Below are 222345 nucleotides of genomic sequence, written 5' to 3' on the forward strand. Positions count from 1 at the left end.
CCCGACGTACCCGGCCGAACGCGTCGCGCACCTGACCCGTGACGCGGACCCCGTGCTCGTGCTCACCGCCGACGGCACCGACCGGAGCCTGCCCCCGGGCACCGTGACCCTGGACCTCGGGGCCCCCGAGTCGGTGGCCGCCCTGGCCGGCACGGAGGGCGAGGGGCCGGTGGGGTTCCCCGGGCCGGGCCCGGAGGATCTGGCCTACCTGGTGTACACCTCGGGTTCGACCGGCCTGCCCAAGGGGGTCGGGGTCCCGCACCGGGCGCTGGTCAACCTGTTCCACGACCACCGCGAGTCCCTCTACCGTCCCGAGGCGGCCCGCGCGGGCCGGGAACGGTTGCGCGTGGCCCTGGCGGCGTCCGTCTCCTTCGACGCGTCGGTGGCCGGGCTGCTGTGGATGCTTGACGGGCACGAGCTGCACCTGGTGGACGAGGAGGCCCGGCACGATCCGGCGGCCTTCGCCCGGTTCGTCCGGGCCGAACGCGTCGACGTCGTCGACGTCACCCCCTCGTTCGGGGAGCTGCTCCTCGACGCCGGCCTGTGGGGGCCCGAGGGGCACTCCCCCGGGGTCCTGGTGGTCGGCGGCGAGGCCGTGTCGGACGGCTTCCTGCGGGCCCTGCGCGCGATGGCGCGCTCCGGCGGCCCCTCCGTCCACGACTTCTACGGCCCCACCGAGTACACGGTGGACGCGACCGCGCACCGGCTCACCGGGCACGAGGACCCCGACGGGGGCCCGGTCCGGCAGATCATCGGCCGGCCGCTGGCGAACACCCGGGCGCACGTCCTGGACCGGGACCTGGCGCCGGCCCCGTACGGCGTCCCCGGTGAGCTGTACCTGTCCGGGGCCGGACTGGCCCGAGGCTACCCGGGGCGGCCCGGGCTGACCGCGGACCGGTTCGTGCCCTGTCCCTTCGGCGCGCCGGGCGAGCGCATGTACCGCACCGGGGACCTCGTGCGGTGGACGGCCGACGGCTCCCTGGAGTACCTGGGGCGCACGGACGAGCAGGTGCAGGTCCGGGGCTTCCGGGTCGAGCCCGGGGAGGTCGAGGCGGCCGTGTCCGGCCACCCCGGGGTCGCGCGCGGCGTGGTCGTGGCCCGCGACGACGGGCCCGGGGGCACCCGGCTGGTGGCGTACGTGGTCCCCGCCCGGGACGCCGGCGTCGAGGAGGTGCCGGTCGGAGACGCCCCGGAGCACCGGGCCGGGGACGCGTCCGAGGGGACGCGGCGGCAACTCGCCGAGTGGTTGGAGGTGCACGAGGCCATCGACCCGGAGGCATCGCGGGACGTGCCCTTCGGCGAGGACTTCGGGGGCTGGGACTCCAGCTACACCGGCGGACCGATCCCGCTGCCCGAGATGCGGGACTGGCGCGCGGCGGCGGTGCGGCGGATCCTCGACACCGGGCCCGAACGGGTCCTGGAGATCGGGGTGGGTTCGGGCCTGCTGCTGGCGGGCGTGGTGGACTCGGTGGCCGAGTACTCCGGCATCGACCTCTCCCCCACCGCCGTGCGGCTGCTGCGCGCGCATCTGGACCGTGAGGGGCTCACGGAGCGGTCCTCGCTGTGGGCGCGCCCGGCGCACGAGTTGGAGGGGCTGCCCCGGGGGCACTACGACACGGTCGTGGTGAACTCCGTCAGCCAGTACTTCCCCGACGGCGACTACCTGCGCCGGGTGTTGGAGGGGGCCCTGGACCTGCTCGTGCCCGGCGGTCGGATCCTGGTGGGCGACGTGCGGCGGGCCAGGACCCTGCGGGCCTTCCACACCGCCCTCCAGGCGGGGCGCGCCGGTTCCCCGTTGTCCGCGGCCTCGGTGGAGCGGGCCGTGCTGCTGGAGCGGGAACTCGTGGTGGATCCCGAGTTCTTCACCGCCCTCGCGGCCGAGAGCGGCGGGCGGATCGCGGCCGTCGACATCCGGTTGAAACGCGGTCGGGCCCACAACGAGCTGACGCGCCACCGGTACGAGGTGGTCCTCCACAAGGCGCCGGTCGCGGCCCGCTCCTTGCGCGCCCCGGCCCGGGTGGCCTGGCCGGCCGGCCCGGTGGGCGAGGCCGGGGTGGGTCCGGTGCTCACCGCCCTTCTCGACGGGCAGGGCGGCGGCCCGGTGCGCGTCACCGGCATCCGCAACGCCCGCACGGCCGGTGAGGTCGCCGCGGCCGAGGCCCTGGCGGCCGGCGCGGCGCCGGACCGGGTGCGTGCCCTGGCGGCCGAGGTGCCCGCGGACGCCGTCGATCCCGAGGACCTGTACGCGTGGGCCTGGGACACCGGTCACACCCTGCACGCCACGTGGGCCGCGGACGGGCCGGCCGACCGGTTCGAGGCGGTGGTCCTGCCGCCCGGCGATCCGGGCGCCGGCGGGCCGGTCCTCGACGAGGTGTACCTGGCGGCCGGTCCGTCGCGGTCGCCGTCGGCGTGGGTCAACGACCCGGGGCGGGCGGGCCGCACCGGTGCGCTGGCCGCCTCGGTGCGCCGGCACGTGGCGCGGGCCCTGCCCGAGCACCTGGTGCCGGCCGCCGTCGTCGTCCTGGACGAGCTGCCGTTGACCCCCAACGGGAAGGTGGACCGCGGGGCGTTGCCGGCCCCGGAGGACGCGGGCGCGGCCGGGTCGAGCGGACGCGGGCCCCGCACCCCCCGTGAGGCCGCGGTGTGTCGGCTGTTCGCGGAGGTCCTCGGGGTGGACCGGGTGGGGGTGGACGAGGGGTTCTTCGAGCGCGGTGGCAATTCGCTGCTGGCGATCCGGCTCGTCTCCCGGATCCGCGCGGTCCTGGACGTGGAGCTGCCCGTCCGTGCCGTGTTCGAGGCCCCCACTCCGGGCGCGCTCGCCGTCCGGGTCGACGCGGACAACGCGGAGGCCGGGCTCGGCCCCCTGTTGACCCTGCGCGCCGCCGGTTCCCGGCCGCCGTTGTTCTGCGTCCATCCGGCCGGCGGGCTCGCCTGGCCGTACGCCCGGCTCGTCGGTCTCCTGCACCCCGAGATCCCGGTGTACGGGCTGCAAGCGGTGGCGATCACCCGTCCCGACCGCGCTCCGGCCGATCTCGCGGAGATGGCGGCCGATTACGTGGCGCGGATCCGCGCGGTCCGTCCGCACGGCCCGTACCACCTGTTGGGCTGGTCCTGGGGCGGGCGGATCGCCCACGAGGTCGCCGTGCGCCTGCGCGGGCTGGGCGAGGAGGTGGCGCTGCTCGCCGTCCTGGACGCGCGGCCCGAGGCGGACGAGGACACCCCCGCGGGCGCGGAGGAGTTCCTCTCCTACCTCGTGCACGAACTGGGCGTGGACCGTGCGTCCCTGCCGGTCTCGGCACCCCTGACCCCGGAGGTGCTGCGGGCCGCGTTGGATCGGGGTCGTGAGGGGTCCGGGCACGGGTCCGGGGGCTCGGCGCTGATCGACCTGGACGCCAGGACGCTGGCCGCGTTGCACGCGGTGTACCGCAACGAGGCCGGCATCGGGTCGCGGCCGCCGGCGGCGGCCTTCGACGGGGACATGGTGTTCTTCACGGCGGGACGGGAGCCGGGGGCGGCGGGCCTGGCCGACCGGTGGGTGCCGTACGTCGGCGGGGCGATCGAACGCCACGCGGTGGACTGCTCGCACCTGGAGATGGCCGATCCCCGACCGTTGGCGCAGGTCGCCGCCGTGATCGACAAGCACCTGGGCGGGAGTCGGCGGTGATCTACGAACGGGCCTCGGACATCGTCCTGGACGACGTCTTCCTGCACCTGCCGGACCTGCTGGAGCACGCGCGGGTGTTCCTGAAGCTGGAAGGGCTGAATCCGGCCGGGTCCATCAAGCTCAAGACCGCGCTGGCCCTGGTCGAGGACGCCGAGCGCAGTGGCGCGCTGCCGGCGGGCGCGCCGGTGATCGAGTCCTCCTCCGGGAACCTGGGGATCGCGCTGGCCACGGTGTGCGCGAACACGGGCCACCCGCTGACGGTGGTCACCGACCCGAACGCGACGCGGCAGTCGGTCCGGGCGATGCGGAGCCTGGGGGCGGAGGTCGTGGAGGTGCTGGGGCGCGATCCCAACGGCGGCTACCTCCAGACCCGGATCAACCACATCCAGGAGCGGTTGGCCGCGCAGCCGGGGCTGGTCTGGCTCAACCAGTACGCCAATCCCGCCGGTCCCGGGGTCCATCGGGACCGCACCGCGCGGGCCGTCCACGAGGGTCTGGGGCGGGTCGACGCGCTGTTCGTCGGCGCGGGGACCACGGGGACCCTGATGGGGTGCGTGGAGTACTTCGCGCGGCACAGTCCCCGCACCCGGGTCGTCGCCGTGGACAGCGTGGGTTCGGTGACCTTCGGCCGGCCCGCCCCCCGGCACGTCCCGGGTCTGGGGGCGAGTCGGCGGCCGGAGATCTACCGCGACACCGGGACCTTCGAGAAGGTCCTGATCGAGGAGCCGGACACCATCGCGGCGTGCCGCATGCTCGCGGGCCGCTACGGGCTGTTGTGCGGCGGGTCCACGGGCACGGTCCTGGCCGCCGTGCGCCGGTTGGGGCCGTCCCTGCCGCCGGGGGCGCGGGTGGCCGCGATCTCCGCGGACCTCGGGGACAAGTACCTCGACACCGTCTATTCGGACGCCTGGGTCTCGGAGCGCTACAGCGAGCAGCCGGAGCCCGATCCCACTTCTTGGGGGGTCCTCTCGTGAGTCCGGTCCCCCGTTCTTCCGCACCATCGACAGGAGCGTTCCGCATGACCGATTTCGCCGTGGTCCCGGGCCACGAGGTGTCCGCCGTCCTGGCCGACTCGATGCCCCGGATCCTGGAGCTCGTCGCCGAGACGTACGTGGCGCACGAGGAGGGGCTGTCGGTCAATCCCGACAGCCATTTCCTGCGGTTCCCCGAGAAGCCGGACGCCCGGGTCATCGCCCTGCCCGCCTATCTCGGCGGGGCGGAGGACACCGTGGGCATCAAGTGGATCGCCAGTTTCCCGGGCAACCTGGAGCACGACATCCCGCGCGCCTCGGCGGTGCTCCTGCTGAACGACTACGTCACGGGGCGTCCGTTGGCGTGTCTGGAGGCCGCCGGGATCAGCGCGGCGCGGACGGCGGCCTCGGCGGCGGTGGCGGCCGGGGCGCTGCTGCCGGGCACGGGGCCGGTGCGGGTGTCGTTCATCGGGGCGGGCGTGATCGCGCGGACGATCCTCGACTACCTGGCGGTGCGGGGCGTCCCGTGCGCGGACGTCCTGGTCCACGACCGTGACGAGGCGAGCGCCGCGCGGCTCGCGGAGCACGCGCGGGTCCGCCGCGGGCTGCCGGCGGCCGTCGGCGGCCTGGACGAGGCGCTCTCCCGTGACCTGGTGGTCTTCGCGACCACCGCCGCCGAACCGTACGTGCCCGCGGACACGGCCCTGCGGCCCGGTCAGCTGCTGTTGAACGTGTCGTTGCGCGATCTGCCGCCGGAGCTGCTGCTGCGGGCCAACAACGTGGTGGACGACGTGGAGCACTGCATGAAGGCGAACACCTCCCCGCACCTGACCGAACAGTTGACGGGCAACCGGGAGTTCGTGGACGGCACGTTGGGGGCGGTCCTGCGGGGGAAGGTCTCCCTGGATCCGGGGCGCGCCACCGTCTTCTCCCCGTTCGGCCTGGGCATCCTCGACCTCGCCGTCGGCCGGCACGTGCTGGGCGCGGCCCGCGCCCGGGGCGGGACCGTGGAGATCCCGTCGTTCATCGGCGAGCCCACCCGCTGGTAGTCGGGGCGGGCGTCGTGGGTCGTTCGGCCGGCGGGGTCGGCCGAACGACCGAGCCCCATGTGGTCTCACTTTGGTACACCGGGGGGTGTTGCCCGTTCCCGCCGTCGAAAGTCCTCCCGTGCCCCGGACCCGTCCCACCCCTTCCGACACCCCCGCCCCGGCCCTCGGGTGCGCCGACTGCGAGCGTTTCGCGGCGGCCTACGCCGCGAGCGGGGACCGCCTGCGGGCGGCGGGCGCGACGGCGACGCGCGCCGGGGAGTTCGCGCAGGCCCTGTTGCGGACCCACACCGACCTGGTCCTGCACGTGATCGACGCCCATCCGGACACGATCCCGGCCCCCCGCCCCGACTGCCGGACCTGTCGGGCGGGGGCCGGGGAGTCCGGGGCCGGGGAACCCGCCCGCGCGTTCGCGCGCCTGCGCGACCGGCACCACCGCGCCGGCCACCTCGTCACACCGCCCCTCGCCACGCTGCTGTGACCGGCTTCCCCGCGTCAGGCGGGGATCGCGGCGTCCCGGGAGCGGGGTTGCGGCGTGCCATGCGGCGCGCGCGTGGGGGCGGCGTGGAGCTCCCGGATCGTGAGGTGCACCCGGAGCACCCCGACCCACACGAGGGCCGAGCCCAGCAGGTGGAGCGTCACCAGCGGCGCGGGCAGGGCCGTCACGGACTGCGCCAACCCCACCAGCCCCTGCCCGAGCAGCACGGCCACGAGGGCTAGGGTCCGGCCGCGCGCCGCGCCGAATCCGTGCCGGGGCAGGACGGCGAACAGGATTCCCGCCAACACCAGGACCGCGGCCGCGAGCACCCCGTGCGTCACGGTGACGACGGTCCAGTCGAAGGGCATCCGCGGCACGTCGGAGGAGTCGCCCGCGTGCGGCCCGGAGCCGGTGGCCAGGGTGCCCACGAGCACCAGCGCCGCCGTCACGCCGACCAGCGCCGTCGACAGGGCCCGGATCCGCCCGGCGCCCCCCGGTTCCGGCGCGGCCGGTCGGTCCGCCGCGTCCTCGGCGCCGGCGGTGGTCGCGTGCCAGGTGTACACGGCGGCGGTGAGCAGCAGCGTGGCCGCGAGGAAGTGGGCGGCGACGATGTACGGGCTCAACCGCATCCACACGGTCACCCCGCCGACGATCGCGTTGAGCACCACGATCCAGAACTGGGCCCACCCCCCACGCAGGGCGGCGGGCAGGGGCTTCGCCTGGAGGCGCGCGGTCACGATCACCCACCCCACCACCGCGCACAGCAGGCCGGTCAGGAGCCGGTTGCCGAACTCGATGACGCCGTGCATCCCCATCTCCGCCGTGGGCGCCAGGGTCTCGTCCGTGCACAGGGGCCAGTCGGTGCAGCCCAGGCCGGATCCGGTGACGCGGACGACCCCGCCGGTGACGATGATCGCGATGCTCGCCACGACCGAGCCCAGGGCCGCCGCCCGGACGCTCCGCCGACCGAGCGCGTACCGGTCGGCGAGCAGGGAGAGAGGAGTGCGCACGATCAGCCTTCCGTCAAGTCGCTTTCGCCCACGGCCTGTTGCGAGCCCTCAGGGTACGCCGCGCCGCGCGCCCCGCCGGCGCCGGGGGGCGTCCGGGTCAGACCAGGGCGCAGACGAGCAGGGTGAAGGCGGCGACGATGACGGCGACGCGGAGATAGTGGAAGCGGTCCCAGCGGGCCATCTGCTCCTTCCAGTCCGCGGGCCGGTTCTCGGGGGTCCAGGTCTTGCCGCGGTTGTTGATCGGGACGAGCAGCAGGATCGACATGATCACACTGACGATCAGCAGCGCGGCGGCGGTGACGACCAGTCCCGTCCCGCCCTGCCCCCAACCCGTGACCACCCAGAGGGCGGCGAGGACGAGCGAGCCGATGTACCAGACCGGCATCACGGCGCCGAGCATCCGGCCGCCGTGGGAGCGGGCCATCTGGCCGCTGTCCTCCGGGAGGGCGGCGAAGATCGGGTTCATGACGAAGGCGACGGAGAGTTCCACGCCCACCATCAGGCCGACGAGCACGGTGGTGACGACCTCAAGTGCGTCGAGCATGCTGCCCCTCCCGGGATCTAGCGTTGCTAGCTGATGTGCACAACGCTAGACCTACCGACACTCGTTTGTCTAGCAGTGCTAGGATCCGATGCATGTCAGTACAGGAACGCAAGCGGCGCGAGCGGGCGGAGCGCGAACGGCTCATCGTCACGACGGCCCGCGAACTCGCCGAACGACAGGGCTGGGACGCGGTCACCACCCGCCGGCTCGCCGAACGCATCGAGTACAGCCAACCCGTCCTCTACAGCCACTTCCGGGGCAAGCGCGAGATCATCGGCGCCGTCGCCCTCCAGGGCGCCGCCGAGATGGCCGCCGCGCTGCGCGCCGCGACCGCCTCCGCGACCGGTCCAGACCGGCGCGTCCGCGCCCTCGCCCGGGCCTACCTCGACTTCGCCGAGCGCAACCCGGCGGTCTACGACGCCCTCTTCACCCTCGACGGGGGCCTGCCCTACGCCCGGGAGGACACCCCCGAGCAGCTGAAGGACGCCTTCGCCGCGCTGCTGGAGAACCTCGCGGAGGCGGCCGGGGACGGCGTCCCCCCGGGCCTGTTCACGGAGGTGTTCTGGGCCTCCCTGCACGGCCTCGCGACCCTGACCCGGGCGGGCCGCCTGCTGCCGGAGGACGCCGCGAGCAGGGTGGACCTGCTCGTCACCCGCCTCGCCGTGCTCTGACCCGGGCGGGATCAGGGCCTGGGGGTCATCGCGCCGTGTTCCCAGGCCCAGGCGGCGATCTCCACCCGGTTGCGGACGCCGAGTTTCCCCTGGATCGAGATGAGGTGGGTCTTGACCGTGGAGGGGGCGATGAAGAGTTCGTCGGCGATCTCCTGGTTGGTGCGGCCCCGGGCGACGAGCCGGACCACCTCCAACTCGCGTTCCGAGACCGGCCGAACGCCCGCGGGTTCCGGGCCGGCGCCGGTGGGGAGCGGGCCGGCGCCGGGGCCGGCGCCGAGGCGTTCCAGCAGGCGGAGGGTGACGGCGGGCGAGACCAGGGCGTCCCCCCGGGCGGCGGCCCGGACCGCTTCGATGAGGAGGGTCGGGCCGGCGTCCTTCAGCAGGAAGCCGGTGGCGCCGTTGCGGAGCGCCCCGTGCAGGTAGTCGTCCTGGTCGAAGGTGGTCACGACCACCACGCGCAGCGGGTCGACCACACCGGGCCCGGCGAGCAGCCGGGTGACGTCGAGTCCGTCGAGGGCCGGCATCCGGACGTCCACGAGGCACACGTCCGGGCGCAGCCGCCGGGCCTTGGCGACGGCGTCGGCCCCGTCCACGGCCTCCGCGACCACCTCCATGTCCGGTTGGGTGCCCAGGATCAGGCGGAAACCGGTGCGGACCATGTCCTGGTCGTCGGCGATGAGCACGCGGATGCGGCGGCCCTCGCCCTCGTCGGCGGGCGGGGACACGGGTGCGTGCGGGGGCGGCGGGGGCGGGGGCTGGGTGGCGCTCATGACCCCGATGGTGCCGGCCCGGGTCGGCGGGCGCGTTCAGCCCGGCCCGGGCCCGTGCGGAGGCGGGAGCGGGACACTGCCCCGGACCTGCCAGCCGCCCGCGGCGGTGGGGCCGGCGGTCAGGGTGCCGTCCACCGCGGCGAACCGTTCCCGCAGGCCCACGAGGCCCAGACCGCCGGGCCCGCCCACCGGTCCGCGCCGGCGCCGGCCGGCCGTCCCGTCCGCCGGCCCGTTGCTCACCTCGACGACGAGGGCGCGCCCCGCTTCGGCGAGGCCGAGGCGAACGAGCACGTCGGGGGCGCCGGGCACGTGTCGTCGGACGTTCGTCAGCGCCTCCTGCACCATGCGGTGGACGGTGGTGGCGACCTCGGGCGGCGGGTGCGCGGCGGCCGCGCCGGCCTCGATCTCCAGCCGGGCCCGGCCCGGCCGGTGACCGTTCGCCAGGTGCCCGAGCGCGGTGGCCAGGTCCCCCGGCCGCAGGATGCCGTCCTCGCTCTCGCGCAGCACCCGCACCAGGCGCCGCATCGAGTCGATGGTCTCCTGCCCGGCCCGTTCGATGTCCGCGAGGATCGGGTCGAGGCGTTCGGGGTGGGCCGGGTCCGTGGCCCGGATCAGGCGGGCGGCCTGGGCCTGGAGGACGATCCCGGTGGCGTGGTGGGCCACGAAGTCGTGCAGGTCCCGGGCGAGCAGGGCGCGTTCGTGGGAGCGGACCCCGTCCACCGCCGCCGCGCGGCGCCGGGCCCGGTCCCGCAGCCACGCCCCGCCGCCCGCCGCCGCGCCGGCCGCGAGCAGGAACGGCACGACCGGCGCGGCGCCCAGGGCGGGATCGGTCAGCCGGAACGGGAACAGCAGGAACGTGCCCCCGAGGGCGAGGCACCAGCCGACCGCCGCCCCCGTCGGGGCCCGTCGCGCCGTGCGCAGGATCAACGCGAGCAGCGCCGCGGACTCCAGCAGCCCCCATCCGTTCGCCGCGCCCCCGACCGCCCACAGGGCCAGGGTCGTGGCGAGGGAGACGCCGACGGCGGTCGCGGCCCGGCGGGTCGGGGTGAGCCGCCACGGCAGCCGGAACCGGGGGTCGTCGGGGGCGAGGGCGAGCAGCGCCGTGGCCGCGCCGGCCGCGAGGACGAGCAGGCCGATGCCGGTCGAACCCGACAGGGCCAGGTCCGCCAGGACGAGGAGGGCGAGCCCGCAGCCGGCCGCGACCCGCCCGAGGACGGCGAGGCTCCCGAGGGGCGCTCGGGGCGCTCGGGGCGCGGATGCCTCGGCGGATCCGGCGCCGACCGGCCCGGAGGGGAGCGGGTCGGCGGAGAGCGGTTCGGAGGGAGGGGGCTCGGGCGGGGGCGGCGGGCTGCTGGTCACGGTCCGACTCTACGGATTCGTCACGGATCGCCCGTACCCACCAAAAGATGGAGGACCCCGCCGATCTTCCCATCCCGGGGTGGAGGCCGGCGACAAGACGGTTCGGCGACGGTGTCCCCATGACCACCAGCGCCCTCCTCGTCCTGGCCGCCACCGCCGCGGTCGGCACCCTGTGCCTCCTCTTCGCCTGCCTCGTCCTCGACCGCGACACCGACGGCGACCTCGCCGCTCTCCTGCCGTCCTGCGAGGAGGTCGCCCGATGAACCCCGTCCTGCACGCCCGCGCCGTGACCAAGTCCTACGGCGAGGCCCACGCCCTGCGCGGGGTGGACCTCGCCGTGACCGCCGGGGAATCGCTGGCGATCATGGGCCCGTCCGGGTCCGGCAAGTCGACCCTGCTGCACGTGATGGCCGGCATCGAGCGGCCCGACGGCGGGGACGTGCTCCTCGACGGGGCCCGCGTGGACGACCTGGCGGAACCGGACCGCAGCGAACTGCGGCGCACCGCCTTCGGCTTCGTCTTCCAGTCCGGCCAACTGCTGGCCGAACTGCCCGCCGACGAGAACATCGCGCTGCCCCTGATGCTCGGCGGGACCCCGGTCGGCGAGGCCGTGGACCTGGCCCGTCGGTGGCTGGCCCCGCTCGGCCTCGACGGTCTGGGCGAGCGCCGGCCCGGACAGCTCTCCGGCGGGCAGGCGCAGCGCGTGGCGATCGCGCGGGCGCTGATCACGGGGCCGCGCGTGGTCTTCGCCGACGAGCCCACCGGGGCCCTCGACCAGCGCACCAGCCGCGAGGTGATGGGGGTGCTCACCGACGTGACCCGCCGACAGGGCGCGGCCCTGGTGATGGTCACGCACGACCCGGACATGGCGGCCTGGTGCGACCGGACCGCGCACGTCCGGGACGGCCTGATCGAAACGGTGCGGGGCGGGACGGGCGGGGCCGGCGGTCCGGGCGGGTGGAGGCCGGGCCCGGAACCGGCGGCGTCACCGGGCCGGCCCGACCCCCGGGCCGCCGGGCGCCCGGATCCCCGCGTGGCCGATCACGGCCACGGTCCCGGCCGGGGTCACGGTCCCGCCGGCGACCTCGGTCGGGGCGGATGGGGTGGACGTCGATGAAGCGCGGCCCCCTCTCCCCCCGTACCGCCCGTCGCGCACGGGGCTTCGGCCCGTTGCCGGGCGGTGTCGCCCTGGACCAGGTCACCTGGGTCCTGACCTGGCGTCTGATGCGCGCCCAGGGGCTCGCCGCGGCCGCCCTCGCGGTGACCGCCGCCGCCGTCAGCGCGGCCCTGCTCATGCTCACCTTCGGCGTGCACGAGGGCTTCGCGGAGCGCGAGGAGCGGACGCGGTGGCGCACTCCGGTGGCCGCGCCGGCGGGGCAGGCCCGTGCCGTGCAGGCCGTGGACACCACCTTCTCCGGCGAGCGGCCGATCCACGTGATCGAGGTCGCCCCGGCGAAGGGCCGGACCCTCGCCGAGGCCCCCGTGCCGCCCGGCGCGGGCGCCTTCCCCCGCCCCGGCGAGGTGTGGGTCTCCCCCGCGCTGGCCGCGCTCGACGGCGGGGAACGGCTCGTGCCCGGCAAGCGGGCCGGCACCCTCGGCCCGGCCGCCCTCGCGCACCCGGACGAACTCGTCGCCGTGGTCGGCCGGGCCGTCACCGACGCCGCCATGCGGGCGGTGCGCGTCGAGGATCCCCGGCGTCCCGGCGACGTCCTGCCCCCGACCCCGATCGCCTCCTTCGCCGGGGCGGCGTCCGAGGGCGGGCTCGGCGGCCAGTACCGGAACCTGGCCACGGTCGGCGCGGTCCTCGTCGTCGTGCCGCTGGTCTCCCTCGGCGCCTCCGCCGCCCGCCTCACGATGGCCCGCCGCGACCGACGCCTGGCCGCGCTCCGTCTCCTCGGCGCGAGCCCGGGCCGGATCGCGGGCGTCACCCTCGCCGAGGCCCTCCTCACGGGCGGCGCCGGCGCCCTGCTCGGGATCCTGGGCCATCTCGCGCTCGCGCCGCTCGTCGCGATGGTCCCGGTGGCCGGCGGCACCTGGTACACCGCCGACCTGGTGCTGGGCCCGCTGCCGCTGCTCGGCACGGTCCTCGGCGTGGCCGCCCTCGTGGCCGTCAGCGCGGCGATCGGCCTGCGGCAGGTCAGCGTCAGCCCGCTCGGCGTGGCCCGGCGCAGCGACCCGCCCCGCGTGAGCGCGGCCCGCGCCCTGGTCTTCGTCGGGGTGATCGGCGCCTACCTGTGGTTCTCCGACAGCGACAGCAAGGACGACGTCACGATGGTGGTGCTGTTCTTCGGCGCCGTCTTCGGCGGCCTGTCGGTGATCGGCCCGTGGGCGGTCGCGCGACTGGGCACGCGGATGGTCCGGCGGGCCGAGGACCCGGCCCGGCTGCTGGCCGGCCGCCGTCTCCTCGACGACCCCAAGGCCGCGTGGCGCGCGGTCTCCGGCGTGGTGCTGGCCGGGTTCGTGGCCGGGTTCCTGGCCCTGATGAGCGGCCAGTCTCAGGCCCCGTGGGGTCAACCCGGCCAACTCACCGTCGCCGTCGCGCCGACGGAGGTGGACAGGGTGCGCGCGGAGGGCGAGGCGCGGCTGCGGCAGGCCGGCGTGCCCACGCCCTCCGGGACCACCACCGACTGGGTCGCGATGGGCGCCGAGAACGACGTGAGCGTCACCTTCACGGTGGACGGCGGCCCGGAGGCCGTCGACCGGGCGCGCGGCGCGCTGGCCGGTCTCGTCCCCGGGCGCACGTTCGTCACCGGCGAGGACACCGACTGGGCGGGCCGCGTCTTCGGCCGTGACTTCCGCACCGCCGGTGTCGTCATCCTCGGCATGAGCCTGGTGGTCGCCACCGCCTCGGCGGCCGTGACCGCGATGTCGGCCGTGGCCGACCGGGCCCGCACCTACCGTCACCTGTACCTGGCCGGCACCCCGTTGACGGTGCTCGACGAGGCCCGCCGGCACGAGACGGTGACCCCCTTGGTGGTCCTGGGCGGTCTGGCGATCGGCAGCGGGATCTTCTGCTCGGCGCCCCTCACCGTCATGGGCGGCTCGGTCTCGGTCGACCTGCCGGGCCTGGCGACGCTGGCCGCGTGCGCGGGGCTCGGCGTGGCGGGCATGACCCTGGCGGCCCGCATCAGCCGCCCGCTCCTGCACCGCACGGCCACCACCCGGGCGCCGCTGTCGGAATGACCCGACGGGGGGCTCAATCGAGCCAGACCACGTGCAGCACGGAAAGGTGGCGGGTGAGCCGGTTGACCACGTAGACGACCGACAACTGCCCCACCGACGCGGCCCGGACGTCCTCGCCGTCCGGGTCGCCCGGGTCCCACTGCGGCCAGCCCCAGGGGGCGCGGGCCGCGATGTCGAGGAGGTCGCGCGCCGTCTCCCCGGCGTGCCGGGGCAGCTCGGCGAGGACCCGCGCGGCCCGCGGCGAGACCCGCACCGCCCAGAGCGTCCCGCTCACGGCTTCCTCCCCCACACGATGGTCCCCGCCACGGTAACCGCCCCGACCCCCACGACAGGAGCGATCCCCCGGATCCACACCGGCGGGCCACCGAACGTCCCGCCGCGCGGGGCCGATCACGCGCGGCACCGGTTCGGGGTGGTCGAGCGGGGGCGGGGTGTTCGGCGGCGGGGCGAGCGGGTGGTCTCCGGGGTCGCGGTGGGGGCGGGGCCTCCGAGTCGGTGTGCCGTCGCGCCCGACGGGTCGATGCGCGCGTGGCGTCGGCGGCGGCGTGCGCGGGCGGTCGTCGCGAGTTCCAGCGCGGTGCGGATCGCGGTCCTGGCGTCCCTCGCCTCGATGATCCAGCTCTGCGCGCCCCTGAAGCGGCGCCCGGCCACCACCCGCTCCGTCGGCACGGCCACCAGCCACATCATGTGCTCCCAACCCTTCGTGTGCGGTGCGCTCCCGCGCCCGTGGAGGGGCGCGGGAGCTTCGGATCCGATGTCCGTGCCGGTCAGCGGCGTGCGGTCGCGGCCTCGCGTTCCGCGGCGGCCTCGGCGCGCTCGGCCGGGGACCGGTAGTCCGAGACGTACACGAGGACCATCGACGTGACGAAGGCCGCCGCGACGGCGATGGCGTAGGTCGCCATCGGGGAGAAGACCGGGATGGTCAACAGCGAGGTGAAGGCGAATGCCTTGGTGTCCACCCCGCCCAACAGGCCGATGATCAGGCCGCCGACGAGGCAGCCGACGAGCATGCGCGGGTAGATCCGCTTGAAGCGCAGGTGGATGCCGTACAGGGAGGGTTCGGAGATCCCGCCGAGCAGGCCCGCGGCCAGGGCGCCGGTCGCGGTCTGCCGCATCATCGGCTCCTTGTGCCTGATCGCCAGCAGCAGGACGCCGGCGGTGGCGCCGAAGCAGGCGAAGTTCCAGGTGCCCATGGGGCCTTGGATGAAGTCGGAGCCGATGGTGTTGATGTTCTGGAGCATGAGCGCGTTGAGCGGCCAGTGCAGGCCGAGCGGCACGAGGAAGGGGTACAGCAGCGGGATGATGATCGCGAAGACGATCGGGGCGTTGCCGTTCAGCCAGGACAGTCCGGAGCCGAGTCCGTTGCCGGCCCAGACGCCCAGGGGACCGATGAGGAAGGCGGTGATCGGGATCATGATCAGCATGCTGAAGAACGGCACGAAGACCAGTTGCACGTTGTCGGGGAAGAGGCGCTGGAGGCCCTTGTAGACCACGGCGAGCACCACGACCATCAGCAACGGCACGAAGACCTGGCCGCCGTAGTCGTTGAGTTGCATCGGCAGGCCGAAGACGTGCGCGGTGCACTGTTGGGTGCCCAGGGTGGCGTTGGTGGCGCAGGTGACGCCGGGGATCTTTCCGTTCCCGCCGAGCATTCCGGTGAAGTTCGGGGTCATCACGGCGGCCATCACGGCCGCGCCGACCCACGGATCGATCTTCAGCTTCTTGGCGGCGTTGTAGGCGACCATGACCGGCAGGAAATAGAGCACGGAACGCCACATGGCGTCGACGAACACCCAGGTGGCGGATTTGTTCTCGGCGCGGAAGTCGACGACGCCCACGGCGTCGAGGACCGAGGCGATCGCGATGATCAGGGAGGCGCCGAGCAGTACGCCCATGAGCGGGCGGAACGAGTCGGAAAGGTACTCGAAGAAATTGTCCAACCAGGCGAAGCGGCCCCGGTTGCGGGCCCGTATGGATTCCTTGAGCTCGGCGTCGGACCGTGTGCGGGCCGCTGCGGCGCCCTGCCGCATCGACGGCAGGTTCGTGATCTCGGCGTACACGCTCGCGACGGCGCCCCCTATCACGATCTGCAGTCGGTCCCCGGCCTGTGGCACGAGGCCCATGACCCCGGGCAGGGCGTCGAGCGCGGCGCGGTCGACCTTCCCGCCGTCGTGGAGCTGGAAGCGCAATCGGGTCGCGCAGTGGGTGAGACTCTCGATGTTCTCGGGTCCGCCGACGCCCCGGACTATTCTCTCCGCGGGCGAATCGGATTTTGCTGTGGATTCTTGCATGATGCGTCCTTGCATCTTCTGGTTACAGCACAGGACGGACGTGCTCCATGGGAATCCGCGACGGGTGGGAGGGAACACCGGGGACCTTTCGGCACCACGGCATTCGAAATGCGTCCCACAACCGAACGGCTGACGGACTCTCATTTACGGGAAGCACCCCGGACGATCACTCCGGCGTCGTTGATATTACGCTCGTGAGCGGTCCGCGTGAGTACCATTGGACCCGCTCCGCGGGGCCTTTGGGCCCGCGACGCGGGGGCCTGCGATCGGGTGTCGCCGCGTGGCCGCGTGACGGGGCGTGTCGGCGGGTAGGGATGTCGGTGAGCGGCGCGGTGGTCGGGGGCGGGGGCTTCCGTCCCGGCTCGGGCCGATCCAGGGGTGGGGGGAACGGATGGGTGGCGGCGGCACGGGCGAGGTTCTGGTCAATCTGACGCGCATCGGGGCCGCCGCGGCCCGAGACGGGTTGCGGAGCGCGGCCCGGCGCGGACCGGGCGGCGCGGCGGCCCGTGTGCCGGTGACGGCGCGGGAGTTGACCCCGGAGTGGCTGACGGGGGTGTTGTGCGCCGGGACGCCCGGGGCCGTCGTGACGGGGTGCGAGGTGACCCCGGTGAGCAGCGGGACCGCGTCACGGTTCCGGTTGTCGCCGGTCCACAACGAGGCCGGGGTCGAGGCGGGGCTGCCGGCGAGCCTGTTCGTGAAGACCACGGCCGGGCTCGTGCAGCGTCTGACCCTGCACCTGGCCGGCGTGCTGATCGGCGAGCCCGGTTTCTACAACGTGCTCCGGCCCACCCTCGACATCGAGACCCCGCGGGGCGTGCACGGGGCGGCGGATCCGGCCACGGGACGGTGCGTGGTGGTCACCGAGGACCTCACCGCGACCAAGGGCGCGGTCTTCCTCGATCCCACCGTGCCGTACACCCGCGCCGAGATCGAGGGGCTGCTGGCGGAGACGGCGCTGCGGCACGGCCGGACCTGGGAGGACCCTCGGCTGTCCGGGCTGGGGTTCCTGAAGACCCCGGACGCGCACTTCGCGAACATGGACCGGCTGATCGGCATGGACGCCCAGTCCCGGGTGGGAGCGCGCCGGGCCGCGGCCGTCCTGCCCCCGGGCGCCGGGGCCTCGCCCGACGCCCTCTACGCGGCGCTCCGCGAGTCCCTGCGGCAGGCGGCGCGCGGCCCGGGGACCCTGTTGCACGGGGACGCCCACATCGGGAACACGTACCGGACCGCGCAGGGGCGGATGGGCTTCCTCGACTGGCAGGTCGTGATGCGGGGGCACTGGGCCTGTGACGTGGCCTACGTGATGACCTCGGGTCTGGCCGTCGAGGACCGTCGGGCGTGGGAGCGGGACCTGCTGGCCCACTACCTCGATCGGCTCGGCGCCGCCGGCGGCGCCCCGCCGGCGTTCGAGGAGGCGTGGCTCGCCTACCGGGCGCAGACCCTCTACCCGCTGTACATCTGGCTCACGACCCGGGGCCGCAAGGCGATCCAGCCCCGGTTCCAGCCGGACGCGGTGTGCGACGCGATCATCGCCCGCACGGCCGCCGCCGTCCGCGACCTCGACGCGGTCGACGCCGTCCGGCGCTCCGGCTGACCGACCCGGCCGACCCACCCCGCGGGCCCGCCTGGTCTCGACCGCCGCGTCGATGGCGTAGGGTGGTGTTCACGACGCGGGGTGGAGCAGCTCGGTAGCTCGCTGGGCTCATAACCCAGAGGTCGCAGGTTCAAATCCTGTCCCCGCTACCAACACGACGGCCCCCTCGACCCATCAGGTCGAGGGGGCCGCTCGCGTTGCCGTCAGGGAGTGGCCGTGGGGGTCCGGGCCAGGTTCGGGAGGACCTCGGCGGTGGGCAGTTCGGCGAACGCCGCGCCCGGGACGATGAGTTTGCCGCGCCGGCGGCCGCTGCCGATCAGGACGTACGGCAGCTCGACCACCGCCGCGTCCACCAGCAGGGGCCAGCTCGCGGGCAGGCCGAGGGGGGTGATGCCCCCGTACTCCATGCCGGTGGCCTCCACGGCCGTGTCCATCGGGGCGAACGACACCTTGCGGGCGCCCAAGTGGCGGCGCACGACACCGTTCACGTCGACGCGACCGGCGGACGGGACGAGGCACGCGGCGAGGGTGGTCTCCCCGCCGCGTTTCGCGGCGACCACCACGCAGTTCGCCGACGCCTCGATCAGTTCCGGCCCGTGGTGCGCGACGAACGCGGCGGTGTCGGCCACCTCCGGGTCGGTGTCGACGTACAGGAACCGCTCCGCCGGCACCTTCCCCACCCAGCCGCCGATCGCCTCGGCCACCGGGCGGACGAGCTCCCCGAGACGGCTGGGAGCGGGCACGGCGTTGTCGAACCTGTCGAAAATCCCCAAGTGAGCACGCATCCGGGCACGCTAACACCCGCCGGGTCAGTCCTCCGCCGCCGCGATGAACTCCATGTCGTCCAGCACCGAGACCACGACGACGACCATGACGCCCTGCAGGACCCCGTACTCGATCAGCAGCGAGGGGGCGACCATCGCCTTGCGGGAGTCCTCGTGCGGGCCGATCTGCGCGGATGCCTTGGTGTAGGGGTCGCGGGCCAGGACGCGCAGGCCGCGCGAGAGCTGCTCCCGGCGTTCCCGGGGCAGGGTGTCGCGGACGGCGGCGGCGGATTCGGTGTACTCCACGCGGTACGGACCGCTGGTGTGGTGCTCGTTCATGCCGCTGCGGCCTTCCTCGTTCCGGAACCCGTCCCGGACCCGGCGGCCCGCACGGCGGGCGCGGGGCGGGTGGGACACACGCGGGAGGCTACCAGTGCGGGTGCGCGCGGCGGGCGGGGTCGTGGGATGAGACGGGGGCGCCGGGAACCACGAAACCCCCGGCGCCACCGTCACCGGTACCTGACCGGCGGCGGGAGCCGAGGGGGGTACGCGGCCGGGACCCGGCGGGGGATGGGGTTGGGTCCCGACCGCGAGTGTGGGGGGTCAGTTGCCGTTGCGGGCGATGAGGTCCCGGTACCAGCCGGCGCTGGCCTTGGGGGTGCGGGTCTGGGTGGGGTAGTCGATGTGGACGAGACCGAAGCGGCGGGAGTAGCCCTCGGCCCATTCGAAGTTGTCCATCAGCGACCAGGCCATGTAGCCGCGCAGGTCGACGCCGTTGTCGAGGGCCTTGGAGCAGGCGTCGAGGTGGGCGGTGAGGTAGGCGACGCGGTCGGTGTCCTCGACGGTGCCCTCGGGGCTGACGTAGTCGTGGAGGCCGATGCCGTTCTCCGTGATGTACACGGGGGTGCCGTAGTCGCGGTGGAGGATGTCGAGGGTGTCGGTGAGGCCGGTGGGGTCGATGATCCAGCCCATGGGGGCGACCTCGGCGCCGGCGGGCACGACCTCGCGGGCCTTCAGGCCGGGGCCGATGACGGCGCCGGCCCGGCCGACGGGGTCGGCGGCGAGGTGGATGGGGGCGTAGTAGTTCAGGCCGAAGAAGTCGAGGGGTTGGTTGATCGTGGCGAGGTCCCCGTCGTGGAGGAAGGGCAGCTCCTCGGCTCCGGTGATCTCGCGGTGCCGGTCGAGGGCGTGGCGGGGGTAGGCGCCCTTGAAGAGGGGGTCGGTGACGAGGCGGTTGAGGTTGGCGTCGACCCAGGCGGCGGCGTTCCGGTCGGCTTCGGTGTCGCTCGCCGGGCGGGTGGGCCAGAAGGATCCCGTGAGTCCGATCTCGGTGGTGTGGCTGCCGGCGCGCATGGCCTGGACGGCGAGGCCGTGGCCGAGGAGCTGGTGGTGCATGGCGGGGAGCATGGCGGCGGGGTCGCCGACGCCGGGTGCGCAGGTGGGCATGGCGTACCCCCACCAGGCGAGCATCGCGGGCTCGTTGAGGGTGATCCAGGTGGGGATCCGGTCGCCCAGGGCCTCGTGGACGGTGCCGGCGTACTCGGCGAACCGGTGCGAGGTCTCGCGGGAGGTCCAACCGCCGTCGATTTCGAGGGTGTTGGGGAGGTCCCAGTGGAAGAGGGTGGCCATGGGGGCGATGCCGCGGTCGTGGAGGCCGTCGACGAGGCGCTTGTAGTGGTCCAGGCCCTTGGGGTTGATCGCGCCGCGTCCGTCGGGCTGGATCCGGGGCCAGGCGATGGAGAAGCGGTAGCCCTTGACGCCGAGGTCGCGCATCAGGTCGAGGTCGTCCTCCCAGCGGTGGTAGTGGTCGGCGGCGATGTCGGCGGTGTCGCCGCGGTGGGTGCGGCCGGGCAGGTGGGAGAAGACGTCCCAGGAGGAGGGGCCGCGGCCGTCGGCGGCGACGGCGCCCTCGACCTGGTAGGCGGCGGTGGCCACGCCCCAGAGGAAGGTGTCGGGGAAGGTCATGGCGGAGCTCCGTTTCGAGGGGAACGGTGACGGGAGGAAGGCGTGGGGGGGTGGGGGCGGGCGCGGGCGCGGGCGCGTTTCAGCGCTTGGAGATGCGGCGGATCGCGGGGATGCCGAGGAGGCCGAGGACCGCGCCGACCACGAACAGGGCCGGGTAGTTGTCGCCCGCGCCGCCGAGAGCGAGGAAGAGCGGGGCGATGGCGGGGACGACGGAGTAGGGCAGGGTGCAGGCGATGTTCATGACGCCCAGATCCTTGGCCGCGTCGTCGGGGTTGGGCAGCACCTCGGAGATGATCGCGATGTCCACGCTGAAGTAGACGCCCATGCCGACCCCGGTGAGGGCGCAGCCGATCAGGAACGGCGCCCAGGAGGAGGTGGTGACGAGCAGGCCCATGCCGGCGGCCATGGCCACGGCGCCGGCCAGGACGAAGGGCTTGCGGCGGCCGACGCGGTCGGAGAGCCAGCCGCTGGGGACGATCACGGCCATGAGGGCGATGTTGTTGACGAGGTTCGCGATGAAGACCTTGTTGGCGACCTCGTTCTCGGCGATGCCGAGGTGGTCGCTGAGGTAGTAGGCCATGTAGGTCTGGAAGGTGGCGACGGCCATCCAGAGCAGGAAGCGGCTCAGCCAGGCCCAGCTGTAGTCGCGGTGGCGGCGCGGGTTGACCCAGAAGCTCGTGGCGAACTCGCGGACGCTGTACGGCGGCCGGCCCGCGGGGCTCAGGCGGCGGTCCTTCAGGGCGATCAGGAACGGGACCATCAGGGCCGCGCCGACGAGCACGGGCAGCATCAGCATCCAGAACGTGGAGCCGGGGGTGAGCTGCACGATCCACGTGGCGGCCATGGTGCCCAGCGGCAGGCACATGCCCATGATCCCGGAGACGGTGCCGCGCTGGGAGACGGGGAACTGGTCGGGCAGCACGCCGTAGGTCGCGGCGAGCAGGGCGTTGAACATGAGCTGGGCCACGCACCAACCGACCATGACCAGCGCGATGTTGTCGGCGACGGCGATCAGCAGCAGGCCGAGGCCGCCGGCGAGCATGCCCGCGATCATCCACGGCCGGCGCATCCCGAACCGTGAGGTGGTGCGGTCGCTGAGCTTGCCGAACAGCGGGTTGCCGATGATCGCGAACAGCGCGCCGACGCCGGCGACCAGCGAGAGCGAGGCGACCTTCCCGGCCGGGTCGATCTCGGCGACGCGCAGGGCGAGGGAGACCGTCGGCGGGGCCATGATCGCGATCCAGGCGCCGATCAGGGCCACGGCGTAGAGGAGGACGAAGAGGGCCGGCTTGCGGCCGGGCTCACGTCCGGCCGGGGCCTCGCGGTGTGGTTCGGAGGGTGTCGGTGCGGTCGACGTCATTGTCGTGTCCATGGGGTTCCTGCCGTGGGTGTGACGGGGTGCTGGTGGGGTGACCCTCGGCAGGAGGGGCGGGTCGTCGGACGGCGGGCACGGGGGCGTCTGCGGAACGCCCGGGGCCGCCGGGTACGGAGGTCTGAAGGCCCGCGCCGCAGCTCGCGCGCAGGGCGAGGGTGGTGGGCAGGCGGTGCGTGGGGGCCACGGCGAGGCCGTCCACGAGGTCGAGTGCGGTGCGCACGGCTTCCCGGCCGAGCTGGGGGAAGGGCTGGCGGACGGTGGTCAGCGGCGGGTGGGTCACGCGGGAGGGCGGGATGTCGTCGAAGCCGACCACCGCCATCGCCCCGGGAAGGTCGACGCCCGCGGCGCGCAGGTGCGCCATGAGCTGGTAGGCGAGTTCGTCGTGGACGGCGAAGACGGCGTCGGGGGCGCCGTCCGGGTGGCGCAGGAGGGCGCGGACCGTCTCGGCCGCGTCCGGCTCCCGTCCCGGGGTGAGGAACTCCAGGGTGGGGTCGGCGGGGACGCCGGCGGTGGCGAGGGCGGCGCGGTGGCCGGCGAGCCGTTCGTGGACGAAGGCGTGCTCGGCGGGTCCGCCGACGAACGCGATCCGGCGGTGGCCGACGGCCAGGAGGTGTTGGGTCAGGGCCCGGGCCCCGTCCTCGTTCTCCACGCCGATCCGCACGGGGCCGGGGGCGTCGTCGCGGTCGTCGACCACGACGACGGGGGTGCCGCGCAGGGTGGAGCCGTCCAGGTGGGGGAGCAGCTCGTCGGCCATGAGCAGCACGAGTCCGTCGACCGCCATGGTCGGCAGGGTCTCCTCGGTGAACGCGCGCGCCGCCTCGGGTCCCTCGCCGAGGGTGTGCAGCAGCAGCGAGTAGCCGCGCCGCGCGGTCTCCGCCGCGACCCCGCGCTGGATGTCGCTGAGCCAGCCCCACAGGTGCAGGGGGACGACCAGGCCGAGGGTGCGGGTGCGGCCCGTGCGGAGGGTCTGGGCGGCGTGGCTGGGCACGTAGCGCAGCTCGTCGACGGCCGCGAGCACCCTGGCGCGGGTGGCCTCGCTGACGTCGGGGCGCTCGTTGAGCACGCGCGAGACGGTCGGCTTGCTCACGCCGGCCGCCCGGGCGATGTCCGCGATGGTGGGCCGTCGCGATGCGTCGGAACGCGCGTTCACGGTCACACCTCTTCCCTCGGTTCCCGAAATTTCCGGAATCGATTCCGGAACTTGTTCCTGCAACGTAAAGGACGTCTCGGCCGCAGGTCAAGGGCCCCAGGACCGCGGGTGCCGGAACCCCCGGCGGGGCCGGTGGCCGACCGACGGCCGGGCGACGATCGACCGACGGCCACGCGGGCGGCCGGGCGGGCGGCCGGGCGGGCAGGCGGGCAGGCGGGCAGGCGGGCAGGCGGGCAGGCGGGCAGGCGGGCAGGCGGGCAGGCGGGCCCATGATCGGATGATCGGTTCCCGGCGAATGCGCCCCCGGAGTCACTCGCGCCACTGAAACCCCACAAACCCCATCCGTGTGTACGGCGTTCGGGGGATTTCGGCGAGATCCGGCCATGGCGACTCCCTATGATCCAGCCCCATGACAGCGAGTCTGAAGGCGTCACCCACGACCGCGGGAGCGGCCGAGGTCGTCATCCTGGGGGCCGGGCCGGCCGGGTTGGTCCTCGGCAATCTGCTGCTGACCGCCGGCGTGGACTGCCTGGTCCTGGAGCGCGGCGAGCGCGAGCACGTGCTGGCCAGGGCCCGCGCCGGGTACCTCGCCGAGCACGCCGTGCGGGTGCTCGAACGCCACGGCCTGGCCGAGGGGGTGCGCCGGGACGGGCGGGAACACGGGGTCTGCGAGTTCCGCACCCAGCACAATCGTTTCCGCATCGACTACGGGAAACTCGGCGCCAAGGTCGCGCACACCGTCTACCCGCAGCACCGCCTCGTCGCGGACCTCCTGGCCCGCTACACGGAGGCCGGGGGCCGGATCCTGTTCGGCACCGAGGCCGTCGCCGTCCACGACCCCCTCGGGCCCCGGCCCGAGGTCGAGGCCCGCGATCGCGACGGCGTCCTGCGCCGCCGGCCCGCCCGGCACGTCGCCGGGTGCGACGGCCGGCACGGCGCGGCCAGGCGCTCCATGCCCGCCGAAACGGTACGCCACCGCCGTGACCACGGGGTGACCTGGCTCGGCCTGATCGCCGAGGCCCCGCAGAGCCTGGACGCCGTCGGGTACGCCGTCCACCCGCGCGGCTTCGCCGGCCACATGGCCCGATCCGCCCGGGTCACCCGCTACTACCTCCAGGTCGCGCCCGGCACCGACCCCGACGCCTGGTCCGAGGACGAGATCTGGGCGGAGCTCTCCCTGCGCCTGGGCGCGACCGAGCACGGGGCGCTGCGCCGCGGCCCGATCACCGAACGCACCCTCGTCGACCTGCGCTCGGACGTGCTGGAGCCATTGCGCCACGGCTCCCTCTTCCTCGCCGGCGACGCCGCCGGCCTGATCAGCCCCTCCGGCGCGAAGGGGGCGAACCTCGCCGTCGTGGCGGCCGAGATCCTGGCCGAGGCCCTGGTCGCAGACCTGCGGCACGGGGATCCCACCGGGCTCGCGGACTACTCCCGGCGCTGCCTGGAGCACATCTGGCGCGCGCAGGAGTTCTCGCACTGGATGATCGAACTGCTGCACGCCGATCCGGACCCCACCCTCGCCGCCGACGAGCGCGGCTTCCGCGAGCGGACCCGCCAGGCCCGCCTCGACTCCCTGCGCACCTCCCTCGCCCACCGGCACTGGTTCGCCGAGAACTACGTCGGACTCTGACCCACCCCCGCCCCACCCCCACCGGGCCCCGCCGGTCCGTCCCCACGCGCCGCGGACCATTCGAGACCTCCGGACTTCGAGACGAGGACGTCCCTCAGCATGACGACCCCCACCGCCACGCCCGACTCGCTCAACCCGCCCGACCAGGTCCGGCAGGACACCGACCGGCTGCGGGCCGCCGTGTCCTTCGTGCGGGACCACGACACCACCACCCTGTTGGGCCTGCTGCTGCCCGACCTGAACGCGCGGGAACTGGCCGCCCTCGCGGACCGCTGCCGCTTCGCGCACGCCGCCCTGCTCGTGCTCCCTCCCGACGAGCTTTCTCTGCGACGGCAGTTGGCCGACTGCGGGCTGGACCCCGACACGGGCACGCACCCCAGCGTCGTCGTGCGCGACCGTCTCGCACGGCGCCACGGCCTGGACGCCGACCGGCTCGACGTGCGGATCCTGCGCCCCCGCGTGCCCGGTCCCGACGGCGACGGCGACGGCGATGACAGCGCCGACGCCGGGCACCGGCTGGTCGAGGTGTTCTCCCTGTACGCCCCCGACGGAACCCCCCTGACGCGCATCGCGGCGGAGGAACGCGACGCGGAGCACGAGGCGCACGTGGCCTTCGAGGTCACCGCGCCCGACCCGCTGGTCCTGCGCGGCCTGCGCGACCTGCTGTCCCGGCACGGGGCCCACGCCGACGGCGGCGGCCACAACCCGCACGAGGACGGCACCGTCTTCTACTTCACCGCCCCCGCCCACTCCAAGGCCGGTTACCGCAGGATCGAGCTCTACGCGCCGGGCGACCACCGCGACACCCTCGCCGAGCACCTCGCGGACCACCGGGCGGGTCAACCCGCCGAAACCCTCCTGCGGCTGATGACCGGGGCCTGGACCACGCAGGCCCTCGCCGCCTGCGCCCGGCTGCGGCTCCCCGAGGCCCTCGAAGCGGCGGGCGCCGTCGAGGCCCCCCGTCACGCCTCCTTCCCCGCGGACGTCGCCACGCTCGCCCGCGACCTCGACGTGGACGCCGACAACCTGGCCACCCTGCTGCGCTACCTGGCCATGCTCGGCGTCGTCTCCCGGGAACCGGCGGGCTACCGGCTGACGCCCCTCGGGGCGCTGCTGCGCGCGGACTCCCCCGGCTCCATGCGCGCCCTGGCCCTCATGTACGGCGGGGCCTTCTACCAGTCATTCGCCCTGCTCACCGAGGCCGTCCGCAGCGGACGCACCGGCTTCGAACAGCTCTTCGGCGAGAACCACTTCGACTACTTCGCCCGCCATCCCGAACTCGCGGCACGCTTCGACCGCTCCATGGCGGCGAGCTCCCTCATGTTCGAGCCGCTGCCCGCGCACCCCGCCGTCCTCGCCGCGGCCTCGGGCCCCGGCCGGCGCACGGTCGTCGACGTGGCGGGCGGCACCGGCGAACTGCTGGGCCGGCTCCTGGCCGCCCATCCGGGCCTCGACGGAGTCCTCCTCGAACGCGGGCACGTGGTCGAGGGCGCCCGCCGGCACCTCGACGCCCTCGGCGTCGGCGCCCGCTGCGGGTACGTGGTGGGCGACTTCGCCGAGGTCCCGCCCGGCGGGGACGTGTACGTGCTGTCCCGGGTGCTGCACGACTGGGACGACGCGCGCTGCCGCGAGATCCTCGCCCACTGCGCCCGGGCCATGCCCGCCGACGCCGACCTGCTGATCGTGGAGCGGCTGCTGCCGGCCGACGACTCGCCGTCCACGGCCACCGCCTGGGACCTGCACATGATGTGCAACGTGGGCGGGCGCGAACGCACCGCCGCGCACTACGCCGAGCTGCTCGAACACGCCGGGCTGCGGCTCGTCGACACCGCGCCCCTGCCCCTGGGCGGCCACGTCCTGCACGCCCGCGCCTCCGCGGACCGCCGGACCCCGCACCTGCCCACGCCCCAGACGAGGTAACGGAGGAGAGGACGGTGACGGTCCCCCGGGCCGGGTCGAACCGGGCCCGGTTCGGGGGCCGCCCGTGTGTCCCGGGATCTTCGCTCCGGTGCGGTACGGGGTGCGCGGGCGTGCGCGGGTCAGGGCCGCCCGGGGTCGCCGGTCCAGGCGCGGGGGCGCAGGGCGAGGCCGGAGGCGCCGTCGTCGGGGGTGCGGGTGGCGAGGATCTGGTGGACGCCGATGTGGTCGTGCGCGAAGGCGAGGGCGGAGGCGGCGGTGTAGAGGTGCCAGACGCGGACGCGGCCGGGAGTGGTGAGCGTGGCGGCGCGGTCGCGGTCGGCCTCCAGGTTGCGGACCCACGCGCGCAGGGTGAGGACGTAGTGCTCGCGCAGGGCCTCGACGTCGCGCACCTCGAAGCCGGCGGCCTCCAGCAGTCCCGTGGTGGCGCCGAGGGGGGCGAGTTCGCCGTCGGGGAAGACGTAGGCGTCGATGAACCGGTCGATCCGGTAGCGGCTCTCGTCGGCGAGGGGGCGGCGGGCGATCTGGTGGTTCAGGAGGCGTCCGCCGGGGCGCAGCAGGCCGTACAGGAGCTCGGCGTAGCGCCGGTACTCGACGGTTCCGACGTGTTCGGCCATGCCGATGGAGGAGATCGCGTCGTAGGGGCCGTCGGTGACGTCCCGGTAGTCCTGGAGGCGGATCTCGACGCGATGGGCGAGGCCGGCCTCGGCCACGCGTTTCCCGGCCAGTTCGGCCTGTTCGCGGGAGAGGGTGACGCCGACGACCCGGGCCCCGTGGGCGCGGGCGGCGTGCAGGGCGAGGGAGCCCCATCCGCAGCCCACGTCCAGCAGACGCCGGCCGGGGCGGAGGTCGAGTTTGCGGCACACCAGGTCGAGTTTGTCGTGCTGGGCGCGGTCCAGGCCGGTGTCCGGGGTGGACCAGTAGGCGCAGGAGTAGACCATGGACGGGCCGAGCAGGAGGCGGTGGAACTCGTTGCCGACGTCGTAGTGGTGGCCGATGACGCGTCGGTCCCGGCTCTTGGAGTGGGCCCGGCCGCGGCGGTGTCGGATCTCCTCCGCGGGCGGCGGCGGGGGCGGCAGCGGGCCGGCCAGGCCGACGAGCGTGGCGAGGGCGGAGCGGACGGATGCCTCGCGCAACGAGGGGCGACGGATGGCGGGGTCGCCGGCCCACACCAGGGGGGCGAGCAGGTCGAGGGCCTCGAAGAGGTCGCCCTCCACGTCGATCTCGCCCGCGACCCAGGCCCGGGCCAGCCCCAGTTCCCCGGGCCGGAACAGCAGGCGGCGCAGGGCCCGCCGATGTCGGATCACGAGGACGGGGGCCCCGGTCGGGCCCGCCTCGCTGCCGTCCCAGAGGCGCAGCCGCAGCGGCAGGGGCGCCCGCAACAGGCGTTCGACGGCTGCGGCGAGGCGTACGGCGTGGTTCCTGGTCACGGACATCACTCCTGACGGGAGGCGGGGCCGCGGGGAGGACACACCCGCAGGCCAGTCCAGATATATACCAATTTGACGACAACGACGGCACGCGAGTTCACACGGTTCGCCCCGCCACCGAGGGCGCACCCCCCAGGCGTCCATCTGGTCTGTATCTAACCTTCTTCCGTCGGCCCACCCGAGGACGCCGCGACACGAGGCCGCCCCCTGGGACCGTCACCGGAAACGGCGCACGCCCCGTGCCCCTCCCGGGCACGGCTCCCGCTGATCCCGACGCCTCCCCTGGACACCCTCGCGAGACGGCCCCGTGCGGCCGGAGCGCGCCACGGCGCCGATACACGACCGATACACAGGCCCGCCCGGCCGATACACGGCCGCAACCCCACCGATGGCCCACCGGCCCCTTCCGGGCACCGGGCCGAGAAATACCCGGCGCAGGCTGTGCCCGACCGTCGCGGAACCCCCGCACACCGAGTCCCGGAGCACACCTCGTCATGGCCCCTCCCCACCGACAACCCCCCGCCCGCCCCCGGCCCCGCCCCGCCCGCCGACGTTGGATGTGGGCCGCGGTGGTGCCCGTCGTGGTCCTCGCGTTGGGCGGCGGGCTGCTCTGGCTCAGGCTCGAATCGAACATCTCCGTCGCCGACGTGGACGCCGCCCTCGGCGGTGACCGCCCGGCCCGCGGGCCCGACGGATCCCTCAACATCCTGATCCTGGGCTCGGACTCGCGGAGCGGGAAGAACGCCGAGTACGGCGAGGACACCGGGAGCGCCCGCTCCGACACGGCGATGCTGGTCCACCTGCCGACCGGCCGGCACGCGGCGACCGTGATCAGCATTCCGCGCGACACCATGGTCCACCGGCCGGCCTGCCCGCTGCCCGGCGGCGGCACCGCCCGGGAGGCCGACCCGGTCATGTTCAACTCCGTGTACGCGACCGGCGGCGCGCCCTGCGCCGTCAAGACCGTCGAGGAACTCGGCCGGATACGCGTCGACCACGTGGTGGACGTCGACTTCACCGGGTTCCGCAAGCTCGTGGACGCCCTGGGCGGGGTCACCGTCACCACCGACCGGGCCATCCACGACACCTACAGCCACCTCGACCTGCCGGCCGGAACCCACCACCTCGACGGTGAACGGGCCCTCGGCCTGGTCCGCACCCGGCACGGCATCGGCGACGGCGGCGACCTCGGACGCATCGGCCTCCAACAGAAGTTCATGGCCGCCCTCGCCGGCCAACTCCACGACTCCGGACTCCTGAGGAACCCGGTCAGGCTCTACCGGATCGCCGACACGGCCACCTCCGCGCTCACCACCGACAAGGCCCTCGCCTCCGTCCGGGCCCTCGCCGACCTCGCGGGCAGCCTCGGCGGCCTGGAGCCCTCCGAGATCGTCTTCCGGACCCTGCCCGTCACCACCTACCCGCCGGACCCCAACCGGCTGGCCGTCCGACACCCCGAGGCCGAGGCCCTGTTCACCGCGATCCGCGAGGACACCCCCCTGCCCGCCACGCCCGCGCCCGAAGCGCCCGCGCCCGAACCGGAAGGCGGCCACCGACCGTGACCCACGCCGGCAACCCCCCGCCCGTGCTCCCCCTCCCGCCCGTCCCCCACCGGCCCGCCGCCCTCCGCCGCCCCTACGCGCCCGGCCTCGACGGTCTGCGGGCGCTCGCCGTGACCGGCGTCGTCGTCTACCACCTGAACCCCGCGTGGCTGCCCGGCGGGTTCCTGGGCGTGGACCTGTTCTTCGTCCTGAGCGGGTTCCTCATCACGGACCTCCTGCGGGCCGAACACCAGGCGACCGGGCGCGTCGACCTGCGCGGGTTCTGGATCCGCCGGGCCCGCCGCCTGCTGCCCGCGCTCGCCCTCGTGCTGCTGACGACCACCCTCGTGGCCACCCTCCTGCGGCCCGAGCGTCTCGCGGGCACCGCCGGCGCGCTCGTCTCCACCGCCACCTTCACCAACAACTGGTGGCAGATCGCGGGCGATGCCTCCTACTTCGCGCACTTCGGCCCGCTGCCCCTCTTCCAGCACCTGTGGACCCTCAGCGTGGAGGAGCAGTTCTACCTCCTGTGGCCCCTGGTCCTCCTCGCCCTCCTGGCCCTGGTCCGCCGGCCGGCCGGCCGGGCCGCCATCGTCGCGGTCCTCGCCGCCGCCTCGGTGACCGCGATGGCCTGTCTGCACCGGCCCGGCGCGGACTCCTCCCGGGTCTACTTCGGTACCGACACCCACGTCTTCCCCCTCCTGATCGGCGCCGCCCTGGCCCTGGCCCTCCCCACGGCCGGGCTGCTCCGGCACCCCCGCCACCCCCGTCTGCCCCGCCTCCCGGACCTGTGCGGCGTGATCGGCCTGGCCCTGGCCGGCGCCCTCGCCTGGACCGCCGCCGACGACTCCGACGTGCTCTACCCGGCCGGTTTCGTCGCCGCCGCCCTGTGCGCGGCGGCGGTCGTGGCGAGCTGCACGCGGCCGGCCGGATTCATGCCCTCGCTGCTCGGGGCCTCCTGGCTGCGGTGGATCGGCCGCCGCAGCTACGGGATCTACCTGTGGCACCTGCCGGCCATCGCGCTGGCCACCCCGGACGGCAGGACCGCCGCCGACGCCCCCTTGAGCGCCCTGGCCGCGACGGCCGTCGCGGTCGCGTTGGCCGCGCTCTCGCACCGGTGGGTCGAGGAGCCCCTGCGCCGGCACGGGTTCCGGGCCTGTGCCCGCCGGTCGCTGCACCTCCTGGCCGGGTTCGGGGCCTCGCCCCGGCGCACGGCGCCGGTCGCGGTCACGGCCTGTGTGCTGGCCGCGGCCGTGGTCACGGCCGGTTTCGGCGTCGCGACGGCCCCCGCGGGCGGCGACTCCGCCGCCGAGCGGATCGAGCTCGGCCGCCGGGCCCTGCGCGAGGACCCGGGCCCCTCGGGACCGCACGCCGACCGTGAGGCGAAGGCCGGCGGGCACAAGGTCACGGCGATCGGGGACTCCGTCATGATCGCCGCCGCCCCCCAACTGAAGCAACGGTTCCCCGAGATCGCCGTCGACGCCGAGGTGGGCCGTCAGCTCTCCGCCCTCGTCCGCGAGGTGGACGCCCTCAAGAGCCGGGGGCCCCTGGGGGATTCCCTCGTCATAGGTCTCGGCACCAACGGTGTCGGCGGGGAGAAGGACCTCCAGGCCGCCATCGACCGCGTCGGACCCGCCGAACGGGTCGTCCTCGTCACCGTGCACGTCCCCGACGGCTGGCAGGACTCGGTCAACCGGGCGATCCGTCGGGTGGCCGCGAAGAACTCCTCCCACGTCGCCGTCGCCGACTGGGACCGGGCCATCACGGGGCACGACGACCTCCTCGCCGGGGACCACACCCACCCCGGGCCCGGCGGCGCGAAGATCTACGCGGACACCGTCGCGGCCGCCCTCGCGAGCCTGCCCCCCGGAGCCTGAGGCCCCGACCCGGCCCGCGCCCGGCGGGCGCGGTGGGCGCGGCGCGCGTGGTGGGGACGAGTCGGGGCGAAGGCGGGCGGGCTCGTGCGGGTTTCGGGGAGATCGGCCACGGGGGCGCCGTCGGGCGTTCCCGGCGCGCGGGTCGGGGCGCTAGCTTGGCCCGCCCGCACCCGCCGCACCCCGTACCCCGTGCGCCCGTCGAGGCTTCCGTCGTCCGAGGAGTCCCATGCGTCGTCCCTTCGCCCCGCCCCCGCGCCGCGCGCCCCTGCCCCTGCGGCTCGTGGCCCTGCTGTCGCTGCTGGTCCTCGCCCTGCTCCCCGCGCTGCCCGCCTCGCCCGCCCGCGCCGCCGACGCGGCCGCGGGGGCCGGCGGGGGCGGGACGGTCCCGGTGGTGCGGCGCACGCCCGTGGTGCTCGTGCACGGCTACGGGGACACCGCGAACGCCTTCCGGGGGGTCGAGGACCGGCTGATGGCCGCCGGGTACGCGGGCGGGGACCTGGCCTCCTTCGGCTACGACTGGACCCGGTCCAACGCGGCCAACGCCGACGCGTTCGGCGCCTTCCTGGAGGAACGTTTCCCCGGACGGGCCGTCAACGTCGTCGCCCACAGCATGGGCTCCCTCCTCACCCGCGCCCACCTCAAGGCCGGCGGCTCCGCCCGGGTCCGGGCCTGGGTCTCGCTCGGCGGCCCCAACCACGGCACCGGCCAGGCCCGCTACTGCGCGCCCTTCGGCGCGTTCTGCGATCTGCACGCCGCCTCCCTCGCCGACATGGCCCCCGGCAGCGATTTCCTGACCGCCCTCAACTCCGGCGACGAGACCCCCGGCCCGACCCGCTACCTGACCTTCTCCTCCGCCTGCGACACCCAGGTGCCCCCGGAGGACTCGTTCGCCCCGCGCACCACCGACCTGGCGGGCGCCGTGAACCTGCGCCTGCCGGTCGACGACAGCGGCTGCCCCTCGCACCAGGGGCTGCTCGACAGCCCGTGGGTGTGGCAGCGGATCCTGCGGGAGTTCGCGGCCGATCCGACCCGCACGGTGGACGTGCCCACCGGCCCCTTCCGGATCACCGTCGACCAGGCCCGGCTCACCGGCAGCGACGAGTCCGCGCCCGAGCTGTTCGACGGCATCGGGCTGAGCGCGGACGGCACCGAGCGCCCGCTGTGGCACCGCGACCGGGCCGACGCGATCGCGTTCCCCGACTGGGACCCCTGGTTCGGGCTCGACGAGGGGGCGCGCGGGCGGGAGTTCACCGAGCGGGCCACGATCTCGGTCGGGGTGAGCGACGCCGACCGCACCGCCGGCAACAACGACGACGTGCTCGCCGCCGGTCGGGTGCACTGGGACCCGGCCGTCGGCGTCGGCCGGCACACGGTCCGCTTCCGGGGCGTGGACGGCGGTGAGGTGACGGTGGTGTACACCGTGGCGCCCGTGACGCCGACCGGTCCGCCGTGCCGGGCCCGGGTGGACTCCGCCGAGCTGGTGTACTTCGACGACGGCAGCACCCGGCCCGCGCTCTACGGCGAGGTGGCCCTGCGCGCCGGCGACGGCTCCCGGGACGTGCTGTGGTCGCGGCCCGCGTCCGACCCGTCGACCTTCCCCAACCGGGGCGGTCGCGCGGACCCCGACCCGTGGTTCCACCAGCGGATCGGCTCGGGCGCGGTGTTCGGGCCGGCGCCGGTGCAGCTCCAGGTCCGTGTGTGGGACTTCGACAAGTCCTCGGCGGACGATCTCGTGGCGCGGGGCTCGGTGGAGTGGAACCCGTGGGACGACCGGCCCGGGACCCGCGTCGACTCCTTCCGGGGCGACGACGGCGGGCACGTGCGCGTCACGTGGACGGTGCTGTGCGACGGTTCGCCCGTCACGGGGTGAGCGCAACCGTGCGGAACGGGTGGGCGCTCAGTTCGTGCGCAGGGCGCGGTCCGCGCGGTCCGGGCCGTCGTCCCACGGTCGGGCGGGCAGGACGGCCTGGCCGGCGGCGAGCGCACGGCGGGCGAGTTCGGCCCCGACGAGGAGTCCGGTCTCGGCCCGCGGGCGCTGTTCCGGGCCGGGCTCGCGGGCGGCGAAGTTCGCCGTCAGCCGGTCGGGGTCGTCCTCGGTGACGACGAGGGCGCGGACGGCCCCGGGATACTCGGCCGCGAGCTCCGGGAGGATGAAGTCCCCCTCCATGACCACGGGCGCGTCGAAGGCCAGGTGGTCCTCGACGACCGCGCGGACGGCCGGCAGCAGGGCCTCGGCCATGGTCAGGTGCAGTTCGGCGATCCGCTCCGCCGGCCAGTGGGCCGCCTCCGGGTGCGTGTCCCAGAAGTGCAGCACGGGCAGTTGCGCGGGGGTGGTCAGGGCCGTGACGGCGGTGACGATGTCGTCGACCTCCGTCAGCGGCAGCCCGTAGCGCCGGGCCAGGGGCACGGCGAGCCGTGACTTCCCGACGCCCGAGGCGCCACAGACCAGGGTGATCTTCCAGGGCGGGGGCTCGGTCTCCATGGGGATCATTCTTCCGCGCCCGTCGCGCGCATCGGGGACTGCTACCGGTTCGCGCGGATCTTTGGCAAGCTGCGGTCGTGATCCCTCCCGGTCCCGGCCGGGTCGGGGAGTCCACCGCCCGTCCGCTCCCCCGCTCTCCCCCCACACCCGAAACCCCCGCGCGCCCGCACCGGGCCGGCCGCGCGGTCGAGATCGACGATCAGGAGAGTCCTGCCGTGCGACGTCGCACCTTCCTCACCGGCGCCCTCGTGGGCGCGACCGCCGGACTGCCGCTCGCCGGCGGCGCGTTCGCGGCCGTCCCGGAGACGCCGGTCTCCACCGCGGCCGCGCTCCGCACGGCGCTGGCCTCCGCCGGCCCCGGCACCCGGATCGTGTTGGAGAACGGCACCTACGCCGCCCCGGCCGGCGGGTTCTCGCTGGCGGGCCGGTCGGGGACCGCCGACGCGCCGATCACGGTCGTGGCGCGGACCCGGGGCGGGGCGACCATCACCGGGGGCGCCGGCTTCGACCTGGCGGACGCCTCGCACGTGGTGCTCAGCGGACTGCGCCTGCGGCACTCGCAGACCCTGGTGGTCCCGGCGAGCGCCGTCGGGATCCGCCTGACCCGCAACGACATCAGCCTGGTCGACACCACCGACGTGGACTGGGTGACCGTCTGGGCGGACGGCGTGAAGATCGACCGGAACCACTTCCACGACCGCGTGACCCGGGGTTGCTTCCTCGTGGTCGCCGGTCCCACCCCGACCACCGTGGCCCGGGGCACCCAGATCATGCGCAACCGCTTCTCCGGCCACGGCTTCGTCGGGGACAACGGCGGCGAGCCGATCCGACTCGGCGACAGTGCCCGGGCCCTGTCGGACTCGGCGGCCGTCATCGAGTACAACCTGTTGGAGGGTTGCGACGGCGACCCCGAGGGGATCTCGGTGAAGGCATCGGGGGCGGTGGTCCGCTACAACACGATCCGCGACAGCCTGGGCGGGATCGTGCTGCGGCACGGCAACGGCAACCGGGTGGAGGGCAACCACCTGCTGGGCGGCGGCAACGGCATCCGCGTGTACGGCAACGACCACGTCGTCGTCAACAACCACCTGGCGGGCCTGACCGAGCGCGGCCTGGTCGTGGGCAGCGGCACGGTGCGGGACCACACGGACGGCGAGAGCGCGACCTCGCGGCGCGGCAACGACGCGTGCGACCGGGTCGTGATCGCGCACAACACGGTCGTGAACACGGTGAAGCCGCTGTCGGGCGAGACCCGCGCCTTCGAGCCGCGCGAGGTGACGATCACCGACAACCTGCTGGTGGCGGCGAGCGGTTCGCTGGTGTCGATGGGCGCGACCACCGGGTTCACCTGGGCCGGGAACCTGTTCTGGGGCGCGGCGGCCGACGGGAACGCGCCGGCGGCCGGCTTCCGGCGGGTGGATCCGAAGCTGGCGGCCGGCGCGGACGGGGTGTTCCGGCTGACGGCCGGGAGCCCGGCGATCGGGGCCGCCGTGGGCACCGCGGTCTCCGTGACCGAGGACGTGGACGGGCAGCCGCGCGGTTCGGCCCGGGACGTGGGCTCCGACCAGTACTCCGCGGCCGCGCCGCTCCGGCGCCCGCTGCTGCCGGCGGACGTGGGCCCGAACGCCTCCTGACCGGGGCGGGGCGGCCAGTGAACGGGTTCGCACGCCGGCCCGGGCCCGCCCCGCGTCCCCGGGCACGGCGGGTGCGACCCTACGATGAACCCGTCGTCGGATGATGGTGCGAGCGCCCCTGTCCGCGGGAGACCCGGGCCGCCCCGACGGCGGTCCGGGAGGTGCGAGGGAGAGGCCAACACGTGAAGAGCGCCCCGGGGGAACCCGCGGTCGAGCCGGCCGGGCCGACGCCGCCCACGACGCCCCGCGCGGGGACCGACCACGACCTGCGAGCCCTGTTCGGGCACTCCTCCACGATCTTCGTCTCGCTCGGGGGACCCGCGCACATGCTGGAGTCGGCGAACGACGCCTTCTTCACCGCGGTCGGCGGCCCCGAACGCGCGCGCACCGGCCTGCCGCTGGGGCAGTCGCTGCCCGAACTCGTCGAGCAGGGTTTCGTCCCCGTCCTGGACCGCGTCTACCGCACCGGTGAGCCCCACACGCTCAGGGACGCCCGTGTGGTCCTCGGCCCACCCCCGACCGCCCGCGAGGGCTTCTTCGACGTGACCTGCGAACCGCGCCGGGACACGGCCGGGAACGTCACGGGCGTGCGCGTGATCGGGACGGAGACCACGCAGGTCAAACAGGCCCAGCGGCTGACCGCCGAGCACCGCGCGCTGCTGGAGCAGATCGCCCGTCAGGCCCCGCTGCCGGAGGTCCTGGACGGCATGGCCCGCGCCATCGAGGCGCTCGCGGGCCAGGAGGTGATGGTGTCCGTGCTGCTCGCCGACCCCGACGGCCGCAGATTGCGGCACGGCGCCGCCCCCAGCCTGCCCGGGTTCTACAACCGGGCCATCGACGGCATCGCCACGGGCGAGGCCATCGGCTCCTGCGGCACGGCCGCGCACCGCCGCGAACCCGTGATCGTCACCGACATCGCCGTCGACCCGTTCTGGGACGACTTCCGCGATCTGGCCGGGCGCGCCGGTCTGGCCGCCTGCTGGTCCACCCCGATCCTGGCCCGCGACGGGTCCCTGCTGGGCACGTTCGCGATGTACCACCGCGTGCCGCGCGCCCCGCAGGAGGCCGACCTCGCGCTGGCCCGCGTGTTCGCCGGCACGGCGGCCCTGGCCATCGAACGGCATCAGGCGGAACGGGCTCGCGCGGCGGCGGAGGCCCGGGAGAAGGACGCGCGGGACGACCTCGCGTTCCTGCTGGAGGCGGGCAACGCCCTCACCGCCGACATGGACGCCGTCCGGACCCTGAAACGGCTCGCGGCGGCCTGCGCCCCCAGGCTCGCGCCGTTGTGCGCCGTCGACCTCGTGGAGGGCGGCCGGATCCGCCGGGTCGCCGCGGTCGCCGCCGACCCCGCACGGCGCGAGCTGCTCGCCGCGCACGGGCCGGTCCCGGACGCCGAGGACGACGTCGTCGCCCGGGTCCTGGCCGGCGCCACCACGGAGGTCGCCCGCCGCGCCCCCACCGGACCCGGCCCCTGGCGGGAGCTGGGGGTCACCGGGTACGTGTGCGTGCCGCTGACCAACCGGGGTCGCGCGTTCGGCGCCGTGACCCTGTGGTCCACCGCCGACCGCGTCCTCGACGGGCACACCGTGGCCCTGGCCGAGGAACTGGCCCGGCGCGCGGCCTCCGCCGCGCACAACGCCCGCCAGTACGCGCACCGGCACACCCTGGCCCGCGATCTCCAGGCGGGCCTGCTGCTGCCCGACCTGCCGACCGTGCCCGGCGCCGAGATCGCCACCCACTACCACCCGGCCGGCGAGGGCCTCGACATCGGCGGCGACTTCTACGACCTGTTCCCCCTGGGCGACGGGCGCTGGGCCTTCGTCCTCGGCGACGTCTGCGGGCGCGGCGCCATCGCCGCCACCACCACCGCCCTGGTGCGGCACACCGCCCGGGCCGTCGCGCACGTCCTGCCCGATCCGGAGGACGTGGTCACGGCCGTCAACCGCGCCCTGCTGAACCGGCCCGCGGGCCACGGCACCGGCTTCGTCACCCTCGTCCACGGCCGCCTCACCCCCACGGCGGACGGGCTGGACGTCGAACTCGTGCGCGCCGGCCACACCCACCCGCTCCACCTCGACGCCGACCACACCACGCACGTGATCGACGTGCCCGGCCTGCTGCTCGGCATCACCCCCGACCCGGCCCCCACCCTGCACCGGCTGCGCCTGCGGCCCGGGGAGAGCCTGCTGCTGTACACCGACGGCATCACGGAGGCCCGTGACACCCGGGGTCGGGAGTTCGGCGAGGAGGGCATCGTGGAGGCGCTGGCGGGTACCCCGCGCCGGCCCGGCGCCGCGGACCTCGTGGACGCCGTGACCAAGGCCGTGCACGCCTTCACCGCCGGCCGCGACATCGACGACGACCAGGCCGTCCTCGTCCTCACCGCCACCGACCCGGTCGCGCCGGGGGGCGTATCGGTGTAGGTGTGGGCGTCGGAACCCGGACGAGAGAGGGAGCACGATGGGGATTCGTCGGATGGACAACGTGGGCATCGTCGTGGACGACCTGGACGCGGCCGTCGCGTTCTTCGTCGAGCTGGGGATGGGGTTGGAGGGCAAGGCCCGGGTGGAGGGTCCGGTGGCCGACGGGTGCACCGGGCTCGACGGCGTCAGCTGCGACATCGCGATGCTGCGCACCCCCGACGGGCACGGGCGGCTCGAACTGTCGCGGTACCTGAGCCCCGGGACGATCGTGACCGAGCCCCGCGACAAGCCGCACAACACGCTGGGCACGCACCGGGTCATGTTCACCGTCGACGACGTGGCGGACACCCTCGCGCGGCTGCGTCCGCACGGCGCGTCCCTGGTCGGGGAGATCGCCCGCTACGAGGACAGCTACCTGTTGTGCTACCTGCGCGGTCCGGGCGGCATCATCGTCGGGCTGGCCGAGGAACTGCGCTGAGCCCCGGCCCGACCTCGGGCACGGGCACGGGCACCGGGTCCTCCGCCGCCGGCTCCCGCTCCGGCTCCGGCTCCGGCAGCAGGAGTCGGGTGCCGGCCCGGCCCCGGAACTCGGCCCTGCCCTGCCGGGTCAGGTCGGCGACGGCCGCCCGGATGACCGCCCGGGGCACCCCGTAGCTGTCGGCGAGGACGTCCTGGGTGGGCAGCGCGGCCGCGATCCCGCCGGATCGGGCCCGCTCCCACAGGTCGCGGGCGATGGCCTCGGGGGTGAGGTCGGCGGCGTTGCGGGGCGGGGCCGGCCGGTCGGGGGCCAGGGCGCGCGGGCGGCGGGTGGGGGCGATGCCGGTGCGCAGTCGGGTGCGGGCGGCCCGGCAGACGAACTGGGCCGTGGCCAGGGACACCCGGTAGCGGCGTGCGACGTCGGCCGGGGTGGGCAGGTCCTCGGCGCCGCCCTCCCGCCGCAGGCCGCGCAGCAGGTCGACGGCGATCCGCTCGTACGCGATGGTCGCGCTGCTGCCCAAGGTTCGTCCTTCGTGTCGTGGGGGGGGGTGGGGCCGGTGCTTCCCGGCCCTTACGCAAGATTTATCAAAGGCCGATCGACGAAATACCGGGCCCTTCGCCCCTGGCCACGGGGCCGAAGGTCGCTCCCCGCGTGCCGCCTGTGGACGAAGGGCGCGGGGGCGGGGTGCGGGGGCCTGGGGGATCCTGGGGGCATGGGTGGTCCCGCCGGTGGTGCCCGGATCCGGCCGCTCGCCGCCTACCGGGCGGCGGCCCGTCGCGCCGTCCGGGTGACCGCGGCCGCCGGCAGCGGCTTCTACCTGCTGTTGTACGGGTTCGGCGCGTCGGGCGCCGCCACCTACGCGCTGTTCTCGGCGGTGGCCCTCGCGGGCCTGTCGCGGATCCCGGGGACGGGCCGGCAGCGGGCCGTGACGGTCGCGCGGCTGTTGCCGGTCTGTCTGCTGCTGATCGTGGTGGGCACCGTGCTGTCGGCGCGGACCTGGACGGCGACGGCGGGCATGCTGGTGATCGGTTTCGCGTTGACCTTCTCGGCGGTGGGCGGCCCTCGCGCGGCCGGGGCCGCGCCCGGCCTGCAGCTGATGTACATCCTGCCGTCCTTCCCGCCCTACGATCCGGGGGCGCTCGGCGGCCGGCTGGTCGGGGCCTGCGTGGGGGTGGCGCTGCTCGTGCTCGCGGAGGCGTGCCTGTTCCCGGATCCGGCGCCGGTGCCCTACCGGGAGTCGGCGGCGCGGGCCGCCGATCTCGCCGCGCGGTGCGCGCGGGAGTCCCTGGGGTCTTCGGGGCGGGTGTCCGGCGGGACGGCGCGGGAGGCGTCGGCGGCCGGTGAAGCGCTGCGGTCCTCGCGGGTGCCGGAGGCGGAACGGCCGGCCGGGCCGGGGCGGCGGGACCGGGCCCTGACCCACACCGGTCTGGCCGCGCGGACCCTGCTCGCGCGGCTGACGACCGGCCCGGGGCCGGACGCCGGGTGGGCCGGGGACGGGCAGGCGCCGGTGGTGCTGGCCGCCGTGCGGGACACGGCCCGGGAGACGGCGGACCGACTGCGGGGCCGGGACCCGACCGCGACGCGGGCGCACGCCGCGCTGCTGCGGGTCCGCGACGCTCTGGCCTCGGCGCCGGACGCCGGGGGTAGCCCGGAGCGGTCGCGCCGGCAGGCGGCCCTGTTGGAGGTGGTGGACGCGGCGTTGGCCCTGTCGACGGCGGCGGCCGTGGCCGTCCGGGGCCGGGCGGGTGCGGCCCAGGCCGCGCCGGGCCGGTTCTGGTACGCGCGGATGAGCACGCCGGGGCTGTGGTGGTCGCGGATCGCGGGGCACGCGGCGGCCCGCTCGGTGTTCTTCCAGAACGCGGTGCGGATGGGCCTGGCGCTCGCGGCGGCCCGGTTGATCGCGGGCGTGGACACGCTGCCGCACGGGTTCTGGGTGTTGTTGGCGACGCTGACGCTGACCCGGACCACGGTGCGGGAGACCCGGGCGACGGTCCGGGCGGCGCTGATCGGGACCCTGGTGGGCGCGCTGCTCGTGGCCGGGCTGCTGACCCTCGTGGGCACCGGGGTCACGGTGTACGCGGCGGTGCTGCCGCCGTTGATGCTGGTCGCGTTCACGGTGGGGCCGGTCCGGGGGGTGGGCTGGGCGCAGGCCCTGTTCACGCTGGTGGTCGCGTTGGCCTTCGCCCAGTTGGCGCCGGCGACCTGGCGGTTGGCCGAGTTCCGGTTGTTGGACGTGTTGGCGGGCAGCGCGATCGGGGCCGTGTTCGGGCTGGTGGCGTGGCCTCGGGGGGCGCGGGACGAGTTGCGGCGGTCGATGGCGGTGCTGTTGCGGGGCTCGGCGGAGCACGTGGTGGCGGCGACGGCGCTGTTGGCGGCGGGCGGGGTGCGGGGGCCGGTGACGAGTGCGCCGGGGCACCGGTCGCTGCTGCACTCGCTGATCATGGCGGAGGCGGCGTACGCGCAGTTCCAGAGCGAGCCGCGCGGCCCGTCCGGCGCCGGCGGTGTTCCGGAGCCGGTCGACGGGACGGACTGGCAGGCCGCGTTGATGGCCGCGCACCACACCTTGTGGGGCGCGGAGCGGCTGTTGGCGCCGCCCGCCCGGGTCCTCGCGCCGGCCTTGGCGCGGGCGCCGAGGACGGCGGTGTCCCGGCTCGGGGACCACGTGGCCGGGCGGATGCTGCTGGTGTCGGCCCGGCTGGATCCGGGTGGGGACACCCCGCGGGCGCCGGTGCCGCTGCGGGATCCCGAGGTGGACGCCCCGGGTGCGTGTCCGCCGGGGGCGCCCCGGGTCTGCCACGCGGCGGTGTCCTGGCTGGACGCGCTGCTGACGGACCTGGAACGCGTCACGGGCGAGGGGGCCGGGGGGCGACGGGTCAGTTGACGGGCTTGCGGGTGCCGTCGGGGGTGGGGAGGACCAGACGGTCGGCGATGCCCTGCGCTTCGAATGCCTTGACCAGGGAGTTCATGTCCTCGGAGTAGATGTTCCAGCTGTCGGTGTGCACGGGCACGACCTTGCGGGGGTTGATGTTCTTGGCGACGAGCGCGGCGTTCCGCGAGGTGAGGGTGAGGGGGGCGTTGTCGAGGATGGCCGGGGTGCGGGCGGCGCCGGCGAAGAGGACGACGGTGTCGATGGGGCCGATCTCCTTGGCGACCCGCGCGGCGAGTTCGCCGGCGACCTTCACGGACGCGTTGTCGCCGCTGACGTAGGTGACGGGGACACCCGTGCCGCTGAGGACGAAGCCGGTGACCTCGCCGTCCTCGCCCCGGTCCACGCCGTCGGGGCCGTGCAGGGCGGGTACGGCGGTGACCTTCAGGGTGCCGGTGGGGGTCTTGAGGTCCCGGGACTCCCAGGGCTTCAGGCCGGTGACGTGCTCGCCGAGGCGTCCTCGGGCGCCGGGGGTGGAGTAGACGGTCGGGACCTCCTTGAGCAGGGCCCGGCCGCTGTCGTCGAGGTTGTCGTCGTGCTGGTCGTGGGAGAGGAGGACGGCGTCGACGCGGCCGAGCTTGTCGGTGCCGAAGGCGGGGGCCTTGGTCTTCTCCAGGCCGCTCTCGTACTTCTTCGGGGCGTCGAAGGTGGGGTCGAGGAGGAGGCGGGCGCCGCCGATCTCCAGGATCGTGGTGGGGCCGCCGACGTGGGTGACGGCGAGGTCGCCGGCGGGGGTCGCGGCGGGGGCGGTGGGCGTGGCGGCCGGGGCGGAGGCCGAGGGCGGGGTGCTGCCGGTGGGGCCGGCCTGGGCGGTGTCGGCGGCGGCGCCGCCGCAGGCCGAGAGCAGGGCGACGCTCGCGGTGGCGGCGACGCCGGCGGTGGCGGCGCGGCGGATCGTGGCTCGGGTCATGGGGTGTCGGCTCTCTCGCGCGGTGGGGTGGTGGTGGGCGGGTGACGGCCGCCCCCTGATCTGTTTTCAACGCTAACACAGAATGTAAGCATCGCTAACAAGCATGATCACGTCCGCCGATATCACCGCTATCGCCGACCACTTTCGAGCTCGTTCCCGCAGGTCGGGACTGTTAGCGCTGTTATCGTGGGGGCATGTCGACGGCACGCGCACGCATCCTGGAAGCCACCGCGGAACTCCTCGCGACCAAGGACGCCCTGGCCATCTCCACCCGCGCCATCTGCGACCGCGCCGGCGTGGGCATGCCCGAGATCTACCGGCAGTTCGGCGACAAACAGGGGCTGCTGACGGCCGTGGCCGAGGTGGGGTTCGAACGGTTCATCGCCAACAAGCGGCGCAACCCCCTCAGCGCCGACCCGGTCGCCGACCTGCACACCGCGTGGGACAGCCACGTCGCGTTCGCGACGGCCAACCCGCACCTCTACCGCCTGATGTTCACGCCCACCGGGCAGTCCCGTCCGCGCGGGCCGGCCGAGGCCCAGGCGCTGCTGCTCACGGCCCTCGAACGCTGCCGGGCGGCGGGCCTGTTGCGCACGCCGGCCGAATCGGCGGCCCGCGCGATCCTCTCCGCCAACGTGGGCGTCTGCCTGATGGCGCTGTCCTTCCCCGACCCGTTCGCCGCGCCGCAGGTCTCGCACGCCGTCCGTGACGCGGTCATCGGGGACGCCGTCGGACGCTCCGCGAACCGCGCCCCGGCCGACGACCGCCTGGCCTCGGCGACGGCCTTGGCCCACGCCCTCCTGGAAACCCTCACGGGCACCCCCACCGACGGAACCTGACCCACACCGCGCGGGAGCCGACCTGTACCTTGGCCCGACGAACCGCGCGAACAAGGGGTGGGACATGATCGGACGCCGAACGGACGACAGACGCGGGGGCGGGCACGCCGTGGCCCGCCTCGGGATCCCGGCCGCCCTGCTGATCGCCACCGCGGCCTGCACGGCCCCGGCCGGGGCCGAGGAGTCGCCCGCGTACCGCGAAGGTCGGGAGACGGGCGTCGCGCTGTACAAGGAGGGGGCGTGGCCGGACATCGGGAGGTCCAGGGCGGACGCCCTGTGCCGCCAGTACCCCCGGGACCCCGCGAGCGCCGACGGCGACGACTTCGTCGCCGGCTGCGTGGACGGCATGGTGGCCCACTGACCCACCGGCCCGTCGGCGCGTCCGCGGCCGTGTCGCGGGTGCGGCCGAATCCGGTTGACCGGACGGGGCGTCGTCGCCGATCTTGTCCGGGATCGAAGTCCCGCCCCCGGACCGGGTGGGGCTCCCGCACGAAGGACAGTGAGTTCGACCCATGTTCACGATACGCACGGCACCCCTCGCCGCGGTCACCCTGCTCGCCCTCGCGGGCACCGTCGCACCGCCCGCGAACGCCGCCTCCACCACCTTCGACTACTCGGTGGACCCCAAGGACGCCCCGGACGTCTACCGCGACATACCCGGCACGGAGATCACCTTCGACGCGAAGGCGGGCGACCGCTCCTACCTGTGGTCCCGCAACCTCACGGCCTCCTCCCTGACGCCCCTCGCCCTGCACGAGAACATCGGCCACACCTTCGCCGTCCGGTGCGCGAACGCCGACGGGACCGCCTTCCCGGAGAGCACCGAGGCCGGCGCGTACTGGGCGGCCAACCTCACCCCGCCGGCCGAGAAGTCCCTGAACCCCGGCATCCGTTGGATGTTCACCGCCCCACACGACGGCGCCTTCACCTGCCGACTCTCCGTGGTCGCCTACTCCACCGTCGTCGACGGCGGCAAGCCGGTCACCATGCGGATCGCCGCCGGCGCCGAACTCGGACGCCTGCCCGTCCCCTCCGACTCCGGCGCCCGGTGGACCCTGCCGAAGGAGAGCGGCAGGACCGTGACGGCCGGAACCACCGCCTCCACCCTCGGCTACACCCTCACCCCCCGGCCCGACCGGGATCTCACGATCGTCCAGGACGCCAACCTGAGCACCTGCACGGCGAAATCCGCCCTCTGCGGCGGTGGCACCGCCGCCCACAAGGGCACGCGGGCCGAGACCTGGATCGAGGCCCGGCCCCAGAACGCCGACGGCACCGACTGCGGCGCCCTCGTCAAGGGCCCCGTCGCCAAGTGGAACATCACCGACGACCGGCACCACCAGACCGCCACGAACACCCTCACCCTCACCCCCGAGCAGGCGGCGGGCTGCGCCCGGATCCGCACCACCCTGAAGGTCGCCAACACCGAGGGCAACCCGGTGCTGATCCACGCGGGCCTGGCCTCCAACGGGATCGCCGCCACCCACGGGACCGCGTTCTCCCGCTGATCCCCGTTCCCCCGCACGCGCCCCGGGTGCCTCGAACACCCCTCGTGCGCCCACCCATCACCCCTTCACTCAGTGAAGTCGCACGCTCTCGCTTGGTAACCTCCGCAGGTGGGTGCCCACGCCGAGGCGCGGGCCCGCCACGCGAGCACGAGCACGCCCGTACGACGAACACGAACGGCAGGGTGTCGGATGCAGACGACGCGCGCCCGGGGCGGGATCCCGTCCACCGGCCGAACCGACGAGGTCGAGGGACCCGACCACGCGCGGACCCCCGACGCCGGGCCCGGCGCCCCGCCCGATCCCGTGCGCCGGGCCCTGGGGCGCGGGCGCCGGCTCGCGCTGCCGGACGGACGGAGCGTCACCCTCCGCCCCACCGGCCGCCGGGACCGCCACGCCCTCACGCGGCTCTACGCGCTCTGCGCCCCGCTTCCGATCACCGGACTCGCCGGCGCCGTCTCGCTGTTGAGCTCGGAGCACACCCGGGACGGCGTGCTCGCCCTCGCGGCGGGCGGGCGACCGGTGGCCTGGAGCGGGCTCGTCCCCCAGGGCAGCGGCACCGAACTCGTCCTGCTGTGCCCTCCCGCCTGGACCGATCGCGGGCTCGCCGACGCGCTCGTCACGCACCTCCTGGCGCGGGCGCGCGCCCACGGCATGGCGGAGGTGCACCGTTCGACCCTCGACGCGGACCCGGGCCTGCGCGCCGCCGCCGCCCGCGTCCGTGACCTGCGCGTCACCCGCACCACCGACGGCCCGTGGACCACGGACCGGGTCTTCCTCCCGAGCGGGGCCGGCGCCGGGGCCTGAGCGGGCCCGGGGGCGATCCGTTTGCCGGCGGGGCCGTCCATCGCGCCGATTTCTTGCGTCATGCGCAAGACATCGTGCCGAAAGCGCCACGTGATCGTAGCGTCGCAGGTGTCCGCACAGCCTCCCCGAAGGAACGGCCATGACCCTCGCGCACCACAGCACTCCCCCGGCTCCCGCACCCGCTCCCACCCCCGCCCCGGTGCCCTCGGCCGGATCGGCGGACGGCACGTGGGACGCGCTCGTCATCGGCGGCGGGGCGGCCGGCCTCAGCGGGGCGTTGATGCTCGCCCGGTCCCGCCGGTCCGTCCTCGTCGTCGACGGCGGCAGCCCGCGCAACGCCCCCGCCGACGGGGTCCACGGTCTCTTCGCCCTCGACGGCACGCCGCCCGCCGAACTGCTCCGCCGGGGGCGCGAGGAGGTGCGGCGCTACGGCGGTCACGTGCTCACCGGGCAGGTCGTGGCGGCCCTCCCGGCGGCCCCCGGCCCCACCGGCGACCCTCGGTTCGCCGTCACCCTCGCCGACGGCACCGCGCTGCGGGCCCGACGGCTGCTCGTCGCCACCGGACTCCGCGACGAACTCCCCGACGTCCCGGGCCTCGCCGAACACTGGGGACGGGACGTGGTGCACTGCCCCTACTGCCACGGCTGGGAGGTGCGCGACCGGCCGATCGGGATCCTGGCGGTCGGCCCGGCCTCGCTGCACCACGCCCTGCTGTTCCGGCAGCTCACCGACGACCTCGTGTACTTCACCCGGGGCACGGACCTCGACCCGGTGGACCGCGAACGCCTCGCGGCGCGCGGGGTGCGGATCGTGGACACCCCCGTCGTCGGGGTGGAGACCGGTGCGGACGGGCGGATCGCGGGGGTCCGTCTCGCCGACGGCGGTTTCACGGCCCGGGGGGTCCTCGCGGTGGCCACCCGGATGACCGCCCGCGTGGACGGCCTGGAGGGGCTCGGCCTGCCCGTGCGCGACCTGCCGGCCGGCATGGGCCGGCACCTCGCCACCGGCCCGGCGGGCACCACCGAGGTGCGCGGGGTGTGGAGCGCGGGCAACGCGGCCGACCCGATGGCGCAGGTCGGCGCCTCGGCGGCGGCCGGCGCCCTGGCCGCCGCGCACCTCAACGCGGACCTGGCCACGACCGACACCGACGAGGCCCTCACGCACCACACCCCGGCCCCCGTCCCCGCCGTGTGACCCCGCGCACGGGAGCCCGGGCCGCGTGGCCGTCGGTGGAGTGCGGCCACGCCGTGCCGCACGGTCGCGGCATGACGATCACATCGGCCGGTCCGCGCGTCCTGGGCGTCCCCGCCCCCGAGGCCCGCCTGCGGTTCGAGGTCGAACGGCGGGAGCCCGACGGCGGGTGGGGGCGCCGCCCGCTCATGCTGGGCGAGGAGCCCGCGTTCGGGGTGAACGGGTTCTGGGGGCTCCCGGAGTACCCGCACACCCCGTAACACCGGACCTTCGAGACGGCGGTCGACGCGGACGCCCACCTGTACGAGTTCGTCGTGCCCATGGTCCCGCCGAGGTGGAACGACAGGGATCGTGTCGCGGAGTACCTCGCGCTCGTGGAGGGGGGCGGGGTCCCCACCGCCGTGGCGGTCTCCACCCTGGACGTGTGTCGACCGGCCCTCGACCTGTCGACCGACTACCACCGGCACTGGGGCCTGACGCATTTCCTTCTCGACGGGCACCACAAGCTGGAGGCCGCCGCCGAGGCCGGCCGGCCCGTACCGCTGCTGTCGCTCCTGACGCTGGACGAGAGCCTGGCCGAAGCGGAGGAACTCGCCCGGCTCCCCGCCCTTCGCTCCCGCCCCCGCGCACCCCGGGCGACCGCGACCGGGGGCTGAGCCGCCGTCACGCGGGGCTACGGCGCCGAGGGGGATCCGGGGCCGGGGGGCGTTCGGGTGCGGAGGGCGGTGGCGAGGCGGGTCGCCGTGTTCGCGAGTTCCGCGAGTTCTCGGGGGGTGTGCCGGCCGTTTCGGCCCTGGCGGGCGAGTTCCGCGAGGGCGGCGTGCCATTGCGCGGCGGTGGTGGGGAAGGCCGGGACGAGCCTTTCGACGACCTCCCGCACCGGTTCCGGGTTTCGGCCGCCCTCCGTGACCGGCCGTTCCGAGCGGGCCTGGGCCGTGCGCAGGGTGTAGGCGCGGTTGCGGTGGTTCGAGGAGCAGAACTTCGGGGGCCGGCCGGTCCCGCCGTAGGGCACCGGCGTCCCGCACCAGGCGCAGGTGCGGCTGAGCAGGCGGTCCCCGCCGGTGCCCGACGCGGGCCCGGGAGCGGCGGGGTCCGGCCGGGGCCGCTCCCGGGGTCCTGCGGGGGTGGTCACCGCGCGGCCAGGGCGTCGGCCCGGTGCGGTGGCGCGGGGTGGGGGTGCGCAGGGGGTTCGGCGGGTTCGGGTGCGGCGTGCGCGTCCGCCTCGCGATGTCGTTCGGCGCTGTCGCTGATCCGCAGCAGCAGCGCGATGATGATCCAGTTCGCGAGCAGGGAGGAGCCGCCGCTCGCGAGGAACGGCAGGGCCTTGCCGGTGAGGGGGATCAGCCCGGTGACGCCGCCGACGACCACGAAGATCTGGAGCGCGAGGGCGGCGGAGAGGCCCACGGCGAGGAGCTTGCCGAAGGGGTCGCGGGAGCCGAGCGCCATGCGCATGCCGCGCTGCACGAGCAGGAGGTAGAGGAAGATGACGGCCATCACCCCGGCGAGTCCGAGATCCTCGCCGACGGTGGTGAGGATGAAGTCGGACCGGCCCGCGAACTTGATCAGCTCGGGGTGTCCGACGCCGAGGCCCTGTCCGGTGAGGCCGCCCGCGCCGAAGCTGAACAGCGCCTCGGCGAGCTGGTTGGACGTGGCGAACTTGGGGCGTATCGCGTCGGGCAGGTAGTAGGCCATCGGGTCCAGCCACCCCTGCACGCGGGTCTTCACGTGGTACTGGGTACTGCCGACGGCGAACGCCCCGACCGCCGCCATCAGCAGGCCGAACACGATCCAGCTGGTGCGGCCGGTGGAGACGTACAGCAGGAAGACGAAGACGCCGAAGAAGATCAGCGAGGTGCCCAGGTCCCGTTCGAAGACCAGGACCATGAGCGAGACGAGCCAGATGGTGATGATGGGGCCGAACTGGCGCATCGGCGGCAGTCTCAGGCCGAGGAACTTGCGGCCGGTGAGGGCCAGGGAGTCGCGGTGGACGACCAGGTAGCCGGCGAAGAAGACGGAGATGAGGATCTTCACGAACTCGCCGGGCTGCACGGTGATGCCCGGCAGGTTGATCCACCGCTTCGCGCCGTACGCGTCCTCGCCGAAGAAGATCGGGGCGATGAGCAGGGCGAGGGCCACGACCATGGTGATGTAGATCAGGCGTTGCAGGATCCGGTGGTCGCGCACCAGCATGAGCGTCGCGACCACCAGCGCCATGCTGATGACGAGCCATTGGAGCTGCGCCGGCGCCGTCGGGGCCGAGTTGTAGGCCCGCAGGTACGCCTCGTCGAGTCGGAACAGCAGCACCAGGCCGAGCCCGGAGAGCATCATGGCGAGCGGCAGGATCAGCGGGTCGGCGTAGGGGGCGAAGGTGCGCACCGCCAGGTGGCCCACGAGTGACAGCAGGGTCATGCTGATCGCGAAGTCGGTGAGGTTGCCGGGGAGCGCGCCGTTCATGGCGAGGCCGACGGAGGCGAAGCCCGCGACGGCGATCACGGTGACCAGCGACAGCAGCCACGCCTCGGTGCGCCGTCGGGCGCTCGCGGTCGGCGAGGACGACGCGATGATCCCGCCGCCACGACGGGCCCGGAGGCGCTCGCGAACACCGTTCGGGCGACGGTCTGGATTTGTGGTCATACAGGTAGGGAAGAACGATTGTCGCCTTTGGTTGCCTCGCGGGGGCACGTTTCGACGGCCGCCCGACGCCCGGGCCCCGGATTCCTCACCCCGGGGGGTCTGTTTTTGCCTGCTCTTTTGCCTCCTGCCGGGGGCGCGGGCGGGCGGCCATGACGGCCACGTCGTCCTCGGCGTGCGCGGCGTCCAGGGAGCCGAGGACGGAGTCGAGCAGGTCGTCGAGGGTGGTGCCGGGGCCGGTGGGCGGGGTGAGGGCGGCGAGGCGGGCCAGGGAGGCTTCGATGTCCTCGCTCCGCCGTTCCACGAGGCCGTCCGTGAACAGGGCCAGGGTGTCCTCCGGGCCGAAGGGCAGGGCGGCCGAGTCGTAGCCGCCGGCGCCCGTGCCCAGCGGGGGGCCGACGGGCACCTCGCAGAGCCGGCCGCGCCCTCGGGCGTCGAAGACCACCGGCGGCAGGTGGCCGGCCGAGGCCATCACCGCGACCGAGCGGACGGGGTCGATCCGGGCCAGCAGGCAGGTGGCGGGTCGGCGGGCCGGGTCCTCGGCGGCGAGGGAGTCCAGCCGGCGGAGCAGGCGGTGGGGGGCGAGTTCGGTGCCGGCGACGTCGCGCAGGGTGGCCCGGTAGGCGTTCATGTCCACGGCGGCGTCCAGGCCGTGCCCCATCACGTCCCCCACCACCAGCAGGGTCCGGCCGAAGTGCAGGCGCACCGTCTCGAACCAGTCGCCGCCGACGAGGGCCCCGGTGCCGGCGGGCAGGTAGCGGGAGGTCACCTCCAGGTTGGGGTGGGGGCGGCCCGGGTCGGCGACGAGCGCGCGTTGCAGGTCGAGGACGGTCTCGCGGGCGGCCTCGTACCGGCGTGCCTGGTCGAGGCGGACGGCGGCCAGTCGGGCGGCGAAGTGGATGCCGGCCGCCTCCTGGTCGTCGAACGGGCGGCCGGCGCGTCGGCCGACCACGACGCCGTGCAGCCGCTCCCCGCCGACCAGCGGCACGGCCACGCAGGACACGTCGCCCTCGGTCCAGCGGTTCAGGGGGTGGCCGGCGTCCACGGCCCACGGTTCGCCGCCGGGCGCGTCGGCGACGGGGTGGGGCGGTGGGGCGGGTCGGGGGCCGGCGGCGGGGTCCGAGCCGGCGCGGGCGGCCCGTCGCGGGGTCCCGTCCTCGGCGCGCAGGTCCACGGTGGCGGTGTCGCAGAACGCGTCGACGAGGAAACGCGCGAGTTCAGCGCAGGTGCGGTCGGTCTCCAGGGTGGTGCCGATGCCCTCGGCGGCTGCCCGCACCGTCCGCAGCCGCTCGCGCAACGCCCGCACCTCGGCGTCCCCCCGACCCCGGCCGTCCCCCGGTTCCCGTGTCGACATCCACACCTCCCGTGCCCGGGACCGTCCCGTGCGGCCATGGGAACAGGTTCCGGGGGCGGTGCGGGGCGGGACACGCGCCGAGCGCCCCCGATCCGGGGCGGTCAGCGGCCCGCGCCGGCGGCGAAATCGGGCAGTTCGGCCGAGACCAGTTCCCCGGCGCCGTTCTCCAGGGCCCGCTGTGCGGCGTGGGCGCGGGGCAGCATCGTCGCCTCGTAGGCGCGGACGGCGTCCGCGACGGTGGCGTGGCGGGCGAGGGCGAGTTCGCAGGCGTCGAGCATGGCGAGGTTGACGCCGACGCCGAGCGGGGGCATGAGGTGGGCGGCGTCGCCGAGGAGGGTGACGGTGGGGCTCCGGTCCCAGGTGTGGGGGACGGGCAGGGCGTTGACGGGACGGTCGACGTAGGGGCCGTCGTTGTCGGTGAGCAGCCGGCGCAGGGTCGGCGACCAGTCGCGGAACTCGGCCAGGAGGAACGCGCGGATGCCCTCGGTGTCCCGCGGGGTGAGGCCGGCGTCGGTGATCCAGGTGCGCGGGAGGCGTTGGATGACGTAGGCCCGGATGTGGCCCCCGCCGCCGCGCTGCGCGAACAGGCCGCGCCGGCCGTCGGCGGCCCCGACCGAGCCCGGGCCGACGAGCGCGGAGAGCTCGGGGTGCGCGCGGTCCACGTCGTGGAAGCGGGCTTCGAGGAACGTGATGCCGGTGTACTCGGGGCGGGCCGGGGAGAGCGCGGTGCGGACGACGGACCGGGCGCCGTCGGCCCCGATGACGAGGTCGACCTCGCGGGTGGTGCCGTCGGCGAAGCGGAGCCGGCGGGGGCCGGTGTCGGGGCCCTCGACGGAGGTGAGGGCCTGGCCCCAGCGCACGGTGCCGGGCCGCAGGGAGTCCAGCAGGAGGTCGCGCAGGGCGCCGCGGTCGATCTCCGGGGTGGAGAGTTCGCCCTCCTCGGGGACGTGGTGGAAGAGCAGGGCGCCGGTCGGGTCCATCTGGCGCCGCTCCTGGCCCTCGGGGCGGGCGCGGCGGAGGAACTCGTCCAGGAGCCCGGCCTCGCGCAGGGCGATCTGTCCGTCGTCCTCGTGGAGGTCCAGGGAGCCGCCCTGGTCGCGGGCGTCGGGGCCGGGCCGGCCCTCGTGGACGGTGGCGGCGAGGCCGTGGCGTTGGAGGATCCGCGCGCAGGTCAGACCGCCGGGGCCGGCGCCGATGATCGCGATGCGCGGGGTGGTGGGGTTCGGGGTCGTGGTGTTCACGGTGCGCTCCCTTGCGATGGGGTGGGGGCAGGTGCGGTCGGTGCTCAGGCGGCGGGCTTGCCGGCCTTCTTCAGCGGGACCTCGACGACGAAGAGCGCGGCGACGAAGGCGAGGGCGCAGACGACGGCCGCGGTGAGGAAGATGTGGCCGGTGCCGGTGGAGACCGCGTCGAGGCAGCCGGCCTTGGCCCCGTCCGACAGGCGGGTGAGGGCTCCGGGGGCGTCGTCGGCGCCGGCGGGCAGACCGGATTCGACGGCGCGGGTGAACAGCGAGCCGAACACGGCGACGCCGAGCGAGCCGCCGAGGGTGCGGAAGAGGTTGACCGAGCTCATCGCGGCGCCCATGTCGCGCAGCGGGACGCTGTTCTGGGCGATGGTGCTCGCCATCTGGAGGGTGCAGCCGAGGCCGATGCCGACGAGGACCGCGTACAGGCCGGTGGTCAGGGCGGAGGTCCCGGCGTCCATGGTCGCCAGCAGGCCGAGCCCGGTGACGAGGAAGGCGGTGCCGACGACGGGGAAGACCTTGTACCGGCCGGTGGCCGACATGATCTTGCCCGCGAGGGTCGAGACGATCACGACGGGGATCATCATGGGCAGCATCAGCAGGCCGGAGTTCGCGGCCGAGGCTCCTTGGACGGTCTGCTGGAACATCGGCAGGTACAGGCCGGCGCCGAACATGACCACGCCGGCGGCGAGGATCAGGACCATGGCGAGCGGGTAGTTGCGGTGGGCGGTGAACACGGTCAGCGGCATCAGCGGTTCCGCGACCCGCTTCTCCACCGCGACGAACCCGGCGAGGGACAGGATCGCGAGGGCGGCCAGGGACAGGATCTGCCAGGAGCCCCAGGCGTAGGTGCCGCCGGCCCAGGTGGCGGCGAGGACGATCGCGGTGATGGAGAGGGTCAGCAGGGCGATGCCCGCCCAGTCGATCCGGGCCTTGATCGGCGTGGTGGGCACGTGCAGCCTCAGCCCGAGCCAGACCAGGGCGACCAGCCCGAGGGGCAGGTTGACGTAGAAGGCCCAGCGCCAGTCGAAGTGGCCGGCGATGAATCCGCCGAGGAGGGGGCCGCCGACGGTGCCGATGGCCATCACGGAGGCGGTCATGCCCTGGTACCTGCCGCGTTCGCGGGGCGGCACGAGGGCGCCGATCAGGGCGAAGGCGCCCGCGCCGATGCCTCCGGCGCCGATCCCCTGCACCACGCGGAAGGCGATCAGCTCGCCCATGGACCCGGCCGCCCCGCACAGGGCGGAGCCGAGGATGAACACGGCGATCGAGGCCAGGTAGACGGGCTTGCGGCCCCGGAGGTCGCCGAGCTTCCCCCAGATGGGGGTGGTCACGGCGGTGACCAGGGTGTAGGCGGTGACGACCCAGGAGATGTGTTCCAGGCCGCCGAGGTCGCCGACGATCGTCGGCATCGCGGTGCTGACCATCATGTTGTCGAGCATCGACAGCAGCATCGCGAGCATGACGCCGAGCAGGACCCAGCGCACGTTCTTCGGCGCGGTCGCGGTCCGCTGGGCGGGAGGGAGGGATGCGGTCGTGGACATGACTGCTCACCCCTTTCGGGCGGGAGCGGGAGGAAGAGGAAGGAAGAAGAGAGGGCCGGGCGGTGCCACGCGGCCACCTTCCCAAGAAAGCACACCGAGTCAGTAAGTGCAACCGTTGCACTTTTTTATTGGCTGCACTTTTGCAGCCGATTCACCGCGGACGTAGGCTTGGACCCATGTCCGAGACACAGCCCCCGGCCCCGCCCGCGCCGATCGGGCGCCGCGAGCGCAAGAAGGCCGCCACCCGCCAGGCCATCGCCGACGCGGCGCTGCGCCTGTTCCTGGAGCGCGGGTACGACGACGTCGGCATCCGCGAGATCGCGGACGCGGCGGACGTGTCCACCACCACCCTCTTCAAGCACTTCCCGGTCAAGGAGGCCCTGGTCTTCGACGAGGACGCCGACCAGGAGGCCCGGCTGCTCGCCGCCGTCCGCGAACGCCCCGCCGGCCTGTCGATCCCGGCCGCCCTGCGGGAGCACGCCCTGCGCCACCGCATGGCCATGGCCGGGGACGACCCTCGCTTCGCCGCGTTCTTCGAGCTGATCGACGGCACCCCGGCCCTGCGCGACTACGTCCAGGCCATGTGGCTCCGGCACGCGGGCGCGCTCACCCGGGCCATCGCCGAGGAGGCCGGCCTGCCGCCGGACGACCCCTCGTGCGCCGCGCTGGCCCACTTCGCCCTCGAAGCCCCCCGCGCCGCCCGGGGTCACGGGGATGCCCGGCGGGCCATCGGCGCGGCCTTCGACCTCCTGGAACACGGTTGGCCGCGGCAAGGTCGCGGGCCGAGCGTTTGAACCCCGGATTCCTGGTCATCCGCGTCTTCGAGACAGCAACGGCGAACGCATGGAGGCGACCGGCATGAGCGCGAACGAGAAGGCGAAGGCCACCACCGAGCAGGCCAAGGGCAAGCTGAAGGAGGCCGCGGGCCGGGCGGTGGGCAACGAGCGGCTGACCGCCGAGGGCCGCGCCGACCAGGTCAAGGGCGATGCCCGCAGCGCCAAGGAGAAGGCCAAGGACGCCGCGAAGGACGCCCTGGGCCGCTGACGCCGACCCCCACGCGCGAGGGCCGGCCCCGGATCACCGGGGCCGGCCCTCGCACGTGCCCGCGCTCGGACCGGGCGGGCGTGGAGTCGGTGGGGCCGGGAGGGAGAACGGATTCCCGGCCCCGAGGGTGGGCGGCGTGACCAAGGCGCCGCCCTGAGGGCGGGACGCACGGTCGACGAGGCCCGTGGGGGACGGAGATCGCCTCGGTGACCGGTGGGTGTGCATCCCGTGCACGATTCAACGAACGGGAACAGGAACGGTTCTGCAACCCCGTGCAACCCCCGGCGACCGAAAGGCGCGCGGGGGCTTTGGTCCCGGCCGGGAGGGGCGAAAGGACCGTGGTCGTACGGGGCGGAATGCGGTGGGGTGGAACGGGGCTCCCCCGCCGGCCGCCCTGTCACCCCCCTCGGATGGAGCCCCCACGATGCGCCCCCGGCCCACGCCCACCGACGCCTCCGAGGCATCCGAGGCCCGCGCCGTCACCGACCCGGTCACCGCCCCGGCCGGTGGTGCGCCCGGCGGTGTGATGCGCCTGTGGGTGGGGCTCGCCGGTGGGCCCCGGCCGCGCGGCGAGGTGCTGCGGGTCGAACCGGAGCGCGCGCTCCTGTGGCCGAACGGGGCGGACGGGGTCCTGGGCCGACCCCTGACCGACCTGGCCCCCCGCGCACACCGGCCGGCCGTCGCCCGGCTCCTCGACACCCTGGAGACCCCGGCCCCCGACACCCCGGGGGAACGGCCCGACGAGTCGCGTCCGCTGCTGCTCGGGGACCCGGGCGAGGCCGTCCTGTGCGTGGTGTCCGCGCGCGTCCACGAGGACGGCCGGCGGGCCGTGGTGGAGATCGGGCCCACGTTCCCCGGCCGATGGGAGAGCGCCGGCCTCCAGCACGTGATGTCCGGGCTGCGCGGACAGTCCCTGTGGTGTTACGACGAGGAACGCGACCTGTTCCGGTGGGTGGAGAACTCCCTGGAGTACAGCGCGCACCGGCATTCGGACGGCGTGCCGCTGGCCGAGGTGCTCGCCGCCCTGCACCCCGAGGACGTGCCCGGCGTCGAGAACGCGTTCTGGGCGCTGCGGCGCGGCGACCGCGACGTGGTCGACATCCCGTTCCGGCATCCCGACGGGCGTGGCGGGCACCGTTGGCTGCGGTCGGTGTCGCGGATCGTGCGGATCGGGCCGGCGGGGACCCGGCGGATCGTCGGCTCCACCTCCGACCACACCGACGAGGTCGAGCACGCCCGGTCGGTGGCGCGCGAGCACGGGCGGCAGAGCCGGCTGGTCCGCGAGTTGGCCGCGGCCTTCGTGGCGGCGCAGACGGAGGAGGAGTTGACCGAGGCGATCCTGCACCGGGTGGCGCCGGCCTTCGGGGGGACCGGCACCCTGTTGGCCTTCGTGGAGAACGACCGGCTGCGGGTGCGGTTCGGCGACGGCATCGACCCGGCCATGGCCCGTTCCCTGCACGGCATGAGCCTGGACGCGCCCAAGCCCCTGGCCCACGCCATCAGGACCGGTCGCACGGAGGTCATCCCCTCGCGCGAGGACTACCGCAGGGCGTGGCCGCGGGCGCACGGGCTGCTGGACGCCACGACGGCCCGCTCGTTCCTGATGGTCCCGTTCGCGGCCGAGCCGGGCAGACCCCTGGGCGCGTGGGTCCTCACGTACGACGAACCGCACCCGACGACCGAACCTGAGCGGACCCTCCTGGACGTCATCGCGGAGTTGGCCGGTCAGGCGTGGGAGCGCATCCGGCTCAGCACCTCGCGGCTGGAACTGGCCGCCACCATCCAGCGCGACATGCTGCCCACGGCCCTGCCGGCCACCGAGGGGCTGGAGATCGCGGCCCGGTACACGCCCGCGCTGGAGGGGCTGGAGGTGGGCGGCGACTGGTACGACGTGATCGCCTTCCCCGACGGCAGGGTGGCCTGCGTCATCGGCGACGTGCAGGGGCACAACGTGCAGGCGGCGGCTCTGATGGGGCAGGTCCGCACCGCCGTGCACGCGTACGCGTGGCAGGACCCCTCGCCCGACCGCGTGCTGCGGCGGACCAACGAGCTGATGGTGCAGATGGGCACCTCGGGGTTCGCGACCTGCCTGTACACCCTCGTGGAACCGGACGGCACCCTGTGGTCGGCGCGGGCCGGGCACGTGCCGCCGGTGCTGTGCGGGCCCGGGGGAACCCGGGCGCCGGAGACCCCCGGGGGCCTGCCGCTGGGGGTGCTGGCGGACACCTCCTACCCGGTGACCCGGGACCGGCTCGACCCCGGCGGCCTGCTCGTCCTCGTCACGGACGGGGTGGTGGAGGGCCCGGAGCTGCCGGTGGACGACGGCCTGCGGACGGTGTCCCGGACCGTGTGGGAGAGCCGCGGGGCCCCGGTCGCCGAGCTCGCCGACCTGGTCATGGCCTGCGCGCGCACCACCGAACACGACGACGACCGCGCCCTCCTGGTGATCCGCCGCACCACCCCCTGAACCCACCCCACCGCGAACGGGCGGCGGGTGGCCCCGATCACGGGCCGGCTGAACGGGGGCCTGGTGGGGCGGGGTTGAGGGGGTGTCGGTGGGGGGCGGTAGGTTGCTCGCATGAAGATCGAATCTCTTTTCGACGACCTTCGTGCGTTGCGCGATCGCGGCGCCTTCGGGGTCGGGCCGCGTGGGTTCGACGGGCTTCCCGATGCCGTCGACGGCGCCGACGGAGGGGAGCGGGACCGGGCCGAGGCGGTCCTCGCCTCGCTCACGGAGCGGGCCGAGGAGGTGGTGCCCGCGCTCCTCGCCTCCGTCGCGGATGCCCGGTCGACGGTCGCCCTCCAACCCGTCGTGCGCGTGCTGGGCCTGATCGGCCCGCCCGCCTTCGACGCCGTGCTCGCGGCCCGGCGGCGCGACGAACTGAAGGGCTGGGCGGCGGGCCGGATCCTGGGGGCCTTCGACGGGCGGTGCGCCGACCGGTACGCGGAGCTGGCCCTCGATCCCGATCGCGGCCTGGCGGGCAGCGGCTTCTCGGGGCTGTCGCGGCTGCGGACGGTCTCCGACGCCGGGCTGCACGCGCTGGTGGAGTGCTGCGCGAACCGCCGCTTCTCCCTGTACCAGGCCCAGGAGTACGCCCTCCTGACCCACGACGGGTACCGCTCGCGGTTGCGGGCGTTGCGCCGGGATCCGGGCGCCTCCCCGCGCACGCGGCGGGGCGCGATGGCCGCGCTCGTCGCGGGCGGCGGGGTCAACGCGCTCGACGAGCGCGACCGCGCCGCGCTCGAACGTCTGATCCGGGTGAAGGTCCTCGACGAGACGCCGAGTGCCCCCTCCTCCGATCTCTCCGTCTGGTGGCTGGCCGTGCCGGGGGCCTCGTACGAGGGGGTGTTCGAGGCCCTGGGCCTGCACCACCGGCGGCCCGTCACGAGCGCGGCGGGCGTCGAGGCGGCGGGCAGGTCCGTCGAGGTGCCCGTGTCGGACGGGGACGGCGCCGTCGAGACGGTGAGCCGGGTGTTCGTCACCCCGGAGCTGGACGGCTGGAGACTGGTCTTCGGGTCCTTCGACCAGCTCGTCGGGGAGGACTGGGACGACATGGTGGAGGTCGTCGAGGAGGTCAGCCGGCACTGTGGCCAGGCGCAGCTCTACTTCGTCGACGACGCGGGCGGCTCCGACCTCTGGTTCGTCGCCCGGGAGGGCTCCGTGATCCGCCGGTACGCCGCCGAGAGCGACCCCGAATGGGAGGGCGACCCGCTGCCCGGGGAGACCCTCGCGGTCGACGCGCCCGACTTTGACCCGGAGGAGGACGACCCGGAACCCAACGCGGGGACCGCCGGGGCACGGGCCGCCTGCGGGCTGCTGTCGGTGGACCCGGACCTGGTCGGTTCGGGCACCGCGACCCGCGGTCACGGCTGGCTCGCCCTCACCTCCCCGCACGGCGACCACGGCGCCTTCCCCGGCGTCCTCCCCCTCTGAGCCCCTCGGCCCTCTCCTCCGCCGGGGCGATGCCGCGCGGGCGGGTCAGCCGCGTTTGTAGACGGCCGTCGTGCGGGCCGGGACCCGGAATTCTCCCTTCTGCTCGTCGTACGCGGCGCCGCGGACCACCGGGTCCGCGCCCTGGGCCTGGACGGGGTGCAGGGTGTGGCGGGTGCCCGCGAGGGAGGGGACGCGGACGGCTTGGGCGGTCGGGGTCGCGTTGAAGACCACGACGAGGTCGCCCAGGGTCATCGTGATCACGCCCGGGGTCTCCTCGGGGCCCGAGAGGGGGAAGGCCAGCGCGGACCGGACCGCCTCGGTGGTGGTGAGGGCGAAGGCGGGTTCCGTGGTGCGGATCCGCAGCAGGTCGCGGTGGGCGGCGGCGGCGCCGTCGATCTCCGCGCAGCCGGGGGCGGGGGCCGTCAGCAGGGGTTTCGCATAGGGCCACTTGGCGCGGTTGTCGGCGGCCGGGGGCAGGCCGCGGCCGAAGCCGTTGCCGTCGGCGCAGTTCCAGTGGACGGCGTTGAACCAGTCCCCGCTGTCGTAGGAGTTGCGGTCCAGGGATTTGGAGCGGAGCCGGTCGGTGCCGGCCTGGGTGAGGGCGGGGCCCTGGGAGAGGGTGGCCACCGACATGGCGAGGACCTGGGCGCGGGCCCGGTCGGCGGGGGTGGTGGCCGGGGGGAGTTTGTAGGTCAGGGCGTCGAAGAGGGTTTCGTTGTCGTGGGCGTCGACGTAGGCGAGGGCGTCGCCGGGGGCCGCCGCGTATCCGGCGGGGGCCCCGTTGTAGTCCACCTCGGAGCCCTTGACGGTGCGGCCGGTGGAGTCGGTGAGGGTGTAGTCGGCGAGGTTGCCGGTGAGGCCCACCTTGACGAGGTCCTGGGCGTGGCGGAGTCGGGAGAGTTGTTGTTCGGGGGTGCCGTTCGCGGGTGAGGTGTTGGGGGCGGTGAACAGGCCGGAGGCGAAGCCCTGGACGCGGGGGTCCTCGTCGAAGGGGCCGCCGCCTCGGACGGCGTCGCGGGCCCGGTCGGAGAAGGTGGCGATGCCGGTGCCGGCCATGTTGCGCTGGGTGGCCTGGACGAAGCGGGCGTCGTCGGCGACCTCGCCGAAGTTCCAGCCCTCCCCGTAGAGGATGATCTTCTTTCCGTCGACCCCGTCCTTCGCCGGGGTGAGGGCGTCGAGGGCGGCGCGCACGGCGAGGATGTTGGCCTTCGGGTGGTGGCCCATGAGGTCGAAGCGGAATCCGTCGATCTTGTACTGCTTGGCCCAGGTGACGACGGAGTCGACCACGAGCCGGCCCGTCATGGCGTTCTCGGTGGCGGTGTCGGCGCAGCAGGTGGAGGTGGCGACGGAGCCGTCGGCGAGCAGGCGCTGGTAGTAGCCGGGGACGATGCGGTCGAGGACGGATTTCTCGGACTGGCCGGCGGCGACCGTGTGGTTGTAGACCACGTCCATGACGGTGCGCAGGCCCGCGTCGCCCAGGGACCGCACCATGCGGCGGAACTCGACGGTGCGGGCGGTGCCCTCGGGGTCGCTCGCGTAGGAGCCCTCGGGGACGGTGTAGTGGAGGGGGTCGTAGCCCCAGTTGTAGGCGTCCTTGGCGGCCGCGGCCGCCGTGCATGCCTGTTGTTCCTCGGAGTCGGGGGCGAGGATGCCCAGGTCGCAGGCGGGTTCGGTGCGGTCGGCGGGGTTCTCGGGGATCGTGCCGATGTCGAAGACGGGCAGGAGGTGCACGTAGGAGGTGCCGGCGGCGGCCAGGTCGCGCAGTCGGCGCATGCCCGTGGAGTCGGTGTCGGTGAAGGCCAGGTAGCCGCCGGGGTGCGCGTTGGTGGGGTCGGCGATCGAGAAGTCGCGCACGTGCAGTTCCTGGATCTGCGCCGAGGTGAACGGGACGGGCGGGGGTTTGCGCAGGTCGCGCCAGCCGGGCGGGGCGAGTTTCGGGTCGGCGAGGTCGACGACGAGGCTGTGGGTGGAGTCGGTGGTCAGGGCCGTGGAGTAGGGGTCGGTGACGAGGTTGCGGACCACGCGGGAGACGCTCGGCGCCCAGACGGTGACGGCGTAGCGGTAGCGCTTGCCGTTCCAGCCGGGCTCACCGCGCGCCGACCACACGCCGGTGGCCTCGTCGCGGCGCATGGGGAGGGTGCGGCCGTCGAGTTCGAGGGCGACCTCTCGGGCGGTGGGCGCCCACACGGAGAGGGTGGGCCGGCCCCGGTCGAAGACCGGGCCGAGGGGGGCGTCGGTGGTGTACAGGTCGTCGAGGACCCCGGCGAGTTGGACTCCGGTGGCGGCGAGGACGGCGCCGTTGGCGGCGCGGGCGGAGGCCACGAGTTGGCCCCGCAGGGCCTCGCGGACGCGGTCGCGGTCGCGGGGGTCGACGGTGTACGCGGAGTACGCGGCGAGGTGGGGGTACTTGGCCTTCTGGGCGGCGGTGAGCTGTGACGGGGTCAGGCGCAGCCATCGGGCCCGGCCGGTCAGGGTGCCGTTCTCGGCCTTGATCTCGCCGGTGCGGGAGGCGAGGAGCTGGGCGGACGCGGCGCCCGCCGGCGCGTTCCACGCGAGGGTGTCCCGGTCGATCCAGACGGCGCGGGCCTTGCCGAGGTCCAGGTCGGCGGCCCCGGCGGCGGGTTGGGGCAGGAGGGGCTTCTCGCGGCCGGCGAGCAGCCACACCTCGTGTCCGCCGGACCTCAGGTCCAGGGAGCGGTCGGTCGGCAGGTCCTTCTCGTCGCCCTTGTGGAGGATGTAGGACAGGCTGCCGGCCCCGGCCGCGAGCGGGACCTCGTACACGGCGCCGTAGGGGTCGACGCGGGTGGGGGGCAGGGGGCGGGACCAGTCGGTGGGTTGGGCCGCGCCGGTCCAGACGTGCAGGCCCCAGCCCTCGTAGTCGCCGTCGGGGCGCTGGTAGTGCAGGACGGCCTTGGAGGTGTCCTGCGGCGGGCCGGCGGGGGCTTCGGTACGGACCTTCTCCTCGCCCTGGTCGAGCCAGATCTCGCCGGTCCTCGTGGGGTCGACGGTGCGGTCGACGGCCACGTCCTTGGTGCCGTCCTTGTCGACGACGAGGTAGCCGACGTTGCTCGCGCCGGGCTTCAGGCGGACGTGGGCGAAGGCCCCGTGGGCGTCGCGGCCGGTGAACGGCCGCCCGCCGGGCCAGGGTTCGGCCTCGCCGTCGGCCACGTCGCCCCACACGAACAGGCGCCAGTCCCGGTAGTCGCCGTCGGGGCGCTTGTAGTGCACGACGAGGTACTCGCGCTGCGCGGCGGTGGGGACCTCGGGGGGCGGGGTGCGGCCGGCGGTGGACGCGGTGAGGGCGCTCGCGGTGCGGCCCGCGGAGTCGACCACGACGGCCTTGTACCGCAGCGGGGTGCCGGCGGGGGTGCGCGGGTCGACGGTGTGGGTGACCTTGTAGGGGGCGTGGTCGGCGGAGCCGAGGACCTGCCAGGCCCCGGTGCCGGTCTGCGCGGCGAACACGACCCGGTTCAGGGGGTCGCCGGTGGTGTCGGCGGAGAGTTCGACGGTGCCGGTGGCGCCGGGTGCGGGGGCCTTGAGGGTGAGGGTGGGGCCGGCGGCGGGTCGGGGGGCCGGGTCGAGGGCCCGCAGCACGAGGGTGCCGAAGGCGGGCACGGTGACGGTGAGCTTGCCGGTGTTCGAGGCGCGGCGCGGGGTGGTGTCCGGGGTCGTGGCCCCGTACAGGGTGCGGTAGCGGGCCCCGGCGGGGGCGTCGAGTTCGAGGGTGCGGGGCCGGTCGGCGTTGTTGGCCGCGACGAGGTATTCGACGCGGGTGCGGGGGTCGGTACGGGCGAAGGCGTAGGTCGAGCCGTCGGAGAGGCGTTCGCTCTGCACGCCGTCGCGCAGGGCGGGGTGTTCCTTCGTGAGGCGGGAGAGCGCGGCGATCTGCCGGTAGAGGGGGTGCTCGGGGTCGAAGGCGTCGCTCGCGTGGGTGCGGTTCGTGGCGAGTTGGTCGTCGTCCAGGTAGTCGGCGACGCGGGTGGCGAAGAGGGGTTGGCGGGCGTCCTTGTCGCCGCCGGCGCCGGTGAAGCCCTGTTCGTCACCGGAGTAGACCACCGGATTGCCCCGGGAGAGGAACATCAGCTCGTTGGCCAGCCGGTAGCGGTCGAGGAGTTCGGCCTCCGGGGCGTCGGGCCGGTCCTGGCGCAGGAAGGTGCCGAAGCGGCCCATGTCGTGGTTGCCGAGGAAGGTGACCTGCTCGTAGGCGTTGGCCTTGTCGGTGGTGTACCGGTGGTCCTGGGCGAAGACGGAGGCCAGTCGGCCGGCCGGGGCGCCCTGGGCGGCGTAGGCGCGGATCGCGTCCTGGAGGGGGAAGTCGAGGGTGGCGTCGAGCCGTCCTCGGGTCACGTACGGGGCGGTGACGGCGGGGTCGGCGGAGTAGACCTCGCCGAACATGAAGAAGTCCTCGCGGCCCCGCCGGGCGGCGAAGGCGTCGAGGGCGGTGGCCCACTGGGTCCAGAACTCGGTGTTCACGTGCTTGACGGTGTCGACGCGGAAGCCGTCGACGTCGAACTCCTCGACCCACTTCTCGTAGATCCGCTTCATGCCCTCGACGACCTCGGGGCGTTCGGTCCACAGGTCGTCGAGGCCGGAGAAGTCGCCCCGGTCGGAGGATTCCCCGGCGAAGGTGGAGTCGCCCCGGTTGTGGTACATCGTCGGGTCGTTGAGCCAGGCCGGGGTCTTCGCCTTCCGCTTCGCGGGCGGCACGACGGGGGTGCGGGGGAAGGAGTCGGCGTCCACGGCGGGGAACGCGCCCGGCCGGTCCGCGTACGCGGCGTCGGCGTCGTCGTCGAAGGGTTCTCCGTCCTTGGTCAGGTAGGGGAAGGCGCCCTTCGCGAGGTAGTCGCGGGAGCCCTCGCGGTAGTCGACCACGTCGGCGGTGTGGTTGGTGATGACGTCGAAGAAGACCTTCATGCCCTTGGCGTGCGCCTTGTCGATGAGGCGCTCCAGGTCGGCGTTGGTGCCGAAGTGGGGGTCGACGCGGGTGAAGTCGGTGATCCAGTAGCCGTGGTAGCCGGCCGAGGCGTCCTTTCCGGTGCCCTGCACGGGTTGGTTGGCGAAGATCGGCGCCAGCCAGATGGCCGTGGTGCCGAGCCCCTTGATGTAGTCCAGCCGGTCGGCGATCCCCTTCAGGTCGCCGCCCTGGTAGAAGCCCTTGTCCGTCGGGTCCAGGCCGGTCTCCAGGCGGGAGCCGGTCAGGCCGCCCCGGTCGTTGCGCGGGTCGCCGTTGGCGAAGCGGTCGGGCAGCAGGAAGTAGAACTGTTCCCGCGTCAGGTCGTGCCGCGCCGGCCGGCCGGCGAGCGCGGCGTCCGAGGGCGGGGCGGGCGGCGCCGGGGCGGTGGCCGGCCGGGCGGGCGGCGGGGCGGGGAGGAGGCTCGCGGCCAGGGTGGCGGCGAGCGCGGCGGCGGCGCCGACGAGGGCGGGGCGTATCACGGGTCTCCTCGGGTGCGGGACGGGGTGATTCGCAGCGACCGTAGGTGCCGCCCGAGCTTCCTGCAAGACCTTGCGCAAAGTCTTGCAGTTTTCGCCGCGCGGGTTCGCCTCAGCCCCGGGCCACACCGGTGCCGGGTTCGGGGTCGGCTTCGAGATCGTCCAGTTCGTGCAGTCCCGCCGGGTCCTCCTCCGTCAGCACCTCGCCCTCCTCGGTGATCGTGTGCCGGGCGTGGCCCCGGTACACGCACAGCAGTTGGTCCCGGGCGCCGGTCGGATCGCGGAGCACCACGGGCGCGGGGCCGTACTTGCTGCTGAGGCCGGGAATCTCGGTGTCCTCGGTCCACCGGGTCCCGTCCAACGCGGACCACCGCAGCCGTTGGACCGCGCGGTCCCGGTGGACGCAGACCAGTCGGCCGTCGAGGACGGCGAGGCCGATGGTGCTGCGGGTGTGGTGGCCGGGCAGCGCGCCTTCGAGGCTCCATGCGGCGCCGCGCAGTCGGCTCCACCGGACGCTCGCGTCCTCGGGGTTGCCGAACAGCAGGTGCAGGGCGTCGTCGTACACGGCGAGCGCCGGGGACCGGGTGGTGCGGCAGTCGGGGACGGGGCGCGGGGCCGTCCAGTGGTGACCGTCCTCGCTGGTGGTGAGCATGATCTGTTGGCCGGCCTCGGCGTAGGCGAGGTGCAGGGTGTCGCGGAAGACCGCGAGGGCCGGGCCGTATACGCTCGCGGCCCCGGGGACGGGCAGGTCGGGGGTCCAGTCGGTGCCGTCGCAGGAGGTCACGGCGATGCCCCAGTCGCCGGAGCCGCCCCGGTGCGCGCAGTACAGCCGGTCCTTGAACACGGCCAGGGCCGGGCCGCCCAGGGTGTGGTGGTCGGGGAGGGGCCGGGCCGGGGGCGCGCTGCCGTCCGCGCGGTGGATGGTCCACCACAGGGCGGGGTCCTCGCCGGGGCCCTGGTACACGCAGTGCAGGTCTCCGCGGAAGAGGGCCAGGGCGGGGGTCTCGGAGGCGGGTCCGGTCGTGAACGGGGCGCTCGGGCCCTGACCCGCTCCCGGTTCGAGGACGCCGAACCACAGTTCCGTCCCGGGCAGGGTCGCGTCGAGGGGCACGGGGGCGAGGAGGGCGGGCAGGGTCCGGGGGGAGAGCAGTTCGCAGCCGGCGCCCCGGGCGGCGGCGCGGATCCGGGCGGCGCGGGCGGGCAGGGTCCGGTGCACGAGGTCGGCGTGCGCGGCGGGCAGGGAGCCGGCGAGCACCTCGGAGACCAGACCGCGTGCCCGGTCGGGGGCGGCCGGGTCCTCGGGGGTCGCGAGGTGTTCGGCGGCCCGCTGGTTCAGGCGGAGGGCGAAGCCGGTGCCCAGGGTGCGCACGGAGACGCCGAGGCCGGCGGCGGCGAGTTCCTCGCGGGCCTCCTCGGCCCGCCGGACCGCCTTCGCCGAAGGGGCGTCGGGGGCGGTGCCTTCGATGGACATGCGTGTTCCTCTCCGGTTCAGTGGATGCGGTCGCCGACGCCGATCGTGCCGCCGCGGACGATCTCGGCGCGCAGTCCGCCCCGGTGCAGCAGTCCCCGGATCAGGCCGGGACGGACCAGCTGTTCGAGGCGGGCGCAGGGTTCGCCGGGTTTCAGGCCGCGGAGGGTCACGTCGCCGACCCGGAACTCCCGGTCCACCAGGGGGGCGAGGTGGATCTCGCGGCAAACGAGGTTGCGGCGGCATTCGGCGGGGGTGAGCGTGATGCCGTGCTCCCGGGCGAGGGCGTCGAGCGCCTCGGCCTCGATGAGGGTGATGTCGCAGATTCCCGAGGCCCGTCCGGTGCCGCGCCGGCGGGGGCGGGGGCCTTCGCCGGTCCAGAGGTTGCGGTCGCCGAGCAGGCCCCGGCCGGTCACCGCCTCGGCGCGCGGCACGCGGAAGGTGGGGGCGCCGGGGCGGGCGGCGAGGTGGAGGGAGGTGACCCGGCCCGGGCCGGGCGCCGGTGGCCACGGGTTCACGGCCGGCTCACCCCTTCAGGAAGTGCTCGGTGAGGGAGCGCAGGGTGCGGAACTGGTCCACGTCGATCTGGTCGAGCCGCAGCTCGCGTCCGATCAGGTCCTCCAGCAGCAGGATGAACTCCATGAAGGCGAGGGAGTCGATCAGGCGGTTCTCGATCAGGTCGAGGTCCTCCGGTATCTCCCCGACGGTGGGGTTGCGTTCGCGCAGCCAGTCCACGATCGGCTTGGTCACGTCGTCCATGGGCACCTCTCAGGCCGGGGTTCGGCGGGCTTCGTCGTATTCGCGGTGGATTCGGGCCACGGTGGCGGCGGCCGGGTGGGGGGCGGTGACGCGGGCGCAGGACCGGCCGCAGTACATCGCCATCTCCTCGACGCGGCCGGTGGTGGCGGCGCCGGGGGCGGCCGCGCTGTAGCGGGGCACGGGGTGGTCGCGGCCGTCCACCCGGGTGGTGGCGATGAAGGCGGCGGGGGCGCGGTCGGGGGCGGTGGTGAGGGGGGTGCGCAGGACCCGGTGGGGGCGGTGGGGCCAGCCGATGTCGAAGAGGGTGGTGACGAGGGTGTCCTCGGCCCCGGCCGCGAGCACGCGCTCCTTGAACCGGGGGTGGGCGGCGGACTCCGCGGTGGGGACGAACAGGGTGCCGGCCATGGCGCCGTCCGCGCCCCGGGCCACGGCGCGGGCGAGGTCCCGGCCGGTGGCGACGCCGCCCGCGACGGCGAGGAGGGCGTGCGGGTGGTGGGCCCGGACGGTGGCCAGCAGGTGGTGCGCGGGGTGTCGGCCGAGAAGGTGGCCGCCCGCTTCGACCCCTTGGAGGACGAGGGCGGTCGCGCCGTGCGCCAGGGCGGTGTGCGCGTCGGGGAGGGTGCCGACTTGGACCACCAGGGGGTGTCCGGCCGCGCGGATCGTGTCGGCGGCCTCGGGCGGGAGGGGTCCGTAGGAGGTGACGAAGGCCGTGGGCGGGAGTTCGGGGAGCACGGCCCGGAGTTGGTCCAGGCAGCCTGTCGTCCCGATGACCTCGGGGATCACGTTGACGCCGAAGGGGCGGTCGGTGGCGGCGGCGACGGCACGGGTCAGGCGGGCGGCGCAGGCGGGCGGTTCCTTGTAGAGGGCCAGGGTGCCGCCGGCGCCGGCCCGGGAGACGGCGGCGCACAGTTCGGGGCCGGCGACGGCGCCCATGCCCGCCTGGAGCAGGGGCAGGCGCAGGCCCAGGCGGTCGGCCAGCCGGGTCACGAGCGGGCTCCGGCGCGTCGCACGGCGTGCAGGGCGGCGGTGAGGTCGCCGTCGTGGCGGTCGCCGAGGGCGTGCACCCAGCGTTCCAGGCCGAAGGCCACGCAGCCGGTGAAGGCCGGGCGGCCCGCGTGGCGGATGGCGCGGCGTTCGCCGAAGAAGTTGCGGTGGTTGTTGGTGGAGGCCACGGCGGTGCCGTCGGTGTGCAGGTACTCGTCCTTGACGGGGGCGAGCAGTTGCATGACGGTGCGTCGGCCGTCCTTCTCGAAGAAGGGGTCGGTGGCGGGTCTGCGCTCCAGGGGCAGGCCGAGGGCGGTGCCGAAGGCGGTGATCCGGTCGCGGTGTCGGTCGAGGTGGGCGCGGACGGTGTCGGCGGAGCCGACGCACACGATCTCCCGCATGGTGAAGCCCCAGAGCCGGCGCAGTCCGTCGTGCCGGTCCTCGTTGCGGAAGCACTGGGCGGCGGTGGTGATCAGGAGGGGGGTGTCGAGGTCGGTGTCGGAGAGGTCGAGGAAGCAGCCGTAGCAGGCGGCCGAGGGCAGCAGGTGGGTGGCGGGGGCCAGGTCCCCGGCGGGCAGCGCGTCCCCGGCGGGCGGCGCGTGCTCCCCTGGTGGCGTGTGCTCGTCGGGCGGGCCGGCGGCGTGGGCGGCGAGGCGGTCGGGGCGGATGCGGGTGACGGGGCTGCCCAGGTGGGGGAAGTTGCGGAAGTAGTCCAGGGTCCGCAGATCCTCGGCGCGCAGCAGGGGCGGGTAGCCGCGCCGGCGGGCCCCGGCCTCGGCGGCCCAGCGGGTGAACACCGCGTCCAGGGCCTCCTTGAGGAGCAGGGCGGGTTCGTCCAGGGTGGCCAGTCCGTCCCGGACCGACCAGGTCGCGCCCTCGGCCCGCGCGTCAGTGGTCGGCATCGAGGACCCCGATCCGGTGCAGGAAGCCGGTGGTCTTGTGCAGGACCTTGGCGTGGGCGGCGCGGCGCGCGGGGTGGGCCAGCAGCCGGCGGCGCAGGGCGTACCCCTCGGGCAGGCCCGCGTCCCGGTAGACGGCGGGGTTGTAGAAGGACTCGACGCTGCCGGTGAGGTAGCGGGTGAGGTAGTCGCCGAGTTCCCGTCGGGTGGCGGGGTCGGGGTGGGCGGCGCGGACCCGACGCCACAGCAGTTCCACGAGGCGGTGCCCGAAGGCGATGTGGCGGGACTCGTCCTGGTGGTGGAGCCGGTTGAGGTGCCGGATGGTGGGGTGCAGGCGGGTGTCGGCGGCGAGGTGGACGTTGTAGTGGTCCACGATCTGTTCGAAGGCCAGGACGCGGGCGAAGACGAGGAAGTTCTCGATGTCGCGGTCGCGGGGGGTGTCGGGCAGGCGCACGGCCTTGTCGGGGTAGATCTTGTCGGCGTAGCGCAGGCAGAAGGTGGCGAAGAACCACATGTGGTCGTTCTCCTCGCCGATGAAGTGGTGGAAGAACTCGGAGGGCAGCTCGAAGCCGGGGGTGTGGACGCGCCGGGTGACCTCGATGAGCAGTTCGCGGATGCCGTGCACGTTCAGGCTGTAGAAGTTGACGCTCTCCCAGCGGCTCAGTGCCCGGAGCTGTGCGGGGCTCAGCTCGTCCATGAGCTCGGTGCCGTGGACGGAGAGCAGTTCGGGGGACATCCACAGTCCGTCGGCGGGGATCGTCTCCGGCCAGTCGAAGGTGGTGAAGGGGTTGTAGTAGTCGGCGGTCGCCTTGTCGGAGAGCCGGTCCAGCAGGGTGCGGAACTCGGCGTCGTCGGGTGCGGGCGGGGTGGTCTGCGGGCGCACGGGCGTCACCTCCTCCATCGGATCCCGGACAGCAGGGCCCGGTGCAGTTCGGGGGTCGACGCGGCCACGCAGGACCTCTGGTTGGTCACGTCGAGGTCGGTCAGGACGGTGTCCCCCAGCGGCCGGCCGTGGCCGTCGGTGATGATCGCCCCGGCCCGCTCGGCGAGGAAGACGGCCGCCGCGATGTCGTACGGGAAGAGGTGCAGGACCCGTCCGTTGCCGGCCCGTTCGAACTCGGGCAGCAGGTCGGGGTCGTCGCGCAGCAGGCGGTTGCCGATGTCCACGTAGGCGTCGAGCTGCCCGGTGAGGATGCGGGAGATGGACCAGGTGGCGCTGTTGAACACGAAGACCCCGCCGGTGTTGGCGGAGGCGTCGACGAGGTGGCCGTACGCCTCGGTCATCAGGCGGGCCGGGTGCCCGTTGAACTCCAGGGACCAGAACATGCGCGTGAGGTCGGTGGTGTCGGTGAGCCGCGGCACGGGGTGGTCGTAGCCGTGGGCGGTGATGCCGGGCGTCGTGCTGTCCCCGTACAGGTAGGCGCCCGTGCCCAGTTCCATCAGCAGCGCGTGGTCCACGTCGGCGATGCGGGGGCGCGGCGTGAGGGGGGCGACGGCCACCGAGACGGTGGCCGACTCCAGGCCGGCCACGGCGGGGCGGGTGCCGTCGATGGGGTCGACCACCAGCAGGTGGCGCGGGTCCGTGCCGTGCCGGCGCAGGCCGCCGTCCTCGGAGTACACGGCCACCGGCAGGTCGTGGTCGGCGATGTACTTCCAGGTGGCCTCCTCGGCCGCGTCGTCGAGCCCGAACTGGGCGTCGCCGCCGGGCGAATGGCCCCGCACCTGCCGGCTTCCGGTGCGGTGCCGGCCGGCGAGGGCCGCCTCGCGGACGGCCGAGGCCAGCCCGATCACGTACTCCCGCAGGGGCCCGGTCACGCGGCGGCCTCGGCGGCGAAGAGGGCCTCCAGGCGGTCGCAGAGCAGATCGGCCTCGGCGCGGGTGAGGATCAGCGGCGGACGGATCTTGATCACGTTGCCCCGGCCGTAGCGGGAGGTGCGCAGGATCAGCCCGTGTTCCATGCCGCGTCGGGCCAGGGCCTGGGCGCGTTCGCTGTGCGGCCGTCCCCGCTCGTCGCCGATCTCGATGCCGATCATCAGGCCGAGGCCGCGCACGTCCACGACGGCGGGGTGGCGGGTGGCCAGGGCGCGCAGCCGTTCCATGACGTGGGCGCCCACCTCGCGGACGTTCTCCAGGAAGCCGGGGCGGGCGATCACGTCGAGGGTGGTGGCCGCGGCGGCGGCCGCGAGGACGTTGCCGCCGTAGGTGAAGGAGTGGTGGTCGGTGCCGAGCCCGGACATGCTCTCGTCGGCGACGATGGCGGCGACCTGGGCCCCGGAGCCGCCGAGGCCCTTGGCGGTGGTGAGGATGTCGGGTCGGACGCCGTAGTGCTCGGCGGCGAACATGCGGCCGATCCGGCCGATGCCGGTCTGGATCTCGTCGAAGATCAGGGCGATGCCGCGTTCGTCGCACAGGGCGCGCAGCGCGGGCAGGTAGCCGTCGGGCGGCACGATGTTGCCGCCGCTGCCGGAGATCGGCTCGACGACCACGCAGGCCACGCTGCCGGAACTGGCGTGGTCGAGGAAGTCGTTGATGCGCTCGACGCACAGCATGCCGCAGCTGTCCGGGCCCGCCTGCCGGTAGAAGCAGCGCAGGCAGTAGGGGTCGGGGACCTGGAGCACCCCGGGCATCAGGTGCGGGAAGGGGGCCTTGCGGAAGGACTCGCCCGACATCGTGGTCGTCATCATGGTCTGCCCGTGGTGGCTGCGGAACAGGGTGACGACGTCACGGCGGCCGGTGGCCAGTTGGGCCATCTTCACCGCGCCCTCGTTGGCGGTGGAGCCGCCCGACACCTTCAGGTGCACCTTGGTCAGGTTCGGCGGGGTCAGTTCGACCAGACGGCGCACGAGGTCGTTGACGGGCGCGGTCTGGAAGGTGGAGGTGGTGTGCACGAGCCGTTCGGCCTGGTCCCGCATGGCCTTGACCACCTCGGGGTGTCCGTAGCCGAGGCTCAGGTTGAAGGTGCCGGACGCGCAGTCGAGGTACTCGTTGCCGTCGGTGTCGTACAGGTGGACGCCCTCGCCGTGGTCCATCTCGTAGGCGCTGACGGGGTAGTACAGGTGGTTGCGGGCGTAATCCAGCGCTTCGGCGCGGACATCGCCCCGGGTGTCGCCGCGCACGGTGCCGCGGACGCCGTGACGTGCGTGCACGAGGTCGGCCATGTGACTCCTGTCGATTTCCGCCCGCGGGGCAGCGGCGGACGGCATGGGGGAATTCCTCCCGGGCGGTGGGACGGAATTGTCGCGCCCGGTGTTCCGGGACCTGAATTCACGCGTCCAGAATGAAGCCGAACACGGCCTCCCAGCCTTCGGGCGTCTGGCGCACGTCCATCAGGCATTCCGGCCGGAAGTATTTGTCGAGGTGGTTTCGGCGTTCGCCGGGGAAGTACAGCATCGTGGTCAGCACGGCGCCGCCGGGCGGTTGCACCTTCACGTGCACGTGCCGGGTCCGGCCCGGGTACAGGGCGGGCAGCACGGTCTCCAGCCGCCAGCGCCCCCGGTCGTCCGCGAACTGGTGCCCGCGCAGCGCGAACCCGTCGTCGTCGTAGACGCCACTGTCCCCGACCTGCCAGAAGTCGAGCAGGGTGCCGGCGATCGGCTTGCCCTCGGGGGTGTGCACGGTGCCGTGCAGCAGCAGCGGGACCCCGCCGTCCACGTCCTCGCGGAAGCTGCTCTTGAGCGGGGTGTCGGGCTTGTACCAGGGGCCTTCGCGCAGGGCGGGGGTGGGCGGCGTCCCGTTGCAGCGGACGGTCGGGGTGGGCGCCTTGGGGATGCTTTCCGGACTGTCGTGCAACACGGCGGAATTCTCCTTCGGTCAAAGGATTTTTCGCTCGACCCGGGCACACTAATCGACATTCGGCACGGTGAGAAGATCCCCGTGTCGGCCCTCTTTTTCCGGGCATTCGAAAACGGCCGGCGGAATTCGACGGTCCGCGCGGCGGCCCGGTCTTTCGGTCGGCGCGGTCAAGGGTGGTCGGTCAGGGGCGGGCGGTGGGGCGGTGCAGCACGGCGCGGGCCCGGGCGAAGCAGTCCGCGTCGGGCGGCGCGGTGAGGATGTCCGCGAGGGCGAAGAGGTCCAGGGTCCGGCTGATCCCCGACCAGTCGGCGGGCAGCCGGCCCTCACCCGCGCGGAAGCCCTCGACGACTCCGGCGCCGAACGCGGGCGGGTACTCGTGGGCGAAGCGCAGGAGGTTGCCCAGGTCGAAGAGCGGGGAGCCGCTGAACGCGAACTCCCAGTCCAGCACGGCCGCCACCTCCCAGTCCCCGGCCCGGCGCCGGACCAGGATGTTCTTCGGGTTGAAATCCCCGTGCACCAGGCCCCGTTCGCGCGCCACCGCGCCCAGCGCCCGCCCGCCCCGACCGGCCAGGGCCCGCAGTCGGGCCGCGTCCCCGGCGGTCAGCGGCCCGTCCGCCGGCGCCCCGGCCAGGCAGCGGTCCACGAAGCCCGCCAGGTCGGCCAGGGGCGGCGGGGCCTCGGCGACGGGCACCAGCGAGGGATCCGCGAACCCGCCCGGCCGGGCCAGCCGCACCCGTCCGATCCGGGCCAGGACCGCGCCCACCGCCCGCCCCAGGGACCGGGCCCCGGCCGGCGCCGGGCCGTCCCCGAGCACCCCGGTGAGCGGGACGCCCTCGACGTACCGGTAGAGCAGGGTGGGCCGGCCCGTGGCCCGGCCCTGCGGATCGGCCGCGACCACCGGGCCCACCGGCACCCCGCCGGCCGCCGCCCGGGCCAGCACCGCCACCTCCACCCCGCAGGTGTTGCGCGGGAAACGACTGCCGGAGGGCCGGTGCCGGCGCAGCACGTACCGTTCGGGCTCCGGCGCCCCGGGGTGTCGGGCGGTGAGCAGCACCATGTCGTTGGTGAACCCGCCGGGCAGCGGGTCCACCCCGCACAAGCGGGCCCCGGGCAGGGCGTGCCGGGCCAGCCAGGACCGGGTGGCCGCGTCCGGGTGGCCCGTCGGGTCAGGGCTCGTCATACCCGCCGACCTGCCCGTCCCCGGCCCGCGTCATGTCCCGGGTCCCCCCGATGGCCCCCTGCCCGGGGGCAGCCCGGCCTCTGCCGCCCGGGACGCGAGGACCAGCCCGCCGGCCGCTCCGGCCAGCCGGCCGAGTCGGGCCGGGACCACGAACTCCTCCGCCGCGTGCTCGGACAGCCCCGGATACCCGCCCAGCGCCGCGACCAGTTCGGCCCGCACGAGGGGGAAGAGACCGGGCAGGGCGGCGAGGCCACCGCCGATCACGATCCGTTGGGGCGCGGTCGTGTACACGATGTTGCGCAGACCGGCCGCCAGGTAGGCGGCCTCCCAGCGCAGCGCCCGGCGCAGGGTGTCCCCGGTGAGCTCCTCCGCCGGAGCGCCCCAGCGGGCGGCCATCGCCTCGCCGCCCGCCAGGCCCTCCCAGCAGTCCCCGTGGAAGGGGCAGGAGCCGGGAAAGGGGTCGTCGGGGATCCGGGGCACCGCGAGGTGGCCCATCTCGGTGTGGACCAGGCCGCTGACCACCTCGCCGCCGATCACCGCGCCCCCGCCGATGCCCGTGCCGACGGTGAGGTACACGTAGGTGTCCAGGCCCCGCGCGGCGCCCCAGCGGCCCTCGCCCAGGGCGGCGCCGTTCACGTCGGTGTCGATGCCCACGGGCACGCCGAGCGCGGCGGCGACGGGACCGGCGACGTCCACGCCGGACCAGCCGGGCTTCGGGGTGGCCGCGAGATGCCCGAACCGGACGTGTCCGGGGCGCAGTTCGAGGGGCCCGAAGGAAGCGATGCCGACGGCGTCCAGGGGCCCGAACTCGGCGGCGCCCTCCCGGAGGAACTCGATGGCCCGGTCCAGGGTGGGGCCCGGGGGCCCGGTGGGGAAGCGGACCTCGGCCTCGATCCGGTCGGGGGCCGCGCCGATCAGGCAGACGAATTTGGTCCCGCCCGACTCGATCGAGCCGAACCGTGCCCTTGAGGCCGCCGCCGGGCTCACGCGTGCACCGGCCAGCCGTCGGCGCCGAGCGGGACGGTCCGGGAGCGGATGACCACCTTGAGCGCGTCGTAGCGCGGTCGGCCCCCGGGGGCCGCGTCGGGCGAGGGCGGGCCGCCGAGCGCGGTGAACGCCTCGGCGAAGCCTTCGAGCGGGAACTCGTGGGTCACCAGCCGGCCGAGCACCGAGTCCGCGTCGTCCGTGTCCGATCCCGGGCCCGGGTTCCCGGGCGTGCCGGGTGGGCGCGCGGTGGAGAGTTCGGCCGCCAGGTCCACCGCGGCGGGGAAGACGTCGGCCCGGTAGTCCCCGGCGCCGATCACGCTGATGCCCCGGTTGGTGAGCCGCAGCGGGGCCAGGGGGACGGTGTAGGTGTCGTCGAAGCCCATGACCACCACCCGGCCGCCGTCGTCGATCAGCCGCAGCGCCGTGTCCAGGCCGGTGCCGGTGGTGTCGAAGACCACGGAGGGGCGGTCGCCGCCCGATGCCTTCACCACGGCCTCGGCCGTGTCGGTCCCGGACACGTCCACCACGTGCGCGAACCGCTCCCGGGCCCGGTCCAGTCGGTAGGCGTCCGGTTCGGCGATCGTGACCCGGCGGGCCTGGCGGCCGGCGACCAGGGCGGTCAGCATCCCGATCGGGCCCGCGCCGAGCACCACCACGGTGTCGTCGAAGGTGACGGACGCGGCCCGCACGTTGCTCAGCACGCAGGCGAGCGGCTCGATCAGCACCGCCTCGCGGAAGGACAGGCCCGCCGGAAGCCGTTCGATGAAACGTTCCGGCAGGGTGACGCTCTCCGCGTACGTGCCGTCCCGGTCCACCCCGACCTCCGTGCCGGTCTTGTGCCGGCAGAAGTTGGTGGCGCCCCGGCGGCAGGGCACGCACCAGCCGCAGTACAGCGTCGGGTTGACCACCACCCGGTCCCCGACGGAGACCGAACGCACCGCCGGCCCGGTCTCCCGGACCACCCCGACCGACTCGTGCCCGAGGATCACCCCCGGTCGCGCCGGAAACCGCCCCAGCAGGATCTTGCGGTCGGTGCCGCAGACCCCCGTTCCCACGACGTCCACGACGACGTCGTCACCGTTCACGAGCCGCGCGGCGGGCCTGTCCCTCAACTCGACGGAACCCGGGCCCAGATAGACGAGAGCACGCACGAGACCTCCCCATCGGTGTTCGCAGGGCGACGCTAACCCAATCGAACGAAATCCGACACGACGCCTGTGCGCCATTTCGCGCCATGTGTTCCCGGGGTCGCGGGGGTGCCCGCCGCGCTGCTCACGAGAGGGTCACCGGGGGGTGTCGGCGGCGTCGCCGGCGTCGGTGGGGAGTGGGGCGGGGCCTCGGCGTTCCAGGACGACGAGTTCGCCCACCTCCTCGTCCCGGGCCCGGCCCACCTCGGTGAAACCGGCCTTCGCGGCCACCCGGCGGGAGGCGGGGTTGTCCGCGGCGGCGGTGATCCGCACGCCCGCGACCCCGGGCCGGGCCAGACCCCACGCGGTGAGCAGTCCGGCGGCCTCCGTGGCCAGGCCGGCCCCCTCGAACTCCGGCCGGATCGCGTACCCCAGCACGAGGAACCCGTCCTCGTCGGGGTGCCCGCCGAAGCCCGCCGACCCGACGGCCTCGCCGCCGGCCCGGAGCACGCACAGCCAGGCCCAGAGCCCGAACTCGTCGGGGTGCGCGCGCAGTCGGTCCCGCATGAACGGCAGCGCGTCCTCCATGAGCGGCGGCGGCGCGGGAGGGTCGGGGAAGAGCGCGCCGGTCGCCCGGCGCAGCCCCTCCCCGTCCGCCGCCGCCCAGGCCGCCAGGGCCTCGGCGGACAGCGGTCGCAGCTCCAGGGTGTCCCCGACCAGGGGGTTCACGGTGTCCATGCCCCATGATCCCACCGGCCGGGAGCGCTGCGGTGGTGCTCCGGCGGCGGGTGCTACGGGGCCCAGGGGCGCAGGGCGTCCTTCATGGCATCGGTCATGGCGAGTTGGAGCAGCGGGCCGTAGGTGATCCGGCCCACGCCGAGGCGGCGGAAGCGGTCGAGGTCGTGCTTGACGGGGTGGGCGGTGGAGTTCACCGGGACGCCGAGGGCGCCGGTGACCGCCGTGAGCAGTTCGTCGTCGTCCTGGATGCGCACGGGGTAGACGCTGTCGGCGCCGGCCCGTTCCAGGGCCAGCAGTCGTTCGATGGCCTCGTCCAGGACGGCGGCGGCGTCCTGCGCGTGCGCGAAGAGGTCGGTGCGCCCGTTGATCCACACCGGGACCCCGGCGTCGTCGGCGGCGGCGCGCAGGCCCGCGACGTAGTCGGCGTGTTCCCGCGTGTCGCGCAGGCGTCCGCCCTCCGAGTGGACGGTGTCCTCGATGTTGAGGCCGGCGCCGCCGACCTCGACGAGCCCGGCGATCAGGTCGGCGGGCCGCTGCCCGTAGCCCGCCTCCAGGTCCACGGAGACGGGCACGTCGACCGCCGCGATGATGGGCCGGACGGCGGCGAGCACCTCCTCGAAGGTCTGTCCTTCCTGGTCACGCGCCCCCCGGGACTCGGCCAGGGGGTGGCTGCCGATGGTCAGCGCGGGGAAGCCCGCCCCGGCGGCCGTGCGCGCCGACCAGACGTCCCAGACGGTCGGCAGCACGAGGGGCTTGTGGTCGGCGTGCAGCTTCTTGAGGCGCTGCGCGCGCGCTGCGGTGGTGTGGAGGTCCATGCCCGGGACGCTACCCCCGGACGGGCGCGAACGGGGTGCCGACGGGCGGGGCGGGGCCGGTTCGAAGACCCGCCCCGCCCCTCCCCCGGTCACCCTCCCCCGGTCACCGCCGCCCGCGCGGATCGGGGCCCGGTGTCAGGACACCCAGGGCTTCCACACGTCCTCGTGCCGCTCCGCCCAGGTCCGGGCGGCGGCCTCGGGGGTGAGCTTCTCGTCGGCGATCAGCAGGGCCACCTCGTTCTGGTCGCGTTCGGTCCACCGGAACCGCTTCAGGAACGCGGCGGCCTCGCCGCCGTCCTTCGCGAACCGCGCGTTGAGGTACTTCTTCAGCGGGGTCCGGGGGTAGCCGCACGCCACCTTCTCCGGGTCGGCGTCGCAGCCCTCCGTGTGCGGGGGCAGTCTCACCTCCGTCATGGGGACCCGCTCGAACAGCCATTGCGGGGTGTACCAGTAGGTGAGGAAGGGTTTGCGGTCCTTGGCGAAGCGTTGGATCTGGGTGATCTGCGCGGCCTCGGACCCGGCGAACACCACCTCCAGGTCCAGGTCCAGGTTCTTCACGAGGGCCTTGTCGTTGGTGACGTACGAGGGGCTGCCGTCGAGGAGTTGGCCCTTGCCCCGGCTCTCGGGGGTGCGCATTTTTTTTTTTTTTTTTTTTTTTTTTTTTTTTTTTTTTTTTTTTTTTTTTTTTTTTTTTTTTTTTTTTTTTTTTTTTTTTTTTTTTTTTTTTTTTTTTTTTTTTTTTTTTTTTTTTTTTTTTTTTTTTTTTTTTTTTTTTTTTTTTTTGCAGGTCGGCGTACCGGTCGAGGTTGCGCCAGTCCGTCACGTCGGGGTGTTCCTTCGCGAACCAGGTCGGCACCCACCAGCCGATGTGGCCGGTCGGGCCGAGTTCGCCCGCGTCGACGACCGTCCCCTTCTCCTCTACGTACCGTTTCTCCTGCTCGGGGTGGCCCCAGTCCTCCATGATCGCGTCCACTCGGCCCTGGGAGAGGGCGTCCCAGGCCGGCACCTCGTCCACCTGCACGGTGTCCACGCGGTAACCGAGTTCGTGTTCCAGCAGGTAGCCGGCCACGGCCGTGTTGGCCTGGGCACCAATCCACGACTGCACCGACAGCGTGACCGACTTCGCGCCGGCGGCCGCCGCGTACGGCGAGGACTGCCGGCTCATGTCGGCGGCCCCGCAGCCGGTGGCCAGGAGCAGTGTTCCGACGGCGGCGAGGGCCGTCATCCGTGCGCGCTTCACGCCGTGACCTCCTTCGGACGGCTGACCCGGTCGAGGAACACGCCCAGGCAGACGATGGCGACGCCCGCGACCAGGCCGGTGGCGAGGTCGCCGCGGGCGAGGCCGAAGACCACGTCGTAGCCGAGGGCCCCGCCGCCGACCAGGCCGCCGACGACCACGACCGACAGGACCAGGACCATCGCCTGGTTCACCGCCAGCAGCAGCGCCGGGCGGGCCAACGGCACGCGCACCTGGCGCAGTTGACGGCCCCGGCTCGCGCCGAGGGAGCGGGCGGCCTCCACGACGCCCGGGTCCACCTCGCGCAGGCCCTGGGCGACGATCCGGATCACGGCGGGCAGGGCGTACACCACGGCGGCGACGGCGGCCGGGGCCCGGCCCACCCCGAACAGGGCGACCACGGGGATCAGGTACACGAACTGCGGGAGCGTCTGGCACAGGTCCAGCAGGGGCCGCAGCAGGCGTTCGGCGCGGGCGCTGCGCGAGACGGCCACGCCGACGCCGAAGCCGAGTCCGAGGGTGACGACGAGGGCCGCCAGCACCTGGGAGAGGGTGTCCAGGGCCGGGTCCCACACGCCGAGCACCCCGACGAGGGCCAGGGAGACGACGGCGGTGGTCGCGGCCCGCCAGGTGCCGGCCAGGAGGGCCGGGGCGGCGGCCACGAGGAGCACGCACCACCAGGGCAGTCCCTGGAGGGCGCCGCGCAGCGGGTCCAGGACCAGTCCGGTGAAACCGGCGGCCCAGTCGGCGGTGCCGCCGACCACGGGCAGGCCGCTGTGCACCCGGTCGGTGAACCCGTCCACGAGCCGGTTGACGGGCCCGGCCACGGGCACCGTCCACGCCCGCGGCCAGCCGACCGTGCCCAGCAGCCGGCCGAGGACGGCGACGGCGACGGCCGCGAGCAGCGTCAGCAGCCGTCCGTACCAGCCGCAGAACACCTGCCACAGGAAGGGCCGGGTGCCGGTGTCGGCGGGGCCGGTGCCGAGGCGTTCGCCCGCGGCCCGGGCCACCCGGTCCAGGACGACGGCCAGCAGCACGATGGGCACGCCCGCGGCCAGCGCGGCGCCCACGTCCACGGCGGCCAGCGCCTGGTAGACCCGGTCACCGAGGCCGCCGGCGCCGATCACGGAGGCGATCACGGCCATCGACAGGGCCGTCATGACGGTCTGGTTCACGCCGAGCAGCAGTTGCGGGCGGGCCAGGGGCAGCCGGGCGGTCAGCAGCCGTTGCCGCGCGTTCGCGCCGAGGGAGGCACTGGCCTCCAGCACCCCCGGGTCGGCGCCGCGCAGTCCGAGGGCCGTGAAACGGGCCATCGGCGGGGCCGCGTACACGACGGTGGCCAGCACGGCGGCCGGCACCCCGATCCCGAAGACGAGGACCATCGGCAGCAGGTACGCGAAGGCGGGCAGCACCTGCATGGTCTGGAGCACGGGCGACAGCAGCCGGTCCACGCGCGGGGACAGGCCCGCCGCGAGCCCCAGCAGGCCGCCGAGGAGCACCGACGCGGCGACGGCGACGATCATCAGCGACAGCGTCTGGAGGGTCGGCACCCACATGCCGAGCACCCCGCACGCGGCGAGCGCGGCCAGGGACACCAGCGCGGTGCGGGCGCCGGCCAGGCGCCAGGCGAACAGCCCGGTGAAGGCGAGCACCCCGGTCCAGCCGCCGGCCAGGAGCAGCAGGTAGACGGCGCGGACGGCGAGCACGATCGCGTTGCTCACGTGCCCGAGCCCGTACAGGAACACGGGGTGGGTGTCGCGGTGGTCCACGATCCAGTCGCCGAACGCGGTCAGCGGGCCGGTCGCGTCCACGGTGAGGGCGCCGGGCCACGCCTCGGCGGCCGGGAGCCACAGGCCCAGGCCGCCGAGGACGAGCGCGGCGAGGGCCAGGGGCAGGGCACGTCGGCGCAGCGCGCGCCCGGGCCCGCCGGCGGAGGCGGGGCGCGCGGCGTGCGCGGCGGCGCGGGGCCCGGCGTGGTCCCCGGTGTCGCCCGTGTGCGGCGTATCGGGCGCGGTGGGGCCCGGCGGGGCCGCGGGGCGGGCGAGGCCGCCGTCGGGGGCGGTCCGGGTCGGCGGGAGTTCCCGCTCGTCCTCGTGCCCGGCCGGGACGGTGCGGGGACGCGCGGCGCCGCTCACGCGGCCCACCCCCCGCCGGTGCGCCCGGGGTCGACCCCGGCGACGACGGCGAGCAGGCCCGCCTCGTCCACGATGCCCAGGCACCGGCCCCGGTCCACGACCCGGACGGGTTCCCCGCCGCGCGCGACGGCCTCGATGGCCTCGGCCACCGTGGCCGTGGGCGCCAGGGCCGCGCCCCGGTCGGCCTCGCCGGGTGCGGCGGGCCGCATGGCGGTGCGCACGGTGAGGACCCGTTCGCGGGGCACGTCGCGCACGAAGTCCCGCACGTAGTCGTCGGCGGGCGTCGAGACGATCTCCTCGGGGGTGCCGAGCTGCACGATCCGCCCGTCGCGCATGAGGGCGATCCGGTCGCCGAGCCGCAGGGCCTCGGACAGGTCGTGGGTGATGAACACCATCGTGCGCCGTTCCTCGTGGCGCAGCCGTTCGACCTCCTCCTGCATCTCGCGGCGGATCAGCGGGTCCAGGGCGCTGAACGGCTCGTCGAAGAGGAGGACCTCCGGGTCGCAGGCCAGGGCGCGGGCGAGGCCGACGCGCTGCTGCTGGCCGCCGGAGAGCTGTCGGGGCCGGCGCTCGCCGAGCCCGTCGAGGCCGACCTTGGCGAGGAGTTCGGCGGCCTTGGCGCGGCGTTCGGCGCGGCCCAGGCCCTGGATCTCCAGGCCGTAGGCGATGTTGTCGAGGACGCTGCGGTGGGGCAGCAGGCCGAAGTGCTGGAAGACCATGGCGACACGGTGCCGGCGCAGGTCGCGCAGGCGGGTGCGGTCCATGGCCAGGACGTCCTCGCCGTCGACGGACAGGGCGCCGGCGGTGGGTTCGATCAGCCGGGTGAGGCAGCGCACGAGGGTGGACTTGCCGGAGCCGGACAGGCCCATGACCACGAACACCTCGCCGGGGCGCACGTCGAAGCTGACGCCGCGCACGGCGGCGGTGCAGCCGGTGCGGGCGCGCAGCGCGGCGGGGTCGAGGTCGGCGTCGGGGGAGCCGGGGACGGCGGCGGCGCGGGCGTCGGGGCCGAAGACCTTCCACAGGTCGCGGACGGCGAACACGGGCGCGACGGCGTCGGCGTCGCGCGTGTCGGTGTCGGTGGGGCCGCCGGTGCCGGGTCGGGGGGTGTGGAGGTTCATCGGGCACCGCCCTCCGTCGTGACCGCGACCCGGTCGGCGGCCCCGGGGCGGTCGTCGGCGTCGTGCGCCGCGTCGGCGCGCAGCAGGTCGGCGGCCTTCTCGCCGAGCATGAGCACGCCGATCATCGGGTTGACGGCCGGGATGGTCGGGAAGACGGAGGCGTCGGCGATCCGCAGGCCGCGCAGTCCGCGGACCCGCAGGTCGGGGGCGACCACGGCGTCCGGGTCCGCGGCGGCGCCCATCCGGCAGGTGCCGGCGGGGTGGTAGACGGTGTGGGCCACGGAGCGGGCGTAGGCGCTGAGTTCCTCGTCGCCGGTGATCTCGGGGCCGGGGCAGACCTCGCGGCGGAGCCAGGAGGCGAGGGGTTCGGTGGCGGCCATCTCGCGGGCGAGGCGGATGCCGTCCACGAGGGTGCGGGCGTCGTGGTCCTCCTCGTCGGTGAAGTAGCGGAAGTCCAGGGCGGGTTTGACGGCGGGGTCGGCGCTGGTGAGGTAGAGCCGGCCGCGGCTGCGGGGCTTGGGGACGTTGGGGGTCATCGAGACCCCGTGGGCGGGGCGTTCCCAGCCGAGGCGTTCGGGGTTGTCGGTGAACGGCACCTGGTAGAAGTGGAACATCAGGTCGGGGCCCGGGGAGGCGGGGTCGCGGCGCACGAAGAGGCCGGCGTCGCTGTCCATGGCCGAGTTCTCGGGTATCGGCCCGTCGGTCTCCCAGACGATCACGGACTCGGGGTGGTCGAGGAGGTTCTCGCCGACTCCCGGCAGGTCGTGGACGACGGGGATGCCGAGGTCGGACAGTTGCTCGCGGGGGCCTATCCCGGAGTGCAGCAGCAGGCGCGGGGAGTCCACGGCGCCGGCGCAGACGACGACCTCGCGGCGCGCGGACAGCAGGTGTTCGGCTCCGTCGGCCGTGCGGACCCGCACGCCGACGGCGCGGTCGCCGTCGAGGACCAGCCGGTGGGCCCAGGTCTCCAGCAGCACGGTCAGGTTGGGGCGGCCGGCGGTGCCGGGGCCGGCCAGGATCGGGTGCAGGTAGGCCACGGAGGCGGAGGAGCGCTTGTTGGTCTCGGGGTGGTAGGCGAGGTCGAAGAAGCCGACGCCCTCGTGGAAGGGGGCGGCGTTGAAGCCGTCCACGACGGGCACGCCGAGGGCGGTGTGGGCGGTGGTGACGAAGTCGCGGGCGATCGCGTTGCGGTCGGCCTCGGCGACGGGCACCACGTGGTTGAGCAGCCGGTCGTAGTAGGGGTCCATGGCGGCGGCGTGCCAGCCCTCGGCGCCGTGCGCGGCCCATTCGTCCCAGTCGGAGGGCAGGGGCTTGAAGGAGATCAGGGTGTTGTGGCTGGAGCAGCCGCCGAGGACCCGGGCGCGGCTGTGCCGGATGTGGGAGTTGCCGCGCGGTTGTTCGGTGGTGGGGTAGTCGTAGTCGAGTTCGCCGCCGAGCAGGCCCATCCAGCGGCGCAGGGTGAGCACCTCGGGGCGGTCGACGTCGCTGGGGCCGCCCTCGACGAGGGCGACGGTGACGTCGGGGTCCTCGGTGAGGCGGGCGGCGATCACGGAGCCGGCGGTGCCGCCGCCGACGATCACGTAGTCGTACACCGGGTCGGGGCCGGGGGCGGTCGTGGGGGCGGACACGGGGGTGGCAGGAGTGTCGGTCATCGGGCCGTGGCTCTTCTCGGGAGTCGACGGCGTCGCGCGGGGCGCGCGCCGTCGCGGGCGGAAGGGGGGCGGGGGGCGCGGGTTCGGGCGCGGGGTCAGCCGGCGAACCAGCGGGTGGGGCGGGGGGCCAGGTTCTGGTACACGTGCTTGGTCTCGCGGTACTCGGCCAGCCCGGCGGGGCCCAGTTCGCGGCCGGTGCCGGACTTGCCGTAGCCGCCCCATTCGGCCTGCGGGAGGTAGGGGTGGAAGTCGTTGATCCACACGGTGCCGTGGCGCAGCCGGCGGGCCATCCGTCGGGCCCGGCCGGGGTCGGCGGTCCACACGCCGGCGGCGAGTCCGTACTCGGTGTCGTTGCCCAGGGCCAGGGCCTCCTCCTCGGTGCGGAAGGTCTCCACGGTGAGGACGGGCCCGAACACCTCCTCGCGCACCACGCGCATCTCGCGCGTGCAGCCGTCGAGGACGGTGGGGCGGTGGAAGAAGCCGTCGGCGAGGGCGGGGTCCTCGGGGCGGCCGCCGCCGGCGCGGAGTTCGGCGCCCTCGGCGAGGGCGGAGGCCACGTACGCCTCGGTCCGTTCGCGTTGGGCGGCGCTGACCAGCGGGCCGACCTCGACGCCGGGGTCGGTGCCGCGTCCGAGGCGGATCAGGTCGGCGCGACGGGCGAGTTCGGCCACGAACTCCTCGCGCACGTCCTCCTCGACGATCAGGCGGGAGCCGGCCGAGCAGACCTGGCCGCTGTGCAGGAACGCGGCGTTGAGGGCCTGGTCGACGGCGGTGTCGAAGCCGTGCTCGGTGGCGAGGGCGTCGGCGAAGACGATGTTGGGGTTCTTGCCGCCGAGTTCGAGGGCCACCTTCTTGACGGTGTCGGCGGCGGCGTGCGCGACCTTGACCCCGCTGCTCAGGCCGCCGGTGAAGGACACGAGGTCCACGTCGGGGTGTTCGGCGAGGCGTGCGCCGACCGGGTCGCCGGCCCCGGTGACGAGGTTCGCGACCCCGGCGGGCAGGCCGGCCTCCACGAGCAGGTCGATCAGGGCCACGGTGGACAGCGGGGTCAGCTCGCTGGGCTTGAGGACGAAGGTGTTGCCGGCGGCCAGCGCCGGCGCGACCTTCCAACTCGCTTGCAGCAGCGGGTAGTTCCAGGGGGCGATGAGGGCGCACACGCCGATCGGCTCGTGCACGACGACGCTGTGCACCTCGGGGTCCCCGGCGTCCACCACCCGGCCCGCGACCCCGTCGGAGACCAGGCCCGCGAAGTGCTCGAAGGCGGCGGCGACGCAGTCCACGTCGATCCGGGCCTCTTCCAGGGTCTTGCCGGTGTCGCGGCTCTCCAGCAGCGCGACCGTCTCGCGGTCGCGTCGCAGCAGGTCGGCGACGCGGCGCAGCAGCGCGGCGCGTTCCCCGACGGGGGTGTCGGGCCAGGGGCCCCGGTCGAACGCGGCGCGGGCGGCGGCGACCGCGGCGTCCGCGTCCTCGGCCCCGCCCTCGGCGACCCGTGCGAGCACGCTCGCGTCCGCCGGGTCGAGGATCTCCCTCCCGGCCCCGGACCCGGCCGACCGCCAGGTTCCGTCGATGTGGATGGTCCGCTGTGCTGACACGGCGCGCTGTACCTCCGGGTTCGCGGCACCGCGACGGTCCGCGGTGCCTCTGACACGGCAGCGCGGATGCCCTGGCCCCCACACCTCATGCCCCGGAGGTCACGGGAAGTGACCGGAGTCACTGCGCGTGTCGGTCAGGAGGGTTCGATGATCACGATGGGGATCTCGCGGTCGGTCTTGGCCTGGTACTCGTCGTAGGCGGGCCAGTGGCCGACCATCACCGGCCACAGCGCGGCCCGTTCCGCGGCGGACGCGGTGCGCGCCGTGCCCTGGAGGACCTCGGGGCCGACCTGGATCCGCACGCGGGGGTCCGCCGTCAGGTTCCGGTACCACAGGGGGGCCTCGTCGGCCCCGCCCTTGGAGGCGACCACGAGGTAACGCCCCTGGTCCTCGCCGTAGATGAGCGGGGTGCGCACGGCGTGGCCGGAGACGCGTCCGACGGTGGTGAGCAGGAGGGTCTGGGTGTCGTTCCAGAACTGTCCCTCGGCGCCGTTCGTCCCGGCGTACTGCTTGACGTGGTCCGCCTGCCAGGTTCCGGGGGCGGGGTCCTTGGGGTGGTCCCAATCGATGTCGGTCACGCGTTCATCCCTGCCTTCGTCTGCAACGGTCGGACCATCGGGCAACGAGCGTCCACAGCATGCCGGCGCGGCCCGTCTCCCGCACGGTCGGCGCGCCCGGTCGATCTCGGGCGCTCGACAGCGACCGAAGCGACTCGGGCCGGGACACGGGCCCGCGCCGGGGGGAGGTCCGTTCGGGGTGGGCGCCGCAGCCGGGCGGGTGATGTGCGCGGGACGCGCGTGATTTCGGTGATCCGTTCGGACGCCCCTGTTGTGTGCTGGGGCCGGCCGGCGTCGGGGAACCCGCCGACGCCTCGGATCATCGACCCCTGCCCGGGAGTTCTCGTGCCCCACGTGTTCCGTCACGTCGCCCTCGCCGGCGTGCTCGCCGCGACCGCCCTGCCCTCGGCCGCCGTCGCCGACACCCCCCGCCCGCCGGAGCCCGCCGCGCGGCAGGTCGTGCTCGCCCACGGGCAGCTGAAGTTGCGGGCGGCCGACTTCGCCGCCCACTGCCTCCCCGGCACCCGTCGCGCCTCCGCCCTGCGGCTGCCGTTGGCGATGGAACTGCGGCGGACCGAGGGGGAACCCCGCGTCCACGGCACCTCGCTGACCGTGACCGGCGAGGTGGCCCCGGCCGTCGGCGCCCGACCCGGCACCCTGACCTGGGTGGGGCGGGTCGCGGACGTGCCCGGCTCCTCCTCCCACCTGACCGTCGAGGGCGCGTGCACCCCGGACCCGGCCGACGACGAGGTGCGGGGCTTCGTGCTGACCCCGGGCCACAAGTACCTCATCGGCACCGACGCCGAGGACCGCGCCCGCACCGGGGTCGTCGACGTGGACCCGGACGCCGTTCCCGCTCCCGCGCCGGCCCCGCTGGACCTGCCCCGGGTCATCCCGCCGCTGCCGGACCGTCCGCGTTCGGTGCCGCCCGTCGCGAAGCCCGGCGCCCGGGCCGTGATCGACGTGGCCGTGGGCTACACCCGGGGCGCGCTGCGCGGGCTGGCGACCGGCGAGGGCTCGGGCACCCCGAGCCGGTACTGGCGGCCGCGCCGAGTGGAGGACGAGATCCGCACCACCGTGGACCGGATGAACGAGGCGCTGGCCGTCAGCGGGGTCAACGCCGAGGTGCGGCTCGTGCGCACCTTCGCCGTCCCCGCCTCCGCCGGCGTCGAGGACGCGGGGGCCGTCCTGGAGCAGATGGACCGGGGCACCGGCACCATCGGCCGGCTGGCCCGCCGGGTCCGCGAGGAGTCCGGGGCGGACCTGGTGTCGGTGTGGACCAACGTCACGAAGGGCTCGGGCACCTACACGGCGGGCCAGGGCGACCTGCCGACCAACCCCGACGGCTCCTTCCGCGCCCCGGCCGCCCGGGACACCGAGCAGTCCGCGTTCAGCAGCATCGACGTGTTCGCGGCGATCGACGGCGAACCGGGCTTCGCCCACGAACTGGGCCACAACCTCGGCCTCATGCACGACGAGCGGACCATGCGGGACCAGTTGGAGGAGGTGGCCCGCGAGAACGGCATGTCGGTGGAGGAACTGCGCGAGCGCCTCAACATCCCGCCGCTCCCCGGCGGTCAGGGCTACATCACCCCCGACGCGAGGTTCTTCACCACCATGGCCTACAAGATCACCTGTGAGCCGTACGCGGAGCGGATCGGCGCGCCCGAGCCCACCTGCCAGTACACCAACACCTATTCCAACCCCCGGTTGACGGCCGACGGCACCGCCCTGGGCGAGGAGGGCTCCGCCGACGCCGCCCACGCGCTCGACCTGACGGTCGGCGAGGTCTCCGCCTACCGGGCCTCCCGCACCTGACCCGAGACCCCGCACCGCCCGCCCGCCCGCCGGTTCCGTGAACATCCGGTCGGGCCCGACGGCGGGCGCCGGCAGGGTGAGGGCATGACCGCCGCCGGCGTTCACGACCTCCTCCGGGAACTCCACGCCTCGCTCACCCTGCGCAGGCGCCCGGAGGACGTCGCCGATCTCGTCCGGAGGACGCACCGGGCCCTGGGGACCCGACTCGACGAGGCCGGCGAGGCGGCCCTCGACAAGGCCGTCGAGCACGCGCCGAACACCGTGTGGCACGGGTACCCCTCGATGTGCGAGGACTTCCCCCGACCCATCGGCGCCCAGCGCTCCGCGGTGGAGCGCCCGGCTCTGATCCCGGGTGGACGCAGGTTCGGATCCTGCCCTCGTCGCCGCGCCCACACCCCTCGGGACCCCTGTCGTCACGGCCGGGGGCGCGGGTGTTCGGGGTTCGCGTGGGCCGGCAGGCCGCGCAGCAGGGTGTCGAGGTAGAGGTCGAACCGCGGCCCCTCGGCGTCCGGGGCGCCCTCCTCGGCGGTGGCCGCTCCCAGCCACCGCACCACGCCGAAGCCGAAGACCTCCCAACTGCGCGCCGCCTCCTGCTCGTCGGCCCCCGCGGCGCGGAAGGCCGCGAGGGCCGCGTCGCGCAGGCGGCCGAAGGACTCGGGGTGGTGCCGGTGCGGGCGGGCTACGTGCGCGGCGTATCCGGGCACGGCCAGGAACTCGTCGTGCATGGCCCAGGCCAGTGCGGCCAGCCACCCGCGCCAGTCGCCGGCCGTCGCCTCCCGCGCCGGCAGGACGCGTTCCACCATGACCTCGCTGACCAGGTCGAGCACGCCGTCGCGATCGGGCACCCAGCGGTAGAGCGAGGAGTGGGAGACGCCGAGCCGGGAGGCCAACTCCCGCATGGTCAGGGTGTCCACGCCCCCTTGGAGCGCGGCTTCGACGATGCGTTCCCGGCTGAGTCGCGGCGGCCTGCCCGGCCCGCTCCGTGTCGTGTTCATCGTCCTCGTCCCGATCTCGGCCCCTTATTTAGTGACCACTGGTCTCTTATTCTGTCAGACTGCGGCCATGAGCACCGAGAACACACACGGGGCACGGACCCCGCACGAGATCGACGCCTCCGGGCTGCCCATGCCCCGGGCCCAGGACCTGATCCTGCGGGAGCTGCGCACCCTGACGGACCGGGCCGAGCCCTTCACCGCCGTCCTCTTCCTCCCCGCGCCGCCCGAGCGCCCGGACCGGCCCGAGCACCCGGACCGGCCCGAGCCCGTCACGACGGCGGGTGACCGGGTGCGCGCCCTGAAGGCGCTGCGGCCCGCGCTCACGGCCCACTGCCGAGGACTCGCGTTCGTGGCGCCCGCCGACATCTCGCCGGAGCGCGCGCGGGGCGTGCACAGCGGCGAGAACCTGTGGGGCTGCCCGACCTCCGCCGGCCAGGACCCGACGGCCGCCCGGGCGTGGGCCGTTGCCCGCGCGCGGGGCGAACGCGACGCGCCGGGGACCACCGGCGCGTGAGCCCCCGCCGCGCGTCCCGCGTACGCTCCGGGTCCGGCGCCGGTCCGCCGGGCCGCGCGGTGCCTGAGGCCGGACTCTCCGGGTAGGAGGGGGTGGGGGTTCGTGTGCAAAGGTGAGCGGCGTGGAGCATGTGGATGAGGGCGATGTCCGCGGGGCCCTGTTCGACGGGGCGCCGGCGTTGTCCGTCGCGTTCGAGGGCGGCGAGGACATCGCGCGCGCCCGTGACCTGGCACGGGGCTTCCTGCGGGAGGTGCGCGCGGAGCGGGGGGCGACGGTGTCGGAGGAGGTGGTCGACACGGTCGAGCTGGTGGTCAGCGAGCTGGTCACCAACGCCCGCAAGTACGCCCCGGGCCCGTACCTGTTGTCGTTGGAGCTCGGGGACCGCGCCGTCGAGGTGACGGTGTGGGACAGCGAGCCCGCCCTGCCGACCCTGGTGGAGGCCGATCCGCTGCGAGTGGGCCGGCACGGGCTGGAGATCATCCGGGCCGTGTGCCGGAGCCTGGAGATGCGTCGCGTGCCGGTGGGCAAGCGGATCAGGGCCGTCGTGGCCTCCTTCGACGCCCCCGACGGCACCGATGGCACCGAGGACCGCACCCGGACGACGGCCGGCTGATCCCCTGCGCGACGCTCAGCCCGCGAGGGCGGGCGCGGCGGCCAGGCCCTCCTTGACCCGCCGGGTGAGGTCGTCGGCGAGGACCTCAGGGCGCCCTTCGGCCACCCCGCGCAAGGCCAGCTCGGCGACCTCGGCGGGGTCGCTCTTCTGGTCGGCGGGGACGTGCGCGGCCATGTCGGTGTCCATGTAGCCGACGTGCAGGGCGGTGACGGCGATCCCCCGGGGCGCGAGTTCCTCACGGATGGCGTTGGTGAGCGCCCACGCGGCGGCCTTGGAGGCCGCGTAGGAGCCTAGGGGCGCGGGGTGCGCCCAGGAGAGCACGGAGAGGACGTTGAGCACGGCGCCGCCGCCGTTGGCCTCGATGACGGGGGCGAAGGCGCGGGTCAGGGCGAGCGGTCCGAAGAAGTTCACTTCCGTCTCGGCGCGGATCGCGGCGAGGTCCCCGTCGAGCAGGCCGGCGCCGTTGGACAGGCCGGCGTTGTTGATCAGCAGGGTCGTGTCGGGCGCGATGCGGGCCGCCTCGGCGACGGAGGCGGGGTCGGTCACGTCGAGGGGCACGGCGATGGCGCCCGGCAGGTCCACCGTCTCGGGCCGTCGGGCCGCCGCGTAGACCTTGGCGCCCCGTTCGAGCAGGCCCAGCGCGAGGTGCCGGCCGAGTCCTCGGTTGGCTCCGGTGATCAGGGCGACCGCGTTGTGGAGTTCCACTGTTCCTCCCGAATAGATGATGGACATCATCAAACATCGGCGTCAGGATAGATGTCAAGCATCATTCAAAACGGAGGTGGACGATGGGGCGCGTATCGCAGGCGCAGGCCCGGGAGAACCGGCGGCGCGTCGTGGAGACGGCCTCGCACCTGTTCCGGGAGCGGGGGGTCGAGGTCAGCGTGGCCGAGCTCATGCACGCGGCCGGGCTGACCCACGGCGGCTTCTACCGGCAGTTCGCCTCCAAGGAGTCCCTGGTCGAGGAGGCCCTGGCGCACGCCCTGGCCGAACGCGCCCGGGAGTACGAGGCCGCCCCCGGGCCCGGCGCCCCCGAGCCCGGCGTCCCCGACCCGAACGCCGAGGATCCGGCAGCCGCGCGACGGGCGCTCATCGACGCCTACCTCTCCCCCGAGCACCGGGACGGCGCGGCCGACGGCTGCCCGCTCGCCGCGTTCGCCGGCGACATGGCGCGCACCGGCGACGAGGCGGCCCGCGCGACCTACACCCGGGGCGTCGACTCCTACGCCCGTCACCTCGACGACCCGGACCACGACGGCCTCGCCCGCCTCAGCACCATGCTCGGCGCCGTGCTCCTGGCCCGGGCCACGCGCGGCACACCGCTCTCCGACGAGATCCTCCACGCCGCGCACACCGCGCTGACGGCCCCCCGCGACTGAGCCGGCGCCCGACCCGCACGCGGCTCACGGCGCGTCGGGGGCCTCGTGCTCCTCGGCGCCCGGGTCTCCCGTGTCGGTCGGCAGCCGGAGGGTGGCCAGCGCCCCTCCGTCGGGGGCGTTGGCGAAGCGGAGCTCGGCGCCGATCACGCGGGCCTGGGCCAAGGCGATGGTGAGGCCGAGGCCGTGACCGGTGCCGCGTTCCGGTGCGCCGGTGCGAAAGCGGCGGGGGCCGTGGGCCAGGAGGTCCGCCGGGTAGCCGGGTCCGTGGTCGCGGACGGTCACGGTGGCGCCGGCGACGTGGATCTCGACGGGCGGCCGGCCGTGGCGCCGGGCGTTGGCGATGAGGTTGGCGAGGATCCGTTCCAGGCGCCGGGGGTCGGTGGTCGGTTCGGCGGGGTCGGTGTGCGTCACGGTGACGCCGTGCTCGGGGTCGAGACGGTCGACGGTGTCGGTGACGAGCCGGTGCAGGAGGACCGGGTGCCGGCGGGCCCGTTCGGCGCCGGAGTCGAGGCGGGAGATCTCCAGCAGGTCCTCGACGAGGTCGCGCAGGTCGCGGATGCCGCGTCGCAGCAGGTCCTCGGTGCGTCCGGGGCCGAGGAGGTCGGCGGCGGAGAGCAGGCCGGTGACGGGGGTGCGCAGTTCGTGGGCGACGTCGGCGGTGAAGCGGCGTTCGTCGCGCAGTCGTTCCACGAGGGCGTCGGCCATGGTGTCGACGGCGCCGGCGATGCCGGCGACCTCGTCGCGGCCCCGGACGGGTCCGGTGCGGGCGGCGAGGTCACCGGCGGTGAGCCGGTCGGCGGTGGCCGAGACCCGGCGCAGTCGGCGGGCCAGGAGCCCGGCGGCCAGGGCGCACAGCGGCAGCACGACGGCGAGCACGAGGAGGGAGACGGCGACCATGTTGCGGTCCAGGGAGACCAGGGCCCGGTAGTCGGGGTTCATGAGGCCCTTGGCGGTCAGCACGCGACCGTCCACGGCGCGGGCCGCCCACATCCAGGGGCCGAGGTCGTCGGAGGCGCCGCGTCCGTCGTAGGCGGTGACGGTGCCGTCGGCGGCCAGCGCGCGCCGGCGCAGTTCGGGCGGCAGGTCGGCCGGGTCCGCCTTCACCCCCTCGCACCAGCGCACCTTGGCCGTGCTGCCGGCGGAAGCCTTGAGGCACTGGTCGAGGGTGACGCGGGCCTCGGCGCCACGCTCGTCCATGGCCCGCTGGTAGGTGCGGTGGTGCACGAGGACGCCGACGCCCAAGGCGACCGCCACGGCGGACAGGGCCGCGAGCGCCGCGATCTTCCACCGCAGGGAGAGACCCGGGAGGCCCGGGAGGCGTGGGAGGCGCGGTCGTCGTGGGCTCACGCCGCTCGCCGTTCCCCCGTGACGAGGCCCGTGCGGGGGCGGGTGAAGTCGAAGTAGGCGTGGGGGTGGGGCTCGTCCACGAGGGTGAAGTGCCACCACTCGGTGGGCAGCCCGCGGAATCCGGCTCCGATCATGGCCCGGTGCAGGATCCGACGGTGTTCGCGCGCGGCCGGGGGGATGTCGGGGTGGTCGGTGTGGGAGCGGGGGTCGAAGAAGTCGAAGGGGGTGCCCATGTCGAGTTCGGTGCCGTCGGGGGTGGTGAGGGTGACGTCGACGGTGCTGCCTCGGCTGTGTCCGGAGCGGACGTGGATGTAGTCGGGGCCGAACAGGTCCTCCTTGGCCACGCGGGGGTAGTGCGCGGCCTTGGTCTCGCGTCGGGTGGGGTCGGCGGCCCAGCGGCGCATGTGGTCGACGGCCCGTTGGGGGCGGTAGCCGTCCAGGACGGTCAGTCCGCGGCCCTCGTCGGCGAGGATCCGGGCGGCGCGCGAGAGGGCGCGGGCGGCCGGGAGGGTGAGGAGGCAGTCGGTGTCGGCGTAGCCGTCCAGCGGGGTGCCGACGAAGTTGTGGGGGCCCGTGTAGCGCAGGTCCTGGCGGATCGTGGGGTCCACGTCGGCGAGGGCGACGAAGTCGGCGGGCATCCGGCGGGAGGCGGTCACGGGGGCTCCTCGGTTCGGGGGCGGCGTCCTGGTCTCCGTCGACGATGCCGGTCCCACCCCGCGAACGGGCCTCGAACGGGCCTCCGCCGGGCCTCGACCCGCGCTCGGTTCCGCGGGCGGGGCCGGGGCCGGGCCGCACCGGTACCGGGGCCGGGTCATCGGCGGAACTTGTAGCCGAAGCCCCGGACGGTCTCCAGGTGGTGCGGGCCGATCTTCTTGCGCAGGCGTTGGACGGCGAGGTCCACGACCCGGGTGTCGGCGTCCCAGCCGTGGTCCCAGACCTCGCGCAGCAGGGTGTGCCGGTCCACGACCACCTCGGGGCGGGCCGCGAACTCCAGCACGAGCCGCAGCTCGGTGGGGGTCAGCGCGACGGGCGCGCCGGCGAGGGTCACGGTCATGCCGGCGGTGTCCACGGTGAGGTCGCCGAAGGTGAGGAGGGTGTCGGGTTCGCCCGGGTCGGACCGGCCGGGGTCGGGGGCGGGGTGCCAGGAGGCGCGGCGCAGGGCGGAGCGGATCCGGGCCAGGAGGACGTGGGTCTCGACGGGTTTGACGATGTAGTCGTCGGCGCCCGCCTCCAGGCCGGAGACCACGTCGAGTCCGTCGCCGCGCGCGGACATCATCAGGATGGGCACGGTGCTGGTCTCCCGGATCCGCCGGCACAGGCCGATGCCGTCGAGACCGGGCAGCATCACGTCGAGCAGCAGCAGGTCGTGGGGGGCGTCGGCGGCGGCCCGGAACAGCTCCAGCCCTTCGAGGCCGTCGGCGGCCTCGGTGACCTCGTAGCCGTAGCGTTCGAGGTTGCCGGCGAAGGAGTGGCGGATCAGCTCGTCGTCCTCGACCAGCAGCAGGCGTACCGGGGCGGGGGCCCCGGAGGGGGCGGTGGTCACGGGGTTTCCCTGCCTTCGTCTTGGGTGCGGGCGCCTGCACAGCGTACGGGGATCATACGATTCAACCCGTTTTCGCCCGTTCCGGGACCTGTGGTGTCCGCTGTCGCGCGGTGAGCGCGCGGGCCACGTCCTCGACCCCGGTCGCGCGGGAGCCCTTCACGAGCAGCACGTCCTCGGGGCCCGGTGTGCCGAGGAGCGCGAGGGCGGCCCGGGCGGTGGGCACGTGCACGGCCTCGGTGCCGGACCGGGCGGCCCCGGCCGCGAGGTGGGCGGCGTCGGCGTCCCCGACCGTGATCAGCAGCCCGACCCCGGACGCGGCGGCGGCCTCCCCGACCTCCCGGTGCAGTGCGGCGGAGTCCGCGCCCAGTTCCCGCATCTCCCCCAGGACGGCGATCGCGCGTCCCCCGGGCCGGGTCCCGGCGACGGCGGCCAGGGTGCCCAGGGCGGCGCGGACGGCGTCCGGGTTGGCGTTGAACGCGTCGTTGAGGACCAGGGCCCCGTCCGGGAGCCGTTCCACCTGCATCCGGCTGGGGGTGCGCCGCACGGCCTCGGACAGGGCCCGGGCGATCCCGGGCAGTGGCAGGCCCAGCGCGAGGGCGGCCCCGGCCGCCGCCGCCGCGTTGTCCACCTGGTGGGCGCCGCTGAGGGTCAGGCGCACCGGTTCGCGGCGGCCCGCGTGGGTGAGGACGAAGGCGGGCCGGGCCAGGGCGTCGAGCCGGACCTCGGTGACCCGCAGGTCGGCGTCGTGGGCGTGGACGCCGAAGGTGAGGACGCGCGCGCCGGCGGCGCGGCGCATGTCGGCGTGGGCGGGATCGTCGGCGTTGAGGATCGCGACCCCGTCGGCGGGCAGCGCCGTGACGAGCTCGGCCTTGGCCCGCCGGATCGCCTCGCGCCCGCCGAACGGGCCGAGGTGGGCGGTGCCGGTGTTGGTGACCACGCCGATCCGGGGCCGGGCGATGCCGGCGAGGTGGGCGATCTCGCCCGGGGCCCGCGCGCCCATCTCCAGGACCAGGGCGCGGGTGTCGGCGTCCGCCGCGAGCAGGGTCAGCGGCAGGCCGATCTCGTTGTTGAAGGAGAGCCGGTTGGCGACGGTCGGGCCGTGCGCGGCGAGGATCTGCGCGAGGAGGTCCTTGGTGGTGGTCTTGCCGGCGGAGCCGGTGACGCCGACGACGGCGCACCCCGTCAACCGGCGCCGCTGCTCGCGGGCCAGGTGCCCGAGCGCGGCGCGGGTGTCGGGGACCAGCACGAGGGGCACACCGGGCGGCGGCACGGGGCGTTCGGCGAGGACGGCGACGGCGCCGCGCGCGACGGCGTCGGCCACGTGCTCGTGGCCGTCGGAGCGGGTGCCCGGCAGGGCCGCGAACAGGGCTCCGGGCACCGCCTCCCGCGAGTCGACGACCACGGGACCGCGCACCGCCCGCTCGACGGACAGCGGGTCGGACGGGTGCCCGTCGACGAGGCGACCCGACACTGTGGCCGCGATCTCGGCCGGGGACATGGGCAACACGGGCGTTCCTCTTCCTGACGGTGTGCGGCGAATGACCGGGGAATCCTTCCGAGGATCCGTCGCCGGCCCCTCGGCCCCGTCTCCGTCGTGTATCCGCGAGCCTTCGATCGGGCATCGGGATCGATGCCTTCCCGCGTCCCGGCCGTGCGGGAACCGCGGCCCTCCGGTGTCCCGGGCCCCGGAGGGTTGGGGCCATGACCGAAGAACGCGCCCGTCCCGTCGTGACCGTCCACCTCGACGCCGTGGCGGAGAACACCCGCCGGCTCGCGGACCGCACCGGCGCGGCGCTGATGGCCGTGGTCAAGGCCGACGGCTTCGGGCACGGGGCGGCGGCCGTCGCCCGGACCGCCCTGGCGCACGGCGCCGAGCGGCTCGGGGTGGCCGGCGTGGACGAGGCCCTCGCGCTGCGCGCGGAGGGACTCACCACACCGGTGCTGAGCTGGTTGAACCCCCCGCACGCGGAGCTGTCGGCCGCCGTCGCCGCCGGCGTGGAGCTCGCGGTGCCCGGCGAGGAGCACCTGCGGGCCGCGGCCCGCGCCGCCCCCCTCGGCGCGGCCCCGGCCCGGATCCACCTGCACGCCGACGTGGGCATGGCCCGCGACGGCGCCCCGCCCGCCGACTGGGACCGCCTGTGCGCGCGGGCCGCCGCCCTACAGGAACGGGGACGGGTGCGCGTGGTGGGGGTGATGGGGCACCTGGGCTGCGCGGACCTGCCCGGCGACCCGCACACGGCGGCCTCCCGCCGGCGGTTCTCCGAGGCCGTGGCCGCCGCCCGGGCCCACGGGCTGCGTCCCGCGCACCGGCACCTGGCCGCGACCGCCGGCCTGCTCACCGAACCGGCCGCTCACCACGACCTCGTCCGCGTAGGCGCCGGACTGTACGGCGTGGACCCCACCGGGCGGGCCGGACTGCGCTGGGCGATGACGGTGACCGCGCCCGTGGTGTCCGTGCGGGACGTGCCCGCCGGCACGCCCGTGGGCTACGGGCACACCTTCACCACCTCCCGCCCCACCCGTCTCGCCCTGCTGCCGCTGGGCTACGCCGACGGCCTGCCCCGGATCACGTCCGGCCGGGCCCGGGTCCTGCTGCGGGGCCGCCGCCGGCCGGTGGTCGGCCTCGTCTCGATGGACCAGATCGTCGTGGACGTGGACGGCGACGAGGTCCGGCCGGGGGACGTCGCCACCCTCCTCGGCCCCGGCGACGCGGGCGAGCCCACCCCCGCCGACTGGGCCGACTGGGCCGGGACCCTCCCGCACGAGATCCTCGCCGGCATCGGCTCCGGCCCCCGCGTGACCCGCCGCCACCGGCTGCTCCCCTTCCGCACCCGTACCCGTACCCCTTTGGAGATCCCCGCATGAACCCCGGCACGACCGCCCCCGCCCCCGTCTCCGCCCCCGTCCGGGTCGCCGTGATCGGCGGCGGGCGCAACTGCGAGCACGAGGTGGGTCTGGCCACGGCCGCGTCCGTGTGCGCCGCCCTGCCCGCCGACCGGTACACCGCCGTCCCCCTGACCGTGGACCGGGACGGCACCTGGCTCGATCCCGACGGCCGCCCCTTCGCGGACGGCCCCGTGGGCGCGCTGCGCCTGCTGACCTCGTGCGAGGTGGTCTTCCCCGCCGTGCACGGTCCGCACGGCGAGGACGGGGCGCTGGCCGGCTGGTGCGAGCTGGCCGGGCTTCCGCACGTGGGCTCGGGGGTGCGGGCCGGGGCCCTGGCCATGGACAAGCACGCCACGAAGCTGATCGCCCGGGACCTCGGCATCGCGACCGCGCGCGGCGTGCTCGTCACGGAGCCGCCCGCGCCGGGGGCGCCGTGCCCGCTGCCGCTGCCGGTGGTGGTCAAGCCGATCGCGGCCGGATCCAGCCACGGCGTGCGCCGCGTGGACCGGGCGGAGGAGTACGCGCCGGCCGTGGCCGCCGCCCTCGCGCTGGACGGGCGGGTGCTGGTGGAGGAGTTCGTGACCGGGCGCGAGATCGACGTGGCCGTGCTGCGCCGGGCCGACGGCACCTTGCGCACGGGCCCGGCGCTGGAGATCGTCACCGCCCCCGGCGCCCTCTTCGACACCGAGGACAAGTACGGCGGCGGCGCCGACTTCCGCCTCCCGGCCGAGCTTCCCGGGCCGCAGGAGGCGGCGCTCGGGGCCGCCGCCCGCGCCCTGTTCGAGGCCCTGGGGTGCGCGGGCGTGGCCCGCGTCGACTTCTTCCTCACCCCGGAGGGCCGACCGGTCCTCAACGAGGTGAACACGATGCCGGGGATGACGGCGAACTCGCAGGTGCCGAAGATGTTCGCGGTGGCCGGGCTGCCCTATCCGGAGCTGTTGGCCGAACTCGTCGAGGCGGGCCGACGGGCCGGCCGGTGAGGCGTCTGGTCCGGTGGGACGCGCTGCGCGGGCTGGCCGTCCTGCTGGTGATGGCCCGTCACGCCGCGCCCGACGCGATGCCGGGCGCCGGCGTGGTGGGGGTGGTGGTGTTCTTCGCCCTCAGCGGGCACCTCATCACCACCCTGCTGTTGCGCGAGCTGGACGCCGAGGGCGGGATCCGGTTCGGCGCCTTCCACCTCAAGCGCGCGACCCGGCTGCTGCCCGCGCTGGTCGTGATGATGGCCGGGTTCGTCCTCGTGACCCTGCTGTGGGATCCGGCGGCCGGTCGCGGGAACCTGCCCCGGGCCCTGCTCGTGGCCTTCACGTACACGGCCGACCTGCCCGTCGCGCACGGCAGCGACGCGATCTTCCACCTGTGGACCCTCGCCCTGGAGATGCAGTTCTACCTGCTGTGGCCCCCGCTGCTGCTGTGGGCCCACCGGCGCGGGCGCACCCGGCCGCTGGTCGCCGGCTCCCTCGTCGCCCTGACCCTCGTCGGGGTGGGCGTCGCCCTGTACCTGGGCCACGACTTCGACCGGGCCTACCCCTGGCCCACCTCCTGGGGCGGCGCGATGCTGATCGGCGCGGCGTACGCGGTCCTGCGGCACGAGCGCGAGAACGCGGGGCCCTCCGTCCGGCGGCGGCACGCGGGCGGACCCTTCCCCGGGTCCTTCCCCGGGCTCTCCCGCGCGGTGGCCCCGGGGGCGGTCCTGCTGCTGCTCGCGGCCTCGCTGGTGCCCTGGCGCTCGTACGCGGGCACCTACCCGTGGGCGGGCCTGGGCCTGGCCGCGCTGACCGTCGTCCTGATGGACCGGTGGGCCCGCGAGGAGCGCCCCACCGGCCGCGTGCTCACGACCCTGGCGCGGGTCGGCACCGTCTCGTACGCCGCGTACCTGTGGAACTACCCGTTGACGCTGTGGCTGCGGCCCTGGCATCCGGTCGCCGGCCCCGTCCTCGCGATCGCGCTGACCCTGGTGCTCGCGGCGCTCAGTTGGCGCCTCGTGGAACGCCCCGCCCTGCGTCGCGCACGGCGCACGCCGGCGTATAACGGGACGGGAGGGGATCAATCCCCTCCCCGAACGCAGTCGGAAGGAACGCCATCGTGGTCGAGCGCGCCGAATCCCTGATCGTCGTGGGCGTGGACGGTTCCCAGCACTCCAAGGCGGCCCTGCGCTGGGCGGTGGCCCAGGCCCGGTTGACCGGGTCCCGGGTGCACGCGGTGATGAGCTGGGAGTGGAACACCAATCCGTTCCAGGTCGGCTCCGCCGCCGGCGCCGGGGAGGAGCCGTTGACCGTGGAGCACGCGGCGCGGGCCCGGCTCGCGCAGAGCGTGACGGAGGCGGTGGGCGAGGTCACCGACGTGACGGTGCGGCAGCGGGTGGTGCAGGGGCCGCCGGCCCGGGTGCTGGTCGAGGCATCGGAGGGGGCGACGACGACCGTGGTCGGCACGCGCGGGTACGGCGGCTTCAAGGGCGCACTGCTCGGCTCGGTGAGCCAACAGGTCGTGCAGTACGCCCCGTGCACCGTGGTGATCGTCCGGGAGGACGGCAAGTAGGGGCTCAGGGACGGGTGAACACCGGCCAGGGGTTCTGCGCGGGCGCGGTGTACGGGGCGGGGTTGAGGATCGGCTCCCGGGCGTCGGTGGCGATGCCGCACTGGTTGCCCTGATTCCGGGACATCCGGACGAAGCCGCTCTCGCCCCAGTTCCGGCCGTAGTCGTTCTTGACGGTCCAGTACTCCTCGCCCGCGAGGGTGGTGCCGTAGCCGACGACGGTCACGTGGTGGCTCTCCTCGGAGGGGGCGGAGGAGCACAGCGGTTCGTCGTACACCCCGCCGCTGTACAGCGCGAAGCTCGCGGCGCTCGCGTCGATCCGGGCGAGGACCGGGCCGCGGGCGACGGCGGCCCGCAGGGCCTCCTCGTCCCCGGAGGACACCGCCCGCCACTCCTTGAACGCGCCGGCGGGGAACGCGGCGCCGAGCGGCGGGCGGGGCTCGGCGCACACGCTCGGGTACACGTCGGCGCCCGCCGCGTCGGTGATGAGCGGGGTGAAGGCCGTCAACAGGTGGTGGCCCCGAGTCACCCAGGCGCCTTCCAGGGCGGCGGCGGTCGCGTACGCCTCGCTCGCGATCTCGTCGCACTGGCCCGAATCGTGGGCCGGGGTGACCGCGAGTCCCAGCCGCCAGTCCACGGCGTCGAGCAGACCGTCCGGGGCGGGCGCGGCCTCCCCGGCGACCGGCGCCGGTTCGAGGGCGACGGCGCCGCCGGCGGCGGTGAGGCACAGGACGGCGGCCAGCGCGGGCGCGAGCACCGCGCCCGCGAGGGCACGGGGGGAAGGGCGGAACGAACGGCGGGACACGCGGCCTCCAGGAGGTGTACGACGACGGGCACAGTGTGGCGGGACCCGCGGGCCTGTGGTGGATCTTCGGGAACTCCGGCCGAAAGATCACCTCCACGGGGCGGTGCCGGGCGCCGGCCGGCCCGTTTCGATCATGGGAATGGCCCGGAGTGTGATGGTGCCGGTCCTCCCCGTGCCCCAGGATCAGGGGGTATCCGCCGGACCGGCACCCGGGTCGATGCCCGGTTCCGACGGGTCGTCCCCATGCCGTCGTACCGGCGTCGTTCACGGCAGAGGGGCACATGGGGATGGAACGCGAACCGGTCGGCGGCAGGAAGCGGAGCGCGTGGGGCGCGGGCGTGGTCGGGGTGGTGCTGGCCGTGACGGGGCTGACCGCGCCCCCGGCCTGGGCCGATCCCTCGGCGACCCTGCCCGCGCAGTGCTCGTCGACGGTCGCGGCCGGGCGCACGACGATCACCTGCTCGTCCCTCGCCGAGGGGCAGACGCTGACGGCGGACGACAGCGGGGTCCGGATCGTGCTCGACGGCCCGAACGACGGGATCATCGAGGGTGGCGCGGGCGATGACGAGATCCTCGTGACCGGCGTCGGGGTGACCACCAAGAGCGGGGTGGGCGTGCCCGCGAACGGCGTGGACGGCGAGATCCGCGGCGGGGGCGGCAACGACACCGTCACCGTGCAGGGCGGTCACGCCTTGGCCGAGGAGAGCGTGGGCGGGGTCGCGAACAGCGGCTACATCGACGCGGAGACCGTGCGGGTCACCGGCGGGCACGCCGTGGGGGGCCGCGGCAGCGGCGGCGCGGGCAACGACGGGCACATCGAGGCGGTCAACGCCGTGCTGCGCGGCGGGGACAGCGCCTCCAGGTTCGGCGGTCCGGGGGCGCCCGGCAACATCCGGCTGCCGGCCTCCGGGGCCTCCTCCACCTCGGGCGTCGTCAACGCGGATTCGGTGGACTCCCGGGGCGGGGTGGGCGGCGACGCCTTCGTCGGCCGGGAGGGCGGGGCCGGCAACAGCGGCCGGATCCGCGCGAAGACGGTCACATTGACCGGCGGTCGGGGCGGCCGGCCCATCGAGGACGCCCGCTACGGGGGTGACGGCGGCGCGGCGAACACCGGCACGGTCGTCGCGCTCGAGGAGGCCGTGCTGACCGGGGGCGACGGGCGCTCCGGATCGGACGTCGGCAAGCCCCAGAGCCACGGGGGCGGCACGGGCGGCGCCGGCAACACCGGCAGCCTCAGCGGCGGCACGATGACGGTGACCGGCGGCCGGGCCGGGGACTCCTTCCGGGGCGGGGCCACGGGCGGGACCGGCAACACCGACGAAGGCCGGATATCCGTCGACCGCCCCGCGCGGTGGGTGCGGGTGACCGGGGGCGACGGGGGCGACGCCACCGTGTCGACGGCCGGCGGCCACGGCGGCGCCGCCAACGCGGGCGAGATCGCCTCCATCCTCACCACTCCCCTGTCCACGGTCCTGACCGGCGGGAACGGCGGCCGCAACGGCGCCGGCGCCGCGCTCGTCGCCCCGGCCCCCGGCGGGATCGGCAACCGGTCCGGCGCCCGGTTCACCGGCGGCCCCGGCGACGACTCCCTCACCGTCAACCGGGGCCGCGGCGGGGTCCCGCTGCTGGGCGTCAGCGTCGGGTCCGTCGACGGCGGGGGCGGCGTCAACACCTGCGTCTTCAACGGTGCCGACGCCGTCCTCGACGTGAACCTCGGGCCGGTCGTGAACTGCGCCGTCGTCCGCAACCCCTGACCGGACGGCCCGTCCGGCCGCCCGTCCGGCGGCCCGTCAGGAGCCGGCCGGGACCAGGCGGTAGCTGTGGAAGACCGTGCCCTCCTTCTCGGGCTTGAGGAAGCCCTTCTTCGGCTGCCGGGTCTCGCCCCGGCCCGCACAGTCGGGTTCGGGGTACCCGGTGACGGCCGATTCGGTGAGGTTGGCGAGGGCCTTGGTGCCGCCGCCCTCGACGGCCACGCAGGTTCCGGGGGTGACGTCCCGGTCCACGTGCGCCTCGCCATCGGTGGCACCGCGATAGCGGACGGTGTCCTTCCAGGTGTCCTGCGGGCCCTGTTCGGCGGGCGGCGCCGGGGGCGCGGGGGCGGGGGCGGCGGCCGACGGGGTGTCCGGCCAGCCGTCCTTCACGTCCTTGGACTCCACCCACCACGTGCCGCCCGTGGAGTCGGCCACCTCGACGAAGGTCATCTCCTTCTTGGCCGGGTTGAGCATCCCGGCCTCCTTGAACTCGCCCTCGTACTGCACCGTGAAGTACCCGGTGTAGGACTGGCCGGCCGTGACGCAGTACGAACCCTGCAACGCGCCCCGGCGGTCGAAGTTGTACAGCTGCTTGCGGCCGAAGTCGCGGCTGCCCTGATAGGTGCGGGTGTACCAGACGGACCCCGACCACACCACGGCCCGGGTGGCGCGGGGCCCGGGGAGCTTGCCCGCCCAGTCCGCGCAGTACCCGCTCGCCGCCGAGGCCGGCGCCGTCAGCGCCGGCACCGACGCCCCCAGGGTTCCGACCAGTACCGCCGCCAAGGCGGCGGCCCGCCACACGTTCCTCACGTTCGCCTCCGGATCGTCTGCCACTCGTCCCGCCGCCCGCGTCGGGCGACGGCGCGGTGATCAACGAGGACCGGAGCACCTCGATGCCGGGCCTTCCGGCCATTCACGTCCGGCCGGTCACCTCCGCCCGCTCGCGCCCGGTGCCACCGCGCCCCCGTGCGCCCTCCCCCGCGCCGGCGGGTTTTTCGGACATGCTTGATCCCTTTCGAGCCGTTCACCCTCCGTGCACGACCGTGAGCACTCAGCGACCACCAAGGTGGGGGGCATGATCACTCCCAAGGAACTGACCCACCCCGCCGTGCGCGCCTTCGTCACGGCCCTCGTCGAGCAGAACGCCGACGCCTTCCACGAGACCGTCGCCAAGGGCTTCACCTTCTCCTCCGAGGAGGAGACGGACGGCGCCGACGTCTTCCTGTCCACCCGCAGCACCGTCCTCCTCCACGACCAGAGCGCGGACGGCCTGACCCTCACCGGTCTCGCCGTGCGCCGCGACGAGGGGGTCCCCGTGCGCTGGGTGTTCACCCCGGTCGGCGGGAAGGTCGGCGTCCTCGACGTGGACTCGAACGTGACCCTGCCCAACTCCTTCTGGGGCGAGGCCCTTCCCCTGCTGGAGAAGGCGCTGCGGCAGGCGGAGGAGCCGGACGCCGAGGAGTTCGACACCCCGGAGGGGCCGAGCGGCGAGAAGCACCCGCGCGGCACCCTGCGGCGCCGCGAGATGTGGAGCACCCAGTACGTGCACGAGTGGACCGCCGGCGCGCTCGGCGGCATCGACTGGATCAACACCGGGCGGAAGGCCGGGGACGCCGTCCACGCCTCCTTCCGCAGCCCCGCCTCGGGCCGCCACGACGACCGGGGCCACACGGGCGGCGTCAGCAGCGTCTCCTCCGACCTCACGGTCGAACTGCGCTGGGACGGCGACGGCTACCAGAAGGCCGCCGTCTCCTTCGCCGCCAAGCCCTACATGTGGGAATCGGTCTGCTGGCTCGGGGAGAACGTCGACCTCGTCGACAAGTACATTCCCGTCATCCGCGGCACCCTGACGCTGACCGGCCCCGACGGCACCGTCATCGCCACCGAGGCCCTCACCGCCAAGGGCGTGAAGCCGCCCTACGAGCTGTCCTTCACCCGCGAGTTCGCCCTGAAGGACCGGCCCGTCGGCACCTACACGCTCGCCTTCACCGACGCCGTGAAGACCGGCGGCCGCCGGACCACCGACGGCGCGAACCACACCGGCAAGGACGAGGTCCGACTCCGCGCCCACGTCCTCACCTTCACCGTCGGCGGCTGACCGACCCCGAGGAGGTGACGGCCCGGGTGGGCGGGACGCTCACTCGGGCGGGCCGGGAGTGACGGTGAACAGGGACCGGGTGCCGGTGGTGTCGAGGATCCGCTCGACCTGACCGCGCGGGCCGGCGAGGGAGAACTCCCGTCCGGTCTCGGCGGCGCGGCCCCGGGCGTGCAACAGGACGCCCAGGCCCGCCGAATCGCAGAAGACCACCCGCCGCAGGTCCACCACCACCCCCCGGCGGGCGTCCGGGTCCGCGAACTCCTCGTCGAGCGCGCGGCGCAGCCCGCCGCAGGTGTCGAAGTCGAGATCACCTTGGGGCCGGGCCACCACCACCCCGCCCACCATCGCGGTCTCCACCGTGCCGGGCGATTCGCCCGGCGGGACACCGGCACCGGTCACGCTCGTTCACCTCCGCCGTCAGGCCGAGAATCACAGCGCCCGCGCACAGCCCCGAAACCCGCGGCTCCCGTCCGCGAGTCACCCCGCGGTGAACCCTCACCCGGCGGCTGCCCGCCCGGACCGCCCCCAAACGGCCGGGGGCCGAACGGTTCGGGGCAAGTGGTCGGGGGCGGGCTCAGCGGTGGGCCGTGCGGTGGCCGAACCACCGACCCCGGCGACGGGTCCCCACCGGCGCCCGCCCGCCGGCGTCGACGCCCGCGCCCGCGCCCATGCCGCGGCCGGCCTGGGCCTCGTCGCGTTGGGCGATCAGGTCCTCGCGTTCGCGGTCGACGACGGCGGCCTCGCGCCGGGACACGCGGTACCCGCGTCGGGCCCGCGTGCTGCGCCGCAGTCCGATCGCCACGAGGGCCAGCCCCAGCAGGGCCGCGCCGCCCACGATGATCCCGAGCAGGAACAGGCTGCCGGTGGATCCGATGACGTGGTAGCCGAGGACGGAGAAATCGCCGCCCGTGCCGAGGCCGTGCCCCGTGCCCAGATTGGCGAACACCCCGGCCAGTCCGACGACGGCGGCCGCCGCCAGGACGATGAGTCCGAAGAGGAGGATCATGACGTGACTCCTTCGGTCCGCGCCCGGCACCACCGCCGAACACGCGCGGCGCCTACCCACCCTCACCCCGGACACTCGGGGCGGCGGGGTCACGGGCTCGGGGGCCAGTGCTCCAGCAGGACGTGCAGGGCGTCGAGGGAGCGGGTCCAGGAGTCCTTCGGGGGCCGCGCGTGCGCGAAACCGCCCGTCGCCTCCAGGGCGACGAACCCGTGGAAGGTGCTGCGCAGCAGTCGCACGGCGTCGGTGAGGTCGGGTTCGGCCAGTCCGTAGGCGCGCAGCATGCCGTAGGTCAGCTCCACGGCCCGGCGGGGGCCGGGCGCGTCCGCGAGGAGTTCGGGGTCGATCCGGATCGCGGCCTGGGTCGCCGCGTAGCGGCCCGGGTGCGCGTGGGCGTAGTCGCGCCAGGCGTCGGCGTACGCGACCAGGGCGTCCTTGCCGGAACGCCCGGCGGTCGCCTCGGCGAGGAGCAGGGACTTCTCGTCGGCGGCCAACAGCGCGACGCGGCCCCGCAGGTCCTCCAGGTTGCGCACGTGCGCGTACAGGCTGGCGTCCTTCACGCCGAGGCCGCGCGCGACCCGCGCCATCGTCACCCCGTCGAGCCCCGCCTCGTCGGCGAGTTCGGCTGCGGCGGCCGTCACCCGCGCCGCCGTCAGTCCAGCCCGTGCCATGCGTTCTCCCTGTCCCGCCGTCCCCGTGTCGCGCCCCATCCTAGGGCCCCTAGGACGGGCCGGTGGGGGGCGTTTCCGTTCGGCGGGGGTTCCGGGTGAGGGCGAGGGCCAGGACGGCCCGCCATTCCAGGGTGGGCGCCGGCGGCACGGCCCCGGGCCGGGAGCGCGGCACGAGGACCCGCAGGGCCCGCGGGCGCAGCTCGCACACCACGGGGGTCGGCAGCCGCAGCGCCTCCCCGTCCACGGCGACGGGGATCTCGGCGGCGTCCCCGCCGTCGGAGAGGACCTCGACGCGGCGGCCGGCCGTGGCCAGCAGCCCCGGGGACTGGGTGCCCCGGACGGCGAGGTCGGCGGCCTGGGCCGCGGTCTCGACGTGGATGCCGAGGACCCCCAGGGCCCCGGTGTCCAGGCGCGGCCGGCGGCCCGCGCCGGTCAACACGTCGGGGGCGGCGTACGGGTTGTTGCTGACGAGCAGGGCCTGCCGGGGCGGGGCCGCCTCGCCGTCGATCCGGGCCTCGACGCGGCGGCCGTCGGCGCCGGTGAGCAGGTCGGGCAGCAGGTTCAGGGCGGTCTCGGCCTTGGCGTCGCGGTACTCGGGGCGTTGCACCACGTCCGCGTACACGCCGAAGGAGACCGTGTTGACGAAGGGCCGGCCGGACACGAACCCGAGGTCGACGCGGAGTTCCTCGCCGTCCGTCAACGCGTCCAGGCAGCGGGAGGGGTCGGCGCGGTCCAGTCCGAGGTCCATCGCGAAGTGGTTGCGGGTGCCGGCCGAGACCACGAGGAACGGCAGTCCGTGCTCGGCGGCGACGGCCGCCACGAGGGCCTGGGTGCCGTCGCCGCCCGCGACCCCGAGGAGGTCCGCGCCCTCGGCGACCGCGGTCCGCGCGAGCGCCGTCACATCCACCTCCTCGGAGGGGTCGAGGAGCACGACGCGCGCGCCCAGGGCCTCGGCCCGTGCCGCGAGGTCGAAGCGTTCGACCTTCCCGCCGCCCGACTTCGGGTTCATGATCAGCACGGGTCGGCGCACCCTCGGCGCCGGGCGGGTCCGGGGCGGGCGCGAGGGCCGCGAGCGCCGAAGCGCCTCCCGGGCCGCGCCCACCATCGCCGCCCAGCACGCGGCCAGCAGCAACGCCACCGGCCACATGCCGTCGACGATCAGCAGGGTCACGACGGCCACGGGCGCGGCGACCGCCACCGCGACCCCCAGCGCCCGCACCGGCCCCCGGTGCGCCAGGCCCCACCAGACCCCGGCCGCGCAGAGCACCAGCCCGAGGACCACGACGAGGAGCACCAGCAGCCCGCCGCCGTCCCCGGCCGCGACCAGCACCCCCACGAGCACCAGCCCCGCGAGCACCGCGCCCCGCGCGGCGAGCCGCCCGGGCACCGCCCCGGCCGTCCCCCCGGGCCTCGCGCGCCCGCCACCGTCCCCTGCCGCCATCGACGTCCCTCCTCCGCACCGCCGCGCCACGCGACGACCCCCCATCCTCCCCGACCGCGAACACCCCCGTGTCCACCGGGCCGTGGCGGATCACGCGCGGGAAACGGTTCGTGGCCGGCCCGGGGCGAGGTGCCCGGCCGGTGGGGTTCAGGACTCCTTGGTCGCGACCTCGCCGGACGCGCCGGCGGACCGCCGGCGGCGAAGGAGCACCAGGGCGGACACGCCGAGGAGGAGCACCACGACCGCGGAGACCCCGAGGGCCGTCCGCTCGGCGAAGAGCCCGGCCAACATCCGGAGGATGCCGAGCCCGGCCGTGGCGTAGATCAGCGCCCAGGCCGCGCCGCCCAGGAACAGGGCGGGCAGGTAGCGGGAGAGCGGCATCCGCATGCTGCCCGCGAGGAAGTTGACGACCGTCTGGAACCCGACGGTCAGGAAGGACACGGCGACCACGGGCGCGCCCCAACGCTGGATCGCGCGCTCGGCCCGCTGGAACTTCGCCGAGGAGAACCGCTCGGCGAACCGGCTGCGCCGGGCTCCGGCGCCGGCCAGCCAGCCGACGGCGAAGGTGCCGCCGGCGCGCAGGAGGACGATCAGGTACAGGGCGCCCGCCGTGAGCGCGATCTTATCCACGGTGCCCCGTCCCGAACCCCGGGCGGGCGGCCGGGAGCCGCGTCACCCACACGAGTGTGCCGCCCCCACGGGCACCAGCCCGGTCACCGTCTCTCACCTGCGCCCGCCTCTGTCGGTCAGATCCCGGGCACCCGCACGCACCCGGCAAGGCCAGCCTAACCGAACGCCCATACGGGGGTACAGGCCGCGGGGGTGCGCGCGGGAGCCGGGCCCGGGTCAGGGGGTCGGGCGCGGGAGGGGGGTCTTGAGGGTCCAGGCCGATTCGTGGCGGGTGAAGCCGATGCGGGGGTAGTAGTCGACGGCGGCGGGTGCGGCCAGCAGGATCACGTTGGCCTGCGGGGCCGCCGCCTGGGTGGCGGCGAGCAGGTCGCGGCCGACCCCTCGGCGCTGGTGGGAGGCGTCGACGGCGAGGTCGGAGACGTAGGTGGCGTAGGAGCCGTCGGTGAGGGAGCGGGCGATGCCGATGAGCCGGCCCTCCGGGGTGCGGGCCGTGATCACGAGGTTGGCGCCGGCGAGCATCCGCGTGAACCGTTCCGTGTCCTCGACCGGGCGCCGTTCGGCCAGCGTGGAGGCGCGGTAGAGGGCCGCCACCTCGGCGACGTCCAGGCTCGCGCCGACGACCTGCTCACATTCCCACATGACGTGTCCCCACTTCCCTGCATTGCACTAGTGCAATTATCTGTTTGTGCTGGTTGAATGAGCGCAGCATACGACACGCTCCGCCGGGCACTTCGGGGAGGGGGCGGGTTCGGGCACGGTGGAACGGGCACGGTGGTGACCGGACGGACCGGTGACGACGACGGGCGACACGGAGGTGCGGTATGCGCGGGGTACGGGCACGGCGGGTTCTCGCGGGGGTGTGCGGCGTCCTCCTCGTCCTCCCGGTCGCCGCGTGCGGTCGGCAGGGCGCGCACCCGGCCGGTGACCCGCCCGCGTCGGCCTCGCCGCGCCCCGGGACCTCGGCCTCGTCGGCGTCGGCTCCGACGACCGAGCGGTTGCGGGCCCTGGAGCGGACGTACGGGGCGCGGCTGGGGGTGTACGCGCTCGACACGGGTGACGGCCGCGTCGTGGCGCACCGGGAGGGCGAGCGCTTCGCCTACGCCTCCACGTTCAAGGCGTTCGTGGCGGGGGCGGTCCTGCGGCGGCACGGGGTGGCCGCGTTGGAGCGCGTGGTGCGCTACGGCGAGAAGGACCTGTTGCCGAACTCGCCCGTGTCGGAGCGGCACGTGGCGACGGGCATGACGCTGGCGGAGCTGTGCGACGCGGCCGTCCGCCACAGCGACAACACGGCGGCGAACCTGCTGTTGGACGAGGTCGGCGGCCCGAAGGGGCTGGAGGGGGTGCTGCGGTCGGTCGGCGACACCGAGACGGTGATGGAGCGACGGGAGCCGGAGTTGAACCGGTGGGAGCCGGGCCGGGTCGGGGACACCACCACGCCGCGCGCGTTCGCGGGCGCGCTGCGGGCCTTCGTGCTCGGGGACGCGCTGCGCGAGCCGGAGCGGGCGCGGTTGACCACGTGGCTGCGGACGAACCTGACCGGGAACGACGTGATTCGGGCCGGGGTCCCGAAGGGGTGGACGGTCGGGGACAAGACGGGCACGGGCGGCCGGTACGGGATCCGCAACGACATCGCGGTGCTGTGGCCGCCCGGGCGGGCGCCGATCGTGCTGGCCGTGCTGACGGACCGGCCGGGACGGGCCGACGAACCCGACGACCGACTGCTCGCGGACGCGGCGGCCGCGGTGGTGGCCGACCTGTCGTGAGCGGGCCACCGGACCCCGGGCCGGGCGGCCGAGGCCCCGGTGGCGGCCCGGGTCACGCCTCGGCGAGTGCGGCGAGGCGGGCGGCGATCACCTCGGGCTTGGGGTAGGTGAGGCCGACGGCGGTGACGTGCCGCCACGCGAGCCGGCCCTCGGCGTCGACGATGAACACGGACCGGCGCACGCCGATCAGCGGGGCCGTGATCCCGAGCCCCTTGGCCACGACGCGGTCGGTGTCGGCGAGCAGCGGCATCCGCAGGTCGCGGGCGCGGGCGAAGTCGGCGTGGCTGTCGAGGCCCTGGGGGCTGATGCCCCACACGGCGCCGCCGGCCCGGGTGAGGTCGGCCAGGCCGTCGTTGTACGAGCAGAGTTGCGCGGTGCAGACGGGGGTGGCGTCGCCGGGGTAGTAGGCGAGGACCAGGGGCGCGCCGCGCCGGTCGGAGAGCCGGAACTCGGCGCGGTGGAAGGTGTCCCCGTCCCAGGTGCCGCCGGGGAGGGAGAAGTCGTCGACGGGGTCGCCGATGCCGGGGGAAGCGGCCACGGTGTGCGCTCCTTGTCGGGGGTGGGGGTGCCGGGGGGCGGGTGTGGGTGGTGCTCGTGCGGCGGGTCGGGAGAACGGTAGCGGCCGCGCCCCGCACGCGCACCCGGGCTCAGCGGGCGGACGGGGCCACGATGGTGGTGGTGTCGGTGACGAGAAGCTCCTCGACGGTGCTGGTGCCCGAGCCGGGGCCGGACTCCCAGGACCAGGTCTCGTCCAACCGCAGCCGCCCGTCCGGGAGTTCGACGATCTCGGAGACGCAGTGCCCGGAGGCGGTGGTGCCGTCGACGCGGAGCTGGACGTACCGGAAGTCGAGTCCGTCGCCGGTGCGGGTGCCGACCAGCCGGCCGTGGAGGACGTCGCCGCCCTCGTACTCGGCCCAGACCCGGCCCTCGTGCTCGTGGTAGGTGAAACGGGTGCTCACGCCGACCTGGCCGGGGGCCTGGTCGGCGACGGGGGCGAAGACGACTCCGTCGAGGGATCGGGGCACGAGGGTCTCCTGGTTCTCCGGGCCTCCGCGACCCTTCCCGGGCCGCGAACCGGCGTCCACCACCGGCGACCCACACCCTACGAACCCCCCGACGCCCCTCCCCCGGCACCCCCGGCACCGCTCAGGGGTTCACGGACAGGACCGCCTTGCCGAGGTTTCGGCCCGCCGCGAGGACCTCGTGGGCTTTCGCCGCGTCCGCGAGCGGGTGTTCGGTCGTGATGTCGACGGTGACCGCCCCCGAGCCCGCGAGGGTGAGCGCGGCCAGGGCGTGGCGGCGCAGGGTCTCGGGGGCCCGGCGGGCGAGGTCGCCGATGTTGTAGCCGGTCAGGGCCCGGTTGTTCTTCCAGACGGGCAGCACCGGCAGGCTCAGGTCCGGGTGGCGGGCGGCCTCGCCGTAGACGACGACCCTCCCGAACGGGGCGAGCGCCTCCAGGCTCTCCCACCGGGTGGGGCCGCCGATGGGGTCGAGGACCACGTCGACCCCGCGTCCGCCGGTGAGTTCGCGGACGGCCTCGGCGAAGCCCTCGCGCGGGAGGATCGCGTCGTGTCCGAAGCGGGCGGCGTACGCGCTCTTGGCGGGGTCGCCGACCGTGCCGTAGACGGCGCCCGCGCCCAGGGCGCGGGCGAGGCGGGCGGCCACGGTGCCGACGCCGCCGGCCGCCGCGTGGACGAGGACGGAGTCGCCGGGGGCGATCCGGGCGGCTCCGCCGAGGACGCCGTGGGCGGTGGTGAGGGTGAGGGGTGCGGCGCCGGCCGTGCGCAGGTCGAGGCCGAGTCCCTTGAGCGGGAAGACGAACGTCTCGGGGGCCACGGCCAGTTCGGCGTATCCGCCGCCGTCGGGGAGGTACGCGGCCACCTCGTCCCCGACGGCGACGCCGGTCACTCCGGGCCCGAGCGCGGCCACGGTGCCGGACGCCTCCAGGCCGGTGACGGTCTCACCGTCGGGGTCCCCGAAGTCGCCGAGGCGGTGCTGTACCTCCCCGTAGTTGACGCCGGCCCAGGCCACGGCGATGAGCACCTCCCCCGGCCCCGGCACCGGGTCGGGCAGTTCCACTTCGCGCAGCACCTCGGGTCCGCCGGTTTCCTTGAACGCGACAGCGCGCATCTGTTCCCCCTGGTCGTGATCGGTCGGTCTGTTGGTCGGTCGTCGATCGTTCCGGGCCCGGTCGTGGCCCGGTGAAGGGTTCGAACCCCGGTTCGGGGTGCGGGTATTCCCGCCCGTTAGGGTCGACGCGTGAACGATGAGCGGATGACGGAGGACGCCCGGATCGCGGCGGTGTTGGGCGGGTGCGCGCACGTCCCGTACCCGGGTGTGTGGCGGGCCGCGCCGTTCGTGGAGCGGGTGGTCGACGGCGTGTGTCACGCGCTGGTCGCCGTCGATCCGGGGGCCGGTGCGATCGGGCTGCGGCGCGACGGGGGTTCGTTGTGGCTGCTGCCGGAGGGCGGTGCGGCCCGATTGTTGAACTCGGACCTCGCGGCGTTCGTCGCCTTCGACCGCGCGTACGGGGAGGCGTCCGTCGAGGCCGAGGCCGAGGCCGAGGAGCGGGCGGCCGAGGAGTCGGCCGAGGCGTTGACGGCCCGGTTCCGGGCTCTCGATCCCGCCGCCGTCGCCGACGAGAACGCGTTCTGGAACATCGCCGCCGAGGAGTTGGGGTACGGCGCGGGCGGCGCGTGAGCGGGCGACCGCGACCCGGGCTCGCGCTCGCGCTCGGGCTCAGGCCGTGGCGAAGCCCGGGACGAGGGCCTTGACGCGTTCGAGTTCGCGTTCGTCGGAGATGCCCTGGAAGTCGTGGCGGGGGGTGTAGGGGGCTTCGAGGAGGCGGGCCTCGTCCTGGGTGAGGTGCAGGTCGAGGGAGGCGACGGCGTCGTCGATCTGGCCGGTGGTGCGGGCTCCGACGAGGGGGGCGGCGACGACGGGGTTGCGGCGCAGCCAGGCGAGGGCGACTTGGGCGCGGGGCACGCCGCGGTTCTCGGCGATGGCGCCGAGGGCGTCGAGGATGCGGCGGTCGCTGTCGGCGTTGGCCTTGTAGAGGAGGTCGGCGTAGCCGCCGTCGGTGGCGGCGCGGGTGCCGACGCCCGCCTGGTCGAAGGGGCGGGCGAGCCGGCCGCGGGCCAGGGGGCTCCAGACCATGGTGGCGACGCCCTCGTCGGCGCACAGCGGCAGCATTTCGCGTTCCTCTTCGCGGGCGAGGAGGTTGTAGTGGTTCTGCATGGTGACGAAGCGGGCCCAGCCGTGGCGTTCCTGGAGGTGGAGGGCCTTGGCGAACTGCCAGGCGTGCATGGAGGAGGCGCCGAGGTAGCGGACCTTGCCGGTCTTGACCACGTCGTGGAGGGCTTCGAGGGTCTCTTCGAGGGGGGTGGCGTTGTCGAGGCGGTGGAGCATGTAGACGTCCACGTAGTCGGTGCCGAGGCGGCGCAGGCTCGCGTCGAGTTCGGCCATGATCACCTTGCGGGAGAGGCCGCCGCTGTTGGGCCGGCCGGGGCGCATGCTGTTGCGGACCTTGGTGGCGATGACGACGTCGTCGCGGTCGGCGTACTCCTTCAGGGCGCGGCCGAGGATCTCCTCGCTGGAGCCGTAGGAGTATAGGTTGGCGGTGTCGAAGAAGTTGATCCCGGCGTCGAGGGCGTGCTTGATCAGGGGGCGACTGGACTCCTCGTCCAGGGACCAGACGGGGTGGCCGCGGTCGGGGGCGCCGTAGGTCATGGCGCCGATGGCGATCGGGGAGACGTCGAGGCCGGTGCGGCCGAGCTTGATGTACTGCACGGGGGGCTCCTACCATGGGGGAGAAGGTAACCGGAGAACTCTCCGGCTTGCCCTCACGAAGCTACCGGAGAGCTCTCCGGATCGCAATCGGAGAGTTCTCCGCCCCGAGGGAGTCCCCATGCCCGCCACCCCGCAGCGCTCCGACGCGCGCCAGAACCGCGAGGCAATCCTCCAGGTCGCCCACGAGGTCCTCGCCGCGTCCCCCGACGCCTCCCTCAACTCGATCGCCAAACGCGCCGGCGTCGGCCCCGGCACCCTCTACCGGCACTTCCCCACCCGCGAGGCCCTGGTCCTGGAGGTCTACCGGCACGACCTCGCCCGACTCGTGGACTCCGTCCCCGACCTCCTCGCCGCCCACGCCCCGCTCGACGCGCTCAGCCACTGGTTCCGCACCCTGTCCGGGCACGTGCGGATCAAGCACGGCCTCGGCGAGGCCCTCCACTCGGCCGCCGCCGCCGAGGTCGTCAGCGCCTCCTGGCCCCCCGTGACCGAGGCCGTCGGCCGTCTGCTCGCCGCGTGCGAAACGGCCGGCGAGGTGCGGCCCGGGATCGACCCCGTGGACGTGGTCATGCTCATGAGCTGCCTCTGGCGCACCGCCCCCACCCCCGAGGGCACGGCGCAGAGCGAGCGGCTCCTCGAACTCGCCGTCCACGCCCTGCGCCCCTGACCCGATCACCCCGCCGACGAGGGAAGGACACTCGTGACCGCGCCGACCGTCGACCTGCTCGTGCTCTACACCCACCGCCTGGAGGAGTGCCGCGCGTTCTACTCCGGGATCGGCCTCGAACTCGTCCCGGAATGCCACGGCGACGGGCCCGAGCACTACGCCGCGACCCTCGCCGGCGGCGCCGTACTGGAGCTGTATCCGGCCACGCGCCGGCCGGAGACCGGCTACCTGCGCCTCGGCCTGACCCTCCCGGCCGGCGGCCCCGAGGACCGCTCCCCCGGCCGGCGCACCCTCACCGACCCCGACGGCCGTACCGTCGTGCTCACCGTCGTCGGGCCGTAGGGCCCGGAACCGAAACAGGGGAGCGCGTGATGATCGTGTGGGTGAACGGGCCGTTCGGCGGCGGGAAGTCGACGCTCGTGGCGGAACTGTCCGCGCTCTGGCCCCGGGCCCTGGTCTTCGACCCGGAGTCGGTGGGCTTCGTGCTCCGCGAGATCGTGGAGGTGCCGACCGGAGACTTCCAGGACCTCGCGGTGTGGCGCCGGTCCGTGGTGGACCTGGCGCTGCGGCTGGTCGAGGAGTACGAGCGGCCCCTGTTGGTGCCGATGACCCTGGTGCGCCCGGCGTACCTGGCGGAGATCCACGGGGCGCTGCGCGCCGCCGGCCACGAGGTGCGGCACGTCTTCCTGCGGGTGCCGGCCGAGGTGTTGCGGGCCCGGATCGACGCCCAGTCCTTCACTCCCGACGATCCGGCACGGGACGCGCGGGTGCGGGCCTGGCGCAAGGGCCGGATCGCGGACTGCGAGGCCGCGGTCCCGCTGCTGCCGGCCGACACCGTGCTGTGGGACGGGCAGTTGCCGCCCGGCGAATCGGCGCGCCGGCTGCTCGCCGAACTGGGGGTGCCCGGGGTGCGGCCGTGACGGGAGGGCCGACCGACCGGTGACCACCGTCGCGTCCACGGCTTCCTTCCCCGTTTCGGACACTGTGGATCGATTTCGCGCCGCACAGGCCGTATGGGGCTTCTCGGGGCCTTCGACGGGTGCTGTGCTACAGGGGCCGCGCCCGAGGGGGGAGAGCGGCTCGCACGCCGAAACCAGGGGGTTTTCAGCGGTGGCTTCTCTGAACTACGACATCCTCACCGACCCGACTCCGCTCCGCGTCCCGGAACCGGGCGAGGAGGTCCGGGGCGCGGTCCACATCGTCCTGTCCAATCCCACGTTCAACGAGGTGATCTGGCACTCCGTCCAGATCCGGGTGCCGGTCGGGCAGGGCGCGGGGGATCTGACCGTCGACCCCAAGAGCATCTCCGTCGGGATCACGCACAACACCGCGACCGGACCGGGCGAGGACCCGACGATCGCGTGGGACGAGGCGACCGGTGTGCTCACCGTGACCGCCAAGGACCTCACCTACTTCAAGGAGGCCGGCGCCCTGGGGCTGGTGCTGAGCGGGTTCCCGGTCTCCGACAAGCCCGGCCTGGTCGCGCTCCAGGTCACGGAGCGGGCCGCGAGCGGCCACTACGTGCAGAAGCACGCCGTGACCCTGAGCGTGCTCAAGCAGGAGAGCGCGGTGCCCCGCAACTTCCGCGCCGAGGAGACGCTGGTGGCCGCCGGGCGGGACGTGGTGCTGCGCTGGGACGGGCCGGCGGGCCTGACGTACCGGGTGCACGGGCCGGACGGGCTCGTGGACACCGTGACCTCGGCCAAGGGCCCGGCCGGTTGGGAGTGGTCCCCGCCGGGCGGCCAGGAGCCGAAGCGGGACGCCACGTACACCCTGACCGCCGAGATCCCCGGTTCGCAGCGGGCCGGCTACCACCTGACGACCACCGTGCACCTGCGCGAGCCCGAGTTCGAGAGCGTGACCGCGACGAACGGGCTGCGCGCCCCGTGGGTGGCGGGCATCGCCGACCCGGGCCGGATCACGTTCACGGCGGGCGGGGCCCGGCTCGACGACGCCGCGAACGCGCTCGGGACCCTGGTGGCCGCGGCCGCCGAGGTCGAGACGGTGACCGCGACCACCGGCGTCCACACCCCCTGGGTGGAGGGCACCGCGCACCGCGGCCGGATCTCCTTCACCGACCAGGGCGCGCAGATCCTCGACGACACGCAGGCGTGGGGGACGATCTCCGCGGCGACCGTGGAGGTCGAGACCCTGGCGGCGTCCTTGGTGCGCGGGCGGGACGCCGGCGCGGGCTGGATCCGGTTCCCCTCCGAGGGGATCACGGTCGGCCGGGGCGGCAGCGGCGACGCGGGCACGGTCACGGCCGACAAGGTCCGGGCCACCGGCGTGAACACCACGTGGGTGGGTGACGTGGACGGCGGCAAGGGCTGGGTCGAGTTCCCGCAGTCCGGCGTGAACGTCCGCCGGGACGGATCGCAGACCTGGGGCGACATCGCGGGCGACAAGGCGGACCTGAACGGCGTCAACACGAAGTGGGTGCAGGGTCCCACGTCGAACGACGGCTGGATCGAGTTCCCGCCCGCCGGCGTGAACGTGTTCCAGGGCGCGGGCAGCCGCCAGTGGGGCACCGTGGCCGCCGCGACGGCGGACCTGAACGACCTGGAGACCCACCGGGCCCGGGTCAAGGAACGGCTCACCCTGGACGGCGGGTTGACCGTCTCCAACGTGCTGGAGACCCAGGACGGGCCGCCGCGGCTCGTCGTGCACGGCCGGCTGGAGGCGCAGGGCGAGGTGTCCGCGGCCGGCCCGGTGCTGGTCGGCGGGGACCTGACGACGAAGGGGAACTTCCGCGCGCAGGGCGACTCGCTCTTCTACGGCAAGCTGAACGCCAACGGGCACCTGTCGGTCCGCAACGCGGGCGCCTGGATCCTGCACACCAACGACGGGCAGGTCTCGATCCAGGGCAGCCTGCGCGTGCACGGGGCCTTCCGCTCGGACAGCTGACCCCCCGGGGCGGACGACCCGCGACGCCCCACGACCACCCGCACCGCACACCGCTCCCCCGCCGGCCTCCGGGCCCGGCGGGGGAGTTCTTTTGCGCCCGAACCCATTTCAGGCTCCGCCCGTGTTCACGTGGTGCGGGAATTCTCGAAGCAGAATCGATTCCCCTATTCGGGACCCATACCCTGCCGACAATGGACCCCCTCGGGAAATCCGGCGTGAATCGGCCATTCTCGATTGCCCGGCTTCCGCTTCTTTCTCCCTCCGATTCCGTATGGTCGACTGGATCACACACCGCCGGGAACACCTGCGATCCCGGTCGAATGAACCACAGGGGGGTTCTGTGTCGACAAGGAAACAGCGTGCACTGACCGTTCTCTTCGTGGCGGGCGCCGTACTGGCGACCTCGCCCGCCGTCGCCCTCGAATCCTCGACACCGGAGGCGAGGGCGTGGAGCCACGGCACCCAGCAGGTGGTGGCGGTCCGCGACGACAGCGCCGACGGCGACGAGGTCTACGCCGAGTACTTCGAGGGCATCAACGCGGGCAAACACGAGCTCCGCAACAAGAAGGGCGCGGGCCACACCGTCTACAGCAAGAAGTACACCCTGGCCGTCCACAAGCTGCGCGCCTGCGACGAGGAGGACTTCCACCCCGACAACTGCGACATCTGGCGACAGGACTGAGCGGGGGCGCACTCTTTGCCGACGGGGCGCGCGGGAGCGAATTCCGCGCGCCCCGTCGGGCCGTTCCGAGTCCGGAATCAGTCCCCCTCCGCTTCGCGCACCGGGCCAATACCGCGAAAACCCGGACGCCGCCCCGTCCCCGTGCGGGACAGTGGGCGCCCACACGGGGAGAGAGAAGGAAGGGAGCGGCCATGGAATCGGCCCCTGTCCTGCGCATGGCGCGCGTCCGGCACGCGTATCCGGGGCGCGGCCTGTTCCGGGAACTGGACCTGACGGTCGCGGCCGGCGAGTCGGTGGCCGTGACGGGCCCGAGCGGATCCGGGAAGTCGACGTTGCTGTCCTGCGCCCTGGGTCTGGTGGCGCCCCGCGAGGGGCGGGTGGAGGTCGCGGGCCTGGACCTGCGCACACTGCGGGCCAAGGCCCTGGCCCGGCACCGGGCCGCGCACATCGGCATGGTCTTCCAGGCCGGGGAGCTCCTGCCGGAGCTGTCCCCGGCCGACAACGTGGCCCTGCCGGCCCTGCTCGCCGGGGTCGGCGCCAAGGACGCGTACCGCAGGGCGCGCGCCCTGCTGCGCCGGTTCGGGGTGCCGGACGGGTCGGAGGGGAGCGCCACGCTCTCCGGGGGCGAGCGGCAGCGGACGGCCGTGGCCCGGGCGATGATCAACGAGCCGGGGTTGTTGTTGGCCGATGAGCCCACCGGGGCGCTCGACGAGGCGGCCCGGGAGACGGTCGCGGACGCGTTGTTCGCGCTGCCCCGGCAGGCCGGCTGCGGGTTGCTGCTCGTGACCCACGATCCGGTGGTCGCGCACCGCGCGGACCGGGTCCTGGTGTTGCGGGAGGGCCGGTTGCACGAGGTCCCCGGGGTCACGGGCCGGCCGGTGGGCGGGCCGGGCGTCGACGGGCCGGGCCGGGCGCGGGGGTGGGCGTGATCGCGCGGGCGGGGCGACTGCTGCGGTTGGGGGCGTCGACGGTGCGGCGCGGGGAGGCCGGGTGCGTCCGGCTGCTCGCGGTGGGCGCCGCGACCCTGGCCCTGTGCCTGGCGCTCGTGGCCCCGGTGGTGGCCTCGGCGGGGTACGCGGGACAGGCGGAACGGGGGGCGGCGCGGGCCCCGGTGCCGACGGAGTTCGCGCCCGTCGGGACCCGGCCCCGGCTGTTGTGGTCGGCGGTCACCGACCACCTGCCGGTCGGCCGCCCCTACCCCGTGGTCCTGCTGACCCCCCTCGTGCCCGACGCGCCGCTCCCTCCGGGGGTGGCGGCGCTGCCCGGACCGGGTCAGGCCGTCCTCTCCCCCGCGCTGCTGGCCCGGCCGGCCGCCGACGGGGTCCGGGAGCGGTACGGCACGGTGGTGGGGACCATCGCGGACGAGGGCCTTCAGTCCCCCGACGAACTGCTGGCCTACGCGGTGCCGGCCCGGCCCCTGACCGGCACCGGGCAGCAGGCGCGGGAGGTGGTCGGCTTCGGGTTGCCCGGCGGTTCGGGGGCCCTGGTGGCGGGCCAGTCCGAGTACGACAAGCCCCTGTGGATGTTCCTCGGCATGCTGGGCTGCCTGCTGGCGGCCCCGGCGCTCGTCCTGCTGTTCGTGGCCGCGCGGACCGGGGCGCACGGGCGGGACCGGCGGATCGCGTTGGTGACGGCGCTCGGCGGGACCCCGGCGCAGCGGGCGCTGATCGTGCTGGGCGAGGCCCTCGCCCCGGTGGCGGGCGGGGCCCTGGCGGCCCTCGGGCTGGTGCTGGCCGCCTGTCACGCGGACGTGCGGCTGCCGTTCGTCGGGCACGTGCTGGTCGCCGGGGACCTGCGGGCCCGGTGGCCCGCGTGGGCGGCGGCCCTGGCCCTGGCGGTCGCGGTGGTCGTGCTCGTGCTGCTCGCCGTGCACCGCGTCGGGCCCGACGCCGCGCGCCGCCCCGCCCGGTGTCGGGTGCGTCCCGGGACGGATCCGCGGGGCCTGCGGCGCTGGGCGCTGCTCTGTCCGGTGTCGCTGCTGCTCGCGACCCGGGGACCGGGGCTGTTCTTCGAGCCGGGCGATTCCGGTTACGTGCTGACGAACTGGGTCGGGGTGGTCGGGGCGCTGGCGACGCTGCCCGCGGCGGTGGCCGTCGGCACGGCGGCCGTCGGGGGCGCGCTGACGCGCGGCGCCCGCCGTCGGGGCCGGCCCGGGGTGCTGATCGCGGCCCGGCGGATGGCGGCGCTGCCCGGGCCGATCGCGCGGATGACGGCGGGCCTGGCCATCGCCATCGTGCTGGTCACGCAGGTCTCGGCCTGGCAGGGGCACGTGGGGGACCGGGCCCGCTCCGCGCAGCGGATCCTGGCCCGCGTCGGCACCTCGACCCTGCTCGTCACGCCCCGGACCACGGATCCGGCCCGGCTGGCCGAGTTCCATCGGGCGCTGCCGGCGAACGCGGCGCGCCTGGCGGTGGAGGCGGATCTCGGCGCGGGCACCCTGACCCTCACGGGCAGGTGCCCGGACCTGCGGGCCGCGGCCCTGCCGTGCGCCGCCGGGCGGACGGCGACGGTCCCGACGGACGAGCGGATCCGTTCGTTGGCCGGTCCCGATCGCCTCTACGTCCGCGCCACACTGGACGCATCGGCCGCACAGGGCGCACCGGGCGCGGTCGGGGAGGCGGGCGGCACCTCGGTGCTCGTCTCCCGCGACGGCGCCGGGCTGCCCGAGCGGGAGATCGCGGCGGCGGCGTACCGCGCGATCCCCCGGGGCGCGCAGATCGACGTGATCGGGGCGGGTTGGCTCGCGGGGGCCGTGGTGAACCGGCTCCAGGGCGATTGGCTGACCCTGCTGGGCGTCGCCGGGGTCGGTGTCCTGGCGTTCGCCGCGATGTTCTCGGGCTTGGCCGAGTTCCTGCGGCAGGGCCGTGCGCTGGCGCCGTTGACGGCGTTCGCGGGCCGCCGCCGGCTGCCCGCCGCGATCAGTGCCCTCACCCTGGGCCTGCCGCTGCTCCTCGGCGCTCTGGCCGGGACCCTGGTGGGGGTGTGGACGGCGTTCCCGCAGACCGCCGACGGGCGTTCGTACGTCTCGGGGGCGACCCTCGCGGGGTGCGTGACGGCCGGGGTGGTCACGGCGGTCCTCGGCTGGCTGTGGGGCACGGCCACGGCCCTGCGGGAGGCCGCGACCTGGAGCCCGGGCAGAGAGGGCTGAGGGAACCCGACGGGGGCGAAAGTACGACAAGCTTTGCATGTGATGAGACATCTTTGTATCATTTGAGGCGATCAAGGCTCACCCCTGAGCATCATCGCGAACGGAATCCCATGCACACCCCCACGCCGGACCCTCGCCGCTGGATCGTCCTCACGATCCTCTCCGGCAGTCTCCTGCTCATCTCGATGGACACCACGATCCTGAACGTGGCGTTCCCCTCCCTCGTCTCCGACCTGCAACCCGGCGCGGTCCAGCAGCTCTGGATCATCGACGTGTACGCGCTGGCCCTGTCGGGCCTGCTGGTCACGGCGGGCGCCCTCGGGGACCGCTGGGGCCGCAAGCGGCTGCTGATCGCGGGCTTCGCGATCTTCTCCGTCGCCTCGCTGTTCGCGGTCTTCGCCACCGAGCCCTGGCACGTGATCGCGGCCCGCGCCCTGCTCGGCGTGGGCGGCGCGGCGATCATGCCGTCCACCCTGTCGATCCTGCGCGGGGTCTTCACCGACGCCCGCGAGCGCGCCTTCGCCCTCGCCGTCTGGGCCGCCGTGTTCGGCGGCGGCATGGCGCTGGGCCCGGTGATCGGCGGCCTGCTCGTGGAGGACCACGGCTGGCAGTCCGCGTTCCTCCTCAACCTGCCCATCGCCGCCGTGATCATCGCGGCCGGCCTGTACTACCTGCCCGAGTCCCGTTCCGCGCGCGCCGGCGGACGCTGGGACTGGTGGGGCGTCGGACAGTCCGTGGTCGGCATGCTCGCCCTGGCCGGCGGCATCAAGCAGCTCGGCAAGAGCGGCGTGGGCGACCCGCTGCCCTGGGCCCTGCTGGTGATCGCGGCGGTCGCCCTGACCGTCTTCGTCCGCCGCCAGCTGCGCGTGGACACCCCGCTGCTCCAGGTCCGGCTCTTCCGCGACCCGGCCTTCAGCGTCGCCGCCACCGCGATCTTCCTGCCCATGGTCGGCATGGGCGCCGTGCTCTTCCTGGTCACCCAGTGGTTCCAGTACGCGCAGGGCTACAGCCCGCTGGAGGCCGGCGTGCGGCTGCTGCCCTCGCCGCTGGCCCTGATCCTCGCCTCGATGATCGCGCCGAGGCTGATGCGCCGCTTCGGGATCCGCCCCCTGCTGGCCGGTTCCCTGCTGCTGCTGGCGGTCGGCATGGCGCTGCCGTGGGTCTTCCAGCGCTTCGGCGACCTCGGCTACCCGGCCTTCGCCGTCGCGCTCGCCGTGATGGGCCTGGGCGTCGGCGTGGCGAGCACCATCGCCTCCGTCACCCTGATCTCCGTGGCCCCCGCCGAGGAGGTGTCCAGCGCCGCCGCCATCGAGGAGACCTGCTACGAGCTCGGCGCGGCCATGGGCATCGCCATCATCGGGTCGACGGCCGCCGCGCTGTACCGGGGCAACCTGCCCGCGCTCGACCTGGACGCGGGCACCCTGGACACGGTCCGCGCCTCCATCGGGCAGGCCGCGCACGTGGCCGAGCAGATCGGGGGCACGGTGGGTCAGGGTCTGCTGGAGACCGCCGGCCGCGCCTACACCCTCGCCGTGACCCCGGCGTTCCTGCTGGCGGGCGTGCTGGCCACGGCCGCGGCGCTGACCACGTGGACCCTGATCCCGCGCAACCTGCGCCCGACCGAGAACCACTGACCGCACGCGCCGGGCACCGAAGGGGCCCGGGGCCGGGGAGCGATCCCCCGCCTCGGGCCCCTTCCGCGTCGGCCGTGGCCCGAGGGGGCCGGCGGGTCGGGTGGTGCCCGATGCACCTGGGGTGACCTGCGGTTTCGTAGGCGTCAACGGGTCTGGACGCGGGGTCGTCCGTTGCGGTGAACACCCCGGGCGGACCCTGTTCGGGCCGGTCCCGGGAGAGGAGCGTCTGCTGCGGGCGGCCCGTGGGGGTCGCCGTTCGCGGAGCACGCGAACAGCAGGGGAGGCGACGGGATGAGCATGAACAGGTCGAGCAGGATCCGGGCGGGCGTTCTCGGGGGTGTCGTGGCGCTGGTGACCATCGCCGGCGTGGCGGTGGTCTCGGCGGCCGACGGCGGGGCCCCGCGCGAGGGCGCCCGGGGGTCCGGGGCGGCGGTGGTCACGACCGCGTGGGCGAAGGTCAGTGCCGGCGGCACCGTGCTGGGCGGCGCCGGGATCACCGGGATCAACAAGTTCGGCATCGGGCGCTACAACATCACCACCTCCTCCGACCTGGGCAACTGCGCCCTGCTGGGGACGATCAACACCAACGGCGGCAACGACCCGGGGCCCGGCAGCGCCTCGATCCTGGTCGGGAAGGTGAACGGGAACACCCTCTTCATCCGCACGGCGACCCCCTCGGCCTCGGGGAACGCGATCGTGGACAGCGACCGTCCGTTCTCGATCCAGATCGTCTGCTGATCCGGCCGCCCCGACACGCGTCGGCGCCCCCGTACCCGGTCCCGGGTGCGGGGGCGCCGACGTGCGCGGGCGGCTCGGGCGGCAGGCTCAGGCGGGTGGGCGGATCGTGTGCCGGGGGGCCTTCGCGGTGACCGCGAGGCCCGCGACGAACGCGGCGAGCAGCATGACGCCGGCGGCCCACCAGATGGCGTGGGTGAACCCGTGGACCATGCCCCGGTCCAGCAGCCGGGCCCGCTCGGCGGCGTCGTGGACCGTGCCGACCCGGGCGGCGACGTACTGTTGCGCGGCGTTCGCGGCGAGGGTGTTGAGCAGGGCCGTGCCGATGGAGCCGCCGATCTGTTGGGCGGTGTTGACGGTCGCGGAGGTCACCCCGGCGTCCCGGGGCGGCACGTCGGCGGTGGCCGTCGCGAACACCGGCATGAAGGTCAGACCCATGCCCAGGCCCAGGATCAGCAGGGCGGGCAGCACGTGGCCCACGTAATCGGAGTCCACCGTCAGCCGGGTCAGCAACACCATGGCCGTGGTCGCCAGCAGCATGCCGGGCACCATGAGGTTGCGGGGAGCGGTGCGCTGGAGCAGGCGGGCGGAGATCTGGGTGGAACCGATGATGATCGCGGCCGTCATCGGCAGGAAGGCCAGGCCCGTCCGGACCGGCGAGTAGCGGAGCGTGACCTGGAGGTAGTAGGTCAGGAACAGGAACACGCCGAACATGCCGATCGTGGCCAGCCCCATGGTGGCGAAGGCGCCCGCGCGGTTGCGGTCGCGCACCACGCGGGGCGGCAGCAGGGGGTGCGGGGCCCGGGTCTGCCACCACGCGAAGGCCACCAGGAGCACGAGGCCGGCCGCGAACAGGCCGAGGACCAGCGGATCGGTCCAGCCCAGGGCCTCGGCCTCGCTGAACCCGTACACGACGGCGACGAGCCCGCCGCAGCCGAGCACCGCGCCGAGCACGTCGAGCCGGGCGCCGGCGGCGTGCCCGGGCCGGTCGTGGATCAGGGCCATGCCGCCGAACACGGCGATCAGGGCGATGGGCACGTTCACGTACAGGCACCAGCGCCAGTTCAGGTACTCGGTGAGGAGGCCGCCCGAGATCAGGCCGATGGCGCTGCCGCCGCCGGCGATGGCGCCGTAGATCCCGAACGCCTTGCCGCGTTCGGCGGGGTCGGTGAACGTGGTGGTGAGCAGGGACAGCGCGGACGGCGCGAGGAGGGCCGCGAAACAGCCCTGGAGGGCGCGGGCCCCGAACAGCATCCCCGGGTTGACGGCGGCGCCGCCGAGGGCGGAGGCGGCGGCGAAGCCGACCAGGCCGATCAGGAAGGTCCGTTTGCGGCCCGCGAGGTCCGAGATCCGGCCGCCGAGGAGCAGCAGGCCGCCGAACGCGAGGGTGTAGGCGGTGATCACCCACTGCCGGTTGCCGTCGGTCATGCCCAGCTCGCGCTGGGCGGAGGGCAGGGCGATGTTCACGATCGTGGCGTCGAGCACGACCATGAGCTGGGCCAGGGCGATCACCACCAGGGCCCACCAGCGGTGCGGCTCGACCGGTGCGGCCCTCGCCCCCGCTCCGGCCCCCGCCTCTGTCGTCGACGGACCTCCGGTCGCCGCGGACTGCGCGTCGTCGCTCATCAGCCCAGTATCGACACGTCCCACCCCGCACGTCCTGTCGAGAACGCGCCGGGGACGGGAGGGGTCCACACGGTCCGGACGTGCGCGCTCCGGTGGTGATTCGGCCGGCGCGGGCGGTACCCGGGCGTTTCGGGCATCGCCTCGGTGACCTGCGGGAATCGTGCGGGGCGCGGGGGTGAATTCCGGGCGAATCCCTGGTCGGACGGGTTTCGGCCGGCCCCGACCGGCGCCTAGCCTCCGTCGCATGCCCGACATGTCACGTCGCAGGGTCCTCGGCACGCTCGCCGGTGGCTCCGCGCTCTCCGTTCTACCTCCCTCCCTCCTCCAGGCCATGGCCGCGCCGATGCCGCGCGGTGGTCTGCGGGGCATCGAGCACGTCATTGTCCTCATGCAGGAAAATCGTTCATTTGACAACTATTTCGGCAGTTTGAAGGGAGTGCGCGGTTTCGGCGACCGGACGGCGCTGCGGCTGCCCGACGGCACCAGCGTCTTCGAGCAGCCCCGCAAGGGCGGCCCCGCCGTGCTGCCGTTCTCCGCGCGCAAGGCGGCCGTGGACGCCGGGCGTCCCGAGCACGACATCCAGTACCTCGGTTCGCTGCCGCACGGGTACGCCGACGGGGTCCAGGCCCGGGGGAACGGCTGGTGGAACGACTGGATCGCGGCCAAGGGGCAGAGCACCATGGCCCACTACGACCGTCGGGACATCCCGCTCCAGTACGAGCTGGCGGATCGTTTCACCATTTGTGACGCCTACTTCTGCTCCGTCTTCGGATCCACCAACCCCAACCGCAACTACCTGTGGACCGGCACCACCGGCTTCGAACCCGGCGGCGGGGCCCGCGCCGTCACCAACGCCGCCTATTCCTACGGTCACGCCGGCTACGACTGGACCACCTACCCCGAGCGCCTGGAGGCCGCCGGGGTCTCGTGGCAGATCTACCAGGAGTGGGACAACTTCACCGACAACGCGGTCGAGTACTTCAAGCCGTGGAAGCGGATCGGCCGCAAGATCCTCGCGGCGGCCGGGCTCCCCGGCGCCACCACCGAGGAGTTCTACGACGGCCTCTGGAAGAAGAACGACGCCGAGCGGCAGTCCGCCCTCGCCGCCTTCCGCAAGGGGGTCGACTCCCTCCCCGAGGACGAGCGCCGGCTGTTCCTGCGCGGCGCCCACCGCTCCGAACCGGGCACCCTCCTGACCCGCATCAAGGCCGACATCCGCAACCGCACCCTGCCGAAGGTCAGTTGGGTGGTGCCCACGGCGGCCCTCTCCGAGCACCCCAGCTCCTCCACCCCCGTCGGCAGCGCCGGCCTCGTGCACGACCTGCTCGACGCCATCGCGAGCGACCCGAAGACCTGGTCCACCACCGCCCTGTTCATCAACTTCGACGAGAACGACGGCTACTTCGACCACGTCCCCTCCCCCACCGCGCCCCGCCCGGACAGCGGCGACGGCGACGACTGGTTCGGCGGCCGGCCCGTGGGCCCGGGCCCGCGCGTGCCGATGACGGTGGTCTCGCCGTGGACGGTCGGCGGATTCGTCAACTCCGAGTACTTCGACCACACCTCGGTGATCCGTTTCCTGGAGAAGTGGACGGGGGTGCAGGAGCCCAACATCAGCGCGTGGCGGCGCGGCGTCTTCGGCGACCTGACCTCCGTGTTCGACTTCGACCGCGCGCACCGGCAGCCGCCCGTGGAGCAGCCCGGTCCCGTGCCCGCGCCGATCGGCCGCTGGAACCCCGTGCCGCCGGCCGCGCAGGCCCGGCCCGTGCAGGAACCCGGCACCCGCCCCACCCGCCCCTCCCCGTACCGGCTCGGGCTGCGCGCCGAGGTCACCGCCGGCGAGGTGGGGCTGCGGCTCGGCAACAACGGCTCCCGCACGGCCGTGGTGACCGCGTACCCGGGCGACGGGAGCACCCCGCGCACCTGGACCCTCTCCGGTCGCGACACCCTCACCTCCGCCGTCCCCCACCCGACCGGCGCCGAGGGCTACGACCTGCGGGTGCACGCCCCCGGCTGGTCCGTGTGGGAACTGCGCGGCCGGGGCGTGGGCGCCGAGGCCACCGCCTCCGAGCGGGCCGGCGCGCGCACGGTCGACATCGCGTGCGCCAACCCCTCCGACCGCACCCGGACCCTCCTGGTCGGCGAGTCCACGCACGCACGCCGGGGCGAGGACCGGATCACGAGCGTCCGGCTGGCCCCGGGGCGCCGGCGGACCGTCAGCGTGCCCGTGGCCCGACACGGCTGGTACGACATCGTGGTCCTCGACGAGGAGGACCCGAGCTTCCTGCGCCGGATCTCCGGTCACCTGTCCGACGGCGGACACGGCACCACCGACCCGGCCACCGGCGTCGCACCCGCCCTGGAGGCCGCGATCGCCCTGCCGGCGCCGCTGCCGCCGCTGACCGCCCCGCTGGTGCAGGGCAGCCCCGCCGAGGTCGTCGTCACCGTCCGCAACCGGGAGGCGGGGCGGCTGCGCGATCTCGCGGTCTCCCTGGTCGTCCCCACCGGTTGGACCGCCGAACGCGTCGGGCGCGGTCCGCGCGACCTGGCCAAGGGCGAGTCCGCCGAGGTCCGCTTCACCGTCACCCCGGCGGCGGACGCCACCACCGGCACGCTGGTCGTCGCGGCCCGCGCGGAGGGCTCCGGCCTGCTGCGGGTGGCCGACGCACGGGTGCGGGCGGCGGTCACCCCGGCGGTCGGGGTGACCCTGACCGCGCCCGCCTCCTCCCCCGGCACCGACGGCTGCGCCCTCTCCCCGGGCCGGGCGCTCGCGGTGACCGCGACCGTCACCAACGCCGCGAGCACCCCGCTCGCCCTGGTCGCCGCCGCCCTCGCGGCGCCCGACGGATGGCGCGTGGAGGCCGCCGCCGGCGCCCCCGCCACGGTCCCGGCCCGCTCCTCGAAGGAGGTGGTCTGGAACGTGACGGCGCCGGCCGGCGCGGCCCGCACCGCCGCGACCCTCAAGGCCACGATCGGCGCGCGCACCGGCACCGGCCCGGCGCGGGAGACGACCGCGGAACTCGGGGCGCGGGTCGGCCCCGTCATGACCGGGCACCTGCTGGCCGAGGACTTCGAGTCCCTCGCCGGACTGCTGGCCCCGGCCGTCGACCTGGGCCGGCCCGGCCTGCGCGGCTGGACCCGCACCGCGCCCGAGGGCTGGACGGTCACCAACGCCGAGGGAATGCCCCAGGGCACGACCGAGTTGCAGGGCTGGTCCTTCCTCTCCCGGCAGTTCTGGTTCCCGGCGGGCCAGGACCGCCAGGCGTTCGGGCGTTCGCTGGGCGTCGTCGCCGTCGCCGACCCGGACGACTGGGACGACACGGGCGCCCCGTCCGCGCGCGGGAAGTTCGACTCGACGCTGACCTCGCCGGCCGTCGCGATCCCGGCGGGCACGGCGACCCTCCACCTGGGCTTCGACTCCCACTATCGGCAGGAGAGCCCGCAGGAGGCCGAGGTGAGCGTGGTCTTCGACACGGGGGCCGCGGTGCGGGTGGTGTCCTATTCGAGCGCCGCGTCGGGCAATTCCAACGGGGGCCGGGACCAGCAGAACCGGCTGGTGACGGGCAGCGCGGCGGTGCCCTCGGGCGCGACGACGGCGCGGGTCGCGTTCCGGATGCACAACGCGGGCAACAACTGGTTCTGGGCGGTGGACAACGTCCGCCTGGCCGACCGTCCGATCGTGGACGCCTGAGCCGACCGCGGCCGCGGCCGGGACCGGTGACGACGCCGCCCGCCGCCTCGACCCTCGTACGGGGGCCGGGGCGGCGGGCGGCGGTGCGCTGTCCGCGATGCGTCGTGCGTCGTGACGTCGTGCGCGGTTCAGGCGGTCGGGGCGAGTTCCCAGGCGTGGTGCTTGAACGCGTGCCGGAAGTCCGGGTGGTCCTCCCACTGCCGGGCCACGCCGCGCAGCACGTCCCAGTGGTGCTCCAGCGCCTGGTCGATGACGGCGCGTTCGGCGCGTTCGGCACCCTCGCGGCGGGCGAACAGGCTCGCGACCGTGGAGGACTCCAGGACGGCGTTGCGCAGGCCGCGCAGGGCCCGCGAGGTGTCGTCCATCGCGAACCCGCCCTCGGCGCCGGCCTCCGCCGCGAACAGGGGGGTGAGGCGGGCCTCGATGAAGGCGGTGATCCGCTGGAAGTGCTCAACGTCCACGGGGGCTCCGTATTCCCGCGCCGCCGGCCCCGGCACCCCTCGGGTCGCGGTCGGCCGGCGCGTCGGCGTGTGTCTCGTTCGGTGGTCGCCCCGGGTGGCGGGCGTTCGCGCGTCGCGTCGAACGGGCCGGTCCGGGGGTGTTCCGCAGGATATCCGGTCCGCCCGGCCCACCCGCCGACGGGTCGCGGAGCACCCGTGACCGCACGAGGAGGGCTCGCGTACGGTGGCGGGAGGACATGGGACGGGGACGGGGATCGGGGGGAGTCGCGTGGTGGAGAGCGGACGGTGGTGGGTCGAGGGGTGGGCCGTGTCCCGAGGGGCGGCCCGGCCCGTGGAGGTGCCCTGGGGGCTGCGGATCGACCTCGCGGGCCCGGAACGGGCGGTGCGCCACGTGTTGTTCGACCCCGAGCCCGAGGCGGCGCGCGCGCTGATCGACACCCTCACCGACCCCGGCACCTGCGTGAAGGCGTTCCTCTCGCCGGAGGCCATGGAGCCCTGGTTCCCGGCGGTGGACTGGGAACCCGCCGAGCCCTGCTTCCTGATGGCGACCGCGCTGCGTCCGATCCCGGTGCGCGCGCCGGACGGGTACCGCACCGAGGTCGAGAGGGCGGGCGGACTCGTCCGCGTACGCGTCGTGGGCCCCGGCGGGGACCCCGCCGCGTACGGCCAGGCGGGCCTGACCGACACGGCGTGCGTCTTCGACCAGATCGTCACCGAGCCGGCCCACCGCCGCCGGGGGCTCGGGACGGTGGTCATGGGCGCGCTCACCGGGGCGGCGGTCGACGCGGGGGTGACGGAGGGGGTTTTGGGCGCGACCGTCCAAGGCCGGGCCCTGTACGAGACGTTGGGGTGGCGCGGCCTCGCCCCGCTGTCCGGGTTCACGCGCCGCCCGGTCGGGCGATGAGCGGCCGGGTGTGGAGGTAGGGGGCGGTGGGCCGGGGAGTTCGGTCTCGAAGGACAGCGCGACGCGCCGGGGCGCGGGGGCGGGGGCCTTCGCAGTGGGGGGCGCACGGATTTTCGAGCGCCGAGTGTCCGCCTCCGCGCGCTGTGTGCGACGGCTCCCGCGCGCCCACCCCCACCCCCTACAGTCGTCACTGTCGGTAATGGTGAACGGTGACGGGAAGCGGTGGGCACGATGACGAGGAACCGTGGGGCAAGGCATGGGCGGGGAGTCGCACGTTGGTCGGTCGGGGTGGCGGTCGGGGTGCTGGCCTGTTCACTCCTGTCGGTGGGCCCGGCGGGCGCCTCGGCCGGCGCGCGGTCCCGCTCCGACCTGGAGGTGGTCCGGCTCGACCCCGATCCGACGACGCCCGGTGGCACGACCGAGGTGCACGCGTTCGTCGTCAACCGCGGCCCGGAGCGCACCGCATCGTCCTTCCGGATCACCCTGCGCGTGCCCGTCGGGCTCACTATCCTGCCGCCGACCTACCCCCTGGCCTGCACCCCGCCCGGAGCGCGCGTGATCACCTGCGCCTTTCCGGCCGGGCTGAACCCCTTGGAGACGGCGACGGCCGTCATCCCGGTGCGGGTGGACGCGAGGGTCCCGGCGGGGAGCACGCGCGAGGGGCACGTGTCGGTCGCCGGTGACGACGACACCGATCCGGGCGACAACCACACCCCCGTGACCTTCACGATCAACGCCCCCGCGACCGGCTGAACCGACCGCGCGCGCCCGCCTCCGCCGCGCGAGGCTCCATTCGGGGCAACGGGCGCGAGCCCGCCGCCGGCATGGCGGACCGGGTCGCGCGGGCCGGTTACCGTGCGCGGTCATGAACAGCCCCTGTCTCGGCAGCCCCCCGAACGCACTCGATCCCCTCTCTCCGCACGGGCCCGGCGGAGTCCTGTGAACGGGCGGCCGGATGCGGACGGCGGGGTGCCCGGCGCCGCGTACGTGAACCTGGCGGTGGCCACGCTGGGGTTCACCCTGACGTTCTGGGCCTGGGACCTGATCGCCCCCTTGGCGACCGGCTACCAGGAGCGGCTGGGGCTCAGTTCCTTCCAGCAGTCCCTGTTGGTGGCCGTGCCCGTTCTGGTGGGGTCGCTCGGGCGGATCCCGATCGGCGCCCTCACCGACCGGTACGGGGCGCGGTCGTTGTTCCCGCTGGTGTCGGCCGCGACGGTGGTGCCGGTGTTGGCGTTGATCCCGGCGCGCGACAGCTACGCGCTCCTGCTCGTCGTCGGGTTCCTGCTCGGGTTGGGGGGCACCACGTTCGCGATCGGCGTGCCGTTGGTGAACTCGTGGTTCCCGCCCGCGCGGCGGGGGTTCGCGTTGGGCGTGTTCGGGATGGGCACGGGGGGTGTGGCCCTGTCGGGGTTCTTCACTCCCCGGATCGCCCGGCACGGCGAGAACCTGCCGTTCCTCGTCGTCGCCGCGGCCCTGGCCGGGTACGCCGTGCTCGCCGCGTTGTCGCTGCGGGACCGCCCCGACCGTCCGGTGCCGACGCGGTCCCTCGCGTCGCGGCTCGCGGGGGCCGGGCGGCTGCGGGTGACGTGGGAGTTGTCGGCGCTGTACGCGATCGGGTTCGGGGGCGTCGTCGCGTTCGGGGTGTACCTGCCGACCTATCTGAAGACCTGGTACGCGTTGGCGCCGACCGACGCGGGCACGAAGGCCGCCGGGTTCGCCCTGGTCACCGTGGTCTTCCGGCCGATCGGCGGGCGGCTCTCGGACCGCTTCCACCCCGCCGTGGTCACGGCGGGGGCCCTGGCGGTGGTCGCGACGTTCGCGGTGGTGCAGGCATTCGATCCGCCGCTCGCGCCGGCCGGCACGATCGCGCTGCTCGGGACGGCGGCGGGTCTGGGCGCCGCCGGGGGCAGCGTCTTCGCGCTGGTCTCCCAGGTCACCCCGCAGGACCGGGTGGGCAGCGTGACGGGCATCGTCGGCGCGATGGGCGGGCTCGGGGGCTTCGTGCCGCCGCTGCTGATGGGCGCCGTGTACAGCGCCAAGGGCTCGTACTCGATCGGCTACATGCTCTTGTCGGACCTGGCCCTCGCGGGCTGCGTGTACGCGTGGACCCGCATGCGCACGACGCGTCCGCCCTCGGCCTGACGGAGTTCGGGCGGCGGGGGTGGGGTGGGCGGCCTAGTCTGGGCGGAGGGGGCCGTCCGTCCTGGCGGGGAGGCTGCCGTGACGAAGTCGACGACGAGTGCGCGGGCGCGTCGGGCCGCGATCGGTGTGGTGGTGGCGGGGCTGTTGGCGACACCGCTCGCCTCGGGCACCGCGTTCGCCGCGCCACCGGATCCGAGCCCCTCGGCCACCACCGGGTCGGCGCCCGCCGTGCCCGCCGGCTTCCCGCGTCTGGACGCGGCGACGGCCGCCCGGCTGGACGCGGCGGTGGAGCGGGTGCGGGCCGAGACCGGGGTGCCGGGGATCGTGGTGAGTCTGTCGGCGCCCGGCAAGGGCGAGTACACGCGGGCGTTCGGCGTCGCCGACAAGGCGACCGGCGCGGCGATGAGGACGGACCTGTACCACCGCATCGGCAGTGTGACGAAGACGTTCACGGTGACGGCCCTGCTGCGCCTCGTCGACCAGGGCAAGGTCGGCTTGGACGATCCCGTCGGCCGATGGGTGTCCGGTGTCCCGAACGGGGACCGGATCACGTTGCGCGACCTCGCCGACATGCGCAGCGGCCTGTTCAACTACTCCGCCGACGAGGGCTTCGCCAAGGCCCTCATGGGTGACCCGAAACGTTCCTTCACGCCCCGGGAGCTGCTGGACTACGCGTTCGCGCACCCGGTGGGCTTCGCCCCCGGCGCGCGGTTCGAGTACTGCAACACCAACACGATCCTGCTCGGGCTGGTGGTGGAGAAGGCGAGCGGCACGCCCCTGAACGAGTACGTGGAGCGCGAGGTGGCGCGCCCGGCGGGTCTGACGCACACCACGTTCCCCACCGACGCCGCGTTCCCCGACCCGCATGCCCAGGGGTACACGGACCAGACGGCCTCCGGTCGGGTCGAGACGGCCACCGACTGGAATCCGTCCTGGGGATGGGCGGCCGGGGCGATGATCTCGGACCTGAACGACCTGCGGACCTGGGCCCGGGTGCTGGCCACGGGCACGCTCCTGAGCCCGCGGACGCAGGCCGAACGCCTACAGGGTCGCGCGACCACGGAGCCCGGGGCCACGTACGGACTCGGCCTGTTCGACGTGGACGGCTGGATCGGGCACAACGGTTCGCTGCCGGGCTACCAGACCCTGGTGCTGTACCTGCCGGAGGCGAAGGCCACCCTGGTGGCGACGCTGAACACGGACATCACCCACGACGGGGTAGCGCCGAGCACCCTGCTCGGGAAGGCCGTCACCCAGGTGGTCACCCCGGAGCACGTCTACGACCTGCCCAGGACCGACGCGCCGCCCGCGGGCGAGCCCTCCGCCGGCCCGTCCTGAGATCCTGTGGCCATGGAACAACGGATCAGTCTGATCACCCTCGGGGTCGCCGACCTCGACCGCGCCCGCCGCTTCTACGCCGCCTTGGGCTGGCGCGGGACGGAGGTGGAGGAGACCGTCTTCCACCAGGCCGGCGGCCTGGCCCTGGTGTTGTGGGACCGGCACAGACTCGCCGCGGACTGCGGACTGGAACCGGCCCCGGAGGGCGCCGGCTTCGGCGGGATCGCCCTGGCCCACAACGTGCGCACGGACGCGGAGGTCGACGAACTCCTCGCGGCCGCCGCCCGCGCCGGCGGCACCGTCACCCGGCCCGCCGGCCGGAACCCGATCGGCTTCCACTCCGGCGTCTTCACCGACCCGGACGGGCACGCCTGGGAGGTCGCGCACAATCCGGGCTTCACCCTGGCCGAGGACGGTTCGCTGATCCTGCCGGACTTCGGGGCCTGAGCGCGCCCGTCACCCGAGCCCCGGGCGCATCGCGCGCCCGCCGTTCACCACCGCACGCCCTGTCACGTTCCGTGACGGTCGACTACCTTTGGCGATGCGAGCGGTACGGAACGTGACGGAACAGGCAGGTGAACGACAGATGCGTGGCACAGGACGCGGGGCGCGGGCCCTCGGGGCGTGCGCGGTGGCGTTGCTCTCGGTGCTCTCGACACCGGGCAGCGCGCAGGCGGCGCACGGAGTGCTCAGGATCGACGGGGCGGCCCACCGGGATCCCTCAGGTTGTCTGCCCTTGGGGGACTTCGCGCCGTCCGAGGTGATCAACCTGACCGACACGCCGGCGCATGTGTGGTCCGGCCCCTTCTGCGACGGGCGGGTGACCGCCGTCGTGCTGCCGGGGCAGGCACTGAGACCCGCTCCGGGGATGAGCCTGTTCATCGAGTGAGGCGAACGCGGAGCGGGACGGCACCGGCAGCACGCCGGTACCGCCCCGCTTCACCGCCGATCGACGGGTCAGAAGGTGACCCACTTGTTCGCGTCGCCGTAGACGGTGGTGTTCAGGTCGGGGTCGGTGGCGGCGACGTTGCCGAAGACCGCGAGCCGCTCGGAGCGGATGAAGGGCTTGTCCGTCACCGGGGTGTGCACCTGGACCTGCGCGGACCAGGGGACGTTCTTGCCGGGCACGCAGTCCACTTCGGTGCGGAATCCGCCCTGGACGAACAGCGGCTGCTCCTGGGAGGCCGATCCGAAGACCCGGACGCGCGCCGGCTTGGTGCAGGTGACCTTGCCGCTGATGGTGGCCTTGCCCTTGGTGAGCTTCCCGGCGGCCTTGATCGTCATGCCGACGGTCATCGGCTTGGGCGGGACGGTGCCGTCCGCCATCAGGTAGCCGCGCAGCGGGCCGCGGTCCTCGCACTTCTGGTTGTAGTCGATCCGGAGCTTCTCGACCGCCCCGTTCTCGCCGAAGACCAGTTCCGTGATGCCGAACCCGCCGGTGAGGGTGGCGCAGCCGCCGAAGGGGCCGTTGGCGAACAGGGTGGGCACGTCCGACGGGGTGCCGGGCGTGCTCGGGGTGCGGACGGCGTCGCCGTAATTGCCGACCGCGAGTTGCTGCCCGGTCGGGGCCGCGATGTCGAAGGTCCAGGGGGCGCCCCCGGGCCGGGTGACGACGGCGTGCAGGGAGTTGCGGTCGGCCGAGGCGGTGACGTCGATGGTGTCGCCCAGCTTCGGGTTGTACCAGGCGGCCTGGTCTTCGAACCCGTCGCCCTGGTCGCCGGACCAGTTGAACTCGCCCTGCGGCACCGGCGCGGCCTGGGCCGTCCCCGCGCCCGCGAGGGCTCCGGTGAAGGGCAGCGCCAGCGCGGCCAGGACGACGGCGGTGCGTCGGAACGCGGACATGCGAAAGCTCACGTTGTGTCCCCCCGTGAAGATCGTCAGTGATCGCCGCGAGTCTGCCAAACACGGACGGACGGGGCAACTGTTCTGTCACATGGGGTTGTTGGGGTGTGCCGCCGTCCCGCATCCGGTCCGGCGAGCGGCCGGCCCGCCGAGGGGGCTACGGTGGTGGGGGGCCGGGGGTGCGGGGGTTTCGCGTGGTGGGCGCCGGCCGGTGACGGGCGAGGAGTGGGCTGGGGTGGAGCGGGTGGGCGGGGAGAACGGCAGGCCCTTGCGGGCCGATGCCGCGCGGAACGCGGCGCGGATCGTGGCGGCGGCGCGCGTGGTCTACGCCGAGCAGGGGCCGGAGGCGCCCCTGGACGAGGTGGCCCGGGTGGCGGGGGTCGGCATCGCCACGCTGTTCCGGCGCTTCCCGGACAAGGGCGCGCTGTTGCGGGCCGTGTTGGACCGGCGGTTCCAGGACGACGTGCTGCCCGCCGCCGAGCGGGCCCTGCGGGACGAGGATCCGCGACGCGGCCTGATCCTCGTCCTCGAGGCGGCGGTGGCGGCGGTGGCCCGGGACCATCACGTGCTGATCGCGGCCCGGGACGCGGGGGTGCTGTCCTCCTCGACCGGCGACCCGTTCTTCGCCGTGCTGGAACGGGTCGCCGAACGCGGGCGGGCCGCCGGGGTGCTCCGGGAGGATCTCGTGGCCGAGGACCTGCGGCGGATCACGGTGATGCTGATCGGCGTGCTGTGGACGGTGCGGCCGGGGTCGGACGGGTGGCGGCGGTACGTGGCGCTGGTGGTCGACGGACTCGCGCCGGCCGCCGCCCACCCCCTGCCCGTGCCCGCGCCCCCCTTGCACCACCGCGAGGGCTGACCAGGCCGCGCCGTCACCTCACCTCACCTCACCTCACCACAGCACCGGGACCTCGGTGAGGCCGCCGGTGAGTCGACGCGGGTGTTCGGCCAGGCTGTGCGGGTCGACGGCGAGGCGCAGGCCGGGCAGTCGGGTGAACAGGCGGGTCAGCGCGATGCGCATCTCGGTGCGGGCCAGGGCGTTGCCGACGCAGTAGTGGCCGCCGTGCCCGAAGGCCAGGTGCGGGTTGGGGGCGCGGTCGGTGCGGAAGGCGTTGGGTTCCTCGAACGCGGCGCCGTCCCGGTTGGCGGCGTTGATCGAGATGAGGAGCGCGTCGCCGCGTCGCACGGTGACCGGGCCGAGCGTGACGTCCTCGCGGGCGTAGCGGACCAGGCCGAGACCGCCGGGCGCGGCCATCCGCAGCACCTCCTCCACCACGGCCGGGGCGTTGCCGGCGGGGTCGGCGGCGAAGTGGTCGCGGCGCGCGGGGTCGCTGAGCAGGAACAGCACGCCGAAGTCGATGCGGGTGGACGTGGTCTCGTGGCCGGCGAAGAGCAGACCGGCCGCGAGCTGGGTCATGTCGTGCTCGGTGAAGGTGGGGTCCTCGGCCTGCACGGCGACGATGTCGGTGACCACGTCGTGCCCGGGGTGGGTGCGCTTGTGTTCGGCGAGGCGGCCCATGTACGCCTGGAAGTCGGCCATCGCGGAGCGCGCGTCCTGCGCCCCGTCGAGGATGCCGATGCGGTCGGACCAGGAGCGGAAGAGGTCGCGGTCGGACTCGGGGACGCCGAGGAGTTCGCAGATGACCCGGACGGGCAGCGGGAAGGACAGGTTCTCGTGGAGGTCGACGGGGGCGTCCGGGGAGGCGGCGCGGGCGGCTTCGAGGTCGTCGAGGCATTCGTCGGCGAGCTGTTCCACGCGGGCGCTGAGGCGGCGCATGCGCGGTACGGAGAAGGCCGGGGTGAGAACCCTGCGCATGCGGGTGTGGTCGCGTTCCTCGGCGTCGAACTCGCCGGTGGGCCCGGCGGAGATCGCGGCCTCGGAGATCCGGGAGGCGTGTTCGGGTTCGGGGTGCGAGCGGCCGAAGCGGCGGTCGCCGAGGAGGGCGCGCGCCTCCTCGTAGCCGGTGACGAGCCAGGCCGGGTCGCCGGCGGGGGTGATCACCGGGGAGACCGGGCCCTGGGCGCGCAGCACGTCGAACAGGGGTGGCAGGTCGAGTGCGTTGGGACGGTCGAACGGCATGCGGGGGGTGGACGCGGGAGCGGTCATCGCTTCTCCTCGCCGAGCGTGCGCGGATGGGAGGGGGGTGGAACGGGCGCCGGGCGGCGGGTCCGTGCCGGGCCGACGCCGCTCGGGGTCGGGCGGGTGGGCTCGAACGGGGCGTGCCGCACAGCGGGTCGGCAACAACTGATACTCGACTATCTCTTGTGCGGAACGTAACACCGCCGGCACGAAGCGCCGAACTCCACGGGTCGGATTCCGGCCGGCCCGGTGGCGCGGATCCCACGGTCGCGCCCGAGGCCCCGCCCCCACCGCACCGACACTCCCGACCCGGCCACACAGCCGCGGCCCCGCGGCACACACCGACCACGGGCCCCCACACCCCCACCGCCCGATCGACCGAAACCGATCCGCCCCCACCCCGCCGGCGCGCCCGCAACCGGGAATCGCGGGTGCCCGCAGCGGCGTCGGTCGGGTAGCGTGCGGGGCATGTCGAGTCCTGAGTCAGACACGGTGGGGGCTTTCGGTCACGCCGTCAGCCCCCTGGACCACTGAGTTCGCAGTCCTGCCGTCCCGCCGCGTCACGCGGCCGGACGCGTGCGCCCCGGGGCCGACCGCGGTGACGAGATGGAACCTCTCGTACTTCTCCTCACCTCGGAGTCATTCGACATGCCTCTCCCGCTGTATCTGCTCGCCGTGGCGGTCTTCGCCATGGGCACCTCGGAATTCATGCTCGCCGGCCTCGTGCCGGACATCGCCTCGGACCTCGACGTGACGGTCGGGAGCGCGGGCACGCTCACCTCGGCGTTCGCGATCGGCATGGTCGTCGGCGCCCCGCTCGTGGCCGCTCTCGCCCGCGACCGGTCCGGCCGGTCCGGCCTGCTCGGGTTCGTCCTCGTGTTCCTGGTGGCCCACGTCGTGGGCGCGACCACCTCGAACTTCCCGGTCCTGATGGTGACGCGGGGGGTCGCGGCACTGGCGTACGCCGGGTTCCTCGCCGTGGCGCTGACCGCCGCCACCGCGCTGGTGCCGCCCGACAAGAAGGGACGGGCCCTCGCCGTACTGTTGTCGGGCACCACGGTGGCCACGGTCGTGGGTGTCCCGGGCGGGGCGGTGCTCGGCTCGGTGCTCGGCTGGCGGGCCGTCTTCTGGGCCGTCGCCGCACTGTGCCTGCCCGCGGCCTTCGGCATCGTCAGGGGCTTCCCGGCACGGGGTGTGCGGGAGGGCGCCGCCGAGCGGCCGGGCCTGGGATCGGAACTCGCGCAGCTCCGGCGGCCCCGGCTGCTCCTGGTCATGGTGCTCGGCGCCGTGGTGAACGCGGCGACCTTCGCCGGCCTCACCTTCCTCGCGCCCGTCGTGACCGAGACCGCCGGACTGGACGAGTTGTGGATCTCCGTCGCCCTGGTGCTCTTCGGCATCGGTTCCTTCGCCGGGGTGACCCTCGCCGGCCGGCTCTCCGACCGACACCCGGGTACGGTCATCGCGGTCTGCGGCCCCCTGTCGCTCGTCGGCTGGCCGGCCCTGGCCGGCCTGGCCCACGAGCCGCTGGCGCTGCTCGCCCTCGTGTTCGTCCAGGGGGCGCTGTCGTTCGCGCTGGGCGGCACGCTGATCACGCGGGTTCTCCACGAGGCGACGGCCGCACCCACCATGGCCGGCGCCTACGCGACCGCCGCGCTCAACGCCGGCGCCGCCCTCGGCCCCCTGCTCGCCGCGACGACCCTCGGCGGCGCGGCCGGGAACCTCGGCCCGCTCTGGATGAGCGGATTCCTCGTCACGGTCGCGCTGCTCGTCGCGTTGCCCGCGCGCGGGGTGATCGCGGCCGGTCGCGGAGGCGAGTCCGTCCGCTGACGCGCCGACGGCTCCGGGGTACGCGTGTGCCCCGGAACGGTCGGGACCGGTCCGGGGCACACGCGGGCGGGTGTCCCGGTCCGCGGGGGACCGGGACACCCGGGGGCCGTCAGCCGAGGTTCAGTTTCTGGCCGGGGAAGATGAGGTCGGCGTCCTTGACGACGTCCTTGTTCTCCTCGAAGAGGCTCTGCCAGCCGCCCTTGACCCCGTGGGCCACGGCGATGGTGTTCAGCGTGTCGCCCTCCTTCACCGTGTAGGTGTCGGAGGAGTCCGAGCGCTTGGTGGTGGTGGGCGCCGGGGTGTCCTCGGCGGCGGAGCGCTGCGGGCGGGTGGTCGGGGCCTCGGCCTCCGACTCGGACTTCTTCGCCGAGCGGGAGGAACGGGACTCGCCCGAGGACTCGGACTTCTTCTTCGAGGAGGTCGACTTCTCGGAGGAGCCGGAGCCCTCCGAGGAACCGCCGGAGCCCGAGCCGGAGGAGCCGGAGCCGCCGCTGGAGGCGCTCGACAGGCCGACGCCGCAGTGCGGCCAAGCGCCCTTGCCCTGGCCCTTGAGGACCTTCTCGGCGATCGCTATCTGCTGGGACTTCGACGCCAGGTGGGCGTTGGAGGCGTAGGCGGTACCGCCGAACGCGGCCCAGGTGGACGGCGTGAACTGGAGGCCGCCGTAGAAACCGTTGCCGGTGTTGATGGACCAGTTGCCGCCGGACTCGCACTGCGCGACCGCGTCCCACTCGGAGTTCGTGGCGGCGCTCGCCGTGCCGGCCGTCATGAGCGGCGCGGCGACGGCGACACCGGCGACGCCCGCGAGGGCGACGACCCGGGTGGCCTTGGACATCTTGCGGTGCTTGCCCTTGCCGGAGATCAGCATGGAACTTCTCCTCACCGACGCCTGCGAGGTGAGCTGTCGGGCTCGGGCGGATGAGTTGCCCGGTCGCGTCGTGACGCGACTTCACCCCGAGCCGGTCGCCCGTCCGGTGAAGCACCCGGGTCGGTCGACCGGCGAAAGACCTGTGGGTCCCCCGCTCCTGCCTTCGGCGCTTGCGCGACGATTCCCTCCGTCCGTCGGCAGGACTCGGCGAACCGGTCGGAGGGGCCCGCGGTGGCGAGCGGCTCTGAACGTATGCGGAGCGGGCCCGGGGCCCCAAACGGCGCACGGGGCCTCAGCGTGTACCCACTTGACCGCCCTGACCTGACGTCACCGCAGGTCAGGGCGGTGGGCGTCGAGTTGCGCCGGGTCCGACACCCGCGAGTCCGACGAGACACATGTCTCATTCGCGCCCGGTGGCGGAACCGGGCCCGGGCGGCGGGAGGGGCACGGGGCGGAAGTGCGTGGTGAGTCGGCCGTCCTCGTCGACGACGTGGAAGGCGACGGCCGGCGGCAGGTGCTCGTGCAGGTGGTGGTCGGGGTCGCGGGCCGGCTCCCAGGGCAGGCGGATCGTGCTCGCCACCCCGGGCGCGACCAGTACGGGGCGACCGGCGAAGGTGGTGGCGGCGGCCGTGTGCGCGTGCCCCACGAGGAAGGCCAGCAGGTGCGGGTGACGGTCGGCGACCTCGGCGAGACCCTCGACCTCGGTGAGCCGGATCCCGTCCACGTACGGGGTGTGCAGGGGCACGGGCGGGTGGTGAAAGGCGACGAGCACCGGTATGTCCCGAGATGTCCCGCTCAGGGTGCGGTCCAGCAACTCCAGGCTGCCCGGGGCCAGGAGCCCGTGGTGGGCGCCGGGCACGGAGGAGTCCAGGGCCACCAGCACGAACCCGTTCCCGCGCAGGACCTGGTCCACGGGGGCGAGGGAGGCCGCCTCCGCCCGCAGGTGCACGCGCAGGGCGCGCCGCTCGTCGTGGTTGCCGGGCAGGGCGACCACGGGGTGTCGCGAGGTCAGGGCGGCCCGCGCCTGCCCGTATTCGGCCGGGGTCCCGTGGTCGGCGAGGTCCCCGGAGACCAGCACCGCGTCGAGGTCGACGCTCAGGCCCTCCAGGTACTCCATGACGGCGCGGGTCCGGGCGAGGGCCGCGGGGCTCCCGTCGAGGTGGATGTCGCTGAGGTGGGCGATGACGACGGGCACGAACGGGCCTCTCACGGATGGGTGCCGGACACCCGTCCGGCACCGTGCCCGGCGCCGGGTGACCGGCGGGTTCGGTCGACTTGTCGATCATCGTCCGTCCGTGCCCGGCTTTCAAGCCCCGCCCCCTGACCGCGGGTCACGCGGACGCGGACCCGGGCCCGCTCGTCTCCTCCTCCGCGCCGCGCGCGGCCGGTGCCGGTTCCCCGTCCTCCTCCGCGCCGCCCCGGGCCACCGTTCGCGTCCCCTGTTCCGGGGCCCGGCCGGCCGTCCTCGGCAGTCCGCCGGCGGCGGCCGCGAGGGCGAGGGCCGCGCCCATGAGGAGCACCGCGCCCAGACCGGTGGCGTCCGCGATCAGGCCGCCGATGAGGGCGCCGGCGGCGATCGCCGCGTTGAACACGCCCACGTACACCGCCGAGACGGTCTCCCGGTCGGCGTCCCGGCCCGCTTCGGCCATCCAGTTCTGGGTGGTGACGGACACCCCGCCGTAGGCCAGTCCCCAGACTCCGATCAGGATCCCGGCGGACAGCGGGGTGCCGCCGAGCCACGGCAGCAGCGCGACGCCGGCGGCGATGACCACGCCGATGACCGCGAGGGTGCGACGCGGGGAGCGGGCCCCCACCGTCCCGGAGAGGAAGTTGCCGGTGACCCCGGCCAGGCCGTAGAGCAACAGCAGGGCCCCGACCGCGGCCGCCGACGCTCCCGCGATCTCCTCCAGGGCGGGGCGGACGTAGGTGTAGGCGGCGAAATGGCCGGTGACCAGGAGGGCGATGGCCAGCAGCCGGATCCGTATCCGGGGGTCGCGCACCACCGGTCCCATCGCGGCCGCCCGCACCCCGTTGGCCGCCGGCAGCGCCGGCAGCAGCACGAGGAGCGCGCCCGCGACCAGCAGGGCCAGCGCCCCCGCGGCCAGGAACGGGGCCCGCCAGCCGAACGCCTCCGCGAGGTAGGTGGCACTCGGGACCCCCAGCACCGAGGCCACCGCGACCCCGCCGAAGATCACGGAGTTCGCGGCGGCGACGCGGGGCGCGGGCACCAGGCGGCCGGCGAGTCCGGAGGCCGCGACGGCCCAGACCCCGCCCATGCCCAGGCCCACGAGCACCCGTCCGATCATGAGCACGCCGACGCCCGGGGCGAGGCCGGCGACCAGGTTGCCGGCCCCGACCAGGGCGGTGAGCAGGGCCAGCACCACCCGCCGGTCGGTGCGTCCGAAGAGGGCGGTGACGGGCACGGCGGTGACGGCGGCGACCACGCCGGTGGCGGTGAGGGCGAGGCCGGCGGTGCCCGGTGAGGTGTCCAGGGCCCGGCCCATCGGCGTGAGCAGGCCGACGGGCAGGAGTTCGGAGGTGACGACGGTGAAGGTGGCCCCCGCGATCGCCGCGACGCCGGGCCAGGCCGTCGCGCCCTTCTCGATCTTCTCGTGTGGTTCCATGCCCGTCAGCCAACCCCCGTCCGGCGGCGGGCACAAGGAGTGATCCACAGGACGGGACGGCGGCGACGCGGGTGGGTCAGGAGCTGAGACCGCGTTCGGGGGCGCTCATGTCGCCCGTGCCCGGGATGCCGTCGGCGAGTCCGTAGCGCAGGAACACGGTGCCGTTCGGGCCGGCGGCCGGGGGCGAGAGGAGGTTCAGGTTGGCGGGGACGGTGCCCGTGTCGAAGACCTTCTTGCCGACGCCGAGGACGATCGGGTGCAGCCACAGGTCGATCCGGTCGTACAGCCGCTCGCGCAACAGGGTGCGCACGAGGTCCAGGCTGCCGACCACCTTGACGTTCTCGTGCCGCTCCCGGACCTCGCGGACCGCGCGCGGCAGGTCGGGGCCCAGGTGCGTGCTGCCCGCCCAGGACAGATCGGGGGTGCCCCGGGAGGCCACGTACTTGGGGACGCGGTTGAACAGCTCGGCGATCGTCCCGTCCTCGCCGTCGCTCTTCTGGTGCGGCCAGTACGCGGCGAAGATGTCGTAGGTGCGGCGGCCGAGGAGGAGGGCGTCCGTGCCCTCGTAGGCGGCGAGGATCTGGGCGTGGGAGACCTCGTCGAACAGGGGGGCCTGCCAGCCGCCGTAAGGGAAGCCGTCGGGGTCCTCGTCGGGGCCGCCGGGGGCCTGGCCGACGAGGTCGAGGGTCGCGAACAGTTCGAGGTCGATGAGGCCCATGGTGTGCTCCCGGAGAAGAGTGGGTCGGTCTGTGGTCGTCTGTACGTCTGTCGTTGTAGGGGTGACTCCCGGACGCGGAGGAACTCATCGGTGCGGGCCGATCCCGTCGCCGCCGGTGCCTCGCGGGGCGCCGGACGCGGGGCGCCGGGAGGGACGGGGGCGGGACGGGGGTCGGCGGCCGGGCGGGCGGGGGCCGCCGTGGTCATCGTGACGCGGACCGGTGCCCGTCGCTCCGCGCACGGGGCCGTTCGTCGGCGTGTCGGCCCCCTCCCGCGCACGGCCCGGTCCGATCGGGGGCGACGCGTGGTCCCCGATGCCCGGCTGCCTACGATGGGCGCCGTGAACGACTCCCCCGTGTGCCCCGCGCTCGACGGCGCGACGATCGGGCCTGTCCCCTTCCTCTCGTTCCTCGCGCTCCGGCGCGCACGCGGGCACGGGCGGGTGGCGTGAGCTTCGCCGTCCACGCGCGCCGGGTCCGCGACGAGAGCCTGCCGGCCGCCCGCCGGGGATCCGCCCTGAGCAGCGCCATCGTGCTGTACCGGCCCTTCGGGTTCACCTGGACCCACCGGACGCTGAGCCGGTTCGGGGATCTGCGGCGGGACCCTGGCGCCATGCTCAGGGCCCTGGAGGTCCTGGAACGCGGCCGGAACGCCCGCACCGCCGAGCGGGAGGCGTTCGCGCGCCGCCGGTACGTCGAGAAGCACGCCGAGCACCGCCGCACCCCCCGCGCCGCCGACCGGGCCCGCGCGGACGCGCCCCGTTGGGCGGGCCCGGACCTGCACCGGGAACACCGCGCGCTGGTGGTGCTGCTGTCCTGCCGGCCCGCGACCCCCGCCGAGGAGGCCGCCGTCGCGGGGCTGCGGGACTGGGAACGGGCCGTCGGCCCCCATGTCGACGCGTACCTCGCGACGGACGGCGCGGATCCCGAACCGGCGCGGGCCCTGGGCGGGCTGCTGCCCGAGCTGTCCGCGTTCGCCGACCGCGTCCGGGCCCCCGGGGAACGCGCGAGCCGCCTCACCGGCCGGCCCGACCGGCTGCGCATGACGGCCGCACTGGTCCACTGGGACCGGTCACCGGAACACCCGACCCCCTGGTGACCGACGCGCCGAGCTGCCGCTGTCACGCATGGGACACCACGCCGGCGGCGGCCCCCACGACCACCCGCGGCTGCCCCTGCACCCCGGGGTCGATCTCCCGAACTCCGGTGCGGCGCGCGACACATGGGCGGGGCCGCACCGGGTACACGGGCGGTGACGGCCCGAAGGAGGAGGCAGCATGTCCCTGTTGAGTCGAGTCCAGCGCTTCGTTCGCAGCCCGCGTGGGCAGCGGACCATCACCTCCGCCCGGCGCGCGGCGGCCGATCCCCGCCAACGCGCCCGCATCTCCCGCCTGTTGTCCCGCCTGCGCACGCGCCGCTGACCCCGCCCGGGCCGACCGGCCGGGACCGTGCGGGCGGAAAGCGCACCCGCACGGTCCCCGAGCGAACCCGCCTTCCGTGTCGGCCACGTCACCCCGAGCCGGTCGCCCCGGGCCGGGAAGGTGTACGCAGCGAGGTCGGGTCGTCGAGCACCCGGGCGAGCGCGAGGTCCCCGCCACCGCGCGCGGCCGCCGTGAACCCCAGGGTCGAGAGCCGGATCTCGCAGCCCGCCGCGTCCGGGGCGACGATCCCCGCGCGGGCCACCTCTCGGACCCGCTCCAGCATCAGGTCTCCGATGTCGGCGAACCACCCGCCCAGGACCACCAGCGCCGGGTCGAGCACCCCGGCCAGCACGGCGATGCCCCGCCCCAGATCGTCGGCCACCTCCGCCAGGACCGCGAGGACCTCAGGGTCCCCGGCCTCGGCCCGGCGACGCGTCTCGGCCAGGCGCAGGGCCGGTTCGGCCCCGGGATCGGTCAGGCGCAGCACAGCGTCCAGTCCGACGGCCCGCTCCCAACAGCCCGTGCGCCCGCAGACGCAGGGCCGGCCGCGCGGGTCCAGCGGCAGATGCCCGACCTCCCCCGCGAAGCCGCCCGCGCCGTGCAGCAGCCGGCCGCCGCTGACGATGCCGGCGCCCACGCCCCGTTCGCCGGTCAGGGACACCATGTCGTGCACCCCCTCCTCCCGGACCAGCGCGTACTCGGCGAGCGCGGTGAGTTTCGCGTCGTTCTCGACCACCGGGTCGGGGAGCGCGTCGGGGGCGAGGTCGGCGAGCCGGGCGCGCAGGCCGGCGGCCACGGGGACCTCGCGCCAACCCAGCGCGGGGGCGTAGCGCGCCACGCCGCGTCCGGTGTCGACGATGCCGGGAACGGCCACGACCAGCCCGACGGGCCGCACCCCGTGCCGTTCGAGTGCGTCGAGGGCCTCCCGGAGGGTGTCGGCCGCCAGGTCCAGGGCCGCCCCCGGGCCGCTCGTCGCGAGGGGGGCGGGCCGGCGCACGTCGACGGGCGTGTCGCCGGTCGGGGTACGGGCGAGCAGGCGCACCCAGCCGGTGCCGATCTCCAGTCCGAGGCCGCACAGGTGCCGGCCGTCGAGGTGCAGGAGGGTGCCCGGGCGCCCCACGCCGGCCTCCCGTCGTGCCTCGCCCTCGGCGACCAGGCCGAGGGCGACGAGTTCGGCGACCAGGCCGGTGATCGTGGGTTTGGGCAGTCGGGTGTCGGCGGCGAGGCCGGCGCGGGTGCGCGGGCCCCGGTCGCGCAGGGCGCGCAGCACGAGTCCCAGGTCGGTGCGGCGACCGGCGCCGCGCCCCCGGACGGGCCCGTCCGGGAGGTCGCCGGGGGGACAGGGTCGGGGTCGGGGTGGGCGGGATCGCTCGGTCAAGGGTCCTCCGATCGGTCGGCAAGCGGGCGGACGGGCGGATGCGCGGGGCGCGACGGCGGTCGATGACGAGGCGGTGAACAGGGCCGAAGGCGCGACACCTTGACACTCCGTCATTTGTTCGGATTACATTCAAACCAATTCGCCGGCCGCTGGGAACCCCGACTCCCCCACGCCCACCCCGCCCCCGTCGGCCGCCGTCCCCGAACGACCGCACGACCGCACGTGCCCCCGTCCGCTCCCCCACCCCCCGCCCGGGCCCCCACCGGTGTCCGGGACCGGAAGGAGTGACCGTGTCCGTGTCCGTCCGCCCCACCGGTGCCCGAAGGCGCCCCGCACGGCTGCGCGCCGCCGTGCTCCTCGGGGCCTGCGCCGCCCTGTCGGCCTCGCTGCTGACCTCCCCCTCGGCCGCCGGCCCCGCCCCGAGCCCGGCCCCCAGCTCCGCCTCCGCCGTCGCGGATCCGACGATCACCGTCTCCATCGGCGCCAAGGGCCCCTGGAACGACCCCGACGACACCCCGGCCCACCCCTTCGTCGACACCGACGGCACCTTCCGCTACCAGTCCGCGCACGCCCTCTACGGGGCCGCCGACGACCGCGCCTGGGTCTTCCGCAAGGGCCGCGACTTCGACTCCGCGACCCCCGACAAGGCCCTGGAGAACGCCGCCGACCCGAACAACCCGCAGGACCGCAACGACGACACCACCTGGCGCTGCGACAACAGCCCCACCGGCCGCGAGGCCACCCCGGCCCCCGGCTCCGGCTACTCCCAGCGCAACTACTGCGACCTGATGGGCGTCTGGGTGGACCCGGACACCGGGGACTGGTACGGGCTGGTCCACAACGAGTTCACCCCGCGTCCCTTCGGCGACGGCCTGCACTACGACGCGATCGACTACGCCGTCTCCCGCGACAAGGGCCGCACCTGGAGCATCCGGGACCACGTGCTGACCTCGCCCTACCCGACCGTGCGCGGGGACACCGGCACCTTCCCGAACCAGACGTACCACTACGGCAACGGCGACCCGCGGCTCTTCGTGGACTCCGCGTCCGGGTACTTCTACGTGTTCTACAACTCGCGGATCATCCCCAAGGGCGGGGTCTCCGGCGGCTGGACGGACGGCAGCCGGGCGCACGTGGCGCGCGCTCCGATGTCGGGCAAGATGGCGCCCGGCTCGTGGCGCAAGTGGTACGACGGGGCCTGGTCACAACCGGGCACGGGCGGCCTGGAGAGCAACATGGTGCCGGTGGACGCGGCGCACCCGCTGGGCTACACGCCCCCGTCCGCCGACTACCTGCCGTCCCGCACCGGCACGGTGAAGCAGCAGCAGGACGCGGGTGTCCTGCCCGCCAAGTCGGACCTGCTGGTGATGAACATCGCCTGGGACGCGCACCTGGGCCTGTACGTGGGCCAGCCGGAATCGGTGCGGCAGGACGGCAGCGAACCGCAGCGGTTCTACGCGACCGACAACCTGGCCACCCAGAAATGGCGGCTGATCGGCGACTCGGGCGCCTACCGGTCCGCGTCCTGGTACCGGTGGACGCTGGACCCCGTGAGCCGGACCGGCGGGTCGATCGTGGGCAGGTCCTTCCGCTCGTACTGCTCCTTCTTCTGCTCCGACGGAGCGGACGGCGAGTACTACGACACGGTCCTCGACACCACCGCCCCGGCGGCCCCGGTGGTCTCGGGCCGCACCCACACCATCGGGGCCGGCGGCCGGCTGCTGGCGCAGACAGCCGGGAAGTCCGCGGTCGGCTCGACGACGGGAGCGGGCGGATCGGCCCTGGCCCGCTGGACGTTCCGGGCCAACGGTGACGGCTCGTACCGGATCGTGAACGCGTCCTCCGGCGCCCTGCTCGGCGTGGACGCCACGCGGAACGCGGGGCGGGCGTGGGGCGCGAAGCCGACGGCGACCCCGGCGCCGGCCTCCGGTCCGACGGTCGGGCAACAGTGGTGGGTGATCCCGACCACGGGCGCCGACGGGCGGGCCACGGGCGCGTTCCGGCTGGTCAACCGCTACAGCGGGCTGACGTTGGCGGTGTCGGGCGCGAGCGGCCGGACCGCCGAGACCGCGCCGGTGCGGGGCTGGACGGACGTGTCCGGGGACCCGGACGGCGCGGGCCGGACGGCGGCCGAGCAGACCCTGTCCGTCACCCCCGTCCCCTGACGGCGCACCTTCCCGACACTCACCCCGGGGGACCCTGGTCCACGCGCTCCCCGGGGTGCTGGAAGTGGACGGCGAAGGTGTCGCCGGCGAGCCAGGCGGTCAGACCGGCCCGGCAGTAGGCCACCATCGGTTCGGGCCACCGGTCGGGCCCGAACCAGCCCATGCCGTCGCACCGGTCGGGTTCGGTGATCTCGGGCCGGCCCTGCCATGCCTCGGCCTCGAAGAAGACACCGATCCGCGCGGAGCCCTTGGGCGCCCGGTGGTGCACGGTCACGGCGGCCCGCAGCCCCGCCCGCGCGAGCCGTACCCCGGTCTCCTCGCGGGCCTCGCGGATCGCCGCGCGCACGACGTCCTCGTGCGGCCCGTCGAGGTGGCCGGAGGGCAGGTGCCACATGCCCGAGGCGTAGACCGGGCCGGCCCGCCGAGTCAGCAACACCTCGGGCCCGGCGGGCCCTTCGCGCCGCAGGATCACGTGCACGTCGACGGGCACGGCGTACCGCCCGGCCCCGGGGCCGGGCCCCGCCGAGCGCGCGCTCCCGCTCTCGCTCTCGATGGCGATCTCCTCACGGACGGACGGGACGGACGGGACGGACGGAATGGGCGGCCGGACGAACGCCGCGAGCGTACGCGACACCGCCCGCCCCCACACGGCTTCCTCGCGACCCGGCCCGAAACCTCACGGATCCGCTCGCCGGCGGGTGGTGTGGCCACCGTGGAGGAAGAGGTTTCGACCGTTGTTGGCCCACCTGCCGGTACACGCTGCGGCGGCGCGCCACCCCACCCGCGGCCTGCGCCGGGCCACCGGCCTCACCCACAGCCCGGCAACCCCGTGGCCCGCGTCAGTCGTCGAGGACCACCGTGCGCGGCGGGTGCGCGGGCCGCGCCGGCGCGGCGGACGGCGCCCCCTCCCGGTGTTCGCTGGGGCTGATGCCGCGCACGCGTTTGAACGCGGTGCTGAGCGCGAACGGGGTGCCGTACCCGACACGGCGGGCGACCCCCGCCACCGTCGCCTCCGGCTCCCGCAACAGATCCGCGGCCAGGGTCAGCCGCCAGGACGCGAGGTACGCCATCGGCGGCTCCCCCACCAGATCCGTGAACCGGCGCGCGAGGGAGGAGCGCGACACCCCCACCTCACGGGCCAGCGCCACCACCGTCCACGGCGCGGCCGGCCGCTCGTGCAGAAGCCGCAGCGCGGGCCCGACCACGGCATCGGAACGAGCCTGGTGCCACCCCGGTACACCGGCCCGCGCCTCGGCCAGCCACTCGCGCACCACGCTCACGAACAACAGGTCCAACAGCCGGTCCAGCACCAGCTCCTGGCCGATCTCGTCGCGCACGATCTCCCGCGCCAGCAACCCGAGCAGCGGGCTCGGATCGACGCCGGCCCGCCGGACCAGCACGGTCGGCAGAGTGGCGAGCAGCCGGCCGCCGACCTCCCCCGGCTGCTGGTACGTCCCGCTCAACATGACGTGCGAACCCTCACCGGCCGGCCCGCCCCAACTGCGCACCCCCGCGCACAGCGTGTCGGTGAGGTCCGTGCCGTCCTCCGTGCCGCACCGCTGGTCGGGACCCACGGTGATCGGATTCGGGGTGTCCGGGTCGTCGCCGATGGAGTACGCGTCCGGGCCCCGCAACACGGCCAGGTCTCCGGGCCTCAACAGGACCGACTCGGCCCGGTCGGGCACGATCCACGCCTCGCCCCGGACCATCGTGACCAGGGAGACCGGGGCCCGGTCCTCCACCCGCAGGGACCAGGGCGGATCGAAGACCGACTTCAGGAGGAAGGCACCCCGCGCCTTGGGGCCTTCGAGCAGTCCGGCGAGCGCGTCCATGGCGTGAACCTCTCCGTGCGGTGGGGGGAAAATCGGCGAGCGACGGGGCGGTCAACCGCCCCAGACGCCGGTCGCGGCGACCTCCCGAGCGTAGTCGGCGAAGTCCCTCGGCCGGCGGCCCAGAACCTCCTCGACCCCGGAGGTCGGCAGGGCGTTGCGCCCGTCGGTGATCAACTCGAAGAGGTCGGCGAACTCCCCCGGCAGCCCCTCGGCCTCCAACCCGGCCCGGAACTCGGCCGTGGTGACGGGCAGGTACGTGATGGCGCGACCCGTGGCGGCGGACAGTTCGGCGGCCACCTCGTGGAAGGACAGGGCTCGCGGACCGGACAGTTCGTGGGTGCGGCCGATGTGCGCGTCGTCGAGGAGGGAGGCGACGACGACGTCCGCGATGTCACCGGCGTCGACGAACGGCTCGACGGCGTCGCCCGTCGGCAGGGCGAGGGTTCCGGAACGGACGGGGTCGAGGAAGAAGCTCTCGTCGAAGTTCTGGTGGAACCAGTTCGCGCGCACCACCGTCCAGTCGCCCCCGGCCGCCTTCAACGCGTCCTCACCGACCACCGCCCCCTCCTCGCCCCGCCCGGACAACAACACCAGCCGCCGCGCCCCTCGCTCCACGGCCAGCCGGGAAAACGCCCCGACGGCCTCGGCGGCACCGGGGAACCCGAGGTCGGGGTAGTAGGTGACGTACACCGCGCCGACCCCGTCCAGGGCAGCCTCCCAGGTCTTCGGGTCCTCCCACACGAAGGCGGGCGCCCCACTCCGGGACCCCACCCGCACGGGCACCCCCAACCCCACGAGCCGCTCGGCGACCCGCCGCCCGGTCTTCCCGGTCCCCCCGATCACGAGGGTGGCCCGCTCGGCGAGGGGGGTGGGGGTGGGAGTGGGGGAAGAAGTGGGGGTGGGGGTGGGAGCGGGGGTGCTGATCGGGTGGGTGTTGCGCTCGATGTTCCGCGTGTTCGTCATGGACCACAGCAAACCCCGCGCTCCCACCCCCGGACCATGGCCTCGACACCCAACCGCATACGCGAGCGTCCAGGGGGGAGGGGGACGGGGTTGGTTGTGCGGGGTGGGGGTGCGGGCCCGGGTGCGGGTGGGCTGGTGGTTGCGGTGGCCGCCTGCCGGCGGCGGGCAAGTCAAAAGCGTTTCCCGGTGGCGGCGGGGAGAGGTCCGGGGTGGGGGTGCGTTGCCGTCTGCGGGCTGGTTTGTGGCTGGTGTGGCCGCCTGGCGGCGGCGGGTAGGTCAAAGGCGTTTCCCGGTGGCGGCGGGGAGGGGTCTGGGGCGGTGGTGCGTTGCCGTCTGCGGCGGCGGGGTGGGGCACGTGGGGTCTGCGGTCGCCTGGTGACGTCGGGTGGGTGCGGTGGGGTGCGTGCCCCGGACGGTCTGGGTGCGTGGTGGGGATTACCGTGGGCATGTCCCGGCGTGTCGCGTGCTGGGGACCTGGCCCGGCCCCGTGTGGGCCGGTGGACGGCCACGGCCCCAGGCCCCGGCTCCCCTGCGCCGCCCCTGGGAAAGGCTTTTGACCCGCCCGCCGCCGGCAGGCGGCCACCCCGGCCCGGTGCCGGGCCGCACCCGGGCACGGACCGTGCCCGAGACCGCTCCCCCGCCGCCCCTGGGAAAGGTTTTTGACTTGCCCGCCGCCGGCAGGCGGCCACCGAAACCATGCACCGGGGGCGCGTTCGGGAATGCGCGCAGGGCCCCGGCGGTGGTTGCCGGGGCCCTTGCGGGTGTCGCTGTGTGGCTCGTGCCTGTGTGGCTGGTGCCTGTGGTGCTGTGTGGCTGGTGGTTTAGTACCAGTGGTGCTGCTGCCAGAAGTTCCAGGCGCCGACGGGGCTGCCGTAGCGGGTGTTCATGTAGTCGAGGCCCCATTTGATCTGGGTGGCGGGGTTGGTCTTCCAGTCGGAGCCGGCGGAGGCCATCTTGGAGGCGGGGAGGGCCTGGACGAGGCCGTAGGCGCCGGAGGCGGTGTTGGTGGCGGTGTGGTTCCAGCCGGATTCGCGGGAGACGATGTTGTTGAACGCGGCGAACTGGGCCGGGTCGGGGATCATCTGCTGGGCGATCGCCTTGGCGTTCATCGGGGCGGCCTGGGCGGGCACGGCGGCGAGGAGGGAGCCGGCGGCGGCCAGTCCCACGACGGAGGCGGTGACGGCCTTCTTGGAAGCGGAGATGGAACGCAGGGCGAAGCGGGACACGACAACGGAACCTTCCGTCGGGAACAGGACCGTCACCCCACCGAACCCCACCACACCACAACGACGGTGACCACGGGGCCGGGACAGCGACACGACCCGACCGAAGTGAACCCGGATCCGCCGCTCGGCGACCTCACCACCATCACCCGACCCCCAACCCGCCGGCAACCACCCCCGATACGAACACCCCTCGTAGACACCCCCACCCACACCCCCCAACCCACACCCCCACCCGCCCCGGGACTACGGTCCACCCTCGTATGTGACCTTCGCCCTGTGCCCCGCCTCACCCCTCACCCGGCCTGAGGTCGCTCTGTGTGAGCGGGCTGCTCCGGGTGGTGGGTCGGTCGGGGTGTCGGGGGTCACAGGGGGCGGGGGTGCGGGTCGCGCTGTCAGGGTGGGGCGGGGCGGCCCGGTGGCGGTGTGTGAGGAGTGGTGACGGATGCGGCTGGTGGTGCAGGAGTTCCTGTCCTTGGACGGGGTGTCGCAGGGGCCCGGGGGGCCGGACGAGGACACGAGCGGCGGGTTCTCGCGGGGCGGCTGGTTCGTGTCCTCCATCGACGGCGAGTTCGAGAGGGTCGCGGGCGACTGGTTGGGGCGGGCCGAGGGCCTGTTGTTCGGGGCGGACACGTACCGGAACTTCGCGCGCGACTGGCCGGGAATGGACCATCCCTTCGCTCCCGTCATGAACGCGCTCCCCAAGTACGTGGTCTCCCGCACGCTCACCCCCGAGGCGGCTCTCTGGGATCCCACCACGGTCCTCGACACCGAGCCCCTCGCCCGGCTCGCGGAGCTGCGCGCACGGCCGGGTGCCGGCGAGTTGCAGGTGCACGGGAGCGCACGTCTGGCGGGGACGCTGCTCGCGGCGGGGTTGGTCGACACGTTGCGGCTCGTGATCGCGCCCGTCGTCGTGGGCCAGGGCCGCCGTCTGTTTCCGGCCACCGGCCCGGCCCTCGGTTTTCGTCCGGTGGAGCGGCGCGTGCTGCCGGGCGGGCTGACCGTGCTGGAACTGGCGGCGACCGGCACGCCCTCGTTCGGCACGTACGGGGCCGGGAGCTCGGGTCCGGTCAGTCCGTCCTCGCGCGTTTGAGAAGGGGCAGGTCTCGGCTCAGTTCTCGGAAGCCCACGCTCTCGTAGAGGGCGCTCGGCGCCCGGTGCCCGGGCGCGCCCAGGCAGGCGACGGTGGCGTGGGTCGCGCCGACGGCCCGCGCGCGGCTCATGCCGTGCAGGAGCAGGGCGCGGGCGAGTCCTCGGCGGCGGTGGTCCGGGTGGGTGCCGACGGGTTCGAACTGGACGGTCCGGTTCGCCTGGTCGAGCCACATGATCGCCGAGCAGGCCATGGTGCCGTCCGGTGCCTCCACCAGCACGTGCAGGTCGCCCCGGTATGCCGTCGTGCGCCGTACGCCCTCGTATTTCTCGGCGGAGTACGTGGAGGGGCTCCAGGCGTCGCGGTGGGCGCGGACCGCCGCGTCCGGGCCCGCCTCGTCGGCGGTGCGGAAGCGGAATCCGGGCGGGAGGACGGGGGGCCGGAGGTGGGTGAGGTCGCGGGTGTTGAGTCGGGTCCAGGTTCCGTGCACGCCGAGGCCCGCCGGGTCGGGGGTGTAGCCGTGCGCGGTCCAGCGGGTGAGGGCGAAGGTGTCGGCGGCGCCGGGGAGTGCGGTGCGGTCGAGGTGTGAGGCGGTGGTCTCGTACCAGTCGATCACGTCGTCGACGAGTTTCCGGTGCGCGGGGTGCACCTGGTGGACGAGGGAGGCGGCGGTGGCCGGGGCGGCTCTGTTGTCGTGGGCGGCGGGGTGCGGCAGTCGGATCCAGGCCCAGGCGACCAACTCCCCCGCCGCCCACCACAGTCGGCGCGAGTTCACCGCGCGGGTGCCGTCGTCGCGGCCCCAGTTCCAGGCGAGTTCGCCGTAGGAGGCGTCGCTGTTGACCAGTTCGGGGCGGAGGGCGGTGATCCGTTGGGCCAAAGCCTGCATGAGTCGCACGTCCGAGGCCGTCGCGGGCTCGACAGTCGTCATGGTGCCCCACTGTGGCAGGAGTCGGCGTCACCCGTCGAGCGGTTTGGGTTCATGGCCGACGGCCGTGGCGACGCGGGCGCAGGGCGGCCAGGGAGGCCAGGGCCCAGACGGTGAGGCCGGCGCCCGCGGCGGCGAGGGCCCAGCCGCCGGCGCGGCGCAGTTCGGGCCAGGTCGCGTAGCGGTGGCGTCCGCCGTCGATCTCGACGGTCATGACGCGTCCTCGCCACAGTTCCACCCTCGCGGGTGCGCCGATGTCGACGCGGTCGTATTCGCGGCGGGGCACGGACTGGGGCAGGACGCGGCCGGTGTCGGTCTCGACGTCGAGGACCCACGTGACGGTGGTGGACTGGTGGGGGTTGCCCTGGGCGTCGTGCCAGGTGCTCGTGTCGCTCTCGCGGTGTTTGCCGGTCACCCGCCCCGTCTCGGCGCTCACGCAGTCGCGCGGTTCGTCCAGGCCGGCGCGCGGGGTCGCGGCGGGGCAGGGGGGTGCCGCGTGTTGGGCGCGGAGGTCGTGTTCGGTGCCGCGGATCACGAGGACGCCGAGGAGGAGCAGGGCGGGGCCGAGCAGTGCGGCGGCGACGCGTACGACGATGCGTGACGGTCCGGGTCCCATGGTGTCCCCCTCGTGCGCCTTCGCCTGCGCGCCCTCGTGCCCGTGTCCATGGTGGGTGTCGGCGCACCGGTCTCGCAACGGCCTTTCGGAAAAACGGAGGGGCGCGTTCTCGGGCGGAATGTCCTCGTCCTGTCGTGGTAGGCATGGGGCATGACTTCTGTGCACGAGATCGATGACGTCAAGGGCCGGTTCGGTGCGGTCGGGTTGTGGAGCGGCGCGCTCCGTGAGGATCCGGCGCGGCGCGGGGAGATCGCGGACGCGCTCGCGGAGATCGAGGAGTTGGGGTACGGGGCGGTGTGGCTCGGGGGCAGCCCGGGGCCGGCCGACGCGGCGGCGGTGTTGGCGGCGACCCGCCGGATCACGGTCGCCACCGGCATCGTCAGCATTTGGGAGCACGGGGCGAAGGAGGTGGCCGAGGCGGTCGCCACGCTGCCGGAAGGGGATCGCGAGCGGTTCCACCTGGGGCTGGGGGTCAGTCACGGGGCCCTGGCCCCCGCCTACGCGCGTCCCTACTCGGCGATGGTCGACTACCTCGACGCCTTGGACTCCGCACCGCATCCGGTGCCGTCGGGGCGCCGGTTGTTGGCGGCGTTGGGGCCCCGGATGCTGCGGCTGGCCGCCGACCGCACCCTGGGGGCGCACCCCTATCTGGTGACCGCGCGGGCCGTCGCCGGGTTCCGCGAGACGCTCGGGGCGGCGGCTTTCCTCGCGCCCGAGTTGATGGTGGTGCCGGGCCCGTCGCCGGCGGATGCCCGTGCCGTGGCCCGCGCGACCTTGGAGGTCTACCTGCGGTTGCCGAACTACACCGCGTCGTTGGAGCGCGACGGGTTCACGGAGGAGGACTTCGTGGGCGGGGGCAGCGATCGGCTGTTGGACGCGTTGTTCGCGTTCGGCGACCCGGAGCGGGTGCGCGAGCGGGTGGCGGAGTTCCGGGCGGCGGGCGCCGACCACGTCACGGTGCAGGTGCTCACCCCGGAGCACGAGACCGGGCTGCCGCTCGCGCACTGGCGGGCCCTGGCCCCGGCGCTGCTCGGCTGACGACTGACGACTGACGTGACGACCGCGTAGGGATCAACGGACCGGGCACAGGCGGGACATGACCGTGCGGAAGACTCCCGTGATAGCCCTGGACTGCGCCGAGCCCGAGACGCTCGCCCGGTTCTACGCCGACCTGTTGGCCGCCGAGGTGCGGCCCGGTCCCACCGCGGACGACGTGGAGGTGGTGGGCGGCGCCGGGGTCCGGCTCGCGTTCCGCCGCGACCCCGGTTTCGCGCCGCCGAGTTGGCCCCGGCCCGAGGACTCGCTCCAGGCCCACCTGCGGATCCGGGTCGCGGCGGCGGACATCGACGAGGCCGAGCGGGAGGCGGTCTCGCTGGGCGCGCGTCCGGTCGGCACCGACGCCGACGACGGGCCCCGGCCGATCCGCCTGCTCAGCGACCCGGCCGGGCACTCCTTCGCCTTCGTGGCCGTCGACCCGGTGTGATGGCGACAGCGGGTCCGATCCCTCCCTCTTCGGGCCGGTTCGCTCGGCGCCGGTACCGTGGCGCCCATGACGAATCCCGTATCGAGCGCCGAGGCGCTCCGGCCGGCCGCGGACGCGGTCACGATGGCCTGGTCCCTGATGCTCACGGGGGATCCGCAGTCCCCGCGCCGCAAGACGGCCTCGCGGTTCGTGCACGAGCACCGGCCGGTGCCGGACGCGGCGGAGGTCGAACGGGGTGCGGTGTACCTGATCGCGACGGTCGCCGCGCTCGGGCTGCCGCAGGGTCCGGGCGGCGTTGGCGACGAGGCGGCGCGGCGGGCCCGCGCGGCGAAGCTGGTGGAACGGGCGACCGCGACGCCCACCCCTGAGGAGGCCCCCGCCGAGACCCTTGCCGAGACCCCCGAGGACGGGGCACCGGACGGGCCTGGTGAGGATCCGGCGCCGGTGCGGGCCTTCCTCGTCGACCTCGTGGACCGGTTGCCCGGGACCGCGGCCGACGTGCTGGCCTGGTACGCGGCGCACCCCGACGCCTCGTCGCCGACACCCGGCCGGCGGGCGGCCCTGATCGGCCTGTTGCGCGAGGTGGTCGAGCTGACCGACTCGGCGCTGCCGGCGCCCCGCACCCGCGACATGGTCGACCAGCTCCTCGGCCTGCGGGCCACGAGCGCCCGACGTGAGCGCGGACGCGGACGACGCTGACCCCGCACCCCGCACCCCGGCCGGTGTCGGGTCGGCCGGTGTCGGGCCGGTCAGCGGGTGCCGGGGGCGCCGCCGAACGTGGCCGTGGTGTCGGCCCGGCTCCACCACGCGTCGAGTTCGGCCTGCCCCATGCTGCGCCAGTCCGGGGTGTTCAGCACGAGCGCGTCGCCCAGGCTGCGGCCGAGGGCGACCAGGGCGTGCCCGGCGGGGGCCCGGTCCGCGTCGTACGCGGCGAGGGCGCGGGTCGGATCGGGGGAGGCGCGCAGGGCCCGTTCGAGGGCGAGGCAGTCCTGGAGCGCCTTGACGGCGCCCGCTCCGGTGTGGGGGCGGGCCACTGAGGCCGCGTCCCCGGCGAGGGCGTGCCGGTGGGTCGCGAACCGGGGTGCCGCGAGGTCGTGGATCGGGTGGACGATGACCTCCGCGCGGCCGGCCAGCCGCAGGACCTGTCCCCAGAAGGGCGGCAGGAGGTGCTCCGCGATGTACGCGGCGTGGTCGTACAGGCGGGCGTGGACGGGCGCGGGCAGCGGGGTCGTGAGCTCGGGGACGTGGGCGAGGTCGGGGGGCGGGGTCGCGTAGAGCACCCAGTTGACGCGCCGGCCGCCGCTGCCGTCGGGGATGCGGTAGACGACCACGTGTCCGCCGTCGAAGACGACGTAGCCGCATTCGTCGGGCTCCCACGTGCCCTGGGAGCGGGCGCGGTCGAGGCGTTCGTCCGGGTAGCCGCCGCGCCAGACGAGACAGCCGGTGGAGGTGGGGTGCACGTCCCCGAACGCCTCGGCGCGGACGAGGGAGCGGTGTCCGTCGGCCCCGACGACGACGTCGAAGCGGTCACGGGTGCCGTCGGCGGTGACGACGGTGTCCTCGTGGACGCGGGTGACGTGCGCGCCGTCGCGCAGGACCACGGAGTCGGGGAGTCTGCGGCGCAGTTCCCGCCACAGGGGTCCCCAGCCGTAGGAGCGGAACGGGAACGGTGACCATCCGATGCGCCGGCCCATGGGCGCGCCGCCGTCCCGCACATACCAGCCCCGCCGGGTCAGGCGCAGGGCGGGGATGTCCTCGTCGAGGTATCCGGCCTCGGCGAGTTCGGCGTAGCGGTCGTCGTGGACGGCGAGTCCGGCGCCCCGGTCCGCGAGTCGGCCGCCGGCTCGTTCGAAGACGGTGACCGCGTCCGCTCCGCCCCGGCTCGCGGCCAGGGCTGCGGCGCAGCCCGCGATGCTGCCGCCGACGATGCCGAACCCGCCGTGCCCCATTTCCCCGCCCCTCTCCCCCGCCGCCGTCGCCCTCGCCCGGCCCGCCCTCGTGTGTGCGTCGCCCGCCATGGTGGTACACGACGGGCGTCCTGGGGAGGGCGTGACGGGTGCACGGGAGGCGCGTCGGCCACGGGGCGCGCCGATCGGTCCGGTTTTCGCCCCCGAACCCCCGACTCCGGCACGGCACTCCCGGTGATCCGAGGTTTCGGAGGGGGCACGGTGACGGACGGGAACGGCGAGCGCCGCGGGTAATTCGCCGGCGGGTCGGTCCCGGTGGGGGAAGACTCGGGGCATGGGTGACATGGAGGTGTTCCGGCGCGCGGTCGTGGAGCAGGTCGTGGCGGCCGGAGACGGGGACGGGGACGGTGGGATCGGGCACGAGGGCGGGGGGCTGCGGGAGGTCGCGCTCGTGGCGGGTGTGCGGACCGTCGTGCTCGTGGAGGGGCCCAGTGACGTGGCGGCCCTGGCCGCCCTCGCGGAGCGGCGCGGTCGTGACCTGGAGGCCGAGGGGGTGTGCGTGCTCGCGATGAACGGGGCCATGAGCGTGGGCCGGTTCGCGCCGCCGCTCGGGCCCTCGGGGGCGGGTCTGCGGCTGCTCGGCCTGTGCGACGAGGCGGAGCTCGGGTTCTACGAGCGGGCGTGGGAACGGGCCGGGGCGCCGGCCGGCGGGATCTTCGTGTGCGCGGCGGACCTGGAGGACGAGCTGATCCGCGCGCTCGGCGTGCCGGCGGCGGAGGAGGTGGTCAGGTCGGAGGGGGAACTGCGTTCGCTGCGGATCTTCGTGCGTCAGCCGGCGCAGCAGGACCGTGATCCGGCCCGCCGGTTGCGCCGGTTCCTCGGCACCCGCAAGGGCCGCAAGATCCGTTACGGCCGGGCCCTGGTGGAGGCCCTCGCCCCGGGGCGGACCCCGGCGCCCTTGGAGGCGTTGTTCACCGCGTTGTGAGCCGGGCACCGGGGGGCGGGCGCGGGGCAGTGGGAGTGGTGGGGGTTCAGGGGCGCAAGTCCCGAGGTTCGGGACCAACGGACCCGTCCGGCGGGGCGCGACGGATGATCTCCTGGGAGGGGCCCGATCCGGCCGGTGACGCAACCCGGCGCGGGTCTCGTCGCACGGCCCGGGGCGGGGCCGTCGATCGGGCGTTCCCGATCGTGCCGTCCTGACCCCGTTTCTCTGGAGCCCCACCCGCATGCCCGCTTCCCGGGACCAGCAGCCCGTCCGCCCCGACGCCCCCGCGTCGTACCCGCCGTCACCGGCCTCAGCCTACGGGCCGGCCCGTAGGCGGGAGGAGGGCACGGCCCCCGGCTCCGCTCCCACGCCCGCGCCGACGCCGACGCCCACGCCGTGGTACGACGGGCGGCCCGCGCCCGCGGCGCCCTCCCACGAGGTTCCGCGTCACCGTCCCGTGCCCCCCGTCGGCCCTGCCGGCCCCACCGGTGCCTTCGGACCGCCCGTATCGTCCGGACCGCACGGACCCCTCGGCCCGGTGGGCCCCGCGGGGCCGCCGGCCGGGGCCGGGCGTGCGGGCGACGGACGGCCCGGCCGGTCGGGGCGTCGTCGCGGGCGGGTGCTCGTGGCCGCGTCCGCGGCCTCCGTGGTCCTCGCGGGTGCGGGCTGGGGTGTGTGGGAGTGGGGCTTCGCCGACTCCCGGTCCGCCGGCGCCGGCGCGAAGACCTTGGCCGCCGCCGCGGGCACTTCGGCCGCGCCGGCCCGTCCGGACGCGCAGACCGTGCTGTCGCAGGAGCTTGCGGCGGCCTGGGCCGAGGCGGTGCCCGCCGCGCAGGGCCGTTTCGCGCTCGGTGTCCGTGACGTGCGCACCGGCGCCGTCGCCGTCGCCGGGCAGGACGACTTCCGTTTCAACACCGCCAGTGTCGTCAAGTCGCACATCCTGGCCGCGACCCTGCTGAAGGCGCAGGACGAGAAGCGGGAGCTGACCGCGTTCGAGCTCCGGCAGGTCGTGCCGATGATCCGGCAGAGCGCCAACGAACCGGCGACCGCCCTGTGGCCCGGGGTCGGCAGGGACGCGGGCATGAAGAAGGCGTACGAGCGGTTCGGGATGACGGAGACCAGCCCGGGGACCCTGGACCGGTGGGGGCTGACCACCACCACCGTGCGGGACCAGTTGCGGTTCCTGGAGATGTTGCACTCCCCCGATTCCCCGCTGAACGAGACCTCCCGCGCCTACCAGTTGAACCTGATGAGCACCCTCGACAAGGACCAGATCGAGGGCGGTGTGCACACCATCGCGGACCCGGGCAGCACGTACGCGGCCAAGGACGGCTGGTTGCCGCGCAGCCAGACGGGCCTGTGGGTGATCAACAGCATCGGGCGGCTGCCGGTGTCCGGGCGGCTGCTGGACATCGTGGTGCTCTCGCAGGACCAGCGGTCGCAGGACGCGGGGGTGCAGCAGGGCGAGAAGATGCTGCGGGCCGTGATGCCGCGCCTGGTCACGGCGCTGAACGAACGGGCCACCTGAGCCGCGCGCGAGCGCGCGCTCGCACCGATCCGCCGCTCCCCGCGTACGGGATCCGGCCATTGTCGGCGAGTGGGTTGTGCGGTTTCGACGCGAACGTCCAGGCTGTGCCCTTCGGTGTTCGCGGCGTGAGGAGTTCCGGTGACGGCGTCCACGAGTGAGCGTTCCCCCGTCGCGGCGGAGCGGACGGTGCTCGCGTTGAACGAGGCGATGACGGGGGTTTACGCGGCCGCGCGGGAGGGTCACCGGGAGCGGTTGCTCGCCGAGTTCCCCGTGCTGTTGGCCCTGTTCGACGGTGCGGGCGGGCGCATGTCGCTGCGGGTGCCGGGGAGTGCGGTGCGGCAGGCGCCGCCGGTGCCCGTCGAGTACCGCTTCCTGAAGTCGTTGGCGCACAGCGCCGTCGCCGTGCACGAGGTCGCGGGGAGCCCGACCGGCGGCGGTCATCTGTCGGCCGCCGGTTTGACGACGGTGTTGGAGGAGGCGTCGGCGGCCCTGTCCGAGGTGCGGTTGGGGCCGGCAGCGCGGGTGGCGGCGGAGGCCGTGCTCGACGCCGGTCGCGGGTTCCTCTCGGTGCCGCGCGGGTCGCGGGAGGCGGATCCGGGCGAGTTGGAGGCATTCGGGCGGGCCTGCGCGCCGCACGTGGTCACCCTGATCGAGGAGGCCGCGGGTGTGCAGGTGGCCCATTGGATGGGGGTGTTGGAGGAGTGGCGCGCGGTGGTGGGGCGGGCCTCGTGGGAGCGGCTGCACGCGGCCGTGAACACCCTGTACGTGACGCGCCGCAAGAACGTCCTGTTCACCGTCCTCGCCCAGTTCATGGGCGAGGAGGCGTTCGGCGACCGGCTGCTGTTGTTCGAGACCCCCGAGTTCACCACCACCGAGGACCGGATGTTGGACGCGCTGACACGTGTCGTCGCGGACCGGGGCCTGGGACGTTCGTTCTTCCGGCACGGGCGGGTGATGGACGTGGAGATCATGGGGGACGCGGCCGCGCGGGCCGTCCTCCGGGAGGGCGCGCGACGTGGCATGGCCCCCGTGCTGCCGTCGTCCGCCCCCTTCGATGCCCGCCACTGGCCCTGGCCCACGGAGCCGACCGGCGGGGTGCTCCCGGGTGACCTGCGGACGGCCGCCGGTCTCGGCGACGCGTTCGCGGGGTCACCCGGGTGAGGGCCGGGCGGCGTCCGGCTCAGCCGGTGGGGCGGTGGAGGACGGGGAGGGCGTCGCGGGTTTCGTCGACTCCTTCGACGGGGCCCCGGGGGGCGAGGCCCGTCGGGGGTGCCTCGTCGGCGCAGACGGTGCCCTTGGCCGGGAGGGTGAGGCGGGCGAGGTAGGCGGTGGCGAGGTCGGTGGCGCAGGCGCTGCGGTTGAACGCGGTGTGGCCCTCGGCGTCGAAGGTCAGCAGCCGGCCGTTCTCCAGGGTGCGCGAGAGGGCCACGGCGTCGCGGTAGGGGGTGTCGGGGTCGCCGGTGGTGCCCAGGATCAGGATGGGTGCGGAGCCGGCGGCCCGGTAGGAGCCCTCGTGCCGGCTCGCGCGGGGGGTGGGCCAGGCGGCGCAGGTGGTGGCGTGGTTGTGGTCGTAGGTGGGGGGCCCGAGGCCGATGGGGGGTCCGAGGAGGGGGTTGGCGGCGGTTTCGACGGTGACGAGGCCGGCGAGGAGCGCGGTGTCGGTGGGGTAGCGGCGGTCTGCGCACTCGACGGCGGTGTTGACGTTGAGGAAGTCAAAGGAGCCGGGTGAGGGCGGGTTGAGCAGGAAGGAGGCGCGGCCTTGGCGGGCGCCTTCGAGGGCCTGGCCGAAGGCGGGCCAGATCTCCTTGCCGGAGTTGATGTTGAACATGAGGCGGTAGGCGAGGGTGTAGCCGGTGGCGGGCCGTCCGCTGGGGGTGATGACGGGCTTGGCGTCCAGGGCGCGTTTGAGGTCCTCGAACGCCTGTCGGGGGCGGCCCGCGCCGAATCCGCAGGTGTCGGGCTCTGCGGCGCACCAGTCGAGGAAGCGGCCGACGGCGGCGTCGAGGGCGGCGAACTGGCCGGCGTCGTAGGCGTAGGGCAGCTCGGCGTAGTGCACGGGGTCGTAGGCGCCGTCGAGGACCATGGCCCGCACGCGGTTCGGGTGGCGGGCGGCGTAGACGGTGCCGACGTAGCTGCCGAAGGAGCGGCCGTAGAAGGTGAGGGTGTCCTCGCCGAGGGCGCGGCGCAATAGGTCGAGGTCGTCGGCGTTGGCGGCGGTGCCGACGTACGGCAGGAGGCGGGCGGAGCGTTCGGCGCAGGCGGCGGCGAAGGCCCGGCCCTGGCGGAGGGCGGTGCCCAGGGTGGCGGGGCCGGGGGCGCCGCGCGCGGAGTCCACGGCGGCGGCGTATTCACGGTCGTCCCAGCATTCGAGCTGACCGCTGCGGGCCACTCCGCGCATGTCGTAGCCGAGGACGTCGAAGCCGGCGCGGAGGGCCGGGTCGAGGGCGCCGTAGCTGTTGCGGGCGAAGTCGACGCCGGAGTTGCCGGGCCCGCCGGGGTGCAGCACGAGGACGCCGGTGCGCCGGCTCGGGTCGGCGGCGGTGCGGCGGGTGACGGCGAGGTCGATGGTGGGGCCGGTCGGATCGCGGTGGTCGAGGGGGACGCGGGCGGTCGCGCACCGGAAGCCGTCGTTCTGGGGGCCGTCGCAGGGTCCCCACACGAGTTCGGGCACGGCCGCGCCGGGCGGCTCGGCGGGGGACGCGGCGGTGGCGGGGGGCGCGACGAGGAGGGCGGTGACGAGGGCGAGGAGCACGGCGACGCCCCAGGCGGTGCGTCGGGCGGGCGCGCCGGATGGTCGGGTCTGCATGCGACGGACTCCCTGTGTCGTGTGTCCGGGGCTGTCTCGTGTGTCCGGGGCAGGGACAGGGTCGCATCGCGCGGGCGGGTGGTACAGACCGATGACCCGACGGGTTCACGCCGGCCCGCGCGTTCGGACGCGGGCGGGTGACGGCCCGTCAGTGGTCCTCGCCGGGGCGGCGGAGGCGGACGCGCAGCCGCAGACCCCGGGGGCTGATGGTGGTGGCCAGGTGGGGGCGGACGGGCCGGGTGTCCACGGGTTCCAGGACGGTGCGGGAGGCGATGACGGCGAGGGCCAGACCGGCCTCGGCGAGGGCGAACCGGTCGCCGATGCACTTGCGGGCCCCGGTGCCGAACGGGAGGAAGCTGCGGTCGGGGCGGTGGTCGAGCCGGCGGTCGGGGTCGAAGCGCTCGGGGTCGGGGTGGTGGGCGGGGTCGTGGTGCAGCACGTAGGGGCTGACGGCGATGCCGGTGCCGGCCCGGAGCCGGACCCCGCCGAGTTCGGTGTCGACGGTCACGGTCCGGTTGATCAGCCAGCCCGGCGGATACATGCGCAGGGCCTCGGCGATCACCCGGTTGGTGAGGTCGAGTTCGGGCAGGCGGTCGTGGCCCAGCGGGCCGGTGGCGAGGACCCCGTCGACCTCGCGCCGGACCCGGCGGGCGATCTCGGGGTGCCGGGCCAGCAGGTACAGGGCCCAGGAGAGGGTGGTCGCGGTGGTCTCGGCGCCCGCGCCGAAGAAGGCGATGACCTGGTCGCGCAGTTCGTGCGGGGCGAAGGCGGGGCTCTCGCCCTCGGCGAGGCTCTCGGGGTCCACGGCCTGGATCAGCGCGGACAGCAGGTCCTCACGACGCGCCGGCGCGGCTCCGGGCGCCGATCCGGGCGCGGCTCCCGGGACCGGTGCGGGCGCGGGTTCGCGTGCCGGGTCGGCGGCGAGGTTCGCGCGGCCCCGGGCGATGAGTTCGTCCATCGTGGCGAAGATCCGGTCCCTGGCCCGTTCGGTGCGGCCCAGGCCGAGGACGGGGACGCGGTCGAGGAAGGGTGGGGTGACCATCTTGCGGAAGATGCCGTCCACGAGGGCGTCGAGGTCGGCGATGACGTCGTCGAAGCGTTCGGGGGGCAGTCCGCCGTCGAAGACGGTGTCCAGGACGGCGCGGATGGCGAGGGCCTGGGTCTGCGGGTTGACGTCCACGACGGCGCCGTCCGTCCAGCCCGCGACCGTGGTCTCGGCCGCGGCCACGAACACCTCCCCGTAGGCGGGGAAGCGGTCGGGGTGGAAGGAGGGTTGACTCAGTCGGCGCTGCCGGCGGTGTTGGGCGTGCGGGCAGGTGACGAGCCCGTTGCCGATGGTGTTGAGGCCGCGTTCGAAGAAGGGTCCGCCCTTGTCGAAGGTGCGGTCGTCGACGAGGACGGCGCGGACCAGCGCCGGATCGCAGACCATGACCATGTCGGCCGGGCCGGCCTTGATCCGGACCATGGGCCCCTGCGCGGGCAGGGAGCGCAGGAAGCCGAGGGGGTCTCGGGCCAGGGCCAGGAGGTGCCCGATCCCCGGGAGGGCCCCGGCGGCGAGGGGCACGTCGGCGCGCGGTGTCCCGCCGCCGGCCGTGGCGGGGGCGGAGGCGGGCGCGTGGCCGGCGGGGCAACCGGCGTGGGGGCCGACGGGTCCGGCGTCCCTGGGGTCCCGCTGCTCGGACATCCGTGTGCTCCTTCGCCGTGACCGCCGCGCGCGCCCCGGGCGTGCCCCGGGCCCGCGTGCCCGGGGGCTCCCCCGGGATCCCCGGGGATCTGCCCGGACGGGCCCCCTCCCACACCCCGGTGGGCCGGCCGTCTCAGAGGGTGAGGCCGCCCGCGAAGGGGGTGGTGCGCCAGTGGTCCACGGCGGGGGTGAGGTACTGGCCGAGGACCGGCAGGCTCGGCACGAGCACCAGGCAGGCCAGGGCCCGCAGCCTGCCCACCGCGTTGACGAAGTTCATCACCTCGGGGTCCAGCGGTCGCAGTCCGGCCCGGGCGGCGCCCCGGTCGTAGGCGGCCTCCAATTCGGGTCCGAGGGAGGCCAGGTCCCATTCGACGGGGCCGAGGGTGACGAGTTCGAAGTCGGCGTAGAGGGGCCCGGAGGTGCTCGCGAAGATGTTGGCGGGCGGCGAGTCCCCGTGGATCGGGCGCAGTTCGACGCCGGGGAAGCGCTTCTCGAATGCCTCGCGGGAGCGCACGAGGGGTTCCAGCGCGGCCCATTCCCGGCGGGCCCGGTCCAGGTCGGCGGGGGCGAGGAGTTCGTGCAGGTCGGCGAGGGCGGTGAGGGAGTCGGTGACGAACCCGGGTTCGGCGGTGGCCAGGTGGTCGAGGGGGCCGGGGTAGTCGGCGAGGGCGGCGTGGAGGGCCGCGGTGAGTTCGGCGTTGGCCGCGTAGTCGGGTTCCCGGTCGTGGTCCTCTTCCGTCCACTGCCACAGGGTGAGGGAGAAGCCGTCGCGGCGGACGGGCTCCGGGGGCACGAGGGGGCTGGGCGGCACCACGGGCACCCCGCGGTCGGCGAGCCACCGGACCACGGCCAACTCGTCGCGCTGGCGCGCGGCCAGGGCGTCGAGGTCGGTGGAGCCGGCCAGGACGGTGGGCACCCGGGCGACCACGGGGGCGGGGGCGAGGTGGACGACCACGGAGAACAGGTCGTGCAGGATCTCGGGTTCCGTCACCGTCAGTCCGAGGTCCCGACCGGCGGCCACGGCGGCCGCGAGCGCGGCGGAGGTGCGGGCGGCGAGTTGTTCGGGGGTGAGGAATTCCGTCATGCCCCGATCGTTTCACGATCACCCCGCCGCGCCGAGCGATTTCCGGGCCCGCACCCGGTGCGGGGAGGGGGCGGGCACGGCGGGCGCGACAAGTATCGACGGCCGGTGCGCGGTGGTCGACCCGCCCGCGTGCCCGCCCCGGGCGTGGTGCACGATGTGCGCATGAAGATCTTCGTGAAGGGCGCCGGGTCGCTCCCGGTGCTCGCGTTGTCCCTCGTCCTGTCGCTCTCCGCCTGCGGCGGTGGCGACAAGGCCGAGACCCCTGCCGCCGCCTCCGATTCCCCGTCCGCGTCGGCGGGCGTCGCCTCGCGCGCCGACCTGGAGGCGCGGGCCAAGGCCGCGCAGGTCGACGTGGCCAATGTGTACGGCACCGAGGTGCCCGGCTACGGACTGACGGGCCAGTCCCTCGGTGTCACGGCGGAGGAGGGTTTCTCGGCCACCTACGCCGACGAGGCCACCACCGCGCAGATCCGGCTCGGCGTCAAGGCGGGCACGATCGACGCCGCGTCCTGCCCGAAGCTGCCCGTCGGGGTCGGCATGGGCGGCGGCGCGGCCGCCGGCGGCCCGGTGACGTGCACCAAGGAGGGCGAGCGCTGGTACCGGGTCTCCGGTGAGCACCACGAGTACGCGACGGCCGTGAACGGCCGGCTCGTGCGCGTCGAGGGCGACCGCAAGACGGTCACCAAGGCGGTGCTGCTGACGGCGGCGGAGAAGGCCCGCCCGGCCACCGACGCCGAGCTCCAGGCGGCGCTGCCCGCCGCCGACGGCGCCACCCCGTAGCGGGCCCGGCGCGCGGCGGGTCGGGGGACCCGCCGCGCGGCCTCGGGTCAGAAGCGGTGGGCGGCGACCTCGGCCAGGTACTCGGCCCGGAGCTGCTCCTCGTCCTCCAGGAACGACGCCTCGAAGGAGTTGCGGGCCAGGGTGCGCAGGTCCTCGTCGGTGAGGCCGAGGGCGTCGCGGACGGCGCGCAGGTTGTCCTCGACGTACCCCCCGAAGTAGGAGGGGTCGTCGGAGTTGACCGTGCATTTCAGGCCGGCCGCGAGCATGTCCCGCAGCGGGTGGTCGGCGAGGGTGTCGACGGTGCGCAGCCGCACGTTCGACAGCGGGCACAGGGTGAGCGGGATGCCCTCGCGGACGAGTCGCGCGGTGAGTTCCGGGTCCTCGAAGGCGCGCAGCCCGTGGTCGACGCGTTCGACGCCGAGCACGTCGAGGGCGCCGAGCACGTACTCGGGGCCGCCCTCCTCGCCGGCGTGCGCGACCCGGCGCAGTCCCAGTTCGGCGGCGCGCGCGTACACCTCGGCGAACAGCTCGGGCGGGTTGCCGACCTCGGCGCTGTCCAGGCCCACGCCCGTGATCAGGTGCAGGTACGGTTCCGCGGCGTCGAGGGTGGCCAGGGCCTCGGCCGGGGGCAGGTCGCGCAGGAAGCACATGATCAGGCGGGTGGAGATCCCGTGGCGCTCGCGGGAGCGGGACAGCGCCCGGTGCAGGCCGCGGACGACGGTGCCGAAGGCCACGCCGCGCGCGGTGTGGGCCTGCGGGTCGAAGAAGATCTCGGCGTGCCGGACGCCCTGGGCCGCCGCGCGGGCCAGGTAGGCATCGGCGAGCTCCTCGAAGTCCTCTTCGGTGACCAGGACCGCCATCAGCTCGTAGTAGAGGTCGAGGAAGGACTGGAGGTCGGCGAAGGCGTACGCCTTCCGCAGCACCTCGGTGTCCGCGTGCCCGAGGGTGACGCCGTTGCGGGCGGCGAGGGCGAACGCGAGTTCCGGTTCCAGGGTGCCTTCGATGTGAAGGTGGAGTTCGGCCTTGGGCACGGGTACGGAAGAGGACATTCCCGCATGGTACGCGCATCCCAGGCGCGCGGGCCTCGCTGCCTGGGTTGTGGGGGTTGCCGGTGAGGCGCGGGCCGGGGGGTAGACGCGGGGCATGACCCTCAAGCATCCCGCCGAGCGCGGCGGCCGGCGGCGCGGCGCGTTCGAGGACCTGGCGGAGAAGGCGTCGAACTTCACGAGCAGTCCGACGTTCTTCGCGCTGTGCCTGCTGTTGGTGTGCGGCGCGGTCGTCGCGCACCTGCTGAAGGCCCCGCTGCCGTGGTTGTTGTTCGTGGGCGAGTCGATGTCCGCGCTGTCGTTGTTGTTGCTCGCGCTGCTGAAGAACAGCGAGCGGCGGACCGAGCACGCGATCCAGCGCAAGCTGGACGCGATCGCCGAGGCCCTGCTGGAGGGCGCGGAGGGGGATCCGGGCCCGGCGCGGCGGCGGCTGCGCGAGGCGATCGGGGTGGAGGAGGAGACCTGAGCGCCCGCCGGAGCGCACGGGGTCAGGAGGGCCGGCGTCAGGAGGGCCGGGGTCAGGAGGGCACGTAGAGGGGCACGGTCACGTCGTGGCCCGCGGTGCCGGGGGCGGTGTCGGGGTAGACCAGGCGGATCGTGGTCCAGGCCCGCTGACCGGGGTGGCCCGGGCGGGGTTCGGGGTCGCCGAGGGTGACGTGCACGCGGTGGGAGCGGAACCGGCCGGCGGCGCAGTCGGGCACGCAGTCGTTGGCCCGGTTCGTGCCGGTGGCCTCGGCCCGGTCGGGTCCCCAGCTGCTCCAGCGCAGGTCGGCCAGGGCGCTGTTGCCGTCCCCGCAGGCCAGCAGGTAGTCGGCGGGGCGGACCACGGGTTCGGCGGCGCAGTCGAGGAGGACGGGCGGTCCCGGGCTGGGGGCGGTCCTCGGGTGCGCGGGGGCGGCGGCCACGGCGAGGGCGGCCGCCGCGCAGAGCAGGGCCGCCGTACGGGGGCCGGGGCGGGGAGCGCGTCCTCGATCGGTCCGTGAAGCAGTCATGACACCCTCCGCCGCGGTTCGCCGTGCACCGGGACCCAGCTTCCCTCTCGGGCTCCCGGTCCGCATCCGCGGGAGTTCGACGCGTCGGGCTGGGCAGGCGTCCCAGGATGATCGACATACGGGAATGGACGGTGAAGGGGCTGCGGCGGGAGCCGGCGGTCGTGCAGACGCTGCGGTCGGCGGTCGCGGCGACGGTGGCGTACGTGATCGCGCTGCGGGTGGGGCCGGAGCCGGCGCCGTTGACCGCGCCGCTGACGGCGCTGTTGGTGGTGCAGGTGACGTTCTTCGCCACGCTCACCAACGGGGTGCGGCGGGTGGTCTCGGTGGTGGCCGGGGTGCTGGTGGCGATCGGGTTCAGCCTGTGGGTGGGGTTGACCTGGTGGAGTCTGGCGCTGCTGATCGTGGCGGCGCTCGCGGTGGGCCGGCTGGTGCGGGTGGAGGAGTACACGGCCGAGGTCGCGATCAGCGCGATGCTGGTGCTGGGCGTGACGAGCGTGGGGTTCACGGCGTGGGCGCGGATCGTGGAGACCTTGATCGGCGCGTCGGTGGGCATGGCCTGCAACCTGTTGTTGCCGGCGCCGGTGTGGGTCGGCGAGGCCGGGCGGTCGGTGGAGGACCTCGGGCGGCGGATGCGGCGGCTGCTGTTGGAGCTGGGCGAGGCCGCCGCCGGGCGCACCTCGTGGGAACGGGCGGCCGAGCGGCTGCACGCGGCGCGCGGACTGGACCGGCACATCGCCACGGTGGACACGGCCCTGGCCCGTGCGGAGGACAGCCTGCGGTGGAACCCGCGCGTGCGGGAGGGGCTGCTGCATCGGGTGGTGTTGCGCACGGGGTTGGACACGTTGGAGATCTGCACGGTGGTGCTGCGGGTGCTGGCGCGTTCGCTGACGGACCTGGCGCGGGCCCGGGAGCGGGACGGCGCGGGCGAGCCCCTGTTCCCGCCCCGGGTCGGGGCGACGGTGGAGCGGTTGCTGGCCGAGATCGGTGACGCGGTGGTGAGCTTCGCGGTGCTGGTGACGGCGCACATGAGCCGGGACGCGGAGTCGGCGGAGGAGCGGTTGGCGGCGGAGCTGCGGACGGCGGCGGCGACCCGGGAGCGGCTGGCGGAGCTGCTGCGGGAGGAGGTGCCGTCCGGGTCGGCGCACTGGCAGTTGCCGGCGGCGGTGTTGGCGGAGGCCGACCGGTTGATCGACGAGTTGAACACCGAGCACCGCACCCGGCGGTTGTTCGAGGAGTTGGACCGGGTCACCCGGGAGAAACGGGCCCGTCGGTCCCGGCCGGGTCGGTTGCTGCGCCGGGTGTGGCCGGCGCGCGCGTGGCGCGAGCGGGGCCGGTGAGGGGCACGGTCGGTGGGCGGCCGGGGCGGGAGGCGGCGCCGGCGAGCAGGAGGGAGCCGACGCCGAAGGCGAGGACGGCGCCGTTCAGCCAGGCGTACAGCGGGGTGCTGGGGTACACGCTGCCGTCGTCGCGGACGCAGTCGAAGCCGAGGGGCAGGTAGGAGCCCTCCTGTCCCACCAGTCGCCCGCGTTCCTCCGGGCGGCCCTCGACCAGGGCACGGCACTCGTGGGCCGGGGTGGCGTCGGCGCCGTGCGAGGACTCGTTGACGCTGATCGCGACGGAGAGCATGCCGACGCACTGGACGAGCACCGCCGCGGCCAGGGCCAGCCCGACCCCCCAGCGCAGCAGGTCACGCCGCCAGTCCGGGCGCCGGCGCCGGCCGCTCAGGGCGACCGCCAACAGTTTGCCGATCAGCACCAGCAGCCACACGGGCATCAGCAGCAACGCCGGTATCCCCAGCAGCAACACGACCAGTTCCCACATGCGACGCCCCCGTCCCCGCCCGGCCCGGTGGCCGGTGCTCCCGTCGCAACCTAACAGGGGCCCCGTCCGCGCCCCGTCCGCGTCCCGGTCGACGGGACACCGAGACGTGTCCGACGCCGATCCGACGCACGGCCGGCCGAGTCTGTACCCGGGGCCACCGCCCCTCCGCCGCGAACCACGCCCTCGAAGGAGCGCTCCCGTGTCCGACCACGCGCCCGCCGGCTTCGTCACCCTCGCCGACTTCGACCCCGGGATCCGTCAGGTTCGCGCGGACCCGACGGCCCCGACCCCCGAGGGGTTGCTGACCCTGCCGGCGGCCGACGCCCTCAGCCGGGCGCACCGGCTGTTGGCGCGCAACGGCTGGGGCCTGGTCGTGTCGGCCGCCTACCGCCCGTGGCGCGGGGACCCCGCCAGGCCCGTGCGCGAACCGTCCCCGACCGGGTCGGGGACGGCGTGGTCGGGGGCGGCGTGGTCGGGGTGTGTGGACTTCCGGGGCGACCACAGCCGCGGCAGCACCGTGGACGTGTTCCCGGACGGGGCCGACGAGCCCCTCGCCTGGGAGGCGCTGGCGCACGCGATGCGCTGGGCGGGCTTCGGGGCCGCGCCCTCGGGGACGGGTCACTTCACCCTGGCCGAGGAGCCGTACCCGAACCTCCGCTTCGACTTCCCGACCCTCGCCCGGGCCGCCGACCCGACCGCCCCGGCCGCGTCGGTGTGGTCGCGGGCGGCCTGAGGCGGCGGGCCGGGGGCCGGATCAGGCGCCGGGGAGCACCGGGCCGACGAGGGTGCCGCGGGCGACGGTGAAGGCGCCCTCCGCGAAGGAGGTGCCGGGAATGGTCCCGTCGGGCGTGCGCAGGGTGAACGCGGCCTCGTCGGCGGCCAGGCCCCGGCCGTCGTTCGGGACCTGGATGTCGAAGTGGACGGGCCGGTCCGGTCCGAAGGTCACCGCCCCGCCCTGGTCCCCGTAGGCGCCGGCCGTGACGGGCAGGGCCGTGCCCCGGTGCGAGAAGCCCAGGTCGATCGGGGAGCCGGCGAGCACGCAGGACGCGTACCCGCGGGGCGCGGTGAGCGTGACCCGGTAGTGCGTGTGGCCGGAACTGGCCTGGTCCCGCGTGATCTTCGCGAGGTGGTTGGCGGGCCGACAGGCGGAGGGCGCGGCACTCGCGGCGGACGCCGCCTGCGCCGTGCCGAGGGCCGCGGCGGTCATCAGGGCGGCGGCGAGTGCGGCGGCGGACCTGCGGTCGATGCGCATGCGGTGATCTCCTCGTGTGCTGCGGTGGTGCTCGCATGCCTTCCCCACGACACACACCGACAATGTCCGCGAATCGTCACGAGACGGCATGTTCCGGCAATGTGCACAATGGGGAAATGATGACCGTACTGATAGCGGGCCTGCCCGAAGGGGCGGAACTGGAGGCGGTACGGGCCCGGGTGCACCTCGGGCCGCACTTTCGCGTCGTAGCCCACGCCCACGCGCCGCGCACGGCGCTGGCCCAGGCCAGGGTGCTGATGCCGGACATCGCGGTGATCACCCGCGATCGGCCGGGCCCGGCCGGCGACCGTGCGCGGCTGGCGCTGGTCTGGGCCCTGCGCGCCTTCGACCCGCCCACCGGGATCATCCTGCGGCGCGACGCGGAGGAGCCCGCCGACGCGGTCGGACCCGGGGCGGAGCCCGTGGACGGCGCCGTGCACCACGTGCGGCGCGGCGATCCCGACGCCCTGGCCCACGCCCTGGCCGCCATCGGGCGCCGACGGGCGAGCTGCGACACCGATCCGGCGCCGGAAGCGCCCTGACCCCCGCCCGGTCGCGGCCGGGCAGGGCGGGGCGGAAGGGGGTGTTCGGGGCGGGTTTGCCGAAGGTTTGCCCGGGTGGTCCCGGGGGCGGTCCGGCGGTGGTCTGGACCGGAGGCCCTCCCCGCCGAAATTGGTCTAGTCCTTCTTCCCCGCAGGTCATTGACATGCCCCTGACGGGGGTCGGAGTCTCGGGGACGGCGGCGCGCGCCACCCGACCCCCACTCCACCCCCACGGACCGAGACGGACCAGACCATGAGAAGCCCGCTCTCCCCGCGCACCCTGCGCACCGCCCTGAGCTCGGCCTTCGCCGGCGTCCTCACCGCCGGCGGACTCGTCGCCCTCGCCGCCCAACCGGCCGCCGCGGCCCCCACACCGCTGCCCGACCGGGTCTTCGCCCCCTATTTCGAGTCCTGGACCGGCGAGAGCCCGGCCGCCCTCGCCGCCCAGTCCGGCGCCAAACACCTGACCATGGCCTTCCTCCAGACCGCGAGCAAGGGCTCGTGCACCGTGCTGTGGAACGGCGACACCTCCAAGCCCATCTCGTCCGGCGTCTTCGGCTCCGACATCGCCACGATCCGGGCCGGCGGCGGGGACGTGATCCCCTCCTTCGGCGGCTACACCGCCGACACCACCAACACCGAGATCGCCGACAGCTGCACGGACGTGGACCAGATCGCCGCCGCGTACCAGAAGGTCGTCACCACCTACGACGTGACCCGGCTCGACATGGACATCGAGGTGGACTCCCTCGACAACACCGCCGGCATCGACCGCCGCAACAAGGCCATCAAGAAGGTCCAGGACTGGGCCGCCGCCAACGGCCGCACCCTGAACGTCTCCTACACCCTGCCGACCACCACCAAGGGCCTGGCCGCCAGTGGCCTCGCCGTGCTCCGCAACGCCGTCTCCAACGGCGCGCGGGTGGACGTCGTCAACCTGATGACCTTCGACTACTACGACAACGCCGCCCACGACATGGCGCGGGACACCCAGACCGCCGCCCAGGGCCTCTACGACCAACTCGCCAAGCTGTACCCGGCGAAGACCCCCGCCCAGCTGTGGGGCTCGATCGGGATCACCGAGATGATCGGGGTGGACGACTTCGGCCCGGCCGAGACCTTCACCCTGGCCAACGCCCGCACCGTCTACGACTGGGCCGGGTCCAAGGGCATCAACACCCTCTCGTTCTGGGCCCTCCAGCGCGACAACGGGAGCTGCGCGGGCGGCGCCGCCGCCGACAACTGCTCCGGCATCGCGCAGAACACCTGGGACTTCACCCGGATCTTCGCCCCCTACACCAGCGGCGGACCCACCACCCCGACCGATGACTTCTCGGTGACCTCCACCCCCGCGAACGCGACCGTGACCGCCGGCGCGAGCACCACCGCCACCGTTCGCACCGCTGTCACCTCCGGCACCGCCCGCACCCTGAACCTCTCCGTCAGCGGCGCGCCCACCGGTCTCACGGCCACCCTCAACCCGACGAGCCTCACCACCGGCGGCTCGGCCACGCTCACCGTCTCCACCACCGCCGCCACCCCCTCGGGCACCCACACGCTGACCGTGCTCGCGGCCGGCGGCGGGGCCTCGCACGCCACGACCTTCACCGTCACGGTCACCGGCGGCGCCCCCGTCTGCACCGCCGCGCCCTGGGCCGCGAGCCAGGTCTACACGGGCGGCGGGACCGTCTCCCACAAGGGGCACACCTGGAAGGCCAAGTGGTGGACCACCGGCGAGGAGCCCGGCACCACCGGCGAATGGGGCGTCTGGCAGGACCTCGGCGCCTGCTGACCCCCCTCCCCCGCTCCCACCCCGCCCCGCCCGCCCCGACCCCGCGCCCGCGGCCGGTCGGGGCGGGCTCAGGCGCCCGCGGCGCGCCCCAGGAGCAGGTTCCAGCGGCCGGCCCGTCCCACGAGTTCGGTCACCGTCAACGGCCGTACGTCAAGGCGCCAGAAGGTCTCGTCCGGCAGCGCCAGAGCGTGCAGGACGGCGGCCCGCACCACGTCCGGCTCCACCACCGCCACCAGCCGCCCGCCCGCTCCGCCCGCCTCCCGCCCCGCCGCCGCGTCGAGCACCCCCCCGATCCGCGCCCGCAGCTCCCGCACCGACTCACCGCCGTGCGGCGCCGCCGCCGGATCGGCGAGCCAGCGGGCCACCGCCTCCGGCTCGGCCCCGGCCAGCTCCGTCAGCGTCCGCCCCCGCCAGCGGCCCATCGCGCACCCGGCCCACACGTCCGCGACCACGACCTCGGCCGGGCCCAGGGCCTCGGCCGTCTCCCGACAGCGCCGGGACGGGGAGGCGTACACGGCGCCCGGGGCCGCGCCCAGCTCGTCGGCGGCGGCCCGCGCGTCGGCCAGGCCCCGGGGGTCGAGCGGGCCCTCGTCGTCGAACCGGGCCTCGCGGCCCGCCTCGCTCCACGCCGGGGAGATCAGTCTCACCCTGAGTGTCATCGTGTCCCTCCTGTCACGGTACGGGCGTGACCCGCGCCTCACGCCCTTGGCTGTTTGTCATGTGCGCGGTACCGTCGCGGCGACAACAGAACATCACGACGACGGCGGGACGGAAGTCCGGTGTGAATCCGGCACGGTCGCGCCACTGTGTGCCGAGGCGAACCCTTCGCGGGGTGTCGTCGCGGCGAGTCAGACCCGTGGGCCGTCGTCGTCCGCACCACCGTACGGGCGCGCGTTCCCAAGGAGGTTCACCGATGGCCGAATCAGCCGTCCCCACCGCCGCATCCACCCCTGCCGTCACGATCCCGACCGCCCTGCCGGTCCGGGCCGTGCTGCCCTGGGCCCTGTTCGCGGGCCTGCTGGCGCTGATCGCGCTCTACTTCGTCGGCGCCGAGCAGGGCGCCACCGCCGTGTTCGCCGGCGACACCGTCCACGAGTGGGTCCACGACGGACGCCACCTGCTCGGCTTCCCCTGCCACTGAGGGGCCACGGACCGTTGAGCACACGAGTACACGCCGCCACCGTGCGGCGCCTGTTGGTCCGCGGCATGCTCGCGGGCCTGATCGCCGGGCTGTTCGCGTTCGCCGTCTCCTACGTCGTGGGCGAGCCGCCGGTGCGGGGCTCCATCGCGGTGGAGGAGGCGCAGGCCGCGAAGGAGGCCGCCGGCGCCTCCGGGCACGGCGGGCACGGCGCGCAGCCCGGCGCCGGGGCGGCGGCGGAAGAGGAGGGTCCGGTCAGCCGGGACCTCCAGTCCACGGCCGGTCTGGCCACGGGGGTCCTGGTCTACGGGGTGGCCCTGGGCGGGATCGCCGCGCTGGCCTTCGCGTTCGCGCTGGGCCGGATGGGCCGCTTCGGCCCGCGCGCGACGGCGGCCCTGGTGGCGGCCGCCGCGTTCACCACCGTCTACCTGGTGCCGTTCCTGAAGTACCCGGCCACTCCCCCGGCGGTCGGCAATCCCGACACCATCGGGAAGCGGACCACCCTGTTCTTCCTCATGATCCTGCTGAGCGTGCTGCTCGGGCTGGCGGCGGTCATCGCGGGCCGCCGGCTGGCGCCGAGGCTCGGCAACTGGAACGCCTCGCTGGTGGCGGGCGCCGGATTCGCGGTCGTCACGGCGGTGGCGTTCGTCTTCCTGCCCGCCAACGACGACGCCGTCGCGGCCGGGTTCCCGGCGGCGCTCCTGTGGGAGTTCCGGCTGGCCTCCCTCGCCGTGCAGGCGGTGTTGTGGGTCGCCTTCGGGATCGTGTTCGGGGCACTGGCGCAGCGCCTGCTGGCCCCGGACCCCGCGCGGGGCGACGGGGCGACGGCGGTGCGCGGCGCGCCCGTCGCGGGCTGAGCCACGACCGCACGACCCCGCGGGCCCCACCGGACACCTCCGGTGGGGCCCGCGTTCTTTCGCCCGAAGCCGTTCACGCGACCCAACCGCCGGGTGATGATGTGACCTTCGGATGGACGCATCATGGGGAGTGATCGCATGGGGCACGGCATCGGCGGGATGCGAACGGGCCGGCGGAGGGCGCTCGTGTCGGGCATGGCCCTCGTGGCCGTGGGCTGGGCGGCCGGTCCGGCCCTCGCGCACGTGGAGGTGAGCGCGGACGGGGCGCGGGCCCTGGCCAAGGACGTGACGCTCGCCTTCACCGCCGAGTCCGAGTCCGCCGACTCCGGGATCGCCTCGCTGCGGGTGGTGGCGCCCGAGGGCATCGCCCCGGCCGACGTGCGGTGGGGCGCCGGCCCGAAGGGCTGGGTCCTGGCGCCCGCGGCCGACGGGTGGACGGCGTCCGGCCCGGCGCTGCCCGCCGGGGAGGACGTGCGCTTCACCGTGGTGGTGCGGCAGTTGCCGGACGCCCGGGAGCTCGCGTTCAAGACCCTGCAGACGTACGCGGACGGGCGGGTGGACCGGTGGATCGAGGTGCCGTCGCAGGAGGGTGAGGAGGCCGGGGGCGGGCACGGGCACGGGAACCAGGCGCCCGTGCTGAAGCTGGAGCCGGCCGCGCGCGGCGCCGTGGCCGAACCGGCCCCCTCGCCCTCGTCCTCCGCGCCGGCGCCCGCGTCCGCGTCGCCCTCCCGGACCACCGGCCCGGGCACCGCCGGCGACGGCGGGGTGCGGGTCACCGCGAGCGCCCGACCGGCCGAGGCCCCGGCCGGTGGTCCGGGTCCGGCGGTGTGGGTCCTGGGCGGGGTCGCGGTGCTCGCGGCGGCGGGCGCGGCGGGGTGGGCGTGGCTGCGACGGCGCGGGGCGGGCGGCGGCTGACGGGGCCCGGGTGAAGGGGCTCGGATGAAGGGGGTCAGATGAAGGGGGTCGCGAAGAACATGAGGAGGGCGCTCAGCGTCGGGACCCCGAGCAGGAGGAGGACCGCCACGTTGCCCGCGGTCCCCGAGCCGATCTCGATCACCCGCTCGGGATCGCGCGGGTCGTAGCTGATGTCGACGCTGGGCCGGCCACTGGTGCCGCGGTGCGTCCGGGTGTTGTCCTCGTGGTCCCCGTACAGGTAGAGGGTCGGGTCCCCGCCGATCACCTGGTAGGCGGTCACGGTGATCCCGTGCCGGGGCAGGCGCACCCGGGCCCACAGTTCCGCGCTCGCGAACCAGACGAAGAGCCCGCCGAAGTACGCCATGCCGCCCGACACCACGGTCATCACCACCATCCCGGGTTCCGTGGAGATCCGGACGGTGAGCACGCTCACCGCCACGATCACCAGCACCCAGACGAGCGCGGCCCACGCGAAGCGCCGCCCCCACGCCTTCGCCCGGGGCAGCGGCTCGGGCTCCAGGGTGCGCACGACGACCAGGGCGGCCCCGTCCACCGCCTCGGCGCCGTCCTCGGTCGGGGGCAGCGCCGCCGTCACGCCCCGGGCGAAGAGGTCGGCGGCGACCTCGGAGACCCCGTCGATCCCGTGCTCCGCGGCCTCGCCGCCGGGCCTGGCCCGGAGCCGGACCCGCACCGCGCGGCCCTCGGCCTCCACGCGGGCCACCGCCGCGAGCGGGATCCGGTGTTCGGTGCGGTCCCGGCGGAGCACCAACTCCCCCTGCACGACCCTCAGGTCGTGGTTCCTGCCGGCGCGCAGGACGGGTATGGAAGACGTGTTCGACATGGCCGGATCCTAACCCGCCCCACGGCGGGTTCCGGACGGTTCCGGAGTCGGTCCCGGAGGTCAACTCCGCAGGTCGGAGCGGAGGATGAGGTTCCGTCGGCGCTCCCGCCCGAGAGCGGTCCGGCCGGCGTGATCCCGCGCCGGCGCGTCCGTCCGGCCCGCCACCCGAACGGGGGATTTCCCCGCGCGGGCGTGGCCGGAGCGGCGCGAATGGTTAACCGTCAGGGTGTGGACGAGTGGTGGCGGGGCCTGCGGGGCGCGGTGCGGCGGAGCCGCGCCGGGTTCGTGGCCGTGCTCGTGCTGCTCGTCGGCGTGCACGTGGCCGGGGCGGCGCACAGCGCCGCGTTCCAGGGCCCGTACGCCGCGCTCGTGCCGGCGTGCCCGCCCGCGCACGCCGCGCCCGCCTCCCTCGGCGGCCCGCCGGAGCCCGGGTCCGGGTTCGGGTCCGCTTCCGCGCCCCGGCACGCGCACGACGTGGCCGAGCACGCCGACCATTCCGCGGACCGGCCCCGGACGCCCGCCACCGGGCATCTGGCCCGGGTCGCCCTGGCCCCGGCCGGCCCCGCCCCCGACCTCGTCTCCCCCGTCGGTTCGGCCGCCCATCCGGTCGCGGCGGGCGGGGGCGGGCCGCCCGAGGCGGGCACCGACCCCGATCCGCACCGCGTGCTGCGCCAGTAGGGCCCGCCCGCGCACCCCTCGCACCGCCGTCCGGCCCGCCCGGGCCCCGGCCGGTGCGCGCCGGTGCCCCGCCGCGCCCTCACCTTCCCCGTCCGCGCCCCGTCCCGGGGCGTACAGGAGACGCACGCCCATGAGCACCATCCCCCTGCTGCCCGCACCCGCGCCCGCGCTCGCCCTCTCGGCGGCGCCCGTCGTGGCGCACCGTCCGGCCCACCTGGTGGGCAACACTCCGCTGTTGTGGATCGATCGTCCCTTCGCCCCGGCCGGGCGGGGCTTCTACGCGAAGTTGGAGGGGGCCAATCCGGGCGGCATCAAGGACCGCCCCGGGCTGCACATGATCCGTGAGGCCCGAAGGCGCGGGGAGCTCGCGCCGGGCGCGCCGGTGGTGGAGTCCTCCAGCGGGACCCTGGGGCTGGGTTTGGCGCTGGCCGGGTTGACGTACGGGCATCCGGTGACGGTCGTGACCGATCCGGGGATGGAGCCCTCCCTGACCCGGCTGCTGGCGGCGGTGGGCGCGCGGGTGGACCGGGTGACGGCCCCGGACCCGGTCGGGGGGTGGCAGGAGGCGCGCCGGCGGCGGGTGGCGGAGCTGCTGGCGGCGTCCCCCGGCGCGTACTGCCCGGACCAGTACGCCAATCCGGACAACGTGGCGGCGTACCGGCCGTTGGCGGCCGAGCTGACGGCGCAGTTGGGGCGGATCGACGTGCTGGTCGCGGCGGTGGGCACCGGCGGGCATTCGGCGGGGGTCGCGGCGGGGCTGCGGGAGCATTCGCCGGGGCTGCGGCTGATCGGGGTGGACTCGGTGGCCTCGACCGTGTTCGGGCAGCCCGCCGGGCCGCGTCTGATGCGCGGGCTCGGATCGAGCATCCATCCGGCGAACGTGGACTACCCGGCGTTCTCGGAGGTGCACTGGGTGGCACCGGGCGAGGCGGTGTGGGCGTGCCGGGCGCTGGCCCGGGCGCACTGGGCGACCGGTGGGTGGAGCGTGGGCGCGGTGGCGTTGGTGGCGGGGTGGGCGGCGCGGACGGCACGGCCGGGCACCCGGATCGTGGCGGTCTTCCCGGACGGTCCGCACCGCTACCTGGACACGGTCTTCGACGACGTCTGGTGCGCGGAGCGGGGCCTGGCGGGGGTGGTGCCGGAGTCGGGGCCGGACGAGATCGCCGACGCGCGGGAGCGGGTGGTGACGCGGTGGACCCGGTGCGCGCGGGTCCGTGATCCGCTGGGCCGGTCCGAGGACGGCGGGCGTGCGCCGGTGCGCGGGGCGGGTGCGCGATGAGCGGGTGCGGGCTGTGGGCGCGTTGGGGTTCCTTCGACCCGGCGGTGCGTCTGTTGATGGTGAACCAGTTCGCGATCAACCTGGGCTTCTACATGTTGATGCCGTATCTCGCGGACCACTTGGCGCACGGGCTGGGGCTCGCGGCGTGGACGGTGGGGCTGGTGTTGGGGGTGCGGAACCTGTCGCAGCAGGGAATGTTCCTGGTCGGGGGGAGCCTGGCGGACCGGTACGGGTACAAGCCGATGATCCTGGCCGGGTGCGGGCTGCGGACGGTGGCGTTCGGGTTGTTGGCGGTGGCGCAGTCGGTGCCGGCGCTGGTGGTGGCCTCGGCGCTGACGGGTCTGGCGGGGGCTCTGTTCAATCCGGCGGTGCGCGCGTATGTGGCGGCGGGGGCCGGGGAGGAGCGTCGGGTGGAGGCGTTCGCGGTGTTCAACGTGTTCTACCAGGCCGGGATCCTGGTGGGTCCGTTGGCCGGGTTGGCCTTGTTGGCGTGGGATTTCGCGGCGGTGTGCGCGGCGTCGGCGGTGGTGTTCGGGGCTCTGGCCCTGCTCCAGGCGCGGGCCCTGCCGGCGCGGGCCGTCGCGGTCGACCCGAGCGGGGATGGGGCGGGGGTGCCGGCGTGGCGGGCGGTGGCCCGGGACTGGCGGTCGGTGGTCGGCAACCGGCCGTTCGTGCTGTTCGCGCTGGCCATGTCCGGTTCGTACGTGCTGGCGTTCCAGGTGTACCTGGCCCTGCCCTTGCGGGCGCGGGAGGTCTTCGGGGCGCGGGCGGACTGGGTGACGGGGGCGGTGTTCGCGGTGTCGGCGTTGGCCGCGCTGTCGGGACAGTTGCGGTTGACGGCGTGGGCGCGGCGGCGGTTGTCGGGTCCGGCGGCGATCGGGTGGGGCCTGGTGGTCATGGGGCTGGCGTTCGTGCCCCTGGTGCCGGGGGTGCGGCCGGGGTCGGGGCTGCCGGGCGCGGTGGCGCAGGGGGTGGCGTTGGCGGGGTGCGCGGCGCTGTTGGCGTGGGGCGGCGCCCTGTTGTACCCGTTCGAGATGGACATGGTGGTGCGCTTGGCGGGTGAGCGGTTGCCGGCCACGCACTACGGGGCGTACCACACGGCGTCGGGGGTGGCGGTGGCCGTGGGGAACCTGGGGGTGGGGGCGCTGTTCGACGCGGGGCCGGCCTGGTCCCCGTGGGCGGCGCTGGCGGTGACGGGTCTGGTGTGCGCGGGCGCGATCGGCGCGCTGGCCCGCTCGGGCACGCTGCGCGCGCCGGTGGCGAAACCGCTCCCGGTGGGGTGACCGCGCGGGGGCCGAATCCGGCCCGGCGTGCGCTGTCCCCGTGTCACAGGGCGTAGGTCGCGCCGCCGCCCCGGCCGGCGGCCACGTGGGTGAAGCCCGTGGCCGGCAGTCGGCGCAGGCCCGGGGTGGTGGTGCCGTCGCCGAGTTGGCCGTAGCGGTTGTCGCCCCAGGTCGTGAGGGAGTCCGCGAACAGGGCGACGCCGTGGCGGGCGCCGCCGTCGACGGCGAGGCAGCCGCGCAGCCGGCTCGCCTCGACCGGCAGGGCCCGGTCGGCTCGGCTCCGGGGCCATCCGGGGGCGAATTCCTCCTCGTCGGTGAGGAGTTGCCCGTAGCGGTCGTCGCCCCACGCCCAGACCCGGCCGTCGGCGGCGCGGGCGTGGTTGTGGTGGGCGCCGGTGGCGATGGACGTCACCCCGGTGGGTCCGGGCACGTCCACGGGGGTGGTGCTGTCGGCGCGCCGGCCGTCGCCGAGTTGGCCGTGCCGGCCCAGGCCCCAGCTGCGGACGGTGCCGGCGGCCGTCAGGGCGAGGGCGTGGCCGGTGCCGGCCGCGAGGTCCACGATCCCGTCGAGGTCGCGGACCGGGCGGGGCGCCTTGTTGCCGCCCCGGGATCCGGAGCCGAGTTGGCCGTGGATGCCCCGTCCCCAGGCGCGTACCGTGCCGTCGGCGAGGAGGGCGAGGCAGAAGTCCCCGCCGGCCGCGATCCGGCGGACCCCGGTCAGGCCGGCGACGGGGCCGGGGGTGGTGCGGTCCCGGCCGGGGACGCCGGCGCCGAGTTGCCCGTGGGCGTTGTCGCCCCAGGTGCGGACGGTGCCGTCGTGGAGGAGGACGAGGGCGTGGGCGCCGCCCGCGGCGATCTCGACCACCCCGTCCAGCCGGTCGACGGGGGCGGGGCGGGACCGGTCCGCGGTGGTGCCGTCGCCGAGTTGCCCGTTGAGGTTCTCGCCCCAGGCCAGGACCCGGCCGTCACGGCGGAGGGCGAGGGCGAACCCGTTGTCGGGGGTGACCCCGCCGACGGCGATCCGCAGCACGTCGGCGGCCGGCAGGTCGAGGACCGGCGCGGGGTCCGGGTTGACCTCGGTCCGCGTGCCGCGGCCGAGTTGGCCGGAGGCTCCGGCTCCCCACGCGAGGACGGATCCAGGGGTGAGCACGGGCGATGACCTCCGGGGGGACGGGAGCACGGGATGCGGCCTGATCCCGACCCGGTCCAGTGTCACGGCGGCCCCGTCCCGGCCCGAAGACCCACGCCGCCCGTCACCCGATCGCCCCGCCCTTGCCGGCTCGACGTACGGGGCCCACACCCTTGACCGTTGGTCTGGACCTTTCTAGCCTGAGGCGCGATCCGCTCCACGTCCCCCCACTTTCGAGGAGCCCGCATGATCCCCCGACCCTTACGCGCCCTGATGGCGCTGCTCGGACTCGCCCTTCCCCTCGCCCTGCTCGCCCCGACCGCCGCCGCCGACTCCCCCACCGGCGCGGCCCCGACCCCGGCCGCCGACACCTGCGCGCTGAAGGGCCGCCCCACCGGAAAGGTGCTCCAGGGCTACTGGGAGAACTGGGACGGCGCCGCCAACGGGGTGCACCCGCCCTTCGGTTGGACCCCCATCACCGACTCCCGCATCAAGGCGCACGGCTACAACGTGATCAACGCCGCCTTCCCCGTCATCCTCTCCGACGGCACCGCCCTGTGGCAGGACGGCATGGACGCCGGCGTGAAGGTCGCCACCCCCGCCGAGATGTGCCGGGCCAAGGCCGACGGCGCGACGATCCTGCTCTCCATCGGCGGGGCCGCCGCCGGCATCGACCTGAGCTCCACGAAGGTCGCCGACCGCTTCGTCGCCACGATCGTCCCGATCCTGAAGGCGTACAACTTCGACGGGATCGACATCGACATCGAGACCGGGCTCGTCGGCAGCGGCAACATCAACCAGCCCTCCGCCTCCCAGGCCAACCTGATCCGCATCATCGACGGCGTGCTGGCGCAGATGCCGCCCGGGTTCGGCCTGACCATGGCCCCCGAGACGGCGTACGTCACCGGCGGCAGCGTGACCTACGGCTCCATCTGGGGCGCGTACCTGCCGATCGTGAAGAAGTACGCGGACAACGGCCGGCTGTGGTGGCTCAACATGCAGTACTACAACGGAAGTGTGTGATTCAGCAGGTCACGAAGGCGCCCACGGACCGCGTCAGGGTCGATGGTGTTCAACCACTCTCCTGACCCGTTGACCATCGCGCCCGGGTCGACCCCGAAGATGTCCGCTACGGCGTAGACCTCGTCGAGGTTCCACCTGATCTTTGCCGCCAGCTTCCGGGACATGGATTCCGGACTCATGCCGAGAGCCGCCGCGAGGTCACCCTTGGTGACGTTGCCGGCCTGGCAGGCCGTTTTCACGGACATCGAGAATCGCGCCGGACTCATCCGGGCCTGTGTCGCCATGATTGTCATCCTATCCCGTGGTCGCGCCCACTCTGTGACTGCCACTGTATCGCTCGCGCACTCAAGCGCTTGAGGCTTGACGTTGTACGTCAAGGACCGTGGTAGCTTTCAGTCATGCACAGCACCCCGCGCCGCCCGGCGCTTCCCCCCGTCGACCCCTGCGCCCTCACGCGGCGTAACGACGCGCTCACCCGCAGCGGTGCGCTGTGAGCGTGGACGTGGCCGGGGAGCAGCAGGAATCCGTGACGGCGGCCGCGCAGGAGAACCCTTTCCCCGACCTCGCCTTGGTCCGTGACGTGCTCTCCCTGTGCCCGTGGGTCAAGCCCGCGCACCGTGGCGTGCTGTACGAACTGGCCAAGATGACCGTCAACGGCTCCGTGGCCCATCAGGGGGCCACGTTCCCCGCGCGGGTCCTGCGGGCCAGCGTCCGGCAGATAGCGGACAAGGTGGGCCTGTCGCGCTCGACGGCCGCCGCGTCCGTGGAGTGGCTAACGGCGAACGGGTGGCTCTTCCGCTACTTCGACGGGGTGGCGCCCGGCGCCGACTCCAGCGGCCACAGCGCGCAGTACGCGTTGACCCTCCCCGCTCTGGAGCTGGACCCGGACAAGACGCTGTGGTCCGGGATGAAGCTCGAACGCGCGCTGCGGCCCGTGTCGGGCGTGCAAGCGACGCGCACGCAGGTCCGCGACCGCGTCCGTATCGAGGCCCTGATGGCCAAGAGGGCGTCCGGAACCCCGGACGGTGCGTCCGAATCCCCGGACGGTCCGTCCGGAACCCCGGACGCTAGCGTCCGAAACCCCGGACACCCGGCGTCCGAATCCCCGGACGGTGCGTCCGGAACCCCGGACGGAGCGTCCGGATCCCCGGACAACTACTCCATCTCTCCCTCCCCTGGGGGCTCCAGTAGCTCCCTCTCCGACTCCACCGGCAGTCCCTCCCTTCGGTCGGGAGCAAGCCCGGGGCTCCTCCGGACCCCGCCCCGGTCTCCTGACTACGTGGCTGATGACCTCTTGGGTGACCCGACGAGGGTTGATGAAGGACAGCAACCACAGGAGGGGGCGCGTGACGCTCAGGTGAGCGCGCCCGACGACGCGGAGATGTGGACGGCGGGCTACTGGGAGAACGAGCCGAACCCCTTCGACGAGGACGAGGCCCCGGCGGCCGAGGGCTGGACCCCGAAGAACCGCGCCCGGATCAGCTCGGTGCAGCTGCCCCGGCAGAGCCGACAGGAGCGCAGCGCATGACCGCCCAGACGCCCGCCAGAGGCGCCCACAGGGCCGCACGGGGCCCGTGGGACCTGTGGTGTCCGTACTGCCCTCTCGCGGCCCAGGGGGGCCGCCCCGGGCTCGCCGAGCACATCGACCTCGTCCACCCGGACAGGCCCCGCCCGCACCCCACCCCGGCCCCCGTCCGCCCCGGCCCGACCGGCGAGCACGGCCACGGCCTGACCCTCGTCGCCGTCCGGCCGCCGGCCCCCGTGCTGCGGATTCCCCGGCAGCGGCGAATAGCCACCCCGCCCCCGTCCGCCCCCGATCAACTCGCCCTGTTCGACGAGGAGCACGACCGCCCGTGACCATCCGCCCCGCCCGGACCGGCGCCCGCCGCGTCCGCCTCGCCCCCGACGGCCCCGTGCACGACGTGTTCGCCGGCCGCACACGGTGCGGCCTCGCGCTCCAATACGCCATGCACCTGGAAGTCGTCGACCACACCACCCCGACCACGTGCCGCGCGTGCACGCGCACGACCGATCTCCGAAAGGCAGCAGCATGAACTCGACCACCGCCCCGGCCGCCGTCCGCACCCCGCGTGCCCACCTCACCCTCAAGGAACGCGCGCTCCTCGGGGCCCGGGGCGCAGTGCAGTACGACCGGGGAGCGTCGATAAGGGCCATCGCCGAGGAGACGGGCTACTCGTACGGCACCGTCCACCGGTACCTCAAGCTGGCCGGGGTCGTCATGCGGCCCCGTGGCGGCGGCGTGGGGAGCCGTACGCGGGCGGGGGCGGGCCGGTGAGCAGCAGGACGGCCAGGTTCTTCCACGGGGGCGTCCCCGGGCTCGAGGTCGGCGACGTGCTCGCGGGCGGGCACTCGCGGCAGGTGGTCGACGGGTGCGCGATCTGCGCGAGCAGGAACGCCGGCCGCCCGACCCTGTACGACCCGGCCACGCTTCACCCGGACCGGCTGTACGTCACGACGGATCGGGAGTACGCCCGGCACTACGCCGGGACGTACGGGGCCGGTGACCTGTACGACGTGGTCCCCCTCGGCGACGTGCTGCCGTCCGAGGAGGATCGGTTCCCCACGTGGTCCGTGAGCCGGGCCCGGGTCCGGCTGGTGGTCGCGCGGCGGGTCCACCTGACGTGGGAGCAGCGGGCCGTACTGCGGCGTCGGTGGGAGGCCGCCGACCGTGCGGCCGACACGGCAGCCCTGCTCGCACTCCTCGAAGGGATGGGCGGCCGGTGAGCGGGCGCGGCGGGCTCGACCCGTACCGTCTGGCGAGCCTGCGGACGCAGGCCGACCGCGCGCACCAGGCCGTAGCCGGTCTGACGGTCAACTCCCCGCGCCACGCGGTCCGCGCGGTCGCCACGGCGCTCCAGGAGGCGTTCCGTACCGCGCACGCCCTCGGCCTGCCGGTCGCGACGGGCTGCACCACGCACCCGGCCGGGCCGGTGGACCCGGACCCGCCGCGCGGCCGGACACCGTGCCTGCTCTGCAACAACCGGCTACGCCGCATCACCAGCGGCATTCCCCGGCAGCCCGACGGCCCCACGTAACCCCGGACGCGGGAACCGCGGAGGGACTTTGGTCCCGGCGCCGGCCACGACCAACGACACGGTGGGGCGCAGCGGGTTCGCGGATTCGGCCGTGCGGGCCGCGCCGCCGTGGCAGGGTGGAACCACTGCTCCTCGCGTTGCGGGGATGGCCCCGGCGTGGAGATCTGGTACTCGGGAACCCATGCCCGTTCCCCGCGCACGCGGGGATGAACCTGAGCGTGAGACAGCGGACGCCGTGGCTCAGCTCCGCTCCCCGCGCGACGTGGGGATGACCCCGGGAAGAGACTGCCCAGGGGAAGGCCATGACGCCGGTCCCCGCAACGAGGGGATGCCGAAGGCCCCGAGGACGAGCGTCCTCGGGGCCTTCGGTCGCTTCCGTCGCTGCTACGCGGCCAGCTCGGGCGTCACCTCGACGACGCGGGCGCCGAGGAGGTCTACGTCCTCCAGGCCGAGCCGCATGTGGTGGTGCCACGCGAAGTGGGCGACGACGCGCAGCGAACGGCCCACCTGGGCTTCGAGTTCGTAGGCGTACTCGGTGCCGGTGTCCTCCCCGGTGAAGGTGACGAGGTAGGCGTGGGCGGTGGCGGTCTGCACGGTCATGCTCCTTGGATTCTCAGGGACGCTCGGCGGCGGGATTTTCGATTCGCAGGCGGCCGGGCCGGGGCGAGGGGCCCCGGCCCGGCGCCCGGTTCAGGTGCGCGGCGAGGCTTCGGCGGCCGGGACGATCCACGCTTCCCACCCCTGACGGGCGCAGTACGCGGCGGCGCGGTCCGTGTGGCGGGGGCACAGGAGGTAGGCGCACACCCCGTCGAAGACGAGGGACGAGCCGGTGTTGGTGCAGTCGTCGAAGCGGCACGGGGTCTTGCGGAGGTTCAGCACGGCGGGGTCCTTCCGGGGGTGGGGGCCGGGGCGCAGCGGGCGCCCCGGCCCGGGGCGGTGATCGTCAGGCGGCGCAGTAGTGGAGGGGGTAGGAGGCCCGGTACTCGACGCCCGGTTCCGGGTCGAGGGGTTCGCCGTCAAGGCTGGTGGTGTAGGCGGCGCGGACGTTCGCGGCGTCGATGGTGTGGACCCGGGCCCCGGCGATCTTCCAACCGGTGACCGACTCGCGGCCGTCGGGGGTGATGTGGCGGCGGGTCATGGCCCCGTCGAAGATGACCGCTTCGGCCAGCACGTTGACGCCCTGGACGGCGCACGCGGCCAGCTCGGTTATCCCGCCCTCGGTGTCGTAGTGGACGAAGGCCGACAGCTCGTCGGTGACGACGAGGAGGGCGCCGGTCCCGTCCTCGTGGGAGGCGGCCGAGGTGATGAGCTGTTCCGCGCGGTGCTGGGCGGCGAGCAGGGCGTAGGCGAACGTGTTGGTGTCCATGGTGCTGTCCTTCGGGGTGGGGGGTGGGGCCGGGGCGCGGCGGGCGCCCCGGCCGGGGGGTTGGGGTGTGGGTCAGGCGACCCGGGCGAGGGGGTGGGTCATGCCCCAGTAGGCGCGGTACTCGTCCGCGCAGCCCTCACAGCGCCAGATGCCGTTGGGCTCGTCGAACCACCAGCCGAGGGCGTCCGCGTCGTCCCGCATGGCGTAGAACTCGCAGGTCCCGGACTCGCAGGCGATCAGTTCGATGTCGTCCGTGGCGGGGGTGATGAGCAGCATGTCCGGGACCTTTCTTCGGGGCGACCCCTCGTCGCCTTGACACCTCTAACTTACGTCGATGGGGCGACGGATGCAAGTTTCAGGTGTCATTTTCGGGAAGTGGGACCGTCGTCACATTAGACACCTGAAACTTGCATCGCGCACCCCCTCGTATGTAAGTTAAAGGTGTCAGGCAGGAACGACGAACGGAACACCCCATGCTGATGACCCCCACCGAGTACGCGGCCCACAAGGCCACCGAACTCGCCCGCATCGAGATCGCGATGGTGGCCGCCCGCACTGCCGGTCAGGCCGCCCGCGCGGCGGGGGACTTCCGCGCCGAGTGCGCCGCCGACGGCGAGCTGTCCCGCCTCTACCAGCTCCGCCGCAACCTCACGGACGTGGCCCAGTGAGGGCGGCGGTTCGCACCCGGGCCCTCACCCTCGCGAGAGGGCCCCGGGCCCGCTGAACCCCACACCACGGGTCGGGCGGATACGCCGCCCGCGCACCGACCGCCTTCCGCCACAGGACACGGCGCCCGCGCACCGACCGGCTTCCGCCCGACCCACCCCCCACCACCACCTCGAAGGACCCGCACCATGCCCGCCACCGCCGACCGCCTCGCCCCCGGAACCCTCGTCGACTACCACGGCTCCCTCGCCGACCTCCACGGCACCTACGAGGCGCAGCCCTGTTCCTGCCGCCGCTGCTTCGCCGAACAGCTCGCCGACCTCCCCAACGCCTACGGCCTGCGCTACGCCCTGTGGGAGCCCGGCGCCACCGGCCCCGGCGCCGTCTACCCCCGATGCGTCCGCCGCCGCTCCATAACCCCCCTGTAGACCCACCGCGGCCCCACTGTCAGTGGGGCCGCGCACCATGAACACCGGGGCGCGCGCTTTGATGGGGATTGCGGCGCGCGCCCCGGCCCTCCCACCCGAAGGAGCGCCCACCGTGACCCACCTCTCGCACACCTACGCCCGACAGGCCGCCGGCGTCCGCGCCCTGGCCGACGTACTGCGCCAGTACCCCGAGCTGCGCACCCTCGAAGCGGCGGTGGTCGCCGAGGGCCTGGCCGAGTTCGGGGCGACGCCCCCTGACGCCCTCGACCGCGACGCGGCCGACCTGGCCGAGGAGGCCGGGTACAAGGAGCGCACCGCCGAGGCCGACCGACGCGCGGCCGTCGCCGGAACCCGCAACCGTCTGGCTCGCTGCGTGTGCTCGCACTCCGGGGTCCGCCACGCCCGCCGCCTCACCGAGGACGGCCGCATACCGTGCGCGACCGACGGGTGCCGCTGCCCTGACCTGGCGTACGCCCCCGCATGATCTTCGACACCTAACCCTTACCCTGTCCTGTAACCATCAGGTGACAGGACAGGGGCCATGACCAGCGAAGACCGATTGATGAACCTCGACGAGATTGCCGACATGTTCGGCGTCGCGCGACAGACTGCGCAGCGCTGGCACCGCAACCGGCCCGGCGTCACCCACAAGCGCCCCCCCGCGCTGCGCGCCGTCGCCCACGCGCTCGGCCGGGACATCCCCGAGGCCGACGAGGACCGGCCGCTCTACCCCCGCTCCATCCTGACGGCGTTCGGGAAGGGCGTCGGCTACCTCGACGGCCGGGGCCGGCGTATCGAGCTCCAGAGCGCCGGGCAGAAGTGGCTGCCGGTCGAGCCGACCTACGAACCCGGCGGGCGGCGGCGCCGCTGGTACCTCAACCACGTGGCCGACCACACCGGCATCGCCAAGGGGACCTTGGAAGTCCGCCGCTCCCGGGGGGCCATGCCCAAGTCGGACGGCCCCGAAGAGCTGGACGGGCTCGACGAGCTCGGCCGCCCGTTCTGGTACCCCGCGACGCTGAACAAGTGGGCGCGTGACAAGAACCTCAATGTCACGTTCTGAGCTGCGAAAACACCCCCACTGACGTAAGATTGAGGTGTCAGAGGGTCCCGGTTGACGGCCTCGCCTCCTACAGCTGCACCGCCCACCGGGCCACCCTGAGAGACCGCCCGCAGGAAGAGAACACCGTGAACGACTCCACCCCCCACCCTAAGGCCGGCGAACAGCCCGAACCCCACCGCTGCCGCCTCACCCCCCTACAGGTCGAGTACCTGATGAAGGCCATCGACCCGTCGCGCGTGAAGCTCGACCCGAAGGGCTTCAAGTACGTCGAGCAGCAGGACGTGCGCACCTGGCTGAACAGGGTTTTCGGCGTCGGCGGTTGGGACGTCGAGACCCTGGAACTCACCGAGGTCACCACGCTGACCACGGCCGGGGAGCGCCCCCGGTACACGGTGATCTACCGGGCCCAAGCCCGCCTCACGGTCAAGGCCGAGTGCGGGCACCCGATCGCCCGGCTCGACGACGGCGCGATCGGCGACGCCTCGAACCAACCGCAGCTGCCGGCCGCCCACGACAACGCCATGAAGTCGGCCCTGTCCGGCGCCTTGAAGCGGTGCGCAGTGAACTTGGGCGATGCCTTCGGGCTTGGCCTGTACTACGACAACATCGCCCCCGGGCAGTCCGTCGTACAGCGGATGATCCCCTACCTGCCCGCCCGGCCCGCCCCGGCGCCCGAGGTCGCCGCCGCCGCGTGAACCACCACATGCTCGACGACGCCGCCGCCCGCACCCGGGCGGCGGCGGACGCCGCCCCGCCCCGGCCCGAGTACGACGGCTCCCGCTTCGTGCCCGTGCGCGCCGACCACCTCGCCCACCTGATCGCCACGGTGGAGCGTCACGGCCGCATCCTCGCCGCCCTGGCCGACCACCTCGGCCTCGACCCGAAAGCGCTCCGCTGATGGCCCGCACCTACGTGCACATACCGGCCCCCCACCTCGACGGCCCCGACCACGCCGCCGTCCGCCTGACGTTCCCCGCCTCCGACCGGCGCCGTGCCACCGCGCAGCTCGCGGCCGCGCAGGCCCTCGCCGAGCTCCACGGCGTCGAGTGGCGGTCCGTGTGGCGCCACACGGGGGCCACGTGGTCGCAGGAACGCGACGGCAAGCCGTGGCGGGTCCACGACGGCCGCCGCCTCGACCTGCACGCCGGCCCCCGCCGCCTCGCCCGGTTCCTGGCCGCCCTGCCCCGGCTCCTGGCCCACCTCGAACGCGAGGCCACCCGCGCTGTGCGCCGGTTCAACCGGTGGCGCCGCTCCCTGCTCGTCCAGTGGTCCGGGCTCCTCGACCACGAGGACGAGGGCACCCTGCGCACCCGTACCCGGGACTTCCGGGCCGACGTGCTGCACCACCTCGTCGCCCTCACCCGAACCCCCGCCGCCCACCCGGCCGTCGACGAGCGGGCCCCGCTGTGGGAGCAGGCGGCGGCCGTCGCCGCCGAGCTGGACGCGCCGGACCCCTGGGCGTTCACCGACGAGGAGCAGGCCGCCCGCATCCTCGAGAACCTTCTCCCGCCCGTTCGGGACGAAAGTCCCTCCGCGGCTGTGGTCCCGGATACCGTGGATGCCCTGCTCGTGCTGGCCGGTCCGGCCGAACTCGCCCCCAGGGAGCCCCATGTCCGACCCGTACGCCGAGGCTGGGATGACTGCGGCCGAGGCCGCCGCCGGCATCCGTGCGCTGGCCCGCGCGCTCGCCGCGAACGCCGGGATTCCGGCGCCGCTCCTCGAAGACATCGAGAGGGCCGTGGCCGCGTCGTCGGCGTTCCGGGAGGCGGAGCGGGCCGCGTTCAAGGCGGGGTACGAGCAGCGCCGCCAGGAGTGGAACCGCATCCTCGGCGGGGTCCCGGCCGCCGTCGCGCTCGGGCGGGCCCATGAGGGCGCCGCCGCACTGGAGCAGGCGGCGGCCCGGGACGCCGCCCGTACGGGCGGGAGCCCGGAGCGCGGGGCGGAGATGGCCGCCGCGTTCGCGCGGGCCCTGTCGATCGACCCGGACACGCTGCTGTGGACCGACCCCGAGCCAACCCATGATCAGGGAACCGGCGAACCCGTCTGATCATGGGCATAGCGTCGGCCCATGCTGATCGCCTCCTTGAAGCCCAGGACCATGGGCGGCACCACCAACACCGGTCTGCTCGCGTACGCGCTGCACCGGGCCGGGTACCGGGTCCGTTGCTGGGACGCCGACGAGTCCATGCAGCTCGCCGCCTGGTCCCGTGACGCCGCCGACTTCCCCGGCCCCCCGGTCACGGTCGCCGACACCCCCGCGTTCGCCGAGACCATCCACCCCCAGATGGACCCCGACGTGATCCACCTCGTAGACGTTGGGCACGCCGAGAACCACCCCGACATCGTGGACAGCGTGTTGGAGTGCGCAGACCTGGCGTTGGTCACGATCTCCCCGACCGCCACCGACTACGCCCGCCTCGTCCGGCCGGAGCGCGGCACCCCCCTGGCCAAGATCATAAAGCGGTCCGCGTCACTGCGCGCCGACGAGCAGGCCCCGCCCACGTGGGTGCTCCTCAACCGCTGCCAGGCCGGAGCCAACTCCACCGCGAAGTACGCGCAACTCCTCGCCGACGGCGGGGAGCACGGCACAGACCCGAAGTGGTCCGTCCTCGACACCCGCATCCCGCGCCGCGAAGCCATCGCGAGCGCCGTCGGCTTCCCCTGCGACCGGCCCGAGCGCCGCGCACCGTTCGACGTGCTCGTGACCGAGCTGGACGCCCGGGGGCTCCTCCCGTGACCGTGCCCGACCGGCGGGCGCAGGCCCTCGTGCCCGAGCTGATCCCGCCCCCGCAGGACATCCACGCCACCGGGCCGCTGAGCGCCCGCGAGGAACGCGACCTTGCCCGGTGCCACGCTGCCCGTGACAACGGCACACAGGCCGACTGGATGCGCGACATGGCGCTAGAAGCCGTCGTGCGGCGCGGCCTGTACCGGGGCGCGGACGGCCGCCGCACCGTCGAGCAGTACCTAGACGAGGAGTGGGGCGGGATCTCCCTCTCGGAGTACGACCGGCGCAAACGAGAGTGGCCGATGCGCCGGGCCCTTGCCCAAATTTGGGCAAGCCCCGTCCCGGACTCGCACGCCCGCGCCCTGCTCCCGCTCGGCGCCCTCGTCGGCGAGGAGCAGGCGGCGGCCGGGTACGCGTTCCTGCGCGAGGAGTACGCCAACGGCGGGACCCGGCTCACCGCACTGGACATCGAGCAGCGGGTGACCACCGCCCTTGAACAGCGCGACGCGGCCCCCGCCGTGGTGATGGACCGGCTGCGGGAACTCGCGTCCCCGGCCGCGATCCCGCGCCCTGCACCGGCACCTGCACCCGCCCCTGCTGAGGCTCCGGAGCAACCGCGGATTGTCCTCGTCCCCGACCCGCTGCCCCAGACGCCGGCCGAAGTCCACCCGGGCGCGGCCGGGATGGCGCTGCCGGAGCAGGACGACGACGAGGACCAGGAGCACGAGCAGCCGGAGGCGCCGCCGCTGCCCGCCGTGACGGTGCCGGGCCCGCTCGTCGACGAGGTGGTGGCGTGGGTGCTGGCCGAGGCAGGCCGCACCGGCGCCCCGATCGCGCGGACCGTCGCCGCGTTCTCGCAGGCCGTCCACGCCCGCCTCGACGGATCGCCAACTCCGTAGACCCTCGGATGGCCGATTGGTCATACTGGCCCCGGATGAAGGAGGGGCCCCGGTGACCATGCGAGCGCCCATAGAGTCGATCGCCGCCACGACCCGCGCGAAGTTCGACGGCTACAACATGCGGTTCGGCGACGGCCGCGCCGTCCACGCCGTCACCCTGCGGGAGTGGCGCGGGGAACTCCTGCCCGCACCGGCCTGTCACGTGGGCAACTTCGGGGACATCGACCACGCCCGCCGCGAGTGGGGCCCGGTCTCGTGTGGGCGGGCCGGTTGCCGCGAGCACGACGGCCGCACCGGCACCGAGGCCGCCTACGCCGAGCAGGTCCGCCGGATGCGCATCATCCTGAACGAGTCGTGCGGGCCGGTCACCTACCGGCTCACGGACTGCTTGACCGACCCCCGGCGGCGGGCCGCGCTCGTCCGGATGGCCGGCGCGCACCCGGTCGTCGACGAGGCGGTGCGCCGCTACCTGGCGTCCGAGCCGTTGCACGAGTACGCGGCCCGGATCGCCGAGCAGCGGCGCCGAGCCGTTCCCCGGCAGTTGGACCTGTTCGACGTAGCCTGACAACCCGAAGGCCCCCCACCTGAGACGCGGCGTGGGGGGCCTTCGGTGTGCACCTTCCGGGGGGAGGTCAGGTGCGGGTCGGGACGGGGTTGTCCGGGGTGTCGAGCCACACCGTCCGCTTCCCGTCCGGGGTCAGCGTCATGCCGAACCGGTCCGGGCCCGGCCGCCCCTGCTGGTGCCACCAGGCGTATGCCGCTTCCACCTCGTCCCACACCCGCCGGCCGTCCGTGCCGTACTGCCACACGGTGAACTCGTCGTCGGTCTTGCCGTCGTGGTCGACGGCGGCCCACGAACCGGTGTCGGTCGAGGCGACCCACAAGCGGGTCTCCACCCCGTCCACGTCCGGGTCCTCGTGCCACGTGCACCACAGGTCGGGCAGGAGCAGGCCGAGCGCGAACCGTGCGTGCCACTCGCCGTCCCCGGCCACGTCCCACGGGGACACGTCGGTCTTGGACTCGACCGGCTCGTGGTCGTCGCGGACCACGTCCCGGAAGATCCGAAGACTGCTCCGCTCCTCACGGCGGCCCATGAACGCGGAGTGCGGCAGGAACATGCCCGACGCCGCGCCGTGCCCGTCCACGACCAGGCGGAGCAGCCCGAACGTGAACCACGACGAGTCCCACGGCGTCAGGATCACGCCGCCGGACCGGGTCTGTTCCAGCCACGCCGAGGGCACCGACCGCACGGAGCAGGTGGCCACCACCCGGTCGTAGGGGGCGCCGGCCGCGAACCCGTCGGCGCCGTCTCCGCACACGATCCGGGGCGCGGCCCCGACCTGCTTGAGGCGGATCGACGCCGCCGCCGACAACGCCGGGTCGACCTCGATCGTGGTCACTCGTTCGGAGCCGACACGTCTCGACAGCAGGGCCGCGTTCCACCCGGTGCCGGTGCCGATCTCCAACACGGTGTGCTCGGGGTCGACGTCGAGGAGGTCGAGCATCCGGAACACGATCGACGGGGCCGAGGCCGAGCACGACGGCCACCGCTCCTCGCCCTCGTCCACCTCCCGGCCGTCGTTCACCTGCGTGATGACGGGGGCGTTGTCGTAGGCGAGCTGGAGCCACCGTTCCGGCTGGTCGTCCCGGAACACCTCCTCCAACTCGTCGCCGACCCAGATCCGTTTGGGGAGGAACGCGCTCCGGGGCGCGGCCCAGTACGCGACCTCCCAAGGGGGCGCCACGGGGGCGCCGAGGTCTTCCGCTACCTGGCCGAGCAGGCCGCGCGCGGCGGCCTGCTCAACGTCGTGCTTCTGCGTCATGTGCGTGCGCCTACTTCTTGTCGTCCTTCTTGTGCTTCGGCTCCGGCTTCGGGCCGGAGGAGTCCGAGGACGGCTTGCTCTCCCCGGGGTCCTTGTTGCCCGAGTGCTGCCCGCTGCCGCCGCTGCCGCCCTTGCCCGTTCCCCAACCCATGGGGTTCTCCGATCGGTCGTTGTTGCCGTGCTGGATGGTGGTGCTGTGGTCGCCCGTCGGTGCGCGTTGGGCGCGCCTTCGGGGGTCTAGCGGTGGGCGATGACGTGGTGCGGCTCGTCGAGCCAGAGCTGTTCGCCCCCGGGCGTGACCGTCAGGCCGAACCGGTCACGGCCCGGACGGCCGAGTTCGGTCCACTCCTCGTACGCCCGGTGTGCCTCGTCCCAGAGGCGGCGGGGCCCGAACTGCTCGGTCTCGAAGTCCTCTTGACCTTCGATGTACTCGACGGTCGCCCACGACTCCCGGTCGTCGGACAGAAGCCAGTACGTGGCCTCTCCGGGGGCGTCCTCGCCGCCCGCGTGGAGCTGGCTCCACGCTCCGGGCACCTTGTGCGAGATGAAGAACTCGGCGTCGGGCTCACCCGTCAGGTCGTACGGGGCCACCGTGGTTCGGCCGATGTCGCCCTTCTCCTGGTGGTAGATGTCCGAGATGGCGGCCATCCTGCCCCGCTGCTGCCGGGCCCACATGAAGTCGGGGTTCCCGGTGAACCGGCCCACGCCCTCCCCGTCGTGCACGTCCAGGACGAGGAAGCTGTACGAGTGGAAGCTGTCCCCGTACGGGGCGAGAATCCGGCCGCCGTCGGCGATCTGCGCGAGGAGTTGCGGCCCGATCTTCCGCAGTGCGCAGGTGGCCATGATCCGCGTGAACGGGGCGCGCGGCGGGTGGCCGAGGAGCCCGTCTCCGTGGATCGTCGTGGGCTTGTACCCGGCGGCTTCGAGGTTCTTCCGCGCGGCCCGGTACAGGCCCTCGTCGAACTCGCAGGTGGTGACCTGCTCGTCCGACAACTGGTTGCACAGCCACGCCGCGTTGTAGCCCGTGGCCGTGCCGATCTCGTACACCCGGTCATCGGGGCCGACGTCGAGGAGGTCGAGCATTTCCAGCATCAGCGACGGCTTGGACGACGAGGAGGTCGGGAAGCCGTGCCCGCCGGCCTCGCCGTCGTCCCACTGGACCACGATGGGCCGGTCGGAGTAGACGGCTTCCGCCCACGCCTGCGGGTCGGCGGCCCGGTCCAGTTCGCGGGTCGTGTCCGGGATGAACAGCCCCCGGTCGACCTTGCGGACCGTGGCCGCCCACGCGGCAGGTAAGGCGCCCTCGGCCTCCAGGACTGCGGCCAAGTCCTTCTGCTGCGGACGGGTCACTTCTTGGGGTCCTTCTTGGTGTCCTCGCGGGTGATGTTCGGGGGCTTGTCCCGGTGGCCGTCCTGCGAGGCCGTGTCCGGCTTCCCGGAGTGCTTCCCGCCGTCCTTCTTCGACATGCGAACTCCATGTTGATCAGGCTCCGGACGGATCCGGAGCGGTTCCAGTGTGGTGTGCCCGCCCACGGAGAGGTGGGGCGGTCACGCCGCCACCCGTGGCGCCGCCGTCAGGGGTCGGCGGCACGGGGAGTCTTAGAGCCGGTCGACCAGGGCGCCGCCGAGGAGGACCAGGAGGACCAGGAGGGCGACGAGGAACCCGACGGCCACGATGTCTTCCTTCACCGGGCCAGCTCCTCGGCGACGGCCGCGGAGGGGCCTTCGACCTGGTCGACGTCGGGTCGAAGGGCCTTCCGCGGGGCGGGCTCCTCGGGGTACGGGAGGAGTCCGTTCGGTGGGGCGACCCACCGCGCCACGCGGGCCGGCGGGCGCAGGCCGCCGGGCGGGTGCGGGTCGGTCACTCGCCGCCGCCCGCCTGCCCGGGGTGGTGGATCGCCCACAGGCGGGCGCACCGTTCGGTCACGTCTGCGAGCTGTCTCATCTGCTTCCACGCGCCCATGGTCGGCGTGTGGGGGGTGATGACCTGCTGCCAGGAGATCAGGGCGTACGCGTCGCGGTAGAGCTCGCGCAGCGCGTACTCGTCGCCCAGGTTCTCGGAGAGGAGCAGCCGCAGGTGCCCGAGGAGCAGGTGGGTGGTGTCGTCGATGCTGTTGCGGGGGCCGAGGAGGCCGAGGCCGCGCGCGGTGCCGAGAGTCTGCCGGACCGTGAAGAGGTCCACGGGCAGTTCGTCGATGTGCAGCGGCGCGACCGGCCTGATGCGTGCGTCTCTGCCGTCCTGAGTCAAGTTCACAGGTGCCTCCTCTTCGCCGAGCTACCTCGGTGCCTGGGTGCTGAGAAGACCGTACGGAGAGGCTGTGCGTGCACACTACGAATGTGCATCGATGTTCACGCCAACTGGCCTCGGACGTACGGCCGATACAGGGTTCTTGACGCCCTGACGGACGGCGGCGATTGTTCTGTACATCCGTGCACAACCCGAGCAACGGAGGCAAACATGGCGCTACGGTTCATCGGCATCGACCCGAACACCGGCGAGGCTCAGAGCCCCACCGTGTGGGTGGACGAGAACAAGTACGAACTCGTGCTGCAAGGCTGGAAACCGGACGCCGAGTTGGAGGCCGAGTGCGCGGCGACCGTGGTCCCCGGGCACGCCGTCGGCATCCCGGAGAACGAAGGCGTGGTTCGGATTCCCGGCCACATGATCCACATCATCAGGGAGGCGTGCGATGCCCTCGAACGTGCCGGACGTGACTGACCTGCTGGCCGGCGCCCAGCACTCCGCGGTTCACCTGGAACTGCACGACTCGTACGCCGTGGACTACGAGACCGGCCCGTTTGCCGAGTGGCGCGCGGGTACACGGCACACACCGGAGGACCGCGCCGCTTGGTGGCGGCCCTGGCACGATCTCGTCGCGTCGATGGTCGCGCGCGGTGTGGCCGTCCGCCGTGCGCGGATCGTGTCCGAGCCGGTGAGCGAGTACACCAGGTTCCTCTACGACCGCTCGTTCATGATCCTCGAAGCGGGGGAGCAACTGCGCTGGCTGCCCCGCCGTCAGACCTCCGGGGTCGCCCTGCCGGGGAACGACTTCTGGCTGATCGACGGTCAGCTGCTCTACTGGAACCACTTCGCGGGGGACGGCTCGTACACGGGCGGCGAGGTGACCGAGGAGCCGGCGGCCGTCAAGCTCTGCGCGGACGCGTTCGAGGCCGTCTGGGATCGCGCTGTTCCCCACGACTCCTACGAGATCCGCTGACACGAGGCCCAGTTCATGCCCATCTCTCCGTCGTCGGCCGCTCAGGCCGCCCGCGAGGCCGTGGCCGCGCGTCTTCGTGAACTCCGCGTTGATGCGGGACTGAGTGGGGGTGAACTGGGCCGTCGGTGTGAATGGACGCACTCGAAGAGTTCGAGGATCGAGAACGCCCGCACGCCACCCACCCCGGACGACATCCGCCGGTGGTGTGCGGCGTGCGGTGCGGCCGATCAGGCCGCCGAGCTGGTGGCGCGGTCGCAGACCGCCGAGACGCAGTACGTCGACTGGCGTCGCAAGATGCGGGTCGGGTTGCGGCAACTCCAGCACAGTTACGACCCGCTGTTCCAGGCGACCCGCTTGTTCCGGGTCTATTCCGCCACGGCGGTACCGGGCCTGTTGCAGTCCGAGGGGTACACCCGGGGCGTCCTCTCTTCCATCACCCGTTTCCGGGAGATCCCGGATGAGGTGGACGGCGCGGTCGCTGCCAGGATGGCGCGCAGCAATATCCTCCGCGACCCGAAGCGCCGATTCGTGATGGTCGTCGAAGAGGCCGCCCTGTACTACCAGATGGCCGACGGGGAGGCCATGGCCGCGCAGCTTGGCCACCTGATGACGGTCGGAGCCATGCCGACCGTTTCGTTCGGCATCATCCCGGCAGCCTTCCCGCAGCGCCCCAAGGGCCCCGCCGAGACCTTCCACATGTACGACGACTCCGTGGTCTCCGTGGAGCTGACATCGGCGGTCATCACGCTGACCCAACCGAACGAGATCGCCTTGTACGACAGGGCCTTTGCCGAGTATCAGGGCATGGCCGTCTACGGCGCCGAAGCGCGCGCACTCATCGTGTCCGCGCTCCAGGCACTCCGCTGAGTAGGAGCCCGGACGCGACAAAGACCCCCACCCCCGGGCAACAGGCAGGGGTGGGGGGAGCAGCAGCGGCTACACGCCGTCCGGGGGCATGTCCGGCGGCCAGGTGTCAGGCGGGGGCGGGCCCGGCTGTCGGGTCGACTTCCCCCGCTTCTTCGCCCAGCAGGACAGTTCCCTCTCCAGCGCGGCGACCCTCCGTTCGAGCATGGTCACCCGGTCGAGGAGATCGGCCGGCGTCAGCGGTTGGGGCATGGGGCTCGGCCTCCAGATACAGGGTCACGGTCTCCGCGCGCCCGCGCTGCGCGGGGTTGATCTTCCACCCGATGACGCGGGTCAGCTCGCGGTACTCGTCGTGCCACAGGTCGTTGATCCGGACCCACACGTTCATGCCGAGGATGTCCGGCGTGAAGCGGCGGTCCGGTCGGATCACCAGCGAGGTCGGCTGGTTGACGTGGTTGTTCGCGGCCAGGTGCGTGCTGGCCAGGTCTTGGACCTGCTCAATCCCGCCGATGTCGTCGTCGACGAGTTCGCCCTGCACCTCCACCCCTTCGGACAGGCGCGGGTACGGGCCCGGGTTGAACTGGTCGTCGCGCTCCGCTGACGCAATGTGGGTGAGGGTCAACGACGGGTCGAGGCGTTGCGGGATCGACCCGGTGGCGATCACCCGGTTCACGAGCTGCGACGCGTCGTCGGCCGTCGTGTACGAGAGGATGTTCCCCGGCCGGCTCATGGTGCCGTGGAACCCCCGGTTGATCTTCGGGTGGGCGTGGACGAACCGCTTCCGCAGGATGCCGCCCACGTGGTCCTCGTACGGCTCCACGTACCACTCGAACCCGCCGAGCTCGTTCGCGATCGAGTCCAGGGACTCGCCCCAGTTCTTGTGGTCGGTCTCCCACGAGTTCCACCCCGTGTGGACCCCGGACCGCTGGTAGGACGCGATCAGGATCTCGATGTTCGCGCCTTCCATCGCCATGGCCTTGCGGACCATGCGCACGGCCACGTCCATGTTGTCGCCCTCGGTGCGGGCGTTGCCCTCCGTGTGGAGCCGGTACAGGTACGAGGCGAACCCGGAGCAGCCCAGGTGCGCCGTGATGGGGCCGCGCTCGGGGGCCTTGACGACCCGGGCCCACAGGATGCCGCCCCACCACACCTTCCCCCCGCCGGTCACCCACACGGCCGTCCGCCCCGGCACCAGCGCCCGGACCCTGCGGGCGATGTCCCGCGACGTGATCGGGATCGTGCAGCCGAGGCCGGGCACCTTGCCGATGAACTGCTCGAATTCGAGGTCGGCCACCGGCAGCGTGTCGAAGGGCCGGTTGTCCTTCACGGCCGAGAACATCACGCGGAAGTCGGGCAACAAGCTTCTGCTCCTGGTCGTCGTCGAGGCAACCGCGGATTCGGCCCGGTCACCAGCTGCCGTCCCGCCACCGGATCGACACTGCGTCGGCGGCCGGGTGGCCGGTGGACGGCCAGGTGAACCGGTTCGGGCCGGGGTCGAGGACGAAGGCTTCTTCGGGGGTCGAGTCCTGCATGGCCAGCTCGGACCGGTCCATGCCGGAAGAGTCCACGACCGTGCCCCGGGCGCAGTCGACCGTCAGGGACTCCCCGGCCGACAACGACATGTTGTAGCCCAGCGAGCGGCCCGAGGCCGTGTGGAAGAGCTGCGGGGCCGCCATGGGCCCGTAGAACTCCACCAGGGGCGCGACAGGCGCCGTGCCGCCGTTCGTGACGGTGGCGGCGCCCCCGTCACTGTCCAGCTTCACGTAGACCTCGTCCAGGTACCACGTCTCACCCTTGACGAACCCGGTGGTCTCCATGACCCGAACCCACATCTCGACCGCGTCGGCCGGCGGCGCCCACGGCTTCGACGTGATCTGTGCCCACGAGAGCCCCGGCGTGAGCCACGACGTGGCGGCGGACCGCTCGACGCCCTGCTTGTCCTTCCAGCGGAACTCGATCCCGAACCGCATGCCGGACCTGTTGGGCCCCCACACGTAGGCCGTCGCCGTGTACGAGCGGTCCCGGTCGCACTTCCACGGCTTCCCCGAGGAGATCCACCAGTTCGAGGACTCGTCCTGCTTGGGCACGTCCGCGTTCGCGCGGACCACCAGGCACTTGTCCGGGGACGGCGGCGCCCCCTGGCTCGTGTCGTGCTCCACGATCGCCGACGCGTTGTCCACCGGCGTCCACGTGCCGGTGTCCTTGTCGAACCCGGGGTCGGGGATGAGCGGCGGCGCCGCGTTCTCCATGGGGACGGCCGTCACCTGCGACCACCACCACCCCAGCCCGGCCGCCGGCCATCCCGCGCGACCTTCGATCCCCACCGTCATGGTCGTGGTGGTGGCCGGGACGGTCACCTCCCCGAACATGTACGCCCACGCCCCGGGCACGACCGTGAGGACGGGCCCGTACACCACGGTCCGGGCGCCGTTCTTGTCGTAGCAGCGCAGTGCGAACCGCATCGCGCGGTTGTCGGGGTGCTCGTGACGGACCCATGCCGACAGGCGCCACCGCTTCTCGGCGCCGATGGCGATCCGGTCGGGGTGCTCGACGTTGAGGGTCTTGGTCAGGTCGGCGGTCAGCGCCGTGACGCGGGCCGAGGGGATGCCGTTGCGGACCATCAGCGGGTCGTGCGTGACCCGGCCGACCTGCGGGCCGTTGGTGCACACCCACTTCCCCGTGTCGAGGATCATGTCCGGGTCCCCGGGCACCTGGTTCGGCTTCGGGCCCTGGCGGGCCCTGAGCGCGTACCGGATGGGGTCGGTGGCCTCCCACTGCGCCACCGCCTCCGGGACCGTCCCGGAGGCGTACAGGCGGCCCACGGGCACCTTGCGGCGGGTCGGCCGGGCAAAGCACATCAGGGGGCCGCGCTCGTCGAGGTCGACGACGAACGGGGACTCGCCCCACCCCGGGGCGGTCGCCCGATCCAGCTCGGCGACGGCCGCCCCGATCGCGGCCCGCCCGGCCCGGATGCTGATCCCGTCGACCGTGATCGTGCGCGCCTGCGCCCACTGCTCCCCGGCCCACACGCCGTGGGCCGTCGGCTTGGGCACGTTCGCGTCGTCGAGCGGTGGAGTCTCCTCCCACCCCTCCAAGTCGCGCCACCCGAATTTCGTGTGGTCCAGGGCCAGGCCCCGGAAAGTGATCGACGGCTTAGCCACGTCCCCGCATCTCCCACATGAGGTCATGGGCCACCTCGGCGGCGGTGGCCCCGGACTGCTGGTAGTACGCCCCGATCTGCACGGCCGCCCCCGCGCGCCCCTGGCGCGCCGTGGCGGCCGTCAGGTGCCGCTCCAGCCCCTCGAACATGTCGCGGAGCTGCGCCCGGGATACGCCCTGGCCGGCGGCCTGCTGGCCCACGGTGGGCCCCCACGCGACCTGGCCGCCGAAGCGTTGGACGACCTGCTCGGCGATGGCCTTCGACCGGCCGCGCTTCTGCGCGGACAGGGGGATGTACGCCTCCCCGCCGGTCTCCGGCTCCGCCCACGTCCGCGTGCCGAGTCCGAACTGTGCTTCGTGGACCTCCCGCCCCCGGGCGGCGCCGGACGCCGACGGCTCGACGATGCCACCGGCCGCGAACCCCAACGCCTGCCGCGCCATCGAGGAGATGTTGGCCACGATGTTGAACACCTTGTCGGCGATGCCCATACCGCGCACGCCTTGGATCTTGCTGATGGCGTCCGACGAGTCGCCCTTGAGCATCTGCGTCAGGGTGTCGAGCTGCTGCGCGTTCAGCCCGGTGCGCTTCTGGTTGGCGTCGGAGTCGTCGCCCTTCATGTACTGCGTGAGCGCTTCGAGCTGCTGCGCGTTCAGGCCGATGCGCTTCATGTTCGCGTCGGAGTCGTCACCGTTGAGGTACTGCACCAGCGCGGTGAGCTGCGCCGCGTTCAGCCCGGCGATCTTCGCCAACGCCTCGGAGTCGTCGGCCGTGATCTCCTGGGTCTTCTCGTCCGGGTTCCAGCCCTGCACCTCGGCCTGTTTGCGGACCGCGTCCGCGATGTCCCCGCCGATGGTCTGGAGCCGGTCAAGGGGCGTCCACTCGTCGGCGGACTGCTGCTTCGACTTCAAGTCCGTGTCGTCGCCGAGGAGCTTCTGTGTCTTGTCGGACAGCTCGGTGAGGTCGAGGGTCCTGAGCTTGTCCATGGCGTCGGAGGAATCCGCGGTGACCTTGAAACGGCCGTCGGGCATCTCCTTGAGCTTGAACCCGATCTCCTCCAGCGCGGTGCGCACGGCGTCGGTGGGCGCGGTGATGAGGATGTCTTTCCCGGCCGGGACGTTCAGGATCTCGGACCGGATCTCGCCGAGCTGCCGTTGCGTGTCGGTGCCGTTGATCAGTTCCAGGCGGGTGGCGACCTCGGACGGGATCAGCCCCATGGCGTCGGCCACGGCCGTAGCAGCGGACTTCGTCAGGCCCATGGACTCGCCGAGCGCGATGGCGCGTTCGCGGGCGTCGGACATGATCTGCGTCTTCTCGCCCATGCTGCTGACGCCGTCCATCGCCCCCAGCGCGGCCGTCCTCAAGTCGTTCAAGCTGGTCTTGAGGTCTTCCCCCTCCTTCGTCGCCGTGGACAGCTTCCCGCCGGCCTCGAGAACGGACGCGGACCACTGCGTGTTCGACTCCCGCGCACCGTCGAGGCTCGTCCGGTTCTGCTCGGTCTGCTCGGCGAGCTTCCGCATCGTCGAGTTGAACCGGTCGGTGGCCTGCTCCGCCGACAGGCTGTCGCCGCTGAGCAGCGCCCACGCGTCGTTCAACGCCTTGGCCCGCTGCTCCGCCGTGGACGTGGTCTCGTTCAAGACCTTGAGGGAGTTGTTCCAGGCGTCCGAGGCACCCATGGCCTCCTCGGCGCCCTTCCGCGACTCGGACAGGGCGCGGGACAGCTTGCGGGCCTCGGCCTCGGACTCGCGCGCGGTGTCGGCCTGCCGCTCCAGCGCGGTGGCGGCCAGGCCGTATTTCGCGGCGGCCAAGGATGCCTTGTCGGCCGCGTCGGACTGCGCGTCTCCCTCGTTGATGAGTGCCTGCTGCTTGGCCTCGGCCGCCTTCTGCGACTGCCGCATCCCGTCGGCGAGGGCCTGTAGGCCGGTGCTGCCGCGCTGGTAGGCGGTGGTCAGCCCGTCGAGTCCAACGCCCTGTTCCTTGAGCACGTCGCCGAGCTTCGTCGTACCGCCCTGCACGTGCTCGTCCGCTGCTGCCATGGCCATCTTGGCGGCCGTGGCCCGGGTCAGGGTGCCCGCGTTGGCGTTCAGCTCCTCGGAGAGGGCCGTCACCTGCGCCTTGTGCTCGGCGGCGGCCTGCTTGGCCCGCGCGTTGGCCTCGGCCCACAGCCCGGCGCCGATCGTGGCGCCCATCAGCGCCACCCCCAGGGGCCCGCCGAGGACCCCCAGGAGCCCGGCCCCGGCGGCCTTGAGTCCGACTCCGGCCGCCGCTGCGGTTCCGGCCGAGCGGCCGAACCGGTCGGCGCCCACGGCGGCGTTGAGGAACGCCCCCTGCATCTGCGCGATGACCGGCACGCGCTGGCCGAGCATCCCGATCGCGGTCCCGAACTTCCCGAGCTGCATCGTGCCGATCCCGGCCACGTTGGACACGACCTGCGCGGCGCGGGCGGACGCGGTGAGCTGCCCCGGCACGGCGCCAAGCGTGGCGCCGAGGGCGGACACCCGCGCCCGCATCGCGACGAGCGCACCGACGGCCGCCACGGCGACCATCATCGGCCCCGACAGCCCGGCGAACCCTGACCCGGCCGCCCCGGCCAGGTCCACCACGGGGCCGAGGACGGTGGCGATCAGCGACATGACCGGCGCGAACCCGGACGCGGCTTCCTTGGCCTTCGAGAACCCGGCCCCGATCCCCGGCAGCGACTCGGAGATGAGGCCCGACGCCCCGCGTGCGATCGCTTCGAGGCCCGGTGCGATGGACTCGTAGATTTCGGTCCCGGCGCCGATCAGCTGGGATTGCAGCTGCTTCATGGCCCCGCCGAGACCCTTCGTGTTCGCCTTGGCGAGCTCGAGCGCGGAGCCCTGCTTGCCGACCGCCTGCGACACCTTGTCGAAGGCGGCCGGGCCCTGCTCGGCGAGGGCGAGCATCCCGGCCAGGTTCTCGCGACCGAACGCGGTCGCGGTGGCGGCCTGGAACTCCTGGTCGGTGAGGTTCTTCTTAGCGGCCGTCATCTGCTCGATGACCGTGCGCATCCCCTTGAACTTGCCCTGCTGGTCGTACACGGACAGGCCGAGTGCGTCCATGGCGGCCTTGGCGTTCTTCGACGGCGACGCCAACGAGGCCAGGGCGCCGCGCATCGCGGTCCCGCCCATCTCCCCCTTGATGCCGGCATTTCCGAGCATCGCGATCGCGGTCGCCGCGTCCTCGATGCTGATCCCGAAGGTTTTCGCGACGGGGCCCGCGTACTTCATGGAGTTGTACACGTCCACGAGGCTGATGCTCGAAGCGTTGGCGGCGTTGGTGAGCACGTCCGTCACGCGGGCCGTCTGGTCGGCGGACAAGCCGAACTGCTGCATCATGTCCGAGGCCATCATGGCGGCCTCGCCGATCCCCACCTCTGCGGCCGTCGCGAGGACGATCGTCGAGCGGGCGGCCGTCATGGAGTCCTGCACCGAGAACCCGCTCTTCGACAGCTCCAACATGGCCTCGGCCGCGTCGGCCGCCGTCGACCCGGGCAGCTCCATGTCGTTGCCGAGCGCCTTCGCGGTGGCACGCATCTGCTCCATCTGCGCGGACGTGGCCTGCGTGATGACGCCCCACTTCTCGGCGTTCAGGTTGAACTGGTTGCCCGCCGTCACGATGGCGCCGAGTCCGCCGATGATGGCGCCGCCCGCCAGGACCGCGCCCAGCCCTTTGAGCTGCGCGGCGGCCATGTTTGCGCCGGACTGGAGCGTGCCGACGGACCGCGCGGCGCCGGCCATCGTCCCGGCGAATCCGGGCGCGTCAGCGCGCACCACCACGCGTACGGTGCGGTCGGCCACCGGGTGGCTCCGTTCTCTGTGCAGATGTAGCCGCGGCGGGACCTTCGGCCCGGGGAAGAGGGCGAAGGTCCTACCGCGGTGGTGTGGGGGGTGCTACTCGTCGGGCGGGAGCTGCCGGACGAGGACCTTCACGCCGTGCCGGGGCTGCTCGGCCTCGGCCAGCTCGGCCACGCGCTCCTCGCGGGCCTTGCAGCCATGGCAGCGGATCAGCTCGGTGACGAACCCGCCGTCGTCCTCCAGCGACTCCGAGAGGGGCTGTCCGCACCCGGCGCAGGTCTCGTCCTGGATGCGCTGCCACTCGACGGCCAGGGCAGTGTCGTCCTCCGTCCACGCGCCCTCACCGGCCGCCACGGCCCGGCCCATGAACACCGAGTAGGGGATGCCGCGCGGCCCGCAGTAGGCCATGTGCGCCCGCAGCTCCGGAGAGCGGGTCAGGCGCTCGCGGGTTTTGGGCCGACCTCGACCACCCCGAGCTGCGCGGCCAGGGCGGTGGAGTACAGGACGGCGATCTGCCCGTCGGACAGCTCGTCCCACAGGGCGGCCCACTCCTCCGGGGTGCCGGCCGGTTCGACGGCCATCGCGGCGCACAGGGCGGCGGCGAGGCCGTCTTGGTCGACCTCGGGCATCACGGGGTCAACGCCCAGGAACGCGGCCTTCCTGCGGGCGTCGTCGAGCTGCGCGTCCGTGGGCGGGTTCTGCCCGACGAGGACCCGGTACCGGCGGGACGGGATGCCCTGGAACACGAACGTCTGCCGCGACTCCTCGGCCTGCTCGTGCAGCGCGCGCAGCCGCTCGCGCAGGGCCGGGGCCTGGTCGGGCTCGTTGGACTCCTCGTCCAGCTCGATCGCGTAGGCGAGCTGGCGTTCCGCCTGCTCGATCGCGTCGGCCACCTCCCCGTCGAGGACGAGCGGCACGGACTTGCGGGGCCGGCGGATGCGGGCCGCCACGTCGGCCGCCGTGCGGCGGCCGACGGGCAGAGGGCCGAGAGGATCACTCACGCGGTCGTCACCGAGGTCTTGGCCGGGTCGGAGTCGCCGTCCTGAAGGTGGTCGCCGACCGCAACCACGGTCACGTCGTACTGCGTCGCGGTCGTCAGGCCGGTGAAGGCGGCGCCCATGGTGGTGGGCTTGCCGTCCACGTAGTCGCCCTCTGCCACCACGCCCTCGACCGTGACGGGTTCCTCGCCATCGGCGAACGTGTGCTTGACGGCGCTGGCCTTGTAGGACACGGCCTTCGCGACGACCGGCCACTCCACCTCGAACTCGGTCGCCTTCGGCGTCCCCTTGGCCTTCACGGAGGCCGGGGCGGGCAGCTTCTTCACGGCCGTGGTGCCGGTCACCACCGCGTCGAAGCTGGGGGCGCCGGTCTGGCCGAGGGTGATCGTCACGGCGTTGGCGTCGGTGCCGATGTCGTCCGAGGCGCGGGCGGTGACGGTGCAGGTGTAGACCTCCACGCGGTCGTCCAAGGTGGGCTTGGCGGGCGGCATGGCCGAGGGGCCCTTGCCGAGGCCGGTGGCCTTGTCCTGCGCGTTGCCCCAGCGGGAGACGACGAGGAACCCCATCTCCTCGTCACGCATCAGGTTCCACACGAGGTCCGCCGTGCCGAGGCTGTCGCGCCACGCGTTGATCGTGATCGCGTCGCCGCCCTTCGTGCCCGGCGCGGACTTGTTCCACAGCGACGAGGCGTCCGAGATGTCGATGGTGTTCGTGCTGGTGGGGGTCTTGAGGCCGTCGCGCTTGACCAGGTGGGTGATCTCGTCACCGGCCGCGATCTCGGCGGCGGCCGGCTTGAGCACGTCGGTGATCTGCTTGCACCAGTAGATGCGGCCAAGGCCGGTGAATGACCGTCGAGCCATCGGGGGTTACTCCTTATCGGGGGGTGGTGCGGTAGCGGTAGAGGTCGGCCCGGTACCAGCCCGTTTCGGCGGGGCGGTCCGGGTCGCTGGGGGTGGCGCGGGTGACCGGGGCGCCGACGATGTGTTCGGCGTCGGCGAGCCACGACCGGCCGGTGGGCGGGGGCCCGTCGGTGACGGCCAGGGCGACCGTGCGGGCCTTCTCGGCCGTCAGGTCCACCGCTTGCCGGGACGGCCCGCAGGCGGTCACCTGTAGGTCGACGGTGCGGTCGACGCTGGTGTCGGACACTGGGCCGTCGGGGGTCTGCTCGGCGACCTGGTAGACGACGACGAACCGGCCGACGAGCGGGGCGAGCTTGTCGTCCTTGGCCTCGGCGTCGCCGGTCGGAATGCGGGCAGCACGGAGCGCCCCGATCAGGAGATCCGTCGGGGTGATGGGAAGGGCCACGGCTACCTCGTCGCGTCCCGGACGGCCCGGACCATGCCCGCGTAGAACCCGCTGGCCTCGGCGGCCAGGGCCGGGCCCAGGTGCGGGATCGGGGCGTTGCGGGATGTGCCGAACTCGATGATGTTGCCCAACGCGCCTTGGCGGCGGGCCTTGTCGGGGCCGACCTCGGCCCACACCGACGCCGGCCCCGACGCCCGCAGGTCGTAGGTGATCGAGTTCGCGTAGTGCTTGCGGTAGCCGGACCCCGCGCCCCGGCGCCGCGAGTCGGCCTTGATGTGGTTCGCGGACACCTCGACGGCCTGCCGGGCGGTGACGGCCAGGAGCGCGGGCATCACCCCGAACGCGGCGATCACCTGCCCGGCCCCGTGCACGCGGATGCTGGTCACCGGGCCACCTCCTGGCACGCGAGCCTTCGGGCAGTGACGTTCGTGCCCCGGTCGATCGATTCGACCTTGAGCCGCTTCCCGGTCAGCGACGGGTCGTCCGAGGACGCGATGGTGATCTGGTCGTTGACCTGCACGCCCACCACCTCGAACGGGATGCTGACCGTGTAGGACCACGTCTCGACCACCACCACCCCGGTCTTGTCCGCGACGGCCCCGCGCGCGGAGGGCCGGACCTGGCACTCCCCAGACCACACCGGCTCGACCACGGGCACGTCCTTGTCCGGGTCGTTCGGGTCCGGCCGGGAGCCCTTGACCCGCTCCACCCGGCACTCGTCGCGCATCAGGGCCCGCGCGGCCGCGCGGGCCTCGGCCAGGAACGCGCGCCCCGGCAGAGTGCCGACGCCGAACGACGGACCGGCAGGCGGGCCGGTCACCGCGGATTCGGTCATCGGCACTTCACCATCTGCGCGCGCTGCACGGGCACGATCGAGGCAAGGGCCTTCTCCTCGCCGGGCAGGAGCCCGGACGAGGTGGCGATCTGCTCGGCCGCGTACGTGACGCTGTAGTTGTCGATGGACTGCTGTCGGATGCCGGCCTCCATCCCGGCCGGGGTGTCGGCGAGGCGGGAGGCGACGGCGCAGCACAGGTCCACCAGCTCGTCAGGGATCGGGTCGAAGCCGTGCGTGTAGGTCACCTCCACCAGCCGGACCAGGAGCGCGGGCCGGTCGGGGAGGGTGAGCCGGTCGGCGCCGTCCCACCGCCACCCGGTGAGGGCGACGGGCAGGCCGGTGTCGTCGATGTACTCGACCCGGGTCACCTCGACGACGGGCGGGGCGACGAGCTTCACCCGGTGCTCGTCGACAGCGAGACGGGCAGTCGACGAGCGGCGGGTGATGGGCTGCCCGGCCGCCCGCCGGATACGGGTCGAGGCCCGGTCCAGTAGCGCGGCCTCGGCGCCGGCGGGGAGCTGGTAGCCGAGGCGGGCCGCGTCGTTGGGCTCGGCGAGCGGCGGGAGCAGCGTCACGGCCTCACACCCCCGAGGGGACGTACGCGCAGACGGAAGCGGCGTCGTCGGTGACCCACTTCCCGTCCCGCTTCGTCTGCTGATGGACGACGAAGAGACTCCAGCCGGGCAGGACTCCCGGGAACAGCTTCTCGTCGTTGCCGTCCTCGTCGGGCGCCTGAGTCTCGGAGGAGAGCAGGCGCCACGTGAGGACGCTCAACTCCTTGACGTTGACCGCGTGGAGCTGCTGAATCAGCCACCGCTCGGTCTTGCCCTTGGCGTTGAACATGAGGGTCACCGGAACCGCGCCCGACGAGGCGGCGCCGATCGCGGCCCGCAGGCGAATGGTCGGCGTGAGGACTTCCACGGCTTCCACGCGGCCGGTCAGCTTCCCGATCGCGGCCTTCTGCTCATTGACCTTGAACGACATGTTCTGCACCGACTGAGCCAACCGTTGCCCGAGGGCTTGCAGCTCCTTGAACTCGTCCTTCGTCGCGAACTTCGACGTGTCGGGGATCTGGTCTTCGAGCTGCCCTAGCTTCTGCTCGAACTGCCCGAGCTGGCGTTTGTGCTCGCCGAGGGTGCGTTCCTGCGCGGCCTGCTTGGCCTCGATCTTCTCGAACCGGGTGTCGTAGTCCGGATAGTCCGGCCCGTGCTCGGCCACGGTCAGAACTCGAGATCGGCGGCGGTCACGTACCGGCTGGTGGGCTCGTCGTCGCCGGTGGTGGGGCGCTTGGGCGGGGTGATCTGGAGTTCCTTCTCGCAGGCGGTGAGGCGGGCGAGTGCCCACGTGGCGTCCTTGCGGACCTCGGGGTCCGGCGCCCCGTTGGTGCCGTCGGTGCCGTCCTTGCCGTTCTTGCCGTCGGTGCCGTTCTTGCCGTGCGCGGTGAACAGCGCCCAGTAGGTGGCCTCGTTGGCGCCCTCGCCGGGCTTGTCGGTGGCCTCGGACTGGTGGGCCTTGATGCACCGGTACTGTCCGTCCTTGCCCGCGACGAGGTCGCCGACGGTGTACTTCGTGGACACCTTCCAGTCGCCCCGGGCGGTCAGGGCCTTGCCCTCCAGAGCGGCGATCTTCGCCTTAGCGTCGTTGTTCGCGGTCTCCAGCGCGGACACCTTGCCCTGGAGCGCGGTGATCTTGCCCTCGGCGGCGGTGAGCTTGCCTTCGGCGGTGGTGATCCGCGCGCGGTCGGCGGCTGCTTCCCGCTCGATCTTGTCGAACCGGGTCTCGTAGTCCGGGTTCACGGGGTAGTCGGTCATGGCTTCACCTCGAAGCAGTCGGTACGCCAGGCCAGGGCCTTGGAGCCCTTGCGGATGGACACGGTGTAGCGGGCCGGGGTCATCCCGGCGGGCACCTTGCACGTGATCTTGTGGTCGGTGACGAACACGAAGTCGGTGGCGGGCTTGTGGCCGACCATGACGGTGTCCACGTCGGGGTTGGCCTTCTTGACGTTGCGGACCGTGAGGGTCAGCGTGTCGCCGGCCTTTCCGCTCTCGGGGGCCACGGCGTCGAGGGCAGGCACGTTGGACTCGTTCTCGATGATCGTCAGCCGGTCACGGAGCTGGATCTCAGACCGGGCGTAGTAGTTCAGCCGGTCACGGACCCACGCCAGGAACAGGTTCAGCGGGCCGTCCCACGCGGTGGCGCCCTTCTGCGGGATCGGTGGGGCGGGCGGGGGCGGCGGGGGTGTGGTCACGGCCCATCACCCCCGTACGGGCCTTCGCCGTACTCGCCGTCCCCGTACGAGGACAAGGTGGTGACCTTGTCGGACTCGGGGCCGATGATCTGGATGTTGGCGCCGTTCGCGGCGTGGACCCGGTAGCGGTAGGTCGTTCCGGCGGCGGCCGTCGTGTCCTGGTACGTCTTCGTCCCGACGTTGACCTGTGCCATCGTCCTGGCCTTGTCCCACGTCTGTGCCTCCTCGCGACGCAGGACGACGTAGTTCGTCGTGTCGGCCTCAGTCGATGTCCATGTGACCTGCACATCCGTGGGTTTCGGATTGGCGCCGATGGCCGGCTTCGAGGGCATGGCGGGGAACGTCACCGTGAGCTTGGTCGACGGGTCCGACTCCGTGGGCCCGTTGAGGGCGATCATGCGGAACTCGACCGGTCCGGGACCGTACGCCTTCGTGGGGGTGTGCGTGGCGGTCGTGGCGTCCTTCGCGGCAGCGACCTTCGTCGGCCATCCGCCGGTCTGGTCGTCGCACTCCCACCGCAGGCCGGTGATGCTGGCCTGGTCGGGGTACTTGTCCCAACGGATCTGGACCGAGGTAGGGGTGGCGACCTTGGCGATCAACGGCGGGTCGGGCTTCTTGGGCTTGGCGGGCGGTGCCGGAATGGCGATGGGGTCCGACGGCGGGGACGCGGCCGAGAACACGTTGGGCCCGTTGTAGGCGGTCACGTCGTACACGTACGACTTCCCGGCGACGAGCGGGCCCACGTCGGTGGCCTCCCGCGAGGCCGCGTTGATGTCCCGCTTCACGATGGACCACTGCGCGCCCGGGTCCTCGCGGCGGCGCAGCAGGTAGTGCGTGGTGTCCTTCCCGTCATGCGCCCACCCCACGATGACGCCCGTCGGCGTGGGCTTCGAGCCCGGCTTGAGGGCGGGCTTGCCCGGGGTGGCCGGCTGCTTCTTCGGCGGCGGCCCGGCGGTCTTCACCGTGAGCTTGACGGGCAGGGACGGCCGTAGACCGGCCTTCGTGGCCGTCACCGTGACGGCGTAGCTCGTCGCCTGCTTGAGGCCCGAGAACATGGCCTTGTTGCCGCTGACGGTCCCGGTGTGGGACACCGACCCGTCCGACGCGGTGACCACGACCGTGATCCCGTCCGGGGCCGTCCACTCGATCGTGAACCCGTCGGCGAGCGGCAGGCCCTTGACCCTGACGCCGATCAGCGGCACCCGGCCGGGCAGCAGGCCCGTGGAGATCACGTCAGGGAGTTGGAACGGGCGCACGTTCAACGTGGCGCCACCGGGGCCGCTCATCTTGACGTGCAGGGACCCGTCACGCTTCATGTGCCGGCCGCCCTTGAACGGGCCGGTCAGGTGCTGCCCTGGGGGCACGGGGATGTGCAGCGGCCCGTACCCGGCCAAGTTGGCGGGTGGGTTGTCCCCGGCGTCCACGACCAGCTCGACGAGCGGCCCCGGCAGGGCCTCGACGATCAGCAGGAGTTTGTCCGCCGGGACGCCGGTCAGGCGCAGCGCGTCCCCGGCGACGAGGGTGTAGAAGTCCACGCCGCTGATGGGGATCAGGAAGTCGTCGACCTCGGGGCGCGGCACGTCCACGTCGATCGGTGGCCCGAACGGCGGCCCGTCGTGGCCGCCGTCCGGCGTGTGGTCGTCGGTCACCGGCGGCGGCCCTTCGGCGCCGGGGCCTCGCCCTCGTCGTCGCCGTCCGTGCTCGCGTCGTCGCCCGCGGGCTCGTCGGCGGCGGGAACGGTGCCCTCGTCCTCGGCCGGGGCCGGTTCGTCGGCCGCGTCGCTGCCGCCCGAGCTGATGGTGATGGACTCAGGGTCGAAGAACGTCGTGTGCGTGACCGACGCGGACACCAGCACCTCGGGCCGGATCACCTTGGAGCCGTACAGGTGCAGGCCCTTGAGGCCCTGGTTGAACCGGAGCTCCATCTTGAACGCTTCGGTCTTGGCGATCTGCTGCGCGAACGTGCAACCCATGCGGTGGCCGGCCAGGACGCGGCCCTTCTTCGGGGTCGGGGTGGTGGCGCCGTCGCAGTTGTTCGACATCATGATGTCGAACCCGGCCGCCCTGCCGACGATGCCGTTCCTGAGTCCCTGCTCGGTCCCGGACTCGTTGACCTTCACGAACCGGGAGTCCAGGAGCAGCGCCCCGTGCACCTCGGGCGGGACGATCAGCCACCGGCCCTCGAACGGCACCTTCTGCTTGTCCATGGCGATGCGCAGCGGGACGAGGAGCTTGGTCCACGCGTCGGCCGGGTCGGCGGTGATGTCCACGGTCAGCTTGGTGCGGGCGCCGGCGTGCATCTGGTCGGCGAGGTACTTGTCCGCTTCCTCGGCCAGGCCGTACGCGGCCAGGGACGCGGCCTCGCCCATGACGGCGCCGCCGGACAGCGCCTGCGCGTTCTCGATGTCGTCCAGCTCGAACGCGAAGTAGGGGGCCTGGTCGATGATCAGGACATCGTCGGTGTCGACCAGGGACTCCACCTTGATGTCCTTGTGCGGCACGTACTTGCCGATGGTCGGCGGCTTCACGGCGGTGATGTTGACGCGGTCACCGGCGCGCTTGATGTCGCCCTCGTAGTCGCGGTTGATCACTCCGGACTGCCCGAAGACGTGCGCGTTGCGGAGTGCTACGAGGATCTTCGCGGACCAGATCGCGGGGACGAACTTGGTGACCGTTGTTCCTGCAATGGCCATGGTGGGGGTCCTTCTGTCAGCGGCCGAGCAGCGTTTCGAGCTGTCCGGCCTTCTCGGCGGCGACGATCTGTTCCGGGCTCATCCCGTCGAGATCGGTCTCGGTGAGCTGACGGGGCCGGGGCGGCTTGGCCGTCCCTCCGTCACGCGGCCCCCACTGGGGGCCGCCGCCGCGTTGCGCGGACAGGTAGGGCTTCGTCTTGACGAGGTCGGCGAGCGCGGACGAGATGTCGTCGGTGTCCACGGACCCGTCGGTGGCGACCTCGAAGGCGTCGAGGTCGAGGAAGGCGAATGCGTCGCCGGGGTCGGCCAAGAGGCCCTTGGCGGCGGCGCGGATCTCGGCTTGGAGGATGCGCCGGTTGGCCTTGTCGAGGGCCGCGCGCTCGGCGGCGCGCTGCGTCTTCTCGGCCTCGGTGGTGGCTGTGGCGTCGGCGATCTGCTGTTCCAGTTCGCGGCGCCGGTCCCGCTCCGCCCGGAACCGCCCCTTCATGGCGTCGAGCGCCCGTTTCCCGGCGTCGCCGAGCTGGTCGGCTCCCTCGGGGTCGGCGTCGTCCTCGGGGGCGCCGTGCGCGCCGTCCTGGCCGTCGTCGGTGGGGGGCTGCTCCTCGTCGTCCTGGTCCTCGTTGTCGAGTGCGGCGAGGGCATCCGTGGCGGGGGTGGCGACGCGGGTTACTACACCCATTGCGGGCGGCTCCGTTCATGCGGAGGCCCCCGGGGCGTTGCGCGCCGGGGGCCGGGGAGGTGGGGTGATGGGGGGTCAGTCCGCGGCGACGTTCAGGCGGAGGTAGCCGACCGCGACGTGTTCGCCCTTGGCCTCGACGAGCTGCACCGGGTAGGTACCGGCGGCCAGGTCGGGAACTTGGAACTCGATCTTCTCGGGGTCGATGCGGGCCCACACCGGGTTCCCGTCGACGCGGACGCGGGCGATGGTGTCGAGGCGTTCGCCGGTCAGGGTGACCGTTTCGCCGGGGGCGCCGGCGAGCGGGCCTGTCTCCTTGACCTGGGGGGCGCCGGTGCGGTCTTCGAGGGCGGCGAACCGGGCGCGGACCTCGTCGAGGATCGCGTCGAGGGTGTCGGACACGTGGTGCTCTCTTCTGTGGTGTGGTGGCTACTGGGCGGGGATGAACTTCACGTACTCGGGGAGATCCGACCCCCCGGCGGCGCCGTGTTCGGCGTTGTCGTTCTGCTCGTCGGTGGGGACGAGGTTCACGGCCGTGCCGGGCGGCACCTTCGGGGCGGTGATGCCGCTCTCACACTCCGGGTCCGTGGCGTCCGGGTAGTACGGGATGAGGGCGGCGTCCGTGCGGTTGTCGACCTTGGCGATTTCGGTGCTGTCCGGGCCGAGGACGTAGCAGCGGTTCAGCTCGGGGTCGGTCAGCACGATCGGGCTGTTGGCGGGCTTGGCGTTGGCGTTGTCCCACAGGGTGATGCGAGCGACGCCCTTCGCGGTCGTGGTCGGGGCGCTGGGGGTCGTGGCGGTGGCGGGCATGGCGATGACCGGGACGAGGGCGGCGGCGCCGAGCGCGGCGCCGTACAGGACGGTGGTCAGTCTCACGACGGGGGTCCTTGCGGGGGGAAGGAGTCGGGGAGGGGCAGGTCGGTGACGGTCTCGGTGCAGGTGGGGCACCACAGGAGGAACCAGCCCGCGCCGCGTACGAGGACGCGGAGGCCGGGCCGGTGGCAGGCCGGGCAGGGCAGGGGCTCGACGATCTCGTTGCCGTAGTCGTCCATCACGCGGGTCTCCTAGCCGGTCAGGTACCCGTACCGGCGAAGCATGTGGATCAGGTCGGCCCGGTTCTCGGCGATCTTGTAGATGGCCTCCGGGGTCAGGCGTGGCCCGGCGCCCCAGGGGATCGCGCGGTTGTACTTCCGCAGGTACCGTTCCGCCTGCTTGCGGCCCTCGTGCGTGGCGAGGAGCTGGCGGCCGAACACGTCGGCCGTGTACGTGCCCCGGGAGGCGTTGACGAGCTTGGCGGGGTCGGCGCCGGCCCGGATCGCGGCGGCGTTCGCCTCGCCCCACACCCGGTCTTGCTGCTCGCGGCCGAGGCGGTCGAACAGCTCACGCGGCCCCGGCACAGTGGAACGCCGGCCTCTCGGGCTGGGCATGTGGATGCAGTGGCAGCGGCGGTGCCGCCGGAACCCGGCGTTGAACGCGTACACCCGCCCGGCGAGGATCGCGCACCGGGGGCAGGCGGTCGCGGAGCACACCCGGACGTAGCCGGTGCAGGCCCGGTCCGAGGCGATCCGCACGCCGACGGCGGCCCGGCCGGCGTCCGCGATCTCGCTGTTCGTGATCCGCAGCAACTCGCGCAGGCCGCGTTCCCACGCGTCCACGACCGGCACCCCTTGGCCGATCAGGGTTTTGGTGCCGACCACCGGTTGGTACAGCAGGGATTCGAGGGCGCGGCCGTCGGCGGCGTGCCCGGCGAACGCCCCGGGATCCAGGGACCCGGCCGGGTCGGGGTCGGTGCCGAGAGCGGCCAAGGCCCGCGTCACGTAGCTGTCGGCGCCCTCGGCGGCGAGCTGCTGCACGGTCGTGACGGTGCCGACGAGGAGCCGGGCCCGGGCTCGGAAGTAGCCGTCCATGTCGGCCGGGTCCATGGTGCGCCACCAGCGGGCGGCGAGCCGGGCGGCCGAGGCGGCGAGTCCGGTCTGCTGCCGGTACCAGTCGGCGGCGATGTCGGCGGCGGCCGGGGGCGCGAGGACGGCGGGCATCAGCGGCGGGCCCCGACCGGGACCCGGCGGCGCCGGCGCGCGGGCGCGGGCGCGTCCGGCTCCTGGCCCTCGTCCTGCTCCTGGTCCTCGTCGTCTTGGGCCTCGGCGGCCGGGGCGGTGCGCTCCTCCGGTCCGCCGAGGGGCTTGGGGTTGACCATCTGCGCGAGCGGGTCGAGGTCGGCCTCCTTCTCGCGCATGGCCACGAGGTCGGCGACCTCGGACGGGGACAGCCCGTAGTGCGCGGCCAGGTACGCGAACGGAAACCCGACCTGGCGCAACTTCACGAGGGCGTCGGCGAGCTGGGTACGGGACCGGGACTCGGTGTCGGCCCACAGCAGCGTCCCGGACCGGATGGCCTTGGCCTTCTTCGCGTTGTTCATGGCCAGGGCGACCAGGCGGAACATCTCGCGGACGGCCGCGCCCCACCACAGCTGTTTCTCGCCGCACTTCTTCACCAGCCCGGCCTCGGCCGCGATCAGCGCGTCGCCGCTCAAGTTCGCCATCTTGCCGACGAGGTAGTGCTGGGGTGTCCTCGTCTGGGCGGCGATGTGGCCGACCGCGACCTCCAGAACGCCGGTGTACACGTCGAGGCGGGCGGCCTGCCACTCGCTGATCTTGGTGTTCGGGTCCTCCAGCCACAGCAGCCGGTCCACCGCGAACTTGGCCAGGTCCATCGGCCGTTCGCCGATCTTCTGCCCGTCCTTGTCCAGGATGGGGATCTTCGGCCGCTCCATGCCCATGACCACCCGTTGCGGGAAGGACGCGAAATCCGAGGTGGTGAAGAGCTGCGCCCACAGCAGGTTCACGGCGTCCTGCATCGCGGCCACCCCTGCAATGTCGCTGATGGGGTCCCGCACCAGCCGGGGCCGGTTCGGCAACTCGATGATCGGCACGCACCCCATGGGGTTGGGCTCGGCGCCCGCGACCGTGGCCCACGCGTGCTCGGCGTCCTGCCTCGCCTTCTCCGACGGGGGGAGCCACAAGTCCATCTCGGTGTCGGCCTCGGCCATCTGCGCCGACTTCGCCTGACGGCGCAGCACCCGGCGGAACCGCCAACGCTCGTCCGGCAGGTACAGGGTCGCGCACTCGTGATCGCCGTCCTGGAACACCCGCAGCGCCGCGCGCCGCTCGTACCGGGAGCCGGGCACGTACGCCACCACCGCCTCGGTCGTGTCGAGGAACTGCACGGTGGGCACGTCCGGGTCGGCGTCGTTACCCCACACGTACACGAAGCTGCGGGAGCCGACGGCGGAGCCGAGGAACCCCAGCTGCGAGTCGCAGTCCAGGTTGTTGGCCTGCCACACGCCCCACAGCTCGTCATCGGCCTTGTCGGTCCCGGCCGGCTTCACCCCCGTGACGGTCATGCGCTCCACGGGGCTGTCGGCGACGACCTGCGTCCAGTTGTCGGCGAACCCCTCGTACTGCTTCCCGAAGTTCTTCCGGAACGTCTCCGACGCGAACGCCAACGGCTGGTCGGACTCGTAGTACCGCTCGAACCGGTCCGCCGGGCCGCGCCGGTTCTCCAACTCGTTCTCGAGGATCGCCACCAGGCGCAGGGCCTCAAGCTCGGTCGCCACGATGACGGTCCTTCCGGGTGGAGTTGTCGAGACGGTGCGCCCGCGGGCGACGGAGGGGTCACGCGGAGTAGGCGTTGTACTTCTTGGTCCGGGCGAGGCCGTCGGCGATCGCGTCGCACGCGGCCTCGTGCGCGAGGACGGACACCACGGCTACGTCGATCTTCATCGCGGGCCCGGCCTTCTTGAGGACGTACCGGCCGGCGGGCCGCTCGCCCTTGCGGGTGTGGCCCATGTGCACCGAGGCGTCCGGGCAGCCGTCGTGCCACAGCGTGGCGTCCTTCTTGGCCACGTCGGTGAGCAGCCGCTCGCAGGCGGCGTGCATCTGGACGATGCGGTATGTCGACCACCTGACGATGCGGTCCCCGTACTCGTCGGCCCAATCGTCGATCTCGGTTTCCCAGTACGGGGGGTCCATGTAGGCGCGGACGACGTTGTACCGGCCCATCAGCTCGGCGACGGCCGCGCGGACGGCGAGGCGCGGGACCTGGCCGCCGTGCTCGGCGGGGTCCCAGATGGCCGGCGTCCGGTCGGTGCCGACGGTCGGGGTCCACTGGTAGCCGGTCAGGGTTTCCAGCCGGATGGCGGTCCAGTCGTCCACGTCGGAGCCGTCCAGGCCCATGACGACGGTGGCGCCGTCGGGTACCTGCTCGGGGCGGGCGCGGGCGTCCCACAGGTCGCGGTTCATCCACGACCCGGACCCGGCCACGCTGCGGTTGCCGAAGAAGCGTTCGGCCTGCGCGGGGTCGGTCTCGATCAGCTCGGCGGCCTCGGCCTCGATGGCGTCGAGGTCGACGTGGACGGACCCGGCGTAGACGTGCCGGTGGATCTTCCGGCGTTCCTGCTTGTTGAGGTAGGAGAGGGAGCCGGGGGCCTTGCGGTGGAACCGGAAGATGTCCCGCGCCCGGGACTCGGACGTGCGCTGCGCCACGGAGTTCTCGCCGGGGTCCCACGCGTTCGTCGTCTCGATCGCCCTGCCGCCCATACCGGCCAGGCCGCGCCGCTGTGTTTCGGCGACGCGGATCATGCGGTTCTCGGCGGTCCACAAGCCGACCTCGTCCTGAGCGGCCGTGGTGATCGGGTTGCCGAGTCGGGATTGCGCCGAGCTGGTGACCACGTCGATCCGGCCGCCGCCGGGCAGGCGGATGAACTGCTCGCCGACCTTCATCAGCGCGGACAGCGGCCCGAGCCGGATCATGTTCTGTAGGGGGCGGTAGATGTTGTCCGTCTGGTCCTCGGACGTGGCCGTGATCTGGATCAGCGGCGTGGGCCAGGGGCGGCCCATCGGCTCCCCGGGCTCGTACTCGTACGCCCACCCGCATGGGCACCCGTGCGCGTTGCACTCGTACGTCTCCCCGCCCTCGGCCCACCCGTTGAACACCACGGGGCCGACGGCCTCGGCGGCCATCAGGGTGGCCGTCCAGGGGCCCTTGCCGGTCTTCTGTGGCGCCACCACCTGCGACCGCCGGTAGTGGAACGCCGGGGCAAGCTGGCCGAGGCGGGCGCCGGGCTTGAGCCGGTAGTGGTTGACCGTGCACCACAGCTGCCAGTCGTAGGCCACGAACGGCTTGCCCTGCTCGAACCCGTCCGGGATGACGCAGTGCTCTTGAATCCACTCCGGGACGACCCACAGCGTCGGGAAGTCGACGACGTACTCGGACGGCCGGTCAGCCACCATCGCCCGGCGGCGGGATGACCGTCAGCCTCGACCGCACCGACGACACCCGCGGCGGGACCTTCGACCTGCGGCCGGCGGGACCTTCGGCGGGCTGCAGCGCGTCGTGCTCGTCGGCGGCGGCCGGGATCTTCCACCGGTTCGCGCGCAGCCCGGGCACGGTGAGGCCGAGGGAGTCGGCCATCTGCCGCACCACCGTGAGCAGCGCCACCGGGGCGCCACGCTGCTCGGCGGCCGTCAGGGCCCGCAGGTACAAGGCGACCTCGACGGCCTGCCCGTACCGCTCCCACAAGGCGGCCTGCGGCCGGGCCCACATCGGCGGCCACAGCTCGGATTCCCGCTCCGAGGGGGTGGTGAGCGGCCAGTCCGGTACCGGCCCGGTGCGGGACGGCGGCAGGGTGATCCACTCCCCGGTCGCGGTGTTCGGGCGCAGGGCCATGGGGTCCGGCGGCGGGCCGGAGCGCGCGCGGGCGCCACCACTGGGCATCGGGGGTCCTCTCGGCGTCGGGGCCGTTGCGACCCCGGGGTGCCGTCACGTTGCGTGACGGCGAGTGATCTTGGAGGGGTTTTGAACCCCGCAGACTTCCGCCGGCCCTCCCCGGCGGTCAGGGCGACCGGGGCCCGTGGGGGTTGACCCCCCGGCCCCGGTCACGGTGCGTGACGAGTTTCGAGTGGCCCCTGCCGTGGCGGCGTGGTGTGGCGTGTGTGTCGCGTGGTGCTGCTGTGCCTCGTGAGCGCTGCTGTGTGCCTGTGTGAGCGCCTGCGAGCTGTTCAGCGTGCCGTGTTCCATCCGCCTGGCTGCTGGGCTGCTGTGTGGCTGCTGTGGCATGGGTGGCATAGGCCGCGGCCGTACTGCGGGTCGTTCGGGTCCATGCCTCGGGCCACCAGCTCGCGCCGGTCGAGCGGATGGTGGTCCGCGTCCGTGGCTGGTGCTGCGCGGCAGAGCACGCACACGCGGTCGCGTGCGAGGACGCCCGTGCGGAAGCGGCTGATGTGGTCGCCGGAGTAGCCGCGTTCGGCCGCCGTGCCGCGTGCCCGCTCCCGCTGGCTGCGGCAGTCGGGGCAGGGCCCGCCCGGGGTGAGGGTGGGGCATCCGGGTGTGGGGCACACGGACGCGGCACGGCGGCGGCGTGTGGGCATGAGGCTGGTCCTGTGGGGGTGGCGGGGTACGGGGCGGTTCCGGAGCCTGGCCGTTGCCGTACCCCGCCGTGCGCGGCCTGCGGTGTTCGTGCACCATCGCGGCCGTGCCCGCCCCCTGGCTGCACCGGCCCCGGGGTGAAGGGCCCGGGGGTGGGGGTGTGCAGGCGGGGGCGGGGTCTAGGGGGTGGGGTGGGTCAGGAGGTGGGCGGGGTGGGCTGCTGGCCGGGGGTGGGGGGCTCGATGTGGGTCGCGGCCCGGCAGAGCGCGTCCTTGGAGTCGAGGAGGTGGCGCACGCCCACGGTTCGCTCGGCGGACGGCGGGATGACCTGCACGACGTAGCGGGCCAGGTCCTCGACGCACTGTGAGACGGTGCGCAGCGGCTCGGGGAGGAACGCGCTGCGGAAGTAGGTGAGGATCTGCTCGGCGGGGTCGAGGCGGCGGACGGGGGCCGGCGGCACGGGGGGCTGTTCGAGCGCGGGTGTGGTGGTCACGCGGCGGGCTCCTCGCGGCGGGGCGGTAGTTCGGTGAGGTCGTACATCACCCTGTGTCGCCGGTTGGGGGTGGCGACGCGGTGGCGGGTGATCTTCCCCGTGGACGCCCAGTAGTCGATGGTTCCGACGGGGACCCGGCACCAGACGGCGGCGGCGTGCCGGTCGACCAGCGTCGACCGGCCGGTGGGTGCAGTGGGGGGATTGTCCATGAAAGTAGCTTGGCGCCTGATGGTGGGCAAGGACGCTCGGCCGTACGGGTCACGCTACGTGGCGAGGACGTGGCCGAGGTGGAGCCACCGGTCCTGTGGCCACTCGGCCTTGCAGGAGTAGCAGCGGATCACCATCGCGTCTGTGTCGACGGACAGGGGCCCGGCGCACGGGGTGCCATCGGCGGATTGCGAGACAGGGCAGCGCAGTTCGGTGCGCAGCGTCTCGGGCGGGTCGATGACGCGGCGCGCGCGGGCGGCGAGCTCGGTCACCTCGCGGGCAAGGGTTGCTGCTGCCTCAAGGTGGGCGGCGGCCCAGGGCAGGTGGCGGGCGATGGTGGCGGCGTGCTGGTGGTGGAGCGGTGTGGTGCGGGCGTGCACGGGGTGGTCGAGGTTGCGGGCGTGGACGAGGTGGTGGGCCCACGTGGCCAGGGTGGTGGGGATGCCGCCGACGGCGCGCAGCGCGAGGGCTTCAAGCTGCGCGGGCAGGGGTGCGTGCGCGCGCGGCCCGGTGCGGGCCCGGCGGCCACGGGCCGGGGGGAGGTGGGCGGCGAGCTGGTCGCACAGGCCGGGGAGCGCGTGCACGGTGTCGGCGGTCGCGGACGTGCAGCCGGGGCACAGGACGTGCAGGCCGGGTTCCGCGCAGAGGCGGCAGGCCATGTCAGGCCGCCGGGGTGCGGCGGGGCCGGCCGCCGCCTCGGCCGCGCAGGACCGTTCCTGCCTCGTGTAGCAGGGTGAGGGTGTTGCCGTAGGAGCGGCCGTGCTTGGCGACGAGGTCGCGGACGGAGGCGCCGGCGTCGTACTCGGTGCGC

General features: G+C 74.2%; 221 protein-coding genes, 2 tRNA genes, 5 pseudogenes and 1 riboswitch (2 of these 229 running past the window's edge). Of the genes and pseudogenes, 104 read left to right on the forward strand and 124 right to left on the reverse strand.

What is annotated here, in order from left to right; translation table 11 throughout:
* The 4 genes from ACN20G_RS27135 to ACN20G_RS27150 form a co-directional block, all read left to right on the forward strand.
* Nucleotides 1–3664 carry the 3' portion of an amino acid adenylation domain-containing protein gene (locus ACN20G_RS27135; RefSeq protein ID WP_424215830.1) on the forward strand. It extends 1631 nt beyond the left edge of the window, so the window shows 3664 of its 5295 coding nt (coding positions 1632–5295); its start codon lies beyond the left edge, outside the window; it ends in the stop codon at nucleotides 3662–3664.
* Complete coding sequence (sbnA, locus tag ACN20G_RS27140) at nucleotides 3661–4638, forward strand: 2,3-diaminopropionate biosynthesis protein SbnA (protein WP_424215831.1); 978 nt, start codon at nucleotides 3661–3663, stop codon at nucleotides 4636–4638. The genes ACN20G_RS27135 and sbnA overlap by 4 nt, the downstream gene beginning before the upstream one ends.
* 44 nt (nucleotides 4639–4682) lie before the next feature.
* Entirely contained in the window at nucleotides 4683–5684 is a 1002-nt protein-coding gene (sbnB, locus tag ACN20G_RS27145; RefSeq protein ID WP_424215832.1) for a 2,3-diaminopropionate biosynthesis protein SbnB, read from the forward strand.
* 118 nt (nucleotides 5685–5802) lie between these two features.
* Nucleotides 5803–6162, forward strand: coding sequence for a hypothetical protein (locus ACN20G_RS27150; protein WP_424215833.1), 360 nt, complete (start codon nucleotides 5803–5805; stop codon nucleotides 6160–6162).
* Nucleotides 6163–6176: 14 nt separating this feature from the next.
* Here the strand turns inward: ACN20G_RS27150 and ACN20G_RS27155 are convergent, their stop codons facing one another.
* On the reverse strand, nucleotides 6177–7169 hold the full coding sequence (locus tag ACN20G_RS27155) for a COX15/CtaA family protein (protein ID WP_424215834.1): 993 nt from the start codon (nucleotides 7167–7169) through the stop codon (nucleotides 6177–6179).
* A gap of 97 nt (nucleotides 7170–7266) precedes the next feature.
* Complete coding sequence (locus ACN20G_RS27160) at nucleotides 7267–7713, reverse strand: anthrone oxygenase family protein (RefSeq protein ID WP_424215835.1); 447 nt, start codon at nucleotides 7711–7713, stop codon at nucleotides 7267–7269.
* Between the two features lie 92 nt (nucleotides 7714–7805).
* On the opposite strand from ACN20G_RS27160, the gene ACN20G_RS27165 reads away from it, so the two are divergent.
* Nucleotides 7806–8384 (forward strand): TetR/AcrR family transcriptional regulator, encoded by a 579-nt coding sequence (locus ACN20G_RS27165; protein ID WP_424215836.1) that lies wholly within the window; start codon nucleotides 7806–7808, stop codon nucleotides 8382–8384.
* Between the two features lie 11 nt (nucleotides 8385–8395).
* On the opposite strand, the gene ACN20G_RS27170 is transcribed toward ACN20G_RS27165, so the two are convergent.
* On the reverse strand, nucleotides 8396–9154 hold the full coding sequence (locus tag ACN20G_RS27170; protein ID WP_424215837.1) for a response regulator: 759 nt from the start codon (nucleotides 9152–9154) through the stop codon (nucleotides 8396–8398).
* 36 nt (nucleotides 9155–9190) lie between these two features.
* Nucleotides 9191–10513, reverse strand: a complete 1323-nt coding sequence (locus ACN20G_RS27175) for a sensor histidine kinase (RefSeq protein WP_424215838.1) — start codon at nucleotides 10511–10513, stop codon at nucleotides 9191–9193.
* Nucleotides 10514–10632: 119 nt separating this feature from the next.
* Here ACN20G_RS27175 and ACN20G_RS27180 point away from each other — a divergent pair, with 119 nt between their 5' ends.
* From ACN20G_RS27180 to ACN20G_RS27190, 3 genes and pseudogenes are all read left to right on the forward strand, one after another.
* Nucleotides 10633–10776 carry a hypothetical protein gene (locus ACN20G_RS27180; protein ID WP_424215839.1) on the forward strand — a complete coding sequence of 48 codons (144 nt, stop codon included), beginning with the start codon at nucleotides 10633–10635 and terminating at the stop codon, nucleotides 10774–10776.
* Nucleotides 10773–11426: pseudogene (locus tag ACN20G_RS27185) on the forward strand (ABC transporter ATP-binding protein); the annotation flags it as partial. The gene ACN20G_RS27180 and the pseudogene ACN20G_RS27185, both read left to right, overlap by 4 nt.
* Before the next feature lie 200 nt (nucleotides 11427–11626).
* Complete coding sequence (locus ACN20G_RS27190) at nucleotides 11627–13696, forward strand: FtsX-like permease family protein (RefSeq protein WP_424215840.1); 2070 nt, start codon at nucleotides 11627–11629, stop codon at nucleotides 13694–13696.
* A 13-nt stretch (nucleotides 13697–13709) separates the two neighbouring features.
* On the opposite strand, the gene ACN20G_RS27195 is transcribed toward ACN20G_RS27190, so the two are convergent.
* The 3 genes and pseudogenes from ACN20G_RS27195 to ACN20G_RS27205 all read right to left on the reverse strand — a co-directional run.
* Nucleotides 13710–13970 (reverse strand): hypothetical protein, encoded by a 261-nt coding sequence (locus ACN20G_RS27195; protein ID WP_424215841.1) that lies wholly within the window; start codon nucleotides 13968–13970, stop codon nucleotides 13710–13712.
* Between the two features lie 116 nt (nucleotides 13971–14086).
* Nucleotides 14087–14371, reverse strand: a complete 285-nt coding sequence (locus tag ACN20G_RS27200) for a hypothetical protein (RefSeq protein ID WP_424215842.1) — start codon at nucleotides 14369–14371, stop codon at nucleotides 14087–14089.
* A gap of 107 nt (nucleotides 14372–14478) precedes the next feature.
* Nucleotides 14479–15987, reverse strand: a pseudogene (locus tag ACN20G_RS27205) (PTS transporter subunit EIIC); the annotation flags it as partial.
* A 607-nt stretch (nucleotides 15988–16594) separates the two neighbouring features.
* On the opposite strand from ACN20G_RS27205, the gene ACN20G_RS27210 reads away from it, so the two are divergent.
* Nucleotides 16595–17581 (forward strand): aminoglycoside phosphotransferase family protein, encoded by a 987-nt coding sequence (locus ACN20G_RS27210; protein ID WP_424215843.1) that lies wholly within the window; start codon nucleotides 16595–16597, stop codon nucleotides 17579–17581.
* 75 nt (nucleotides 17582–17656) lie between these two features.
* Nucleotides 17657–17733 (forward strand) — tRNA-Met (locus ACN20G_RS27215).
* 51 nt (nucleotides 17734–17784) lie between these two features.
* On the opposite strand, the gene ACN20G_RS27220 is transcribed toward ACN20G_RS27215, so the two are convergent.
* The 5 genes from ACN20G_RS27220 to ACN20G_RS27240 form a co-directional block, all read right to left on the reverse strand.
* Nucleotides 17785–18366, reverse strand: a complete 582-nt coding sequence (locus ACN20G_RS27220; RefSeq protein ID WP_424215844.1) for a YbaK/EbsC family protein — start codon at nucleotides 18364–18366, stop codon at nucleotides 17785–17787.
* Nucleotides 18367–18390: 24 nt separating this feature from the next.
* Complete coding sequence (locus ACN20G_RS27225; protein WP_424215845.1) at nucleotides 18391–18684, reverse strand: hypothetical protein; 294 nt, start codon at nucleotides 18682–18684, stop codon at nucleotides 18391–18393.
* A 264-nt stretch (nucleotides 18685–18948) separates the two neighbouring features.
* On the reverse strand, nucleotides 18949–20310 hold the full coding sequence (locus tag ACN20G_RS27230; RefSeq protein ID WP_424215846.1) for a GH1 family beta-glucosidase: 1362 nt from the start codon (nucleotides 20308–20310) through the stop codon (nucleotides 18949–18951).
* A gap of 79 nt (nucleotides 20311–20389) precedes the next feature.
* Nucleotides 20390–21670, reverse strand: a complete 1281-nt coding sequence (locus ACN20G_RS27235; protein WP_424215847.1) for an MFS transporter — start codon at nucleotides 21668–21670, stop codon at nucleotides 20390–20392.
* Nucleotides 21612–22835, reverse strand: a complete 1224-nt coding sequence (locus tag ACN20G_RS27240; RefSeq protein WP_424215848.1) for a LacI family DNA-binding transcriptional regulator — start codon at nucleotides 22833–22835, stop codon at nucleotides 21612–21614. Before ACN20G_RS27240 ends, ACN20G_RS27235 begins: the two co-directional genes overlap by 59 nt.
* A 409-nt stretch (nucleotides 22836–23244) precedes the next feature.
* Between ACN20G_RS27240 and ACN20G_RS27245 the strand changes: the two genes are divergently transcribed.
* Nucleotides 23245–24465, forward strand: coding sequence for a 4-hydroxybenzoate 3-monooxygenase (locus tag ACN20G_RS27245; protein WP_424215849.1), 1221 nt, complete (start codon nucleotides 23245–23247; stop codon nucleotides 24463–24465).
* Nucleotides 24466–24564: 99 nt separating this feature from the next.
* On the forward strand, nucleotides 24565–26385 hold the full coding sequence (locus ACN20G_RS27250; protein WP_424215850.1) for a methyltransferase: 1821 nt from the start codon (nucleotides 24565–24567) through the stop codon (nucleotides 26383–26385).
* Nucleotides 26386–26504: 119 nt separating this feature from the next.
* Here the strand turns inward: ACN20G_RS27250 and ACN20G_RS27255 are convergent, their stop codons facing one another.
* Nucleotides 26505–27812 (reverse strand): class I SAM-dependent methyltransferase, encoded by a 1308-nt coding sequence (locus ACN20G_RS27255; protein WP_424215851.1) that lies wholly within the window; start codon nucleotides 27810–27812, stop codon nucleotides 26505–26507.
* A gap of 494 nt (nucleotides 27813–28306) precedes the next feature.
* Here ACN20G_RS27255 and ACN20G_RS27260 point away from each other — a divergent pair, with 494 nt between their 5' ends.
* The 3 genes from ACN20G_RS27260 (at nucleotide 28307) to ACN20G_RS27270 (ending at nucleotide 33100) form a co-directional block, all read left to right on the forward strand.
* Nucleotides 28307–29374 carry an LCP family protein gene (locus ACN20G_RS27260; RefSeq protein ID WP_424215852.1) on the forward strand — a complete coding sequence of 356 codons (1068 nt, stop codon included), beginning with the start codon at nucleotides 28307–28309 and terminating at the stop codon, nucleotides 29372–29374.
* Nucleotides 29371–31230 (forward strand): acyltransferase family protein, encoded by a 1860-nt coding sequence (locus ACN20G_RS27265; RefSeq protein ID WP_424215853.1) that lies wholly within the window; start codon nucleotides 29371–29373, stop codon nucleotides 31228–31230. The genes ACN20G_RS27260 and ACN20G_RS27265 overlap by 4 nt, the downstream gene beginning before the upstream one ends.
* 226 nt (nucleotides 31231–31456) lie before the next feature.
* Nucleotides 31457–33100, forward strand: coding sequence for an esterase/lipase family protein (locus tag ACN20G_RS27270; protein WP_424215854.1), 1644 nt, complete (start codon nucleotides 31457–31459; stop codon nucleotides 33098–33100).
* A 27-nt stretch (nucleotides 33101–33127) separates the two neighbouring features.
* Here the strand turns inward: ACN20G_RS27270 and ACN20G_RS27275 are convergent, their stop codons facing one another.
* Entirely contained in the window at nucleotides 33128–33712 is a 585-nt protein-coding gene (locus ACN20G_RS27275; RefSeq protein WP_424215855.1) for a hypothetical protein, read from the reverse strand.
* Nucleotides 33713–33927: 215 nt separating this feature from the next.
* Between ACN20G_RS27275 and ACN20G_RS27280 the strand changes: the two genes are divergently transcribed.
* The 3 genes from ACN20G_RS27280 to ACN20G_RS27290 all read left to right on the forward strand — a co-directional run bounded on the left by ACN20G_RS27280 (nucleotide 33928) and on the right by ACN20G_RS27290 (nucleotide 38247).
* Nucleotides 33928–35346: a polysaccharide lyase 6 family protein gene (locus tag ACN20G_RS27280; protein ID WP_424215856.1), complete on the forward strand. Its 1419-nt coding sequence runs from the start codon at nucleotides 33928–33930 to the stop codon at nucleotides 35344–35346.
* A 182-nt stretch (nucleotides 35347–35528) separates the two neighbouring features.
* On the forward strand, nucleotides 35529–37769 hold the full coding sequence (locus ACN20G_RS27285) for a SpoIIE family protein phosphatase (RefSeq protein ID WP_424215857.1): 2241 nt from the start codon (nucleotides 35529–35531) through the stop codon (nucleotides 37767–37769).
* Nucleotides 37770–37806: 37 nt separating this feature from the next.
* A complete protein-coding gene (locus ACN20G_RS27290; protein ID WP_424215858.1) occupies nucleotides 37807–38247 on the forward strand; it encodes a VOC family protein in 441 nt (146 codons plus the stop codon).
* On the opposite strand, the gene ACN20G_RS27295 is transcribed toward ACN20G_RS27290, so the two are convergent.
* Nucleotides 38216–38767 (reverse strand): hypothetical protein, encoded by a 552-nt coding sequence (locus ACN20G_RS27295; RefSeq protein WP_424215859.1) that lies wholly within the window; start codon nucleotides 38765–38767, stop codon nucleotides 38216–38218. The genes ACN20G_RS27290 and ACN20G_RS27295 overlap by 32 nt on opposite strands.
* A gap of 192 nt (nucleotides 38768–38959) precedes the next feature.
* Here ACN20G_RS27295 and ACN20G_RS27300 point away from each other — a divergent pair, with 192 nt between their 5' ends.
* Nucleotides 38960–41128: an FUSC family protein gene (locus tag ACN20G_RS27300; RefSeq protein ID WP_424215860.1), complete on the forward strand. Its 2169-nt coding sequence runs from the start codon at nucleotides 38960–38962 to the stop codon at nucleotides 41126–41128.
* Here the strand turns inward: ACN20G_RS27300 and ACN20G_RS27305 are convergent.
* Entirely contained in the window at nucleotides 41121–42083 is a 963-nt protein-coding gene (locus tag ACN20G_RS27305) for an MBL fold metallo-hydrolase (protein WP_424215861.1), read from the reverse strand. The genes ACN20G_RS27300 and ACN20G_RS27305 overlap by 8 nt on opposite strands.
* Before the next feature lie 194 nt (nucleotides 42084–42277).
* Here ACN20G_RS27305 and ACN20G_RS27310 point away from each other — a divergent pair, with 194 nt between their 5' ends.
* The 7 genes from ACN20G_RS27310 (at nucleotide 42278) to ACN20G_RS27340 (ending at nucleotide 47082) form a co-directional block, all read left to right on the forward strand.
* Nucleotides 42278–42922: a TetR/AcrR family transcriptional regulator gene (locus tag ACN20G_RS27310; protein WP_424215862.1), complete on the forward strand. Its 645-nt coding sequence runs from the start codon at nucleotides 42278–42280 to the stop codon at nucleotides 42920–42922.
* 64 nt (nucleotides 42923–42986) lie between these two features.
* A complete protein-coding gene (locus ACN20G_RS27315) occupies nucleotides 42987–43283 on the forward strand; it encodes a hypothetical protein (RefSeq protein WP_424215863.1) in 297 nt (98 codons plus the stop codon).
* Nucleotides 43284–43434: 151 nt separating this feature from the next.
* Nucleotides 43435–44430, forward strand: a complete 996-nt coding sequence (locus tag ACN20G_RS27320) for a hypothetical protein (protein ID WP_424215864.1) — start codon at nucleotides 43435–43437, stop codon at nucleotides 44428–44430.
* Between the two features lie 189 nt (nucleotides 44431–44619).
* Complete coding sequence (locus ACN20G_RS27325; protein ID WP_424215865.1) at nucleotides 44620–45234, forward strand: hypothetical protein; 615 nt, start codon at nucleotides 44620–44622, stop codon at nucleotides 45232–45234.
* Nucleotides 45235–45373: 139 nt separating this feature from the next.
* Nucleotides 45374–46429 (forward strand): NAD(P)/FAD-dependent oxidoreductase, encoded by a 1056-nt coding sequence (locus ACN20G_RS27330; RefSeq protein WP_424215866.1) that lies wholly within the window; start codon nucleotides 45374–45376, stop codon nucleotides 46427–46429.
* A 71-nt stretch (nucleotides 46430–46500) separates the two neighbouring features.
* Nucleotides 46501–46686 carry a hypothetical protein gene (locus ACN20G_RS27335; protein ID WP_424215867.1) on the forward strand — a complete coding sequence of 62 codons (186 nt, stop codon included), beginning with the start codon at nucleotides 46501–46503 and terminating at the stop codon, nucleotides 46684–46686.
* 54 nt (nucleotides 46687–46740) lie between these two features.
* Entirely contained in the window at nucleotides 46741–47082 is a 342-nt protein-coding gene (locus ACN20G_RS27340) for a hypothetical protein (RefSeq protein WP_424215868.1), read from the forward strand.
* A 17-nt stretch (nucleotides 47083–47099) separates the two neighbouring features.
* Here the strand turns inward: ACN20G_RS27340 and ACN20G_RS27345 are convergent, their stop codons facing one another.
* From ACN20G_RS27345 to ACN20G_RS27365, 5 genes are all read right to left on the reverse strand, one after another.
* Nucleotides 47100–47558 carry a hypothetical protein gene (locus ACN20G_RS27345; protein WP_424215869.1) on the reverse strand — a complete coding sequence of 153 codons (459 nt, stop codon included), beginning with the start codon at nucleotides 47556–47558 and terminating at the stop codon, nucleotides 47100–47102.
* Nucleotides 47555–49060 carry an FtsW/RodA/SpoVE family cell cycle protein gene (locus ACN20G_RS27350; RefSeq protein WP_424215870.1) on the reverse strand — a complete coding sequence of 502 codons (1506 nt, stop codon included), beginning with the start codon at nucleotides 49058–49060 and terminating at the stop codon, nucleotides 47555–47557. The genes ACN20G_RS27345 and ACN20G_RS27350 overlap by 4 nt, the downstream gene beginning before the upstream one ends.
* A gap of 85 nt (nucleotides 49061–49145) precedes the next feature.
* Nucleotides 49146–50411: a PP2C family protein-serine/threonine phosphatase gene (locus tag ACN20G_RS27355; RefSeq protein WP_424215871.1), complete on the reverse strand. Its 1266-nt coding sequence runs from the start codon at nucleotides 50409–50411 to the stop codon at nucleotides 49146–49148.
* A 101-nt stretch (nucleotides 50412–50512) separates the two neighbouring features.
* Nucleotides 50513–51652 carry an FAD-dependent oxidoreductase gene (locus ACN20G_RS27360; protein WP_424215872.1) on the reverse strand — a complete coding sequence of 380 codons (1140 nt, stop codon included), beginning with the start codon at nucleotides 51650–51652 and terminating at the stop codon, nucleotides 50513–50515.
* Nucleotides 51653–51696: 44 nt separating this feature from the next.
* Nucleotides 51697–53199: a DHA2 family efflux MFS transporter permease subunit gene (locus ACN20G_RS27365; protein ID WP_424215873.1), complete on the reverse strand. Its 1503-nt coding sequence runs from the start codon at nucleotides 53197–53199 to the stop codon at nucleotides 51697–51699.
* A 176-nt stretch (nucleotides 53200–53375) separates the two neighbouring features.
* On the opposite strand from ACN20G_RS27365, the gene ACN20G_RS27370 reads away from it, so the two are divergent.
* The 4 genes from ACN20G_RS27370 (at nucleotide 53376) to ACN20G_RS27385 (ending at nucleotide 58177) form a co-directional block, all read left to right on the forward strand.
* Nucleotides 53376–53993, forward strand: coding sequence for a TetR/AcrR family transcriptional regulator (locus tag ACN20G_RS27370; protein ID WP_424215874.1), 618 nt, complete (start codon nucleotides 53376–53378; stop codon nucleotides 53991–53993).
* A gap of 64 nt (nucleotides 53994–54057) precedes the next feature.
* Nucleotides 54058–54243 carry a CsbD family protein gene (locus tag ACN20G_RS27375; protein ID WP_424215875.1) on the forward strand — a complete coding sequence of 62 codons (186 nt, stop codon included), beginning with the start codon at nucleotides 54058–54060 and terminating at the stop codon, nucleotides 54241–54243.
* A 424-nt stretch (nucleotides 54244–54667) separates the two neighbouring features.
* On the forward strand, nucleotides 54668–56710 hold the full coding sequence (locus tag ACN20G_RS27380) for a SpoIIE family protein phosphatase (protein WP_424215876.1): 2043 nt from the start codon (nucleotides 54668–54670) through the stop codon (nucleotides 56708–56710).
* 111 nt (nucleotides 56711–56821) lie between these two features.
* Nucleotides 56822–58177 carry a hypothetical protein gene (locus ACN20G_RS27385; RefSeq protein WP_424215877.1) on the forward strand — a complete coding sequence of 452 codons (1356 nt, stop codon included), beginning with the start codon at nucleotides 56822–56824 and terminating at the stop codon, nucleotides 58175–58177.
* A gap of 45 nt (nucleotides 58178–58222) precedes the next feature.
* On the opposite strand, the gene pulA is transcribed toward ACN20G_RS27385, so the two are convergent.
* The 17 genes and pseudogenes from pulA to ACN20G_RS27470 form a co-directional block, all read right to left on the reverse strand.
* Nucleotides 58223–63610 (reverse strand): pullulanase-type alpha-1,6-glucosidase, encoded by a 5388-nt coding sequence (gene pulA / locus ACN20G_RS27390; protein ID WP_424215878.1) that lies wholly within the window; start codon nucleotides 63608–63610, stop codon nucleotides 58223–58225.
* 109 nt (nucleotides 63611–63719) lie between these two features.
* Nucleotides 63720–65078, reverse strand: coding sequence for a sialidase family protein (locus ACN20G_RS27395; protein ID WP_424215879.1), 1359 nt, complete (start codon nucleotides 65076–65078; stop codon nucleotides 63720–63722).
* A gap of 17 nt (nucleotides 65079–65095) precedes the next feature.
* Nucleotides 65096–65593, reverse strand: coding sequence for an MOSC domain-containing protein (locus ACN20G_RS27400; RefSeq protein ID WP_424215880.1), 498 nt, complete (start codon nucleotides 65591–65593; stop codon nucleotides 65096–65098).
* A gap of 7 nt (nucleotides 65594–65600) precedes the next feature.
* Nucleotides 65601–65834: an acyl carrier protein gene (locus tag ACN20G_RS27405; RefSeq protein ID WP_424215881.1), complete on the reverse strand. Its 234-nt coding sequence runs from the start codon at nucleotides 65832–65834 to the stop codon at nucleotides 65601–65603.
* A 9-nt stretch (nucleotides 65835–65843) separates the two neighbouring features.
* Nucleotides 65844–66821, reverse strand: a complete 978-nt coding sequence (locus tag ACN20G_RS27410; protein ID WP_424215882.1) for an NAD(P)H-dependent flavin oxidoreductase — start codon at nucleotides 66819–66821, stop codon at nucleotides 65844–65846.
* Entirely contained in the window at nucleotides 66818–67720 is a 903-nt protein-coding gene (locus ACN20G_RS27415) for a hypothetical protein (RefSeq protein WP_424215883.1), read from the reverse strand. The genes ACN20G_RS27410 and ACN20G_RS27415 overlap by 4 nt, the downstream gene beginning before the upstream one ends.
* Nucleotides 67707–68600 (reverse strand): diiron oxygenase, encoded by an 894-nt coding sequence (locus ACN20G_RS27420; RefSeq protein WP_424215884.1) that lies wholly within the window; start codon nucleotides 68598–68600, stop codon nucleotides 67707–67709. Before ACN20G_RS27420 ends, ACN20G_RS27415 begins: the two co-directional genes overlap by 14 nt.
* Nucleotides 68601–68605: 5 nt before the next feature.
* Nucleotides 68606–69520, reverse strand: a complete 915-nt coding sequence (locus ACN20G_RS27425) for an inositol monophosphatase family protein (protein WP_424217379.1) — start codon at nucleotides 69518–69520, stop codon at nucleotides 68606–68608.
* 8 nt (nucleotides 69521–69528) lie between these two features.
* The gene (locus tag ACN20G_RS27430) at nucleotides 69529–70746 is read right to left on the reverse strand and encodes an aspartate aminotransferase family protein (RefSeq protein ID WP_424217380.1); all 1218 of its coding nucleotides are present in this window, start codon (nucleotides 70744–70746) and stop codon (nucleotides 69529–69531) included.
* Nucleotides 70747–70981: 235 nt separating this feature from the next.
* The gene (locus tag ACN20G_RS27435; RefSeq protein WP_424215885.1) at nucleotides 70982–71509 is read right to left on the reverse strand and encodes a hypothetical protein; all 528 of its coding nucleotides are present in this window, start codon (nucleotides 71507–71509) and stop codon (nucleotides 70982–70984) included.
* A 181-nt stretch (nucleotides 71510–71690) separates the two neighbouring features.
* Entirely contained in the window at nucleotides 71691–72689 is a 999-nt protein-coding gene (locus ACN20G_RS27440) for a phosphotransferase family protein (RefSeq protein ID WP_424215886.1), read from the reverse strand.
* Nucleotides 72690–72719: 30 nt separating this feature from the next.
* Nucleotides 72720–73676, reverse strand: a complete 957-nt coding sequence (locus ACN20G_RS27445; protein WP_424215887.1) for an ROK family protein — start codon at nucleotides 73674–73676, stop codon at nucleotides 72720–72722.
* Nucleotides 73673–74827 (reverse strand): zinc-dependent alcohol dehydrogenase, encoded by a 1155-nt coding sequence (locus ACN20G_RS27450; protein ID WP_424215888.1) that lies wholly within the window; start codon nucleotides 74825–74827, stop codon nucleotides 73673–73675. The genes ACN20G_RS27445 and ACN20G_RS27450 overlap by 4 nt, the downstream gene beginning before the upstream one ends.
* A 132-nt stretch (nucleotides 74828–74959) precedes the next feature.
* The gene (locus ACN20G_RS27455; protein ID WP_424215889.1) at nucleotides 74960–75541 is read right to left on the reverse strand and encodes a GNAT family N-acetyltransferase; all 582 of its coding nucleotides are present in this window, start codon (nucleotides 75539–75541) and stop codon (nucleotides 74960–74962) included.
* A 53-nt stretch (nucleotides 75542–75594) separates the two neighbouring features.
* Nucleotides 75595–76356, reverse strand: coding sequence for an isocitrate lyase/PEP mutase family protein (locus tag ACN20G_RS27460; RefSeq protein WP_424215890.1), 762 nt, complete (start codon nucleotides 76354–76356; stop codon nucleotides 75595–75597).
* Nucleotides 76357–76491: 135 nt separating this feature from the next.
* Nucleotides 76492–76995, reverse strand: a pseudogene (locus ACN20G_RS27465) (glycine betaine ABC transporter substrate-binding protein); the annotation flags it as partial.
* A 145-nt stretch (nucleotides 76996–77140) separates the two neighbouring features.
* Nucleotides 77141–77521, reverse strand: a pseudogene (locus tag ACN20G_RS27470) (glycine betaine ABC transporter substrate-binding protein); the annotation flags it as partial.
* On the opposite strand from ACN20G_RS27470, the gene ACN20G_RS27475 reads away from it, so the two are divergent.
* Nucleotides 77469–77603, forward strand: coding sequence for a hypothetical protein (locus ACN20G_RS27475; protein WP_424217453.1), 135 nt, complete (start codon nucleotides 77469–77471; stop codon nucleotides 77601–77603). The pseudogene ACN20G_RS27470 and the gene ACN20G_RS27475 sit on opposite strands and share 53 nt — an antisense overlap.
* Here the strand turns inward: ACN20G_RS27475 and ACN20G_RS27480 are convergent.
* The 5 genes from ACN20G_RS27480 to ACN20G_RS27500 form a co-directional block, all read right to left on the reverse strand.
* Nucleotides 77593–79503: an ABC transporter permease gene (locus ACN20G_RS27480; RefSeq protein ID WP_424217381.1), complete on the reverse strand. Its 1911-nt coding sequence runs from the start codon at nucleotides 79501–79503 to the stop codon at nucleotides 77593–77595. The genes ACN20G_RS27475 and ACN20G_RS27480 overlap by 11 nt on opposite strands.
* A gap of 221 nt (nucleotides 79504–79724) precedes the next feature.
* Nucleotides 79725–80849, reverse strand: coding sequence for a quaternary amine ABC transporter ATP-binding protein (locus ACN20G_RS27485; RefSeq protein WP_424215891.1), 1125 nt, complete (start codon nucleotides 80847–80849; stop codon nucleotides 79725–79727).
* Nucleotides 80846–82501, reverse strand: a complete 1656-nt coding sequence (locus ACN20G_RS27490; protein WP_424215892.1) for a GMC family oxidoreductase — start codon at nucleotides 82499–82501, stop codon at nucleotides 80846–80848. Before ACN20G_RS27490 ends, ACN20G_RS27485 begins: the two co-directional genes overlap by 4 nt.
* A 95-nt stretch (nucleotides 82502–82596) precedes the next feature.
* The gene (locus ACN20G_RS27495; RefSeq protein WP_424215893.1) at nucleotides 82597–84093 is read right to left on the reverse strand and encodes an aldehyde dehydrogenase family protein; all 1497 of its coding nucleotides are present in this window, start codon (nucleotides 84091–84093) and stop codon (nucleotides 82597–82599) included.
* 134 nt (nucleotides 84094–84227) lie between these two features.
* Nucleotides 84228–84671, reverse strand: coding sequence for a nitroreductase family deazaflavin-dependent oxidoreductase (locus ACN20G_RS27500; RefSeq protein WP_424215894.1), 444 nt, complete (start codon nucleotides 84669–84671; stop codon nucleotides 84228–84230).
* Nucleotides 84672–84995: 324 nt separating this feature from the next.
* Here ACN20G_RS27500 and ACN20G_RS27505 point away from each other — a divergent pair, with 324 nt between their 5' ends.
* Nucleotides 84996–86468, forward strand: a complete 1473-nt coding sequence (locus tag ACN20G_RS27505) for a zinc-dependent metalloprotease family protein (protein ID WP_424215895.1) — start codon at nucleotides 84996–84998, stop codon at nucleotides 86466–86468.
* Between the two features lie 318 nt (nucleotides 86469–86786).
* Nucleotides 86787–86848: transfer RNA gene (locus ACN20G_RS27510), tRNA-Gln, on the forward strand.
* A 33-nt stretch (nucleotides 86849–86881) separates the two neighbouring features.
* Here ACN20G_RS27510 and ACN20G_RS27515 read toward each other — a convergent pair.
* The gene (locus ACN20G_RS27515) at nucleotides 86882–87463 is read right to left on the reverse strand and encodes a TetR/AcrR family transcriptional regulator (RefSeq protein ID WP_424215896.1); all 582 of its coding nucleotides are present in this window, start codon (nucleotides 87461–87463) and stop codon (nucleotides 86882–86884) included.
* A gap of 67 nt (nucleotides 87464–87530) precedes the next feature.
* Here ACN20G_RS27515 and ACN20G_RS27520 point away from each other — a divergent pair, with 67 nt between their 5' ends.
* Nucleotides 87531–87977 carry a hypothetical protein gene (locus tag ACN20G_RS27520; RefSeq protein WP_424215897.1) on the forward strand — a complete coding sequence of 149 codons (447 nt, stop codon included), beginning with the start codon at nucleotides 87531–87533 and terminating at the stop codon, nucleotides 87975–87977.
* A 121-nt stretch (nucleotides 87978–88098) separates the two neighbouring features.
* Nucleotides 88099–88590, forward strand: coding sequence for an ATP-binding protein (locus tag ACN20G_RS27525; RefSeq protein ID WP_424215898.1), 492 nt, complete (start codon nucleotides 88099–88101; stop codon nucleotides 88588–88590).
* Between the two features lie 15 nt (nucleotides 88591–88605).
* Here ACN20G_RS27525 and ACN20G_RS27530 read toward each other — a convergent pair whose 3' ends face one another.
* The gene (locus ACN20G_RS27530) at nucleotides 88606–89295 is read right to left on the reverse strand and encodes an SDR family oxidoreductase (protein WP_424215899.1); all 690 of its coding nucleotides are present in this window, start codon (nucleotides 89293–89295) and stop codon (nucleotides 88606–88608) included.
* Nucleotides 89296–89378: 83 nt separating this feature from the next.
* On the opposite strand from ACN20G_RS27530, the gene ACN20G_RS27535 reads away from it, so the two are divergent.
* Entirely contained in the window at nucleotides 89379–89969 is a 591-nt protein-coding gene (locus ACN20G_RS27535) for a TetR/AcrR family transcriptional regulator (RefSeq protein WP_424215900.1), read from the forward strand.
* A gap of 24 nt (nucleotides 89970–89993) precedes the next feature.
* Here the strand turns inward: ACN20G_RS27535 and ACN20G_RS27540 are convergent, their stop codons facing one another.
* The 4 genes from ACN20G_RS27540 to ACN20G_RS27555 form a co-directional block, all read right to left on the reverse strand.
* A complete protein-coding gene (locus ACN20G_RS27540; RefSeq protein ID WP_424215901.1) occupies nucleotides 89994–91316 on the reverse strand; it encodes a sensor histidine kinase in 1323 nt (440 codons plus the stop codon).
* Nucleotides 91313–91972 carry a M15 family metallopeptidase gene (locus ACN20G_RS27545; protein ID WP_424215902.1) on the reverse strand — a complete coding sequence of 220 codons (660 nt, stop codon included), beginning with the start codon at nucleotides 91970–91972 and terminating at the stop codon, nucleotides 91313–91315. The genes ACN20G_RS27540 and ACN20G_RS27545 overlap by 4 nt, the downstream gene beginning before the upstream one ends.
* Before the next feature lie 155 nt (nucleotides 91973–92127).
* Entirely contained in the window at nucleotides 92128–92859 is a 732-nt protein-coding gene (gene cseB, locus ACN20G_RS27550; protein WP_424215903.1) for a two-component system response regulator CseB, read from the reverse strand.
* 61 nt (nucleotides 92860–92920) lie between these two features.
* Nucleotides 92921–94366 (reverse strand): UDP-N-acetylmuramoyl-tripeptide--D-alanyl-D-alanine ligase, encoded by a 1446-nt coding sequence (locus ACN20G_RS27555; protein WP_424215904.1) that lies wholly within the window; start codon nucleotides 94364–94366, stop codon nucleotides 92921–92923.
* A gap of 194 nt (nucleotides 94367–94560) precedes the next feature.
* Here ACN20G_RS27555 and alr point away from each other — a divergent pair, with 194 nt between their 5' ends.
* Genes alr through ACN20G_RS27575 form a run of 4 tightly spaced genes read left to right on the forward strand, consistent with a single transcriptional unit; the run spans nucleotide 94561 to nucleotide 98280 of the window.
* Complete coding sequence (gene alr / locus ACN20G_RS27560; protein WP_424215905.1) at nucleotides 94561–95724, forward strand: alanine racemase; 1164 nt, start codon at nucleotides 94561–94563, stop codon at nucleotides 95722–95724.
* Nucleotides 95721–96725: a D-alanine--D-alanine ligase family protein gene (locus ACN20G_RS27565; RefSeq protein ID WP_424215906.1), complete on the forward strand. Its 1005-nt coding sequence runs from the start codon at nucleotides 95721–95723 to the stop codon at nucleotides 96723–96725. Before alr ends, ACN20G_RS27565 begins: the two co-directional genes overlap by 4 nt.
* The gene (locus ACN20G_RS27570) at nucleotides 96722–97852 is read left to right on the forward strand and encodes an acyltransferase family protein (protein ID WP_424215907.1); all 1131 of its coding nucleotides are present in this window, start codon (nucleotides 96722–96724) and stop codon (nucleotides 97850–97852) included. Before ACN20G_RS27565 ends, ACN20G_RS27570 begins: the two co-directional genes overlap by 4 nt.
* Entirely contained in the window at nucleotides 97828–98280 is a 453-nt protein-coding gene (locus tag ACN20G_RS27575) for a universal stress protein (protein WP_424215908.1), read from the forward strand. The genes ACN20G_RS27570 and ACN20G_RS27575 overlap by 25 nt, the downstream gene beginning before the upstream one ends.
* Before the next feature lie 4 nt (nucleotides 98281–98284).
* Here the strand turns inward: ACN20G_RS27575 and ACN20G_RS27580 are convergent, their stop codons facing one another.
* The gene (locus ACN20G_RS27580) at nucleotides 98285–99082 is read right to left on the reverse strand and encodes a C1 family peptidase (protein ID WP_424215909.1); all 798 of its coding nucleotides are present in this window, start codon (nucleotides 99080–99082) and stop codon (nucleotides 98285–98287) included.
* Between the two features lie 287 nt (nucleotides 99083–99369).
* Between ACN20G_RS27580 and ACN20G_RS27585 the strand changes: the two genes are divergently transcribed.
* On the forward strand, nucleotides 99370–100836 hold the full coding sequence (locus tag ACN20G_RS27585) for a hypothetical protein (protein ID WP_424215910.1): 1467 nt from the start codon (nucleotides 99370–99372) through the stop codon (nucleotides 100834–100836).
* A gap of 36 nt (nucleotides 100837–100872) precedes the next feature.
* On the opposite strand, the gene ACN20G_RS27590 is transcribed toward ACN20G_RS27585, so the two are convergent.
* Nucleotides 100873–101643, reverse strand: a complete 771-nt coding sequence (locus ACN20G_RS27590; protein WP_424215911.1) for a hypothetical protein — start codon at nucleotides 101641–101643, stop codon at nucleotides 100873–100875.
* 265 nt (nucleotides 101644–101908) lie between these two features.
* Between ACN20G_RS27590 and ACN20G_RS27595 the strand changes: the two genes are divergently transcribed.
* A complete protein-coding gene (locus tag ACN20G_RS27595; RefSeq protein ID WP_424215912.1) occupies nucleotides 101909–102931 on the forward strand; it encodes a hypothetical protein in 1023 nt (340 codons plus the stop codon).
* Between the two features lie 39 nt (nucleotides 102932–102970).
* Here the strand turns inward: ACN20G_RS27595 and ACN20G_RS27600 are convergent, their stop codons facing one another.
* The 6 genes from ACN20G_RS27600 to ACN20G_RS27625 form a co-directional block, all read right to left on the reverse strand.
* The gene (locus tag ACN20G_RS27600) at nucleotides 102971–103330 is read right to left on the reverse strand and encodes an STAS domain-containing protein (protein ID WP_424215913.1); all 360 of its coding nucleotides are present in this window, start codon (nucleotides 103328–103330) and stop codon (nucleotides 102971–102973) included.
* A 175-nt stretch (nucleotides 103331–103505) separates the two neighbouring features.
* On the reverse strand, nucleotides 103506–103937 hold the full coding sequence (locus ACN20G_RS27605; RefSeq protein ID WP_424215914.1) for a hypothetical protein: 432 nt from the start codon (nucleotides 103935–103937) through the stop codon (nucleotides 103506–103508).
* 89 nt (nucleotides 103938–104026) lie between these two features.
* Entirely contained in the window at nucleotides 104027–104605 is a 579-nt protein-coding gene (locus tag ACN20G_RS27610; protein WP_424215915.1) for a TetR-like C-terminal domain-containing protein, read from the reverse strand.
* Between the two features lie 49 nt (nucleotides 104606–104654).
* The gene (locus tag ACN20G_RS27615; RefSeq protein WP_424215916.1) at nucleotides 104655–106046 is read right to left on the reverse strand and encodes a diacylglycerol/lipid kinase family protein; all 1392 of its coding nucleotides are present in this window, start codon (nucleotides 106044–106046) and stop codon (nucleotides 104655–104657) included.
* 147 nt (nucleotides 106047–106193) lie between these two features.
* Complete coding sequence (locus ACN20G_RS27620) at nucleotides 106194–106676, reverse strand: DedA family protein (RefSeq protein WP_424215917.1); 483 nt, start codon at nucleotides 106674–106676, stop codon at nucleotides 106194–106196.
* 216 nt (nucleotides 106677–106892) lie between these two features.
* A complete protein-coding gene (locus ACN20G_RS27625) occupies nucleotides 106893–107315 on the reverse strand; it encodes a GNAT family N-acetyltransferase (protein ID WP_424215918.1) in 423 nt (140 codons plus the stop codon).
* A gap of 182 nt (nucleotides 107316–107497) precedes the next feature.
* Here ACN20G_RS27625 and bla point away from each other — a divergent pair, with 182 nt between their 5' ends.
* The gene (gene bla / locus ACN20G_RS27630; protein ID WP_424215919.1) at nucleotides 107498–108439 is read left to right on the forward strand and encodes a class A beta-lactamase; all 942 of its coding nucleotides are present in this window, start codon (nucleotides 107498–107500) and stop codon (nucleotides 108437–108439) included.
* Nucleotides 108440–108491: 52 nt separating this feature from the next.
* On the opposite strand, the gene ACN20G_RS27635 is transcribed toward bla, so the two are convergent.
* The 3 genes from ACN20G_RS27635 to ACN20G_RS27645 all read right to left on the reverse strand — a co-directional run bounded on the left by ACN20G_RS27635 (nucleotide 108492) and on the right by ACN20G_RS27645 (nucleotide 110569).
* A complete protein-coding gene (locus ACN20G_RS27635) occupies nucleotides 108492–108977 on the reverse strand; it encodes a peroxiredoxin (protein ID WP_424215920.1) in 486 nt (161 codons plus the stop codon).
* A gap of 109 nt (nucleotides 108978–109086) precedes the next feature.
* The gene (locus ACN20G_RS27640) at nucleotides 109087–109464 is read right to left on the reverse strand and encodes a hypothetical protein (protein WP_424215921.1); all 378 of its coding nucleotides are present in this window, start codon (nucleotides 109462–109464) and stop codon (nucleotides 109087–109089) included.
* A 121-nt stretch (nucleotides 109465–109585) separates the two neighbouring features.
* Nucleotides 109586–110569 carry a quinone oxidoreductase family protein gene (locus tag ACN20G_RS27645; RefSeq protein ID WP_424215922.1) on the reverse strand — a complete coding sequence of 328 codons (984 nt, stop codon included), beginning with the start codon at nucleotides 110567–110569 and terminating at the stop codon, nucleotides 109586–109588.
* A gap of 129 nt (nucleotides 110570–110698) precedes the next feature.
* Here ACN20G_RS27645 and ACN20G_RS27650 point away from each other — a divergent pair, with 129 nt between their 5' ends.
* Nucleotides 110699–111139: an SUKH-4 family immunity protein gene (locus tag ACN20G_RS27650; protein ID WP_424215923.1), complete on the forward strand. Its 441-nt coding sequence runs from the start codon at nucleotides 110699–110701 to the stop codon at nucleotides 111137–111139.
* Nucleotides 111140–111178: 39 nt separating this feature from the next.
* On the opposite strand, the gene ACN20G_RS27655 is transcribed toward ACN20G_RS27650, so the two are convergent.
* Nucleotides 111179–112228 carry an aldo/keto reductase gene (locus tag ACN20G_RS27655; RefSeq protein ID WP_424215924.1) on the reverse strand — a complete coding sequence of 350 codons (1050 nt, stop codon included), beginning with the start codon at nucleotides 112226–112228 and terminating at the stop codon, nucleotides 111179–111181.
* Between the two features lie 118 nt (nucleotides 112229–112346).
* Here ACN20G_RS27655 and ACN20G_RS27660 point away from each other — a divergent pair, with 118 nt between their 5' ends.
* The 9 genes from ACN20G_RS27660 to ACN20G_RS27700 all read left to right on the forward strand — a co-directional run bounded on the left by ACN20G_RS27660 (nucleotide 112347) and on the right by ACN20G_RS27700 (nucleotide 122001).
* Complete coding sequence (locus ACN20G_RS27660) at nucleotides 112347–112895, forward strand: TetR/AcrR family transcriptional regulator (protein WP_424215925.1); 549 nt, start codon at nucleotides 112347–112349, stop codon at nucleotides 112893–112895.
* 33 nt (nucleotides 112896–112928) lie between these two features.
* Nucleotides 112929–113237 (forward strand): VOC family protein, encoded by a 309-nt coding sequence (locus ACN20G_RS27665; RefSeq protein WP_424215926.1) that lies wholly within the window; start codon nucleotides 112929–112931, stop codon nucleotides 113235–113237.
* Nucleotides 113238–113266: 29 nt separating this feature from the next.
* The gene (locus ACN20G_RS27670; RefSeq protein ID WP_424215927.1) at nucleotides 113267–113815 is read left to right on the forward strand and encodes an AAA family ATPase; all 549 of its coding nucleotides are present in this window, start codon (nucleotides 113267–113269) and stop codon (nucleotides 113813–113815) included.
* Between the two features lie 190 nt (nucleotides 113816–114005).
* Entirely contained in the window at nucleotides 114006–115799 is a 1794-nt protein-coding gene (locus ACN20G_RS27675; protein ID WP_424215928.1) for a hypothetical protein, read from the forward strand.
* Between the two features lie 379 nt (nucleotides 115800–116178).
* Nucleotides 116179–116481 carry a hypothetical protein gene (locus ACN20G_RS27680; protein ID WP_424215929.1) on the forward strand — a complete coding sequence of 101 codons (303 nt, stop codon included), beginning with the start codon at nucleotides 116179–116181 and terminating at the stop codon, nucleotides 116479–116481.
* Nucleotides 116482–116672: 191 nt separating this feature from the next.
* Complete coding sequence (locus ACN20G_RS27685) at nucleotides 116673–117410, forward strand: ABC transporter ATP-binding protein (RefSeq protein WP_424215930.1); 738 nt, start codon at nucleotides 116673–116675, stop codon at nucleotides 117408–117410.
* Entirely contained in the window at nucleotides 117407–119629 is a 2223-nt protein-coding gene (locus ACN20G_RS27690; protein ID WP_424215931.1) for an ABC transporter permease, read from the forward strand. The genes ACN20G_RS27685 and ACN20G_RS27690 overlap by 4 nt, the downstream gene beginning before the upstream one ends.
* 110 nt (nucleotides 119630–119739) lie before the next feature.
* Nucleotides 119740–121263 (forward strand): MFS transporter, encoded by a 1524-nt coding sequence (locus ACN20G_RS27695; protein WP_424215932.1) that lies wholly within the window; start codon nucleotides 119740–119742, stop codon nucleotides 121261–121263.
* 291 nt (nucleotides 121264–121554) lie between these two features.
* Nucleotides 121555–122001, forward strand: coding sequence for a hypothetical protein (locus tag ACN20G_RS27700; protein WP_424215933.1), 447 nt, complete (start codon nucleotides 121555–121557; stop codon nucleotides 121999–122001).
* 87 nt (nucleotides 122002–122088) lie between these two features.
* On the opposite strand, the gene ACN20G_RS27705 is transcribed toward ACN20G_RS27700, so the two are convergent.
* Nucleotides 122089–123624, reverse strand: a complete 1536-nt coding sequence (locus ACN20G_RS27705; protein WP_424215934.1) for a DHA2 family efflux MFS transporter permease subunit — start codon at nucleotides 123622–123624, stop codon at nucleotides 122089–122091.
* 244 nt (nucleotides 123625–123868) lie between these two features.
* On the opposite strand from ACN20G_RS27705, the gene ACN20G_RS27710 reads away from it, so the two are divergent.
* Complete coding sequence (locus tag ACN20G_RS27710; protein ID WP_424215935.1) at nucleotides 123869–127315, forward strand: phosphocholine-specific phospholipase C; 3447 nt, start codon at nucleotides 123869–123871, stop codon at nucleotides 127313–127315.
* A gap of 128 nt (nucleotides 127316–127443) precedes the next feature.
* On the opposite strand, the gene ACN20G_RS27715 is transcribed toward ACN20G_RS27710, so the two are convergent.
* Nucleotides 127444–127776, reverse strand: coding sequence for a hypothetical protein (locus ACN20G_RS27715; protein ID WP_424215936.1), 333 nt, complete (start codon nucleotides 127774–127776; stop codon nucleotides 127444–127446).
* Nucleotides 127777–128083: 307 nt separating this feature from the next.
* Here ACN20G_RS27715 and ACN20G_RS27720 point away from each other — a divergent pair, with 307 nt between their 5' ends.
* The 6 genes from ACN20G_RS27720 (at nucleotide 128084) to ACN20G_RS27745 (ending at nucleotide 133049) form a co-directional block, all read left to right on the forward strand.
* Nucleotides 128084–128680 (forward strand): GNAT family N-acetyltransferase, encoded by a 597-nt coding sequence (locus tag ACN20G_RS27720; RefSeq protein ID WP_424215937.1) that lies wholly within the window; start codon nucleotides 128084–128086, stop codon nucleotides 128678–128680.
* A gap of 288 nt (nucleotides 128681–128968) precedes the next feature.
* Nucleotides 128969–129433, forward strand: a complete 465-nt coding sequence (locus tag ACN20G_RS27725; protein ID WP_424215938.1) for a hypothetical protein — start codon at nucleotides 128969–128971, stop codon at nucleotides 129431–129433.
* 216 nt (nucleotides 129434–129649) lie between these two features.
* Nucleotides 129650–130822, forward strand: coding sequence for an MFS transporter (locus tag ACN20G_RS27730; protein ID WP_424215939.1), 1173 nt, complete (start codon nucleotides 129650–129652; stop codon nucleotides 130820–130822).
* Nucleotides 130823–130900: 78 nt separating this feature from the next.
* Nucleotides 130901–132160 (forward strand): serine hydrolase domain-containing protein, encoded by a 1260-nt coding sequence (locus ACN20G_RS27735; RefSeq protein WP_424215940.1) that lies wholly within the window; start codon nucleotides 130901–130903, stop codon nucleotides 132158–132160.
* Between the two features lie 12 nt (nucleotides 132161–132172).
* Nucleotides 132173–132607: a VOC family protein gene (locus ACN20G_RS27740; RefSeq protein WP_424215941.1), complete on the forward strand. Its 435-nt coding sequence runs from the start codon at nucleotides 132173–132175 to the stop codon at nucleotides 132605–132607.
* 139 nt (nucleotides 132608–132746) lie between these two features.
* Nucleotides 132747–133049, forward strand: a complete 303-nt coding sequence (locus tag ACN20G_RS27745) for a hypothetical protein (protein ID WP_424215942.1) — start codon at nucleotides 132747–132749, stop codon at nucleotides 133047–133049.
* A 68-nt stretch (nucleotides 133050–133117) separates the two neighbouring features.
* On the opposite strand, the gene ACN20G_RS27750 is transcribed toward ACN20G_RS27745, so the two are convergent.
* On the reverse strand, nucleotides 133118–134002 hold the full coding sequence (locus ACN20G_RS27750) for a hypothetical protein (RefSeq protein WP_424215943.1): 885 nt from the start codon (nucleotides 134000–134002) through the stop codon (nucleotides 133118–133120).
* Between the two features lie 211 nt (nucleotides 134003–134213).
* Here ACN20G_RS27750 and ACN20G_RS27755 point away from each other — a divergent pair, with 211 nt between their 5' ends.
* A complete protein-coding gene (locus tag ACN20G_RS27755) occupies nucleotides 134214–134861 on the forward strand; it encodes a TetR/AcrR family transcriptional regulator (protein WP_424215944.1) in 648 nt (215 codons plus the stop codon).
* A 33-nt stretch (nucleotides 134862–134894) separates the two neighbouring features.
* Here the strand turns inward: ACN20G_RS27755 and ACN20G_RS27760 are convergent, their stop codons facing one another.
* Nucleotides 134895–136109 (reverse strand): cytochrome P450, encoded by a 1215-nt coding sequence (locus ACN20G_RS27760; protein WP_424215945.1) that lies wholly within the window; start codon nucleotides 136107–136109, stop codon nucleotides 134895–134897.
* A gap of 621 nt (nucleotides 136110–136730) precedes the next feature.
* Between ACN20G_RS27760 and ACN20G_RS27765 the strand changes: the two genes are divergently transcribed.
* Nucleotides 136731–137909 carry a Cmx/CmrA family chloramphenicol efflux MFS transporter gene (locus ACN20G_RS27765; RefSeq protein ID WP_424215946.1) on the forward strand — a complete coding sequence of 393 codons (1179 nt, stop codon included), beginning with the start codon at nucleotides 136731–136733 and terminating at the stop codon, nucleotides 137907–137909.
* A gap of 109 nt (nucleotides 137910–138018) precedes the next feature.
* Here ACN20G_RS27765 and ACN20G_RS27770 read toward each other — a convergent pair whose 3' ends face one another.
* The 4 genes from ACN20G_RS27770 to ACN20G_RS27785 form a co-directional block, all read right to left on the reverse strand.
* A complete protein-coding gene (locus tag ACN20G_RS27770) occupies nucleotides 138019–138777 on the reverse strand; it encodes a transglycosylase family protein (protein WP_424215947.1) in 759 nt (252 codons plus the stop codon).
* A 3-nt stretch (nucleotides 138778–138780) separates the two neighbouring features.
* Nucleotides 138781–138956: riboswitch (cyclic di-AMP (ydaO/yuaA leader) on the reverse strand.
* A gap of 221 nt (nucleotides 138957–139177) precedes the next feature.
* Nucleotides 139178–139972: a metallophosphoesterase gene (locus ACN20G_RS27775; protein WP_424215948.1), complete on the reverse strand. Its 795-nt coding sequence runs from the start codon at nucleotides 139970–139972 to the stop codon at nucleotides 139178–139180.
* A gap of 136 nt (nucleotides 139973–140108) precedes the next feature.
* Nucleotides 140109–141401: an MFS transporter gene (locus ACN20G_RS27780; protein WP_424215949.1), complete on the reverse strand. Its 1293-nt coding sequence runs from the start codon at nucleotides 141399–141401 to the stop codon at nucleotides 140109–140111.
* A 76-nt stretch (nucleotides 141402–141477) separates the two neighbouring features.
* On the reverse strand, nucleotides 141478–142119 hold the full coding sequence (locus ACN20G_RS27785; protein WP_424215950.1) for a dihydrofolate reductase family protein: 642 nt from the start codon (nucleotides 142117–142119) through the stop codon (nucleotides 141478–141480).
* Nucleotides 142120–142565: 446 nt separating this feature from the next.
* Between ACN20G_RS27785 and ACN20G_RS27790 the strand changes: the two genes are divergently transcribed.
* Together ACN20G_RS27790 and ACN20G_RS27795 are read left to right on the forward strand one after the other, a co-directional pair.
* Nucleotides 142566–143216, forward strand: a complete 651-nt coding sequence (locus ACN20G_RS27790) for a hypothetical protein (RefSeq protein WP_424215951.1) — start codon at nucleotides 142566–142568, stop codon at nucleotides 143214–143216.
* 178 nt (nucleotides 143217–143394) lie between these two features.
* A complete protein-coding gene (locus tag ACN20G_RS27795) occupies nucleotides 143395–143538 on the forward strand; it encodes a hypothetical protein (RefSeq protein WP_424215952.1) in 144 nt (47 codons plus the stop codon).
* 88 nt (nucleotides 143539–143626) lie between these two features.
* Here the strand turns inward: ACN20G_RS27795 and ACN20G_RS27800 are convergent, their stop codons facing one another.
* Nucleotides 143627–144916, reverse strand: coding sequence for an ROK family transcriptional regulator (locus ACN20G_RS27800; RefSeq protein ID WP_424215953.1), 1290 nt, complete (start codon nucleotides 144914–144916; stop codon nucleotides 143627–143629).
* Nucleotides 144917–145206: 290 nt separating this feature from the next.
* On the opposite strand from ACN20G_RS27800, the gene ACN20G_RS27805 reads away from it, so the two are divergent.
* A complete protein-coding gene (locus ACN20G_RS27805) occupies nucleotides 145207–147081 on the forward strand; it encodes an RICIN domain-containing protein (protein ID WP_424215954.1) in 1875 nt (624 codons plus the stop codon).
* Nucleotides 147082–147100: 19 nt separating this feature from the next.
* On the opposite strand, the gene ACN20G_RS27810 is transcribed toward ACN20G_RS27805, so the two are convergent.
* The 4 genes from ACN20G_RS27810 to ACN20G_RS27825 all read right to left on the reverse strand — a co-directional run bounded on the left by ACN20G_RS27810 (nucleotide 147101) and on the right by ACN20G_RS27825 (nucleotide 151102).
* Nucleotides 147101–147715 (reverse strand): NUDIX hydrolase, encoded by a 615-nt coding sequence (locus ACN20G_RS27810; protein WP_424215955.1) that lies wholly within the window; start codon nucleotides 147713–147715, stop codon nucleotides 147101–147103.
* Nucleotides 147716–147920: 205 nt separating this feature from the next.
* Entirely contained in the window at nucleotides 147921–148913 is a 993-nt protein-coding gene (locus ACN20G_RS27815) for an AraC family transcriptional regulator (protein WP_424215956.1), read from the reverse strand.
* Between the two features lie 51 nt (nucleotides 148914–148964).
* Entirely contained in the window at nucleotides 148965–149876 is a 912-nt protein-coding gene (locus ACN20G_RS27820) for an NmrA family transcriptional regulator (RefSeq protein ID WP_424215957.1), read from the reverse strand.
* An 821-nt stretch (nucleotides 149877–150697) separates the two neighbouring features.
* The gene (locus ACN20G_RS27825) at nucleotides 150698–151102 is read right to left on the reverse strand and encodes a transglycosylase SLT domain-containing protein (protein WP_424215958.1); all 405 of its coding nucleotides are present in this window, start codon (nucleotides 151100–151102) and stop codon (nucleotides 150698–150700) included.
* A gap of 442 nt (nucleotides 151103–151544) precedes the next feature.
* Here ACN20G_RS27825 and ACN20G_RS27830 point away from each other — a divergent pair, with 442 nt between their 5' ends.
* Nucleotides 151545–152192, forward strand: coding sequence for a dihydrofolate reductase family protein (locus ACN20G_RS27830; protein ID WP_424215959.1), 648 nt, complete (start codon nucleotides 151545–151547; stop codon nucleotides 152190–152192).
* On the opposite strand, the gene ACN20G_RS27835 is transcribed toward ACN20G_RS27830, so the two are convergent.
* On the reverse strand, nucleotides 152170–153117 hold the full coding sequence (locus tag ACN20G_RS27835) for a GNAT family N-acetyltransferase (protein WP_424215960.1): 948 nt from the start codon (nucleotides 153115–153117) through the stop codon (nucleotides 152170–152172). The two genes, ACN20G_RS27830 and ACN20G_RS27835, sit on opposite strands and share 23 nt — an antisense overlap.
* Before the next feature lie 49 nt (nucleotides 153118–153166).
* Nucleotides 153167–153730: a hypothetical protein gene (locus ACN20G_RS27840; RefSeq protein ID WP_424215961.1), complete on the reverse strand. Its 564-nt coding sequence runs from the start codon at nucleotides 153728–153730 to the stop codon at nucleotides 153167–153169.
* 150 nt (nucleotides 153731–153880) lie between these two features.
* Between ACN20G_RS27840 and ACN20G_RS27845 the strand changes: the two genes are divergently transcribed.
* The 3 genes from ACN20G_RS27845 to ACN20G_RS27855 all read left to right on the forward strand — a co-directional run bounded on the left by ACN20G_RS27845 (nucleotide 153881) and on the right by ACN20G_RS27855 (nucleotide 155912).
* A complete protein-coding gene (locus ACN20G_RS27845) occupies nucleotides 153881–154768 on the forward strand; it encodes a TIGR03620 family F420-dependent LLM class oxidoreductase (RefSeq protein ID WP_424215962.1) in 888 nt (295 codons plus the stop codon).
* A gap of 58 nt (nucleotides 154769–154826) precedes the next feature.
* The gene (locus tag ACN20G_RS27850) at nucleotides 154827–155213 is read left to right on the forward strand and encodes a VOC family protein (protein ID WP_424215963.1); all 387 of its coding nucleotides are present in this window, start codon (nucleotides 154827–154829) and stop codon (nucleotides 155211–155213) included.
* A gap of 66 nt (nucleotides 155214–155279) precedes the next feature.
* Nucleotides 155280–155912, forward strand: a complete 633-nt coding sequence (locus ACN20G_RS27855; protein ID WP_424215964.1) for a hypothetical protein — start codon at nucleotides 155280–155282, stop codon at nucleotides 155910–155912.
* Nucleotides 155913–155962: 50 nt separating this feature from the next.
* Here the strand turns inward: ACN20G_RS27855 and ACN20G_RS27860 are convergent, their stop codons facing one another.
* Nucleotides 155963–157162, reverse strand: a complete 1200-nt coding sequence (locus tag ACN20G_RS27860) for a monooxygenase (protein ID WP_424215965.1) — start codon at nucleotides 157160–157162, stop codon at nucleotides 155963–155965.
* 292 nt (nucleotides 157163–157454) lie between these two features.
* On the opposite strand from ACN20G_RS27860, the gene ACN20G_RS27865 reads away from it, so the two are divergent.
* The 3 genes from ACN20G_RS27865 (at nucleotide 157455) to ACN20G_RS27875 (ending at nucleotide 160794) form a co-directional block, all read left to right on the forward strand.
* The gene (locus ACN20G_RS27865) at nucleotides 157455–158105 is read left to right on the forward strand and encodes a TOPRIM nucleotidyl transferase/hydrolase domain-containing protein (RefSeq protein ID WP_424215966.1); all 651 of its coding nucleotides are present in this window, start codon (nucleotides 157455–157457) and stop codon (nucleotides 158103–158105) included.
* A gap of 625 nt (nucleotides 158106–158730) precedes the next feature.
* Nucleotides 158731–159633 (forward strand): serine hydrolase, encoded by a 903-nt coding sequence (locus ACN20G_RS27870; RefSeq protein ID WP_424215967.1) that lies wholly within the window; start codon nucleotides 158731–158733, stop codon nucleotides 159631–159633.
* Nucleotides 159634–159771: 138 nt separating this feature from the next.
* Nucleotides 159772–160794, forward strand: coding sequence for a hypothetical protein (locus ACN20G_RS27875; RefSeq protein ID WP_424215968.1), 1023 nt, complete (start codon nucleotides 159772–159774; stop codon nucleotides 160792–160794).
* 19 nt (nucleotides 160795–160813) lie between these two features.
* Here ACN20G_RS27875 and ACN20G_RS27880 read toward each other — a convergent pair whose 3' ends face one another.
* The 3 genes from ACN20G_RS27880 to ACN20G_RS27890 form a co-directional block, all read right to left on the reverse strand.
* Nucleotides 160814–162439 carry an alpha/beta hydrolase gene (locus ACN20G_RS27880; protein WP_424215969.1) on the reverse strand — a complete coding sequence of 542 codons (1626 nt, stop codon included), beginning with the start codon at nucleotides 162437–162439 and terminating at the stop codon, nucleotides 160814–160816.
* 148 nt (nucleotides 162440–162587) lie between these two features.
* Nucleotides 162588–164123: a cytochrome P450 gene (locus ACN20G_RS27885; RefSeq protein WP_424215970.1), complete on the reverse strand. Its 1536-nt coding sequence runs from the start codon at nucleotides 164121–164123 to the stop codon at nucleotides 162588–162590.
* A 133-nt stretch (nucleotides 164124–164256) separates the two neighbouring features.
* On the reverse strand, nucleotides 164257–165207 hold the full coding sequence (locus tag ACN20G_RS27890; protein WP_424215971.1) for a phosphotransferase family protein: 951 nt from the start codon (nucleotides 165205–165207) through the stop codon (nucleotides 164257–164259).
* A gap of 162 nt (nucleotides 165208–165369) precedes the next feature.
* Between ACN20G_RS27890 and ACN20G_RS27895 the strand changes: the two genes are divergently transcribed.
* Nucleotides 165370–165987, forward strand: coding sequence for a hypothetical protein (locus ACN20G_RS27895; protein ID WP_424215972.1), 618 nt, complete (start codon nucleotides 165370–165372; stop codon nucleotides 165985–165987).
* 47 nt (nucleotides 165988–166034) lie between these two features.
* On the opposite strand, the gene ACN20G_RS27900 is transcribed toward ACN20G_RS27895, so the two are convergent.
* Nucleotides 166035–167036, reverse strand: a complete 1002-nt coding sequence (locus ACN20G_RS27900) for an adenosine deaminase (protein ID WP_424215973.1) — start codon at nucleotides 167034–167036, stop codon at nucleotides 166035–166037.
* A gap of 94 nt (nucleotides 167037–167130) precedes the next feature.
* Between ACN20G_RS27900 and ACN20G_RS27905 the strand changes: the two genes are divergently transcribed.
* A complete protein-coding gene (locus tag ACN20G_RS27905; protein ID WP_424215974.1) occupies nucleotides 167131–167499 on the forward strand; it encodes a hypothetical protein in 369 nt (122 codons plus the stop codon).
* 52 nt (nucleotides 167500–167551) lie between these two features.
* On the opposite strand, the gene ACN20G_RS27910 is transcribed toward ACN20G_RS27905, so the two are convergent.
* Nucleotides 167552–168025, reverse strand: coding sequence for a hypothetical protein (locus ACN20G_RS27910; RefSeq protein WP_424215975.1), 474 nt, complete (start codon nucleotides 168023–168025; stop codon nucleotides 167552–167554).
* Between the two features lie 107 nt (nucleotides 168026–168132).
* On the opposite strand from ACN20G_RS27910, the gene ACN20G_RS27915 reads away from it, so the two are divergent.
* A complete protein-coding gene (locus ACN20G_RS27915) occupies nucleotides 168133–169362 on the forward strand; it encodes an FUSC family protein (RefSeq protein ID WP_424215976.1) in 1230 nt (409 codons plus the stop codon).
* Here ACN20G_RS27915 and ACN20G_RS27920 read toward each other — a convergent pair.
* Nucleotides 169271–169846, reverse strand: coding sequence for a hypothetical protein (locus ACN20G_RS27920; protein ID WP_424215977.1), 576 nt, complete (start codon nucleotides 169844–169846; stop codon nucleotides 169271–169273). The genes ACN20G_RS27915 and ACN20G_RS27920 overlap by 92 nt on opposite strands.
* 199 nt (nucleotides 169847–170045) lie before the next feature.
* On the opposite strand from ACN20G_RS27920, the gene ACN20G_RS27925 reads away from it, so the two are divergent.
* Nucleotides 170046–170579 carry a hypothetical protein gene (locus ACN20G_RS27925; RefSeq protein WP_424215978.1) on the forward strand — a complete coding sequence of 178 codons (534 nt, stop codon included), beginning with the start codon at nucleotides 170046–170048 and terminating at the stop codon, nucleotides 170577–170579.
* 21 nt (nucleotides 170580–170600) lie between these two features.
* On the opposite strand, the gene ACN20G_RS27930 is transcribed toward ACN20G_RS27925, so the two are convergent.
* Nucleotides 170601–171098, reverse strand: a complete 498-nt coding sequence (locus tag ACN20G_RS27930) for a DUF4232 domain-containing protein (RefSeq protein ID WP_424215979.1) — start codon at nucleotides 171096–171098, stop codon at nucleotides 170601–170603.
* A gap of 116 nt (nucleotides 171099–171214) precedes the next feature.
* On the opposite strand from ACN20G_RS27930, the gene ACN20G_RS27935 reads away from it, so the two are divergent.
* Nucleotides 171215–171640 carry a hypothetical protein gene (locus ACN20G_RS27935; RefSeq protein WP_424215980.1) on the forward strand — a complete coding sequence of 142 codons (426 nt, stop codon included), beginning with the start codon at nucleotides 171215–171217 and terminating at the stop codon, nucleotides 171638–171640.
* Nucleotides 171641–171893: 253 nt separating this feature from the next.
* Nucleotides 171894–173432, forward strand: a complete 1539-nt coding sequence (locus ACN20G_RS27940; protein WP_424215981.1) for a chitinase — start codon at nucleotides 171894–171896, stop codon at nucleotides 173430–173432.
* A 68-nt stretch (nucleotides 173433–173500) separates the two neighbouring features.
* On the opposite strand, the gene ACN20G_RS27945 is transcribed toward ACN20G_RS27940, so the two are convergent.
* The gene (locus ACN20G_RS27945; protein ID WP_424215982.1) at nucleotides 173501–174091 is read right to left on the reverse strand and encodes a histidine phosphatase family protein; all 591 of its coding nucleotides are present in this window, start codon (nucleotides 174089–174091) and stop codon (nucleotides 173501–173503) included.
* A gap of 254 nt (nucleotides 174092–174345) precedes the next feature.
* Here ACN20G_RS27945 and ACN20G_RS27950 point away from each other — a divergent pair, with 254 nt between their 5' ends.
* The 3 genes from ACN20G_RS27950 (at nucleotide 174346) to ACN20G_RS27960 (ending at nucleotide 176342) form a co-directional block, all read left to right on the forward strand.
* Complete coding sequence (locus tag ACN20G_RS27950; protein ID WP_424215983.1) at nucleotides 174346–174573, forward strand: CbtB domain-containing protein; 228 nt, start codon at nucleotides 174346–174348, stop codon at nucleotides 174571–174573.
* A gap of 14 nt (nucleotides 174574–174587) precedes the next feature.
* Nucleotides 174588–175427 carry a CbtA family protein gene (locus tag ACN20G_RS27955; RefSeq protein WP_424215984.1) on the forward strand — a complete coding sequence of 280 codons (840 nt, stop codon included), beginning with the start codon at nucleotides 174588–174590 and terminating at the stop codon, nucleotides 175425–175427.
* Nucleotides 175428–175550: 123 nt separating this feature from the next.
* Nucleotides 175551–176342 (forward strand): DUF1775 domain-containing protein, encoded by a 792-nt coding sequence (locus tag ACN20G_RS27960; RefSeq protein ID WP_424215985.1) that lies wholly within the window; start codon nucleotides 175551–175553, stop codon nucleotides 176340–176342.
* A gap of 34 nt (nucleotides 176343–176376) precedes the next feature.
* Here ACN20G_RS27960 and ACN20G_RS27965 read toward each other — a convergent pair whose 3' ends face one another.
* Nucleotides 176377–177183 carry a hypothetical protein gene (locus ACN20G_RS27965; protein WP_424215986.1) on the reverse strand — a complete coding sequence of 269 codons (807 nt, stop codon included), beginning with the start codon at nucleotides 177181–177183 and terminating at the stop codon, nucleotides 176377–176379.
* A 210-nt stretch (nucleotides 177184–177393) separates the two neighbouring features.
* Here ACN20G_RS27965 and ACN20G_RS27970 point away from each other — a divergent pair, with 210 nt between their 5' ends.
* The 3 genes from ACN20G_RS27970 (at nucleotide 177394) to ACN20G_RS27980 (ending at nucleotide 180423) form a co-directional block, all read left to right on the forward strand.
* Entirely contained in the window at nucleotides 177394–177861 is a 468-nt protein-coding gene (locus tag ACN20G_RS27970) for a hypothetical protein (protein ID WP_424215987.1), read from the forward strand.
* A 130-nt stretch (nucleotides 177862–177991) separates the two neighbouring features.
* The gene (locus ACN20G_RS27975) at nucleotides 177992–179140 is read left to right on the forward strand and encodes a PLP-dependent cysteine synthase family protein (protein WP_424215988.1); all 1149 of its coding nucleotides are present in this window, start codon (nucleotides 177992–177994) and stop codon (nucleotides 179138–179140) included.
* The gene (locus ACN20G_RS27980; protein WP_424215989.1) at nucleotides 179137–180423 is read left to right on the forward strand and encodes an MFS transporter; all 1287 of its coding nucleotides are present in this window, start codon (nucleotides 179137–179139) and stop codon (nucleotides 180421–180423) included. Before ACN20G_RS27975 ends, ACN20G_RS27980 begins: the two co-directional genes overlap by 4 nt.
* A gap of 43 nt (nucleotides 180424–180466) precedes the next feature.
* Here the strand turns inward: ACN20G_RS27980 and ACN20G_RS27985 are convergent, their stop codons facing one another.
* Nucleotides 180467–181573, reverse strand: a complete 1107-nt coding sequence (locus tag ACN20G_RS27985) for an RCC1 domain-containing protein (RefSeq protein WP_424215990.1) — start codon at nucleotides 181571–181573, stop codon at nucleotides 180467–180469.
* Nucleotides 181574–181798: 225 nt separating this feature from the next.
* Here ACN20G_RS27985 and ACN20G_RS27990 point away from each other — a divergent pair.
* Nucleotides 181799–182572 (forward strand): annotated as a pseudogene (locus ACN20G_RS27990) (glycosyl hydrolase family 18 protein); the annotation flags it as partial.
* Here ACN20G_RS27990 and ACN20G_RS27995 read toward each other — a convergent pair.
* Nucleotides 182557–182868, reverse strand: a complete 312-nt coding sequence (locus ACN20G_RS27995) for a helix-turn-helix domain-containing protein (RefSeq protein ID WP_424215991.1) — start codon at nucleotides 182866–182868, stop codon at nucleotides 182557–182559. The pseudogene ACN20G_RS27990 and the gene ACN20G_RS27995 sit on opposite strands and share 16 nt — an antisense overlap.
* A gap of 197 nt (nucleotides 182869–183065) precedes the next feature.
* Here ACN20G_RS27995 and ACN20G_RS28000 point away from each other — a divergent pair, with 197 nt between their 5' ends.
* The 6 genes from ACN20G_RS28000 to ACN20G_RS28025 are packed head-to-tail and all read left to right on the forward strand — an operon-like array spanning nucleotide 183066 to nucleotide 185631.
* The gene (locus ACN20G_RS28000; RefSeq protein WP_424215992.1) at nucleotides 183066–184103 is read left to right on the forward strand and encodes a winged helix-turn-helix domain-containing protein; all 1038 of its coding nucleotides are present in this window, start codon (nucleotides 183066–183068) and stop codon (nucleotides 184101–184103) included.
* On the forward strand, nucleotides 184100–184432 hold the full coding sequence (locus tag ACN20G_RS28005) for a hypothetical protein (protein WP_424215993.1): 333 nt from the start codon (nucleotides 184100–184102) through the stop codon (nucleotides 184430–184432). The genes ACN20G_RS28000 and ACN20G_RS28005 overlap by 4 nt, the downstream gene beginning before the upstream one ends.
* Nucleotides 184429–184629: a hypothetical protein gene (locus ACN20G_RS28010; protein ID WP_424215994.1), complete on the forward strand. Its 201-nt coding sequence runs from the start codon at nucleotides 184429–184431 to the stop codon at nucleotides 184627–184629. Before ACN20G_RS28005 ends, ACN20G_RS28010 begins: the two co-directional genes overlap by 4 nt.
* Complete coding sequence (locus ACN20G_RS28015; RefSeq protein ID WP_424215995.1) at nucleotides 184626–184871, forward strand: helix-turn-helix domain-containing protein; 246 nt, start codon at nucleotides 184626–184628, stop codon at nucleotides 184869–184871. Before ACN20G_RS28010 ends, ACN20G_RS28015 begins: the two co-directional genes overlap by 4 nt.
* Complete coding sequence (locus tag ACN20G_RS28020; protein WP_424215996.1) at nucleotides 184868–185320, forward strand: hypothetical protein; 453 nt, start codon at nucleotides 184868–184870, stop codon at nucleotides 185318–185320. Before ACN20G_RS28015 ends, ACN20G_RS28020 begins: the two co-directional genes overlap by 4 nt.
* A complete protein-coding gene (locus tag ACN20G_RS28025; protein WP_424215997.1) occupies nucleotides 185317–185631 on the forward strand; it encodes a hypothetical protein in 315 nt (104 codons plus the stop codon). Before ACN20G_RS28020 ends, ACN20G_RS28025 begins: the two co-directional genes overlap by 4 nt.
* 384 nt (nucleotides 185632–186015) lie before the next feature.
* Here ACN20G_RS28025 and ACN20G_RS28030 read toward each other — a convergent pair whose 3' ends face one another.
* The 4 genes from ACN20G_RS28030 to ACN20G_RS28045 form a co-directional block, all read right to left on the reverse strand.
* The gene (locus ACN20G_RS28030) at nucleotides 186016–186231 is read right to left on the reverse strand and encodes a hypothetical protein (protein ID WP_424215998.1); all 216 of its coding nucleotides are present in this window, start codon (nucleotides 186229–186231) and stop codon (nucleotides 186016–186018) included.
* A gap of 90 nt (nucleotides 186232–186321) precedes the next feature.
* On the reverse strand, nucleotides 186322–186510 hold the full coding sequence (locus ACN20G_RS28035) for a hypothetical protein (protein WP_424215999.1): 189 nt from the start codon (nucleotides 186508–186510) through the stop codon (nucleotides 186322–186324).
* 64 nt (nucleotides 186511–186574) lie between these two features.
* Nucleotides 186575–186997: a hypothetical protein gene (locus ACN20G_RS28040; RefSeq protein WP_424216000.1), complete on the reverse strand. Its 423-nt coding sequence runs from the start codon at nucleotides 186995–186997 to the stop codon at nucleotides 186575–186577.
* A gap of 72 nt (nucleotides 186998–187069) precedes the next feature.
* Nucleotides 187070–187273, reverse strand: coding sequence for a hypothetical protein (locus ACN20G_RS28045; RefSeq protein ID WP_424216001.1), 204 nt, complete (start codon nucleotides 187271–187273; stop codon nucleotides 187070–187072).
* Nucleotides 187274–187470: 197 nt separating this feature from the next.
* On the opposite strand from ACN20G_RS28045, the gene ACN20G_RS28050 reads away from it, so the two are divergent.
* From ACN20G_RS28050 to ACN20G_RS28095, 10 genes are all read left to right on the forward strand, one after another.
* Nucleotides 187471–187665 (forward strand): hypothetical protein, encoded by a 195-nt coding sequence (locus ACN20G_RS28050; RefSeq protein ID WP_424216002.1) that lies wholly within the window; start codon nucleotides 187471–187473, stop codon nucleotides 187663–187665.
* A gap of 186 nt (nucleotides 187666–187851) precedes the next feature.
* Nucleotides 187852–188091 carry a hypothetical protein gene (locus ACN20G_RS28055; RefSeq protein WP_424216003.1) on the forward strand — a complete coding sequence of 80 codons (240 nt, stop codon included), beginning with the start codon at nucleotides 187852–187854 and terminating at the stop codon, nucleotides 188089–188091.
* A gap of 112 nt (nucleotides 188092–188203) precedes the next feature.
* On the forward strand, nucleotides 188204–188575 hold the full coding sequence (locus tag ACN20G_RS28060; RefSeq protein WP_424216004.1) for a hypothetical protein: 372 nt from the start codon (nucleotides 188204–188206) through the stop codon (nucleotides 188573–188575).
* A gap of 57 nt (nucleotides 188576–188632) precedes the next feature.
* Nucleotides 188633–189154: a hypothetical protein gene (locus tag ACN20G_RS28065; protein WP_424216005.1), complete on the forward strand. Its 522-nt coding sequence runs from the start codon at nucleotides 188633–188635 to the stop codon at nucleotides 189152–189154.
* A 125-nt stretch (nucleotides 189155–189279) separates the two neighbouring features.
* Nucleotides 189280–189849, forward strand: a complete 570-nt coding sequence (locus ACN20G_RS28070; protein ID WP_424216006.1) for a Rad52/Rad22 family DNA repair protein — start codon at nucleotides 189280–189282, stop codon at nucleotides 189847–189849.
* Nucleotides 189846–190052: a hypothetical protein gene (locus ACN20G_RS28075; protein WP_424216007.1), complete on the forward strand. Its 207-nt coding sequence runs from the start codon at nucleotides 189846–189848 to the stop codon at nucleotides 190050–190052. Before ACN20G_RS28070 ends, ACN20G_RS28075 begins: the two co-directional genes overlap by 4 nt.
* Before the next feature lie 711 nt (nucleotides 190053–190763).
* Nucleotides 190764–191201: a hypothetical protein gene (locus ACN20G_RS28080; RefSeq protein ID WP_424216008.1), complete on the forward strand. Its 438-nt coding sequence runs from the start codon at nucleotides 190764–190766 to the stop codon at nucleotides 191199–191201.
* 21 nt (nucleotides 191202–191222) lie between these two features.
* Nucleotides 191223–191891: a plasmid partition protein gene (locus tag ACN20G_RS28085; protein ID WP_424216009.1), complete on the forward strand. Its 669-nt coding sequence runs from the start codon at nucleotides 191223–191225 to the stop codon at nucleotides 191889–191891.
* Complete coding sequence (locus tag ACN20G_RS28090; RefSeq protein ID WP_424216010.1) at nucleotides 191888–192781, forward strand: hypothetical protein; 894 nt, start codon at nucleotides 191888–191890, stop codon at nucleotides 192779–192781. The genes ACN20G_RS28085 and ACN20G_RS28090 overlap by 4 nt, the downstream gene beginning before the upstream one ends.
* Nucleotides 192782–192839: 58 nt before the next feature.
* Nucleotides 192840–193346, forward strand: a complete 507-nt coding sequence (locus ACN20G_RS28095) for a hypothetical protein (RefSeq protein ID WP_424216011.1) — start codon at nucleotides 192840–192842, stop codon at nucleotides 193344–193346.
* Between the two features lie 67 nt (nucleotides 193347–193413).
* Here ACN20G_RS28095 and ACN20G_RS28100 read toward each other — a convergent pair whose 3' ends face one another.
* The 5 genes from ACN20G_RS28100 to ACN20G_RS28120 form a co-directional block, all read right to left on the reverse strand.
* Nucleotides 193414–194604: a methyltransferase domain-containing protein gene (locus ACN20G_RS28100; RefSeq protein ID WP_424216012.1), complete on the reverse strand. Its 1191-nt coding sequence runs from the start codon at nucleotides 194602–194604 to the stop codon at nucleotides 193414–193416.
* 10 nt (nucleotides 194605–194614) lie between these two features.
* Entirely contained in the window at nucleotides 194615–194755 is a 141-nt protein-coding gene (locus ACN20G_RS28105; protein ID WP_424216013.1) for a hypothetical protein, read from the reverse strand.
* Nucleotides 194756–194841: 86 nt separating this feature from the next.
* A complete protein-coding gene (locus tag ACN20G_RS28110) occupies nucleotides 194842–195954 on the reverse strand; it encodes a protein-L-isoaspartate(D-aspartate) O-methyltransferase (protein ID WP_424216014.1) in 1113 nt (370 codons plus the stop codon).
* 334 nt (nucleotides 195955–196288) lie between these two features.
* Nucleotides 196289–196468, reverse strand: coding sequence for a hypothetical protein (locus ACN20G_RS28115; RefSeq protein ID WP_424216015.1), 180 nt, complete (start codon nucleotides 196466–196468; stop codon nucleotides 196289–196291).
* Nucleotides 196465–196857 carry a hypothetical protein gene (locus ACN20G_RS28120; protein WP_424216016.1) on the reverse strand — a complete coding sequence of 131 codons (393 nt, stop codon included), beginning with the start codon at nucleotides 196855–196857 and terminating at the stop codon, nucleotides 196465–196467. The genes ACN20G_RS28115 and ACN20G_RS28120 overlap by 4 nt, the downstream gene beginning before the upstream one ends.
* A 204-nt stretch (nucleotides 196858–197061) precedes the next feature.
* Here ACN20G_RS28120 and ACN20G_RS28125 point away from each other — a divergent pair, with 204 nt between their 5' ends.
* The 3 genes from ACN20G_RS28125 to ACN20G_RS28135 are packed head-to-tail and all read left to right on the forward strand — an operon-like array spanning nucleotide 197062 to nucleotide 198688.
* On the forward strand, nucleotides 197062–197322 hold the full coding sequence (locus ACN20G_RS28125; protein WP_424216017.1) for a hypothetical protein: 261 nt from the start codon (nucleotides 197062–197064) through the stop codon (nucleotides 197320–197322).
* Nucleotides 197294–197821 carry a DUF6879 family protein gene (locus ACN20G_RS28130; RefSeq protein ID WP_424216018.1) on the forward strand — a complete coding sequence of 176 codons (528 nt, stop codon included), beginning with the start codon at nucleotides 197294–197296 and terminating at the stop codon, nucleotides 197819–197821. Before ACN20G_RS28125 ends, ACN20G_RS28130 begins: the two co-directional genes overlap by 29 nt.
* Nucleotides 197822–197836: 15 nt before the next feature.
* Nucleotides 197837–198688, forward strand: a complete 852-nt coding sequence (locus tag ACN20G_RS28135) for a helix-turn-helix domain-containing protein (RefSeq protein ID WP_424216019.1) — start codon at nucleotides 197837–197839, stop codon at nucleotides 198686–198688.
* Nucleotides 198689–198794: 106 nt separating this feature from the next.
* Here ACN20G_RS28135 and ACN20G_RS28140 read toward each other — a convergent pair whose 3' ends face one another.
* The 27 genes from ACN20G_RS28140 to ACN20G_RS28270 all read right to left on the reverse strand — a co-directional run.
* On the reverse strand, nucleotides 198795–200042 hold the full coding sequence (locus tag ACN20G_RS28140) for a hypothetical protein (RefSeq protein WP_424216020.1): 1248 nt from the start codon (nucleotides 200040–200042) through the stop codon (nucleotides 198795–198797).
* Nucleotides 200043–200091: 49 nt separating this feature from the next.
* Nucleotides 200092–201846 (reverse strand): hypothetical protein, encoded by a 1755-nt coding sequence (locus ACN20G_RS28145; protein WP_424216021.1) that lies wholly within the window; start codon nucleotides 201844–201846, stop codon nucleotides 200092–200094.
* Nucleotides 201839–205660 (reverse strand): phage tail tape measure protein, encoded by a 3822-nt coding sequence (locus ACN20G_RS28150; protein ID WP_424216022.1) that lies wholly within the window; start codon nucleotides 205658–205660, stop codon nucleotides 201839–201841. The genes ACN20G_RS28145 and ACN20G_RS28150 overlap by 8 nt, the downstream gene beginning before the upstream one ends.
* Before the next feature lie 93 nt (nucleotides 205661–205753).
* On the reverse strand, nucleotides 205754–206065 hold the full coding sequence (locus ACN20G_RS28155) for a hypothetical protein (RefSeq protein WP_424216023.1): 312 nt from the start codon (nucleotides 206063–206065) through the stop codon (nucleotides 205754–205756).
* Nucleotides 206066–206091: 26 nt separating this feature from the next.
* Nucleotides 206092–206658 carry a hypothetical protein gene (locus ACN20G_RS28160; protein ID WP_424216024.1) on the reverse strand — a complete coding sequence of 189 codons (567 nt, stop codon included), beginning with the start codon at nucleotides 206656–206658 and terminating at the stop codon, nucleotides 206092–206094.
* On the reverse strand, nucleotides 206655–207515 hold the full coding sequence (locus ACN20G_RS28165) for a hypothetical protein (protein WP_424216025.1): 861 nt from the start codon (nucleotides 207513–207515) through the stop codon (nucleotides 206655–206657). Before ACN20G_RS28165 ends, ACN20G_RS28160 begins: the two co-directional genes overlap by 4 nt.
* 13 nt (nucleotides 207516–207528) lie before the next feature.
* Entirely contained in the window at nucleotides 207529–207960 is a 432-nt protein-coding gene (locus ACN20G_RS28170; RefSeq protein WP_424216026.1) for a hypothetical protein, read from the reverse strand.
* A 2-nt stretch (nucleotides 207961–207962) separates the two neighbouring features.
* Nucleotides 207963–208346 carry a hypothetical protein gene (locus ACN20G_RS28175; protein ID WP_424216027.1) on the reverse strand — a complete coding sequence of 128 codons (384 nt, stop codon included), beginning with the start codon at nucleotides 208344–208346 and terminating at the stop codon, nucleotides 207963–207965.
* Nucleotides 208343–208795, reverse strand: a complete 453-nt coding sequence (locus ACN20G_RS28180) for a DUF6093 family protein (RefSeq protein WP_424216028.1) — start codon at nucleotides 208793–208795, stop codon at nucleotides 208343–208345. Before ACN20G_RS28180 ends, ACN20G_RS28175 begins: the two co-directional genes overlap by 4 nt.
* Nucleotides 208792–209370 carry a hypothetical protein gene (locus tag ACN20G_RS28185; protein ID WP_424216029.1) on the reverse strand — a complete coding sequence of 193 codons (579 nt, stop codon included), beginning with the start codon at nucleotides 209368–209370 and terminating at the stop codon, nucleotides 208792–208794. The genes ACN20G_RS28180 and ACN20G_RS28185 overlap by 4 nt, the downstream gene beginning before the upstream one ends.
* A 4-nt stretch (nucleotides 209371–209374) precedes the next feature.
* Nucleotides 209375–210013, reverse strand: a complete 639-nt coding sequence (locus ACN20G_RS28190; protein WP_424216030.1) for a hypothetical protein — start codon at nucleotides 210011–210013, stop codon at nucleotides 209375–209377.
* A gap of 2 nt (nucleotides 210014–210015) precedes the next feature.
* Complete coding sequence (locus ACN20G_RS28195; RefSeq protein WP_424216031.1) at nucleotides 210016–210606, reverse strand: carbohydrate-binding protein; 591 nt, start codon at nucleotides 210604–210606, stop codon at nucleotides 210016–210018.
* The gene (locus tag ACN20G_RS28200; protein ID WP_424216032.1) at nucleotides 210603–211043 is read right to left on the reverse strand and encodes an IPT/TIG domain-containing protein; all 441 of its coding nucleotides are present in this window, start codon (nucleotides 211041–211043) and stop codon (nucleotides 210603–210605) included. The genes ACN20G_RS28195 and ACN20G_RS28200 overlap by 4 nt, the downstream gene beginning before the upstream one ends.
* Nucleotides 211040–212692: a hypothetical protein gene (locus tag ACN20G_RS28205; protein WP_424216033.1), complete on the reverse strand. Its 1653-nt coding sequence runs from the start codon at nucleotides 212690–212692 to the stop codon at nucleotides 211040–211042. Before ACN20G_RS28205 ends, ACN20G_RS28200 begins: the two co-directional genes overlap by 4 nt.
* On the reverse strand, nucleotides 212689–213735 hold the full coding sequence (locus ACN20G_RS28210) for a hypothetical protein (RefSeq protein WP_424216034.1): 1047 nt from the start codon (nucleotides 213733–213735) through the stop codon (nucleotides 212689–212691). The genes ACN20G_RS28205 and ACN20G_RS28210 overlap by 4 nt, the downstream gene beginning before the upstream one ends.
* A gap of 16 nt (nucleotides 213736–213751) precedes the next feature.
* On the reverse strand, nucleotides 213752–214414 hold the full coding sequence (locus tag ACN20G_RS28215) for a hypothetical protein (protein ID WP_424216035.1): 663 nt from the start codon (nucleotides 214412–214414) through the stop codon (nucleotides 213752–213754).
* A gap of 75 nt (nucleotides 214415–214489) precedes the next feature.
* A complete protein-coding gene (locus ACN20G_RS28220) occupies nucleotides 214490–214813 on the reverse strand; it encodes an IPT/TIG domain-containing protein (RefSeq protein WP_424216036.1) in 324 nt (107 codons plus the stop codon).
* Nucleotides 214814–214840: 27 nt separating this feature from the next.
* Nucleotides 214841–215287 (reverse strand): hypothetical protein, encoded by a 447-nt coding sequence (locus tag ACN20G_RS28225; protein WP_424216037.1) that lies wholly within the window; start codon nucleotides 215285–215287, stop codon nucleotides 214841–214843.
* Nucleotides 215284–215466 carry a hypothetical protein gene (locus ACN20G_RS28230; RefSeq protein ID WP_424216038.1) on the reverse strand — a complete coding sequence of 61 codons (183 nt, stop codon included), beginning with the start codon at nucleotides 215464–215466 and terminating at the stop codon, nucleotides 215284–215286. Before ACN20G_RS28230 ends, ACN20G_RS28225 begins: the two co-directional genes overlap by 4 nt.
* 9 nt (nucleotides 215467–215475) lie before the next feature.
* Nucleotides 215476–216447 (reverse strand): hypothetical protein, encoded by a 972-nt coding sequence (locus ACN20G_RS28235; RefSeq protein ID WP_424216039.1) that lies wholly within the window; start codon nucleotides 216445–216447, stop codon nucleotides 215476–215478.
* Nucleotides 216447–218024, reverse strand: coding sequence for a phage portal protein (locus ACN20G_RS28240; protein WP_424216040.1), 1578 nt, complete (start codon nucleotides 218022–218024; stop codon nucleotides 216447–216449). The genes ACN20G_RS28235 and ACN20G_RS28240 overlap by 1 nt, the downstream gene beginning before the upstream one ends.
* A gap of 58 nt (nucleotides 218025–218082) precedes the next feature.
* Nucleotides 218083–219699, reverse strand: a complete 1617-nt coding sequence (locus ACN20G_RS28245) for a hypothetical protein (protein WP_424216041.1) — start codon at nucleotides 219697–219699, stop codon at nucleotides 218083–218085.
* Nucleotides 219689–220183 (reverse strand): hypothetical protein, encoded by a 495-nt coding sequence (locus ACN20G_RS28250; RefSeq protein WP_424216042.1) that lies wholly within the window; start codon nucleotides 220181–220183, stop codon nucleotides 219689–219691. The genes ACN20G_RS28245 and ACN20G_RS28250 overlap by 11 nt, the downstream gene beginning before the upstream one ends.
* An 847-nt stretch (nucleotides 220184–221030) precedes the next feature.
* Nucleotides 221031–221327 carry a hypothetical protein gene (locus tag ACN20G_RS28255; protein ID WP_424216043.1) on the reverse strand — a complete coding sequence of 99 codons (297 nt, stop codon included), beginning with the start codon at nucleotides 221325–221327 and terminating at the stop codon, nucleotides 221031–221033.
* Nucleotides 221324–221536, reverse strand: a complete 213-nt coding sequence (locus ACN20G_RS28260; RefSeq protein WP_424216044.1) for a hypothetical protein — start codon at nucleotides 221534–221536, stop codon at nucleotides 221324–221326. Before ACN20G_RS28260 ends, ACN20G_RS28255 begins: the two co-directional genes overlap by 4 nt.
* Before the next feature lie 54 nt (nucleotides 221537–221590).
* Nucleotides 221591–222193, reverse strand: a complete 603-nt coding sequence (locus tag ACN20G_RS28265; RefSeq protein WP_424216045.1) for a hypothetical protein — start codon at nucleotides 222191–222193, stop codon at nucleotides 221591–221593.
* Between the two features lies 1 nt (nucleotide 222194).
* A protein-coding gene (locus tag ACN20G_RS28270; protein ID WP_424216046.1) for a helix-turn-helix domain-containing protein crosses the window boundary here: on the reverse strand, nucleotides 222195–222345 show its 3' portion. Its footprint extends 44 nt past the window's final position; the window shows 151 of its 195 coding nt (coding positions 45–195); its start codon lies beyond the right edge, outside the window — the gene reads right to left on this strand; the stop codon is at nucleotides 222195–222197.

Source organism: Streptomyces dryopteridis (genome assembly GCF_049606955.1).
In the GTDB taxonomy this organism is placed as follows: Bacteria; Actinomycetota; Actinomycetes; order Streptomycetales; family Streptomycetaceae; genus Streptomyces.

Bases quoted from the DNA above. Each gene is read 5' to 3' on its own strand.
- ACN20G_RS27930 (WP_424215979.1), bottom strand. From the start codon at position 171,098: ATGCGCATCGACCGCAGGTCCGCCGCCGCACTCGCCGCCGCCCTGATG.
- ACN20G_RS27910 (WP_424215975.1), bottom strand. From the start codon at position 168,025: ATGACTGCTTCACGGACCGATCGAGGACGCGCTCCCCGCCCCGGCCCC.
- ACN20G_RS27845 (WP_424215962.1), top strand. From the start codon at position 153,881: ATGACTTCTGTGCACGAGATCGATGACGTCAAGGGCCGGTTCGGTGCG.
- ACN20G_RS28260 (WP_424216044.1), bottom strand. From the start codon at position 221,536: ATGGACAATCCCCCCACTGCACCCACCGGCCGGTCGACGCTGGTCGAC.
- ACN20G_RS27615 (WP_424215916.1), bottom strand. From the start codon at position 106,046: ATGGCGGCAGGGGACGGTGGCGGGCGCGCGAGGCCCGGGGGGACGGCC.
- ACN20G_RS27840 (WP_424215961.1), bottom strand. From the start codon at position 153,730: ATGGGACCCGGACCGTCACGCATCGTCGTACGCGTCGCCGCCGCACTG.
- ACN20G_RS27960 (WP_424215985.1), top strand. From the start codon at position 175,551: ATGGGGAGTGATCGCATGGGGCACGGCATCGGCGGGATGCGAACGGGC.
- ACN20G_RS27170 (WP_424215837.1), bottom strand. From the start codon at position 9,154: ATGAGCGCCACCCAGCCCCCGCCCCCGCCGCCCCCGCACGCACCCGTG.
- ACN20G_RS27160 (WP_424215835.1), bottom strand. From the start codon at position 7,713: ATGCTCGACGCACTTGAGGTCGTCACCACCGTGCTCGTCGGCCTGATG.
- ACN20G_RS27380 (WP_424215876.1), top strand. From the start codon at position 54,668: ATGCGCCCCCGGCCCACGCCCACCGACGCCTCCGAGGCATCCGAGGCC.
- ACN20G_RS27940 (WP_424215981.1), top strand. From the start codon at position 171,894: ATGAGAAGCCCGCTCTCCCCGCGCACCCTGCGCACCGCCCTGAGCTCG.
- ACN20G_RS27705 (WP_424215934.1), bottom strand. From the start codon at position 123,624: ATGAGCGACGACGCGCAGTCCGCGGCGACCGGAGGTCCGTCGACGACA.
- ACN20G_RS27975 (WP_424215988.1), top strand. From the start codon at position 177,992: ATGAGCACCATCCCCCTGCTGCCCGCACCCGCGCCCGCGCTCGCCCTC.
- ACN20G_RS27745 (WP_424215942.1), top strand. From the start codon at position 132,747: ATGCGTGGCACAGGACGCGGGGCGCGGGCCCTCGGGGCGTGCGCGGTG.
- ACN20G_RS28155 (WP_424216023.1), bottom strand. From the start codon at position 206,065: ATGGCCTACTGCGGGCCGCGCGGCATCCCCTACTCGGTGTTCATGGGC.
- alr (WP_424215905.1), top strand. From the start codon at position 94,561: ATGACCGAAGAACGCGCCCGTCCCGTCGTGACCGTCCACCTCGACGCC.
- ACN20G_RS27860 (WP_424215965.1), bottom strand. From the start codon at position 157,162: ATGGGGCACGGCGGGTTCGGCATCGTCGGCGGCAGCATCGCGGGCTGC.
- ACN20G_RS28030 (WP_424215998.1), bottom strand. From the start codon at position 186,231: ATGACCGTGCAGACCGCCACCGCCCACGCCTACCTCGTCACCTTCACC.
- ACN20G_RS27820 (WP_424215957.1), bottom strand. From the start codon at position 149,876: ATGACGAACACGCGGAACATCGAGCGCAACACCCACCCGATCAGCACC.
- ACN20G_RS27890 (WP_424215971.1), bottom strand. From the start codon at position 165,207: ATGACGGAATTCCTCACCCCCGAACAACTCGCCGCCCGCACCTCCGCC.
- ACN20G_RS27300 (WP_424215860.1), top strand. From the start codon at position 38,960: ATGGGTGGTCCCGCCGGTGGTGCCCGGATCCGGCCGCTCGCCGCCTAC.
- ACN20G_RS27920 (WP_424215977.1), bottom strand. From the start codon at position 169,846: ATGTGGGAACTGGTCGTGTTGCTGCTGGGGATACCGGCGTTGCTGCTG.
- ACN20G_RS27935 (WP_424215980.1), top strand. From the start codon at position 171,215: ATGATGACCGTACTGATAGCGGGCCTGCCCGAAGGGGCGGAACTGGAG.
- ACN20G_RS27335 (WP_424215867.1), top strand. From the start codon at position 46,501: ATGACGATCACATCGGCCGGTCCGCGCGTCCTGGGCGTCCCCGCCCCC.
- ACN20G_RS27765 (WP_424215946.1), top strand. From the start codon at position 136,731: ATGCCTCTCCCGCTGTATCTGCTCGCCGTGGCGGTCTTCGCCATGGGC.
- ACN20G_RS27220 (WP_424215844.1), bottom strand. From the start codon at position 18,366: ATGCGTGCTCACTTGGGGATTTTCGACAGGTTCGACAACGCCGTGCCC.
- ACN20G_RS27310 (WP_424215862.1), top strand. From the start codon at position 42,278: ATGTCGACGGCACGCGCACGCATCCTGGAAGCCACCGCGGAACTCCTC.
- ACN20G_RS28080 (WP_424216008.1), top strand. From the start codon at position 190,764: ATGTCCGACCCGTACGCCGAGGCTGGGATGACTGCGGCCGAGGCCGCC.
- ACN20G_RS27430 (WP_424217380.1), bottom strand. From the start codon at position 70,746: ATGGACCACGGCGAGGGCGTCCACCTGTACGACACCGACGGCAACGAG.
- ACN20G_RS27685 (WP_424215930.1), top strand. From the start codon at position 116,673: ATGGAATCGGCCCCTGTCCTGCGCATGGCGCGCGTCCGGCACGCGTAT.
- ACN20G_RS27670 (WP_424215927.1), top strand. From the start codon at position 113,267: ATGATCGTGTGGGTGAACGGGCCGTTCGGCGGCGGGAAGTCGACGCTC.
- ACN20G_RS27250 (WP_424215850.1), top strand. From the start codon at position 24,565: ATGACGACCCCCACCGCCACGCCCGACTCGCTCAACCCGCCCGACCAG.
- ACN20G_RS27595 (WP_424215912.1), top strand. From the start codon at position 101,909: ATGATCACTCCCAAGGAACTGACCCACCCCGCCGTGCGCGCCTTCGTC.
- ACN20G_RS27455 (WP_424215889.1), bottom strand. From the start codon at position 75,541: ATGGACACCGTGAACCCCCTGGTCGGGGACACCCTGGAGCTGCGACCG.
- ACN20G_RS27370 (WP_424215874.1), top strand. From the start codon at position 53,376: ATGTCCGAGACACAGCCCCCGGCCCCGCCCGCGCCGATCGGGCGCCGC.
- ACN20G_RS27915 (WP_424215976.1), top strand. From the start codon at position 168,133: ATGATCGACATACGGGAATGGACGGTGAAGGGGCTGCGGCGGGAGCCG.
- ACN20G_RS27270 (WP_424215854.1), top strand. From the start codon at position 31,457: ATGCGTCGTCCCTTCGCCCCGCCCCCGCGCCGCGCGCCCCTGCCCCTG.
- ACN20G_RS27585 (WP_424215910.1), top strand. From the start codon at position 99,370: ATGGAACGCGAACCGGTCGGCGGCAGGAAGCGGAGCGCGTGGGGCGCG.
- ACN20G_RS27350 (WP_424215870.1), bottom strand. From the start codon at position 49,060: ATGACCACAAATCCAGACCGTCGCCCGAACGGTGTTCGCGAGCGCCTC.
- ACN20G_RS27760 (WP_424215945.1), bottom strand. From the start codon at position 136,109: ATGACCGCTCCCGCGTCCACCCCCCGCATGCCGTTCGACCGTCCCAAC.
- ACN20G_RS28180 (WP_424216028.1), bottom strand. From the start codon at position 208,795: ATGACCGAATCCGCGGTGACCGGCCCGCCTGCCGGTCCGTCGTTCGGC.
- ACN20G_RS28085 (WP_424216009.1), top strand. From the start codon at position 191,223: ATGCTGATCGCCTCCTTGAAGCCCAGGACCATGGGCGGCACCACCAAC.
- ACN20G_RS27795 (WP_424215952.1), top strand. From the start codon at position 143,395: ATGTCCCTGTTGAGTCGAGTCCAGCGCTTCGTTCGCAGCCCGCGTGGG.
- ACN20G_RS27365 (WP_424215873.1), bottom strand. From the start codon at position 53,199: ATGTCCACGACCGCATCCCTCCCTCCCGCCCAGCGGACCGCGACCGCG.
- ACN20G_RS27385 (WP_424215877.1), top strand. From the start codon at position 56,822: ATGAAGATCGAATCTCTTTTCGACGACCTTCGTGCGTTGCGCGATCGC.
- ACN20G_RS27305 (WP_424215861.1), bottom strand. From the start codon at position 42,083: ATGACCCGAGCCACGATCCGCCGCGCCGCCACCGCCGGCGTCGCCGCC.
- ACN20G_RS27970 (WP_424215987.1), top strand. From the start codon at position 177,394: ATGGTTAACCGTCAGGGTGTGGACGAGTGGTGGCGGGGCCTGCGGGGC.
- ACN20G_RS27880 (WP_424215969.1), bottom strand. From the start codon at position 162,439: ATGCAGACCCGACCATCCGGCGCGCCCGCCCGACGCACCGCCTGGGGC.
- ACN20G_RS27315 (WP_424215863.1), top strand. From the start codon at position 42,987: ATGATCGGACGCCGAACGGACGACAGACGCGGGGGCGGGCACGCCGTG.
- ACN20G_RS27905 (WP_424215974.1), top strand. From the start codon at position 167,131: ATGACCCTCAAGCATCCCGCCGAGCGCGGCGGCCGGCGGCGCGGCGCG.
- ACN20G_RS28045 (WP_424216001.1), bottom strand. From the start codon at position 187,273: ATGCTGCTCATCACCCCCGCCACGGACGACATCGAACTGATCGCCTGC.
- sbnB (WP_424215832.1), top strand. From the start codon at position 4,683: ATGACCGATTTCGCCGTGGTCCCGGGCCACGAGGTGTCCGCCGTCCTG.
- ACN20G_RS28095 (WP_424216011.1), top strand. From the start codon at position 192,840: ATGCGAGCGCCCATAGAGTCGATCGCCGCCACGACCCGCGCGAAGTTC.
- ACN20G_RS27330 (WP_424215866.1), top strand. From the start codon at position 45,374: ATGACCCTCGCGCACCACAGCACTCCCCCGGCTCCCGCACCCGCTCCC.
- ACN20G_RS27645 (WP_424215922.1), bottom strand. From the start codon at position 110,569: ATGCGCGCTGTCGCGTTCAAGGAAACCGGCGGACCCGAGGTGCTGCGC.
- ACN20G_RS27320 (WP_424215864.1), top strand. From the start codon at position 43,435: ATGTTCACGATACGCACGGCACCCCTCGCCGCGGTCACCCTGCTCGCC.
- ACN20G_RS27190 (WP_424215840.1), top strand. From the start codon at position 11,627: ATGAAGCGCGGCCCCCTCTCCCCCCGTACCGCCCGTCGCGCACGGGGC.
- ACN20G_RS27965 (WP_424215986.1), bottom strand. From the start codon at position 177,183: ATGTCGAACACGTCTTCCATACCCGTCCTGCGCGCCGGCAGGAACCAC.
- ACN20G_RS27740 (WP_424215941.1), top strand. From the start codon at position 132,173: ATGGAACAACGGATCAGTCTGATCACCCTCGGGGTCGCCGACCTCGAC.
- ACN20G_RS27995 (WP_424215991.1), bottom strand. From the start codon at position 182,868: ATGACAATCATGGCGACACAGGCCCGGATGAGTCCGGCGCGATTCTCG.
- ACN20G_RS27520 (WP_424215897.1), top strand. From the start codon at position 87,531: ATGAGCACCGAGAACACACACGGGGCACGGACCCCGCACGAGATCGAC.
- ACN20G_RS27855 (WP_424215964.1), top strand. From the start codon at position 155,280: ATGACGAATCCCGTATCGAGCGCCGAGGCGCTCCGGCCGGCCGCGGAC.
- ACN20G_RS28215 (WP_424216035.1), bottom strand. From the start codon at position 214,414: ATGGGTGTAGTAACCCGCGTCGCCACCCCCGCCACGGATGCCCTCGCC.
- ACN20G_RS27415 (WP_424215883.1), bottom strand. From the start codon at position 67,720: ATGCCGACCACTGACGCGCGGGCCGAGGGCGCGACCTGGTCGGTCCGG.
- ACN20G_RS27440 (WP_424215886.1), bottom strand. From the start codon at position 72,689: ATGACGAGCCCTGACCCGACGGGCCACCCGGACGCGGCCACCCGGTCC.
- ACN20G_RS27535 (WP_424215900.1), top strand. From the start codon at position 89,379: ATGGGGCGCGTATCGCAGGCGCAGGCCCGGGAGAACCGGCGGCGCGTC.
- ACN20G_RS28195 (WP_424216031.1), bottom strand. From the start codon at position 210,606: ATGACCGACTACCCCGTGAACCCGGACTACGAGACCCGGTTCGACAAG.
- ACN20G_RS27225 (WP_424215845.1), bottom strand. From the start codon at position 18,684: ATGAACGAGCACCACACCAGCGGTCCGTACCGCGTGGAGTACACCGAA.
- ACN20G_RS28040 (WP_424216000.1), bottom strand. From the start codon at position 186,997: ATGGACACCAACACGTTCGCCTACGCCCTGCTCGCCGCCCAGCACCGC.
- ACN20G_RS27230 (WP_424215846.1), bottom strand. From the start codon at position 20,310: ATGACCTTCCCCGACACCTTCCTCTGGGGCGTGGCCACCGCCGCCTAC.
- ACN20G_RS28265 (WP_424216045.1), bottom strand. From the start codon at position 222,193: ATGGCCTGCCGCCTCTGCGCGGAACCCGGCCTGCACGTCCTGTGCCCC.
- ACN20G_RS28165 (WP_424216025.1), bottom strand. From the start codon at position 207,515: ATGGCTCGACGGTCATTCACCGGCCTTGGCCGCATCTACTGGTGCAAG.
- ACN20G_RS27165 (WP_424215836.1), top strand. From the start codon at position 7,806: ATGTCAGTACAGGAACGCAAGCGGCGCGAGCGGGCGGAGCGCGAACGG.
- ACN20G_RS27850 (WP_424215963.1), top strand. From the start codon at position 154,827: ATGACCGTGCGGAAGACTCCCGTGATAGCCCTGGACTGCGCCGAGCCC.
- ACN20G_RS27565 (WP_424215906.1), top strand. From the start codon at position 95,721: ATGAACCCCGGCACGACCGCCCCCGCCCCCGTCTCCGCCCCCGTCCGG.
- ACN20G_RS27605 (WP_424215914.1), bottom strand. From the start codon at position 103,937: ATGATCCTCCTCTTCGGACTCATCGTCCTGGCGGCGGCCGCCGTCGTC.
- ACN20G_RS28135 (WP_424216019.1), top strand. From the start codon at position 197,837: ATGCCCATCTCTCCGTCGTCGGCCGCTCAGGCCGCCCGCGAGGCCGTG.
- ACN20G_RS27355 (WP_424215871.1), bottom strand. From the start codon at position 50,411: ATGTCGACACGGGAACCGGGGGACGGCCGGGGTCGGGGGGACGCCGAG.
- ACN20G_RS28210 (WP_424216034.1), bottom strand. From the start codon at position 213,735: ATGGCCATTGCAGGAACAACGGTCACCAAGTTCGTCCCCGCGATCTGG.
- ACN20G_RS28055 (WP_424216003.1), top strand. From the start codon at position 187,852: ATGCCCGCCACCGCCGACCGCCTCGCCCCCGGAACCCTCGTCGACTAC.
- ACN20G_RS27695 (WP_424215932.1), top strand. From the start codon at position 119,740: ATGCACACCCCCACGCCGGACCCTCGCCGCTGGATCGTCCTCACGATC.
- ACN20G_RS27885 (WP_424215970.1), bottom strand. From the start codon at position 164,123: ATGTCCGAGCAGCGGGACCCCAGGGACGCCGGACCCGTCGGCCCCCAC.
- ACN20G_RS27395 (WP_424215879.1), bottom strand. From the start codon at position 65,078: ATGTCCATCGAAGGCACCGCCCCCGACGCCCCTTCGGCGAAGGCGGTC.
- ACN20G_RS28065 (WP_424216005.1), top strand. From the start codon at position 188,633: ATGACCAGCGAAGACCGATTGATGAACCTCGACGAGATTGCCGACATG.
- ACN20G_RS28100 (WP_424216012.1), bottom strand. From the start codon at position 194,604: ATGACGCAGAAGCACGACGTTGAGCAGGCCGCCGCGCGCGGCCTGCTC.
- ACN20G_RS27625 (WP_424215918.1), bottom strand. From the start codon at position 107,315: ATGTGGGAATGTGAGCAGGTCGTCGGCGCGAGCCTGGACGTCGCCGAG.
- ACN20G_RS27610 (WP_424215915.1), bottom strand. From the start codon at position 104,605: ATGGCACGGGCTGGACTGACGGCGGCGCGGGTGACGGCCGCCGCAGCC.
- ACN20G_RS28005 (WP_424215993.1), top strand. From the start codon at position 184,100: ATGACCGCCCAGACGCCCGCCAGAGGCGCCCACAGGGCCGCACGGGGC.
- ACN20G_RS27700 (WP_424215933.1), top strand. From the start codon at position 121,555: ATGAGCATGAACAGGTCGAGCAGGATCCGGGCGGGCGTTCTCGGGGGT.
- ACN20G_RS27835 (WP_424215960.1), bottom strand. From the start codon at position 153,117: ATGACGACTGTCGAGCCCGCGACGGCCTCGGACGTGCGACTCATGCAG.
- ACN20G_RS28105 (WP_424216013.1), bottom strand. From the start codon at position 194,755: ATGGGTTGGGGAACGGGCAAGGGCGGCAGCGGCGGCAGCGGGCAGCAC.
- ACN20G_RS27785 (WP_424215950.1), bottom strand. From the start codon at position 142,119: ATGGGCCTCATCGACCTCGAACTGTTCGCGACCCTCGACCTCGTCGGC.
- ACN20G_RS28125 (WP_424216017.1), top strand. From the start codon at position 197,062: ATGGCGCTACGGTTCATCGGCATCGACCCGAACACCGGCGAGGCTCAG.
- ACN20G_RS27235 (WP_424215847.1), bottom strand. From the start codon at position 21,670: ATGACGTCGACCGCACCGACACCCTCCGAACCACACCGCGAGGCCCCG.
- ACN20G_RS28130 (WP_424216018.1), top strand. From the start codon at position 197,294: ATGCCCTCGAACGTGCCGGACGTGACTGACCTGCTGGCCGGCGCCCAG.
- ACN20G_RS27770 (WP_424215947.1), bottom strand. From the start codon at position 138,777: ATGCTGATCTCCGGCAAGGGCAAGCACCGCAAGATGTCCAAGGCCACC.
- ACN20G_RS27460 (WP_424215890.1), bottom strand. From the start codon at position 76,356: ATGGACCTCCACACCACCGCAGCGCGCGCGCAGCGCCTCAAGAAGCTG.
- ACN20G_RS27815 (WP_424215956.1), bottom strand. From the start codon at position 148,913: ATGGACGCGCTCGCCGGACTGCTCGAAGGCCCCAAGGCGCGGGGTGCC.
- ACN20G_RS27275 (WP_424215855.1), bottom strand. From the start codon at position 33,712: ATGGAGACCGAGCCCCCGCCCTGGAAGATCACCCTGGTCTGTGGCGCC.
- ACN20G_RS28015 (WP_424215995.1), top strand. From the start codon at position 184,626: ATGAACTCGACCACCGCCCCGGCCGCCGTCCGCACCCCGCGTGCCCAC.
- ACN20G_RS27290 (WP_424215858.1), top strand. From the start codon at position 37,807: ATGGGGATTCGTCGGATGGACAACGTGGGCATCGTCGTGGACGACCTG.
- ACN20G_RS27490 (WP_424215892.1), bottom strand. From the start codon at position 82,501: ATGACCGACACTCCTGCCACCCCCGTGTCCGCCCCCACGACCGCCCCC.
- ACN20G_RS27830 (WP_424215959.1), top strand. From the start codon at position 151,545: ATGCGGCTGGTGGTGCAGGAGTTCCTGTCCTTGGACGGGGTGTCGCAG.
- ACN20G_RS28245 (WP_424216041.1), bottom strand. From the start codon at position 219,699: ATGGTGGCTGACCGGCCGTCCGAGTACGTCGTCGACTTCCCGACGCTG.
- ACN20G_RS27245 (WP_424215849.1), top strand. From the start codon at position 23,245: ATGACAGCGAGTCTGAAGGCGTCACCCACGACCGCGGGAGCGGCCGAG.
- ACN20G_RS27945 (WP_424215982.1), bottom strand. From the start codon at position 174,091: ATGACACTCAGGGTGAGACTGATCTCCCCGGCGTGGAGCGAGGCGGGC.
- ACN20G_RS27780 (WP_424215949.1), bottom strand. From the start codon at position 141,401: ATGGAACCACACGAGAAGATCGAGAAGGGCGCGACGGCCTGGCCCGGC.
- ACN20G_RS27710 (WP_424215935.1), top strand. From the start codon at position 123,869: ATGCCCGACATGTCACGTCGCAGGGTCCTCGGCACGCTCGCCGGTGGC.
- ACN20G_RS28235 (WP_424216039.1), bottom strand. From the start codon at position 216,447: ATGCCCGCCGTCCTCGCGCCCCCGGCCGCCGCCGACATCGCCGCCGAC.
- ACN20G_RS27180 (WP_424215839.1), top strand. From the start codon at position 10,633: ATGACCACCAGCGCCCTCCTCGTCCTGGCCGCCACCGCCGCGGTCGGC.
- bla (WP_424215919.1), top strand. From the start codon at position 107,498: ATGCGCGGGGTACGGGCACGGCGGGTTCTCGCGGGGGTGTGCGGCGTC.
- ACN20G_RS27515 (WP_424215896.1), bottom strand. From the start codon at position 87,463: ATGAACACGACACGGAGCGGGCCGGGCAGGCCGCCGCGACTCAGCCGG.
- ACN20G_RS27865 (WP_424215966.1), top strand. From the start codon at position 157,455: ATGGGTGACATGGAGGTGTTCCGGCGCGCGGTCGTGGAGCAGGTCGTG.
- ACN20G_RS27900 (WP_424215973.1), bottom strand. From the start codon at position 167,036: ATGTCCTCTTCCGTACCCGTGCCCAAGGCCGAACTCCACCTTCACATC.
- ACN20G_RS27950 (WP_424215983.1), top strand. From the start codon at position 174,346: ATGGCCGAATCAGCCGTCCCCACCGCCGCATCCACCCCTGCCGTCACG.
- ACN20G_RS27485 (WP_424215891.1), bottom strand. From the start codon at position 80,849: ATGAACCTCCACACCCCCCGACCCGGCACCGGCGGCCCCACCGACACC.
- ACN20G_RS27895 (WP_424215972.1), top strand. From the start codon at position 165,370: ATGAAGATCTTCGTGAAGGGCGCCGGGTCGCTCCCGGTGCTCGCGTTG.
- ACN20G_RS27260 (WP_424215852.1), top strand. From the start codon at position 28,307: ATGGCCCCTCCCCACCGACAACCCCCCGCCCGCCCCCGGCCCCGCCCC.
- ACN20G_RS28250 (WP_424216042.1), bottom strand. From the start codon at position 220,183: ATGCCCAGTGGTGGCGCCCGCGCGCGCTCCGGCCCGCCGCCGGACCCC.
- ACN20G_RS27750 (WP_424215943.1), bottom strand. From the start codon at position 134,002: ATGTCCGCGTTCCGACGCACCGCCGTCGTCCTGGCCGCGCTGGCGCTG.
- ACN20G_RS27375 (WP_424215875.1), top strand. From the start codon at position 54,058: ATGAGCGCGAACGAGAAGGCGAAGGCCACCACCGAGCAGGCCAAGGGC.
- ACN20G_RS27980 (WP_424215989.1), top strand. From the start codon at position 179,137: ATGAGCGGGTGCGGGCTGTGGGCGCGTTGGGGTTCCTTCGACCCGGCG.
- ACN20G_RS28050 (WP_424216002.1), top strand. From the start codon at position 187,471: ATGCTGATGACCCCCACCGAGTACGCGGCCCACAAGGCCACCGAACTC.
- ACN20G_RS27660 (WP_424215925.1), top strand. From the start codon at position 112,347: ATGCCCGCCACCCCGCAGCGCTCCGACGCGCGCCAGAACCGCGAGGCA.
- ACN20G_RS27325 (WP_424215865.1), top strand. From the start codon at position 44,620: ATGCAGACGACGCGCGCCCGGGGCGGGATCCCGTCCACCGGCCGAACC.
- ACN20G_RS27405 (WP_424215881.1), bottom strand. From the start codon at position 65,834: ATGGACGACGTGACCAAGCCGATCGTGGACTGGCTGCGCGAACGCAAC.